Raw genomic sequence first — 230,686 nt, 5'->3', positions numbered from 1 at the left:
ACTAACGGTATTCGCCGACAACCCGGCCGCCGTGCGCCTGTACGAAAAATTCGGCTTCGAAACCGAAGGCCGCGCCCGCCGCTTCGCCATCCGCAACGGCCAGCAGGTGGACGCCCTGTATATGGCGCGGTTTAAACCCTGACTAAGGTGCCGGAAAATGGCGTTACTGCGTGTCCGGAGGTTTGGTCGCTGCGGCTCCTGGGGTGGGGTCGGCCGTTGGCGACAGAACGCCCGGCGAACCTGTTCACCAACGACCTCCCCTTCCAGCTATTGCATCGCTTTGGAAAAAACCATGCGCATGCTGAGTTATGAGGTCTTGAGGGGTTTAAGGCAGCAACACAGAAAATTACGGGCAATCGGGGTTATCCGGGTTAGCGGACCGTCGGCGCGCAGGGACGCGCGCCGCCGAGCGCACACGGACGTGTTCATAGCGTGTCCGCGATCCGGATAACCCCGATAAGCCGGGCACCTGCCCCCGAAGCGACCCGCACCTGAAGCGACCTGCCCCGAAGCGACCCGGCTCCAAAGATAAAGTCAGTACCCCGCCGTCAAATCATCCGGCGTACGCGGGTCAGACGCACCGTAACGCGTGCCGTCCGGCCCCAGCATAATGCTCTGGGTGCTGCCCATCGCCGACTGCACCTTCACATTCTGCCCCTTCTCCGCCAGCAGCTTCAGCGTATCCGGACTAAAACCCTTCTCCACGCGCAGCTGATCCGGCAGCCACTGATGATGGAAGCGCGGCGCGCTGGTCGCTTCCGCCACGTTCATCCCGAAATCGACGCTGTTCACCACCATCTGCAGCACGGTCGTGATAATACGGCTGCCGCCCGGGCTGCCGGTCACCAGCCAGGTCTTACCGTCTTTAGCCACAATCGTCGGTGACATCGACGACAGCGGACGCTTATGCGGCTGCACCGCGTTGGCTTCCCCACCGACCAGCCCGTAAACGTTCGGCGTGCCCGGCTTGGCGGAGAAATCGTCCATCTGATTGTTCAGCAGAATGCCGCTGTCACCCGCCACAATACCGCTGCCGAAGTTGGTGTTCAGCGTATAGGTCACCGCCACCGCGTTGCCGTCCTTATCCACCACCGAGAAGTGGGTGGTCTGGTCACTCTCATAAGGTGCCAGCTTGCCCGGCTTGATCTCAGACGACGGCCGCGCCTTCGCCAGATCGATCTGCTGCGCCAGCGACTTAGCGTAGGCCTTGCTGGTCAGCGCCTGGGTCGGCACCTTCACAAACTCCGGATCGCCAAGGTACTCGGAACGGTCGGCATAGGCGTACTTCTCCGCCTCGGCCATCACCTGAATCGCATCGGCGCTGCCAAAGCCCATCTTCGCCAGATCAAAGTTTTCCAGGATATTGAGGATCTGCACAATATGGATACCGCCGGAAGACGGCGGCGGCATTGAGAACACCTCGTAGCCGCGATAGGTGCCGCTGACCGGCTTACGCTCTACCGCGCGATAATTCGCCAGGTCAGTCTTGCTAATCAGCCCGCCGTGCTCCGCCATCTCTGCAGCGATCTGATCGGCAATCTCACCCTTATAGAATGCGTCCGGCCCCTGCTTTGCAATCAGCTCCAGGCTGTGCGCCAGCCGCTTCTGCACCAGCGTTTCGCCTTTCAGATACGGCGTACCGTCCGCTTTAAAGAAGATCGCCTTACTGTTTGGGTGGTTAAGCAGCACCTCTTTACCGTACAAATTAAGGTCATCGGCCAGCGAATCATTGACCACGATACCCTGACGCGCCAGCTCCAGCGCCGGTTTAATCAGGGTGCTGAGCGGCAGCGTACCGTACTCTTTATTTGCCAGCGCAAAACCGGCCACCGTGCCCGGCACGCCGGACGCCAGGTGCGAGGTCAGCGATTTTTTACTGTCGGCGTTGCCGTCGGCACCGAGGAACATATCGCGGCTGGCGCGTACCGGTGCCATCTCGCGGAAATCGATGGCCGTGGTGTTACCGGCCGCGGTGCGCAGCATCATAAAGCCACCGCCGCCGATATTACCCGCCTGCGGGTGCGTCACCGCCAGCGCAAAGCCCACCGCCACCGCCGCATCCACCGCGTTACCGCCCTGCTCTAAAATCTTCACCCCCACGTTAGTCGCCGTGGCATCCACCGAGGCGACCATGCCGTGCTGCGCCCGCACCGGGTGAAAAGTATCGGCGCTGACGCCGTAGGAAACCGGCGGCGCGGTCGGTGCCGCCACCGCCCCCTGCCACAGCAGTAAACCGGCCAGCAACGACCCTGACAGCCGCCTGAAGCTAACTTTTCTGTCCATTGTTACATCCTTTAATGTTATTTACGTTGGGTTTGCCATTGATAACTAAGCACATAAATGGACGTCTCGCGAACATTAGCGTAATTCAGGAGCACTCCTGGAGCCTCTTCCCGGCGGATAACATAAAATTAAGCGAGTAACACGGAGGAATCCCAATGAAGATGACAACGAAATGGTTAGTGATTTTTGCCGCTGTCGTGCCGCTGAGCGGGATGGCGAACATGTTAAACAACAGCAATAACCCGAACCAGCCCGGCTACAATCCGAGCACCCGCAACGTGCAGCAAAGCATGCAGAATCAGCAGTCGCAGCAGAAGCTGAAGCTGCAACAGGATCAGCAACGCCAGCAGCAGGATCTGCAGCGTAAGATTCAGGAGCAGCGCGACAGCGCCTCGCAGCGGGTAATCAAATCCCAGCCGGGGCAGCAGCAGACTGGTGGCGCAGGAAAATATTGATTCGCGGCAGATCGCGACGGGGGCAGCCTGCCCGGCACAGATAACGCAGCAGGCTGCAAACCCGCCGTCACCAGAGATCGCGTCTGCCAGGCCAGTTGCCCGTATCAGACGAAATCCGCCGTAATAATATCAATGCGGTCGGTGCAGATGGCGTCCACGCCCCACTGCAGCAGCTGGCGCGCCCGCTCCGGTTTGTTGACGGTATAGACCAGAATACGCAGCCCGGCCTGCTTCAGCAGCGCCACCCGTTCGGCATCCAGCAGCTTGTGATTGAGGTGAATGGAGACGCACTCCAGCGCCCGGGTCATCTCCGGCCAGTTCTCATCCCACTCGTCAAGCAACAGCCCGCGCGGCAGCTCCGGTGCCGCCTCCATCGCCGCTTCCAGCGCGCGGTATGAGAAGGATGACAGCAGCGGTAACGTCTGCCCCTGCCACAGCTGGCGTGCCGCCAGCGCAATCGCCCGGCCGGTGATCACGTCGTGGCCGGATGTCGGCTTAATCTCGATATTCGCCGCGATCTGATGCTGACGGCAGCGGTCAGCGACCTGCGACAACGTCGGTAGCCGCTCACCGGCAAACGCGCCGCTGAACCACTCGCCAGCATCGAGCTGCAGCAGTTTTTCCCACGGCAGCTCGCCGGCGATGCCCCAGCCGTTGCTGGTGCGGTCCAGCGTGTCGTCATGCAGCAGGAAAATTTCACCGTCCTGCGACAGCTTGGCGTCAAATTCGATCATCCGGTGCCCTAGCCGGGCACCGAGGTCAATCGCTGCCAGCGTGTTTTCCGGGGCCAGCTTGCCGCCGCCGCGATGGGCGACGATCGGAGGATAAGGCCAGTTATTCATATCATTCTATCCGTTGTTCGTTGGCGTCAAAGTAGTGGCACGACTGCGGCGACAGGCGAAGCCACAGTGTAGTCCCCGGTTTCGGACGCACCGAGTGCGGCAGGCGTACCACCATTTTACTGCTGCCCCAGCGGCCGTGCGCCAGGTTGTCAGCACCGAGCATCTCCAGCGTTTCCACCACCAGCGGAATACCGCCTTCCTGCTGCGTTGAGACGTCAATATGCTCCGGCCTTACCCCAACGGTCAACGCCCGGCGGGCGGCACTGGCCTCCAGCGCCCCCAGCGGCAGGCTGAAACCGCCCTTAAGGGCAAAACTCAGGCCGTCATCGCTCAGCTGACCGTCCAGCAGGTTCATCGCCGGCGCGCCGATAAAGCTGGCGACAAAGCGGGTGGCCGGGCGCTCGTAGATCTCCACCGGCGTGCCCAGCTGCTCCAGCACGCCTTTGTTCATCACCATCACCCGCTGGGCAAGGGTCATTGCTTCAACCTGGTCGTGGGTCACGTACAGGCTGGTAGTGTTCAGGCGGCGGTGCAGCTGCTGCAGCTCAAGGCGCATCTGCACCCGCAGGCGGGCGTCAAGGTTGGATAACGGCTCATCAAACAGGAATACCGCCGGTTCACGCACGATGGCACGCCCCATCGCCACGCGCTGGCGCTGGCCGCCGGACAGCTCGCGCGGGCGGCGCTGCAGCAGTGCCTCCAGCTCAAGGCTGCGCGCGGCTTCCAGCACTTTCTCACGGATCTGCGCCTTGCCCATGCCGCGGATCTTCAGCCCCCAGGCCATATTCTCTTCCACGCTCATATGCGGATAGAGCGCGTAGTTCTGAAACACCATCGCGATGCCGCGATCTTTCGGCTCTTCATCGGTGACCCGGCGCGAATCAATCCAGATATCGCCGCTGGTCACCCGCTCCAGCCCGGCGACCATGCGCAGCAGCGTCGATTTGCCACAGCCGGACGGCCCGACCATCACCATAAACTCGCCGTCCTGGATGGTGACGTCCAGCGGCTGAATGATCTGAATTTTGCCGTCATAGGATTTGGTTACTGCCTGAAGTCTTACCCCTGCCATACGTTATTTCTCACTCTCAACCAGACCACGCACAAAGGCGCGCTGCATAACCAGAACAATGATCACCGGCGGGATCAACGTCAGCAGCATTGCTGCCATCACTTCATTCCACTGGGTCGGCGACCCGCTGGTATTAATCATGCTTTTAATCCCCGCCACGGCGGTGCTCAGCGAGGCGCTGTCCACCACCAGCAGCGGCCACAGATACTGGTTCCAGCCGTAGATAAAGGTGATGACAAACAGCGCCGCCAGGTTGGTTTTTGACAATGGCAGCACGATGTCGCGGAAGAAGCGCAGCGCGCTGGCGCCGTCAATGCGTGCTGCCTCCATCAGCTCATCCGGCAGCGACATAAAGAACTGGCGGAACAGGAAGGTGGCGGTGGCCGAGGCCATCAGCGGCAGGGTCAGGCCGCTGTAGCTGTCGAGCATATTCAGGTCGGCGATTACCTGCACGGTAGGGAAGATACGCACTTCCACCGGCAGCATCAGAGTGACGAAGATCATCCAGAAGAACAGGTTACGCAGCGGGAAGCGGTACCACACCAGCGCAAAGGCGGAGAGAATCGAAACGCTGATTTTGCCGACGGTGATCGCCAGCGCCATCAGCAGGCTGTTCAGCATCATCATACTGAATGCCGGGCCGTTGCCGTTCACCCCGTGCACCCAGATCTTACTGATATTCTCCCACAGGTGGCTGCCCGGGATCAGCGTCATCGGCACCTGATATACCGCGTCATTGTCCAGCGTCGCGGCGACAAAGGCCACGTAGAGCGGAAACAGAATGGTCAGCACGCCTAAGATCAGCAGCGTGTGGCTGAAGATATCCAGCCCGCGTCGGTTTTCAATCATTGGTAACGCACCTTACGCTCAACAAAGCGGAACTGAATCACCGTCAGCACGATCACCAGCAGCATCAGCACCACCGACTGCGCCGCAGACGAGGAGAGATCGAGGCCGGCAAAGCCTTCACGGTAAATTTTGTAGATCAGCGTGGTGGTGGCCTGCACCGGACCGCCGCCGGTGGCGGCATCGATCACCGGGAAGGTGTCGAAGAAGGCGTAGACCAGGTTAATCACCAGCAGGAAGAAGCTCACCGGGGTAATCAGCGGCAGCGACAGGCAGAAGAAACGCCGTACCGGACCGGCGCCGTCGATAGCGGCGGCTTCCACCAGCGATTTCGGGATCGACTGCAGCGCGGCGAAGAAGAACAGGAAGTTGTAGCTCATCTGCTGCCAGATCGACGCCAGAACGATCAGAAACATCGCCTGGCCGCTGTTCTGCGCGTAGTTCCAGTTGTAGCCCCACTGGTTCAGCAGGTGGCTGAACAGGCCGAGGCCGGGGTTAAACAGGAACATCCACAATACCGCCGCCACCACCGGTGCCACCGCATAGGGCAGCAGCAGCAGGGTCTGGTAGAGTTTTTTCAGCCGTACGACGTGATCGACCAGCGCCGCCAGCAGCAGCGAGAAGGTCATACCGCAGACGGTAACCAGCCCGCTGAACTTGATGGTGGTCCAGAAGGACTCGAGGTAGTACGGGTCGCTGAACAGCCGTTTAAAGTTCTCCAGCCCGACGAAGGTGCTGGAGATGCCGAACGGATCGAGGTTCTGCAGCGAGTACCACAGCGCCTCGCCGGCCGGCCAGAGAAAGAAGATCGCGGTAATCAGCAGCTGCGGCAGCACTAACAGATAGGGTAGCGCGCTGGTGCGGAAAACGGGACGGGGTTGGGACATAGTTGAACTCCGAAAAGCACATCGGGCGGCATTGCTGCCGCCCGTTAGCCGGATTGCTCCGGCCCCAGCGAATACTTACTTCGTCTGCTGTTCGAAACGGCGCAGCAGCTCATTACCACGCTTCACGGCGTTATCCAGCGCAGCCTGCGGGGTCTGCTTGCCGGTCCATACGCCTTCCAGCTCTTCGTCCACGATGGTACGGATCTGCGGCATATTGCCCAGACGCATGCCTTTGGTGAACGGCAGCGGATCTTTGTTCAGCATCTGACGGGTGGCGGTATCGGCACCCGGGTTCTTGTCGTAGAAGCCCTGCTGTTTGGTCAGCTCATAGGCGGCGGTAGTGATCGGCAGGTAGCCGGTTTTCTGGTGCCACTCGGCGGCGATTTCCGGGGTAGCCAGGAACTGCATAAACTCGGCCGCGCCCTTGTAGGTCGCCGCGTCTTTGCCCTTCATCACCCACAGGCTGGCTCCGCCGATAATGGCGTTCTGCGGCGCGTTCGGTACGGTCTCATCGTACGGCATCATGCCAACGCCGAAGTTGAATTTAGCGTACTTACGGATGTCGGCCAGCGAGCCGGAGGAGGCGGTGGTGATAGCGCAGTCGCCGTTGTAGAACTTGGACGTCGACTCATCTTTACGGCCGAAGTAGGTGAAATCACCCTTCTTGTTCAGATCCTCCAGCAGCTGGATATGGCGTACCTGCACCGGCTTGTTGAACTCCAGCACCGCGTCGGTACCGTCGAAGCCGTTGTTTTTGGTCGCCACCGGCAGGCCGTGCCAGGCGCTGAAGTTCTCAATCTGGATCCAGCCCTGCCAGCCGCTGGCGTAACCACAGCTCATGCCCGCTTTACGCAGCGCGTCGGTGTCTTTCGCCAGCTCCTGCCAGGTTTTTGGCGGCTGGTCCGGGTTCAGGCCGGCTTTCTTAAAGGCGTCTTTGTTGTAGTACAGCACCGGGGTGGAGCTGTTAAACGGCTGCGAAATCAGCTGGCCGTTGCTGTCGCTGTAGTAACCGGCCACCGCAGGTACGAACTGCTTAGGGTCCATCGCGATACCGGCATTTTTAAACACTTCATGCACCGGTACGATCGCTTTTGAGGCCATCATGGTGGCGGTGCCCACTTCATACACCTGCAGCAGCGCCGGTGCTTTGCCGGTGCGCACGGCGGCGATGCCGGCGGCCAGGCTCTGCTCGTAGTTGCCCTTATAGGCCGGTACGATTTTGTAATCCGGGTGCGTTTCATTAAAACGCTTAGCCAGTGAGTCCACCTCAACGCCCAGCTCGCCTTCCATCGAGTGCCAGAACGGAATTTCGGTAGCAGCCAGTGCGCTGCCGCTAAAGGTCAGACCCAGCACGAGGCTGAGTGCGGTACGACGGAATGCGGTAGATGACATATCGGTTTCCTGTGCCCGTTTTAATGATGCGCGATTCCGCGCACTGTGTGAGTCGGCAAGTAACATGCCACGGCTGAATGACAGATTAATAATAGATATATGTCAGAAATGTGACGGGCGGATGACGGGAAAGTCGGCGCGGGACTACAAAACTGGGACGAGAGTAACAACTTTACGCAATAGCGGAGAGATGACGATCACAGAATTAAAACGAAGATGTACGCACGATCGGCACAAAAAGGGGCAGCCAGAGCGGCTGCCCGCAATCACTTAGCCGCCCAGGTAGGCGCTGCGCACCGCCTCATTGGCCAGCAGCGCGTCACCGGTGTCTTCGAGCACCACATGACCGTTTTCGAGCACGTAGCCACGGTCGGCCAGCTTCAGCGCCTGGTTAGCATTCTGCTCCACGAGGAAAATGGTCATGCCTTCCTGACGCAGCTGTTCGATGGTGTCGAAAATCTGCTGAATGATGATCGGAGCCAGCCCGAGCGAGGGTTCGTCCAGCAGCAGCAGGCGCGGCTGGCTCATCAGCGCACGGCCGATGGCCAGCATCTGCTGCTCACCGCCGGACATGGTGCCGGCGCGCTGCACGCGACGCTCCCACAGGCGCGGGAACAGTTCGTAAACGCGCTTAATGCGCTGCTGATACTGCTGGCGCTCGGCAAAGAAACCGCCCATCGCCAGGTTCTCTTCCACCGTCATCCGTGAAAAAACGCGGCGCCCTTCCGGCACGATAGCGATCGCTTCACGCATAATGCGCGCCGTCTGCCAGTCGGTAATGTCTTTGCCGTCGAAGGTAACGGTGCCCTGAGTAGCACGCGGTTCGCCGCACAGGGTGCCGAGGATGGTGGTTTTCCCCGCCCCGTTGGCCCCGATCAGGGTGACGATTTCACCCTGACTGATGTGCAGGCTGACGTTGTGCAGCGCCTGGATTTTACCGTAGTGGGTGCTGATATTGTTCAGGGACAGCATTGGGTTACTCATATTAAGCCTCCCCGAGGTAAGCGCGGATCACGTCCGGGTTATTGCGGATCTCGTCCGGCGTGCCGTTGGCCAGCGGCGTGCCCTGGTTCACCACGTAGATGCGATCGGAAATGCCCATCACCAGTTTCATATCGTGTTCAATCAACAGTACCGAGACCTTATGTTCCCCGCGCAGTTCGGCGATAAGCTCGTCCAGCTCGTGGGTCTCTTTCGGGTTAAGACCGGCCGCCGGTTCATCCAGCATCAGAATTTCCGGGCGGGTCACCATACAGCGGGCGATCTCCAGCCGGCGCTGCTGGCCGTAGGCGAGGTTGCCGGCCTGGCGGTTGGCCAGCTCCAGCAGCCCGACGCGCTTCAGCCAGGTGGCGGCACGATCCAGCGCCTCGCTTTCCGCCCGGCGGAAGGCCGGGGTTTTCAGCAGGCCGGAGAACACTCCGCTCTGCAGGTGCTGATGCTGGGCAACCAGCAGGTTTTCAATCACCGTCATCTCACGGAACAGGCGCACGTGCTGGAAGGTGCGCACGATGCCCATACGGGCGATCTGCTGGCCCGGTAACCCGGCCAGCTGTTTGTCACCCAGCATAATCGAGCCACCGGTCGGCTTATAAAAACCGGTCAGGCAGTTAAACACCGTGGTTTTACCGGCGCCGTTCGGGCCAATCAGTGAGACGATCTCCTGCGGGCGCAGCTCAAGCTCGACGTTATTGACCGCCAGCAGGCCGCCGAAGCGCATCATCAGGCCGTTGACTGCTAACAAAGGCTTCATGCCTGCTCTCCTTTTTCCGCTGACTTCAACTTCAGGTGCGGACGTTTCATCGGCAGCAGACCCTGCGGACGCCAGATCATCATCAACACCATCAGGCCACCGAGTACCAGCATGCTGTACTCGTTAAGGTCACGCATCAGCTCACGCGAAACCACCAGCAGGATTGCGGCCAGGATCACCGCAAACTGTGAGCCCATCCCGCCCAGCACCACGATGGCCAGCACAAACGCCGACTCGGCAAAGGTGAAGGATTCCGGGCTGACAAAGCCCTGACGCGCGGCAAACAGGCAGCCGGCAAACCCGGCAAAAGCGGCGCTGATGGTGAACGCGGTCAGCTTAATACGCGTCGGGCTGAGGCCCAGCGAGCGGCAGGCAATCTCGTCTTCACGCAGGGCTTCCCAGGCACGCCCCAGCGGCATGCGCAGCAGACGGTTAATCACAAACAGGGTGATCACCACCAGCAGCAGCGCCACCAGATAGAGGAAAATAATGCGGTCGCTCGGGTCATACTTCAGGCCAAAGAACTCGTGGAAGGTGCCCCAGCCGCCTTCGCGTACGCTGCGGCCAAACTCCAGGCCGAAGAACGACGGTTTCGGGATCTGGCTGATGCCGTTCGGGCCACCGGTGATTGCGGTGTTGTTAAGCAGCAGGATACGCACGATTTCACCGAAGCCGAGCGTCACAATCGCCAGGTAATCCCCGCGCAGGCGCAGCACCGGGAAGCCGAGCAGCAGGCCAAACCCGGCGGCCACCAGCCCGGCCAGCGGCAGCGACTGCCAGAAGCCAAGACCGTAATAGTGGTTGAGCAGCGCGAAGGTGTAGGCACCGATGGCGTAGAAGCCGCCGTAGCCGAGCACCAGCAGGCCGGACAGCCCGACCACCACGTTCAGGCCGAGGCCGAGCATCACGTAGATCAGCGTCAGGGTGGCGATATCCACCGTACCGCGCGACACCAGGAACGGCCACGCGGCCGCCGCAACGATCAGCGCCAGCAGAAACAGCTTCTGCTTCGTCGTGGAACCGTCAATGCCGGGCAGCACCAGCGACGGGCCGCTGACTTTTTTCAGGCCGCTCTGCACCAGCGGGCGCAGCATCTGAAACAGAAACACCACGCCACAGCCGACGGCGATCCAGTTCCAGCGCACCTCACCGGCGTTGCTGACCACCAGACGCGTGCCGTCGAGGTTGAGCCGCATACCCATAAAGAACGCGGCCAGCACCAGCAGCATCAGGGCTGAGACAAACGCATTAACCAGGTTGAGCTTCTTCATACTTTCTCAACCTCCGGGCGGCCAAGGATACCGGTCGGCATCACCAGCAGCACCACGATCAGCAGCGCAAAGGAGACCACGTCTTTATATTCAGTGCTCAGGTAAGCCGAGGTCAGCGCTTCGGCGATGCCGAGGATCAGGCCACCGACCATCGCCCCCGGAATGCTGCCGATGCCGCCGAGTACCGCGGCGGTAAACGCCTTCATGCCGGCCATAAAGCCGATATAGGGGTTGATCACGCCGTAGAACTGGCCGAGCAGCACGCCCGCCACCGCGGCCATCGCCGCGCCAATCACAAAGGTCAGCGAGATCACCCGGTCGGTGTTAATGCCCAGCAGGCTGGCCATCTTCAGGTCTTCAGCACAGGCGCGGCAGGCGCGGCCCATGCGGGAATAGCGGATAAACAGCGTCAGCGCCAGCATCGACAGGAAGGTCACCGCCCAGATGACGATCTGCATGGTGGAGATAGTGGCGGCAAAGCCGTTGCTTTCACCCAGCGTCCACTGCCCGGTCACCAGGCTTGGCAGCGCGAGGTCGCGCGAGCCCTGGGTCAGGCTGACGTAGTTTTGCAGGAAGATCGACATCCCGATGGCGGAGATCAGCGCGATCAGGCGCTTAGAGGAGCGCACCGGCCGGTAGGCCACGCGCTCAATGCTCCAGCCGTAGCAGGAGGCAATCACCACCGCAACGACAAAGCCCGCACCGATCAGCACCCAGCTGACGTCGATACCGACCATCATCAGCGCGGCGATAACGATAAACGAGACGTAGCTACCGATCATATAGACTTCGCCGTGGGCGAAGTTAATCATGCCGATAATGCCGTAGACCATAGTGTAGCCGATGGCGATCAGTGCATACGTACTGCCCAACGTCACGCCGTTGAACATTTGCTGCAGGAAATAGAGAAACTGCTCAGACATACCTTAATACCTTACAAATTGTCCTGCGCTGAATACATCAACGCCTGGCAAAGCCTGCCAGGCGTTATTGTCGCAGGCCAGTTGGATGCGACCAGCGCGATCCGGCGCGCTGACCAATCCCCAGCGGGCCGGAACCGGCGGTTTATTTCACCGCGGTGGATGAACCGTCGGCGTGCCACTGGAAGATACCGAACTCAAAGCCTTTCAGGTCGCCCTGCGCGTTCCAGTTCAGGTCGCCCATCACGGTTGGAACAGCGGCACCCTCTTTCAGGTTTTTGACGATGTCTGCCGGCTCCTCGCTCTTGCTGCGTTCCATACCGGCCGCCAGCGACTGCAGCGCCGCGTAGGTGGTCCAGACGAACGGGCCGGTTGGGTCCAGTTTCTTCGCCTTCAGCGCATCGACGATGGCTTTGTTGGCAGGCACCTGATCGTAACGCTTCGGCAGCGTCACCAGCATACCTTCAGAGGCCGCACCGGCAATGTTAGACAGTGAGGAGTTACCCACGCCTTCCGGGCCCATAAACTGGGTTTTCAGGCCGGCCGCGCGAGCCTGGCGCAGGATCTGGCCCATCTCCGGGTAGTAACCGCCGAAGTAGACGAAATCGATGTTCTCTTTCTTCAGACGCGCCACCAGGGTGGAGAAGTCTTTATCACCGGCGGTGATGCCTTCAAACAGCACCACGTTGCCGCCGGATTTTTTCAGGCTCTCCTGCACGGAGCGCGCCAGGCCTTCACCGTACTGCTGCTTGTCGTGGATCACCGCGATGCGCTGCGGTTTGATCGCGCTGAGAATATAGTTCGCAGCGGTCGGGCCCTGATCGGAGTCCAGGCCGGTGGTGCGCATAATCAGCTTGTAGCCACGGGTGGTCAGGTCCGGTGCGGTGGCCGCCGGGGTAATCATGATCACGCCTTCATCTTCATAGATGTCTGATGCCGGCTGGGTAGAGGAGGAGCACAGATGGCCGATCACATAACGGATGCCGTCGTTGATCACCTTGTTGGCGACCGCGACCGCCTGTTTTGGATCGCAGGCGTCATCGTACTCCACGCCGACCAGCTTATTGCCGTTAACGCCGCCTTTGGCATTGATGTCAGCAATCGCCTGTTTGGCACCGGTAAACTCCATATCACCATACTGCGCCACCGGGCCGGACATGGCACCGACGATAGCGACTTTGATATCTGCTGCTGATGCAGCGTGGCTTAATGCCAGGGCCATACAGCCAGCCAGCAACGCGCGACCTTTACTGATTTTCATCCGAACTACCCCATCTGTTGTGGTTGCTCCCTTCATCCGCAGCGTGCGGACTTCGGGTATTATTTGCCGGTGAATCTGCGAAAACGCTTTGAGTAAGAAAGAGTTAGGCCAATTCCCGACAGTTTTTATGAATAACGCTTTAAATTTCAGGTTATTAAACAGGAATATTCTGCTGTAAATCAACCGACATATTCAGTAAATGGTGGGATTGCCAGAACAATTAACTGGCATGAACGGTGGCATTTCAGACAACAATCCAGGATATTATGCTGGTCAGAACGCAACCAGAGACCGGATTACCCTGGATACTGCACAAATCAGGCACCGATCGCCTCGTTTTTGCGCAAAAATCTTATCGCACTGAGTATGGTCGACTTCGCTACAATATGCCTTTCCCCCGTATGGATTCATTTGATGAAACTTTCCGTCATCCGCCTGCAACAGCTCTCTGCCCAGGATTTTATCGACCTCGGCAAAATCTGGCCCCGCACCGAACTTCCCGCGCTGGCGCAACAGCTGAGCAGCGAGCAGCAACTTTATGCGGCTAAATTTAACGATCGGCTGCTGGCGGCGGTAAAGGTCGGGATCGAGGGTGCACACGGGCGGCTGACGCAGCTGGAAGTCCGCGAAGTGACCCGCCGGCGAGGCGTCGGGCTCTACCTGCTGGAAGAGGTGCTGGCGCATAACCCGCAGGTGACACGGTGGTGGGTGGCGCAGGATGGTTCATCAGACCCGGAGGTAATTTCCGCCTTTATGCAGGCAGCAGGCTTTACCCCCGGTGCTGATGGCTGGCGGAAGACGTGCAACGGCTTACCCTAACGTCACTGACGGGCGGCGGGCGGCGGGCGGCGGGCGGCGAGACGATACCACCAGAAACCTGGCAACCGCATAGCGTCGCAACGACCTGCAACTAACCGGATTTCATGCCGCGTTACCCGCCAGTACCTGACTTACAACAGCCAGCTTATCAGGTAAAACACCCCCAGAATCAGCAGTACGCTCAGCACCATATGCCGTACCCGGGCGGCAATGACTACCCCGGCCACTGCACCGTACAGGTAAGGATTATCCGCCATCCCGCGCACGGCCCCGTCGTGCAGCAGAATAATCGGCCCACAGATGGCGGTCAGCAGGCAGGGGGCCGAATACTTCAGCGCCTCACGCAGCAGCGCGGGCAGCCGCACCGGCACCATAGGTTCCAGAAATACGTAGCGGTTAAAGAACACCAGCGCCGCCAGCGCCAGCAGCAACGTCCAGCTCATTTTGCCCCCTGGGTCAGGCGGGCAACCGCCACCGCCGCAAGCATGCCGCTCAGTCCGGCGATCACGATTGCTCCCTCAACCCGGTACAGGCTGAGGATCATCGACAGCAGCAGCGATACCACCACGCCACACAGCACGCTGCGTGATTGAACCATCGGTACCACGATGGTGATAAAGGTGGCGACAATGGAGAAGTCGAGATGCCAGCGGTCCAGATCCGGGATCGCCGAGGCCATCACCACTCCCGCCAGGCTGAACAGCACCCAGCACAGGTAAAAGCACAGGCCCGCGCCGATCAGATAGCCCGGCGTCAGCTTCTCCTTCGGCTGCGCGCTGGCGAGGGCAAACAGCTCATCGCACAGCAGATAACCAATCGGCAGCCGGTAACGCAGCGCCATCCGCGCCACGGTTTCGCGCAGCGTCAGGCCGTACAGCAGGTGTTGAGAGGTAATAAAAAACACCGAGACCACGATGGTCAGCACGCTGCCGCCGGAGAGCAGCAGCCCCAGCGTCACCAGCTGGGCGGCACCGGCAAAGATAATCGCCGACATCCCAAGGCTCTGGGCAAAGGTCAGCCCGGCCTGCACCGCCATCGAACCGGCGAGGATCCCCCACGGGATCACCGACAGGCACAGCGGCAGCATCGCCACCGCGCCGCGAAAAAAACCGGACCACGGCCGTTGCGGGCCCGATCGTTCAGAGAGCAGTACATTATCCATCACGCAGGTTCCTGTAAAAAAATCAGCAGGCAGTGTGACGGCCGGGCGGGTATGAAAGCTTGAAGGAAATTGCGCCGGTTCAGCGGCGCGAGGGCTGCCTTCTGCGCGCCTGCACGTAGTCACCCGGCGTGATGCCGATTGAGTTTTTAAAGTGACGGGTGAAGTGGCTTTGATCGGAGAAGCCGCAGCGCAGCGACACCTGGGCAATCGCTTCACCGCGATCCAGCCCTTCCCGCGCCCGGCACAGCCGCTGCTGTAACAGCCAGGCGTGCGGCGTCATCCCCAGGCTTTTTTTGAACTGGCGCAGGAAGTACCACGGACTAAGCCCGGCTATCTCCGCCAGCTGCTGCAGCGACCAGTTCTGCTCCGGATGGGCAGCCATCAGCTCACGCACCGGCAGTACCGCCCGCGTAGCATCGGCGACGGCCGCCGGCACCACGCGGGTGCGGCTGTAGCGCATCACCAGCCAGGCGAAGGCGGTCAGCAGCAGCGACTCTTTCAGCAGCGTATTGCCCTGCTCCGGCAGCAGGGAAAACAGCAGCCGCAGCTGCGCCGACAGCGCCGGGTCGTGCAGCACAGCGTCCGGGAACCACGGCACCGCCCCCGGATCCGCGCCGGGCGACAGGCGGGCAAACAGGTCAGGGTGCGGATAGATTGCCCGGTAGGACCAGCCGCCTTCCACCTCCGAACAGCCGGTATGCACCTCATCGGCGTTGACCAGAATAATATCGCCGCTGGGGGCCACGTGGTCGCCGCCGGAACGCCAGAAGCGCTGCGCGCCGGTCTCAATCACGCCGACGCAGAAGGTTTCATGCACGTGGCGCGGAAAGCGACGGCGGTGGTAGTTCGCCTCCAGCATGGTCAGCCCGTCGAGTTCCTCAAGGCAGAACAGCGTGGCTTTCTCACCGGGTGCAGCGTTGTCATCCATCGTTTTCAGCCTTGAACAAAATTGCGGTCAGAGATGGTGTTGATTACTCACTTTCTGAAGCCAGAAACAAAAAAACCGCCGTAGCGGCGGTCGATTTGTGCTGGTCGGGTTAGCGGCCTTTCCAGCAGGGCTTTGGTTACCAACGTAACGCAAGCACAAGCGAGTGTTTGTATACTGAGCTGCAATCAGGCGAGTGTCAAGTATCTTAGGGTGGTGAAGATGTATACAATACCTGCGGGCCTTTTCGCCGCCTTAGCAAGCGGGCACCGGATTCAGGAAAGGATATCCAATGGCCGTAAACGTAAGCACAAGCGAGTGCTTGCATTCACGGTTTCATCTCCGGTGGTGGCACCGTGAAGCGGTCTGTTGCAAGGACCGCGCAATGAAACGATACCTGCGTATTGTTCTCGTTGTCTCTGCCGCGCTGCTGTTAGCCGGAACCGGGGGCTGGAGCATCTCCAATAACTCGATTTCAGTGATCATCAACATGGCAGGCAAGTAAGCCGGTGGCCGCCCGGCAACGGGCGGCTCACTTCAAAACCAGGTAAAACACAGACAGCAGGCATAAAAAAACCGCCCCAGGGAGCGGTTTCTTTGTGCCGGTCAGGTTAGCGGCCTTCGCGGCGAACTATGGTTACCAACGTAACGCAAGCACAAGCCAGTGAACAGATATTAAGCTAATTTAGAACGTGGTTCAAGCACTCTGCGAAGTCAGGCCTCAATCGCCATACGCAGCTTTTTCATGGCGTTCTTTTCCAGCTGACGCACGCGCTCGGCGGAGACGCCATACTGGTCGGCCAGCTCCTGCAGGGTGGTCTTGTTATCATCGTCCAGCCAGCGGGCGCGGATAATGTGCTGGCTACGCTCGTCCAGCGCCAGCATCGCATCGCTCAGCTTGTCGGCGGCGTGATCGTCCCAGTTGTCTTCCTCGATGCCGTTGGCAAAGTCAGAGGTTTTATCCTGCAGATAGAGCATCGGCGCCATGGAGCGGCCTTCGCCTTCATCTTCCGGCGTCGGGTCAAAGGTCATGTCCTGCGCGGACATGCGCGACTCCATCTCGCGGACGTCTTTGCTGGAAACGCCCAGCTCGCGCGCCACCATTTCGACCTCATCCTGATTGAACCAGCCGAGGCGCTGTTTGCTTTTACGCAGGTTAAAGAACAGCTTACGCTGAGCTTTAGTCGTCGCGACCTTCACAATACGCCAGTTACGCAGCACGTATTCATGGATCTCCGCTTTAATCCAGTGCACGGCGAAGGAGACCAGGCGCACACCCACTTCCGGGTTGAAACGGCGCACGGCTTTCATCAGGCCGATGTTACCTTCCTGGATCAGGTCCGCCTGCGGCAGGCCATAACCGGAGTAATTACGAGCGACGTGAACAACAAAGCGCAGGTGAGACAGGATCAGCGTTTTTGCTGCTTCCAGATCAGCCTGGTAATGCAGCCGTTCAGCCAGCGCTTTTTCCTCTTCTGCCGTCAGCATAGGCCAGGCATTGGCCGCCCGGATGTACGCATCCAGGTTGCCTAAAGGAGCAATAGCTAAAGTTTGCATTTCTTTGGTCATTCAAACCCTCTCTGTATCAACTATCGTGGTTGCGCCACTCCCTGACGCGGCTGACTACACTACGCGAATCGCTAACGGATTAGGAAGCAATCTGTGCGCCATTATGCGTCAGTGTCTTAAATTCAGACATCAGAGTTATCCACAAGTTCAGTTGGATCGGTGGATAAGCATGAGATCTGCTGTTGCGCGGCGGCGGTAAGGATGGCAGGGGGAAGTGACAAACTGATGAACTTCCTCTGCGGCACAGGCTCACGCAGCAGAGGAAGATTATATCAAAAAAACGTGTTAATGCGTTACTGCGGCGTAAATCGGCGTAAATGTTGCACCGTCGCCAGCCAGGCCGCAATCCAGCCAATCATCGCGGCTATCAGCAGCAGCAGCAGGCCTTCATCCCAGCCGAGGCCGTGCAGCGCAAAGGTGGTGCCAAACACCGTCGCCACCTCGGCCACCACCGACTCCAGCCGCAGTACCAGGATTTCCGACAGCACCAGCGACAGCAGCGCGCCGCTAAAGCCCAGCAGCGCACCACCGTAGAGGAACGGCCGCAGGATAAAGCCGTCGGTAGCGCCGATCAGCTTCTGCACGTTGATGGTATCGCGCCGCGAGAAGATGCTCAGGCGCACGCTGTTGCCGATCACCAGGAACACCGCCACTATCATCAGCACGCCGATCATCGCCGCCACCTGGCCCACCAGCCCGGTCAGCGCCGCCAGGCGGGCAAACCAGCTGTCGTCCATCTTCACCTCATCAATACCCTGCACCTTCGCCACGCGATCGCGCAGGGTGGTCATGCTGTCGGTGCCCTGGAAACTGAGCTTCGGCGTAATGATGGCCACCGCCGGTAATGGGTTCTGTTCCAGCATATCCATCGCGCCGCCAAAGCCGGACCAGTTGCGGAACTCGCCCTGCGCCTCTTCCCGCGACAGATAGTTGACCTTCTCCACGCCCTCTTCCTGCTTCAGCTGATTAACCACGCCTAAGGCGGCATCATCATCCAGCGTCTTGCTCAGGTAAACGGTAATCTGCGGCGCGGGGTACCACTGGTCGGCGGCCTGGCTGACGTTCTTCCACACCAGATAGCAGACGCTCGGCAGGGTCAGTGAAATGGCAATCACCATAATGGTCAGCAGGGTCGCCAGCGGCTGACGCCACATATCCGAGAGTGAGCCACGCATTGCGTAGCGCCACTGCTCCTGCCAGCCGCCCTTCAGCGCCTTACTTTTAGACGGCACCTTCTGCGGCTTCGCTTTGGGCGCCGTCGAGCGGGCATTACGCTTATTCACCACGATAACCTCCGTGCAGTCGTCCCTGGCTCAGCGTCATCAGGCGATAGTTGCGGCGGGCGATCAGCCCCATATCATGGGTCGCCATCAGCACCGTCACCCCAACGCGGTTAAACTCTTCAAACAACCGCAGAATATCTTCTGACAGCGCTTCATCGAGGTTACCGGTCGGTTCATCGGCCAGCAGCACCGCCGGCTTGTTGACCACCGCACGGGCAATGCCCACGCGCTGCTGTTCACCGCCGGAGAGCTGGATCGGGAAGCTCTTCGCTTTGTCGAGCAGGCCGACCTTATCCAGCGCGGCAGAAACGCGGCGGCGTATATCTTCGCCGCTGGCCCCGGCAATAATCAGCGGGATAGCGACGTTGTCATACACCGAGCGATCCATCAGCAGATGATGATCCTGGAAGATCATGCCAATCTGCCGGCGCAGAAACGGCACTTCACGGCTTTTCAGACGGCTGATATCGTGGCCGCCGAACCAGATATGCCCGGCACTCGGGCGTTCAATGCCACAAATCAGCTTCAGCAAGGTACTTTTCCCCGCCCCGGAGTGTCCGGTCAGAAACGCCATTTCGCCGGGACGCAGATGAAAATCGACCCCCTGCAGCGCTTGCCGACCGCCGAGATAAGCCTTACTGACTTCTTCAAAGCGAATCATCCTAATTAGTCCTCTCGGGCAAAAAGTGCCTCAATAAAATCGTCAGCCTTAAACGATCGCAAATCTTCAATGCCTTCACCCACGCCGATATAGCGAATCGGAATGTTGAACTGATCGGCCACCGAGAAGATCACCCCACCCTTCGCCGTACCGTCCAGCTTGGTCAGGGTAATTCCGGTCAGGCCGACGGCCTCGTGGAACAGTTTAGTCTGGCTAATCGCATTCTGGCCGGTGCTGGCATCAATGGTCAGCATCACCTCGTGCGGCGCGTCCTCGTCCAGCTTCTTCATCACGCGGGTGATCTTTTTCAGCTCTTCCATCAGATGCGCTTTGTTCTGCAGGCGGCCGGCGGTATCGGCGATCAACACGTCGACGTTACGCGCTTTGGCGGCCTGGATAGCATCGAAGATCACCGAGGCGGAATCGGCACCGGTATGCTGGGCCACTACCGGAATATTATTGCGCTGACCCCACACCTGCAGCTGCTCAACGGCGGCGGCGCGGAAGGTATCCCCCGCGGCCAGCATCACCGATTTGCCTTCGGCCTGGAACTGGCGCGCCAGCTTGCCGATAGTGGTGGTTTTACCCACGCCGTTGACGCCAACCATCAGGATCACAAACGGCTTGTTCGGCGTGATATCCAGCGGCGCTTCCACGTCGGCCAGGATGCCGGCCATTTCTGTTTTCAGCAGGCCGTACAAGGCTTCGGCATCGCGCAGCTGACCACGGCTGGCCTGCTGCGTCAGGTTGCCGATGATGCGGCGGGTGGTTTCCACGCCAACGTCGGCGATCAGCAGCTGCTCTTCCAGCTCTTCAAACAGGTCATCGTCGATTTTTTTGCCGCGGAACAGGCTGATAAAGCCGGACCCGAGGTTCTGGCGGGTTTTCACCAGGCTGCGTTTCAGGCGGGCGAAGAAACCTTCTTTGGTCGGACGCGGCTGCCCGGCCTGCGCGGCTAAGCGGGCGGCTTCTTCCTGCTCTGCCAGCAGCGCCGCATCTTCAGCCTCGGATTCAGCAATAGCAATGGCCTCCGCTTCGGCACGGGCGGCGGCTTCGGCCTCTGCGCGGGCAGCGGCTTCGGCTTCGGCTTCGGCGCGGGCAGCAGCTTCGGCCTCTGCGCGGGCAGCGGCTTCGGCTTCGGCTTCGGCGCGGGCAGCAGCTTCGGCCTCTGCACGGGCAGCGGCTTCGGCTTCGGCGCGGGCGGAGGCTTCGGCCTCTGCACGGGCAGCGGCTTCTGTCTCAGCACGGGCAGCAGCTTCGGCCTCTGCGCGGGCGGCGGCTTCTGTCTCAGCACGGGCAGCAGCTTCGGCTTCGGCACGGGCAGCAGCTTCGGCCTCTGCGCGGGCAGCGGCTTCGGCTTCAGTGCGAGTCGCCGCTTCAATTTCAGCAGCTACCAGAGCTGCTTCTGCATGTGCAGCAGCCTGCTGTTCTGATGCGGTACGGGCAGCGTCAGCTACCGCACGGGCGTTCTCTTCCGCCTCAACGCGGGCCGCTTCAGCTTCCGCACGGGCTTTCTCTTCTGCCTCAACGCGGGCCGCTTCGGCCTCCGCACGGGCTTTCTCTTCCGCCTCAACGCGGGCCGCTTCAGCTGCCGCACGGGCGTTCTCTTCTGCCTCAACGCGGGCCGCTTCGGCCTCCGCACGGGCTTTCTCTTCTGCCTCAACGCAGGCCGCTTCAGCCTCCGCACGGGCTTTCTCTTCCGCCTCTACACGAGCCGCTTCGGCCTCCGCACGGGCTTTCTCTTCTGCCTCAACGCGGGCCGCTTCGGCCTCGGCACGGGCTTTTTCGGCCTCTGCGCGCGCAGCCTCGGCTTCGGCGCGAACTTTTTCTTCTGCTTCCGCCTGTGCGGCCTGCTCTGCGGCGGCACGGTCGGCGGCTTCCTGCGCGGCACGTTCGGCGGCCTGCTGCTCTAACGCCTGCTGTTCTTCATCCTGTGACGTCTTATCTTCACGCCCAAGGCCAAGCCAGGAGAAAAAGCCACGTTTTTTATTCTTTGCCATGTTGCCACCACGCTCCTCGCGGGAAAAACCGGTCCGGTTCCGGTATGAAAATTCAGCTGATAATTAATCCCTTAGTCTAACACTTTCTCCAGAGGGCGTTACAGCACCCTTTTTACGTTTCCTCGGCACGTTTCGCCCGTTAAACTGTGCAACAAATTATTAAGAGTTCAGCACCATGACTAAAAAACCCCGCAGTGCATCAGCCGGGCAAATTCGCATCATCGGCGGCCAGTGGCGCGGCCGTAAGCTGCCGGTGCCTGACAGCGCTGGCCTGCGCCCGACCACCGATCGGGTGCGTGAAACCCTGTTTAACTGGCTGGCGGCCGATATTCAGCAGGCCAGATGCCTCGACTGCTTCGCCGGCAGCGGCGCGCTGGGCCTGGAAGCGCTGTCGCGCCACGCGGCCAGTGCTACCCTGCTGGAGCTGGAGCGCCCGGTGGCGCAGCAGCTGGAAAAAAACCTCGCCACGCTGGGCAGCCGCAGCGGTCGGGTAGTGAATACCAATACCCTGCAGTTCCTCGCGCAACAGGGCGAGGCGCACCAGCTGGTGTTTATCGACCCGCCGTTTCGCAAGGGGCTGCTGGAGCAGACCGTAACGCTGCTGGAAAATAACGGCTGGCTGAGCGATGACGCTTTGATCTATGTTGAGTGTGAGGTGGAAGGCGGCGTGCCGCCGGTTCCGGTTAACTGGCACCTGCACCGGGAAAAAATTGCCGGCCAGGTCGCTTACCGGCTGTATGTTCGTCGCAGCCAACAAGGAGAGAGTAACCATGCTGATTAACGCCGGCCGCGTGCTGATGATTTTTGTCTGGGCCTTTTTGCTGCTCAACCTGGTGCAGCCGTTCCCGAAACCGCTGACCTATTTTGTCAACGTGGCGCTGTTCTTTATGGTGATTATGCACGGCCTGCAGCTGGTGCTGATGCGTACCACCCAGCCAGCGGGCGCAGCGAAACTCAGCGGCGTGATGCAGCTGAAGGTGTTCTTCTTCGGCGTCTTTGAACTGCTGGCCTGGCAGAAGAAACACTTCCCGAAACAGTAAAGTCTGGCGCACGTTTACCGGCAGCAGCACAGGGATTGCCGGCCCGCGGCAGCGGCCTGCCAACGGCGCAAGAGCGGTTTGCCGCGCCCGCTGATTGTCAGCGCGCCGCGCATTAGCCTAGACTGAGGGAGACATTGTGGAGTTTTTCATCTGCTATCAGGGATAACGCTATGATCTGGTCCTTCCTCGCCGTACTGTTCTCCGGCTGGCTGTACGTTGATGCCACCTACCGTGGCCCGCAGTGGCAGCGCTGGGTGTTTAAACCGGTTACGCTGCTGTTGCTGCTCGGCCTGGCCTGGCAGGCGCCGATGCTGCAAACCACCGACTATCTGATCCTGCTCGGCCTGCTGGCCACCCTGGCCGGCGATGCGCTGACGCTGCTGCCGCAGAAGCGCATGCTCTATGCCATCGGAGCCTTTTTCCTCTCGCACCTGCTGTATACGCTGTACCTTGCCAGCCAGATGACGCTGACCCTGTTCTGGCCGCTGCCGCTGGCGCTGCTGATCGTCGGCGGCCTGACGATTGCCACGGTGTGGAGCCGTCTGGAGGATCTGCGCTGGCCGATAGCGACGTTTCTCGGCATCACCCTGCTGATGAGCTGGCTGGCCAGTGAGCTGTACCTGTTCCGCCCGACCGACAACGCCTTTACGCTGATGGCCGGAGCACTGCTGCTGCTGCTGTCGAATATTATCTGGTTAATCAGCCACTACCGCCGCCGCTTTAGCGCCGACAGCGCGATCGTGGCCGCCAGTTACTTTGCCGGGCACTTCCTGATCGTGCGATCGCTTTGGCTGTAACGTGCTCAGCCTCTTGACTCTGGAGTCGACTCCAGAGTGTAGGATAGGTGCAACGGGCACTGTTGCCCGTTGTAACCGGCCAGGAGGCGTTATGCACACACACTCTTCTTGTGGCTGTGGTCATCACCACGCCAGCAAACAGCACGGATGCAGCAGCACCCCGCGTCCCGTTATCCGCAAAATCACCCCCGTTGCCACCGGCGACCACGGCGATACGCCCTGTTGTGCCGAAGCGACCTGCAGCCCGGGGCACGATCCCGACGATGAGGGCGACAGGCGCAGCGGCACCGCACGCTACAGCTGGCAGGTAAGCGGCATGGACTGCCCGGCCTGCGCCCGTAAAGTAGAAACCGCCGTTCGCCAGCTGCCCGGCGTGGTCCAGGCCCGCGTGGTGTTTGCCAGTGAAAAACTGCTGGTGGATGCCGCCAGCGATCTGCAGCAGGCGGTGGAACAGGCGGTAGATCGCGCCGGTTTTCAGCTGTTGCGCAGCGGCATGCAGCCCGCCGTCCGGCCCGCTCCCGGCCTGTGGCGTGAAAACCGCAGCCTGATTATCCTCGCGCTGCTGATGGCGGCCAGCGCACTCATCGCGCACTACGCTCCCGGCGCGGGAACCGTGGCGTATATCGTCACCACCCTGTTCGGCGTCTGGCCGATTGCCCGCAGCGCGCTGCGGCTGATGCGCAGCGGATCGCCGTTCAGCATTGAAACCCTGATGAGCGTGGCCGCCATCGGCGCGCTGTTTATCGGTGCGACCGCCGAAGCGGCGATGGTACTGCTGCTGTTTATGCTCGGCGAACGGCTGGAGTCCTTCGCCGCCGGCCGCGCGCGCAGGGGAGTCACCGCGCTGATGGCGCTGCAGCCGGACGACGCGGTGCGTCTGCGCGACGGCCAGCGCGAAAGCGTACCGGTCAGCGCGCTGCGCCCGGGGGATGTGATTGAGGTCGCCGCCGGCGCACGGCTGCCGGCCGACGCGCGGCTGCTGAGCCGTACGGCCAGCTTTGATGAGAGTGCGATGACCGGCGAGTCCCTGCCGGTAGAACGCCTTGAGGGTGAAAAGGTGGCCGCCGGCTGCCTGAGCATCGACCGTCAGGTCCGGCTGGAGGTGGTCTCCGAGCCGGGCCATAGCGCCATTGACCGTATTCTTACGCTAATCGAAGAAGCCGAAGAGCGGCGGGCACCGATCGAACGCTTTCTCGATCGCTTCAGCCGGGTGTATACGCCGGTGATTATGGCGCTGGCGCTGCTGGTGGCCGTGGTGCCGCCGCTGCTGCTGGCCGCCGAATGGCAGCCCTGGATCTATAAGGGTCTGACGCTGCTGCTGATTGGTTGCCCGTGCGCGCTGGTGATCTCCACCCCGGCGGCAATCACCTCGGCGCTGGCCGCCGCCAGCCGCCGCGGCGCGCTGATCAAGGGCGGCGCGGCGCTGGAAAACCTCGGCGGCGTGCGTACTATCGCCTTTGATAAAACCGGCACGCTGACCGAAGGTAAACCGCAGCTGACCGCCGTGGTCGCGCTGGCCGGCTGGGATGAAAATATGCTGCTGGCCACCGCCGCCGCCATTGAACAGGGCTCGTCGCACCCGCTGGGCAAAGCGCTGGTCGCCGCCGCCGCCGATCGCCAGCTCAGCCTGCCGGCGGCCAGTGAACAGCGCGCACGGGCCGGCAGCGGCGTCGAGGCGCTGGTAAGCGGCCGCTTACTTTCGATCAGCGCACCGTCGAAACTGGCACTGCTGCTGGCGGAGCCGCAGCGTGATGAGGTCGCAAGGCTGGAAAATGCCGGCAATACCGTGGTGATCCTGCACGATGCCACGCAGACGCTGGGGCTGTTTGCCCTGCGCGATACGCTGCGGGCCGATGCGCGTGACGCACTGGCCGAGCTGCGGGCGCTGGATATTCAGGGCGTGATGCTGACCGGTGACAACCCGCGGGCGGCGGCGGCGATTGCCGCCGAACTCGGCATCGACTTCCGCGCCGGCCTGCTGCCGGAGGATAAAGTCGCGGCGGTGATGGCGCTGAACCAGCAGCGGCCGGTGGCGATGGTCGGCGACGGCATCAACGATGCACCGGCGATGAAAGCCGCCACCATCGGTATCGCAATGGGCGGCGGCAGCGACGTGGCGCTGGAAACCGCCGATGCGGCGCTGACCCACAATCGCTTAAGTGGTCTGCCGGCGATGATCCGGCTGTCGCGCGCCACCCACGCCAATATTCGCCAGAACATCGCGCTGGCGCTGGGGCTGAAGGCGATCTTCCTGGTCACCACGCTGCTCGGTTTTACCGGGCTGTGGCTGGCGGTGCTGGCGGATTCGGGGGCAACGGCGTTAGTGACCGCTAATGCGCTGCGGTTGCTGAGAAAGAAATAAACGACAATTGCCTGCCCTGACCGGCAGGCTGCTTTAAGACAGCCTGCCGCCGGGCATCCACGACAGGTTCATTCTGTCGCCCGGGGCACCGGCCATCCTTTGCGTTGACCGCGGCGGGCTGATTATTTCCCCGGTACCGCTGAACGCCAGGACGTTTGCGGCAGCCATACTCCCCGTCAGGCCGTTCCCTTCTTCAGCAGATAGCGGTACGGCAGCGCGTCGGTCTGCTGTGCCAGCAGGATATGTTCCATAAAGCGGCAGAAGCCGGGGATGTCCCGAGTGGTGGCCGGATCGTCGGCGACCACCAGCAGCGTTTCACCGGCCTGCATTGCGCGCACGGTTTTACGCACCATCATCACCGGAATCGGGCAGCGCTCTCCCTGAGTATCCAGGGTCTGGTCAGGACTGGCGAAAAGGTCGTTCATCAGTTTCTCATTCATTGTGTGGCAAACTGCGCCTATTTTAGCGCTGCCGCCACCGCGTGCAAGTCCCGGCCCGACGATAACGTTTGCGCGTAAATTAACCGTTGCAATAGCAGGCTAACCCGGTAAGATGCCGCCAAATCGCTGTGGCGACGGGCTATTTATGCCGGCGAGATCCACCCGGCAGGCATTGCCTGACGCACCTGTTCCACCCACGGACAGCGTTCGCTCCGGTGGGTAACGTGCCGGCACCCCGCAGCAGAGTGAAAAATACCGTGAATTAACTGGGTTCCCTCACCCCACTGTTTATAAAAAGGCTCAATATGATTGCTTTTACCGCACGTCAGCGCACCCATGCGCTGGTCTGGCTGTCCCTGTTTCACCTGCTGGTGATCACCTCCAGTAACTACCTGGTCCAGCTGCCGATCTCGATCTTTGGTCTGCACACCACCTGGGGCGCATTCAGCTTCCCGTTTATCTTCCTGGCGACCGACCTCACCGTGCGTATCTTCGGCGCACCGCTGGCGCGGCGCATCATCCTTGCGGTGATGATCCCGGCGCTGTTTATCTCCTACGCCATCTCCAGCCTGTGGTATCAGGGCGAATGGCAAGGGGTGCAGGCGTTTTCGGAGGTAAACCTGTTTGTGGCTCGCATCGCCTGCGCCAGCTTTATGGCCTATGCGCTGGGGCAGATCCTCGACGTGCAGGTGTTTAACCGACTGCGGCAGAACGCGCGCTGGTGGATTGCGCCAGCGGCGGCAATGTTCCTCGGAAATATCAGCGACACGCTGGCGTTCTTCTTTATCGCCTTCTATAAAAGTCCCGATCCGTTTATGGCCACCCACTGGGTGGAGATCGCGCTGGTGGACTACAGCTTCAAAGTGCTGATCTGCCTGGTATTCTTCCTGCCTGCCTACGGGGTGCTGCTGAACGCCACCCTGAAGCGTTTAGCAGACAAATCCGCTGGCCCGCAGATGAATTTCGGATAAGCTGAGTCGGGTCACGGCCCGTCAATCGCCGTCAGCGGGGGATACACAATGTCACCGATGGCAAGTTGCTTTTACCCGCTGAATACGTTTGACTGAGTGGCTTAATGACGATGCGACCACGTTTAAAAAGGGATCATGATGCGTAACCTACTGAAATATGCCGGTATTGCCCTGCTGGTAACCGGCCTTGCCGCCTGCGATAACAACAGCGATAAAAACCAGACAGCCGATCACAGCGCCCATGCCAGCCAGGCTGACCAGACCGTCACCCTGCTGGGCGGTAAACTGAACTTTACCCTGCCACCGGGCATGGCCGATAAAAGCGATAAGCTGAGCACCCAGGACAGCAACCGCCACGTCTGGGCCGATAATTCGGGCCAGCGCGCGATTATCGCTTTTGAAGGCACGGACAGCGACGAGTCGCTGGATGCGATGGCCAGCCGTCTGGAAGAGCAGCAGCGCAGCCGCGATCCGCAGCTGCAGGTGGTGACCAGCAAAGCGATTACCGTTGATGGCCAGACGCTGCACCAGCTGGACACGGTGATCTCCAGCAACAACCAGTCAGCCTGGTCTTCAATTGTGCTGGGCAAAATTGACGGCAAGCTGCTGACCCTGCAGATCTCCCTGCCGGCCGAAAACCAGCAGCAGTCGCAGAGCGAAGCCGAAAGCATTATCAACAGCATCAAGCTGAAGTAATGCCCTGCCTCTCCCCACCGCGGGGAGAGGCATTTCGCATCACTCGTCACGACGTTGTGACCGAGATCTGAGAAGGTTAGTTTCCTGTCGAAAATAGTTTACAAGGAAGCTAAACATGCAACAGCGATACCACGGTATGACCCGCGCTCAGATGAACGATGCTTATAATCTTACCCGCTATATCCCTGATTCCGCAGCACTCCTGGATGACTTCCAGCAGCGCAGCGATCGGGTTTATGAGCAGTTCCCCTGTCAGCGCAATATCCAGTATGCACCCGCTGAACGCACCACGCTGGATTACTTCCCCTCCTTAAAGAAACACGCCCCGACCGTTATCTTTATTCACGGTGGCTTCTGGCAGAGCACCTGCAAAGAGCTGTTCGCCTTTATCAGCGACGCACTGCTGCCACACTACCAGGTGATTCTGGCGGAATATACGCTGGCTCCGGAGGCCAGCATGACGCAGATTATCTGCGAGCTCAGCACGATGCTGAACTACCTGCAAAACAACCACGACACCTTCAGGCTGCTGCCGGGTAAAGTCTGCCTGGCAGGCCACTCGGCAGGCGGTCACCTGACCGCAATGCTGCGCAGCCACCCGCTGATTTCCCATGCGATGTGCCTGAGCGGCGTTATCGATCTGACCCCCATCAGCCTGTGTAAGCTCAACGATAACCTGCAGCTCACACCTGGCGAAATACAGCTGTTCAGCCCGGCCAACAACATCACCTGCGGTGTTCCCACCGCCGTACACGTCGGCGACGAGGAGCGCAGTGAGATGCTCAACCACAGCGACCGCTATGCCGACCTGTTAGAAAAGGTGGGGAACATCACCCGCTACACAAGGCTGGAGGGGTGCGATCACTTTACGCTGCTGAACGAGTTTTCGCCGCGGGGCAAACTGACGCAGTCAATGCACCAGCTGTTTTGCGAATAATCCCCTCTCTGGCAACACAAAACACTGGCTCCCTGAGCCGTGCACAGGGTCAGCAGGCAAAACGAACCAGCAGACCACTCAACACGTAAAGCGAAGGGAGCCATGTACAGGACCAGCAGGCGAAGAGAATCCGCAGACCACTCAACACGAAAAAGCGAAGGGAGCCTGTACACGGAGTAAAGCATCACGGGCCATGGAGGGCCCGTGCTGAGCTGTCATGGATGACGCTTTTTGCGTCTTTACGGAGTGTACAGGCTCCCTGAGCCAGACACAGGGGCAGAAGACGACCTAAGCCAGGCACCGAATCAGCAGGTGAAGAGAACCCGGCCCAACAGAAAAAGCCCGCCCCTCCACAAGGAGAAGCGGGCTTTTTTAACGCCGTCAGGCTTACAGACCGGCCGTTTCGCGAATGTACTTACGCGCTTTTACCGCATACTCAAACGGGTTAGCCAGCGCCGGGTCCTGCTCCGCTTCCACCACCATCCAGCCTTTGTAGCCGAAATCGTCGAGGATTTTGAATACCGGTCTGAAGTCGATCACGCCGTCGCCCGGTACGGTGAAGGTGCCTTTCTTCACGCCGTCGAGGAACGACAGCTTCTGGCTTCTGACCTGGTCGACAATCTCATCACGCACGTCTTTCAGGTGCACGTGGTTGATGCGCGGCAGGTACTTCGTCAGGATATCCAGCATCGCCTGCTGGCTGCCTTCAGAGTAGTAAGCGTGGCCGGTATCAAACAACAGATAGACGTCATCGTTGGTCAGCGCCATAAAGCGGTCGACTTCTGCGGTGGTCTGGATCGCCGTGCCCATATGGTGATGCAGGCCAACGGTCATGCCCTTCTCTGCGGCCAGTTTTGCCAGCTCGTTGTAACCTTCTGCCGTCAGTCGCCACTGCTCGTCGGTAAAGTGGGGTTTCTCCTCCAGTACCGCTTTGGTGGTGCCCTGAATGCTCAGGCTCTGCTCGGAGCAGCCGATCACCTTCGCGCCCATCGCGTGCAGGAAGTCGCGGTGGTTGATGAACTCATCGATGGTTTTGGCTTTGTCACCGTTGGCAAAGAAGGTGCTGAACCAGGCATTAACGATCTGAATGCCACGGATATCCAGCATCGGCTTCAGTACCGCCGGATCGCGCGGATATTTGCTACCCACTTCACTGCCGATAAAACCGGCCAGCGCCATTTCACTGACGATCTGCTGGAAGGTATTTTCCGCACCCAGCTCCGGCATATCATCGTTGGTCCAGCCGATAGGGGCAATAGCCAGTTTGACGTTATCTTTGTTCATTTTAAGCCTCAGGAATCAGCGGACGACCGCAGCCGCCCGTCATCATTATCCCAGCAGCTCGCGCTCGATCAGTTCGCGCGTGGCTACTGCTTCAACATGCATTTCTTCCGGGTAACCGAACAGCGCAGCGGCAATAATCGGTTCGCCACCGACCTTAAAGGTCTGCTCAGCGAACTTCATTTCACGCAGGGTCTTAAACAGCGTCGGGAAGTCGACCTCACCTTTACCCACGGCCACGTGCTGGTGAATCGTGGCATCCACTCCTGGTGGGTTCACGATGTAGCGGCAGTGCTTGGTGTGGTTCATGGTGTCCGCGATCAGCACGTGGGACAGGTCAGCACCGGCATACTCCAGCATCGGCTGCACATCGCCCTTGCCTTTGTCATAGAAGAAGGTGTGCGGTGCGCTGTACAGGTACTTCACGTTATCACTGCGGAACGACTTCACGATATCGGCCGTTTCATTGCTGTTTTCGCAGAAATCCCACGGGTGGGACTGGATTTCGATGCGGATGCCTTCACGTTCAACGATCGGCAGCAGCTCTTCCATTGAACGGTAGAACATCTCTTCACAGATCTCCGGCTCATTCGGGTTCCCGGAAAGTTCGGTATTGATAACCTGTACGCCGGTTTCCACCGCGATTTCGATCATCCGTTTCCAGTTACGTACGGCAGCCTGACGGCGCGCTTCGTCCGGACCGGACCAGCGATACACCACGATATACGAGGAGATTTCCAGCCCGGTCTCGCGCAGCGCGTTTTTGTACTCGGTAATGATTTCGCGGCTGGCTTTAGGATGCTTATAGAACGGGTTGATCTGCGGATGCGGGGACTGCTCAATATACTTGTAGCCCCAGTCAGCCACCTGGTGAACCATTTTAGTGATGCCTAAATCTCGAATGACATCCACATCAAAGGCAATTTTCATCAGAATCTCCGGAATAAATCAGTACGCTGTTTTACGGTGATCCCCCCGCCACAGGCGGGGGAAGTGCGCACCCGGGCTTAGTTATAAAACGCCGGGCGCTGCGGCAGTTCCACCGGCTCAATCGCACCGCTTTCCTGCGCTTTCAGGCAGGCGTCGGCAGCGACAGAAGCAGCATAGCCGTCCCAGGCGGATGGCCCGGTCAGCTTGCCAGCGGTGGCATCATTGATAAAGGCTTGTAACTCAACGTCATAAGCATCGATAAAGCGATCCTTCCAGTCGGTGAGGATCGCGGTCGACAGTTTGGCGTCTTTACGCATCTGCACGGCAGACGGCTCGGGTAGCTTAGCAATCCCCTCTTCACCGACCACTTCACACTGGATGTCATAACCGTAGGCACAGTTGACGAAGATTTCGACGTCAATGCGGATGCCCTTACGGGTTTCAAACAGCACCACCTGCGGATCGCGCAGTCTGGCGTGGGTTTTCGAGGTGGAGCGTGGGAACACCACCTGCACCGACTTGTAATCGTCTTCGGTCAGCCAGCGCAGCACGTCCAGCTCGTGGATCAGCGTGTTGGTGATCGCCATATCGGTGGTGTAGCTTTCCGGCACGGTCGGGTTACGGTGCGCGCAGTGCAGCATCAGCGGCTCGCCGATCTCACCGCTGGTGATCACCTGCTTCAGCGCACGGTAGCCTGAATCGTAGGGGCGCATAAAGCCTACCTGCACCAGACGCTTACCAAACTTAATCTCGGCGTCAACCACCCGGCGGCAGCCTTCGGCAGACATCGCCAGCGGCTTTTCGCAGAACACCGGCTTGCCGGCCGCGATGGCTGACAGGGTAAATTCTTCGTGGGTGGGATCCCAGGAGGTGACCAGCAGCGCGTCAACGTTCGGCGAGTTGACCACGTCGTGGCCGTTGGCAAACACCTCTGCTTCAATGCCGATACGCGCCAGCGCCGCTTTGGCACCGTCCACGTTGATGTCAGAAACGGCCACGACCTGCGCGCCCTGGAGGACCTTACTGCAGCGACGGATGTGTTCCTGGCCGATAGCGCCGGTACCGATAACACCGAGTTTAAGCGTCATAATATTTCCTTTGATTGTAGGGGGAAGCAGGGCCGGCGGTTACACGCCGCCGGCACCCGGCTAGAGATAAAAAGGACAGCAAAATAAAACGATGAAACTATTCAGTCTTAATACTTACGTGCCTGTTCAATATGTTCATCCAGCTTACGGGCCACGGCGTCTACGCGCTCTGAGGTGGAAACCCGGGCACCGCCAACGTGCCACCAGCTGAAGTACTTATGAATCATGGTTTTTGGCAGCACTTTGATGTCAAACAGCACCGACACCGTCTGCTTCTGCGCGTCGATCAGCGCCGCCTGCAGCTCTGCCAGAGTGGTAATTTTGTAGGTTTTGCAGCCGTAGCCCGCCGCAATCGCCGCGAAGTCGATCGGCACAAAACCACCGTTCAGCTTGCCGGTTTCCGCATCACGGAAGCGGAACTCGGTGGTGAAGCTGTCCATACCGTGTTCCATCTGCAGGTTGTTGATGCAGCCGTTAGTCATGTTATCCAGCAGCACCACGTTGATCTTGGCTCCTTCCTGGATGGAGGTGACCAGCTCGGAGTGCAGCATCTGGAACGAGCCGTCGCCGACAAAGGTGTAGACCTCACGGTGCGGTTCGGCCAGCTTAACGCCGAGCGAAGCGTTGACCTCGTAACCCATGCAGGAGTAGCCATACTCGACGTGATAGCTGTTGTAATCTTTGGTGCGCCACATGCGCTGCAGGTCGCCCGGCAGGCTGCCCGCCGCCGCCACGATCACCGCGTCTTTTGGGAGGTGCTCGTTAAGCGTGCCCAGCACGCTGCTCTGGGTCAGGAACGAACCGGTCAGGCGGTTAAACTCGGCAAACAGCGCTTCACGGTCGATGTGGTCGGCAATTTCCGGCACAAAGTCCTGTTCGCTGTAGACCGCCGAGTAGACGCGCTGGGTCTCTTTCAGCAGCTTGCTCTGTGCCTGGCCGATCTGCTCGCCCCAGCCGCTTTTAAAGCCGGTGTCCGCAAGGCGCAGGGTCAGCGCGTTCAGCGCTTCCTGGGCATCCGCCACCACCTGCACTGCATCAAGCTTGTAGGCGTCAAAGTTGCTGACGTTGACGTTCACAAAGCTGACGTCCGGATGCTGGAAGATCCACTTGGACGCGGTGGTGAAGTCGGTGTAACGGGTGCCGATACCGATCACCAGGTCCGCCTCTTTTGCCAGCAGGTTAGCCGCCAGACAACCGGTCTCGCCCACGCCGCCGACGTTCAGCGGGTGATCGGAAACGAGGGTGCCTTTACCGGCCTGGGTTTCGGCAAACGGGATGTTATAACGCTCGGCAAACGCCTGCAGCGCCGCGCCTGCGCCGGAGTACTTCACCCCGCCGCCGCAGATGATCATCGGGCGTTTTTTACCGGCGATCAGCTTCAGCGCATCGGCCAGCTGGCCTTCGGTCGGCAGGCGGCGCTCAAGACGGTGCACGCGCTTCTGGAAGAAGTAGTCCGGGAAGTCCCAGGCTTCACCCTGCACATCCTGCGGCAGTGAAATCGTGACCGCGCCGGTTTCAGCCGGATCGGTCAGTACGCGCATGGCGCTGATACAGGCGGTCATCAGCTGTTCCGGGCGGCTGACGCGGTCCCAGTATTTGCTGACGGCGCGGAAGGCGTCGTTGGTGCTGATGCTCAGATCGTGGCTCTGCTCAATCTGCTGCAGCACCGGGTCCGGCTGGCGGGTGGCGAATACGTCGCCCGGCAGCAGTAATAAAGGAATGCGGTTAGCGGTAGCGGTAGCCGCCGCGGTGATCATGTTTGCGGCACCCGGGCCAACGGAAGAGGTACAGGCAATGATTTCACGGCGCAGCTTCTGCTTGGCGTAACCAATAGCAGCGTGGGCCATGCCCTGCTCGTTACGGCCCTGATACACCACCAGGTCGCCGCTGTCCTGCTCCAGCGCCTGGCCTAAGCCCAGCACGTTGCCGTGACCGAAGATGGCGAAAACGCCCTTCACAAACCGGGTTTCAACGCCGTCTACCGACAGATACTGGTTGTCCAGAAATCTGACCAGAGCCTGTGCCGTAGTTAATCTGATCTTGCCCATTTGCTCTTCCTGTTCTTAGCGGCGGCCACATCATCAGGTCCGCCGGGGTTCGCAGTTCTGGTCGTCCGCAGCGTTCAACGGCGACAGCTATAAGTGAAACGTGAGGGGATTATAAACAAATATTTTTTTCACTAAATAGGATTCCAGAAGAAACATTTCATTTTGCGAGTGAGATCAAATTCTGCGATGAAACGGGGTGGGAAAGGGGGGCCTGGGAGGGAAAAATGAAACGTCCGCAGCAACTCACCGCCACCAGGGAGAAAATCATTTCATTTCAGTATGTTCGCTGATTTGCCATTGCAAAGTTGAGATACCGCTCACAACTCCTGTAACAGCTGAAACGCCTGCAACCGCGCCGGTGGTGAATCCATGGGTGCAAGAGTTTTAACCACCTCACATTTTTGGGGCAATAATTTCATTTCATATTGAACTTGGAATTTTTATTCCTCATACTCCGGCTATGTCAGATTACAGTGTGAACGGGTAGCGCCCCGCTCAGCCGTAAACGCTCAACAGAATCGGCTCACCCCGACATCATCCGCATCGCGGCAGGTCTGAGGGGATATCACAGAAGGAAAAAACAGGTATGAGTACACAACAGAAGCGGCTTGATGTGATTTGTATCGGGCGCATCGCCGTCGACCTTTATGGCCAGCAGATCGGTGCGCGCCTGGAAGATGAAACCAGCTTTGCCAAATATCTCGGCGGCTCCTCCGGTAACGTCGCTTACGGCACCGCCATCCAGGGGCTGAAGTCCGGCATGCTGGCGCGCGTCGGTGACGAACATATGGGCCGCTTCCTGCGTGAAGAGCTGCAGCGCGTCGGCTGCGACACTCAGAGCCTGATCACCGATAAAGATCGTCTGACCGGCCTTGTTATTCTCGGCATTAAGGATCAGGAGACCTTCCCGCTGATCTTCTACCGTGAAAAATGTGCCGATATGGGCCTGGTGCCAGACGACATTCAGGAAGAGTACATTGCATCGGCACGCGCGCTGGCGATCACCGGCACCCACCTGTCGCACCCGGACACCCGCGCTGCGGTGCTGAAAGCGCTGGAGATTGCCCGCCGTCACGGCCTGCGCACCGCACTGGATATTGACTACCGTCCGGTGCTGTGGGGCCTGACCTCACTGGGTGACGGCGAAACCCGTTTTGTTGAATCCGACGCCGTTACCGCTCAGCTGCAGGAAGTACTGCACTTCTTCGACCTGGTGGTCGGTACGGAAGAAGAGTTCCACATTGCCGGTGGCAGCACCGACAGCCTCACCGCGCTGAAAAACGTGCGTAAAACCACCAAAGCCACGCTGGTGTGCAAACGCGGTCCGCTGGGCTGCGTGGTGTTCGAGGGTGAGATCCCGGACAGCTGGGAAGAGACCGAGCTGCAGACCGGCGTGCGCGTGGACGTGCTTAACGTGCTCGGTGCGGGCGACGCCTTTATGTCCGGCCTGCTGCGCGGCTGGCTGAACGACGAAAGCTGGGAGCAGGCCTGCCGCTACGCCAACGCCTGCGGCGCGCTGGTGGTTTCCCGCCACGGCTGCGCCCCGGCGATGCCAACCAAAGAGGAGCTGGACGACTTCCTCAGCCGCCATGAAGCGGTGAAGCGCCCGGATCTTGATAAGCGTCTCAACCATCTGCACCGGGTCACCACCCGCAAACATGCGGCATGGGACGATCTGTGCATCTTCGCCTTCGACCACCGCAAACAGCTGGCCGATATGGCGAAAGAAGTCGGCCTTGATGATTCGCGCATTCCGGAACTGAAAACCCTGCTGCTGCAGGGCGCACAGGAAGCGGCGAAAGAGGCCGGTCTGGACAACGGCCACAGCGGCATTCTGGCGGATACCACCTACGGCCAGCCGGCGCTGAACGCTATTACCGGTAAAAACTGGTGGATTGGCCGCCCGATCGAGCTGCCAAGCTCGCGTCCGCTGCGTCTGGAGCACGGTAACATCGGCTCCCAGCTGGTTAACTGGCCGCAGGAACACGTGGTGAAATGCCTGGTGTTCTACCACCCGCAGGACAGCGCCGAACTGCGCAAAGAGCAGGACGATCTGGTGCTGGACGTCTGGAACGGCTGCAACAAGTCCGGCCATGAGCTGCTGCTGGAAGTGATCCTGCCGGAGAGCAACGCCGATAAATCTGAGCAGCACTATCTGACTATCGTTGAGCACTTCTACGGTATGGGCATCAAGCCTGACTGGTGGAAGCTGCCACCGCTGACACCGGCCAGCTGGGCGGGCATCAGCGACCTGATCGAGAACAACGATCCGCACTGCCGTGGCGTCCTGCTGCTGGGCCTGGACGCACCGGAAGCGCAGCTGAAAGCCGGTTTTGCCAACGCAGCCGATGCCAAATGGGTGAAAGGCTTCGCGGTCGGCCGCACCATCTTCGGCCAGCCGTCACGCCAGTGGCTGCACGGTGAAATTGACGACGCCGCGCTTATCGCCGCCGTGAAAAGCAACTACCTGACGCTGATTGGCTACTGGCGCGAGGCGCGTCCGCTGAAGTAATTCACACTCGTCACCTGCTGTGAATATCACGGAGACAGGCCCTGGCCTGTCTCTGTTTTTTTATCCTGCCTACAACATCTCAAACCAGATTCATAAAATTCGCGATATATTTATCCTTAAAAAATCAACGAGAACCCGGAAATACAAAAAAAATATCGAAGAAGATAATATTAACGCAAGCCGGTTTCAGCAGACGCAAATCGACATTATAATCCCTCCCCCTGATATATTTATTTTTTCCTCCAGTAACAGAACTGAAAAATCAGACAGTCGCAGCCTGCTGCTGAATAATAAATCAAAAGGTCTTATTTTATGCATATCAGGCCGCGCCATAATAATGCGCCAGCAGCGGCTTTACTCTTAGCGCTGATTGTTATCACCTGCCCCGCTGAGGCGGCCATCGCGCTGCAGCAAAGTCGGGTCATTTTTAATGGCGAAAAATCTTCCGCCAGCCTGCTGGTGAATAATCAGAATCAACATGCTCCTTATCTGGCCCAGGGATGGATTGAGAATGAACAGGGAAAGAAAATCCACGGGCCACTGTTGCTGCTGCCGCCAATACAGCGCATTGAACCCGGGGCGCAAAGCCAGATAAAAATTCGGGGGCTGCCGGCCGCCAGCCTGCTGCGCCAGGATCGGGAAACGCTGTTCTGGCTCAACCTGCGCGAAATCCCACCCCGTCATTCGTCACCCAATACGCTGAATATTGCACTGCAAAACCGCATTAAGGTGTTTTACCGCCCGGCAGCGCTGAAAGCACCGCCGGGTGAACTGGCCACGCCGTGGCATACGCAGCTGGTGCTGGAGCAGCAGGGTGACCGCCTGCAGATCCGCAATCCCAGCCCCTACTATATTACGCTGGTCGAGGCGCAGAGCCGCGCACAGGGGCAGGCAGTGCCTGGCTTTACGCCGCTGATGCTGGCTCCCGCCGCCAGCGAAACCTTGCCCGGCAAAGCCGCTGACTATGGCAACACACCGGTGCTGACCTATCTGAACGACTATGGCGGCCGCCCGGAGATCGCCTTCCGCTGTGAAGCACGGCGCTGCAGTGTGATTAGCAACCGGGTACCGAAAGGCTGATGCCGTACGGTCACAGGCTGGCACCGATGCGCCGCCCGGCGCGGCATGTTCAGCACGCGCTAATGCAGATTTTACCCAGGAGCCACCATGTATTTACGGATATTACTCCCCCTGCTGGCCGCAGGGGTCAGCCTGGCCTGTGCCGCCGCTGAGCAGGGAGCCACACAGGTCGAATTCAGCGGCACGGTCATCAGCCCGCCTGTCTGTCAGTTTAATCACGGCAAGGTGATTGAGGTGGAATTCAATAATACGTTTACCACAGCGGCCAATGGCAAGGCGATAAAGAACGTGGACTACCGGCTGACGTGCAGTGGCAACGCCGGCGATAAGGCGCTGAGTATGCGGGTTTTTGGTGAAGAGGGTTTTGCTAACGACGTGCTGGCCACCAGTCTCGACGGGCTGGGGATCCGTCTTTATAAAGAGGGTACCGCCCTCCGGCTTAATCAGTGGTTTTCACTGCCAAAACCGGCCAACAGCATGGTGCTGACCGCGGCTCCCATTTTCGCCCCCGACAGCGAAGCGAAAACCGGCAGCTTTCAGGCGTCAGCCACGCTGATGGTCGCTTTTCAGTAAATCATTACGGCAACGGAATCATCAATGATAAAGAAGGAATAACCGTGATTATTGCTCAGTCACGAAAGTTAATATCTGCTCAATATATGGCGGCCGTTATCGTAATGGCGCTATCAGCCAACGCAGCAGAAGCCGTTCCGGCCAGACCTCCCGGTATGCCGGATGGCGGGTGCTGGGCCGATCCAATGAATATTTTAAGCATTACGTTAGGCACCGCATCGTTTACGTCAAATCAGCCAGGCAGCACCGGCAGCGTGGCTTTTCATACTATTCCAGAAAACTATCCAGGCTGGTGTTACTCCGAGCACGGAGAAAATGGGGCTCATTATTTTAAATCAGAGGTATCCAGCCCCCCGTCCAACCTTTCATCAGAATATTACAGATTAAATGAGGATATTGATTACAATATAAAAATCGATCTGTACAACACGAAAAACATCTCGTCTCCCTTCACGGATATCTACGATTCTTCAGCAAAGGCAGGTCCTGGCGCGAACGGGGTCACCGCTTTAGGCAGAGCACTTGTTGGTAATGCCGGCACCGTTAACTTTCGCCTGCGCAGAACCATATTAGGCGGTGCGCTGTTCTTTCCCGGCGGCATTGAACTGGCCAACCTGTACCGCTATGTGTATAAGGGCAGCCCGGCAACCATTCCCATCTATCGCTTAGTCACTCAGCAGACCGTGATCCCCGTACCGGTCGAGTGCCGCATTAACGGCGGCCAAACCATTCTGGTTCCTTTTGGTAACATCGACAGCAGTCTGGTCAGCACGTCTGCCGCCGGCTCAGTGTATCGGGCGGAGCGTGCGTTAACCTACAAATGCAATACCACGCTCACCCAGGATATCAAAGTCAGCCTTGCTGCTGAGCCCGCGGGCTTCAGTGACGCGATTAAAACCTCTAATCCCGATATTGGCGTGGTGATGCAGTATCAGAATCTGACCGTAACGCCAAATGACGGCTTTAAAACCCGGCTGGTCAACGGCCAGGGCAGCGACAGCGTGACCTTTGCCGTGGTAGGCAGCGGAAAAACGCCCGCGACCGGGCCGTTTACCGGTTCAGCCACGCTGATTATCACTAATCTGTAGTCCGTACGAAATGCACCCGAGTGCAGCTATTTTGAAACAGATCGCCGCAGGCTGCTGCACGAACAAGGCAAAAGTTGCATTTTTGTGAACCAATTCCCATCCTGATGAAATAAAAGGCGGTTAATTCCTCAGCAAGTGAAATTTTTTGTTCATCTGGTAAAATAGCGAACAAATGAAATGTTAACCCATCAGCGAGACGTGAATGAGCAACAACCCGACGCAACTTTCCCTGTTACAGGACGACATTCGTCGCCGTTACGACACCCTCAGCAAACGCCTGAAGCAGGTAGCTCGCTACATTCTCGACAACAGCAACAGCATCGCCTTTGATACCGTCGCCTCCATCGCCCAGCAGGCCGACGTACCGCCATCAACGCTGATCCGTTTCTCGAACGCCTTTGGCTTCAGCGGCTTTAATGAAATGAAGCAGGTGTTTCGCCAGCACCTGATGGAAGAGACGGTTAACTACACCGAACGTGCCCGCCTGTTCCGCCAGACCGCCAGCGACGAAACGCCGGCCGCACCGGAAAGCCCGGCGGAGATCCTTAACGTGTTTACCATGGTGAACTCGCAGGCGCTGCAGCAGCTGGCGATGCAGGTCAATCCGGAGCAGCTGGAAAAAGCGGTAAAAATGCTCGATGAGGCGGATAATATCTACATCATCGGCCTGCGCCGCTCGTTCAGCGTTGCCTCCTACCTCACCTATGCCCTGCGCCACCTGGAGCGCCGCGCGTTCCTGATCGACGGGCTGGGCGGGATGTTTGCCGAGCAGCTGAGCATGGTCAGCCCGAAAGACGTGGTGATTGCCATCAGCTATTCGCCGTACGCCCGCGAGGCGGTAGAGCTGGTTGAGCTGGGTGCCAAGCGCGGTGCGCATCAGATCGCCATTACCGACAGCCAGGTCAGCCCGCTGGCCGCCTTCAGCGACGTCTGCTTTGTGGTACGCGAAGCGCAGGTCGACGGCTTCCGTTCGCAGGTCGCCTCGCTGTGCCTGGCACAGACGCTGGCGGTGTCGCTGGCGCTGAACAACGCGAAGTAGAAAAAAACGGGCAGCCCGTAGAAGCCGCCCGTTTTATTAGCTCGTTTTCAACATCAACCTTGCGCCTCTGCCGGTGCGGCAGTCGTCCTGCCGCACGCAGCCCTGGCGTTACTACTCACATCACTGACAACGTACGACTTACTCTGCGCGCGGATACTCCGCGCTGTTCACCCAGGCGTGATCCTCCTCCCAGGTAAATTTCCACAGGCGCACCGGCCCGGCCATCACGTTCAGATAGTAGTTATCGTATCCGGCGATGGTCGCTACCGGATGGTAGCCGCGCGGTACGGTAACCACATCGCGGTTATAGGCCGCCATGCACTCATCCAGCGAGCGGTCGTCGGTGTAGACGCGCTGCATGGCGAAACCGCGTTCCGGGTTGAAACGATGGTAGTACGTCTCTTCCAGGTAGGTTTCTTGTTCTGAATTTTCCTGATCGTGCTTGTGGCTCGGGTAGGAGCTGGTATTCCCTTCGTCGGTATACACTTCCACCACCAGCAGGCTGTCGGCTGGCTTATCGTCAGGCAGAATATTGTGCACCAGACGCTTGTTATTACCCTTGCCGCGCTGCTCGACGCCGACATCTTCCGGTGCGATCAGCCGGGCAGGCAGGCTGCCTTTGCCCGGTGCGCTGCACACTGCCAGCTCAAGGTCAGACTCTGCCACCACGTCAACCCGATCGTTATCCGGCACATAGACGGAATACGGCGGGGTGCGCTCAAACGGCGACATACGCTTGCCGATATTCGGGAAGTCGGCCTTCGAGGTTTTTACCGAGGCAAGGCCGGCCACCAGCACCAGGCACAGCTCTTTGCTGCCGCTGTCGAGTGACAGGGTCTGACCTTTTTTCAGCAGGTAAGCGTCGAAACCTACATAGCCCCAGCCCGCGCTCTCCGGGGTAACGTGCTGAATACGCCCCTGGGCATCGGGCTGCTTAACTTTGGACAAGCAAGACATCGTTATCTCCTTAAATCACCTGTGTCTCTGCCGCTGTACTGGCGCTGCAACGGCACTGACAAAAGCGATTAGTCGTTACGCTTCCGCCCGCGACGGCTGTCACGGGCGGAAGGGGATCCGTCAGCCGGCTGATTAGCCCAGCGTTGGCATGCTGAACTCAGACACGGTTTTCTGACCGGTCGGCCAGCGCACGGTGGCGGTCTTCATACGGGTGTAGAAACGCACGCCGTCCGGACCGTGCACGTTCAGCGCACCAAACACCGAACGTTTCCAGCCGCCGAAGCTGTGGAAGGCCATCGGCACCGGCACAGGTACGTTAACGCCGACCATGCCCGCCTGCACTTCGCGAACGAAGTCACGGCCGGTGGCACCGTTGCTGGTGAAGATAGCGCTGCCGTTGCCGAACTCGTGGCTGTTCACCAGATCCAGCGCGGTTTTGTAGTCCGGCGCACGCACGATGCTCAGCACCGGCCCGAAGATCTCTTCACGCCAGATCACCATGTCGGTGGTGACGTTATCGAACAGGGTGCCGCCAACGTAGTAACCGTCCGGGTTGCCGTCAACCTTGATACCACGGCCGTCAACCACCAGTTTCGCGCCTTCGGCTTCGCCTTTGTCGATGTAGCCCAGCACTTTCTTCTGGTGCGCGGCAGAGATCACCGGCCCCATCTCGTTCTCGTCTTTGCCTTTGTGGATGCCAGGACCGACGCGCAGGGCTTTCACCAGCGGCGTCAGCGCGGCGATCAGCTTGTCTGCAGTATCGTCGCCCACGGCGACAACGACCGGCAGCGCCATGCAGCGCTCACCGGCTGAGCCGAACGCGCCGCCCATAATGGCGTTAACGGTGGCATCAAGGTCGGCATCCGGCATGACGATGGCGTGGTTTTTCGCCGCGCCGAAGGCCTGTACACGCTTACCGTGGGCGCTGGCGGTGGTATAGATATGCTCGGCCACGCCGGAAGAACCGACGAAGCTCACCGCCTGCACGCGCGCATCTTTATACAGCTGCTCGGCGTTTTCGTTGGAGCTGTGGATGACGTTAAACACGCCGTCCGGCAGGCCGGCTTCGGTCAGCAGCTCGGCCATACGCACGGAGACGGACGGATCGAGGGCCGGTGGCTTCAGTACGAAGGTGTTACCGCAGGCCAGCGCAATCGGGAACATCCACAGCGGGACCATCGCCGGGAAGTTGAACGGGGTAATACCGGCCACCACGCCCAGCGGCTGCATCAGCGAGTAGCTGTCCACGCCGGTGCCGACGTCGGCAGAGTTCTCACCTTTGATCAGGTGCGGGATACCACAGGCAAACTCCACCACTTCCAGACCACGGGTCAGTTCACCCAGCGCATCTGACCACACTTTACCGTGCTCGCTGACGATCAGCGCGGCCAGCTCGTCGCGGTGCTCTTCCATCAGGGCTTTGAAGTTGAACAGAATACGGGCGCGGCGCAGTGGCGAGGTGCGGGACCAGCTATCGAAGGCGTTATGCGCGACGGCAATGGCGTTAGCCACTTCATCACTGGTGCTCTGCGTCAGTTCGCGGACCACCTTGCCGGTTGCCGGATCGTAAACCGGAATGGTTTCATTGCTGGCGCTCAGGGTGGTTTTGCCGCCAATAAAGTTTCCTACGATAGTCATGTTCTGGCCTCTTTGGTGTGATATGTCCCGGTCAGGCAGTGTGGTTCGCAACGCTACCTGGCCGGGCAATGCTTAATGGTGCGTGCTGAGACAGTATAATATTGGAATAAATTTTTCAAATAAATCACTTTAGAAAATTCGTTTTTAGCGGCACAGATCGCATTTTTTCCTCTCGCACCGCGCCGTTCTGCTTCACGCTGCCGCGCGCCACTCAAAACGCCGCCAGCGCAGACGGTCAGCGGAGCCGTGGTTTACAAAGGCCACCGCTAACCGGGCCGATTTATCCCGTTAATCCGCACACCTTTTCATCCACAGCAGGCAGGTTAATCGTGTCACCAATGAAATTTTGCGAGACGGATCTAAAAATTTAAATTTCATTATTCACTAAACATGAAATAAATGTTTTCTTATCGCTCAGTTTCACCATCGACCGGCTTACGGCAGCACAACAGAGCAGGCGATGCGACCATTTCATTTTTTTATCCCCTACTGAACAGGAGCCAGAACATGGCTATCGATCCAACCCGTTTCTGCGTTAACCGTAAGATCGCCCCGGCCCTCAGCATTGAAGAATTCTTCCAGCTGGTGAACAAACTCGGCCTGCATAAGGTTGAGCTGCGTAACGATATGAAGGGCGGCAGCGTCACCGACGATCTGAGCCATCAGCAGGTGCGCGCCCTGGCCGAACAGTACGGCCTGGAGATCGTGACCATTAACGCCGTCTACCCGTTTAACCAGGTAAGCGACGACCTGCTGGCACGCGCCGAAGGCCTGCTGAAAGACGCGCACGGCATCGGTGCCAAAGCGCTGGTGCTCTGCCCGCTGAACGACGGCACCCCGATCCCGGCGGAAACCACCCAGGCGGCCATCGCCCAGCTGGCCCCGCTGTTCGCTAAATACGGTATCGAAGGCCTGGTTGAGCCGTTAGGCTTCCCGGTCAGCTCGCTGCGCTCCGCACGCCTGGCTCAGCAGCTGATTAACAATGCTGGCGCGCCATTCAAGATCGTACTGGATACCTTCCACCACCACCTGTACGAAGGCGCAGAGCAGGACTTCACCGACGGCGTGGACATCAACCAGATTGGCCTGGTGCACCTCTCCGGCGTGACCGACAGCCGCCCGACCAGCGACCTCACCGACGAAGAGCGCCTGATGCTCAGCGAAGGCGAACTGCTGAAAAGCGTCTGGCAGGTTCAGCGCCTGGAAAAACTTGGCTACAAAGGCGTCTACGCCTTCGAGCCTTTCGCTTCAGAAATGGACAGCTGGACCGCCGCCGACATCGAACGCGAAATCCGCCGCAGCATCGAACTGCTGCAGGCATAAAAATTTAAGCATCAGATTTACATGTAAAAAGGCCCGTCAGTCTCGATCGGCCAGACGACGAGTAGAAGGACACCACAGCCCAACCATCAACAGGCTAAACAACAGCCTGTTATCAGGGAGGGCAGTGGGATGAGCCCGGAGCGGGGTAACCCGCGGAGGGTCGCCCGCTGACAGGCCCGTCAGTCTCGATCGGCCAGACGATGTGTTTAAAAGCACCGTAGCCAACGCAGCAGTGCCGACGCGCAGCAAATCTGATGTGATCACCGACTTATCTGTGTCATTTGACAACGGCTCCCCTCACCGGGAGCCGCTATTTTTCCCCCACCGCCCGACGCCCCAGCCACAGCGCCCCCACCATCGCCACACACACCAGCATCCCGCTCAGCAAATAGATCACCGGCACGCCATAATGCGCAATAATCAGCCCCGCCAGCGGCCCGGTAAGCCCCAATGCCAGATCCATAAAAGTGGTATAGGTCGCCAGCGCACTGCCCTGATTCTGTGGCGGCACCCGGCTCACCGCCACCACGCCAATTGCCGGAAACACCAGCGAGAACCCGGCCCCGGTCAGCAACGCACCGACGCGCACCAGCCACGCTGCCTCTGCCCCCCACACCAGAAACAGCCCCGCCGCCTCCACCGCAAAACAGACCAGCGCCACCTTCAGCCCGCCAAACCGCGTAATCGCATTCGGAAACAGCAGACGGGTGCCGACAAAGGCTACGCTGAACAGCGTCAGCGCAAAAGCCGCCCCGTCCCAGCCCCGCGCCTGGTAAAACAGGGTGATAAAGGTGGCAATCACCCCAAAGCCTACCGACCCCATCGCCAGCAGCACGCCGTAGCCCCACACCCTGCCTAAGACCGCACGGAACGGCAGCGGCTTGCCCTTACTGCTCTTCACCTGCGGCCTCGGCAGCGCCAGCAGCATTGCCGTCAGGGAAATCAGGCAGACCGCCGCCGCCAGCAACAGCAGCCCGCCCCGCTGGTAAATCACCACGCCGAGCGGTGCGCCGATCGCCATCGCCCCGTAGGTGCAGATGCCGTTCCATGAAATCACCCGGCCAATATGCGCGGAGCCGACCACCCCCACGCCCCACAGGCTGGCACCGGTGCCGGCAAAACTCTGCCCGACGCCCAGCACCAGCCGCCCGAGGCACAGCAGCAGCAGGCTGAGCAGCGGCACCGCGCTGCTGAACGCGGCCAGCGCATAGCACAGGCCGCAGATCAGCGTACCGGCCAGCCCGGCCACCACCACCTTTTTCGGCCCCCACAGATCGGCATAGCGCCCGGCGTGCGGACGGCTGAGCAGGGTGGAAAAGTACTGCAGGCTGATCACCAGCCCGGCCCAGAAGGCGCTGTAGCCCATTACGTCATGCACGTAGCCGGGCAGCACCGCCAGCGGCAGGCCAATGGTCAGATAGCTGGCGAAGTTAAACATCACGACGGAGAGAATACGCAGGTTCAGGCGCAGGCCACTGAGTGCCGCATCGGCGGCGGGCTGGTCAGACATGAAAATTACGGCTCGCAAGGCAAAAAATGGACGAATTACCAATATACCGCAGGCATTTCGTGCTGCCCGTCTTTTAATCGCAACGTTTCGTTTCAGCCGCATAGCGCCACACAACCGTCATAAAGTCGCCATAAAGCCCCCCTATACTCGGCCGCTCAAGTCCCAAAGAGGATAAACAATATGTCTGGCTCACTGAATTTCCTTCAGCTGAGCGCGAACCGACGGCCGCTGCCGTCGGCAGCACGGCTACACCCGCACGCCCGCGAGGTGATCCTGTGACGCGCTCCCCTGTCTCCGTGGTTTTCAACGGCATCAGCTATGCCTTTGGCAGCCATCAGGTACTGAATCACATCGATCTCAGCGTTGAACCCGGCAGCATCGTCGCGCTGCTCGGCCCCTCCGGCTGCGGCAAAAGCACGCTGCTGAAGCTGCTGGCCGGCCTGCTGCAGCCGCAGCAGGGCACGCTGCACTTCGGCGATCGGCTGATTGCCAGCGACCAGTTCAGCACCCCGCCGGAACAGCGTGACCTCGGCATGGTGTTCCAGGACTACGCGCTGTGGCCGCATATGAGCGTGGCGCAGAACGTGGCCTTTCCGCTGCTGATGCGACGCGTGCCGACGCAGGAACGCCAGCAGCGTGTCATCACCGCGCTGGACCGCGTTGGCCTCGCTGACTTCGCTGGCCGCCGGCCGTCCGACCTCTCCGGCGGCCAGCAGCAGCGCGTGGCGCTGGCGCGGGCGATTATCGCCGAGCCGAAAATCCTGCTGTTCGACGAACCGCTTTCCAACCTCGACCGCGACCTGCGCGAGTCGCTGTGCGTGGAGATGGCCAGCCTGCTGCGTCAGCTCGGCACCACTGCCGTGTATGTCACTCACGATCGCCATGAGGCCGAAATCCTGGCGGACCGCATCGTCTGGCTCTCCGTCGGTACCGTTTCTGCCATTCAAACCGTTACACCACTCTCCGGGGAACCCGTATGAAATTGTTTAATCCGATTAAGACAGGAGCCGTATTCGCGATGCTGTTCACTTCCGGCATGATGATCACCGATGCCAGTGCCCTGACCGTCTATACCGCCGGCCCGGGCTCGCTGGCCAAAAGCCTGGCCACAGGCTATGAAAAACAGACCGGCGTTAAGGTCAATATCTTCCAGGCCACCACCGGCAAGGTGATGGCGCGGCTGGAGGCCGAGCAGGCCAATCCGCAGGCCGACGTGCTGATCTCCGCCTCATGGGATACGGCAGAAGAGCTGCAGCAGCGCGGCTGGCTGCTGCCGTACCAGAGTAACAACGCGGCGAAGGTGCCGGCGGAATTCAAAACCGACCACTACGTTGCCCAGGGGATCTCCGCGCTGGGCATCGTCTGGAACACTAAAAGCGGCACCCCGGAGCCGAAAGAGTGGGCCGATCTGACCACCGACGCCTTTAAAGATCGTGTCACCACCCCCGATCCGTCACTGTCCGGGGCCTCGCTTGACCTGCTGATCGGCCTGCAGAACAGCATGGGCGATCGCGCCTGGCAGCTGTTCGCCAGGCTGAAGGATAACGGCATGGCGATCGCCGGGCCAAACGCTCAGGCGCTAACCCCGGTGCTGCAGGGGGCCAAAGCCGCGGTGTTCGGCGCGGTGGATTACGTCACCTACGCCAGCATCCAGCAGGGTGAGTCGGTGAAGGTGATCTTCCCGGCCAGCGGCACCGTGGTCGCGCCGCGCCCGATGATGATCCTGAAAAGCAGCCAGCACGCCGCCGATGCGCAGGCCTTTATCGACTATGTGCTCTCTGAAGAGGGGCAAAAAGCCGTGGCTGATGCCTGGCTGATGCCGGCACGCACCGACGTCGGTGCGCAGCGTCCGCTGATTAGCGACCTGAACATTCTGCCGGCGCAGGCCGGCGGCAGCGCTGACCGCGGCTCGGTACTGCAACGTTTCGCCGCGCTGTTCAGCAAGTCTTAACCCTCCCGGGTGGCGCAGCCGCGCCACCCCGCCTTTCAGGACGCTTACCGGTGAAACCTCGTTTACTTCCGCTACTGACCGTGGCGCTGCTGATGCTGCTGGTCGCCCTGCCGCTGCTGTTTATTCTGCTGCAGGCCATCTTCCCGCACCTCTCCGCAGGCTCGCTGGACGGCGCCTTCAGCGCCCTTCCGGCGCTGCTTAGCGATCCCGAACTGCCGGCGCTGCTCGGCGGTACGCTCAGCGTTGGCCTGAGCGTGGCGCTGTTCAGCGCGCTGCTCGGCGTGCCGCTCGGCATCCTGCGCGGCCTGTTTACGCTGCCGCTGGCGCGTACCTGGGATCTGCTGATGCTGGTGCCGTTCTTCACCCCGCCCTACATCGCCGCGCTGAGCTGGACGCTGGCGCTGCAGCATAACGGCTACCTGATGCAGCTGGGCGGCCCGGACCTCAACGACCTGCTGTTCAGCCGCACCGGCATTGCGCTGGTGATGACGCTGAATATCTTCCCGGTGGTCTACTTTGCCGTCTCGCGCAGCCTGCTGGCCAGCGGGCAACGGCTGGCCACCGTCGCCCGGGTGCACGGCGCCACGCCGCTACGCGCCTTCCGCCACGTGACGCTGCCGATGCTGCTGCCGGCGCTGGCCGCCGGAGTGCTGCTGGCCTTTACCCTGGCGATTGAAGAGTACGGCGTGCCCGCCGCGCTCGGTTCCCGCGCCGGAGTGGTGATGCTGACCACCGGCATCGAACAGCGGCTGGCCGACTGGCCGATCGACCTGCCCGGCTCTTCGCTGCTCTCCGTACTGCTGGTGGCGGTGGCGCTGGCCGCCTTTGCCCTGCAACGTAAGCTGGTCGGTAATAAAGAAGTCACCAGCATTACCGGCAAACCGGCCGACGTCAGCAGCTGCGGACTGGGCGTGTGGCGCGGCCCGGCGCTGGTACTGTTTACGCTGGTGGCGCTGCTGGTCGTGGCGCTGCCGGCCGGCAGCATGCTGCTCAGCGCGCTGCTCTCCACCCTCTCCGGCGGCCTGCAATGGAGCAATCTGACGCTGCGCCACTTCGCCGCGCTGTTCGCCCTGCATGGCGATGCGCTCGGCGCGCTCTCCACCAGCCTCGGGCTGGCGCTGGCCTCATCGCTGATCGCAGGGCTGCTCGGCTTCCTCGCGGCCTGGCTGGTGGTGATGCAGCGCATTCGCGGCGCGGTGTGGATTGACGGGCTGTCGCTGCTGCCCGCCTCGCTGCCGGGCATCGTGGTCGGCGTCGGGCTGATCCTGCTGTGGAACCAGCCGTTCTGGCCGGTAACCCCCTATAACAGCTGGGGGATCCTGCTGCTCTCCTACTGCTGCCTGCTGCTGCCGTGGCCGGTACGCTACGTCGGCAGCGCGCTGCGCCAGCTCGGCGGCAACCTGGAGCCGGCGGCGCGGGTACACGGCGCCAGCGTCTGGCTGGCGCTGCGCCACGTGGTACTGCCGCTGGTGTTTCCCAGCCTGCTGGCGTCGATGCTGATGGTGTTTGCCATCGCCTCGCGCGAGCTGGTGACCTCGCTGCTGCTGGCCCCGGCCGGCACCCAGACCGTCTCGGTGTTTATCTGGCGGCAGTTCGAGCAGGGATCGGTGGGCCAGGGAATGGCGATGGCAACAGTTGCCATCGTCAGCGGGCTGGGACTGATGCTGAGCGCGCTGGCGTTAATGCAGCGGCGGGCGGCGGCAGAATCGCGAAGGTTCTGAAAAGCGTCCGGTTCCCTGTGCAGTCGCTACAATTAGAGTTTCTCCCGTCGGGCGCCATTGTTGAAGACATTCAGCCCGATGGGACAGGCTCTTACCGAGCACCGACAGCGACAGGGAACGATAATGAGTGCAAATCCGCAGGAGAAGATCGGCCAGAACATACTGCTGAAGCTGGCCACGCTGGTGGTGATCCTGGCCGGCGTCCGGCTGGCGTCTGAGGTGGTCGTCCCCTTTCTGCTGGCGCTGTTCTTAGCCATCGTCCTCAACCCGTTGGTCACCACGCTGATGCGCCGCGGCGTTCGGCGCGGCATGGCGATCGGGCTGGTGATGCTGGTGATGATGTGCGTGCTGCTGCTGCTCGGCGGCATGATCGCCAGCTCTGCCGATGAGTTCAGCGAGGTCTACCCGCTACTGCAGGCGCAGGCGGAGCAGAAGCTGGCGGTGGTGCAGCACTTTGCCGCGCGCTTCCATATCAATATCTCCAGCGAATATCTGGCGCGGCGGCTGGATCCTAACGCGCTGATGGCCTTTGCCACCACCCTGTTCAGCCAGATTTCCGGGGCAATGACCCGCATCGTGCTGGTGATGATGACGGTGGTGTTTATGCTGTTTGAAGTGCATCACCTGCCTTACAAACTGCGCAATGCGCTGGTTAATCCCCAGATCCGCATCGCCGGGCTGCACCGGGCGCTGAAGGGCGTTACCCACTACCTGGCGCTGAAAACCCTGATCGGCCTGCTGACCGGGGTGGCCGTCTGGCTGACGCTGCTGGCTCTCGACGTGAAGTTCGCGCTGCTGTGGGGGGCAATCGCCTTTCTGCTTAACTACATTCCGAATATCGGCCCGGTGATCGCCGGCATTCCTCCGGTACTGCAGGCGCTGCTGCTGAATACGCCGCTGGAGGCCGGGCTGGTGGCCACGCTGTTTATTCTGATCCACCTGGTACTGGGTAATTTCCTGGAACCGCGGGTGATGGGCCGCGGGCTGGGGCTGTCGAGCCTGGTGGTGTTTCTGTCGCTGATTTTCTGGGGCTGGCTGCTGGGGCCGGTGGGCATGCTGCTGTCGGTACCGCTGACCAGCGTCTGTAAAATTCTGATGGAGACCACCCCGGGCGGCGGCAAGCTGGCGATTCTGCTGGGCAACGGTCGGCCGTCCTGAGCACCGGCGGCGGCGTTTTTTCTGCCGCCGCAGCCACAGCATAAAGTTTCCCTGCTACCATAGCCGCAGGTATTGCCACCGGTCATGACAGACTGCGCCCTCGGCGCTCACAGGGGAACCGCTTGCACCGATCAATCAAATCCAGTAAGAGCATACTCTGCCTGTTGTTCGCCGGGCAGTTGCCGCTGCTGCTGTGCCTGGTTTTTACCTTTATCGAGGCCAGGCAGATCGTTAAGCGCCAGCTGGAGATCACCGCCACCATGTTGCTGACCCATGCCGATCACATCAGCGACCAGGCCTGGACGATGAATGACCGGCTGCGCCAGTTCAGCACCCGCGACTGCCCGGAGGTTAAATCCACGTTGCAGCAGTTCGGTACCCTCTACCCCTATTTCCGCTCGATCGGCCTGACCCAGAATGACGAGATCTACTGTTCATCAGCCTACGGCGAGCTGCCCAGTACGCTGGAACGGATGATCCGCCGCCCGCTTCCCGCCCTGCATAAGGCGTGGTGGACCCTGTCGCTGGCGGGAACCGCCGGGGTGCTCGACCGGCCGGCGGTGCTGTTTATGCGTGAAACCCCGGATGCCTTTGGCACCTATGCGCTGGTTGACGGCCAGTATCTGATCGACGTTATGCGCGCGGCGGGGGACAGCCGTAACTACCGCATCGCCCTGCAGTTTGGTGACGGGTATCGCATCGTCAGCGACGATCGCCGGGACAGGCCGCAGGGCTGGGCCGTCCACACGCTGAATGCCAGCTCGCAACGCTATCCGATCGGCATCAGCCTGAGCGCCCCACCCGAGCAACTGCTGAAGAACTGGTATCAGGCGCTGCTCACCTTCCTGCCGATGGCGGTGATCTTCTCGCTGCTGGCCGTCACCCTGACCCGCAGCTGGCTGCAGCGCAGACATTCATTTGGTGATGAGATCTACCAGGGGCTTAAACGCCGCGAATTCAGCGTGGTCTATCAGCCGGTGGGCAACCTTAACAGCGGCGAGCCGGGCGGGGTCGAAGCGCTGATGCGCTGGCAGCGTAAAGACGGCAGTTGGGTGCGGCCGGATATCTTTATCGCGGCGGCGGAAGCCGAAGGCCTGATTATCCCGTTAACCCGCTACCTGCTGGACAGTATTGTGGCAGAGAGTGCCCACTGGCGGGTGGCACCCGGTTTTCATCTTGGGGTCAACGTGGCGGCGGAACATCTGCAGCACCCGGAGTTTATCGCGGATATCCGGCGCTTTGCCGCCGGCGTTGCCCGAATGCAGCCCTCGATTACCCTTGAACTGACCGAGCGCAGCCTGATTGAGGATGGCACAGCCGTGGCGCTAAAGCTGGCGCAGCTGCGCAGTGAGGGTATTCGTATCGCGATTGATGACTTTGGTACCGGCCACAGCTCAATGGCCTACCTGCACACCTTCCCGCTCGACTACCTGAAGATTGACCGCGGCTTTGTCAGCGCGATTGATGCTGCCGATGCCAACACGCCAATCCTTGACGCCATCATCCGGATGGCGCACGGCCTGCAGCTGCAGGTGGTGGCCGAAGGAGTGGAGGATGAAACCCAGCTGCGCTATCTGCAGCAGCACGGCGTGGCCTTTATTCAGGGCTACTATTACGCCCGCCCGATGAACAGCGAGGCGCTGATGCAGTGGCTACAGCAGCCCGGCGAGCTGTTAAAGCCGCGTTAACGGCGGCGTTTGTCGACCGCGCGCAGGGCAACATCCACCGCGTCCTCGGCCACCAGTGCCGCCGGTGGCGACTCCGCGCCGCCAGCCCGCTGTCGCGCCGCCATACGCTGGTTAATGCGCGCCAGCGTCGGCATCAGTTCGTCGCTGGGCAGTACATAACCCTCCTGCGGCGCTGGCACCGCTTTACCGACCCGCATCGGCGCGTTTTCTGGCTGCCGGTGTGAATACGTTAAATTTTCTTCAATACTGTGCTGCATATTCAGCCAGTGATTCTGGAAAGCTATCTGTTTTTTATTATCCATTCACTCTCCCCCAAAAGCGCGGCAAGAGTATTACCGATCGTTTTCAAGGGATCAAGCCGTCTGATTAAATAACCCTCTGTTATATCTGCAATTAACAATAGGTAAGCAGTCCTTATCAATTCACTGAGTAAATCCTAAAAAATACCCCACTATCGTCAGATATGCTGAGGGTCAGCTGGCCAAAAAACAGCGTAATTCACTGTCATGGCTAGGAATATTCCGAATCTAATAAGGCGAACCGCAAAAGCCACGATATACTAAAAGATGGCGAAGTTTGCCACGCAGGACATTATGCCCGCGAAGCTGATTGCGGAACCTGGGTGGAAAGGCGTTTTCGCCGGTGGACAGGCAGACCGAACAGGCCAACCACAACAGACAATTTATGTTTGAATAACAGATAATTACAGGGTGCTTTATATGAAATTACGTAGGAAGCGTGTCAAACCAATCGGGTTAAAAGACGTCACCATCATTGATGACGCCAGGCTGCGTAAGGCGATTACCGCCGCCTCGTTAGGTAATGCCATGGAGTGGTTTGACTTTGGTGTTTACGGCTTTGTTGCCTATGCGCTGGGCCAGGTGTTCTTCCCCGGTGCCGATCCCGGCGTGCAGATGATTGCCGCGCTGGCCACCTTCTCGGTGCCATTCTTAATTCGCCCGCTGGGCGGTCTGTTCTTTGGTGCGCTGGGTGATAAATACGGCCGCCAGAAGATCCTCTCGATTACCATCATCATTATGTCGGTCAGTACCTTCTGTATCGGCCTGATCCCGTCCCACGCCTCGATTGGTATCTGGGCACCGATCCTGCTGCTGCTGTGTAAAATGGCACAGGGTTTCTCGGTGGGCGGCGAATATACCGGTGCCTCAATCTTCGTGGCGGAATACTCCCCGGACCGTAAACGCGGCTTTATGGGCAGCTGGCTGGACTTCGGCTCGATTGCCGGCTTCGTGCTCGGCGCCGGGCTGGTGGTGCTGATCTCCACCGTGGTCGGGGAAGCGAAGTTCCTCGACTGGGGCTGGCGTATTCCGTTCTTCGTCGCGCTGCCGCTGGGCATTATCGGCCTCTACCTGCGCCACGCGCTGGAAGAGACCCCGGCCTTCCAGCAGCACGTGGACAAGCTTGAGCAGGGTGACCGCGAAGGTCTTGCCGACGGCCCGAAAGTGTCGTTTAAAGAGATCGCCACCAAACACTGGCGCAGCCTGCTGGCCTGCGTGGGGCTGGTGATTGCCACCAACGTCACCTACTACATGCTGCTGACCTATATGCCGAGCTACCTGTCGCATAACCTGCACTACTCGGAAGATCACGGCGTGATGATCATCATCGCCATCATGCTGGGCATGCTGTTTGTGCAGCCGGTAATGGGCCTGATGAGTGACAAATTTGGCCGTCGTCCGTTTGTGATTATCGGCAGTATCGCGCTGCTGGTCATGGCAGTACCCTGCTTTATGCTGATTAACAGCGGCGTGATGGGGCTGATTTTCGCCGGCCTGCTGATTCTGGCGGTGATCCTCAACAGCTTCACCGGGGTAATGGCCTCGACGCTGCCGGCAATGTTCCCGACCCATATCCGCTACAGCGCGCTGGCCAGTGCCTTTAATATCTCAGTGCTGATCGCCGGCCTGACGCCAACCCTGGCGGCCTGGCTGGTGGAAGCCACCAGCAACCTCTATATGCCGGCTTACTACCTGATGGTGGTGGCGGTGATTGGCCTGGTGACCGGCGTGATGATGAAGGAAACGGCAAACAAACCGCTGCGCGGTGCCACCCCTGCCGCCTCGGATATGGCCGAAGCGAAGGAGATCCTGCACGAGCACTACGACAACATCGAGCAGAAAATTGAGGATATCAACGAGCAGATCGCCGAACTGGAAACCAAACGTTCGCGCCTGATCGACCAGCATCCGCGCATTAACGAGTAAACGAAAAAAGACGGGGTGGTGACGCCCCGTCTTGATTCCAGTTCCGTCTGCTACACGCGTCCGGTCAGCTGCCTGAAGGCAACGATAATCTGCACGCCGGCCAGCAGGATCTGCATGACCAGTAAAATGCCTGTCAGAGTTATCACTGAGCGCACTCCTTTTACTAAGGCGAGCGCTACAGATCGCTTATGTCTTTGGGCTTCCCTCGCAATCTGCACTTTGGGTAATGCGAGTAGCACTCAGCAGGTGGAGACACACCTGACGCGGCACCACCCGGTGTCTGGCTGGGAGAAATCTTAGAGCGATCAAGCACTAACCCCTACTGAGAAACGACGACAACAGCATTACACCACTGCTGGATTACATCAGAGGTTTGTCTATTTTACAACCAACAACCTTGACCACGGATTCAAAATCGCTTAATTTCTACTCCTTGGGTAGTGCGAGTAGCAGCTGTACCGTTTCCTCCCCCGGCCACCAACCGGCGCAGGAACAGAAAAAAGGGTCTGACTTTGAGTCAGGCTCTTTTTTTTGCCTGAAATTTCCCCGGTCAGCCCCTCAGATGAACAGCACGTGCTGTGAAATTCCGGAAATCAGCTTAAAAGCGGCTAAACTTACGCCTTAATAACCGTTTATCTGAGGTATCACGAGTGAAAATCAAAAGCTACGCAGCACTGGAAGCCGGTCAGGCACTGCAACCCTGGGAGTACGATCCGGGCGCCCTGGCAGCAGAAGAGGTTGAAGTTGAGGTGGAGTACTGCGGCGTCTGTCACTCTGATCTGTCGATGATCGACAATGAATGGGGCATTTCGCAGTATCCGACCATCGCCGGACACGAGGTGATTGGCCGGGTCAGCGCGCTGGGCGACGCGGCGCAGAACAAGGGGCTGAAAGTGGGCCAGCGCGTCGGCATCGGCTGGACGGCGAAAAGCTGCCAGCACTGCGACTCCTGTATTAACGGTGAGCAGGTTAACTGCGAGAACGGCAGCACGCCAACCATCCTTAACCACGGTGGCTTCGCCGAGAAGCTGCGCGCCGACTGGCAGTGGGTGATCCCGCTGCCGGAGAATCTGGACGCGGCCAGCGCCGGCCCGCTGCTGTGCGGCGGCATTACCGTCTTCAAACCGCTGCTGATGAGCAACATCACCGCCACCAGCCGCGTGGCGGTGATTGGCATCGGCGGCCTTGGCCATATCGCCATCAAGCTGCTGCACGCGCTGGGCGCAGAAGTGGTGGCGTTCAGCTCCACGCCATCCAAAAAGCAGTCGATCCTGGATATGGGCGCGGACGAAGTGGTCAACAGCCGCGATCCGGAAGCGCTGAAGGCGCTGGCCGGCCGTTTCGACCTGGTGCTGAGCACCGTGGCCGTCGATCTCGACTGGAAACCCTACTTCGATGCGCTGGCACCGAAGGGCAAGTTCCACACCGTCGGTGCGGTGATGAAGCCGTTCCAGGTCAGCGCTTTCGACCTGATTATGGGCGACAAAGCGATCACCGGTTCCTCTACCGGCTCGCCGGGGCAGCTGCGCTCGCTGCTGAAGCTGGCGGCACGCCGCGATATCGCGCCGCAGGTGGAGTTCTTCCCGATGTCAAAAATCAACGAGGCGCTGGATCACGTACGCGCCGGTAAGGCCAACTTCCGCGTGGTGCTGAAAGCGGATTTCTGACGGTTCGGTCAGCCGGTTATGACGCCCGGCTGGCCCTGCAGCGTTAACCCGTTCTGAGACGACACCGGTCAGGTTAGCAGGCGTAAAGCGCACGTCTTCCCTGGCCGGTGTCGTTGCCAGACCGGTCGGGTTCCCTGTACATCGGGACATTGCGCGATCCGGCTCACGTCAGCCCCTACCTCCGTGATGGTTGCTCAGCACCCACGACAGAACTCCCCTTCAGGCAGAACGCGCAGTCACACCCTGGTAACCGTTATAACACCCGTAAATCCGGAACTTTTTGACATCATTACTGTCGCTATCCTCCAAAAATCGTTTATAGTCACTGCCGGAATGCATATAGTTCTCATTCTTGTTGTTATTCCAGGTTAGTGATTGCGGTGCAGAACGCGCCGCCAGAGCGCCTCACCGGTTTATTGAGGGAATAATCAGACGGCCAGGTCCCGTGAATCTGGCAACGCGTTTCGCGCGCGCGGTGCAGGGTGTCGTAAAAAAAATCCAATAAAATACGAGGCTTCACCGTGTCTTCATCCCGTACCTCTGCTGGTTTACACCGGTTCACTCCCTCTCTCGCCGCCCTGCTGGTGCTCTCAGCCCTGCAGCCTGCCGTTGCCGCTACCGTGAGCAATGAACAGGAAAAAACGCTGACGGTTGAAGCCTCAGCCACGGCCCAGGCCGACCAGGCGAGCAGCGATTACAGCGTGCCGGTGACCTCCAGCAATATCGGCACCAAAATGGCGCTGGCGCTGCGCGATATCCCGCAGTCGGTCTCGATCATCAGCAAACAGCGCATTCAGGATCAGAACCTGACCACCATCGGCGACGTGCTGAACAACACCACCGGCGTCTCGGCTTACAGCATCGACTCCGAGCGCGTCTCGTTCTGGTCGCGCGGCAATCTGATTAATAACTACCTGTTTGACGGCGTGCCGACCATCGTTGACAGCATCTGGGATTTTGGTGAAACCGCGGGCGATACGGCGATCTTCGACCGTGTCGAAGTGATTCGTGGTGCTAATGCCCTGAGCACCGGTTCCGGCTACCCATCGGCCGCGGTCAATATGGTGCGCAAGCACGCTGACAGCAAGGTCATCACCGGCAGCCTGAGCGCGGAAACCGGCAGCTGGGACAAGCAGCGCTATGTCGGTGACGTAAGCGTACCGTTAAATGAGACCGGCAGCGTACGTGCCCGCGCCATCGGCGGCTATGAAGAAGGTGACAGCTGGCTGGACCGCTACCACAAGCGTAAACGTTTCCTGACCACGCTACTGGATGCCGATATCACCGATTCGACGACGCTGACGCTGGGCTGGGACTATCAGTCAACCGAAACCCGCGACCCGACCTGGGGCGGACTGCCGGTGTTTTACAGCGACGGTAGCCGTACCCACTTCGACCGGAGCTTTAACACCGCTTCAGACTGGGCGTACAGCGATAAAGAGTCCAACAAGGTCTATGCCAGCCTGGTGCAGAAATTTGATAATGGCTGGCAGGCACAGGTTAACGGCTCTCACAGTAAAACCACCTTTGATACCCTGCAGATGTATCCGTGGGGCTTCCCGGATAAATCTACCGGTGCCGGTGTCTATGCGCTGAACGGCTGGAACAAGGGTACGCGTAAAACAGACTCCGTAGATCTTTACGCTAATGGCCCGTTTGAGCTATTCGGACGTAACCATGAGCTGATGCTCGGCGGCAGCTACAGCAAACAGGACAACTACTTCTTTAACACCTCATCGGACGGCGTGCTGATTGGTGACTTCAATAACTGGAACGGCAGCATTCCGCAAGGCACCTACGCTGACTGGAAGGTGGAAAGCGACGACACTATCCGCCAGAAGTCACTGTACAGCGCCGCCCGCTTCTCGCTGGCCGATCCGCTGTCGCTGCTGGTGGGCGCACGCTACACCCAGTGGGCCGCCCACGGCACCACCGGCAATAAAGAGAACGATAAGATCGCGCCTTATGCCGGCCTGACTTACGACCTTAACGATACGTACTCGGTTTATGCCAGCTATACCAGCATCTTCCAGCCGAACAATGTCCGCAGCATTGAGGCGAAGTATCTGGAACCGACGAAGGGTAAAAGCTACGAGACCGGTATTAAAGGCGACTGGAACAACAGCCGCCTGACGGCCAACCTGTCGCTGTTCCGCACCGAGCAGAACAACCTGGGCGTGAATACCTACGCCTACGTTCCTGGTACGACCGAATACGCATGGAAGTCCGTTGATTCCGTTACCCGCGGCGTGGAGTTCGAAGTCAACGGTGCGCTGACCGATAACTGGCAGATGACCTTCGGCGCATCGCGTTACATCGCCGAAGAACGTAACGGCGCTGCCGTTTCTCCGCAGCTGCCACGCACGACGGCGAAACTGTTCACCAGTTATCGTCTACCGATGCTGCAGGATCTGACCGTCGGCGGCGGCGTCAACTGGCAGAACCAGAGCTGGCAGGACGTCACCGGCCCTACGGGTAGCGAACACCTGGTGCAGGGCAGCTATGCGCTGGTTAACCTGTTCAGCCGCTATCAGGTCACTAAACAGCTCTCCGTACAGGCCAACGTCAATAACCTGTTCGACAAAGAGTATTACGCCTATCTCGGCGATTACGGCCTTTACGGCGCACCGCGCAGCGTTTCGGTCTCAGCAAACTACAACTTCTGATGCGTTAAACGCTTAACATCACGATCGGCCCACCAGCGGGCCGATCATTGTTCCAGTTTGTGATAAATATTCATCCGCAGCGGGCACATTTCCCGATACACTGCGCTATCGACAGCTCATCCGTTGTGACACCATGCACTACTATTCACCTGACCATAACCAGCTTGCCCTGCGATCGACACGTTTCGTGCGCCGCATGTTTGCCATGCGTCAGCTCGGCACATTTCTGTGCTTTATGCCCATTCTCTCGGTGCTGACCGAACTGCAGCGCGGGTGGCCCTTTTACCTGCTGCTGGCGATCAACGCCTTTGTCTGGCCGTGGCTGGCTTACCGCCAGGCGCTCTCCTCGCCGGATCCGACCGGCAGCGAAAAACGCAATCTGACCCTTGATGCCGCTTTTGGCGGGCTGTGGGTCGGCATGATGTCGCTCAGCCCGATGCCGTCACTGATTGTGATGGCGGTGCTGGCCTCCGATCGCTATGCCGCAGGGGGCTGGCCGCAGCTGAAACCGGCGGTGCAGGCTTTCCTGCTGGTGTTCCTGTTTGCATGGCTCGGCAGCGGTATGCACTGGCAGGGTAGCTTCAGCACCCGCACCGTCTGGCTGACGCTACCGCTGGCCGCTGGCTATATACTGGTGCTGAGCGCCGTCTCTTACCAGCTGACGCTGAGCCTGCGGCGTAAAAACCGCGAACTGGAACGTATCTCGCTGATGGATCCCAGCCTGGAGATCCCCAACCGCCGGCTGTTTGACCGCCGTCTGCAGAGCGAGTTTTTACGCAGCCGCCGTAAAGAGAGCCGCGCCTGGCTGCTGCTGCTGGACGTGGATAACTTCAAGCAGGTGAACGACACCTGGGGGCACGCCGCCGGGGATTTCCTGCTGGCCGAGATCTCCGCGCTGCTGCGTAATTCGGTGGGGCCGACAGATATTCCGGCCCGCTTCGGCGGGGATGAACTGGGGGTGATCGTGCGTGATGCCGATGAAACCAGCGTGCTGATCCTCGCCACCACCCTGCAGGAAAAAATCAGTTGTCTGCGGCTGCCCGGCGCATCCGAACTGCACTGTTCGATCAGCATCGGCATCGCCGCCGCCAGCGAAGCCGAAACGCTGCAACACTGGCTGAGCCACGCCGACCGCGCGCTTTACCACGTAAAACGCAGCGGCCGTAACGCCATTCATATCTGGCGACCGGAGTAATATCCCGCCCTGAAACCTTTATGCCTGTGCCTGTGCCTGTGCCTGTGCCTGTGCCTGTGCCTGTGCCTGTGCCTGTGCCTGTGCCTGTGCCTGTGCCTGTGCCTGTGCCTGTGCCTGTGCAGGCAGGCTGTCAGCCGCAGCGCAGCACAGGCCAGCGTTTGTTCACCCGTTTTCCTTCAGCGATCGACGCGGTACGGGGCCGGGTCGATCAGCGGGGTGCTGTCCGTCACCAGATCCGCCGCCAGCTGCCCGGCCGCCGGTGAGGTGCCGAAGCCGTGGCCGGAAAAACCGGTCGCCACGGTCAGCCCCGGCAGCGCTGCCACCGCGCCGATATACGGATTTGAATCCGGCGTCACATCAATCACCCCGGCCCAGGCCTCTGCCAGCTGCGCCTGCTTAAACACTGGCCAGGCAGCGCACAGGTTCGTTATGGCTTCCTGATTCAGTGCGGCATTCGCCGCCGGGTCAAGCGTACGCACCCGTTCAAAAGGTGAAAGGCGGTCGGCCCGCCAGCGGCGGGCCAGCGCCAGATCGCGAATAAACGGCCTGCCCAGCGAAATACGCAGTGCGCTGCGCTGGGCACGCAGCTGCGGCAGATAACGGCTGCCCAGCAGCAGGTGATCCAGCGTCAGCGCGGCGTCCAGCGCACCGCGCTGGGTGACGATAAAGCCGCCGTCGATATGCTTACGGAAGGAGAAGTCAGGTGCGCCCACGGCGATCTCCGTCGGCCCGGCCAGCGGCCGGGTGCGCATCACCGTGCAGATCAGCGGCAGCGTCGCCAGCGACACGCCGTGGTTGCCCAGAAAACGTCGGGACCAGACACCGCCCGCCAGCAGCACCCGCTCGCAGCGGATTTCACCCTGCTCGGTCACCACCCCCGACACCCGTCCGGCCGACAGCGCCAGCGCACGCACCGCACAGTGTTCCACCACCACCGCTCCCCGGGCGATCGCCGCGCTGGCGATGGCGCTGGCGGCACGCGTGGGTTCGGCACGGCCGTCGGACGGCGTATAAATCCCGCCGGCCCACGGCTCCAGCCCCTCGGGTACCAGGCCGTTAATCTGCTGACGGCTGAGCAGACGTGAATCCAGCCCGAGATGCGCCACCGACTGCAACCAGCGCTCATGTACCGCCAGCTGCGCCTCGCTGCGTGAGGTAAACATGATCCCCGCCTGACGATAACCCACATCGCTACCGGTACGTTCATTCATCTCCGCCCACAGGCGATCGGCGGCCAGCGCCAGCGGAATATCCTCCGCCAGCCGGCTGGTTTTGCGCACCCAGCCGAGATTGCGCGAAGACTGCTCCCCGGCAAGGTGGCCTTTTTCCAGCACCACCACCGGAATATTGCGTTCGGCCAGCGTCAGCGCTGCGGTCAGGCCGACGATGCCACCGCCGATAATCACCACCGTGGTGGCAGAAGGAAAACCGGCCGATGTCTTCACCGGCGTAATAACTGGAGCCATAGTATGACCTTATTGATCGGTGAGAAATGAAGCCGCTACCCCACAACCTTTTCCTGTACTGCCGCACTGCCCGCACCGCGGTAAGCGGTCACTTCAATCTCTACCTTGTATTCGGCCGCGCCCAGCGGCGGGCTGGTGATGGTGGTTGCCGGGTTAATACCGCGATATTTCTCACCCAGCACCGCCAGCACCACCGCCGAATCTTCCGGGTTCTGGATAAACACCCGCGACATCACCACGTCGGCCAGGCTGGCATCGGCGGCGGCCAGCGCCCGTTCGATATTGGCAAACACCTGCAGCGTCTGCTCGCGGATATCCTCCGGGATCAGCCTGCTTTGCGGGTTGCGCCCGGCGGTATTCGAGACATAAACCCAGTTATCCACCGCCACCAGCCGTGAATAGCTGGCCTTCTCTTCAAACGGCGAGCCGGACTTCACTTTCAGAATCTGAGTCATGCGTAATTCCTTATTCATTAAACGTGCCGCAGGCCATCGCCACAGCGGTTATGGCCTCAGCGCAGCGCCGGGGTGTCCCACAGGTTGAGTTTGACGCCGATACCCATCTCCAGCGCCCGGCGATACAGCACCGTGCCCCAGGCAACATCCTCCACCGGCATACCGCCAACCGACATCAGGATAATCTCGTCGTCATTACGGCGGCCGGGGGCCTCGCCCAGCACAATCTGGCCGATATCTTCCAGCTGACCGGCGGGCAGCCGCCCTTCCGCCACCATATCCATAAAGTGCACGCCGATGATCGGGATGGTGACATGAGCCGGTTTCGGGGACTCATCGAACCACGCCTCATACAGGCCGGTATTATCCAGTACCTTGCGCACGTCCGGCTGCTCCATACCCGCGTCAATGGTGCAAGCTGACGGCATCGCCAGAAACGCGCCGGGTTTAACCCATTCGCGTTTCACCGGTGGATAGGTCGAGGGGGCACCCACCGGATTCGAACAACAGTAGGTGACGATATCTGACCCGCGTACCACCTGTTCATAGCTGTCGACCACCTGCACGTTCTTCACCTGCGGATACGTGGCCGCCAGCCAGGAGATAAAGTTGTCGATGTTCTGCTGGCCGCGCCCTTTTACCTTAATGGTGTCGATATGCGGGCAGACGGCGAGGAACGCAGAGACCGTGGTTCTGCCCATCACCCCCGGCCCGGAGAGGCCAATCACCCTGGCGTCTTTGCGCGCCAGATGGCGGGCACCGACGCCAGGTATTGCGCCGGTACGGTAGGCAGAGAGCAGGTTGGCGGACATGTGTGCCAGCGGTGCGCCGGTATCCGCATCGCTGAGCGTGAACATCAGGATCGAGCGCGGCAGCCCTTTCTCGCGGTTGGCGATATTCGAGCCGTACCACTTCACGCCAGCGGTACAGAAGCGGCCGCCGAGATAGGCCGGCATCGCCATCAGCCGGCGATCCGGGGTCGGTTTTGGCATGGTGGGGAACGGCGAGTTTTCCGGGAACATAATCATCGCGCCGTGGGAATCGTTATTGGCACCGGCCATGCGGTAGTCACCGCGCCACAGCAGGCCAAACATCTCTTCCATGGTATCGACGCAGGCGGGCATATCGGTGACACCGGCGCGGATCATGTCCGGCTCGGAGAGATAGAGAAAGTCAATTCTGGTGCTGGCAGACATGGTTATCACCTCATTGCTGGCTGTTGATGCGTTAATCAATAGCCCGGCCAGCGTGGCGCTGTATTGAAGATTTGCGACATCAGGCAGCGAATGCCCCTTACGTGAGATGGCATCCGCTTTGCATTACAGCTGTTCTTCTCAGAATTCTGGAGGCACCTATGTCGACCGCCGTACTGACCCGTCATGCTGACGCGATCTGTCCCGAACAGCCGTGGTTCGTACTTAATGCGGCCCGGCATTACGCGCTCATTGCCTCACGGCACCCGGCCATTTCACACTTCTACAGCTTTGAAGTGGCCCCGGAAGCGGCGCTGACGCTGGCGATCCCCGACGGCTGCGTGGATATCGTCTTCGACTGCGACAGCGCCAGGCCGCTGGCGCGCGCCTGCGGCTCCACGCTGAGCGTGCGCAACGCCGCGCTGCTGGCGGGCCACCGCTATTTCGGCGTGCGTTTTGCGCCGGGGGTGATGCCGGATTTTCTCGATGTGATGGCCGAGGAGTTGACGGACCACGCCTTTAACGTGTTTGAGGTGATGCCGGATGCCCGCGCCGCCTGCGAGCAGATCCTGCGCACTCCCCAGTTCTGCCAGCAGGTGGCGCTGTTTAACCAGCACTTCTCCGCCCGGCTGATGCGCAGAATGTCCCCGGCCACGGCGGCGGCGGTGCGCGCCCTGCTGCAGCAGCAGGGCAACCTGCGCGTCGACCAGCTGGAGGCGCTGACCGGCTATACCTGCCGCACGCTGCAGCGGCTGTTTCGTCACGACACCGGCCTGACGCCGAAGGCGTTTGGCCGCATTATCCGCTGCCAGGCGGCGCTGAACCGCCTGCACGCGCCCGTGCGCTGCTCGTTCACCGACCTGGCGCTGGAGCTGGGTTTCAGCGACCAGTCGCACTTTCTGCGGGAGTTTAAAACCCTGGTCAGCATGACGCCGCTGGAGTTCTGCCGCCGGGCCACGGATGCGGACTGGGCAACGCGGCTGAGCATGCACTGAGGCTGCGCCGCCGCAGGTGCTGATGACCGCGCACGCACCAGCGTTGTGCATCGGCAGCCCGCTGCCCTGTCTGATTTGTTCTATCCCTGCCGTCAGCGCTGCGAAATGATGCGCCCACTGACCCCTCCCCGCCGCCGGCTGTTATGGCGGGGTTCACTCCCTGGCAGCAGAGGTGCGGCAATGCATAACACAACCGGATTACGAAAAAATACCCTTGGGCTGGCTTCACTGGTGTTCTTTGTGGTGGCCGCCGCCTCGCCGCTGACCGGCGTGGCGGGCGGGCTGCCGGTGGCCATTTTCACCGGCCAGAACCCCGGTATTCCCCTGATCTACATTCTTGCCTGCCTGATGCTGATGCTGTTCTCGGTTGGCTATCTGACCATGAGCCGCTACGTGCAGGATGCCGGGGCTTTCTATACCTATATCGCCAGAGGGCTGGGGAAAAACTGGGGGGCTTCCGCCTCGGTGACTGCGCTGGTGGCCTACTGCTCGGTGCAGCTGGCGGTGGTCGCCATGCTCGGCTTCTTCAGCCAGCAGTTTTTAAGCAGCCATTTTGCACTGACCGTCCCCTGGTGGGCATTAAGCATGCTGTTTATCGTACTGGCGTGGATCCTCGGCATCCGGCGGGTGGAGGTGGGCGGGAAGATACTGGGCGTGCTGATGCTCGGCGAAGTGGCCATCGTGCTGCTGACCGACGTGATGCTGCTGCTGAAAAAACCGGGTGCGCTGGACTTCAGCAGCCTGAACCCTGCGGTGCTGACCCAGGGCAGCTTTGGTATCGCCTTTATGTTTTCCATCGCCTCCTTTATTGGTTTTGAATCCACGGCGATTTATGCCGAAGAGTGCCGCGATCCGCAGAAAACCGTGCCGCGCGCCACGCTCTGTGCACTGCTGATCATCAGCGCCTTTTTCTGCTTTACCAGCTTCGCGCTGCTGCAGGCTTACGACTTCGGCCAGCTGGTGACGCTGGCGCGTCAGGATCCCGGCAGCCTGTTCTTTGCCATCACCCGCAGTGTGGTCGGCCAGTGGGCGGTGGAGACCATGTCCGTCCTGCTGATCACCAGCCTGTTCGCCGCCGCCATGGCCTTTCATAACAACATTTCCCGTTATCTGTTCAGCATCAGCCGCGACGGGCTGATCTGGAAAGAGCTGTGCCGCACCCACCCGACAAACGGCACGCCGCATAATGCCAGCCACCTGCACAGCGTCATTTTTCTGCTGCTGCTGGCCGCGCTGGGCAGTATGGGGGTCGATCCGGTCGGACAGATCTTCGCCTTCGGTTCGGCCATCGCCACCCTGTCAATACTGCTGCTGCAGGTGGGCGTCTCGGCCGCCGTGATCGCCTTTTTCCGCCAGACGCGCCATACGCACAGCGGCTGGCAGGTGTTCTGGGCGCCGCTGCTGGCGCTGATTGCGATGGCCGCCACCCTGATTCTGGTGATCAACAATTTACAGCTGCTGAGCGGCAGCGACTCGAACTGGGTACAGATTATTCCGTGGTTTATCGCGATCTGCGCCTTAGCCGGGTATGGCCTGTCGCGCAGGCAGCGCGCGGCGATCGCGACAGAGTAACCTAACGGCTACGATCTCCACGCCATCCACAGCCGCTTGCCTGACCATTAAATCGCCGGGTATCACCACCCGGCGAGAGCATCACCTCCCCGCTCACAGCGGCAGCGGCCGGTTCTCCACCACCGTTTAACAGGGCACATTCCTGTACCAGAGCACTGCTACGCGGAGTAACCGACTGGCCTGAGCCTGCCGCCGGTTATTTAAGCTCCGCCGCCAGCTCGCGCAGGAACTGACTGACCCGTGGCAGCCCGCTTTTCAGCACCTCAGGATTATTGGCAAAACCAATCCGCAGATAGCCTTCCACATCCAGCGCCTCGCCGGGGGTGAACATGACGCCATAGCGCTGCAGCAGGCGAATACAGAAATCACGGGAGCCTATTGGCAGGTCATACTTCAGCAGCGCGGTGGTGCCCGCCTGCGGTTTGACATAGCTGATTAACGGCTCGCCCAGCACCCACGCGTCCAGCGTCTGCAGGTTTTCGCGCAGCAATTTCTGGTTGCGGGCGAGGATTTTGTCGCGGTTTCCAGCGCCAGGCAGCCGAAGAAGTCATGCAGCACGCCTATGCTGATGGTGTTGTAGTCGCGGTGCAATTCCACCGCCGACCATCAGATGAGTGCCCGCCGCATTACAGCGTAAACGCCTTACGGAACGCCTCCACCGCCTGCACCGAATCCCCGGATGCCCAGCCCTCCAGCGCCACCACGCCGCCATAGCCGATACCGGCCAGCGCGCGGGCGATCGCCGGGTAGTTGATTTCGCCGGTGCCCGGCTCCTGGCGGCCCGGCACGTCCGCCACCTGGATCTCACCGATATGCTTATCGCTGCGGCGGATCAGCTCCACCAGATTGCCCTCGCCGATCTGCGCATGGTAGATATCCAGGTTCATCTTCAGCCACGGGCTGTTCACCGCGCTGACCAGCGCCAGCGTCTCTTCTGCCCTGGCGAACGGTGTGCCCGGATGATCGACGGCGGTATTCAGGTTTTCAAGGGTAAAGACGCGCCCGGCCTGTTCGCCTAAGGCGGCCAGCGCCGACAGCGTCTCTTTCGCCTTCAGCCACATCGCGCCGGTCACCACCTCTACCGGCTTCACCGGCAGGCCGACGTTGTTCAGCCCGGTGCCGTGCAGGTTCAGCGACGGACAGTTCAGGCGTTCGGCCACCCGCAGCGACTCGGCGGCGCTGGAGAGTAGCTGCGCGATCTCCTCATCATCAGTCAGGTTGCCGGAGATATAGCCGGTCATTGAGGTAAAGCGCGCGCCGGTGCTGACCAGCGCGTCGATATCCTTTTTCGTCCAGTCCCAGATCTCCACGCCAAAGCCCAGCGCGTGCAGTCGTTCGACGCGCTCGATAAACGGCAGATCGGTAAACACCATTTCAGCACAAACGGAAAGCGAGTAGTGCGACATATTCAGGTTCCTTACGGTTGCACAGGCTGGTTAGTCTGCACGGATTCGATGCAGGCCAGCGCCACGGCCAGCGCGTTACGGGCGGCTTCGCCACTGGCTTCAGCCTGACGCTTGTTGCGCACACAATCAACAAAATCAGTCAGTTCTGCGACATACGCATCATGCAGCAGGTCGGTATCCTGACGTGAAGTATCGATGGAGATCCCCGCTGCGGTATAACGCACGCAGTTGTTGATATTGATACTGCCCGCCTGCAGCATCCCCTGGCTGCCGAACACTTCGGCACGCACGTCGTAGCCGTACACCGCCTGGAAGTTGGCTTCTGCGGTGGCGATCGCGCCGTTATCAAAGCGGATATTGACCACCGCCGTATCCAGCAGGCCCTGTTCTTTAAAGTCCGGGCGCACCAGCGCATCGGCCACCGCATAGACTGAAACCGGCTTCGCGCCCGGGTTAAGGTGCAGCAGGATATCGAAGTCGTGGATCAGCGTTTCCAGGAAGATGGTCCAGTGCGGGATGCGCGACGGATCGTTCAGCACCGGGTCACGGGTGGTGGATCGCAGCAGCTGTGGCGTACCGATTTTTCCCGCTTTGATCTCCTGGTACGCCGCGCTGAAACCGCTGACGTAACGACGGTTAAAGCCGACCTGCAGCACTACGCCCGCCTCTTTCGCGGCGGCAATCGCCTGGTCCGCCTCTTCCAGCGTGACCGCCATCGGTTTTTCGCAGAAGACGCCTTTACCGGCTTTCGCCGCCGCCACCACCAGTTCGGCGTGGGTACGCGCCGGGGAGACGATCGCCACGGCATCGATTTCAGGATCGTTCAGCAGCGCCTGCGGATCGGTAAAGAACTTTGCCGCACCCAGTTTCGCGGCCAGACGTTCTGCCGCCCCCGGCACCGGATCGGCCACCGCTGCCAGCGTTGCGCCCGGGATCCGCTGCGCCAGCGTCTGGCCGTGGAAAGAGCCCATACGACCGGCGCCGATCAGGCCAACGCGAATCACTTTTTGAGTCTCAGACATGCTAATTTCCTTTATGTGTAGGGTGTGGAGTTGTTGTTTTAATGACGCAACCGGGGATCGGGTAAGACACCGCAGGCCAGATACATGTCAGTTAGCAAGGGCTGTGCCAACTCCGATATCCTGAAATTTCAGTCAGTTAAAAAATGATGGCGATCACAGCATGTTTATAAACAGAACATGATTTGTGAACATGTCTGTATTATGAACACCTCAATTCGGCAGGAGTGGCAGCATGAGCGAGCAGGGGCAGTTCGGGGAAGAGGAGTGGGGGCTGATTGCCCGCATGTCGGAGGCGCCGCTGTCGGCACAGCCGGGGGAGCTGAACCGGGCGTGGGATGCGTTCGCCGCCGGTCAGACGCCACCCGGTTTACGCGGCACGGTGCTGGCTTCGTGGCAGCGCAGCCGCCGGCTGGGCATTAACCCCGAAGCGTTCCGCTACACCTTTATTGCGCCCGAGCAGCTGCGCGCGGTGCTGGAGAGCAACGCCGGGCTGATTACCATCGCGCAGGAGGTGATGCGTAACCTGCTGGCCTATAACCCGGACGGCCATATCAACCTGACCGATGCGCATGGCGTGACCATTGCCTTCTGCGGCCAGGATTTAACGCCGATCGGCAGTATTCTGCTGGAGTCGGTGCAGGGCACTAACTGCTCCGGGCGCTGCCTGAGCGAAAACCGGCTGGTGTGGCTGCTTAGCGAAGAGAACTATATGCGCGCGCTGCGCGAGCGCGGTAAACACTGCGCGGCCGCACCGGTGCGCGACGAGCTGGGCAACCTGCTCGGCGTGCTGACGCTGACCGCCAGCCAGCACGCCTTTCACTACCACACGCTCGGCACCGTGCAGGCCGCGGCGGAAGCGATTTCGCAGCAGCTTAAGCTGCGACAGCTGCTCAACGAGCAGGCCTCAATCGTCGAGTCGCTGCATGAAGGGGTGATCGTTACCGGCCCGCAGGGCACGATCCGCCTGCTTAACCCGTATGCCCGCCAGGTGCTGGCGCTGAGCGATGAGGTGCGATATCAGGATATTGATGCGGTGCTAAAGCCGGAGGGCGTCAGCCTCAAGGCCCTGCCCGCCTGCCGCGACCGCAACCTGACCGTCTGCCCGGACGGCCGCACCCGCGTCTCCTGCCTGATTTCAGTGGTGATCACTCCGGAAGGCGGCCGGGTGATCTCGCTGCGCGAGCACCGCCGCATCCGTGAAATCACCCGCCGGGTGCTCGGCAGCAGCGCCAGCTACAGCTTTGAGATGATTTGCGGCCAGTCGGCGGCGCTGCGCAGCGTGCTGAATATGGCGCGTGCGGCGGCACGCAGCGACAGTACCGTGCTGCTGAGCGGCGAGAGCGGCACCGGCAAGGAGCTGTTTGCCCAGTCGATCCACAACGCCAGCGCGCGCCAGAGCGGGCCGTTCCTGGCGCTGAACTGCGGCGCGCTGCCGCGCGATCTGGTGCAGAGCGAGCTGTTTGGCTATGAAGACGGGGCCTTTACCGGCTCACGTAAGGGCGGCGCGGCGGGGAAATTTGAGCTGGCCGACGGCGGCACGTTGTTCCTCGACGAGATCGGCGATATGCCGCTGGAGGCGCAGACCAGCCTGCTGCGCGTACTGCAGGAGGGGGAAGTCACGCGTATCGGCGGCAAGCGGCCGCTGGCGGTGGACGTGCGGATTATCGCCGCCACCCACCGCGACCTGCTGAAAGCGGTGGAGAACGGTTCGTTCCGCCGCGACCTGTGGTTCCGCCTTAACGTGATTGGCCTGGCGGTGCCGCCGCTGCGCGAGCGCCGCGAGGATATTGCCGACCTGACCGCCCTGTTCTGCGATAAAGTCAGCCGGGCGCTGCAGCGGCCGCTGCCGGCCTTCAGCGATGAGGCGCTGCGCGTGCTGAGCGGCTATGCCTGGCCGGGTAACGTGCGTGAGCTGGAGAACGTCGTCGAACGTACGCTGAATATTTGCGAAGGGGCGACGATCGCGGCGGACAACCTGCCGGACGAGCTGCGGCTGAGCGCCGGACCGCTGCGCGGCAGCGCGACGAGCAGCGCCAGCGGCAGCCTGAAAGCGGTTGAAAAAGCGCAGATCGAAGCCTGCCTGCGCGAGCTGCAGGGCAATCTGCGCCAGGTGGCGCTGACGCTGAACCTGTCGCGCGGCGCGCTGTATAACAAGATCCGCCGTCACGGCATCGACGTGGCCGCCTTCAGGCCATCAGCACCCTGATATCATGCTGGCGCAGTACCGCGAGATACTCCTGCGCCAGCAGCCGGTCGGTGATTACCGTGTCGATATCCGCATGCTGCGCAACGTTAAACGGAAACAGCCTGCCGAATTTATCCGATTCGGCAATCACAACGTTTCCCACGCGTTTCTCGAGCGCCAGCCGGATATTCTCCGCACGCATCACGTCGCGGCCGGTAAATCCCTGCTGCGGCGTGTAGCCGTCGATGCCGATAAATACCTTGTTGACGTTGATGCTGCTGATGCCCAGCCGGGTCAGCGGGCCGACCAGGCACTCGCTGCGCTTCTGCAGCACACCGCCCAGCACCACCACCTCCTGCGGGCCGTTTTTCAGCTCGCTGGCCACGTACAGGCAGGGCGTTACCACCGTGACGTCGAGGCCGGAGCGGCCAATTTCCCGCGCCAGGTGTGCGTTGCTGCTGCCGGCCTCGATAAACAGCGTGTCACCGGCGGTCAGCAGCGACAGCGCGATTCTGGCCATCGCCTCTTTTACGCTGACGTTGTTGCCGATGCGCTGATTCAGATCGTTTAAGGCGAGGGCAAAGCCGTGGGCGCGCCGCAGCCGGTTCAGCTGCTCCAGCGCCACCAGATCCTTGCGGATGGTCACGCCGGAGACGCCCAGCCACTGCGCCAGCTCCGCCACGCTGACCTTGCCCTTGCTCTCTAACCGTTCCAGAATCTGCTGATGCCGCCGTTGCACTGTGACCTCACGTTATCGTCTGCCGCTTTCATATGAAAGCGGGCTTTCATCTTACGGCAGGGCGACAAAAAGTACAGCGAGGCTCGGCGGGATTTACCACCTGCTCTGCGGCTGCCCGGAGGCTCAGACGTCAGGATTCAGCGTATACAGCCCGGTCAGGCTGGCTTCGGCCAGCACGCCGACCTTGCCCAGCGCGGCCCTGACGTTAGCCAGCACCGGCTCACCTTCGATGGTCAGCGATGGCACGTCCAGCGCGTAGAGGGTGAAGATATAGCGGTGCATCAGCTCGTCGTTCCACGGCGGGCACGGGCCGTCATAGCCAAAGTAGCTGCCGGCCATCTGCGCATCGCCGCTGAACCACAGCGTATAGTCGTTGATGCCGTGCTCAAATTCAGTCGGCAGGCTGGTGGCCGGTTTACCGCCGGCGGTAATCGCCGACGAGTGGCTGCCTGCGGCAATCTCACGCACGTCGGGTGCAATGCCGTGCAGGATCCAGTGGGCGAAGTCGATACGCGGCAGATCGCGTGAGACGGTGCGGCCCGCCTGGTTAACGTCGTCCGCGCGGGAAGGCACGTCCGGATCGTGGCAGATCAGCAGCAGCGACTGCGTCCCTGCCGGCACATCTTCCCAGCGCAGGTGCGGGTTGCGGTTGCTGGAGAGCGCAATCGGCTCGTCGCTTCCCGCTACCGCAAAGGCGAATTCGCCCGGGATCGCCGCACCGTCGTTAAAGCTGTCACTGTAAAGTTTCATGGCTGTCTGTTCCTGAAAAAGGGGAAGTAAAGGCCGCTGGCCGTCAGAACACCAGCTTACTGCATCTGCCGCAGCGCTACCTTATCCGATCCGTTCAATATAATTGCAGATACCGTCAAAATGAGCGTTAGGGTGCAAGAAAACTGTTAGTCAGACCCTTATTTTCGCGGGTACTTAAACTGCGCAGCGTGCAGCTTCAAGACCAGCCGGTTTAAAACCTCAGAGGCAGGCCGATAATCTGCTGTTTCTTTCGCTCTGAGACGGGATGCCATCGCCCTGGCAATAAACCGTTGTTGCAATGCCCATGCTCTTAGCGACTCATCCACTTCACGCCTGCCTCTTCAAACCGGCGATAAATTCAGAAACAGGCGCGGTATCTTCCTGTGAGCGCTCTTCTGCGACCGTGTATTTACCCAGCTGTTCGGTGAAATATTTTTTTTGCTCAGCGACGGCAAAACGGTTTAACAGGTCTCTGACCATCGGCTGATAGCCAAGATCATATCGGGCAGCAATCTCTTTGAGGTCCCGAATCAGTGACTTCGGCAGCCGGATTGAGATCGCCTGCAGCCCGAGCTGTTCGTCTGTTTCGTCAGCATATTGCCGGGGGGCCACGGCAACATGCTCCTCAGAGGCACCCAGCGCGCGTTTTTCCCATTCATCCACATCATCTAACAGTTCAGGGGTCTTTTTACTCATCGCGTATTCCTCTTCGAACCTTTTGAGCCCGCATTTAGCGTCCTTGCTGAATCAGTTAAACCCTTACAGCCCATGTTTGCGCCAGAGTGCTTCTTCGGTGGCATCCGGTGGATAAGCCGTCTTCAGTACCGGTAAACCAAATGCATTACCCACCCCGGCGGGTACGAAACATATTTTTAACCGCCTTCCCCGGTCTGTTTCGGCAACAAACCACAACGTCGGTGGTCGGGTCTTATTTTTTTCTCTGGTATCAATCAGATAGTTTCCGATTCGGTTATAAAAACACTCATGAACCTCTTTCGGTAACACACCGTGTTTTTGCAAAATTTTTGCTGTGACTGAAGAAGGCATGATCAAATCCATGGTGCATATCCATCCTTAGTGGCCCACAACCTGTTAAGAATAGTATATACAAAATATCGACCAATCAATTTTTTAAAAACACAATAAAATCAGATATTAAATTCATACTTAATAATAAAGGCATTATTAGTATATACAAAAACACCTATCAAATTCTGGTAGGCCAGAAGTAAAAATTGCGGATTGGCTCACCCGCAGGGCCCCGTGCCAGGGGGATCATTATCGCCGCCGTCCCTCCCCGCGCGATGAACCAGCGTTTTAGTCAGTTCTTGTCTCTTTAACCGGCCAGACCGCCTGCCTAAAGTACACAGGTTACTGTTTAATTATCAGGGGTTAACTATGGATACTTATCACTTCAGCCTGATTGACCCGGAACGGGATCGGCAGGCCAGCTTCACGCTGATGCGCGAGCTACGGCCGCATCTCGCCGATGCAGATACTTTCGCGGCGCAGATCGTTCGTCAGGCCGGGCAAGGCTATCGCCTGCTTGGCGCATGGCAGAGCGAACAGCTGATGGGGCTGGCGGGCTATCGCCTGCAGGAAAATCTGTTATACGGCCGGTTCCTCTACGTTGATGACCTTGTTGTCGCCGCTGAGGGACGCAGCCAGGGCGTTGGCGGCAGGCTGATCGACGCGCTGCGCGAGGAGGCAAAGCAGCAAAACTGTGCGCATCTGGTGCTGGATACCGCCTTAGGCAATGCCCTGGCACAGCGGTTCTATTTTCATCAGGGGCTGCTCTCAAAAGGGCTGCACTTCAGCCAGGCGTTACAGGTGCCATAAAGCATGAAAAAGACGCTTTTCCTTGAGTGCAGCCCGTTTGGCAACACTTCATCGGGTACACGGTTAGTGCAGGCTGCGCTACGCGAAAGGGGTTTAACGGGTGATGACCTCCCTCTTATCACCCGCAGCCTGGCGGCTGAGCCGCTTGCCCCGCTGTCGGCACGGTACGCGCAGGCTCTCACCTCAGCTGCGCCGACAGCAAGCGGGTCAGTTTTACTGACAACCCGACCATTGTCACCAGAATGGTGGGGGTGATCGGGTTCGTCACGCTTTACTGATTCAGCCTCCCCCGCCATCAGCGGCTGACCGTTCAGTGCCCCTGCCGACCAGCAGCAGCGTCAGGCTGAACGACAGCACCAGCGCAATCAGTACCCCGCTAATGGCATACGGGAACCAGGGGCCGATGTAGGCGGGCAGGCTGAAAATACTGGACAGGATATAGCCGAACAGCCGTACGCCGAAGAAGGCGACAAAGGCAGAAGCAATGCTGCTGGCAATAATCGCGGCGACGAAAGCCCGCTTCTCCCGCGTCAGCACGCCAAACAGCGCAGGTTCAGTGATCCCCAGCAGCGCCGACACCGCCGCCGACAGGGTGACCGTGCGATCGGCACGATGCCGGTTGCGAAACCAGATGGCAAAGGTGGCACCGGCAATCGCCATATTGGCCATGCACATCATCGGCATCAGCATGTCGTACCCCTGGGTGGCAAAGTTCTGCAGCGCGATCGGGGTCATCGCGTGGTGCATGCCGGTAAGGATCGCCACCGGGCGAATTGCCCCAACGATCAGCCCCGCCAGCACGGACGAGGTATCAAACAGCCCCTGAATGCACCAGGCCAGCCCTTTACCCAGCCAGATGCCTGCGGGACCAATGGCGACCAGCGCCACCAGTGCGGTAATAAACAGCGTCAGCGTTGGCGTAAAGACGGTTTTCAGCACCTGCGGCATGATGCGGTCCACCGCGCGATGGATATAGCTCAGCGCCAGCACCGAGAAGATCACCGGTATGACGCTGGACGCATAGTTAAACACCGAAATGGGCAGCAGGCCGGCGAACCACCAGGTCTGCACCGCGCCCGGCGCGCCGCCGGCCAGCAGTTTCGCCGCATCAATTAATGAGGGATACATCAGGCAGGCCACCACCGCTATCGCCAGATACTCATTGGTTTTAAACATCTTTGCGGCGGAAACGGCGAGGAAGAAGGGTAAGAACCAGAAGACCCCGCTGGCAATCAGATCGATGATCCTGACGGTATCACTGCTGGTCGACAGCAGGCCCATAGCAATCAACCCCGCCAGCAGGCCTTTGATCATCCCCGCCCCGGCGATCGCCGGTACAATCGGCCCGAACACGCCCGAGACGGTATCCATAAACAGCGATACCCAGCCTTTTTTCTTTTTCTCTGTAGCCGGTCCGTCGGTGGCAGGTGCCGCCTCGCCGTTAATCAGCTGATACCAGCGCTCAACCTCCGGGCCAATAATCACCTGAAACTGTTCGCTCTGTAACTGAACGCCCAGCACTCCCGGCAGCTGAAGAATGGCCTGACGATTGATTTTATCTTCATCAACCAGATCGAAGCGCAACCGGGTCATACAGTGCCAGACTTTATGAATATTTTCCCTTCCCCCTACCCCCTGGATAAGGTCACCAATGATGGCTGAATGACTCATTTCCCGCTCCTTATCTGCCCTGATGAGGGCCGTGGATGTGTGAAAAAGTGTACGGGATGGCACTTCGTATAAACAAACCAATAAAAGGTGATGGCATTCACAAAACCACTTAGTACAAGCTCAAAAAACCCTTAATGCAGTAAATTGGTCCGTTTTTTTAACCTTTTCGCTTGCGCGTTCGGACCAAAATAAATTGCTGGAAATGGGTTAAGAAGCGCGGGAATAATAGCCGCAGTAATTCGCGTTTCGTCAGCCGCCAGGAGCAACCATGACCCCGACACGCATCACCGATGTTGAATGTTTTATCACCCGACCGGACCGCCATAACCTGGTGCTGGTAAAAGTCACCACCGACAAGAATGTCGTCGGTTACGGCTGCGCCACGTTCCAGCAGCGGCCGCTGGCGGTGAAAACCATGGTGGATGAATACCTGAAGCCGTTGCTGATCGGCCGCGACGCGAATGCCATCGAAGACCTGTGGCAGATGATGCAGGTCAACGCCTACTGGCGAAATGGACCGGTGATGAATAACGCCATCGCCGGGGTGGATATGGCGCTGTGGGACATCAAAGGCCAGCTGGCGCAGATGCCGCTCTATCAGTTGTTTGGCGGTAAAGCGCGGGATGCGATAGCCGTCTACAGCCACGCCGCCGGTGAAAGCCTCGATGCGCTCTACCCGCAGATCGACGCGCTGCTGGAGCAGGGCCATCGCTACATCCGCTGCCAGCTCGGTTTCTACGGTGGTACGCCGCAGAATTTACATCAGACCCGCGAACCCACCCCGGGGGCTTACTACGATCAGGACGAGTATATGGCCAACACCGTCGCCATGTTCAAAGCGCTACGGGAGAAATACGGCCAGCGCTTCCACATCCTGCACGACGTGCATGAGCGGCTGTTCCCGCAGCAGGCGATTCAGCTGGCTAAAGCGCTGGAGCCTTATCAGCCCTGGTTCCTGGAGGATATCGTTTCGCCGCAGCAGAGCGGCTGGCTATCGCAGATCCGCGCGCACAGCAGCGTGCCGCTGGCGCTGGGGGAGCTGTTTAACAATCCCGCCGAGTGGCACGATCTGATCGTCAACCGCCAGATTGATTTTATCCGCTGCCACGTGTCGCAGATTGGCGGCATCACCCCGGCGCTGAAGCTGGCGGTGCTCTGCCAGGCGTTCGGCGTGCGCCTTGCCTGGCACGGCCCGCCGGATATGACGCCGGTGGCCGTGGCGGTGAATACCCACCTTAATATCCACCTGCACAACGCCGCAATTCAGGAGTTTATTCCGGCGCAGGCCAGTACCCTGGCGGTGTTCCCGGACACGCCTCAGGCCGCAGGTGGCTATCTCTACCCCATCGATCGTCCCGGCATCGGCATCCGCGTCGATGAAGCCGCGCTGGCGCGCTTCCCCGGCTGCTATCGTGCACATGAGTGGACGCAAAGCCGACTGCCCGGCGGGGCGATGCACACGCCTTAATCGCCGCGGCGAAAACGCAGGTTATCGGCATTGAACGGGGCAACCCAGGTACATTCATAGTGGATATCGATAACCTCGCTCAGGATCCACACATCGCCTCCGGCCAGTATCCCCCGGTTGGTGATCTTCATCGCCGGTGCACCGCGCCTGCAGCCCAGCAGCGCGGCCTGCGCTTTATCCACCGCTACCGCCTGATAATGGGTGAGGAAGTGCGACAGGGTGTCGCCTCTGGCAATCGCATACTGCTGTAGTGAGCTTTCAGTCACCTGCTGGGTCAGGTCCGGGAAACGGGAAAGCGGCAGGCTTGAAGTCTCAATTTGCGTGCAGCGCTCGTCCACGTAGCGCAGGCGGCAGAAGTACCACAGCCACTCATTTTCACCGATGCCAAACACCTGCTGCTGATCTTTATCCGGCAGGCGCTTGTGCAGGCTGAGCAGGCGGTAGCGCATCTGATCGAAGCGCTTTTCCGTAATTGAGTTATAGACCAGCGGATTGCTGCGGGCGTTTTCGCTGACAAAAATACCCGAGCCCTGTACCACCCGGATAATGCCGATGCTGACCAGCTTCTTCAGCGCGGCGCGCACCGTATGGCGCGAGACGCCATACTCTTCCGCCAGCTCCCGCTCGCCGGGGAGCTTATGCAGCGGGCCAGGAGCCGCCTGATAAATCTTACTCAGCAGATCCTGGGTAATAAAATCCCGCTTCTTCATGGTGACGATCTCCGGTGATGGCGTGACGGTGCTGGCACAATCAGTCTGCTACAGGCGTGGCCTGGGCAGGCTGTTAGTGAGCGTCAGAACGCTACAGCAGATGATTTTCTGGTCGTTACAGCGCCTGCGCACACGCCCAGGCCGAGCTCCACGCCCACTGGAAGTTATAGCCGCCCAGCCAGCCGGTGACGTCCACCACTTCGCCGATAAAGTACAGCCCCGGCACGTCGCGCGCCTCCATGGTTTTGGAGGAGAGCTGGCTGGTATCAACGCCGCCCAGCGTCACTTCGGCGGTGCGGTAGCCCTCGGTGCCGTTCGGCTGCACCCGCCACTGGTGCAGGGTGCCGGCCAGCTCCGCCTGCTGGCGGCTGTTCAGCTGTTTCAGGGTACACTCCGGCAGCGTGCCGAGCTGCTGCAGGCACTCGACCAGTCGTTTGGGCAGGATTTTCGCCAGGCTGTTTTTCAGGCTAAGATTCGGGTGCTGGCTGCGCTCTTCATTGATAAAGGCGTCGAGGCTCTGCTGCGGCGACAGGTCGATGGTGACAAATTCGCCGGGCAGCCAGTAGCTGGAGAGCTGCAGCACCGCCGGCCCGGAGAGGCCGCGGTGGGTGAACAGCAGCGCCTCTTTAAATACCGTGCCGTCTTCGGCGGTCATCACCGACGGCACCGACACGCCGGAGAGAATTTGCAGCTGTTCCAGCAGCGGCTTGTGCAGGGTAAACGGCACCAGGCCTGCGCGGGTGGGCAGCACCTTCAGGCCAAACTGCTCGGCTATTTTATAGCCAAACGGTGATGCGCCCAGCCCCGGCATCGACAGGCCGCCGCTGGCGATCACCAGCTTCTCCGCCCGCACCTCCGCGCCGTTCAGCTGCAGGGTATAACCGGCGTCATCACGGGTCACCGCCAGCACCTCGCTGCGCAGGCGCACGCTGACGTTGCCCGCCTCGCACTCCTTCAGCAGCAGATCGACCACCTGCTGCGCCGAGTCGTCACAGAACAGCTGGCCGAGGGTCTTTTCGTGCCAGGCGATGCCGTGGCGGTTGATCAGATCGATAAAGTCCCACTGGGTGTAACGCGCCAGCGCCGACTTGCAGAAATGCGGGTTAGCAGAGAGATAGGCCGCCGGTTCGGTGTAGAGATTGGTAAAGTTACAGCGGCCGCCGCCGGACATCAGGATTTTGCGCCCGGCCTTTTTACCGTTATCCAGCAGCAGTACGCGACGCCCTTTCTGACCCGCCTGTGCGGCGCAGAACATCCCGGCCGCACCGGCACCAATCACGATCACGTCAAACTTTTCCACTGCTCACCCCGGCCAAAACCGCTAAAAACGCTGATTGTAGTGAGTTGACGGCGGCGATACCAGCTTCCGGGTAAAAAGGCGGCGGTAACAATTTGTAACTTAGTGATTTGACAGCGATTTCATCGCAAGCTGTCACACAACTGACAGAGTAATGTCAAAAAAAGTCTATATTTCCCTTTCCCCCGGCACGGGTTGTCGCAGATAATGCGCCGCGTTCATGTCCTCCAAAATGGCGTAACGCTTATGCTACATCTGTTTGCTGGTCTTGATTTCCATACCGGCCTGTTACTGGTTCTTGCTCTGCTGTTTGTGCTGGTCTACGAAGCGATTAACGGCTTCCACGACACGGCCAACGCGGTGGCAACCGTTATCTATACCCGAGCAATGCGATCGCAGTTAGCGGTGGTGATGGCCGGGGTATTTAACTTCTTCGGGGTACTGTTGGGCGGCTTAAGCGTGGCTTACGCGATCGTCCATCTGCTGCCCACCGATCTGCTGCTTAACGTTGGATCGGCCCACGGGCTGGCGATGGTCTTTTCCATGCTGCTGGCTGCTATTATCTGGAATCTCGGTACCTGGTATTTTGGGTTACCGGCCTCCAGCTCCCATACCCTGATTGGTGCCATTATCGGTATCGGCCTGACCAACGCGCTGCTGACCGGCACCTCGGTGGTGGATGCGCTGAACGTACCGAAAATGATCGGCATCTTTATGTCGCTGATTATCTCGCCGATCGTTGGCCTGGTGGTCGCCGGCGGCCTGGTGTATCTGCTGCGTCGTTTCTGGAGCGGCAGCATCAAGCGTCAGCGTATTCATATGACCCCGGCCGAGCGGGAAAAGATCGACGGCAAGAAAAAGCCGCCGTTCTGGACGCGTATCGCGCTGATCGTGTCGGCGATTGGCGTCAGCTATTCGCACGGCGCTAACGACGGTCAGAAAGGCATTGGTCTGATTATGCTGGTGCTGATCGGCGTGGCTCCGGCGGGCTTCGTGGTGAATATGAACTCCACCGGTTATGACATCACCCGTACCCGGGATGCGGTCAACCATCTGGAGCAGTATTACCAGCAGAACGCCGCCTCGCTGACCCATATCATTCAGATGGCACCACCGGCGCTGCCGACGCCGGAAGAGGTACGCTCAGGGCCGCATGATTTCCACTGTGATGCGGCGCGGGCACTGCCGGCCATCCAGCGCGCGCAGGGGCTGCTGAACAATCTGTCCAGCTATGATGCGCTTAACGTCGACCAGCGCAGCCAGCTGCGTCGCCTGCTGATGTGCATCTCTGATACCGCTGAGAAAGCCGCTAAGCTGCCGGAAACCCCGGCTGATGAGAAACGCTTCCTCAACAAGCTGAAGGGCGACCTGCTGAATACCGTTGAGTATGCCCCGGTGTGGATTATTCTCGCCGTGGCGCTGGCGCTGTCGCTGGGCACCATGGTTGGCTGGCGTCGTGTTGCCACCACCATCGGTGAGAAGATCGGTAAAAACGGCATGACCTATGCGCAGGGCATGTCGGCGCAGATGACCGCAGCGGTATCGATTGGCGTTGCCAGTTATACCGGTATGCCGGTCTCCACCACCCACGTGCTCTCCTCCTCCGTGGCGGGCACCATGGTGGTTGACGGCGGCGGCGTGCAGGGCAAAACCATCCGCAGCATCCTGCTGGCGTGGGTGTTTACCCTGCCGATCTCGATTCTGCTTTCGGGTTCACTCTACTGGGTGGCGCTGAAGCTGATTTGATCGCGTTAAACGCGGTAGCACGACGCAGCGAGCGCCGTGCTACCGCCGCCAGACTTACAGATAAAAGCAGACTTCGGTCTGCTTTTTTTTCGTCGGTCACCCGCCGGGCTAATGCCAGATGGCCAGCCCGACCAGGCTGATCGCCACGATGGCGCACAGCGAACTGGTCAGCACGAACTGGCCGCGCACCCGCTGGCAGCGGCGGATAAACTCGTCGTCGTGATGGTCAAGGTAGCGCTGCGCCCAGATATAGCGCACCAGCCGCACCTGCTTGCTGGGTTGCCCGTGGGCGGTAAAGAAGCCGCCGCCGTCAACGTACTGATAGAGCAACGGATCGCAGCCGCGCAGCACCACCAGCAGCGCCCGCAGCGACGAGTAGTAACGAGCCATGTTCACCACGCAGATAATGCAAAGAGCCCAGAATAACGCAACGGTGCTGATCATCATCCCCTCCCGGCCCTGTCGCGGCCACTGAACACGGGCAAGCCGCTTCATACCGCGCGGGTTCGCCAACCCTGTAATTGATTCAGGTAAGATTAATAACCCTGACGCCACGACGCCCGGTGAGCGGGGGCATGTAATCAGTGTAGAAGATTGGGCTAATTTATTTCCACTGCTGTTTATCACATCCGCCGGTAACGGGAGGAAAATTCATGATGGCGGCCTGCGAAAAGGGTGCACCAGACCTCACCCCGCGCCGGGGAAGTTAGCTATACTCAAGGCATAATTTCAGTGAAAAGGAGTCTTCATATGTCATATAAACACATTCTGATCGCGGTCGATCTGTCGCCGGAAAGCAAACTGCTGGTTGATAAAGCAGTCTCCATGGCGCGCCCTTATAACGCAAAAGTTTCGCTGATCCACGTCGACGTCAACTATTCCGACCTCTATACCGGCCTGATTGACGTTAACCTCGGCGATATGCAGAAGCGTATTTCGCAGGAAACCCACACCGCGCTGACCGAGCTCTCCACCAGCGCCGGCTACCCGGTGAGTGAAACCCTCAGCGGCAGCGGCGATCTTGGCCAGGTGCTGGTCGATGCGATTAAAAAGTATGATGTCGATCTGGTGGTCTGCGGGCACCATCAGGATTTCTGGAGCAAGCTGATGTCGTCGGCGCGCCAGCTGATCAACACCGTGCACATCGATATGCTGATCGTGCCGCTGCGCGACGAAGAAGAAGATTAATCGCCGCCGAGCGGCGCATAGATATCAAAACGGTGGCTCTTGGTGGTCACCGCGTTTGGCGTTGCCACCCCGGCCAGCGGCGGCGCGTAGTCCGGCCGCTTCACCACCACCCGCTTTTTCGCCAGCCGACGCGCCGGCTCCAGCAGCCCGTCGGCATCCTCATCCGGCCCGACCAGCGACTGAAACACCCGCATCTCCTTCTTAACCAGCGCGCTTTTCTGCTTATGCGGATACATCGGATCGAGATACACCGCGTCCGGCGGCGGCGTGATATCGGTCAGCGCCTGCAGGCTGGAGGCGTGCAGCAGCGTCAGCCGTTCGCGCAGCCACGGGCCGATCTCCGGATCGGCGTAGCCGCGGCGTAAACCGTCGTCGAGCAGCGCGGCGACCACCGGATTACGCTCCAGCATGCGCACCCGGCAGCCGATCGCCGCCAGCACGAAGGCGTCGCGCCCCAGCCCGGCGGTCGCATCGACCACGTCCGGCAGATAACCGCTTTTGATGCCGACGGCTTTCGCCACCGCCTCGCCGCGCCCGCCGCCAAACTTACGCCGGTGCGCCATTGCGCCGTCGACGAAATCGACGAAGATGCCGCCCAGCTTTGGTTCATCGCGCTTGCGCAGTTCAAGATGCTCTGCGGTCAGCACCAGCGCCATCAGGCTGTTGTCGTCATGCACCAGCTGCCAGCGTTCCGCCAGAACAGATAAGGCGCCGTCTCCGGCGCCCGTTTCATCTGATAAATAGATGTTCACTCAACTAGCCCTTGATGCCGTAATGTTCCAGCATCGCGTCCAGCTGCGGCTCGCGGCCACGGAAGCGTTTGAACAGCTCCATCGGCTCTTCTGAACCACCGCGGGTCAGGATGTTGTCGAGGAACGACTGGCCGGTTTCGCGGTTGAAGATGCCCTCCTCCTCGAAACGTGAGTAAGCGTCGGCCGCCAGCACGTCCGCCCACAGGTAGCTGTAGTAACCCGCCGCATAGCCGCCGGCAAACACGTGGCTGAAGGCGTGCGGGAAACGGCCCCACTCCGGCCCCGGTACCACCGCCACCTGCTTTTTCACTTCGCGCAGCGTTTCCAGGATACGTGCCCCTTTCGCCGGGTCAAACTCGGTGTGGATGCGGAAGTCGAACAGGCCGAACTCCAGCTGACGCAGGATAAACAGCGCCGCCTGGTAGTTCTTCGCCGCCAGCATCTTATCCAGCAGCTCCTGCGGCAACGGCTCGCCGGTCTCATAGTGGCCGGAGATAAACGCCAGCGCTTCCGGCTCCCAGCACCAGTTTTCCATAAACTGGCTCGGCAGTTCCACCGCATCCCACGGCACGCCGCTGATGCCGGAAACGCCCGGGGTTTCAATGCGGGTCAGCATATGGTGCAGGCCGTGGCCGAACTCGTGGAACAGGGTGGTGACTTCGTTATGGGTGAACAGCGCCGGCTTACCGTTCAGCGGGCGGTTAAAGTTACAGGTCAGGTAGGCAACCGGCTTCTGCAGGCTGCCGTCGGCTTTGCGCATCTGGCTGACGCAGTCGTCCATCCACGCGCCGCCGCGCTTGTGCTCGCGGGCGTAGAGGTCGAGGTAGAAGCTGCCGCGCAGCTCGCCGCTCTCGTCAAACAGGTCGAAGAAGCGCACGTCCGGATGATACACATCAACGTCTTTACGCTCGCTGGCGGTGATGCCGTAGATGCGTTTCACCACTTCAAACAGGCCGCTCAGCGCGCGCGCTTCCGGGAAGTAAGGGCGCAGCTGTTCGTCGCTGATGGTGTACAGGTGCTGCTTCTGTTTTTCACCGTAGTAGGTCAGATCCCACGGATTCAGATCGTCAACGCCGTGCTGTTGTTTCGCGAAGGCGCGCAGCTGCGCCAGCTCCTGCTCGCCCTGCGGGCGGGCACGGGTCGCCAGACCGGTAAGGAAGTCGATCACCTGCTCCGGGTTTTCAGCCATTTTGGTGGCCAGCGATTTATCGGCGAACGACTTAAAGCCCAGCAGCTGGGCCAGCTCATGGCGCAGCGCCAGCTCTTCCGCCATCACTTCGCTGTTGTCCCACTTACCGGCGTTCGGGCCCTGGTCTGAAGCGCGGGTGGAGTAAGCACGGTACAGCTCTTCGCGCAGCGCGGCGTTGTCGGCATAGGTCATTACCGGCAGATAGCTTGGGATATCCAGCGTTAACAGCCAGCCGTCCTGCTCTTTGGCTTCCGCCTGGGCTCTGGCCGCAGCCAGCGCGCTTTCCGGCAGGCCGGCCAGCTCGCTCTCGTCGGTAATCAGCTTGCTCCAGCCCATGGTCGCATCCAGCACGTTGTTGCTGTAGGTCGACCCCAGCTCAGACAGGCGTGCGGCGATTTCGCCGTAGCGCTGCTGCTTCTCTTTCGACAGGCCGATACCGGACAACTCGAAATCACGCAGGGCGTTATCCACCGCTTTCTGCTGTGCGAGGTCCAGCCCGGCATAAGCGGCCCCCTCTTTCAGCGAACGGTAAGCCTGGTAGAGCCCCTCATGCTGGCCGACCCAGGTGCTGTACTCGGACAGCAGCGGCAGCGTCTGCTCATAGGCCTGACGCAGCTCCGGGCTGTTTTTAACCGAGTTCAGATGGCTGACCGGTGAGAAAAGACGGCTTAAACGATCGTCTACTTCTGCCAGCGGCTGCACCAGGTTATCCCAGCTGTAGGGCGCGCCCTGCGCCACGACTTTTTCCACCGCCGCGCGGCACTCGTCCAGCGCCTGGCTGACGGCAGGAACCACGTGTTCGGGTTGGATGGCGGAGAAAGGCGGCAGCGTAAAGGCGGAGAGTAACGGATTGGTCATAGCGCAGTCCTTTAGTCGGTGTATGGGGTGCGTTAGCGCGCACAATCCTTTTAACATGGGGCCATCGCTGAGGAAAATCAATGCCGGTGGCGCGTGGCGCGGTGATTCAACGACAGCCCGGCGACTTAATGACCTTAAAGTGCGCACTTTCGGCTTTGCCTGTTCAGAGTACAAATTGCATACTGCTGCGTTTTGTAACGCCATAAAACCAACAGGGAAACGTGTAATGTGGTATGTGCTGGCTCTCTCTTTATTCTTTCTGCCGTTCCACCTCAGCAGCGCGCTGGTGCTGCTGGCGGTGGCACTGGTGGTCGCGGTTTTCAGCCACGTGCTGCTCCCCCCGGCGATGGTGGCGCTGCTGGTACTGGGCGGCGTGGCGCTGTGGTGTGGCGGTCACCGCCAGCGAACCCAGTTTGCGCTGCCCGGTGAGATCCTGCTGGTGGTGGGCAGCGTGGCGCTGATGCTGCATATGATCCCCGGCTTTAATAACGCTCTGGTGGTCTCCGGGGTACAGGCCGGGCCGCAGAGTGCGCCCTTCTCGTTTTACTATAATCTCGACAAAGCCCTGATCCCGTTTCTGCTGCTGGCGTGCCTGCCAACCCTGCTGAAGCGGCCGTCGTGCCCCCCCGCGAATGCGCTGTGGTGGCTGGTACTGCTGTTAGCGATGCCGCTGCTGCTGCTGGCCGCCACCCTGGCAGGCGGGCTGCGGGTCGAACCCCACTGGCCTGAGTGGCTGGGTGCCTTTATGCTGGCTAATCTGTTCTTCGTCTCGCTGGCCGAAGAGGCGCTGTTTCGCGGCTATATCCAGCAGCGGCTCAGCCAGCTGCTGGGGAATAAACAGGCGCTGCTGATTGCCGCCGCCCTGTTTGGCCTTGCGCACTTTGCAGGCGGGCTGCTGCTGGTGTTCTTTGCCTTCCTTACCGGCATTATCTATGGCCTGGCGTGGCTGTGGAGCGGGCGGCTGTGGGTCAGCACGCTGGTGCACTTCGCCTTTAATCTGCTGCACCTGCTGTTCTTCACTTACCCGGTCTGGCAACGGGCGGGCTGACGCGCTTTTCTGCGTTTTTTTGGTTATACTACGCGCAACCTGTGCCGCCACGCTGGCGGCACGCTCGTTTACCCCGCAGGACTTCCCAGCACATGCTCAGTTATCGCCACAGTTTCCATGCCGGCAACCATGCCGACGTTCTTAAACACACCGTACAGAGCCTGATTATCAGCGCGCTGAATGAGAAGGATAAACCCTATCTCTATCTCGACACCCACGCCGGTGCCGGGCGCTATCTGCTCAGCGGTGAGCATGCGGAACGCACCGGCGAGTACCTGGAAGGGATCGCGCGCATCTGGCAGCAGGACGACCTGCCGGAAGAGATGAAGCCGTACATCAGCGCGGTGAAGAACTATAACCCGGGCGGCAAGCTGCGCTACTATCCGGGCTCGCCGCTGATCGCCCGTCACCTGCTGCGCGAAGATGACAAACTGCAGCTGACCGAGCTGCACCCGAGCGACTTCCCGCTGCTGCGTAACGAGTTTCAGAAGGACGATCGCGCCCGCACCGACCGCGCTGACGGCTACCAGCAGCTGAAATCCAAGCTGCCGCCACCGTCACGCCGTGGCCTGATCCTCATCGACCCGCCGTACGAAATGAAGAGCGATTACCAGGCGGTGGTGCAGGGCATTCATGAAGGCTACAAGCGTTTTGGTACCGGCGTATTTGCGCTGTGGTATCCGGTGGTGATGCGCCAGCAGATCAAGCGCATGTTTAAAGACCTGGAAGCTACCGGCATTCGCCGCATCCTGCAGATTGAACTGGGCGTGCTGCCGGACAGCGACCGTCGCGGCATGACCGCCTCCGGCATGGTGGTCATCAACCCGCCGTGGAAGCTGGAACAGCAGATGAACAACGTGCTGCCATGGCTGGTGAAAACCCTGGTGCCGGGCGGCACCGGGTTTGGCAAGGTCAGCTGGATCGTGCCGGAGTAAACCGTCTGGCGGGCAGATGCTGGCCGACCTGTGCGCTTGCGGCGCTGCCTGCGCTGCCTGCGGCAAAGGACCACGTAGCGGTTATCGCCGGTGATGCCCGGATGCTACTGATGCCCGTATGCCGCTGATGCCGCTGATGCCGTGATGGTTACACGGTAAACACGGCAAAGTCATGCGCCATCTCGGTGGCCGGAAACACCGCCCGGCACTCGTCGAGCAGCCGCTCACAGTCGTGGCGCAGATAGCGGGAGCTGAGGTGGGTAACGATCAGCCGTTTAGCGCCGCTCGCGCGCGCCACCTCAGCCGCCTGCACCGTTGACGAGTGCCCGCGCCCGTTAGCTTTCTCCTGCATCGCCAGCTCCAGCGTGGCTTCGTGCACCATCACAGCCACCCCGGCGGCCAGTTCCGCTGCCGCTGGCGTCGGTGCGGTGTCACCAAAGATCGCCAGGCTACGGCCTCTGGTCGCCTGCCCCACGTAGTCCCAGCCGTTAATTGCCCGCCCGTCGTCGAGGATCACCGTGCGCCCCTGCTTCAGATCGTAGTACCACGGGCCGGCGGGCACGCCGTCCGCCTTCAGGCGTTCCGCGTCCAGTGCGCCGGGCTTATCGTGCTCGTCAATGCGGTAGCCATAGCACTCTACAGGATGGGTCATTGGGTAGGCGGTGACGCGGAAATGTTCGTCGTTGCACACCTCTCCGGCGGTGATTTCGACGATCGAAAGCGGGAAGGTCAGCCACGATCCGCTCAGGCTCAGGCTGGTTTCAACAAAGGTCTTAATCCCCTGCGGACCATACAGCGTCAGCGGTCCGGTGTTACCCGTCATCGAACGGCTGGTCAGCAGCCCCGGCAGGCCAAAAACATGATCGCCGTGCAGGTGGGTGATAAAGATCTTCTCGATCTTCGCCGGGCTGATCGCCGTGCGCAGGATCTGGTGCTGGGTCGCCTCACCGCAGTCGAACAGCCAGGTGGCGCTACGGGCTCCCTGTACATTCAGTGCGATGCTGGTGACGTTGCGTTCACGGCCCGGGGTGCCCGCGCCGGTGCCTAAAAATTGCAGTTCCATCCCCTTCACTCTCCTGATTAGCGATGCCGTTAACAGGCATAATGGCCTGATGATAGCATTTTCCCGCTCAACCCGACGCGCGCCAGCTATTTACGCTGCCGGGGCCACTCCCGCTGACGCATTTTCCGCTGCCATTCCAGCCGTACAGCAGTCGGCAGCATGGCGACTCTCCTTAATCCACCCACCCGCCCTATCACAATCATAGGTGCAAACTTTGCGGCAATGGGTCGGGAGGCGTTACACTCTCTGCCAGCTGATTTCACTCATTTAACGGAAGCCTGACCATGACCCGACATTATGACTACCTCGCCATTGGTGGCGGCAGCGGCGGTATCGCCTCGATTAACCGTGCGGCGATGTATGGACAAAAGTGTGCGCTGATTGAAGCAAAAGATCTGGGCGGCACCTGCGTCAACGTCGGCTGCGTGCCGAAGAAAGTGATGTGGCATGCGGCGCAGATCGCCGAAGCGATCAACCACTACGGCCCCGACTACGGCTTCGACACCACCGTTAATCAGTTCAACTGGGACACGCTGCTGAAGAACCGCAGCGCCTATATCGACCGCATCCACACCTCTTACGACAACGTGCTGGGTAAAAATAAGGTGGACGTGATCAAAGGCTACGCGCGCTTTGTGGACGCCCACACCGTGGAAGTGAACGGCGAGAAAATTACCGCTGACCATATCCTGATCGCCACCGGCGGCCGTCCGAGCCACCCAGACATCCCGGGTGCCGAATACGGTATCGATTCCGACGGCTTCTTCGATCTTAAGGCGATGCCGGAACGCACCGCGGTGGTCGGCGCGGGCTATATTGCCATTGAGATCGCCGGAGTACTGAACGCGCTGGGTTCTGAAACACATCTGTTCGTGCGCAAGCACGCGCCGCTGCGCAGTTTCGATCCGCTGATCGTCGACACGCTGCTGGAGGTGATCAATACCGAAGGCCCGACGCTGCACACCGAAGCCGTTCCAAAAGCGGTGGTGAAAAACGCCGACGGCAGCCTGACCCTGCAGCTGGAAGATGGCCGCGAACAGACCGTCGACAGCCTGATCTGGGCGATTGGCCGCGAGCCGATGACCGATAACCTGAACATCGAAGCCGCTGGCGTGAAGCTGAACGAAAAAGGCTATATCAGCGTCGATAAATACCAGAACACCAGCGTTGAGGGCGTTTACGCCGTCGGCGATAACACCGGTGCGGTGGAGCTGACGCCGGTCGCGGTGGCAGCAGGCCGTCGCCTCTCCGAGCGCCTGTTTAACAACAAGCCGGACGAACACCTCGACTACAGCAACGTACCGACCGTGGTGTTCAGCCACCCGCCGATCGGCACCGTTGGCCTGACCGAGCCGGAAGCGCGCGAGAAGTTTGGTGACGACCAGGTGAAAGTGTATAAATCGGCGTTCACCGCCATGTACACCGCCGTGACCCAGCACCGCCAGCCGTGCCGCATGAAGCTGGTTTGCGTCGGTGCGGATGAGAAGATTGTTGGCATCCACGGCATCGGTTACGGCATGGATGAGATGCTGCAGGGCTTTGCGGTGGCGCTGAAGATGGGTGCTACCAAGAAAGACTTCGACAACACCGTGGCGATCCACCCGACCGGTGCGGAAGAGTTTGTCACCATGCGCTAAGCGCCCATCCTGAATAACAAAACCCTGCAGCGATCGTCGCTTCAGGGTTTTTTTCTGCCTTTTTACCGGTAGCTGACGGTCAGAATGCCTTCGCGTTTTTCAGCGTTCAGCCAGGCCAGCTGCGCTTCGGTGCGGTTATCGTTAAAGGCCAGCGCCCTGGTAGTGGAGACGTTAAGCGCCCGCTGACGGAATTTACCCTGCTCCGCACATTCGCTGGTCACGTTGGCCTGGCTGACCTGGATCCGGCAGGCCGGCTGATAAATCTGGCCGCTAAAATTGACCTGGCCGCCGCCGATGCCGAAACTTTCGCTGGCTGATGCACTGCCCTGCACGCCTGCCGCCAGCAGCATTGCCAGCAAAACAGATTTACCGCAAACCATCATTTTTTTACCAGTCATAAGTTTCTCTCCCGACATCCGCTTTGCGACGTTGCTACCGATCCTGACTTTAGAAAAACTTAAAAATCAGGGGCTTATTCCGTTAAACCGGTAACTGATTGGGTGTGTAGTCAGACCGCTTTTTTATCGCGGGTCAGCGGGTTTACTTTGCCCCCCTGACGCTCCTGTTGCCACATCACCTCTTGTTGATATCAGCATACACAGAAATAAGAACACTCCGAAACACACTAAGAGCAAAAAGTCTGATGTTTAAATCTATCAATTACACGATATCGATCGCTGAAATGGCATTTACAGGATAAAAATGAATTTATCTGGCATAGGGTAACTATTCCGTCTGCGTTTTCGCGGCAGGGTGGCGAGCAGGGGAATAGCGGATACGGTGGCGTCTCGCCGACACGACGTGTCAAACGGTGGATATTTCAGCAGAGCGGAAATAAAAAATCCGGCGGGAGAGACTCGCGCCGGACAGACAGGGAGATGTGCAGGATTAAAATAACGGCGGGTCAGGCATCATTAACGGCGGGCAGTTCTTTCAGCTCTTCCATGCTCATTTCACACCACAGCCGCCCCTGCAGCGCATAATAAGGCATATCTTCCAGCCACTGGCGCTGGGCGATGGTTTCAATCCCTTCAATCACGACCTTAAACTGGTTCTGCTGCAGCTCATCGAGCAGTGAGGCCAGCCGTGCCTGCCCCTGTTCGTCCTGCCAGTATTTCCAGAACACGTGCTTATCAATTTTGATAAAGCGGAAGGCGTAGGCCGACAGCATATTCATCTCGGCAATACCGTTACCGAAGTCATCCAGCCACAGGGAGTAGTGGCTGGAGAGCAGGCTGTGCAGCTTGTGGTGGCGGAACAGGCGCGAAGAGAGTTCGTGGACTTCAAAGTGGATGCAGCCGATCTGCTTGATGCGGTCCATCACCTCGCTCTGCTCCAGCAGGCTGAGCGTGTGGTCATCCACGTTAAGGGTGACGATAATGCCGCGATCGTTAAACCACTGCTGGTGCGCCTCGATCAGTTCAATCTGCGCCAGCAGGATCGCGTTGCGCTCTTCCGCGCTGGCATGCAAAAAATAGCGCTCGACGAAGTTACTGTCATTGACCGGTGCCGCGCTGAAGCGCGACAAACACTCAAAGGCCAGCAGCTTACCGTGCGCGCTGAACATCGGATGAAATACGTATTTAATCGCCGGCTGGGGCACAGGTTCCAGCATTTCGCCCGAAAATGTCATGGTCGGGCACATCTGCAGGCCGCACCTGTGACAGAACCATTAGCGCCACTACTTAAAGGTAACGTCCACATTTGCCGACGCATTGAAGGTCCCTATTTTTGGCGAATTGTTGAGCCAACGCAGGCTGGCCACAAAGTTATTTTGTACCACACTCCCGTTCACATAACCCAGTGAAGTGCTGGTATTCAGCGGAATAAAACTGGCTGGCGCATCGGCGGTGGAGATCGAAATACCAAATCCGCTGTCGCTGGCAGGCATGATCATATCAGTACCGCTGGTCGGATAGGTGGTACTGAAGCTGGCCACCAGCGTTTTACCCTGGCAATCCTGGCCGGCACCGGTCAGGTTAGCCACCACCGAGAACGGCACCTGCTTCTCGGTGACGCCCGCCTGGGCTCTGCCGGAGGCGATGGTGCCAAAGTTCACCGTCGAACCGCTGTTGCCCGAGACGCTGATCTGCGGCGAGCAGGAGATAAAGCGGATATTGCCCAGCCCGGCGATGTAGGCGCGGAAGTTACTGTTTGGCGTGCTGTTCAGCCCCAGAACGCCATCCACCTGGAAGACCGGGTACTGTCCGGTATTGGTAATCTTACCGCTGGACGGTGCGGATTTGCCGGTGGCTTTGATATAAATCGAGTAACTGACCTTAACTGTCTGAGGCGTGGCAGGTGACATGCAGCCCTGCACCCAGTAACCATAATTATTTCTGTACCAGCCATAGTTACATACAGTCCCTCTGCCCACGTCGGTTTTGGTTCCCGCCGTCGGTTTAATATCAATACTGTTGTAGGTGACACCCACCTCAATAGAGGGATCGATGCTCTGCATCTGCGTCAACGGATCCCAGTAGAGATAGGCGTTCTCACCACTCGGATAGCCGTTGGTATCCTCGCACTTAAAGGTGGAGTTATAGACCGGCGAACGCCACAGCACGGTGCCCGCCGTCAGGTTAGCGGTGGAAACCTCTATCGCCTGGTTGAGGGTAATGACCTCAGAGATCGAACCGGTAGAGGCATCTTTGCAGGACAAAGCGTAACTGTTGAGTGAAAACAGGCTCAGTACCAGCGCCAGCAGCGTGTAACCGGCCACCTTTACGCCGCGAAAAGCGTGCAAAAACATCAAGCGTATCCTTATTATTTTGGCGTACAAGCCAGACTGAGTTCCTGATAACCCGCCGCGTTCAGATCCTTAAAGCCAGGCAGGACCACTTCACAGGCAGACCCGGCACCCTCGCCCCATTTTACCTGCAGATGCTGATGTTCACTCACGCCGGAGACATAAGCCGTACCGGTGGTTCCCACGGTACCGATATTGGCACCCGCATCGTTAAACACCGTAGCCCCGATTGCCGGATAGTTACCTTCGGCGATTTTCAGGTGCAGCAATAAGCTCTGCCCGGTGCGGGTTTCAAAGGTCACCCGGCTGATGGCACCGTAAGTCGGCACCACGTCTCTTGCTGCCAGCGGAATATCCAGCCCGGCACCGATATCTTCGGTGTTGAGCGCCACGCGGTTATGACGGTAAGCGGTGGCCGAGGTCATCACCGCGTAACCAAAGCGGTCAACGGCGACGCCAGGCTGGTTTTCCAGCCGCACGCCTTTGGCATCTCTGGCTTCCACCAGCACAATGGTGTTCTGCATCGGCTGCGACAGAGTTACGCCGCCGCGGTGCGCCAGCACGCCGCCGCTCAGGTTCAGCGAGCTCTGGCTGTAGTTCTCATTCCAGCTGTACCCCACCTGCGCGTTACCCATGCTGCCCATATAGCCCACGTCGGCCATGGTGGTCTGCCCGCCGTTCTCCGCATGGCCGGTCTGCAGGTAGTAGTTCAGGCGGTTGTCATCCAGCAGCGAACCGCCCATGCCGGTGCTGTAGCTGTCGCCGCTCTGCTTGCTGTGCGCCATGTTGAGGCTGGCAGTCACCGGCTTCTGGCCAAAGACGGTAAACGGCACCGACAGCGTGAAGTTCATGGTGCGATCTTTCTGGCCATAGTTACTGCGGCTGTCCTGGACAAACAGGCCATAGCTGACGTCTTTGTACATGCTGTTCAGCCCGACCTGCAGGGTACGGTCGCGATTGCCGCTGCCCCAGTAAGTCTGGTTGGTCAGCGTTGAATAGAGCGAAACCGGGCCAAGATGCTGGCTGACCGTCAGCTCAACGCGCTGACGCTTGTTGTTGTAACGATCGGAATAATAATAATTTTTAGTGGTATTTGCCCAGGATGGCGTGCCGTCGCTGCTCGCCGTGGTGTCATCATACTCATTGCGGTACTGGCCGTTCTCATAGCTGGCACGCTCGGTGACCGCATCGCTGAAGTCATAGTAGCCGGACGTAGAGTAGCGGTAACCGGCGATCTGCAGCTCGGTGCCCATGGCGTTCAGCGACTTGGAGTAGAGGAAGCGGAAGCTGGCCCCCTGCTTGCGGTCGCCGCTGGCCAGCTCGGTATCAGACCAGGCGGTATCGAACGATGCCGCACCGAACATGCCGAGGCTTTTACCCACGCCGAGTACCGCCGAACGGTAGTGATCCGCCACCAGCAGCCCGCCGTACGGCGTGTAGTCACCGCCCATACCACGGGAAACCGTGCCCTGAATAAAGCGCGGCTGGTAGCTGTTTCCGCTGCCGTCCTGATATTTACCGGCGGTCAGCGCGTATTCCCAGATGCCGGCGCGCAGCATGTTGCTGATCGACGAGAACGGCACGATAAAGTTCTGTTTTGAACCGTCCGCCTCAAACACCGTCACCGCCAGGTTACCGCTCAGGGTACTGGGGTAGATATCGCTCAGCTCAAATGGGCCGGGGGCGACGTTAGTGCTGTAAACGGTATAGCCGTTCTGGCGGATCTCCACCCGTGCATTGGTGCGAGCCACGCCGCGAACCACCGGTGCATAGCCACGCAGGCTGTCCGGCAGAATTTCCGGCACGCTGAACAGCTGCACGCCACGGAACTGGAAGCTGTCAAACACCGCGTTGCTGGTGCTGCGCTGCCCGAGCTGCACCCTGGAGCGCCAGGGTACGATATCGGTTTCCGCCCAGGTGGCGACCGAGGTCAGCTTACCGGGGCCTTCGCTCTGTTTCTGCCAGTTTGAATTATTGCGCAGCCGCCAGCGGCCAAGGTTCAGGCCATTCTGGGTGGAGGTGTAGAGATAATCGCTGTCGCCGCTGTTTTTCGTGCGATTTTTAGAACCGCTGAAGTTGTAATTGATAAAGGCGGCGTTGATACCGTCGTCATACAGGCGCGATGAGATCGCCCCTTTTGGCGTCGGGATCATGAAAATCTGCGGAACCGAGATATCCACTTTCTGGATGGCCGCGTCATAGGTCACGCTGGCACCCTGCAGATGGGCCGGCAGGTCAAAACAGTCCGCCGGATCGCCACTCAGCTTTTGCAGCTCAATGCCGTAGGCCAGGTAATCTTTTACCGGGATGCACACCTGAATCGGTTTAGCCGGATCGGTTTTACGAAACTCGACGTCTTTATGATCGACTCGCTCAGCGTTGACATAAATATCAAACGGATAGCTGCCAGGCAGAATATCATCACTGGCGGACAGCGCGGCAACGCTGGAGGCATCGCCGTGAATGAATGAGGTATTGAACTGTTCTTCTGCCAGCGTCGGAGAGAATTTCAGCAGCAGCAGCGTGGACACCAGCGCGCGCTTCAGGGGAAACTTGCGCGTTCCCTGGCGACCTGCTTTTTCCCTGCCCGCTGAATAAAACATAATCTTCTCATCCGATGCGATAAATGCAAATCATGGCTCCGTCAATTACAGACGGATATCTTTCACCTGGGTGTTGCCACCAAAATCATTGATAAAGGTGAAAGTAAACTGCTTACTGTTTTCAGTGCCGGCCGGCAGTTTGATCGTCGCATTACTGAATGCTTTAACCATTTCTGCGTTAACCTTCTCTTCTTTGCCCGCACTGTTTTTAATCGTAATGGTTCCCAGGGTGACATTAAGCGGCCCCGGATTATCCACCACCAGCTGGCTACCCTGACGGTGCCATTTCAGCGCCTCAGCCTGCTGCTGCAGGGTGGTATTCAGGCCGGCCGGGCGGTAGAACAACTTAATTCGCGTGCGCACGGCAATTTGCAGTACGTTTTCTTCTTTTGGTGCCGGCGGAATTTCCTGCACGTTAACCCAGAATACCGACTCGCGATCCTGCGGCAGCCCGTTACCTGAATAAATAAAGCGCAGTACGGCTTCTTTTTTACCGGCCAGTTTTAACACCGGTGGTACCACCTGAATCGGGATATCTTTCGGCATTTTGGTCGCGTCACCGTGATCCAGCCAGGTCTGCACCATATAGGTGTCGTTCTGGTCGTTATGGATATCCAGTGAAGCCGACTTGCTATCGCCGTTGTAAATCACGCGGGTTGCATCAACCTGAATACCTGCAGCGGCACTCAGAGAAACACAGCACAGGGCGGCGGCCAGTAATTTTTTCATGCGTTCAACTCTTCTTAATGTGCGCCATCCCTGGCAGCACAGTTTAACTAATTAGTTGTATTCGATGGTGAAGGTAGAGCTGGCGTTTGCCGCGCCTTCAGTCACGTTAGCGGTAGTCGACTTGTAACGCGCTTTCAGGTTGAAAGTCGCGGTGCCGTTAGCAGTAGAACCTGACGCTGCGGTGTTGGTGATAGCAGCCAGTGCAGTGGTGGATGCAGTCTGGTTGATTGGGATGATTTTCTCGTCGTTAGACAGAATCTCGATACCCACGCCGGTCGCTGCGCTTACGGCCAGCAGGTTCGGGTAGCCAGCCAGAGTCGGGCCGTCAAAACGCAGGCTGTAAGAACCGGTGTCACAGTTAACGAGCTTGATGTTGAACGCTTTAGAGGCGGTCACGTCACCGGCGGCGCTGAACGCGGTAGTCGGGTATTTACCGATGAACACGCTCTGGTTTTTGCTGTCGTTATCAACTGTACAGGTCGCTTTAACAATCTGGCCGGTGAAAGCAACGGTGCCGTTAGCAGCCTGTGCGTTTACTGCGGTCAGAGCGATGGCTGCTGCAGCCACAGATAACAGGATTTTTTTCATTTTTATCTCCAGAAAAACAACGCTTAGATGATTGATTTATTTTGAGAATTCCATTTTTTTCCACCACGCGTTCATTCTGTTTTTTACCAGAGGCTGCAGATGGGAGAGTAGGAATACTCTGATTTCGAAGCGGAATATATCCTGTCGGATTTGACTTATATATTGGTTAAAATTCATTAACCATAAAGATTAACAGGAAAAATCTATCAAACAACGTAAGTCATTGATTATTAACAACTCGCTTTGTCAGGAAAGTGCAGAAAAAGTAAATATTTGAGTTTATTTTTTTTAAAATGATGCAGAACAGGCCCACCCATTTACGCCTGGCGGCATAAACGGGCGGTTAAAGAGTAAACAACGCTGCAGGATGTTGAGGGAAAGTCTGAAGTTCACTGCACTACGGATTAGCGCAGACGGCGCATCCGCTTCTCTTCCAGCATGATGCCCATCACCGTTTCTTCCATTTTACGCAGGAAGCCGCTGGCGGGCTTGTGGAACGCGCAGGAGAAAATGTGATAGCTGTGTTCGCGATTTTCCGGGCTAAGTTCGGTAATCTCTTTAATGCTCAATACGGTGAGATCCATGGTGAACTGGCCAAGGTTGCCAAAATCGACCAGCATATTTTTCAGCAGCATGCCCGCCCGCGTCAGCTCCGGTAACGCTTCTTCATACTGTAAACCGATGCCATTGCGTGACAGATCTTTCACCCGCAGTCGGTGACTGAAACCGTCGCGGAAACGCCCCTCGCAGATGAAATTATAACGTTCCGGTATTGTTATGCGGATATCACTGCGGCGCTGGGTCACAATAATTTCCGCCGGGAAATTAAACGTCAGAGAGTCCGGCGCTTCTTTCTCCACGATCTGGAAGGTAGTAAAAGCGATTTTCTCACTGCTGCCTTTAATTACCACCTCAACCGGCATAGTCACCGACTGCAACTCCTCCATCCGGCTGATACTAAAAACCTGGGTATCAATGTGCAGGAACTGGCAGCTCAGGGTGCGACCCTGAACGAGGAATTCAACGCTGCCGCTTTTTTTCATGGCTTCACGCAACAGCGCCAGAATTTCATAGCGGTCAGTTTTTTTAATTTCCTTATACGATAACGTTGTCATCTGGACGCATTGTCCCTTTATGTAATTGGAATTATATGCTGTGTCTTTGCAGACCGGTCGCGCTGTTACAATGACAGATGATAAACAGCCCCCGCCACTATAAAACTGAAAAATCAGGGGGCGTATTGTAATAACATCACAGCGTTTTTACCAGGCACGGAATCTGTCCGTTCGGCCTTAGTGCAGCAGAAGATAGCATTAATATGGCGGGAAGGTAATATGACCTGCTACTCACGGGTACCCCCTTGGCAAACTCAGCCCGCGACGCGACACGGTCATCAGGAAGAGGTCATCCTCCCTGCCAGGGGCGGGTGACGAGGGCAGTCACTGCCAGGGTAGCGGTGTCTCTGGTGATGATAATATTGTGGGCGATGACTGTCGCTGTGACGATGGCAGGGGCGGAGACAGATGATCTGCCCCAGGCGGCGTGGTCAGCCAGGGGCAGGTTGTTCTCAGTGTCGGCTGGCACAACCACACTGGGCGATGTCCGGCAGCACGCCTTTACCCAGATGGGAGTGGCGCAACTTCAGCTCCCCGCGCCGCCACGCGCCGCTGTCGTCGGCACGGTTTTCCAGCAGGCGGTTCAGCGCTTCGGCAATCTGCAGATCGCTGCGCTGCGCCCAGGTGGTCAGGTGCCACGCCGGGAAGTGCGCTTCGGCCACGTCATCAAAACCGACCACGCCGATATGCGTTCCCTGGCCAAAGTCGCGGATCGCCTGCATGGCTCCAAAGGCCAGCACGTCGTTCTCACAGAACAGCGCGTCGATGCGATCCGCGCCGCGGGTTTTCTTCAGGTACTCAAGCGTGACCTTATAAGCCAGATCGCGATCGTAATGGCCGGCTTCCAGCACCTTATGCAGCGACTGCCCCGCCTCTTCCAGACAGGCCACGTACCCCTCCAGACGCATCAGCTCGGTGGTCGCATTGTTCAGCCCCTTCAGGTAGCCAAAACGCTGATAGCCCTGACCAAGCAGCAGCCTGGCGATCTCCGTTCCTGCCGTGAAACCATCGACGCTGATCGCTTCCACATCGGCATTATTGGTACTGCGGCAGACGTGGATCGACGGAATATGGTGCAGCGTCTCCGCCGTGGTAATCAGCTCATCGCTGAAAATAGTGGCGAGGAACAGCAGCCCGTCTACCTGCATCTGCCCGGCCATCTGCATCACCGACTGATAATCTTCGCCGGAGTCGACGTTGAGCAGCAGCGCCATATAGCCGCGTTCGTTTAGCTGGCGGGTGGTTTCCTGCAGCATCTTCAGGGTATGCGGATTGCTGAACTCATCGGTGACCACGCCAATAATGTTGGTTTTGCGCTGCTTTAAGCCGCGCGCCAGCAGGTTAGGGCGGAAGCCCAGTTTGTTGGCGGCGTTCATCACCAGCTCACGGGCTTCAGGTGAAATGGATGCTCCGGATTTGAACGCACGTAACACCGTCCATTTCGAAACCCCGGCCAGTTCGGCCACATCGCTGGCGGTGGATTTTTGCGCCTGCTTCTCTTTTACGCTGTTGTTTGTCATGGCTTACCAATGGGTCCGGGATGCTGAAGTCATGTGCTCAGAATAAAGGATCCCACCGCATCTCAACAGGTTGCCGTAGCGAATGTGTGGTGCACCTCCGTTTTTCGCTCGTGCCACCACACTATCTCGCAACATGATGTTGCTGCGATGTTTTATTTTGCTACCGTTGGCAAACTCCTTTGCCAACGGTAGCAAAGTCAGATAATATTCGATCCCGCTCACATTTGTTCTGCAACCCACTGTTTTAAAAACCCTAAATTCGCATAAAGCCATACTTTTATTGCGTGAATTTTTTGATTTGAAAACAGGTGATTAGGCAGATTGTTAAAAAAAAGATTGTGTGCATGAAGCGAAAGATTTTTCGCATCAAAACCATAACAAAGATAAATAAATTTCATTTTTCGTAGCAATGGTCGTTTTCAATCACCTCCCGACACGGGAAATCGCTTAGCATGGAAAATAGTTATCATGAAAAACAGCAGTAATATTGTGGTTACTCTCATCGGCGCGCTTCTGCTGCTGATGGGCCTGGCGCTGGCCGGCGGCGGCGCGTATCTGATCGCGCTCGGCGGCGCGTGGTTCTATCTGCCCGCCGGCCTGGCGATGGCCGCCACCGGCTTCGGCCTGATGAAAAAGCGCAGCTGGGCGCTGGTGGTTGCCTGGCTGCTGTTAGTGGTCAGCCTGGTCTGGGCGTTTAGCGAAGTCGGCACCGACTTCTGGCAGCTGGTGCCGCGTACCGTCACCTTCCTGGTGGTGGCGCTACTGGCAACGGCGTCCGCGCCGCTGCTGCGTAAAAAAGATGGATCGCGGGCGATCGCCTGCAAGGCCGCAGGCGGCCTGTCAGCGGCGCTGCTGGTAGCCATTGTGGCCATCTTTGCCGGCATGTTCCGCCCGCACGCGGAAGTGGAAGCCAGCGGTGAACCGCTGCCGGTGCTGGATAAAACCGCGGCGGATGACAGCGGTAACGACTGGGGCGCGTATGGCCGCAATACCGGCGGCCAGCGTTTTGCCCAGTTTAACCAGATCAACACCACCAACGTGAAAGACCTGAAGGTGGCCTGGACTTACCACACCGGCGATCTGGCGGTTAACGGGTCGGAATACCAGACCACGCCGCTGAAGGTCGGCAACACCATGTACGTCTGTACGCCGCTGAACAAGGTGATGGCGCTCGATCCTGTCACCGGCAAAGAGAAGTGGCGCTTCGATCCGAAAATCGAAGAGACCTCAGGCAACAAAACCTGGAAACGCTGCCGTGGCGTGGCGTATACCGAGCTGAGCGCGGCTCCGCAGGACGGCACCGCGCCATCCATCGCCGGTAACAAGCGCATTATCAGCACCACCGTGGATGGCCGCATCTTCTCGCTGGATGCGGAAACCGGCCAGCTTGACGAAAGCTTCGGTGATAAAGGCTTTGTTAACCTGCTGAACGGCCTCGGTGCCAGCGCGCACGGCTCCTACTATCTGACCTCCGCACCGCTGGTGGCCGACGGTATCGTGATGGTCGGCGGCAAGCTGAACGACAACCTGACCACAGGCGAAGCCTCCGGCGTGGTGCGCGGCTATGACGCGCGCAGCGGTAAACTGGTGTGGGCGTGGGACGCATCGCGCGGTGCAACCGACAGCACCCCGCTGCCAGAGGGAGAGACGTACCCGATTGAAACGCCGAACTTCTGGGGTACTGCAGCATATGACGCCAGACTGGGCATTGCCTACTTCCCGACCGGCAACCAGACGCCTGATTTCTGGACCGGCAACCGTCACGCCTACTCTGACGAGTATAACGACTCGATCGTGGCGGTTGAGCTGAAGACCGGTAAAGAGGTGTGGCACTTCCGCACCGCCAACCAGGATCAGTTCGACTACGACGTCTCCTCCCAGCCGATCCTCTATGATATGCCGGGCAAAGACGGCAGCATCACGCCGGTACTGATCCAGCTGACCAAGCGTGGCCAGGTGTTCGTGCTCGACCGCCGTACCGGTAAGCCGGTGGTCAAAGTCGAAGAGCGTAAGGTCTCCACCGACGCGATGCCGGGCATGAAAGTGGCCGCCACCCAGCCGTACTCCGCCATCTCCGTCGGTACCGCGGCGCTGAAAGAGTCGGATATGTGGGGCGCGTCGATCTTCGACCAGCTCTACTGCCGCGTGCAGTTTAAACAGATGCGCTGGGAAGGCGAATTTACCCCGCTGTCTGATAAGCAGCGCACGCTGATCTACCCGGGCTACTACGGCGGCTTTAACTGGGGCGGCGGCGCGATTGACCCGTCAACCGGCACGCTGATCGTTAACGATATCCGTATGGCGCAGTGGGGCCAGTTTATCAAACGTGAGGATGCCGACCGTCGCGGCCTGCAGGCGACCACCGAAGGCGAATACTCCGAGCAGCTGGGCACTCCGTGGGGCGTTGAACGCGGCATGTTTATGTCACCGCTGGGCGTGCCGTGCTTCAAACCGCCGTTTGGTACCATGACTGCCATTGACCTGGCGACCGGTAAAACCCGCTGGCAGGTACCGATGGGCACCATCAAAGATGCACCAATCCACGGCGTGGCGCCGGGTCTCGAAATCCCGCTGGGTATGCCAACCATGGGCGGCCCGCTGGTCACCAAAGGCGGCCTGACCTTCTTCCACGGCTCGCTGGACAACTTTGTGCGCGCGCTGGATAACAACACCGGTAAAGAGCTGTGGCGCGGCCGTCTGCCGGTGGGTGGACAGGGCGCACCGATGACCTATATCGGCGAAGACGGTAAGCAGTACATCGTGGTGGTGGCCGGCGGCGCAACCCGTACCGGCACCAACGATAACCGCGGTGATGACGTGATCGCTTACGCGCTGCCGTAAGGATTCAGGTTCACAATCCGTTGTACGTCACAGGCCAGCTGATGCTGGCCTGTTTTTTTTGATCAGAGTGCCGGTTCATCGAGTATCTGCAGCCTGCTCAACCGGGAACGGTAGTAACGCAGCACCGCCTCGACATCGTCCTCCGGCATAAAGGATTCCCGGTACGTTGACTCTACAATCTCCTGCTCTTTCACTAAGTCTGTCAGTAACGCGGCGGTAAGCCTTTTACTCAGACCAATGCTCTCTGCCAGTACTAAAAAATCCATTCCGAGATACTCGCCATAACGGGTGCTGAATCCGCCGGCCAGTGCTTTATCGCCTTCTTCACAGGCCAGCAGCGGCAGCGCCAGCGGTGCAGTAAAGTACGCCTGATAGGGCACCACGGAGACAAAGTCATACAGCGGCGAAAGCTGCGGCGGCTTATCCTGCGGTAGTAGCAGACCGAAATTACGCAGGTGCATATCGTTATTACCCAGCAGATATGCATAAACAATGCGCCGGAACAGATCGATTCTGAATGCCAGGTTATCGTTCACATTCGCAACCAGAAAGCGGGCTATCTGTTCGTAGCTGATCCATGACTTGCCGTCATCGGCGATTTTTCCGTACTTTTCATCGATGTCCATCGCTGCATCCAATTGCTCATGATGGACACCTTTGCCCCCGGCTGTTCGGTCAAAACGCTTAATTACGAAAGCATATTCCTCCTCATCGCCCGCCTGTTCTGACCGGAATGCCAGCAGGCCACAGGGGGGAACGTCAAATCCAAGCCGGCTCATCAGCGTCATGGTGGCATGTTCATTTTCAGCCAGCCGGGGAAACTCAACCGGAGAAGGCTTAAGAATGTACTCACCCTGTTTATCGATAACCGTAAACTCCAGATCCTGCAGAATCATCTGTAGCTTGGGCTGATAGCCAGAAATACTCATTCCCTTCTGCTTTTGCGGCAGTTCCTGCACAAACTGCGATCGGGTAAAACTCAGTTGCGGTTCGGTTCGACTCTGCCCCGTCAGTGCCTTCAGTCCACCGACACTGTAACCTTTCGCCCGTGCCGCTTCCCCGTTGAGCGGCGTCAGCAGTATCCGACAACGCGTCATGATCTCTCCTCCACGCTAAGTCTGACCGCACCCAGTAAATTTTCCCCGTTGTTAATCAACAGCCCCAGCAGATCGCGCTCGTCGATTTTTTGTAGCTGGCTGTAACGCCGCTTCAGCCAGCCCTCCGGCGCCAGTGAGGCGAAAAACGGATGCAGCGTCGCGCGGGGGAAGCTACGCCGCTCCACCGGAAGGCTGAGTGACAGCGCCGGTCCCGCATAATCCGCGTGGTACTCAAAAAGATAACCCTGCTCATTCTGGCTCAGAACACCGACCGGCCGATCGTACAGCCAGACGGTTACACGACGGCGCATAGCGTCACTCCCAACGCGTCAGCCACCACGTACACGCTGCCAAATTTGACCTGCTCCGGGTCTTTAAACAGACGCTTAAGCGTGGAAACCGAGAGACCGGTTTGCAGCTCCAGCGTGGCCAGATCGATGCCCAGCGCTTTACGCCGCTGGTTCAGCTGTGCGCCAAGTGCAGGCAGCGAGTGGATCTTTTGCCGTTCGGTCAAAGCAGCACTCTCACGCTGCCCGGCTGCAAATTCATTTTTGAGCTCGTCTACCAGCGTCGCAATGGTCTGTAGCCTTGCTAAGGACGTTTCTGACGTTTCATGGTTCATATTTGAGCCTCAAGTTAACTATTTTTACATTTTAGCTCATTTTTTGTCATTAACAACACTAAAAGGTCATATAAAAGCCATTTAATTTTAAAAATAAAATAAAAGTCAAAATATGACCAATTGCATTTTCACCTTATCATTAAACGACCAAAAATAACCTTTTAAAGTTAAAACAGGTCAAATATGCTGCATAAAACTCAAGGAGAAAACGATGCGCACCCAAAAAAGATGTCTCGGCTATGTGGCAATCGTGGTTGATGACTACGACAGGGCAATTGAGTACTACACCCAGAAACTGGGTTTCACCCTGGTCGAAGACACCCCGCAGCCGGGCAAACGCTGGGTGGTGGTGACGCCAGCTCCCGGAAGCGACTGCAATCTGCTGCTGGCACGCGCCTCCAGTGAACGGCAGTCAGGCTTTATCGGCGATCAGGCCGGAGGCCGCGTATTCCTGTTCCTGCAGACCGATGATTTCTGGCGGGATTACACGGCGATGAAGGAAAAAGGCGTGACGTTCTGCGAAGCACCGCGCGAGGAAGCGTACGGCACCGTGGTGGTCTTTGAGGACCTGTACGGTAACCGCTGGGATCTCTATCAGAACGCGCAGGGCTGATGCTGTCCGTTTTGTAATAAAAAAATAGCCGTATGCTCTCGCACACGGCCCTCCCTGAGTCACTTAATCAGAACGCAAAGCACGAACAGCCCAGCGCGCCCCAGAAGGCATTATCGTCAGATACCGGCACGCCGGAGTGGCGGGCGACATCGTGCGAGTGGCTGTGCACGCCGCACGGACCGCTGCACTGGTGCGGCTGTGAAGCAAAAGCGGCACGGCCGTGGGCCTGCGGCGGCGCAGAACGCCAGTGACCCGGCACCGTCACCACCGGTGACCACTCCGGCAGCACGACGATCGGCGGCGGTGACAGCGGGCTGAAGCGGCCGGCAGCATACACCACGTCGCCGTTCACCACGGTCATCACCGACTCGATGCCTTTGATCTCTTCCTCATGCACGCTGAAGTAGTCTTTTGACAGAATGGCCAGGTCGGCCAGCTGCCCCACCTTAATCTGCCCTTTCTTGCCCTGCTCGCTGGAGAACCAGGCGCTGCCCTGGGTCCACAGCATCAGCGCGGTTTCACGATCCAGACGGGCGTTCACGTCATACATCGCCATGCCGCCGACGGTGCGGCCGGACACCAGCCAGTAGAGCGCGGTCCACGGGTTATAGCTGGCCACGCGGGTGGCATCGGTGCCCAGCCCGACCGGCACGCCCATCTCCAGCATCTTCGCCACCGGCGGCGTCTGCTTCACCGCTTCATGGCCGTAGCGCTCGGCAAAGTATTCGCCCTGGAAGGCCATGCGGTGCTGTACCGCGATGCCGCCGCCCAGCGCCTTCACACGCTCAATGTTGGCTTCGGTAATGGTCTCCGCATGGTCAAAGATCCAGTGCAGGCCGTCAAACGGGATCTCACGGTTGACCTTCTCGAACACGTTCAGCATGCGGCTGATCGACTCGTTGTAAGTGGCATGCAGGCGGAACGGCCAGCGGTGTTCCACAAGGTGACGCACCACGCGCTCCAGCTCATCTTCCATACCCGGCGCCAGGTCCGGGCGCGGCTCCAGGAAATCCTCAAAGTCGGCGGCGGAGAACACCAGCATCTCGCCCGCGCCGTTATGGCGGTAGAAATCGGTGCCCTGGCCCGGCGACAGCATATCGGTCCACTTCTCGAAATCTTCCAGCTCGTGGCCCGGCCGCTGGGTAAACAGGTTATAGGCGATACGTACGGTCAGCTGCTTCTTAGCGTGCAGCTCGCTGATGACTTCATAGTCGTCCGGATAGTTCTGGAAACCGCCGCCGGCATCAATCGCGCTGGTCAGCCCGAGTCGGTTCAGCTCGCGCATAAACTGGCGGGTCGAGTTAACCTGCTGATCCAGCGGCAGCTTCGGCCCTTTCGCCAGCGTGGAGTAGAGCAGCATCGCGTTGGGACGGGCGATCAGCAGCCCGGTCGGATTGCCGTTGCCGTCGCGCTGGATCTCGCCGCCCGGCGGGTTTGGCGTGTCGCGGGTGTAGCCCACCACCTTCAGCGCGGCGCGGTTGAGCAGCGCGCGGTCATACAGGTGCAGGATAAACACCGGCGTATCCGGTGCCGCTTCGTTGATCTCGTCCAGCGTCGGCATGCGGCGCTCGGCAAACTGGAACTCGTTCCAGCCGCCCACCACCCGCACCCACTGCGGATTTGGCGTTCGCAGCGCCTGCTCTTTCAGCATGCGCAGCGCGTCGGCCAGCGAGGGCACGCCTTCCCAGCGCAGCTCAAGGTTATAGTTCAGACCGCCGCGGATCAGGTGCAGGTGCGAGTCGTTCAGCCCCGGAATACCGGTGTGCCCGTGCAGATCCACCACCTGCGTTGCCTCACCGGCAAACTGCATCACCTCCGCTTCGCTGCCCACCGCGAGGAATTTACCGTCTTTAATCGCTACCGCCGTCGCCAGCGGGTTTTCACGGTCCACCGTGTGGAACTTACCGTTAGTCAGAATCAGTGAGGCGTTATTCATCGTTACTCTCCAGGGCTTTGCTGCCGCGCGGGGCCAGCCAGTTTTTCAGTAAGGTGGTTAATGCCGGCATCCAGATATACACCACTAATGCGACAACACAGGCATCGTTCAGTAAATGTCCCCACAGCGTGCCGGTTGCCGCCGGCAGCAGCTGATGCCAGAACCACGGCACCAGGTTAGTGGAGGGAAAGATCACCGCCAGCGTCAGCAGAAACTGCTTCCACTTTTTCGGCGGCTGGCGTTCTGCTGTCGGTGGCGTAAACCAGAAGGCGGCTCCCGGGCGCACCTCAATATGTTCCGGCCCGCACAGCAGCGGCGGCAGCTCGGTGAGCAGCGTCTTACGCTGTTCAGAGTTAATCCAGTGGTAAAGATTATCCAGGCTGTCGAACCGTATCAGCACCGTCCACGTCTGCTCGCCGTGTACCGGGCGCAGCACGTTCACCCCAAGATGCCCCTCAAACAGTGCCGCCTGCGGCATCACTTTTTCCAGCCAGCGCTGATACTCTTCCTGCTTTCCCGCCAGCAGGCGGTGGGTGATCACCAGGGTGACGTGATCGGGCTGATGCGGATAATCCACGGTGCTCTCCTTTTACATGCCCCCGTCAGGGGGCCGCGATCAGGCTTTACGGGCCGGGGCTTTGTGTACCAGGGTGTAGGCGTAATCCACGCCCATACCGTAGGCGCCGCTGTGCTCGCGCACCAGGTCCATTACCGCGTCGTAGGTCTCTTTGCGCGCCCAGTCACGCTGGTACTCCAGCAGCACCTGCTGCCAGGTCACCGGCACCGCGCCCGCCTGCACCATGCGGTCAATCGAACGCTCGTGGGCGTCGACGCTGGTGCCGCCGGACGTATCGGTCACCACGTACACCTCAAAGCCCTCTTTCAGCGCCATCAGCGCCGGGAAGGTCAGGCACACTTCCGTCCACAGGGCGGAGATAATCAGCTTCTTACGGCCGGTGGCTTTCACCGCCGCCACGAAGGCCGCATCTTCCCAGGAGTTCATCGAGGTACGCTCAATCGGCTGCACCTCCGGGTGCACCGCCAGCAGCTCCGGCCAGATGTAGCCGCTGAAGCTTTCGGTTTCCACCGAGGTGTAAATGGTCGGAACGTTAAAAATCTTGCCCGCTTTGGCCAGCGCCACGGTATTATTTTTCAGCTGCTGGCGGTCGATGTTGGCGACGCCGAACGACATCTGCGGCTGATGGTCGATAAAGATCAGGGTGGAGTTCTGTGGGTCCAGCAGGTCGAATTTAGACATTTTTACATCCTCAGTAAGTTTGATTTTTTTCGGTTCGTCTTGCGTGTTGACACAATACGAAATGCGGGCCTGCGTTGATAACGGAAAGAATTCGGGTTGTTGTTAAACAATTTTTGGGTTGGGGAAAACCATGCGATTAAACCTTGAAGCGCTGCTGATTCTGGATGCGCTGGACCGCCACGGCACCTTTGCCGCGGCCGCGGCCAGGCTGTTTAAAACCGCCTCCGCGCTGAGCTATACCGTGCAGAAGATGGAGAGCGATCTGAACATCACCCTGCTGGATCGCTCCGGCCACCGCGCCACCTTTACGCCCACCGGGCGGCTGATGCTGGAGAAGGGGCGGGTGCTGCTGCGCGCCGTCGGCGAGCTGGAGCAGCAGGCGCAGTACGTTGAAAGCGGCTGGGAGAGCAAGCTGACCATCAGCCTCGATGCTTCGGTGCCGTTTGCGCTGCTGTCGCCGCTGATCGACGAGTTTTACCAGCATCACCAGCACACCCGGCTGCTGTTCCGTCACGACGTGCTGGCCGGCTGCTGGGAAGCGCTGAGCTACGGCGAAGCGGATATCGTGTTTGGCGCGGTGCAGCCGCCGGCGCGCCAGGGCGGCATTGACTACGTGCCGGTGGGGTGGCTGGAGTACGCGTTTGCCATCGCCCCCGATCACCCGCTGGCGGCGCTGCCCGGCCCGCTGCTGCGCGAGCAGATCCGCCAGTACCGCGCGGTGGTGGTCAACGACAGCTCACGCCACGCCGAAGGCATTGACCTGCGGGTGCTGGACGACCAGCCGATCCTCAGCGTGCACAGCTTCGCGGATAAGGTACAGGCGCAGCTGGACGGGCTGGGCTGCGGCTATCTGCCGCGCTACCTGGCCGCCCCGCACCTGGCCAGCGGCCGGCTGGTCGAGCGCCAGCTGGACAGCGAAGCGCGCCGCGACGAGGCGTTCCTCGCCTGGAACAAGACCTCAAGCGGCAACGCCGCCAGCTGGTGGCGTGAGAAGCTGCAGAACTTTGAGGGTATCAGCTCGGTGTACGCGCCGCTGTAATGGCATTGCCGGCCAGCGCCCTGCTGGCCGGTTAGCTGAGTGGTCACAGACTGAATCCGCGCGACAGAGCGGTTTCAGCTAAATTATCGCTTCCCTCTTCTCTCTTTCCTCTTTCCTCTCTGCCGGAAGCCGTTTCACTCTTCTGCCCCGGTATACGCGCCAGCGCAACTGGGGCGGGATCCGCTCAGCCCGGCGTTGCCTTGCCGGTCTTTTATCGTAATTCCTCCCATAGCATCTGGCGAAACGATCGGGAAATACTGCCGGTGTTATCAGGATTTCAGGCGCGGCACCCGCCTGCGCCTGCCCCATTACAGACAGGGAGGCAGTATGAACGGACGTTTTACAGGAAAAGTGATGGTAGTCACCGGAGCCGCGCAGGGCATCGGCCGCGCGGTGGCCGAACGGGCGGCGGCGGAAGGCGCCAGGCTGGCGCTGATTGACCGCGCCGGTTACGTCTGGGCGCGGCAGGAAGAACTGGAAAAAAACGGCGCTGAGGTCCTGGCGCTGCGTGCCGACCTGGAACAGTGGCAGGCAACGTCACGCGCCGTGGATAAAGTGCAGGCGCATTACGGGCGCATTGACGTGCTGATCAATAACGTCGGCGGCACGATATGGGCACGCCCCTTCGCGGAATACAGCTCGCAGCAGATAGAAGCGGAGGTGCGCCGCTCGCTGTTTCCGGCGCTGTGGGGCTGCCGCGCGGTGCTGCCGCTAATGCTGGCGCAGGGCGGCGGCAGCATTGTTAACGTCTCCTCCACCGCCACCGCAGGCATCAACCGCGTGCCCTACTCGGCCAGTAAAGGTGGCGTGAACGCGCTGACCCGCTCGCTGGCGATGGAGTACGCGCAGCACGGCATTCGCATCAACGCCACCGCCCCCGGCGGCACCGAGGCGCCGCCACGGCTGACGCCGCGTAATCAGGAAACCGCATCAGACCAGGAGCAGAGCTGGTATCAGCAGGTGGTGGATCAGACCTGCACCGCCAGCCTGCTGCACCGCTACGGCACGCTGGCGGAGCAGGCCGCCGCGATCCTGTTCCTCGCCAGCGACGAGGCCAGCTATATCACCGGCACGGTACTGCCGGTGGCGGGGGGCGATTTGGGATGAAAAAACCCGTCAGCACGACGTTAATCGTACTGACGGGTCTTCACAACCGGCTGATTACATTTAATGCAGCGAAATAAAGTGGTGCACCTGCGGTTTCTCCTCACCCTGGTGGAAGCGGGTCACGCTGCTCTGCAGATCGGCATCGGCGTTGGAAACGCGCTGGTGCTGGCGCAGATGCTCGTGCCATGACTCGACCAGGAACCACTCAATCAGCTTATTCGCGTCGTGGCTGTGTTCGGCAATGCCCCAGGCATAGGCACCGTCACGGCGGCGGGTCAGCGACAGTTTCTTAATCTCCGCCAGAAACGCCGGGCGATCCTCCTGCGCAATCCGGTACTCAATCTGAATCATTACCGGGCCGCGGTCGGCGGTTACGTCACCGTTGATCTGCGGTTCGTCCCAGTGGCCGGACGGCTGCAGATCCGCTTCACCGGCCGGCAGCTTAATGCGCAGGCAGATAATCGCCGACAGGGTCAGCACGACGGCAGCAGTCAGCAGCGTTGCCACCAGGCCTGTTTTCGCGGCAACCAGCCCCCAGAACAGGCTGCCGGCCGCCATCGCGCCGTTGAAAATCATCAGGTACACCGCCAGGCCACGACCGCGCACCCAGTCCGGCAGCACCGACTGCGCCACCCCGTTCAGCGAGGTCAGCGCGATAATCCAGCTGACGCCCAGCAGTACCATCAGCGGCAGCGCCAGCGCCTTAACCGGCAGCAGGGCAATCAGCAGCATCACGGCGGCGGAGAGCAGCGCCGACACCAGCATCAGCCCGTCCACGTTCATCCGCTGGCGCAGCGTCGGCAGCAGCAGCGCGCCGACAATCGCACCAATACCCACCGCCCCCAGCATCACGCCATAATACCCGGCCGTTCCCTGCAGCAGATTGCGGGCAACCAGCGGCAGCAGTGCCCAGATGGCGCTGGCGAAGAAGAAGTAGATGGCCGAACGTAGCAGCACCCGGTGCAGCTCGCGGCTGGCCTTCACGTAGCGGATACCGGCACGGAACGCGCCGAGGAAGTGCTCGGACAGTTCGTTCTGCGGCTTGTGCGGGCGCTTCCACAGCAGCAGCGCGGCGATGACAAACACATAGCTCAGCACGTCGGCCCCGTAGGCTGCCCAGGCACCCAGCGCCGCCAGCAGCAGGCCGCCGGTGGCCGGGCCGACGGCGCGGGCAATATTGATGCCAAGCGAGTTCAGCGCCACGGCGTTTTTCAGCTGCGGCCGCGCCACCAGTTCCGGCACGATCGCCTGCCAGGCCGGGCCCATCAGCGCCGCGCCGATACCGCCGATAAAGGTCAGCGCCACCAGGTACTCAACGGTCAGCAGGTTGTTCTGCGACAGAATCAGCAGCGTGGCGCTGACGCTGGCCAGCAGCAGCTGAACAAAAATCAGCAGGCGACGGCGGTCAAGGATGTCAGACAACACACCGGCCGGGATCGCCAGCAGAAAAATCGGCAGGGTGGCGGCGGTCTGCATCAGCGCCACGGCGGCCGGATTCGACGACAGCCCGGTCACCAGCCACGAACTGGCGACGTCACGCATAAAGCTGCCGGTGTTACCGAGGATGGTGGCCGCCCAGATCATCGCGAACAGCCCCTGCTTCAGCGGTGCGAAAGCACCCGTCTCACTGCTCTGGCTCATTTCTGGCTCCGTAAATCATGCCATGCGACGTACACCAGCGCGCCCGCCAGGCCGAGGTGCTCAAAGAAACCGTTCATCACCATCCCGCGTTCCGCAACCGGCACCTGCCAGAAGCGGTTAGCCATAAAGGTGGCGGCGAGGGTAAACAGCGCCAGCGCCAGCGCGCCCAGCCAGCGTAACCGGCCGCTGAGGATCAGCAGTGACGCGCCCAGTTCCAGCACAATCACCGCCATCGCCATCGGTGCCGCCGGTGACAGGCCAAAATGCTGCATTTCCGCGATGGCTCCGGGGAAGTCCAGCAGTTTGACCAGCCCGCCCTGCAGATACGCAGAACAGAGTGCCAGCAGCGCCAGCCAGCGGACGGCCGTTGATGAGATCGGTGAAGCAGGCAGAGCAAAAACAGGGGAATTACGCATGGCAGGCTCCTGCCGGAAGCCACGGTGGCTTCCGGCGTTAAGGGATAATCAGGCTTTACGGGCCGGGGCTTTGTGTACCAGGGTGTAGGCATAATCCACGCCCATACCGTAGGCGCCGCTGTGCTCGCGCACCAGGTCCATTACCGCGTCGTAGGTCTCTTTGCGCGCCCAGTCACGCTGGTACTCCAGCAGCACCTGCTGCCAGGTCACCGGCACCGCGCCCGCCTGCACCATGCGGTCAATCGAACGCTCGTGGGCGTCGACGCTGGTGCCGCCTGACGTATCGGTCACCACGTACACCTCGAAGCCCTCTTTCAGCGCCATCAGCGCCGGGAAGGTCAGGCACACTTCCGTCCACAGGGCGGAGATAATCAGCTTCTTACGGCCGGTGGCTTTCACCGCCGCCACGAAGGCCGCATCTTCCCAGGAGTTCATCGAGGTACGCTCAATCGGCTGCACCTCCGGGTGCACCGCCAGCAGCTCCGGCCAGATGTAGCCGCTGAAGCTTTCGGTTTCCACCGAGGTGTAAATGGTCGGAACGTTAAAAATTTTGCCCGCTTTGGCCAGCGCCACGGTGTTGTTTTTCAGCTGCTGGCGGTCGATGTTGGCGACGCCGAACGACATCTGCGGCTGATGGTCGATAAAGATCAGGGTGGAGTTCTGTGGGTCCAGCAGGTCGAATTTAGACATTTTCAGTTCCTCTTAAATTTTTTCAGTTTTCACATTTCTGTGTGGGTTTGTTGCTGCTGGAAATAAGATTACGTCGGGTTTAAAAAACGGGATAGCGGAAAGAATTTGCTAAGTTGTTGAGTTTTTTTTGACACGGTTTTTTGCGGTATATAGAAGAATTTATCCATAAAATTCATAACGGTAAGTCGTTCGAAATTTTCTGACAACTCGTTAAAAATATCCCCTTTTCATTCTCAGTAAATTACGACTACGCTTTTAATCACACCACGTAATCCACCTTTTGAGGAATGAACATGAGCACCTACAACACGCAGGACGGCACGCAGATTTATTACAAAGACTGGGGCAAGGGTAAGCCGGTACTGTTCAGCCACGGCTGGCCGCTGGACGCCGATATGTGGGACAGCCAGCTGAATTTCCTCGCCGAAAACGGCTACCGGGTGATCGCCTTTGATCGTCGCGGCTTTGGCCGTTCTGAGCAGCCGTGGGAGGGTTACAACTACGATACCTTCGCCTCTGACATCAACGACCTGATTAACCATCTGGATCTGCAGGACGTGACGCTGGTGGGCTTCTCAATGGGCGGCGGCGACGTGTCGCGCTACGTTGGCCGTTACGGTTCGGCGCGGGTTCGCGGCCTGGTGCTGCTGGGCGCGGTGACGCCGGCCTTTGGTCAGGCATCGGGCTTTGCAGGCGGGGTGGATGGCTCGGTATTTGACGGGATTCGCGACGGTCTGCGTAAAGACCGCGCACAGTTTATCAGTGATTTTGCCACGCCGTTCTTCGGGCTGAATGCCGGGCAGACGGTGTCTGAAGGCGTGCTGGCTCAGACGCTGAATATTGCGCTGCTGGCGTCGCTGAAGGGCACCATTGACTGTGTGACTGCCTTTGAGACCACCGATTTCCGTGGCGATCTGGCGAAGGTGGATGTGCCGACGCTGGTGATCCACGGTGATAATGATCAGGTGGTGCCGTTTGAGACCACCGGTAAGCTGGCGGCGCAGCAGATTAAGGGCGCGGCGCTGAAGGTGTATGAGAACGCGCCGCACGGCTTTGCGGTGACGCATCAGGATCGGCTGAACCAGGATCTGCTGGCGTTTCTGCAGACACTGTAAAGGCGCGTTGTCTGGTTGATCGAGATTCACCGGGCCTGTCAGCGGGCGACCCTCCACGGGTTACCCCGCTCCGGGCTCATCCCACTGCCCTCCCGAAAAATTGACCGGTTTGTTGAATGTGGGTCTTAGGGCGCGTTGTCTTTGTGATCGAGATTCACAGGGTCATGCGGGCGACCCTCCACGGGTTACCCCGCTCCGGGCTCATCCCACTGCCCTCCCGAAAAATTGACCGGTTTGTTGAATGTGGGTCTTAGGGCGCGTTGTCTTTGTGATCGAGATTCACAGGGTCATGCGGGCGACCCTCCGCGGGTTACCCCGCTCCGGGCTCATCCCACTGCCCTCCCGAAAAATTGACTGGTTTGTTGACTGGGTGTTTTTAAACGCCTGTGAGCTGGCATAAATTGGCTGTGGAGGCTTGGCGGGCGGCTTTTAATGCCGTTGGGAGATGGATTATTAATATCATTACTGTTTTAGATGTATTTTGAACATTGGGCTTATCCTGCGTTTTTATTAAGGTTATATGGCGATAACCTTAAAGTTTACCTGCTGAATAGTAAGAAAGATCTTATCGCCGTTTTAAGGCAAATCTGCGCGGTAAAACGGCAGAGTCAGGATGAATTTTAGATGACGACCCGCTGGGCGAAGTGGCCGGACCAGCGCAGGGGTAAACCCCCGCTGAGGCCGCGTCAGATATGAGGAAAACGCAGTTTTTTGTAAAAAAATCTTCCGCGTGAAAGCGGCCTTTTTTATGCGATCGCTCAATAAATCATCAGCCTGGCGTCACCCCGGGCAATGCATTAACAACGTTGAACAAAATAAATTATTGAGGTCAGAACTAAAAAGCCATATATTGGCCGCGTTTTTTAGCCGATGAGCTTCATTTTTATTCATTTAATCAATTGCGGCGTGTTGAGCACGCTCGGTTGTAGGAGAGATATGATGACGGATAAAGTCCGTATTGATAGTTTGAATGTGAATTCTGTAGAGGGAAACAACGCGACCTTTTTAGCCAGACAGGCTGAATTTGAGTCGAATGTGAGGAGCTATCCGCGTAAGTTGCCGTTTGCAATTGCGAAAGCTCAGGGCGCGTGGATTACCGATGTTGAAGGTAATCAGTATCTTGACTGCCTGGCCGGTGCGGGAACGCTGGCGCTTGGACACAACCATCCTGATGTTCTGCAAAGCATCCAAAATGTCATTACCAGCGGCTTGCCGTTACATACTCTTGACCTGACGACGCCACTGAAGGACCAGTTCTCTGAGTATCTGCTCTCGTTACTGCCTGGAGCGGGTAAAGAGTACTGCCTGCAGTTCACCGGCCCTTCCGGCGCTGACGCCGTGGAAGCCGCGCTGAAGCTGGCGAAAAAAGTGACCGGCCGTGCCGGCGTGATCAGCTTCTCCGGCGGCTACCACGGTATGACTCACGGCGCACTGTCCGTGACCGGTAACCTGTCGCCGAAAGAAGCGGTAGACGGCATGATGCCGGAAGTGCAGTTTATGCCTTACCCGCACCTGTACCGCTGCCCGCTGGGTATCGGCGGTGAGGCTGGCGTGAAAGCGCTGACTTACTACTTCGAAAACCTGATCAACGACGTTGAGAGCGGCGTGCGCAAACCTGCGGCGGTGATTCTGGAAGCCGTTCAGGGTGAAGGCGGCGTGAACCCGGCGCCGGCCGAGTGGCTGCAGCGCATCCGTAAGGTGACCGAAGAGCACGGCATTCTGCTGATCATCGACGAAGTGCAGGCGGGCTTTGCCCGTACCGGTAAGTTCTTCGCCTTCGAACACGCCGGCATTCAGCCGGACATCATCGTGATGTCAAAAGCCGTTGGTGGCGGTCTGCCGCTGGCCGTGCTGGGTATCAAGAAGCAGTTCGACGCCTGGTCACCTGGCCACCACACCGGCACCTTCCGTGGCAACCAGCTGGCGATGGCCACCGGCCTGACCACGCTGAAGCTGCTGAAAGAGCACAATATTGCTGACAGCGTTGCCGAGAAAGGTGAATGGCTGAAGGGCAAACTGGGCGAGCTGCAGAAGCGCTACCCGGCGATCGGCCACGTGCGCGGTCTGGGCCTGATGCTCGGCATTGAGTTCGTTAAGCCGCAGGAAGCACAGGATCAGCTGGGTTGCTACCCGGCGGACGGCGATCTGTCTGCGCTGATTCAGAAAAAATGCTTCGAAAACGGTCTGATTCTGGAGCGTGGTGGTCGTCACGGTGCGGTACTGCGCCTGTTGCCATCCCTGCTGATCAGCAAAGAAGACCTGGGCGTGTTCCTGGATAAATTTGAACAGGCGATGTTAGCCGCTGGTGTAAAACCAGTCTGAGTGGAGTGAAGTTGATGTCCCGGACAAATCCAATTCTGGCGGCCTCCGCCGAGAGCACCGAGGCCTACCAGCAGGCGATTGCCCAGACCAGCGCGGCCGTGGTGCAGTGGCTGCAGCAGCCTGAGATGTATCAGGGTAAATCTGTTGCCGAGCTGCGCGAGCGCATTCAGCTTGATTTTAACGCTCAGGGCCTGGGTAACCAGGCCGCTATCGAGCGCGCGATTGAGTACTTCCTGAAGGACAGCCTGTCGGTGCACCACCCGCAGTGCGTGGCGCACCTGCACTGCCCGAGCCTGGTGATCAGCCAGGCCGCGGAAGTGTTGATCAACGCCACCAACCAGAGCATGGACTCATGGGACCAGAGCCCGTCAGCCACCATTATGGAAGTGAAGCTGATTGAGTGGCTGCGCACCCGCGTCGGTTACCAGGCCGGCGATGCCGGCGTGTTCACCAGCGGCGGCACCCAGAGCAACCTGATGGGCCTGATGCTGGCGCGTGACGCCTTCTTCGCCCGCCAGGGGCACTCGATCCAGCAGCATGGCCTGACCGGCGATCTGCGTAAGATTAAGGTGCTGTGCTCGGAAAACGCCCACTTCTCGGTGCAGAAAAACATGGCGCTGATGGGCCTCGGCTATCAGTCCGTGACCCTGGTGAAAACCGACGAATTCGCGCGGATGGACATCAACGATCTGCGTGAGAAAGTGGCGCAGGCGCAGGCCAACGGCGAGCAGATCCTGGCGATCGTCGCCACCGCCGGTACCACCGACGCCGGTGCGATCGACCCGCTGCGTGAAATTGCTCAGCTTGCGGCTGAACAGCAGATCTGGGTACACGTTGATGCGGCCTGGGGCGGCGCGCTGCTGATGTCTGAGCAGTATCGTCACTACCTGGACGGCATCGAGCTGGTGGATTCCATTACCCTGGACTTCCACAAGCAGTACTTCCAGACCATCAGCTGCGGTGCCTTCCTGCTGAAGGAAGCGCGCCACTACGAGCTGATGCGCTACCAGGCGGCTTACCTGAACTCTGAGTTCGACGAAGCGGCCGGCGTACCGAACCTGGTCTCCAAATCGCTGCAGACCACCCGCCGCTTCGACGCACTGAAGCTGTGGATGGGCCTGGAAGCGCTGGGTCAGCAGCAGTACGCTGAAATCATCGATCACGGCGTTACCCTGGCACAGCAGGTGGCGGGCTACGTCACTGAGCAGCCGGAGCTGGAGCTGGTGATGAAGCCGCAGCTGGCCAGCGTGCTGTTCCGCTTCCGTCCTGCGGCACTGGCGAACGCCAGCGACGCGGATATCGCGCTGCTGAACCAGAAGATCGGTGACAAGCTGCTGGAATCCGGCCGCGCCAACGTCGGCGTGACGGAAGCTAACGGCATCACCTGTCTGAAGGTGACGCTGCTCAACCCAACCGTGACCCTGCAGGACATCATTAAGCTGCTGGATCTGGTTGAGCTGACCGGGAATGAGCTGCTGGCGTAATCGCCCTGCTACGCCTGAAAAAGCCGGTAACTCTGTTACCGGCTTTTTTATTGCTTAAAATCCGGCCAGAAGAAAATCAATCGCGGCTTTGATCTCATCGCGCTGCGCAGCCAGACTGGTGATCTCTTCACCCAGCATACTGCTGAGCACGCTGGCCATCTGATGCGTCATAACCAGATACTCTTTCCCTTCTATCTTCACGACCGGGCACAGCCTCACTGGCTGAGTTCCCTTAAAGCGATCGCGGGGGAAAAGCGGTATGACCAGGCGGGTATTCAGCTGGCCGATAATGTCGCTCTGTACGTCAAGCAGCCAGGGGTGGCTCTGCGATCCAGACTGGTTACGATAAACCCGGTACTGCATGATTAAAAGGCCCGGTAGCGATCGGACAACAGACCATTCTCTTCGGTAATCCGGTTGAGTTCATCTAGTCCCTGCTGATTTTCCTGCTGCCAGCGTCTGGCAGCCGTGGCGCGCAGCTCACTGAGTAAAGCAATTGCCAGGGTAGCAGAGAGATTAATGCCTGCCCGGCGGGCCTCATCATAGAGGGCGGGATCGAGCGTCACGCTAACGGTTTTTTTCTGAGTTGCGGATGATGTGGACATAATTACCCCTGCAGTGAACACGTGTCATGACAAGGGTAATAGTATACAAAAACTAATCATCTGCGTACGAAGTTTAATCTTCCGCTGCGGTCCCACTCGCAGATTCTCACAGACGAGTTAACCGCCAGCTACCGTGCCGCCAGCCACACCGCGTAGGCTTCATCCCAGATCGCCGCCGGGGTGCCGGCTTTGCCAAGGCCGAAGCCGTGGCCGCCGCGCGACAGCTGGATCTGCTGCACCGGCACGCCGACGCGGCGGCAGGTATCGGTCATGATCACGCTGTTTTCCGGGTCTGAGGTCGGGTCGTCCTCGGCCTGAGCGATAAACAGCGGCGGGTAGGCGCGGGTGACGTAATTCTGCACCGACCAGCTGGCCTCTTCCGCCGCCGTGGGATGATTACCGACCATCATCAGGTGGGTATTGGTGTGAGTGTAGGGCGGTTCCAGGGTGATCACCGGGTAGATCAGCCCGACGCTGTCCGCCTTTGGCACGATCTCGTCGATGCTATCCTGCGGCGCGTAGGTGGCAAAATCCGGCCGCGCCGCCGCCATGCCCAGCAGATGCCCCCCCGCCGAAAAGCCCAGCAGATGCACGTTGTTCTCCATCGAGCGCACCAGACGGATCGCCCGCTGAGCGTCCTGCAGCGCCACGCGGTTGCCATCCTGCCAGTGCTCCCCCGGCAGCCGGTAGCTGAGCACGTAGGCGGTGTAGCCTTTGCTGTTCAGCCAGCGCGCCACCGGCCAGCCTTCGCGGCCCATGCCGATCCAGCGGTAGCCGCCACCGGCGGCGATCAGCACCGCTTTACCGTTGGGCTGTTCCGGTACAAAGCGCTGAATGCCGGGGCTGACGATATTCGACCAGGAACCGTTAGATGAAATACGCAGCGCGCCGCTTGGCCCGCCGCCGCCAGGAGGTTCGTCCGGCCACAGCGGGAAAAAGTCCTGCCGGGCAAACAGATTGTCGGTGCTCATTGCCAGCAAAAATGCGCCGGAGCCCATTAACAGGCGGCGGCGGCTAATCATGGATCATGTCCGGTTTCTCAGGAGTAGGCAGAATCTGGTGGCTGAGCGCCCGGGCGGCGCATCTCAGCGGCGAAATAGTATGCACATTGCCAGAGAAATGCTACAGGAGTCACAGTTTTATTGTGGCTTAGCAAAATAAATTTGAAGAAAATGCACAGCAGACTAGCGGAATGGCGGGCGGGTAGCCTGAGCGGAGAAAAAGTCGGCGGCGGCGGGCAGAGGCAGAAGGGGCAGCGGGCCCCGATCGCAGGGGCCCGCGGGCGATTACTTAGCGTTTTGCGTCGCGTACTGCGCAACGTTCTCTTTGGTGATCACCTGATAGGGGATCCACATAAAGCGATCTTTACTGGTGCCGTCGATCACCTGTTTCACCATGGTCACCGCGCCTCTGCCCTGCCCGGCCGCGTCCTGGAAGACGGTCAGCGCCAGCCGGCCGTTTTTAATAAACTGCAGCGCGTCCGGGGTGCCGTCGATGCCGGCCACCAGCACGTCTTTTCTGCCGCTCTGGTTCAGCGCCATAATCGCGCCGATCGCCATCTCATCGTTGTTGGCGGCAATCGCGTCGATCTTATTGCCGGAGAGCAGCCAGCCGGAAGTCACATCGACCGCTTCATTACGCATCCACTGGGCGGACTGCTTCTCGACCACCTTCATATCCTTATATTTGGCGATCACCTCTTCGGTGGCTTTGGTGCGCTGGCGCGCCTCTTCCGCCGACAGTGCGCCCATCAGGATCGCCACGTTGCCTTTGTAGTTCATGCGCTTGGCCAGCGCTTCCATCTCCATGCGCCCGCCCAGCAGTGAATCTGAACCGACGTAGCCCATTTTGCCGGTCAGCTCCACTTCCGGCTTACGGTTGACGAAAATCAGCGGGATACTGGCTTTGCTGGCCGCATCCATCATGCGCTTCACGCCCTGGGTATCCACCGGGTTAAGGATAATCGCATCGACGCCCTGGTTAATAAAGTTCTCCACCTGCTGCACCTGAACCGCCACGTCGCCCTTGGCGTCTTCAAACTGCCCCTGAATCTGCTCTTTTTTCATCTCCTCCGCCATCTGCGTGCGCAGAATGGAGATAAAGTTAAGGTCAAAGTTGGCCAGCGCCACGCCAACGCGCAGATCTTTCGCCTGGGTAGCGGGCGCCAGCGACAGCGCTAAAATTAACAGTCCGGCTTTTTTTGTGTTCATCGCGTTAATCCTGTAGGTATAGGTAATTTATTATTTTATAAGGTAACAATAGGAAAATGGCCTGCAGATAACGGCCGGTAAAGCGTTGTAAAAAAGCGGCCAGGGCTGACCGCACTGAGATTTACTGCTGAAAATGCGCTGTTCAGACCGGGCACTACCGCTGCCCTCAGATGCCCGGCCTTCTGACGCAATACCCCCAACTCTTCATTACCCGTTGCCGGCGCTTAGCGATCGCCTGCCGCGGGATAAATCGTCGTACTGATGACATAGCAAAGGCTGTGCCAGGCGGCAGATCCCCGCAGGCCGCCGCTCTTACCGCCTCTTGCGCTCGAAAAATGAACATAAAAAGAACATGTCAACTTAACATGTCTATAAAATGGACACTCCGGACGGTGGGCAATACGAATGTTGCAGATAACCCGGGCAGGGGGATTCGGTCCGGGTGTGACGGTCAGCGGCGGCGGCCTGGTGTCGGTGATGCCCGCGTCGGGCGGTATAACAGACTGAAAAGGTATGATCTGAGCGCCGGCACCTTCTGCGGTTAAGTCCGGCCCGGCGCGCGGCTTTCTGGCGGAAAATGCAAACGGGGAGCTGAAATCAGCTCCCCGTTTTGTCTGCTGTCGCCTTAGTTGAGCGGCGTTTTATCTTTCTTCGACAGGCTGTCCAGCCAGCCCATCACAAACGCCGACAGCACAAAGGTCAGGTGAATAATCACGTACCATAACAGCTTGTTATCCGGGATATTGCGCGCGTCCATAAACACCCGCAGCAGGTGAATCGACGAGATGGCGACGATCGAGGCGGCCACCTTGTTTTTCAGCGAGCCGGAGTCCATTTTGCCCAGCCAGCTGAGCTTCTCCTTATGCTCGGCGATATCCAGCTTGGAGACGAAGTTCTCGTAGCCGGAAAGCATCACCATCACCAGCAGCCCGCCGACCAGCGTCAGATCGATCATCGAAAGCAGCACCAGCACCAGATCGTTTTCCGCAATGCTCAACACGTTCGGCAGCAGATGGAAAACCTCCTGGAAAAACTTAATGGCCAGCGCCAGCAGCCCGATCGACAACCCAAGGTAGATCGGCGCCAGCAGCCAGCGCGAGGAGTAAATGAGATTTTCGACGAAACGTTCCATAGCATCCAGTTCACAGTTAAACAGGCGCGCATTATAACCGATCGCCGATGAACTTTTGCAGAAGGTGCGGGGTGTCAGAGCAGAATTCATGGGATTTTACGCAGGTTGTAAGTAACAGGAGAGCTGAGTGTTACAACCACAATTGTGAATCCTGGAAATCGCGTGCCTGGTGTAACACCCTGGCAATGAGCACCTGCTCAGCGCCGGGGAAAAACCATATTGCGTGGCTTGCAACGGGAAGAGGACAGAGTCCGGCTTTGATCTCATCCCGGTGCAGGCCGACCTCATGATATTTCAGCATGTCAAAAGCGGTATAAAATCGATCAATATAGGCATCGGCGGTCTTCTCACCGAATTTCAGGAACCCATAAATATAGATATCTTCGAGATCGGCGCGGGCACCCGGCGTAATGTTAATCCTCCTTCCCTGAGACATTGAGTTTTCCTTTCACTTCTCTGATGAATGCGTCACGATCCCATTCCTGTGGCGCTCCGCTGGCCAGTCCCTCGTCAATCAGTGTTCTTAGCTGTTGTAACTTAGAATGAGCCTGTTGCTCTTTAAGCAAACGTAGCGATTCGCGAATGACTTCACTTTGCGTTCGGTAATCTCCTGACTCGACCAGAGATTCAACGTAACCACGCAACTCTTCACCTAAATCAACCGTCATGGTTCTGGGCATAGAAACACTCTCTGTAAGAACATTTCTTACAAGGTTACGACATCCACTGCCGGGCATCCACTTCTGCGCTTAAATTGCGCACAAAATTACCCTTATTCTCCAATCCCTTTCACCTGCGGTTCCTGCTCCGGTAGCTGCACGTGATTCACCGGTCGCATTGCCTTATACCGCTGCTGCTCATAGCCCCAGGGGCTGCTGCGGCCATCAGCGGTGGTCGCCTGGCTGGCTCTGTGTCCAGGGCTCGCCGCGGCCTGCACGCCTGTTGCCGCAAGGGTGCCGGACAACGCGGCGAGCAGCACTGCACGTTTTACGATATGCGGCATAACGGCCTCCGGCCTCAGTGATACTGACGGTGCTGAATACGGTAGTCGCGCGGGGTGATATTGAAATGCTTTTTAAACACCCGCTGGAAGCACTGCTGGGATGAGAAACCGAGATCCATCGAGATGGTCATAATACTTTTGGTCGAATCGATCAGGCACTGCGCGGCCTGCTCAAGGCGGCGGCTGCGAATAAAGGTCGCCAGGGTAATACCGCGCTGCTCTTTAAACGCGCGCTGCAGGTGCCATTTCGAGTAGCCGGACTTCGCCGCCACCGCCTCAATGTTCAGACCTTCCTCTAAATGCTGATCGATCCAGTCGACGATCACGTCCACGATTTCATTCTTCATTGTTGACTCTCCGCGATGACGGGCGTTGGCCGCCCCACTCCAAACCTAAAAGAAAGGATGATTATTGTTATGATTTTATTGAATTTATTGGGATATGAAAAAAATTGCAGAACATATCAAAAATTTATGGAAGGCATGGTATGCCCGCACTTAAAATAGTTCAAATAGATAAAATAAATCTGTAACAATAGACAGGGGCTATATGTCTGCCAATATGGATCTGAACCTGGTGCGGGTGTTTATCGCCATTTACGAAACGCAAAGCGTCAGCGCCGCCGCCGACCGCCTGTTTATCACCCAGCCCTCGGCCAGCTACGCGCTGGCACGGCTGCGGGCTGAGACCGGAAATGAGCTGTTTAAGCGCAGCCGTAAAGGCATGCTGCCCACCTCCACCGCCAGCCAGCTTTACCGGGTCTTTAAGGGGGCGCTGAGCGGCATTGAAAAGGCGGTGGCCGAAACCCGCAGCTTCTCTCCGGAAACATCCTCTCACAAATTCCGCCTCGCCCTCTCCGACCTCGGCGAGCTGCTGCTGCTGCCGCGGCTGGTGAAACACCTGCGTGAGGTGGCACCAAACGTGCGGCTGGAGGTGATACCGATTGAGATGCAGAAGCTGAACGAGTGGCTGCTGACCGGCAAGGTCGACGCGGCGCTGTGCAGCCGCAACGAGAACATTACCCTGGCACAGCGTGACCGGATTATGGATGAGCGCTACGTCTGCCTGCTGAACTGCCGCCATCCGCGCATCGGCGGCGAGATGACGCTGGAGCAGTATCTGGCCGAGCAGCATATTCTGGTGTCGGCCATCAGCGGCCATCAGTTGGTGGAAGAGCGGATCAGGGAGTATGGCGTGGAACGGAATATCGCGCTGGAGGTGCCGCACTTTGCGGCGCTGGGCGAGCTGATCGCCGCCAGCCATCTGCTGGCGACGCTGCCCTCCAGCGCGGCGGCGATCTACGCCGCACGCGGCAACGGCCGGATCGTCGAGCTGCCGTTCCAGGTTCCGAACCTGGAAGTGTGCCTGTACGGCCATACCGAAATTGGTGACATCACCGCCAAAAGCTGGTTCTACAATACGTTAAAGACCGCCTGCCCGCTGATTATGGATCGCAGCAACGTTACTTACGGCGCGGCCCCTGGCTCCAGTAGGCCATAAAGCTGATGGTCTCCTGCGCCAGCCCGCGCTCACCGATCAGGTAGCGGCGCAGATGCTTCACCGCGCTGGATTCGGCGGCCACCCAGCCGTGGAAGAGGCGGTTATCGCTGGCGGCGCGATCCCACAGCAGTTCGCCTTCGCCCTCTTCACGCACGTCCTGGCACACCTGCGCCTGCTCCGGCAGCCTGACGTGCTCTTTCACCGCCGCCAGCAGCGCTTCACCGTAGCGCAGCTCGCCGTGCTCGCGTGCCAGCCAGTGGGCTTCAACGAACGGGTACTCGCTGAGATCCAGCCAGTCACCGCGCGCCGGCATCTCAACAAACAGCTGCACCTGCGGCGGCTGCGGCCAGCCTGCCAGCTGTTCGATAATCGCTTTGGCGGCCGGTAAGGCGGTTTCATCCGCCACCACCAGCGCCTGCTGCACCTGCGGGTGCGGTGCCCACTCATAGCCGCCGCTGTCGGCCTCGTGGGCGCGGTTTGGCGCGGCGATTTGCAAGCTGTCGCCCGGTTGTGCGCCCAGCGCCCAGGCAGAGGCCGGGCCTTCGGTGCCGTGCATCACGAACTCCACGTCGATCTCACCGGCTTCGGCGTTAACGTTGCGCAGGGTGTAGGTGCGCAGGATCGGGCGATCTTCCGTCGGCATGGCGCAGACCCGCTCCCACCAGTGCACCTCTTCGTTAATCAGCCGGGAGGGTTTGCCGCTCAGCGACGGCAGCAGCAGCTTAATACGCTGGTCCGGCGCGTCGATTTTTATCTGCCGTAACTCTTCACCGCTGAACGTACAGCAGAGCATCGACGGAGAGAGTTCCCGTTTACGCGCCAGAACCACGTTAAATAAGCGATACGCCTGTACTGCTGCCATACATCACCTCTGAGACCGGAAAACGTCGCGCGAAGCACCGCGCAGGTAAGGGCAGCAAGAATAGCAAACACAAATGATAATGAGAATGAGTAATGATTCAGTGCGAGCCACCAGAAATACACAGAAGCATTGATCGCGGCGACAAAAGCGGTCAACGTAGGGGCTCTGCTGCCGCCAACCCGGAGTTCACCGATGTCGCTAACCCTTCTGACGCAGCTGGCCGATCTCCCGGCCAGTCAGTGGGACGCCCTGCTGCCCGACGATCAGCCCTTTATGCGCCACGCCTTTTTATCCAGCCTGGAAGAGAGCGGCTCGGTCAGCGCCGCCACCGGCTGGCAGCCGCAGCATCTGCTGTGGATCGAGGAGGGTCGCCCGCTGGCGGCGCTGCCCGGCTATGTGAAAAGCCACTCGATGGGCGAGTACGTCTTCGATCACGCGTGGGCCGACGCCTGCCAGCGGGCGGGCATCCCCTATTACCCGAAATGGCTGTCTGCGGTGCCGCTCAGCCCGGTGAGCGGCGCGCGGCTGGTAGGGGATGCGGCGGCGGGCGGGCGGCTGTTACAGGCGCTGCCCGGTTTTCTGGCACAGCAGCAGCTGTACAGCGGCCATATCAACTTCAGCGATGCCCGGCTGGCCGCAGAGCTGGCAGCAGACCCGCGCTGGCTGCCGCGCCTCGGCTGTCAGTATCACTGGCACAACCGCGGCTACCGCGACTTTCAGGACTTTCTTGATACGCTGACCTCGCGCAAGCGCAAGCAGCTGCGCAAGGAGCGTGAAGGGGTGGCAAAACAGGGCTTCAGCTTTGACTGGTATCAGGGCCATGAGCTGAATGAGGCGCAGTGGGACTTCGTTTACGCCTGCTACGCCAGCACCTACCGGGTGCGCGGCCGCCAGCCCTATCTGACCCGCACCTTCTTCAGCCTGCTGGCGGAGCGGATGCCCGCCGCGATCCGCGTGGTGATGGCCAGCCACGACGGGCAGCCGGTGGCGATGGCCTTCAGCCTGGTCGACGGCCAGACCTTCTACGGCCGCTACTGGGGCTGCCTGGCGGAGTTTAACCACCTGCACTTTGAAACCTGTTTCTATCAGGGAATGGAGTACGCGATGGCCCACGGGCTGCAGCGCTTTGACGCCGGAGCCCAGGGCGAACACAAGCTGATCCGCGGCTTTGAGCCGGTGCTTACCGACTCCTGGCACCTGCTGCGCCACCCCGGCCTGCAGGATGCGGTGGCGGACTTTCTGCAGCAGGAGCGTGACGGCGTGCGCGCCTGGGCAGAAGAGGCGCGGGAAGCGCTGCCTTACCGACAGACCCACGATTAGCGACCTGCTGCCGGCCCCTGTGTACGGCAGGCAGCCACCGGTGCCGCAGGCGGGAAACCCAGGCCTCAGCCCGCTGCCGCCGGATAACGGCAGCGGACCGCCATTAACGCCCTGTCCGGGGCGCCTTACAGGCGCGCCCTTAATCCCGCTGGCGGTGGCTTACTGTTCGCCAACAAACCCACCCGTCTGGTGCTGCCACAGCCGCGCATACAGCCCGCCCTGCGCCAGCAGTTCCGCGTGGCTGCCGATCTCGACGATGCGCCCCTGTTCCAGCACCACCAGCCGGTCCATCCGCGCAATGGTCGACAGCCGGTGGGCGATGGCGATCACCGTTTTATCGCCCATCAGCGTCTCCAGGCTCTCCTGTATCGCCGCCTCCACTTCCGAATCCAGCGCCGAGGTGGCCTCATCCATAATCAGGATCGGCGCATCCTTCAGCAGCACGCGGGCGATAGCGATGCGCTGGCGCTGGCCGCCGGAGAGCTTGACGCCGCGTTCGCCGACGTGGGCATCCAGCCCGCTGCGCCCCTGCGGATCGGCCAGCAGCGGGATAAACTCGTCGGCCTTCGCCTGATGAATAGCGCGCGTCAGTTCGGCTTCGCTGGCGTCCGGGCGGCCGTAGAGCAGGTTATCGCGAATGGAGCGGTGCAGCAGCGAGGTGTCCTGGGTGATCATACCAATCTGCGCGCGCAGGCTCTGCTGGCTGACGCCGGCAATGTCCTGGCCGTCGATCAGAATACGCCCGCCGTTGAGGTCATACAGCCTTAGCAGCAGGTTGACCAGCGTCGATTTACCGGCGCCGGACGGGCCAATCAGGCCGATCTTCTCACCGGGGCGGATGGTCAGCTGCAGGCCGTCGATCACCCGGCGCTCGCCGCCGTAGTTAAAGCGGATGGCGTCGAAGTGAATTTCACCGCGCGGCACGCGCAGCGCAGCGGACTGCGGCGTATCCTGCACGCTGACCGGCTGCGCGATGGTCTTCAGCCCGTCCTGCACCATGCCGATATTTTCAAAGATGCCGTTAACCACCCACATGATCCAGCCGGACATATTGACGATGCGAATAACCAGCCCGGTGGCCAGCGCAATGGCACCGACGCTGATCAGCGACTGGCTCCACAGCCACAGCGCCAGCCCGGTGGTGCTGACCATCAGCAGGCCGTTCAGCGTGGTCACTACCACGTCCATACCGGTCACCATGCGCCCCTGATGACGGGTTTTTTCGGTCAGGTCGCCGATCGCCTCGCGGGCGTAACGGCTTTCCAGGTCGCCGTGGGCGAACAGCTTGAGGGTGGTGATATTGGTGTAGCCATCGACCACGTTGCCCATCAGCCGCGAACGGGAGTCCGACGAGGCCACCGAGCGCGCCTTGATGCGCGGCACAAAGTAGCGCAGGCACAGCACGTAGCCGGCGATCCACACCACCAGCGGCATCGCCAGCCGCCAGTCGGCCTCGGCAAACAGCACCAGCGTGGTCACCGCGTAGATCAGCACGTGCCACAGCGCGTCCACCGCCTGCACCGCCGAGTCGCGCAGCGCGCTGCCGGTCTGCATAATGCGCTGGGCGATGCGCCCGGCAAAGTCGTTCTGGAAAAAGCTGACGCTCTGCCGCAGCACGTAGCTGTGGTTCTGCCAGCGGATCATATTGGTCATGCCGGGGTTAATGGTCTGGTGCACCAGCAGGTCGTGCAGGCCGATAAACAGCGGCCGCAGCAGCATTGCCACCGCCGCCATCCACAGCAGCTCACCGCTGTGATCGCGAAAGAAACTGGCCGCGCCGCCGGCGTTTACCAGGTCGATAATCCGGCTCAGGTAGCGAAACAGCGCCACCTCAATCAGCGAGGCGATCAGGCCGATCACCAGCAGCACGGCAAAGCCCGGCCACACCTGGCGCAGATAGTAGAGATAAAAACGCCAGACGCCGTCCGGCGGCGTGGCGTCCGGGGCGGGGCGAAACACATCGATCATCCTTTCAATACGGCTGAACAGCATAAGGCAGGCTCACTTATCCGGCGGGAAACCTCCATCTTAGTCGATCGCGCTTTAAGACAGCCGTCACCTGGTGCGGTTGTTGATGAAAAGTGCTGCCGCGGGTGTCAGGTTTTGCTGCCGCCTGCCGCCAGGAACTGCTTTAATAGCCGGACATTAACGCGGCACGGGGGCAAGGGGTGGAACGACTGGAGTGCGATCGCATGTTTGTGGCGGTGCTGGAGCTGGGCAGCTTTGCCGCCGCCGCCGCCCGGCTGGGCACCAGCAGCGGCCAGGCCTCGAAGCTGGTCTCTAAACTGGAGCGCGAGCTGGGGGTGCAGCTGCTGAAGCGCAGCACCCGGGCGCTGGCGGCCACCGAGGTTGGCCAGGCCTATTTTGAACAGGTGAAAAATCTGCTCGACGAGTGGGACGCGCTCGATGCCTCGGTGCGGCTGGCGGCGGGCCGCCCGTCGGGACGGCTGAAGATCAGCGCGCCGGTCTCGTTCGGCAGCGGTCCGCTGGCCCCTGCGCTGATCGCCTTTGCCCGCGAGTTCCCGGAGATCGCACTGGATGTCAGTTTCTCCGACCGGCTGGTCAATATCGTGGATGAAGGCTTCGATGTCGCGATCCGCATTGGCAAACTCAGCGACAGTAGCCTGATTGCCCGCCGCCTCAGTGATATCCGTGTGGTCACCGCCGCCAGCGACGACTATCTGCGCCAGTACGGCACGCCGCTCAGCTGCCAGCAGCTGGCCGATCACCACTGCATTATCGACACCAACTTTCGCGATCCGAACAACTGGACATTCAGCGTCGGCGGCGAACCGATCAGCCAGCCGGTACGGGGTCGCCTGCACTTTTCCAGCGCCGAAGCCAGCCTGACAGCGGCGAAAAGCGGGCTGGGCATCGCCCTGCTACCCACCTTTATCGCTGCCCCGGCGCTGCGCAGCGGCACGATCCGTACCGTGCTGGCAGCGCATGAAGTGCCTCCGCTCGGTCTGTATGCCGTCTACCCGCCGGCACGCCACCTCGCCCACAAAGTGCGGGCGCTGATCGACTTTCTGGTCAGCCATTTTGCCGGGCAGCCGGAGTGGGATCGGGGCTGGTAACCGAGGCCAGGATCGCACAGATTGATTACTTCCATTTCGGAAGGAATGTTTGCCATTCCGGGCGGATAATAAACCCTGTGGCATCCGTGTACAGTCTGCCTTATCAACTTCCGACTTCCTCTGCACAGGCGACATCACATGACTGATACCCGTACCGCTCCCTGGGCCGCGCTGATCCTGCGTCTCTCCCTTGGCATCCTGTTCCTGGCGCACGCTGGCCTGAAATTTTTTGTCTTCACTCCGGCGGGCACCGCCAAATTCTTCGCCTCGATCGGCCTGCCCGGCGGCCTGGCCTACGTCACTATCGCCTGGGAAGTGCTGGGTGCCGTGGCGCTGATCGTCGGCTACCGCCCGCGCATCGCCGCCCTGCTGCTGATCCCGGTGCTGGTGGGTGCGGTTGCTACCGTTCACGGCGCGGCCGGTTTCTGGTTCACCAACCCGAACGGCGGCTGGGAGTATCCGGTCTTCTGGGCCATCAGCCTGCTGGTGCTGGCGCTGATCGGCGACGGTAAATACGCGCTGAAAGCCTCGCTGCCCGCCGCAAAACGCCTGTAAGGAGCCCCTATGCTGGTTAACGGTAAGTGGACCGCCGAATGGCACCCGGTGCAGGCCACCGATGAACAGGGCGGCTTTGTCCGCCAGATCTCCAGCTTCCGCCACTGGGTAACGCCGGACGGCGCACCAGGCCCGACCGGAGACGGCGGTTTTATCGCCGAAGCGGATCGTTATCACCTGTATGTCGCGCTGATCTGCCCGTGGGCTTCGCGCACGCTGATCGCCCGTAAGCTGAAGGGGCTGGAGCAGCTGATTAGCGTCTCGGTGGTGGAGCCGCAACTGACCGACGAAGGCTGGCATTTCGGCGACTTCCCCGGTGCCGATCGCGATACGCTGAATGGCGCGGAGTATCTGCACCAGCTCTATACCCGCGCCGACGGCGGCTTTACCGGCCGCGCCACCGTGCCGGTGCTGTGGGATAAAAAAACCGGCACCATCGTCAGCAACGAGTCAGCGGATATCGTGCGTATGCTCAACAGCGGCTTCGGTACCCTGGCTGATAACAGCCTCGATCTCTACCCGGCCGCGCTGCGCGGGCAGATTGACGCGCTGAACGCGCAGGTCTACCCACGGCTGAATAACGGCGTATACCGCGCCGGTTTTGCCACCACGCCTGAAAGCTACCGCGAGGCATATCATGACGTGTTCGCTATGCTTGATGAGCTGGAAACACGGCTGACCGACGGCGGCCCGTGGCTGTTCGGCAACGCGCTAACAGAAGCCGATATCCGCCTGTTTGTCACGCTGATTCGCTTTGACGCCGCCTACCACGGTCTGTTTAAGTGCAACCAGCGCCAGCTGCGCGACTTCCCGGCGCTGAACGGCTATCTGCTGCGGATGCTGGAACTGCCCGGCGTGCGCGAGACGGTGAGCATCGCCCATATCAAGGCGGGCTACTACTCGATCAAAGCGCTGAACCCCAACGGCATCGTGCCGGTGGGACCGGATATGCGCGCTTACGGCTTTCAGGATTAACGTGGCTTAAGACGTCAGTTTATGACGGTAGCAAGGGTGTCGGGAGCCAGTGACCGGCTGGTGATAAAGGTGTTTCTTTAACAGCCGCGCCCCACTGCTGGCCTCTTTCGGCCGTGCCGTGCCGTGCCGGGCTGACTGGCTGACTGGCTGACTGGCTGACTGGCTGACTGGCTGACTGGCTGACGATTTATGACTTAAGGAACAGAATAATGACAGACGGGTTAGTGATTTTGCTGCACGGCGTGGGCAGCAGCGGCGACGACCTCGCCGGGCTTGGCGCGCACTGGGCGCAGACGCTGCCGGGGCTGCGCTTCGCCAGCCCCGATGCGCCCCACCATTTTGAGCACGGCGCGGGCTGGCAGTGGTTCAGCCTGGCGGGGGTCACGCCGGAAAACCGTCCGGCGCGGGTCGCCGCCGCCCGCGAGGCGTTTGACCCGACGATCGCGGCGATCCTTGAACAGCATCAGATGCAGGATCGTCTGGATCGCGTGGTGCTGGTCGGCTTCTCACAGGGATCGATTATGGCGCTCGACGCGCTGGTCAGCGGCCGCTGGCCGGTCGGTGGTATCGTTGCCTTCTCCGGACGGCTCTCCTCACCGCTGCCGCATACGCCGCCGTTAACAACGCCGGTGCTGCTGATCCACGGCAGCGCGGACGGGGTGATCCCGCAGGCGGAAAGTGAAGCGGCGGTTGATAAGCTGAGCGCGCTGGGCGTGCAGGTCAGCAGCCAGTTTGAGCCGGGGGTCGGGCATACCATTTCGGCGCAGGGCGCGAGACGGGCCGGGGAGTATATTGCCGAAGTACTGGAGATGGGCGCAGAACGGGTTTAGCTCACTGCAGCTGGCAACTTCTGTAAGTTTATCCCGCAGCCTTTCTTCTCTGCCGGGCTCTCTTTATTGCAGCTTCTTCGGCAAGCAGAGAGGCCGGTACCGGTCTGCCTTTAAACATCACATATTCACCTGACGCGAGTTTTTCTTTTGCCGTGACTTCGGCTGCGTGTTTCAGCCGGCGATCCAGCCAGGCACAAAACGCTTCCATATCTATCGTGTCAGTAGTATCTGGTGATAATGGCATATCCTCTCCTTACCTGGCCTGTCTGGTTCAGCGTGACTATTCCCGGAATAAATTTTTGTCTGCTTTCTGGCTGTTTCCTGCAACCCAGCGCTCTGTCATAAAGTTTGACCAATTCAGGGCGCGCAGCATACCAGCAGTATAGTCCTGCCTTGGTCACGTTGTAATGGTCATAAACTGCGCAGGAAATCGCCGCGAACAGGTCTTTTCTGGCACGCTGCGTCAGCTGAACGCGCCTGAATTCCTGGCCCGCTCCTGACAGGTTAAAACTCACAACCCACCCGCCGCTCCCGGGAACGACCAGCTTTCTTCCATGATAAAGAATCGGGCCACCCGTTATCCCGTCCAGCAGCGACTGACCGGTAATACGCAGCAGACCGAGGGTATAGCGAAATCCCTCCCCGGAACTGCCAACCCAGAAATCACGAGAGATGTATTCGCCGGTTGCGGTGCTGCTTACTGATGCATGAGGATCGAACTCATCAACCACCTCAGACTCAGTACGGTCGGTAAAATCATGCCATTCCCAGTGATGCACAATAAGCTCCTGCTCCGTGGATTGCGTATCACTATTTACTCACTCCTCCCGCCGGTGACAATCCCGTTTCAGGCCGAAATTTCCATCCTGCGTACTGCTACGCATAATCCGCAATCGCCGGCGGCTCGCTCAGCGGCAGAGTAATGAGAAACCGCGCCCCGCCCTCTGGCCGGTTCTCCGCGCGGATCTCGCCGTCGTGCAGGGTGACGATCGCCTGGCAGATCGCTAAGCCCAGGCCGACCCCCGGCACCGCTGACTCTTTATCCCCGCGTGAGAACTTTTCAAAAATCATCCGCTGCTGGCCGTCGGCAATGCCCGGCCCGCTGTCCCACACCTCCAGCTGCAGCTGCTGCGGCACGGGCTGCGTGGCGCGAATACCGATCGTCGCCCCTGTTCCGGCATACTTCAGCGCGTTTTCCAGCAGGTTGACCAGCACCCGCTCCATCAGCGGGCCGTCCACCTCAATCAGCAGCATCTCTGGCGGCAGATCGAGGAGGATGTCGGCGCTGCCCGGTGCCGGAGCCAGCTGGCGGAGGGCGCTGCCGATCAGCTCGTCCAGCGCCATCCATTCGCGCTGCAGCAGGATGCCGCCGGACTGCAGCCGCGCCATATCCAGCAGGTTATTCACCAGCCGCACGGTGTTCAGCGCCTGGGCGCGCAGCGCGCTGGCCTGCGGCGCGTACGGCGAACCTTCGCTGGCCAGATCCAGCGTCAGGATCTCCGCCTGGCCGAACAGCACGGTCAGCGGGGTGCGCAGATCGTGCGACAGCGCCGCCAGCAGCGCGTTGCGCAGCTGTTCGCGCTCCGCTGCCAGCCGCGAGGCCGCCTCGCGCTGGCCGAGGGCGATGCGGTCCAGCGCGTTGGCGGCCAGCACGGTAAAGGTCTCCACCAGCCGCTGCTGCTCGGGGATCATCAGCTGTTGCAGGTTGACCGGCTCCAGAATCAGCAGGCCAAGGGTTTCCGTGGCGCTTTTCAGCGGCAGCATTTGCCAGGGCACGGCGGGCAGGGTGTCGGTTCCCGCCCCGGCGGGCTGGCCTTTGTCAAAACTCCAGCGCGTGATGGCGCGCTCCGGCTGGGCGCTGAGCCGTGGCTCCCCCACCGCCTGCAGCTCGCCCTGCGCGTCCGGCAGCCACAGCTCGCCACGCGCCTGCAGGGTATTCTCCACGCTGCGCTGGACGATAGCCGCGATATCGCGCGCGCTGCGCGCCCGGCTTAAGCCTTTCGCCAGCTCATACAGATGGTGTGCCCGCCGCTCGCGGTAGCGCGCCACCCGCGCCTGGTAACGCACCCCGGCGGTCAGGTTGCCGACGATTACCCCCACCGCCAGCATCACCGCAAAGGTCACCAGATACTGCACGTCGGAGACCGCCATAGTGCCGGTGGGCATCACAAATACCAGGTCAAAGGCGACGATATTCAGCAGCGTGGCCAGCACCGACGGCCAGCGTCCCCAGCGCAGCGCGACGATCACCACCGCCAGCAGATAGACCATCACCAGGTTGGCGGAATCCACCCCCGGCAGCAGCCACAGCCCGGCCAGCGTCACGCCCGCGCACAGCAGCGCCGCCGCCGCGTAGCCGCGTAGCCGGCCAGGCCAGCGCGATTCCACAGCGGGAACGCCCGCGATCGGCGGCCGCGCCGCGTCCGTCGCGGGTTGATCAAGGGCGACAATCAGAATATCCAGTTCGGGGGCCAGCGCGACCAGCCGGTCGGCAAAGCGCTCGCGCCACGGGCGGCGCGAGGGGCGGCGGCCGGTGATAATTTTTCCGAGGTTATGTTCGCGGGCGTAGCGCAGCACCGCATGTGCTTCGCTGGGGTCGGAGAGGGTGGCGGTTTCCGCGCCCAGCTCCTGTGCCAGCTGCAGGGTGCGCAGAATGCCGCGACGTTTCACCTCCGGCAATCGCCACAGGCGCGGGGTTTCGACATACACGGCGTGCCAGACGCTGTCGAGGCGCGCCGCCAGCCGGGCGGCGGTACGTACCAGCTTCTCGCTACCGCTGTCGTCGCCAATACACAGCAGGATCGCGTCGCGGGTGTGCCAGACCTTCTCCGGCCCCTGGCCGTCGCGCCAGGCGCGCATCTGGTCGTCCACCTGGTCGGCGGTGCGCCTGAGCGCCAGTTCGCGCAACGCGATCAGGTTGCCCTTGCGGAAGAAGTTCTCGATCGCCCGTTCCGCCCCGGTACCGATATAGACCTTGCCCTCCTTCAGCCGCTGGCGCAGGTCGTCCGGCGGCAGATCCACCAGCACGATCTCATCGGCGGCGTCAAAAAACGGGTCCGGCACCGTTTCACGCACGCGGATGCCGGTGACGCCGCCGACCACGTCATTCAGGCTCTCCAGGTGCTGCACGTTGACGGTGGTCATCACGTCAATGCCGGCGTCGAGCAGCTCGTCGATGTCCTGCCAGCGTTTAGGATGGCGCGAGCCGGGGGCATTGCTGTGCGCCAGTTCATCGATCAGGATCACCGCCGGATGGCGCGCCAGCGCCGCGTCCAGATCGAACTCCGCGTGCCGCTGATGTGCGGTCGCGCGGCGCGGCAGCAGGGTCAGCCCGGCCAGCAGCGCGGCGGTCTCCGGGCGGTCGTGGGTTTCCACCACGCCGACCAGCACCTCCAGCCCCTGCGCCCGCAGCCGCCGTGCCTCCTGCAGCATCGCCCAGGTTTTCCCCACTCCGGCGCAGGCACCGAAGTAAATTTTCAGCTTGCCGCGCCGGCTCTCCGCCGTCTGGCGCAGCAGCGTGTCCGGGTCGGGGCGCTGAATGTCATCGTTCATCGTCATCCTGTTAGCCCCTGTCAAAGGGTGATCTTCCTATGCTGGCAGCGCACTGAACATACCGTTCCGCACCGGCTGGATTGCGCAGAGTGCGCCACTGAGCCGACCATGATCCGCCTGCTCACCCCTTCCTGCACGGTTAGCCTGGTTGAGCCTGCGCATCAGTGCGTCAGTGCGTCAGTGCGTCAGTGCGTCAGTGCGTCAGTGCGTCAGCTTATCCAGCGCCAGATTTAACTCAAGCACGTTGACCACCGGGTCGCCGATAAAGGCCGGGCGCGGCGTCACGGTATGTGCATCAATCAGCTGCTGCACCTGCTCCAGCGGCAGCTGGCGGGCAGCCGCCACCCGTGGAGCCTGCCAGCGGGCCGCCGCCGGCGAAATCTGCGGATCCAGCCCGCTGCCGGAGGCGGTCAGCAGATCCACCGGGATCGCGCCTTCTGCCTGCGGGTTCTGCGCCCGCAGCGCCTGTACCCGCCCGGCGATCGCCTGGTCCAGCGCCGGGTTGCTGGCCGCCAGGTTGCTGCCGGAGGAGGCCAGCGCATTGTACGGTGCGTCACCTGCCGCCGACGGGCGGCCGTGGAAATAGTCGGCGCGGACAAAGTTCTGGCCGATCGGCGCCGAGCCGCGCGTCTCCCCGGCCACCTCAATCAGCGAGCCGTTGGCGGGCAGCGGCAGCAGCCACTGCGCCAGCGCGGTGGTTAACAGAGGATAGAACACGCCGGTGACCAGCGTCAGCAGCAGCAGTAAAATCAGGGCAGGACGTAACTGACTCATAAGGGTTCCTCTTACACCAGGCCGCTGACGGTCAGCAGCAGGTCAATCAATTTGATGCCGATAAACGGCACCAGCAGGCCACCGACGCCGTACAGCCACAGGTTGCGGCGCAGCAGCGCGGCGGCGCTCAGCGGACGATAGCTCACCCCCTTCAGCGCCAGCGGGATCAGAAACACGATCACCAGCGCGTTGAAGATCACCGCCGACAGGATCGCCGAGTCCGGCGAGTGCAGCCGCATCACGTTCAGGCTGTTCAGCTGCGGATAAGTGACCGCAAACGCCGCCGGGATAATGGCGAAGTACTTCGCCACGTCGTTGGCGATGCTGAAGGTGGTCAGCGATCCACGGGTCATCAGCATCTGCTTGCCGATATGCACCACCTCCAGCAGCTTGGTCGGGTTGGAGTCAAGGTCAACCATATTGCCCGCCTCTTTCGCCGCCTGGGTGCCGGAGTTCATCGCCACCGCCACGTCGGCCTGCGCCAGCGCCGGGGCGTCGTTGGTGCCGTCGCCGGTCATCGCCACCAGCCGCCCCTCCGCCTGATACTGGCGGATCAGCGCCAGCTTGGCTTCCGGCGTCGCTTCCGACAGGAAGTCGTCGACGCCGGCTTCGGCGGCAATGGCAGCAGCGGTCAGCGGGTTATCGCCGGTGACCATCACCGTTTTAATGCCCATGCGGCGCAGTTCGGCAAAGCGCTCCTTAATGCCGCCCTTAACGATATCCTTTAACGCCACCACGCCCATCACCCGCGCGCCGTCACAGACCACCAGCGGCGTACCGCCGCCGCGCGCCACCTGCTCCACCAGCCCGTTCACCGCCGCCGGGAAGTCGCCGCCGTTGCTGTCGATATAGCGTTTTACCGCATCGACCGCCCCTTTACGGATCGCCCGCTCGCCGACGTTCACCCCGCTCATCCGCGTCTGCGCCGAGAACGGGATAAAGGTGGCGTTGAGGCTCAGCAGGTCGCGTTCGCGCAGGTTAAATTTCTGCTTGGCCAGCACCACGATGCTGCGCCCTTCCGGGGTTTCATCGGCCAGCGAGGCCAGCTGCGCCGCGTCGGCCAGCTGCTCTTCGGTCACGCCCGGCGCGGGCAGAAACTGCGACGCCTGGCGGTTGCCGAGGGTGATGGTGCCGGTTTTATCCAGCAGCAGCACGTCCACGTCCCCCGCCGCCTCCACCGCGCGGCCGCTGGTGGCAATCACGTTGGCCGCCAGCATGCGGCTCATGCCCGCTACGCCGATCGCCGACAGCAGGCCGCCGATGGTGGTGGGGATCAGGCACACCAGCAGCGCCACCAGCACGGTCACGCTGACCGCGTTGCCGCCCCAGGCGGTAAACGGCCACAGGGTGGCGGTCGCCAGCAGGAACACGATGGTCAGCGCCACCAGCAGAATGGTCAGCGCGATTTCGTTCGGCGTTTTACGCCGGGTTGCCCCTTCCACCATGGCAATCATCCGGTCAAGGAAGGTTTCACCGGGGTTGACGCTGCACTGCACCACCAGCCAGTCGGAGAGGATGCGCGTGCCGCCGGTCACCGAGGAGAAGTCGCCGCCGGACTCGCGGATCACCGGCGCGGATTCGCCGGTGATCGCGCTCTCATCCACCGAAGCGCCCCCCTCCAGCACCTCACCATCGCAGGGGATCATGTCGCCGGCTTCCACCAGCACCCAGTCGCCCTTGCGCAGGGTGTCCGCTGCCACCGGCTGGTGCGCGGCACCGTACTTCGCCGCGGCCAGTTTTTTCGCCATGCTGGTCCTGGTGACGCCCTTCAGGCTGTTGGCCTGCGCCTTGCTGCGCCCTTCCGCCAGCGCTTCGGCGAAGTTGGCAAACAGCACGGTAAACCACAGCCACAGCGCGATAGCGGCGGTGAAGGCGGTATCGCCCGGCGTTTTGCCGGCGGCCATCGCCGCCGCCAGCAGGCTGGTCAGCACGCTGCCCAGCCAGACGACAAACATCACCGGGTTGCGCAGCTGGGTGCGCGGGTCGAGCTTTTTCAGCGCGTCCAGCAGGGCGACGCGCAGCAGCGCAGCATCAAACAGCGCCTGTTGATTACGACTCATGGTTTTCTCCGCCCTTAACGACTGAGCATCTGCAGATGTTCCGCCACCGGCCCTAAGGCCAGCGCCGGGATAAAGGTCAGCGCACCGACCAGCAGCACGGTGCCGATCAGCAGCGCGACAAACAGCGCGCCGTGGGTCGGCAGCGTGCCGGAGCCGGCGGGCTGGACTTTTTTCAGCGCCAGCGATCCGGCAATCGCCAGCACCGGAATAATGATGCCGAAGCGGCCAGCCAGCATGCAGAACGCCAGCAGCAGGTTCCAGAACGGCGTACTGGCGCTGAGGCCACCGAAGGCGCTGCCGTTGTTGTTAGCCGCCGAGGAGACGGCGTACAGCACTTCGGAGAAGCCGTGCGGCCCCGGGTTGAGCATCGCGCTGCGCCCGGCGTCGGTCATCATCGCCAGCGCGGTGCCGAGCAGCACCAGGCACGGGGTGACGAGGATCGCCAGCGCGGTCATCTTCATCTCCCAGACGGTGATTTTTTTGCCGAGAAACTCCGGGGTGCGGCCGATCATCAGCCCGGCGATAAACACCGCCAGCAGCACGAACAGCAGCATGCCGTACAGCCCGGCCCCGACGCCGCCAAACACTACCTCACCGATCTGCATCAGCCACAGCGGCACCATGCCGCCCAGCGCGGTAAAGGAGTCATGCATGGCGTTGACCGCGCCGCAGGAGGCAGCGGTGGTGATCACCGCAAACAGGCTGGAGTTAAGGATGCCAAAGCGCGCCTCTTTGCCCTCCATATTGCTGGCGCTGTCCGCGCCGAGGCTGAGCAGGTGCGGGTTGCCGTTCAGTTCGGCCCACATCACCAGCGCTACCGCCGCGATAAACATCAGCGACATCGCCCACAGCAGCATATGGCCCTGACGACGGTCGCCCACCGCGTCGCCGAAGGCGAAGCAGAGCGCGGCCGGGATCAGCAGGATCGCCAGCATCTCGATCAGGTTGCTGACGATCGTCGGGTTCTCGAACGGGTGCGCCGAGTTGGCGTTAAAGAAGCCGCCGCCGTTGGTGCCGAGCATTTTGATCGCCTCCTGCGAGGCCACCGGCCCCATCGGCAGCGTCTGCTTCGCCCCTTCCAGGGTGGTCAGGTCGACATAGCCGTGCAGGTTCTGAATCACCCCCTGGCTGACCAGCAGCAGCGCCATAATCAGCGACAGCGGCAGCAGCACACAGAGGGTGATGCGGGTGATATCGCGCCAGGCGTTGCCGAGATCGGCCAGCGCGCGCCGGGTAAAACCGCGGATCAGCGCAAAGGCGACGGCGATGCCGGTGGCGGCGGAGAGGAAGTTCTGCACGGTTAAGCCGACCATCTGGCTGAAGTAGCTCAGGGTGCTTTCCCCGGCGTAGGCCTGCCAGTTGGTGTTGGTGACAAAGCTGACCGCGGTGTTCAGCGCCAGGTCCCAGCGGAGGTCCGGCAGCTGCTGCGGATTCAGCGGCAGGCTGGCCTGGTTCATCAGCAGCAGAAACAGCAGCAGCAGCCCGCCGGCGTTAAACAGCAGGATCGCCAGCAGATAGCGGGTCCAGTGCATACCGTCAGGGCCCACGCCGCTGACCCGCCACAGCATGCGCTCAACGCCCGCCAGACCGGCCAGCGGCCGGTCGTCAATCAGCCGTGCCAGCCCTTTCCCTAACGGGCGGGCCAGCAGCAGCAGCAGGACCAGATAGCTGGCCAGCAGTAAAGAGGCAGAAGCGGCCATCAGAATGCCTCCGCATTGATCAGTGCGTACACCAGGTACGCCAACAGCCCAGACACCAGCACCATGCCGGTAATTACAGCAGCGCTCACAACACACCTCCACAGGCGTTTTACGTTGCAGCTATTGTTGCGAGCGGCGTGCAAAGTTGATGTAAAAATGCAGGTGCGGGGCGTAAAAAAAGTATAAAAACGCTGAGAGAACGATTGAAATTTACGCTGCCGGTGGCGGAAAAAGGAGACATAATGACAACACAAATGACACCACAAAGGATCGCCCCGATGCCGACTATCCATTTCCGGATTGATGAAGCCACCAAACGCCTGGCTATGCAGGCTGCAGAACGGCTGAATATCAGCCTGACTGAGCTGATGCGCCAGCGCGCGGAACAGCTGGCTGCCGAAGAGCAGGCATATCAGGCCGAAAGCCATGAGCGCTGGCTGGAAGCGCAGATCGCTGAGGCCTTTGAGCGTTACGATGGTGGCGAGACGCAGTTTGTCAGTGATGAAGAGGCTAATAACCATATGGATCGGTTGAAGACGCTGGCAGCAAAGGGGGAGCTGTGAATTTCACCGTCCGCTGGGCAACGTCGGCGCTGGCTGACCGGGAAGGGATCTTTCGCTACCTTAACCGTGAAGCCGGGTTTCAGATTGCTCAGCAGACCGATGATAAATTCATCTCCATGAGCCGTTTTCTGGCAGAAAACCCGTTGATGGGCGTCGCCACCGCAGCAGGTGAAAAACGACGCCGGTTAACGGTCGCTCATTTTCCCTTCATCATGGTTTATGCGATTGAAGCGCAGCAGATCGCAGTGCTGCGCGTACTGCACACCTCGCGCAGGGTGGCCGATTTTTATCGCTAGCGGAAATCCGGCAGAAAGCGCTTCACCTCCACCTCCCGAAACTGACAGCGGCGGAACTTCGCCTTCAGCGCCCAGGGAACGGTGCAGTCAAAAATCGTTTTACACGAGATACCGCTGCCGCGCAGCGCCGGGTTGTAATCCGGCGACTGGGACGGGTCAAGCGGATGGCAGCGCACGCCGGGGATAAACAGCGTATCCACGTCGCCCTGATAGCGGGTCTGCATGGCCCACAGCACGTCGTTGCTGTCAAAAATGTCCACGTCTTCATCCACCACGATCGCCTGCTTCAGCTCCGGGAAGGCGGCAAAAGCCAGCAGCGCCGCCTGCCGCTGACGCCCTTCATCCTGCGGGCCGGATTTTTTAAACTGCAGCACCGCCAGCAGCTTACCGCCGCCGGCAGAGTGGGCATAAACGTTAAGCAGTTTGCCGGGCATCGCACGCTCCACCAGCGCCAGAATGCTCGCTTCAGTGGGGATACCGGCCATGCTGACGTGCTCCTCGCTGCAGCCGATGGTGTGCTGCAGGATCGGATTGCGGCGGTGGGTGACCGCCTTTACCTTAATCACCGGCAGCGCCGGGTTGGCGATGCCGATGTAGCCGGGGAACTCCGGCATCGCCCGCCCGGTTTGCGTATGCCGATCCTCCTGCACCCGCCGGTCGGGCAGCAGCTCTCCTTCGATTACCACCTCGGCGTGGGCGATGGCGCGGGCGTTCACGGTCAGCGCCTGCGCCAGCTCCACCGGGCGACCGCGCAGCGCCCCGGCCACGCTCAGTTCGTCAAAGCCCTGCGGCGTGGTCGGCGGTTCAAAACAGGCACCGATATAAATCGCCGGATCGACGCCGATGCTGATGGTCAGCGGCAGCGCCTGCCCGGCGGCTTCCGCCTTCTGGCGAAAGACGTCCAGGTGACGGCCGGGGGCAAAGTACATCGACAGCTCATCGCGCCCCTGCACGCACAGCCGGTGGATGGTGATATCCGACTCGCCGGTGTGCGGATCGCTGGCGTAGCACAGCCCCATGGTAAAGAACGGGCCGGCGTCCTCTTCCGTGTTGGTGGGCGCAGGCAGCAGCGTGCGCAGGTCAAAGGCCGGGTCACTCGCCAGATGCACCTGCTGCTGGCAGAGAAACTCGTCGCCGTTACACATCACCGGCGGCACGGGGTGTTGCACGGCGTCTTTCAGCAGATGGCCGAGCCGCGTCGGATCGCACCCTAACAGCAGCCCAACGCGACGGCGTGCGGCCAGCACCCCGGTGACCACGCGGAAATCAGGAAAGCCTTTAATGCGGTTAAACAGCATCGCCGGGCCAATGCGCGTCGGCCGCATGGTGGTCCCCCCCGCGCCGACGTAGCGATAAACGCCGGAGAGTTCGGCGTGGGGATCCACCTCCGTATCCGTGACTACCAGCTCGCCAGGCTTGGCATGCAGCAGCGCCAGCGCGGAACGCAAATCATAAACGGTATCGTTCATCCTGACCTCCTCAGTGAAGAAGCGGCCAGTATCCTGCGCTCCCCCTCCCCCGGATTAACGGAAAAGGGGATCGTCCGGCGGCGGCTCAGGACCTGCTGTTCAGCTCACGGATTTACCAGCTGAAAGTGCGAGCTGTGTCGCGATCGGGAGATATGCGTGGGGCAAAGGCTTCTCTTGCCCTCTGCGGGGTGCTTAAATCGGCTGTTGATCACCAAACGGAGGTTTTATGCTGTCCTCACAAACCCTTAGCCTGGCCATCCACCGTAACTGGGTGGATCTGTACGAAACCATCTGGAAACCGGAGTTTTTCCCGCGCTGGGCGTCCGGACTCAGCCAGGGGCCGCTGGTGCAGGAAGGCAACAGCTGGAAGGGTCAGGGGCCGCAGGGGGCCGTTAAGGTGCGTTTCACCGATCACAACCCCTTCTGCATTATGGATCACTGGATCGACGGCGGTTACAGCAAAGAGATCTTTGTGCCGATGCGCATCGTCGCCAACGAACAGGGCTCACAGGTGCTGATCACCGTCTTCCGCCAGCCGCTGCTGTCCGATGAACGCTACGCGCAGGAGCTGGAGTGGGTACGGCGCGATATGCAGGCGCTGCAAACGCTGCTGACCGGCTAGCCGGCCCCGTCGGCTGAGCTGGCAGGCGGGCCAGTGCTGGCAGCTGAGCTGGCCTGCAGACAGACGCATCGGGGCTGGCGGCTGAGCTGCAACCCGGTTTATTTACCTCTGCGGCCAGCCTGCTCTGTCGCCGCGTAATGCGGGCGTACGCCCGCACGATCTACCCGTTTCAGGATAAGGAGTGTCTGATGGAAAAGATTATTTTTGATACCGACATCGGCGTCGACGATGCCTTTGCCCTCGCTTATGCCGCGAAAAGCTGTGACATCCTCGGCATCACCTGCGTATTTGGTAACGTCGCCGTAGAGCAGGCGGTGCGTAACGCCCGCCTGTTCAGCCATAAAATCGGCCTCGATGTGCCGGTGTACCGCGGCAGTTCGCGGCCGCTGGCCCACCTGCCGACCCCGTCAGCCTGGGACGTACACGGTGCAGACGGGCTGGGCGGGGTGTTTGATAACCCGTGGAGCGGCGCGGCAGAAAACGCCATCGACTTTATTATCCAGAGCGTGCGCGATAATCCGGATGCGCTGACTATTGTGGCGATCGGCCCGCTGACCAATATCGCCATGGCAATCAACCAGGCACCGGATATCATTCCACAGATTAAACGGCTGGTGGTGATGGGCGGCGCCTTTGGCAGCCACGGCCACAGCGGCAACGTCACGCCCTTTGCCGAGTTTAATATCTGGAAAGATCCGCACGCCGCCGACCAGGTGCTGAGCTCGGCTATTCCGGTAGTGATGCTGCCGCTGGACGTGACGCTGGAGGTCACCGTCAGCGGTGACGATATTCGCAGCCTGAACCATCCGCTGCTGAGCGCCATCTCTCAGGGCTACCTTGCTTACAGCAAACAGCACGGTGTCGAAGGCATGGCGCTGCACGATACCCTGACCATCGCATACCTGAACCACCCGGAATGGTTTGGCGTCACCACGTCACCGGTACGGGTAGTCACCGACCGCATTAACCGCGGACAGACGCTGCGCCAGCTTAACAGCCCGGCAACGCAGGACGACCCGTTTGCCGGCTGCCGCCCGCAGTCGCTGTGCCTCACCGTTGAGGCCGAGCACGTGAAAGCGCATTTTATGGCGGCGCTGCGCCAGTAAACCTGCTGCTGCGCGACAGCTGCAATATCGGCAGCACCAGCACCAGCACCAGCACCAGCACCAGCAACACCAGCAACACCAGCAACACCAGCAACACCAGCAACATCAGATGCAGCAGCGGAGCAACTTGCGTGGCGTAACGCTAAGCCTGTACGCGCCGCAGCAGCCATAAAAACCACGGTGCCCCCAGCAGCGCGCAGACGATACCGGTGGACACCGGCCACGGCCAGGCGATATTGCGTCCCAGCCAGTCGGCCAGCACCATCAGCGTGGCCCCCAGCAGCGCCGCCAGCCCGGTCTGCTCCGCCACGCTGCGCGCGCCAGCTGCGGTGCCATCAGGCCAACAAAACTGATCGGTCCGACCAGCAGGGTGCCGGCCGCCGTCAGCGCGGCCGCCAACAGCAGAATCAGTAACGTACCCTGCCTGAGATTCACGCCCAGCGTGCGGGCCGTTGCCGCGCCCAGTCCCAGCAGCTGCAGCACGCGGCGCAACAGCAGCGCCAGCGGGATCAGCAGCAGCGCCTGCACCAGGCCCGTTACGGCCGCCGCCGCGCTGATACCGGCGGTAGAACCGGTACTCCAGCTGAGCAGCTGCAGCGCGCGCGGGTCGCCGCTCAGCATCAGCAGGCTGGTTAACGCCCCGCTGATGCTGGTGATGCACAGCCCGGTCAGCACCAGCCGCTGCGGCTGAAATCCGTTACGCCCGCCGAGCCACAGAATGGTTGCCGTAACCAGCAGACTGCCGGCCGCCGCCGCCGGAAACAGCAGCGGCAGCGGCTGGCTGACCAGCATAAACAGCAGCAGCACCGCCAGCGAGGCACCGCTGCTGATGCCAAGCAGCTCCGGGCTGGCCAGCGGGTTGCGCGTCAGCCGTTGTACCAGCACCCCGGCCACCGCCAGCATGGCACCGGCGGCCAGTGACCCGACCATCCGTGGCCAGCGCCACGCCAGCAGCAGGCCGTCCGCTATCTGCCGGTTACAGCCCAGCGACAGCCCGACCGCCAGCAGCAGCAGACCAGCTAACAGAATAACGCGCCCGGCGCTAAGCGATGCCCCGCAGGCGGGCACCGTCTCCGCCGCCTGCGGCAGACGGATAATGCGCTGGCGCGACAGCAGCAGCAGGATCAGCGGTGCGCTGAACAGCGCGGTGACCGCGCCGGTCGGCACGTCTCCGGCGGCGGGTGAGAGCGTCTGCGCCAGCCGATCGATAAGCCACAGCAGCAGCGCGCCAAACCCCGGCACCCACAGCAGCTGACGGCTGAAATGCCGTACCCCGAGCAGCCGCACCAGCGCCGGGGCCGCCAGGCCAATAAAGCTGATAATACCCAGCTGACTGGTGACCAGTGCGCTGAGCACCACGGCGATCATCAGCGCAAGCAGCCTGACGCGCACCGGCGAGGCACCAAGACTGGCGGCGCTCTGCTCCGACAGGCCGATTAATGCCAGCGGCCGCGCCAGCAGCAGACTCAGCCCGCCGCACAGCAGCAGCGGCAGCGTTAACATGCGCACGCTCTCCCAGCCGTTCTGGCTGAGCGAGCCGGCCTGCCAGCTGAACAGATCGCTGAGATAGTCGTGGTTGAACAGCACCAGCAGCGTGGAGAGCGCCCCGGCGTACAGGCTCAGCACCATGCCGGCGAGGATCACCTGCAGCGTAGCCAGCCGCTGGCGCGCCACCAGCAACAGCAGCAGCAGCGTGGTCACGCCCGCGCCCGTCAGCGCCACCGGTGCCAGCCCGAACGCCAGCAGGCCGGGTGCCAGTACCAGCACCAGCGCGACGGCAAGGTTGGCCCCGGCAGCCACGCCGAGGGTGGCCGGTTCCGCCAGCGGATTGTGCAGCACCTGCTGAAACAGCAGCCCCGCCAGCGCCAGCGCCCCACCGGCCAGCAGGCTGACGGCCAGCCGTGGCAAAAAGCTGTAGATCAGCAGCAGGTGACCGCTGTGATGGTCTTGCAGCAGCGGCCGCAGCTGCTGTACGGTCAGCGCCAGCGCGGCCAGCAGCAGCAGTAAAAACAGTTTCAGCGGGGTCATGCGCAACATCAGGGCTCACTCAGCAGCCGCAGCGCCAGGCTGTCGGCAAGACGCAGGGCGGTATGCACCCCGCCAAACGGGAAAAAGGGCGGCAGCGCGACGACGTTGCCCTGCTGTACCAGCGGCAGATGCTGCCACAGCGCGCCGGACTGGCGTACTTTGCGCAGCCGGTCGGTGGTGGTCGGCAGCTCAACGTAAAACAGCCGGGCGTCCGTCAGCGAGGCCAGCCGGTCGAGACCGACGTTGGCCAGCCCCATGCTGCTGACCGGCTGCTGCCAGGCGTTAACCAGCCCCAGCCGGTCAAGCACCGCCTGCACCAGGCTGTGCTGCCCGTACACCGTGGCGTGTTTACCGTCCTGATTGAGTACCGCCACGCACACCGCCGGGCGCGGCCGCTGTGCCAGCTGCTGCCGGTAGTCCGCCAGCCGCCGTTCGCCGTGGGCGATCAGCTGCTGTGCCACGGCCAGCCGGTTAACCCGCTCACCAAGAGCAAGCAGATAGCGGCACAGCGACTGCCAGGCATCGTCCGCCGCCGGATATACCGTGACCACCTCCAGCGGGGCGATACGCTGCATCGCCGCCATCATCGCCGGTGCCAGCGCATCGCTGAGGATCAGCGAGGGGCGCAGCTGTGCCAGATACTCAAGGTTGGGTTCCCAGTACGGCCCGATATCCGCCACCGCCGCAGGCAGCGGCGGCTGCGGAATGCGCCGGCGAAAGTAGCCGCTGTCCGACAGCGCCAGCGGCGTAATTCCCAGCGCCAGCAGCAGCTCCGCCGCCACCCAGTTGATCGCCACAATCCGCTCTGCCGCCAGCGGCTGCCCGCGCACCGCGTGGCTGAACGCCAGCGGTGCCAGCAGCAGCGCCTGCAGGCAGTCCCGCCGCCGCCATGACCCCTGCTGCATCAGAAGTTGTATTTAACCGAACCGATCAGCGTGCGCTCCTGACCCGGGTAACAGCTGGTGGCGTCGTCACAGGTACCGACGTAATGATGGTCCAGCAGGTTCTGTACGTTAACGCCAAAGGTCAGATGGTGATTCACCCTGTAAGAGGCACCGGCATCGACCAGCGCAAAGTTTTTCACCGGAATGGTGTTAGCGTTGTCGCCGTACATGCTGCCAACGTAGCGCGTACCGCCGTTCAGCGTCAGGCCATCCAGAACACCGCGGGTGAAGTCGTAGCTCAGCCAGGCCGAGGCCATGTGTTTCGGTACGTTGGCCTGCTTGTTACCCTGGACGCCATCATTGCTGCGGGTGATCTCCGCATCGGTGAAGCTGTAAGAGGCCAGCGCGTGCAGATTCTCGCTCAGCTGCGCCTGCAGTTCCCACTCCACGCCGCGTGAACGCACTTCGCCGGACGCCACCTGATAACCGGTGGCCACGCCGTTCACCAGCTCGTTGGTCAGCACGTTGGTTTTGGTGATTTCAAACGCCGCCAGCGTCATCAGCAGGTCGGCATCCGGCTGGTACTTGATCCCCGCCTCATACTGGTGGGCCTTGCTCGGCGTGAAGGTCTGGTTATCGCGGTTGGTACCGCTGTTTGGCGTAAAGGATTCAGCATAGCTGATGTACGGTGCCAGCCCGTTGCCCGCCAGCCAGGTCAGCCCGGCACGCCCGGTCCAGGCATCTTTATCCAGCCAGCTGGTGTTGCCGGTCAGGTTGTTCTGCGTGCGCATGCTGATATCGTCATGGCGGCCACCGAGGGTCAGCAGCCATGCCGGGGTCAGGTGGATCTGATCCTGCAGGTAGACGCCGAGCTGAGAGGTGGTCTGATCGTTATTGTTCACCGCGTTGGTCGGATCGGCAATCGCCATGCCGTACTGCGGCTGCCAGACGTTCAGCACCGGTGCCGCCGCGCTGAACCGTTTGGCGTTACCGTCCAGCCAGCTGTAGTCGACGCCCCCCAGCAGGGTGTGGCTGAACGCGCCTGTATTGAAGTCGGCCTGCAGCTGGTTGTCGAGATTCAGCGTCTGCATATGCTCATCAAAACGGATGGCGTTGCGCGACTGCTGGCCGCTGGTGAAGTCGATGGCGCCCGGCAGCAGGTTGTTAAGGATGGTATCGGTCTGCCCGACGCGCAGATTCTGCCGCAGCTGGACTGTTTCTGTCAGCTGGTGGCTGAACTCGTAACCGGCGGTGAACTGTTCGTTACGGAAGTGGTTGTAGCTGTAGTCACCGAGCAGGGTATCCGTTACCTTGCCATCCGGCTGCGTCAGTACCGAGATAGTGCCACCGGAGCTGTCGCGCAGGTAGTCCGCGCGCAGCGTCAGGCTGGTGTCTTCGTTCGGCAGCCAGCTGAACGACGGCGCGAGATAGAGGCGATCGTCTTTCACTTTCGGGCCGTTGGCATACTGGAACTGGGTGTTGCTGTCCCGCGCCACGCCGACCAGGCGGTAGAGATAGCGGCTGTCACCGTTGATTTTATCGCTGAAGTCGAACTGCAGCTGTCGGCGGTCGAAATTGCCAAGCTGGACCTCCACCTCATGTACGCCCTGTGCGGTGGGCAGTTTGCTGACGCGGTTGATGATTCCACCGGCATCACCGAGGCCAAACAGCGTCGATGACGGGCCACGCACCACGTCGATGCGCTCCAGCGCGTAAGGCTCGGTGCGGAAATAGCTGTAGCTGTTGTTGAGCTGGCGCAGGCCGTCGCGATAGTCGTTGGTGGTCAGGGCGTTAAAGCCGCGGATGTAGATCCAGTCATAGCCTTTCGGGTCAACGCCGTAGGTTTCAGTCTTCACCCCCGGCACGTAGCGCAGCGCTTCGGTCACGCTCTGCACGTTCTGCCTGTCCATCTGCTGGCGGCCGATCACCGAGACGGACTGCGGTACCTCCAGCAGCGCGGTATGGGTTTTGGTGGCGCTGCTGGTCTGCTGCGGCACGCTGCCACCCAACGCCCCGCCACGGCCGGTCACCGTCAGGGTGTCACCCGCATTACCCGCGTCACCCGCAGCGGGCGAGATGGTGATCATATCGTTTTGCCGCTGCCAGATCAGGCCGCTGCCCAGCAGCAGGCGATCGAGTGCACTCTCCAGCGTCATGGTGCCGCTGACCGCCGGGGCTGACTTATTTGCCACCGCCGCCGGTGCCACGATCAGCTGAACGCCGGCCTGTTGCGCCAACGCATTCAGCGCCGGGGCCAGCGGCTGGGCGGGCAGCGACACGGCTACAGGGGCGGCAGCTACCGCCAGCACCGGCTGGGAACCCAGAGTGACAGCCAGGGCCAGCAGGCTGAATCTAAAGGTTTTTTCCACAGGTGAAATTAAAGAAAACAGGGTCATGTATCGGTTCCCAAAGGTATGTAATAAGAATCATTACCTTTGAAGACGCTGTGACGGACAAAACCCTGACGTCAGGATGACGTTTTTTTTACGATTTTTTTTCCGCCGTGCTGCGCGGCACGATGAGCGTAGTGTCACCCTGCTTTTTCAGCGTGACCGGCAGCACGGCAGGCAGCGCCCGGGCAAAACTGTCCAGCCGCCCCAGCGCGAAGCTGCCGGTGATGCGCAGTTCCGCCACCCGGGGATCGGCCTGATAGTGCACGCTGCCGTAGCGGGCGAACTCGGCCAGCGCCAGCGGCAGCGGGGTGTTGTCGAAACTGACCCGCGCCTGCTGCCACGAGGCCACCGCCTGCGGGGCGATCGCACTCTGCCCCGTCAGCAGGCCGCTGCCGTCACTCTGGCTCTGCTGACCGGCGCGCAGCACGCGCAGATGCGCATCGGTGCGGGCAATCCCCAGCCTGTTCACCAGCCGCCACCAGCCGTAGCGCCAGCCCGCCTGCGGCCCGACGCGCACCGCACCGGAACGCACCGCCACGCTGACGCCCTCTCCGCTCATCGAGTGCGGAATGTAGCGCACGCTGAATTCAGTGCCGAGAACCGTGACGCGCAACGTACCGCTGCGCACCGTCAGCGGGCGCTGCGCCTGATGGGCCACCTGGAAAAAAGCCTGCCCCTGCTCCAGCCAGATCTCGCGATGCTGCGGCCAGTACGCCACCCGCAACCGGGTTTCCGCGTCCAGATTCAGTTTGCTGCCGTCCGGCAGGGCGATCAGGCGTTGCTCGCCGCGCTGCGTAGCGTAAACCTGCTCAAACTCTGCCGGCGCCAGCTGCCGCCACAGCGGCCAGATCAGCACCGCCAGCAGCAGTACCGCCAGCGCGGGCCACAGCAGGCGGCGCGGCCGCCGGGCAGGAGCGGCCAGCTCACGCCGCACCTGCTGACGCAGGCGCAGTTTCTCACTTTCGGGCAGTTCACCAAGCTGTTGCCACAGCGCCGTGGTACGGGCAAACGCGGCGGCATTGTCGCCCTGGGTCAGCCAGTGGTTAAACTGCTGTTGCTGTCCGGCGCGGAAACCGGCCTGCTGTCGCAGCAGCCAGGTTTCCGCGCTGTCAGCCTGTTCGGGCCGTAAGGCATCCGGGGTTTTCATCGCATTATCCTTTGCTGTCCTGCCCGCTGGCGCTGCCTTCCCGGCAGGCCACCATCGCCCGAATAATATGTTTCTCTACCATATTGGTGGAAATCCCCATCTGCTTTGCGACCTCGCTCTGCGACAGCCCGTCAATGCGGTGCAATACAAACGCCTGACGACAGCGCGGCGGCAGCGCCTCGATGATTGCCACCAGTCGGGCAGCGTGCTGGCTGCTCTCCGCCTGCGCCTCGGGCTGCCAGCTCCCGGGAGCGACAATACAGGACTCATCGATATCCTCAAGATTTTCATGGGATTGTCTTTTACTGCTGCGGTAGCGGTCAATCAGCAGATTGCGCGCAATCTGATAGAGCAGGCCGCGGGGCGAGGCGACGTCCCCGCCGGGGGGCAGCGTTAACGCGCGGCTGAAGGTCTCCTGCGTCAGATCCTGAGCACTGTCGTGGTCACGCAGTTTACGCGTCAGAAAGCGCAGGACTTCAACGTAATACTGTTCAAACGCTGACACGATAACTTTTCTCAGGCGACAGGCAACGGATGGGCGAATGAGCGTAGCATCATGTTGAATGATTATCATTGTTATTTTAATGCTGCCCGCCACCCTTTTCAGCCCGGTAAACGGCCCGGATGTCAGCATTCTTCAGCCAACAGGCCAGAACGTAAATCAACGTCAGATATTGAACAAATTATTTGAAAGACTTGAGCAAATCACTCCGCTATCAGAATCGCTTCAATGCGCCTATTATTGTTTTCAACGAAGGCAAACAGCCTTCTCCCAAACAAACTTACTGAAGGAATGACCCCATGAAATCTATCAAAACTATTGCTGCTGTTACCGTACTTTCTCTGGCCTCTTTCGGCGCATTCGCCCAGACCGTGGTCGCTACCGGTTCAACCATTGAGAGCGCAGAAGCCCAAATCGCCGCTCAGGCACAGCAGGCCGGCGCGTCTTACAAAATCATCGAAGCCAGCGGCAATAACACCGTGCATATGACCGCCGAACTGGTTAAATAAGCATCCGGCAATGCCCGAACCCTGCCAGACAGGGGACGGGCATGCCCGTTTTTCTGTACCGGCTGCCCCTCACCCCTCGCACCGTCCTGCCCTGCCCCGCGCGTACATTCTGCGGCTACCTGCCCGATACCTGAAGACTGCCGCTAGCAAACGATCGTTGGCTCACACAGCACCGGGAAGTTCAGCGAATTAGCAATATAGCAAAGCGCATGCGCCTGATGATGCAACTGCCGGGCCTGTTCCAGGTCATTGCCTGCGGCAATGGTCACCTGCGGCCGCAACACCACCTGCGTAAAGCGGCCGGTTTTGCCTTCCACCATGGTTCCCTCTGCGTCGTCGCGGTAGGCCTGCACACGAATCCCGGCTTCCGCACACAGGTGCAGATACCATAATTTATGGCAGGCGGAGGCGGCAGCGACCAGCAGATCTTCCGGATTCCAGCGCAGCGGATCCCCTAAGAACGCCGGATCGGACGAACCAGCAATCGGTGGTTTCGCGCCCGCGTTAAGCACAAAATCCCGGCTGTAAGCCTTGTAGGAAGCCGTTCCCTGCCCTTTGTTGCCTGTCCATTCAACCGCAACCCGATAGTGATGTTCACGCTGTGCCATGATGCCTGCTCCGAAATAAGCTGAGAAAATGCGCTTTGCTGTGGCGACGGATTGAGAAAGTAAAGCATATGGTATACCATTATGCCAAATGTTTTTCAGAGAACCTGTGATGCTGAATAAGCCAGACTCAACGGCGGAAGTGATTGCCGCTTCACTGCGCGAAATGATTAACCGGGGTGAACTTGCCGAGGGTACACGCCTGATCGAGCGTGAACTGGCCAGCCAGTTTTCAGTCAGCCGTATTCCGATGCGTGAGGCTATCCAGCAGCTGGAGAGGGAAGGTCTGGTCGAAAGCCAGCGTAACCGTGGTGCCGCCGTCAGCAGGCTGACCGCCCGTGACGTCAATGAAATCTATCAGCTGCGTGCGCTGGCAGAAGGGGAAGCGATCGCGCTCAGTGTGATGAACCGCAATGACGAAACGCTGGCACGCGCCGGGCTGGTACATCAGCTGCTGGAAACGGCGCAGACGCCGCAAAAACAGGGCGAGCTGAACCGCGAGTTTCACCACATTCTCTACCAGGGCTGCAATAACGGCAGGCTGCTGAAAATTATTGCCGAATTATGTGCCCAGATTGAGCGCTACGAACAGCTGCAACACCGGCTGCTGGCCGATACGCCGGTGTTTCAGCAACAGCATGCCGCCATTCTGGCGGCTTACCGCCAGGGGGATGCGCAGCTTGCCCGTGAAGAGACGGTGCGGCATCTTGCCTCTGCCCGGCAGCGGGTACTGGAAATCATTGCCCGCCAGCCCGGCTGACAGCGGTAAGTCGCTCCGGCGGCCCGGCGTCAGTGACCGCATGTTCAGATCATCACCGGAACGAAATAATCGATCTTCAGCTGCCGCCCCTGATGTTGTTCAAACCAGCGTTGGTTGATGCGCTCAATATCGTGGCCGTCGCGGCGCACCGCGCGGGCCAGCGGTAGCGCATGCTCATAAATCAACCCGATAAATTCCGCATAGTGCTGTGATTCGCCGCAGTAGCTGAACTGCAGATAGGTCTGGCGCTCAAGGGTGACGTCTATCTGCTCCACCTCCGCCGACACGGCGGTGGCCGTCAGGCACGTCAGATACTGTAGCGTTGAATGCTCCTCCCCCGCCTTACCGCGCACCACGTTAATCAGCCCATACAGATCCTCCGGCGGCGCGGCCAGCGCGGCCAGCCGCGACTGCCAGAACTGCTGGCGCTTCTGCCAGCAAAAGTCATCGATGGTGTGCAGCGTAAAGGGGAAGTGGTTGAGCTGGCCGCTGAGCGACAGCGCCTCCAGCTCGACCAGCTGCCCGGTGGGCACCGCCTGCGCGGTCAGGTTCACCGGCGGACACAGCCCGGCGCACGACCAGTCCACGGCATCGCGGTACTGCGCCGGGGTAACGTTAAAGTGGCGCTTAAAGGTTTTATGGAACACGTTGTGGCTGGAGAAGCCATGCTCGCTGCCCACCGTATCAATCTGTTTATCGAACAACCGCAGCATAAAGGCGGTGGAGGTCAGCCGCCGCTGGCGGGCGTAGGTGGCCAGCTTCTGCCCGGTCACTTCCTTAAAAATGCGCTGCAGGTGCCACTTGGAGTAACCGGATTTGGTGACAAAGTCATCGATGGTCAGCGGCGTCTGGATATTTCCCTCCAGCCACTGCAGCAGCTGTTGCACCACTTCTTCTTTGAACGTCATTTTCATATTTCACCGCTACGTCGGGTAGTGGCCAGAAGCCTTTCTCTCAGCGCCAGCGGCGCGCCAACGGCAGAGTGAAGTTTAAGGGAGTGCACCAGCCAGGCACCGTCGGCGGCCAGCCTGGCTGTCTCATGCTGCGGGTCGCTATCGGTAGACTGATGACGCTGCAGGCGCCCGGCCAGCCACTTCGACCAGCGTTCACAAAGCTCCGCAGACGCCATCATCGACAGCGAAAGCGGCACGTGCAGACTGGCTTCTTCCTGCAAAATATCCCGAAAAGACATCATCACATAGGCACGGGTAAAGCTGCCCCAGGCCTCCTCATCAGCCGCCATCAGCCGGTCGATTTCCCGGTCATGTTCGGCTTTAAAGGCATCAAACACCGCATCCAGCAGCGCCTGCTTATGCGGGAAATGGTGGAAGAAGCCGCCCTTGGTCACCCCCGCCGCCTGCGCCACCGCCTGTACCGTCACGGCGGTCAGCCCCTGCTGCGCCGCCATTTCGGCAGCACACTGGATCAGCGCCGCCCGCACCTGCTCCGGCTGTTTTTTACGATACCAGCCGCGCAGGCAGCATCGGCCGCCATCGTCATTTTCGTCAGTCGGGGGGAGTTTCGACATCATGTCCTCATAAAAGATACCGTACGGTATGTTTTGTGAAGATAGCATAAAGCCCCGCCGGTGAACGCAGCTTTTTTCTTCAGTTCAGGTAAATGTTGTACCGGCTAAATGGACAGTTTACCCATCGACACTGCCCCCCGAGGGTTTATAATAAGTTAACATTTAAATTTTTTATAAACCTGAGAGGCATCATGATTGGAGAACGCTTGCTACGCGCACGCTCAGCTGCAGGTCTGTCGATGCAGGCGTTGGGTGAAGCCGCAGGGGTCAGCGCCAACATGATCAAAAAGTATGAGCACAATCAGAATATGCCCTCTTCCGGCGTTCTGCTTAAGCTTGCAAAAGCATTAAATGTGCGTAGCGAATATTTTTTCCGCCCTTATCAGGTTGAACTTAAAGGAATTGAATATCGCAAACGGGTAGCAACACCCGTTGCGCTGCTAAAACGCATTGAGGCCGATGTTATCGACCAGGCCGAACGCTGGCTTGAACTGGCTAACCTGTGGCCAACGTTTCCGGTAACCCAGTTTGTCCCCCCGCGATACGAGCTGCAATACATCAATGACTGGGATGATATTGAGACACTCGCCGGGCAACTTCGCGACAGCTGGCAGTTGGGTTCAGCACCAATTGCAGATCTGATCGATCTGCTGGAAACACGCGGTATTTTAGTGATTGTTACCGATATCGGTAAACAAACCCGCTTCGACGGTTTGCAGGCAGACGTTGCCGGCAAACCCGCTATTATCGTTTCTTCAAACTGGCCGGGCGATCGTCAACGCTTCACGCTGGCACATGAACTCGGACATCTGCTGTTGCAGGGGCGTTTGTCTGCAGATATGGATGAAGAAAAAGCCTGTAATCGTTTCGCTGCTGCCTTTTTATTGCCAGCCTGCTGCGTTCGACAGCAGACAGGCCAGTATCGCCACCAGATTGAATTTCGTGAACTTTATCTGCTCAAGCAGGAATACGGCATCAGCATGGCCGCCTGCCTGTATCGACTGCTGAGTCTGGGTATTATCAGCCCTGCCCTGCATAAAAAATTAGTCATCCATTTTGCCCGCCAGGGTTGGCGCAGCACAGAACCCGGCACCCCGTACCCACAGGAGAATACCTTCCTTTTTCAGCAGCTGGTTTACCGCGCACTGGGCGAAGACATTATTGGGGAAGCTAAAGCTGCCGAATTACTGGGTCTGTCATTAAGTTCATTCCATCAGGCACGGAAGCTGGAGCCCCCCCATGAGACTATTAATCAGTGACGCCAATATCATTATTGATCTGGAGGAAGGGGGTTGCTGGACGCCTTCTTCACCCTTCCCTGGCAGATCATGACGCCGGATATCCTGTTTTACGAAGAGCTTGAGGCATTCCACCCTACACTGCTGGCGAAAGGCCTTAAACTACAGGAGTTGCTCCCGGCAACGATGGAGTTTGCCTGGCAGCTAACTCAGCGGGTTACAGGCCCAGGCCGTCATGATTGCTTTGCCCTGGCACTGGCAAAGCAGGAAAAGTGCCCTCTGCTGACCGGCGACAGGGCGCTGAGGAAAGCTGCCGAAAGTGAAAAGCTGACCGTCATGGGATCCCTCTGGGTGGTAGAGCAACTTGTCCTGCTGGGGACCATCTCACCTGCACAGGCCAGAACGGCTTACCGACGAATGAAAGATGCGGGCAGGCGACTGCCATGGGATGAAGCCTTACTGCGTCTCGAACAGATTTCAACGATCTGACATCTCTGTTATCCAAAATGAAACATTTCACCGTCCTTCCTGCATAAATAAAAAAAATAATCTGACCTGCGTCATATCCTGATGCAGCCGGCATCCCGCCATACGCCGTAACATGATAGTTTTCTCTCAGTCCCGCTTGTTGAGAATTCTGTGATGAAAAAAACTACCCTGACCGATATTGCCCGCGAAGCCGGGGTCGGCGTTGCCACCGTTGACCGGGTGCTGAACCGCCGTGCGCCGGTGCGCCCGGATACTGAACAACGGGTGGTACAGGCGGCGGTGCGGCTGGGCTATCGCTTCGATCGCGATTTCCTCAGTGAAGTCGCGGCCGTCAGCCTCAACGGCGGGCCGCTGCGCATCGGTATTCTTCTGCTCTCCCGCGACCATTCGTTTTACGACAGCCTGGCCCGTGCGCTGGAGCGGGAAGCCGCGCCGTGGCTGCAGCCGGGTACGGCGATTGAGTTTGTCTTTCACGATATCCACGATATTGAAGCAGCGGCCGCAGACATTGAGCAGATGAGCCAGCGCATTAACGTGCTGGGCCTGATCGCGCTGGATAATGCCCGCATCCGCCACGCGGTGGAGAAGGCGGCACAGAAAGGGGTGAAGGTGTTCACTATTCTGTCCGATTTGTCCCCCTGCGGCCATGCCGGCTACGTCGGGCTGGATAACCGCAAGGCGGGCCGAACCGCCGCCTGGGCGGTACAGCGCCTGAGCGGTAAACCGGGGAAAGTGGGGGTGATCATCGGCGATAACCGCTTCCTGTGCCAGGAAACCTGCGAAATCAGCTTCCGCTCCTATCTGCGTGAGCACGCCACCGGCCATATCGTGCTGGAGCCGGTCAACAGCTTCGAAAATTACGACCGCGCATATCAGATAACCCAGGCGCTGATCTGTGACCATGCGGATCTGTCGGTGATCTACGCCCCCTGCGGCGGCGTGGAAGGGGTAGTGGCGGCACTGCGTGACAGCGGCAGAAAGCAGGAGATTACCCTGATCTGTCACGGCCCGCTGAAGGATGAACAGCTGGCGCTGATTGATGGCACGCTCGATATTATCATCTCAAACCGGCTGGAGGAGTTGGCGGCGGCGGTGGTGCAGGCAATGCGTGAAGCGGTGGAGGAGAACCAGCGTGGCTTTAGCTCATCACACAGCAGCTTTGAATTGATAACAAAGGAAAATTTCTAAACCGCGCGGGCCGACCACTTCCCCGCATCGGTAGGGGTCACTCCGTCGGATAAGCGGCTGAAAACACGGGGATGATAGAATATCATCATAATTTTCTATCATAATTAGTGCGATCGCCATCAAAAAACAAACATTCCATCATTGATGGTAATAGAATTTTTGTTTGATACTTCCTTCAAATAATAACTGAAGGATGTACCCTGTGCCCTTAACACCACCGAAACATAATATGGCCTATGTGATGGCCATCTGCGCAGTTGCCGCTCTCGGCGGGCTGTTGTTCGGCTATGACTCTTCGGTCATTTCCGGCGCCATTGAACCTATCGCCCACCACTACCGGCTCTCCGCCGCCGAAACCGGCTGGGCGGTGTCTAACGTGATCATTGGCTGCGTGATTGGCTGCCTGGTCGCCGGCAAGCTGGCTGACCGCTACGGCCGCAAGTCGATGCTGATTATCACCGCCATTCTGTTTGTGGTCTCCGTTGCCGGCACCGCGCTGGCACCGGACTTCACCACCTTTGTGGTATTCCGCATGATTGGCGGGCTGGGCATCGGCCTTGCCTCGGTGATCTCGCCGATTTATATCGCCGAAGTGGCACCGAAAGACTACCGTGGCCGGGCGATGACCATGCACATGGTGTGCTGCGTCGGTGGCCAGGTGCTGGTACTGCTGACTAACTACCTGATTGCCAAAAATGCCGACCCCGAGTGGCTGAATGCCTACGGCTGGCGCTGGATGCTGGGCGCCGCCTTTGTACCCTGCGTGCTGTTCTTCCTGTTCGTTGGGTTTATCCCCGAGTCGCCGCGCTGGAACGTAATGGTCGGCCGCAACGAGCAGGCGCTGAAAACCCTGACCCGCATTTCATCTGCCGACCACGCCAGACGCCTGATCGGCGAGATTCAGGACTCGCTGCAGCAGAAAGCCTCGCAGCAGGTGACCAGCGAACGCGCCCGCTTTACCCGTAAGACGTCGATTTTCCTGGTGATTGGTATCGGCCTGGCGATCTTCAACCAGCTGACCGGCATTAACGTCATTCAGTACTTCGGCCCGACCCTGCTGATGAACGTCACCCACAATATGCAGGAAGCAATGTATATGACCATCTGGCTGGCGGTGCTGCAGTTTGCAGGCGTGATGGCCGGCATGATGCTGATCGACAGGATGGGGCGTAAATCTCTGCTGCTGATCGGTTCGCTGGGTTCTGCCGTATGTCTGCTGATCACCTTCTGGACCTTCTACAGCGGCATGACCGGCTGGGTGTCGGTGATCGGCCTGTTCGGCTTTATGTTCCTGTTCGGCGGTACCTGGGGCCAGGTGGTATGGACGGTGATTGGCGAGATCTTCCCTACCCGCCTGCGCGGTGCCGGGATGGGCTTCTCCATCTGTGCCATGTGGGCCGGTAACTTCTTTGTCAGCCAGTCGTTCCCGATGATGAACCAGAGCCAGTATCTCAACGAGACCTTTAACGGTGCCTTCCCGCTGCTGCTGTTCGCGGTGTGTTCTCTGGTCTCCTGGTGGTTCGTTAAGGCACTGCTGCCAGAAACCAGGGGCGTCTCGCTGGAAAAAATGGAAGCGCTGATTCTGGAACGCTTCGACACCACCCAACAACAACGCAAAACTGCAACCCACTGATTTTTGAGGACGCCAACATGACCATTCATATTGCTAACGCACCCTGCAGCTGGGGCGTGGATGACCCAAAAAACCCGCACCTGCCGCCGTATGAGAAGGTGCTGAAAGAGGCCGCCCAGGCCGGTTATAAAAGCATTGAGCTGGGGCCATGGACCTATCTGCCCACTGACCCGCAGCAGCTGACCGAAAAGCTGAACCAGTACGGCCTGACTATCGTTGCCGGCACCATCTTTGATGACCTGGTCAGCGAGTCCAACTTCCCGGCGATGGTTGAGCTGACGCACAACCTGTGCCGTAACCTGGCGAAAGTGCCGACCGCCACGCCAACCCACGGTGCGAATATCCCGGCACCCTACCTGGTGATTATCGACTTCGGCAACGCCGATCGCGCACGCCTGGCGGGCCAGTATGATAAAGCCGAACGCCTGTCGGACGCCGACTGGCAGCGCATGATCGGCCATATCACCGAAATCAGCCGCATCGCCAGAGAGTACGGCGTGCGTCCGGTGATCCACCCGCACGCCGGCGGCAGCATTGAGTTTGCCGACGAGCTGGAAAAGCTGGTGCAGGATATCCCGCACAGCGTGGCGGGCCTGTGCCTTGATACCGGCCACCTCTACTACGCCGGCATGGACCCGATCCCGGCGCTGGCGCACTACTTTGACCGCATCGACTATCTGCACTTTAAAGACGTTAACGACGCCGTGTTCCGCGACGTGATTGCCCGCGGCATCGACTTCTTTACCGCCTGCGCCGAAGGGGTGATGTGCCCGATCGGCAAAGGGGCGATTGACTACCCGGCAGTACGTACCTTCCTGGCAGAACGCAACTACCAGGGCTGGATCACCATTGAACAGGAACGTGACCCGCGCAACGCCGATGGCAGCCTGCACGACGTGACCGAGAGCCTGCGCTACCTGAACTCTGTTGGATTTTAAGTTAAGGAACACATCATGATTAACGGCATCAAACCTCTCGATCGCTCCCTGCGCTGGGGCATGGTAGGCGGCGGCGGCACCAGCCAGATCGGCTATATCCACCGTTCTGCGGCACTGCGCGATAACACCTTCGCCCTGGTGGCTGGCGCTTTCGATATCGATGCAGCCCGTGGCCGCGCCTTCGGCGAAAGCCTCGGCGTGGACGGCGACCGCTGCTACCCGGACTACCAGACCCTGTTCCAGCAGGAAGCAGAGCGGGCGGACGGCATTGAGGCGGTTTCGATCGCCACGCCAAACAACACCCACTTCGCCATCTGCAAAGCGGCGCTGGAAGCCGGCCTGCACGTGGTCTGTGAAAAGCCGCTGTGCTTTACCACCGCCGAAGCCAGAGAGCTGGAAGCGCTGAGCAAAGCGCGTAATAAAGTGATCGGCGTGACCTACGGCTATGCCGGCCACCAGCTGATCCAGCAGGCGCGCAGCCTGATTGCCGAAGGCGCGCTGGGCGAGATCCGCATCGTGAATATGTCGTTCTCCCACGGCTTCCATAACGAAGCGGTGGAGCTGGCGAACCCGAGCACCCGCTGGCGCGTTGACCCGAAATTTGTCGGGCCAAGCTACGTGCTGGGCGACCTGGCGACCCATCCGCTGTTCCTGGCCGAAACCATGCTGCCGGAGCTGAAGATCAAGCGCCTGATGTGTTCCCGCCAGAGCTTCGTGAAAACCCGCGCGCCGCTGGAAGATAACGCCTTCGTGCTGATGGAATACGATAACGGCGCGGTGGGATCGCTGTGGTGTTCGGCGGTGAACTGCGGATCGATGCACGGCCAGAAGATCCGCGTGATCGGTTCGAAAGCCAGCCTGGAGTGGTGGGACGAACAGCCAAACCAGCTGCGCTATGAAATTCAGGGCGAGCCGGTACGTATTCTGGAGCGCGGCATGGGCTACCTGGCCCCGCGCGCGCTGGAAGAGGACCGCATCGGCGGCGGCCACCCGGAGGGTCTGTTTGAAGCCTGGTCGAACCTGTATCGCCGCTTCGCCATCGCCATGGACGCCACCGATCGCGGTGATACCGCGCTGCTGGCCGATTTCTGGTATCCGGATGTCCACGCCGGCGTGGCGGGCGTGCAGTGGGTTGAGCGCTGTGTTGAATCGGCTGATGCCGGAGCAACCTGGGTCGATTTCGAGTAACCCGGCGCTAAACCGATCACGGTGAACACAGGCAGCAGCCCCCAGCGGCTGTCTGCCTGCTGACTTCTGCATCCTGCCTGCTGACTTGTGGCTTCTGACTTCTGCATCCTGCCTGCTGACTTCTGACTTCTGGCTTCTGGCTTCTGACTGCTGCCTTCTGACTTCTGCCTGCTGCATCCTGCCTGCTGCCATAACGCGCTGCCCTCCGCGCTCGGCGAACCGGCCGGGCCGGTATGTTGTACGAAAAACACCGCTACCTGCTGCTGGTGCGCAGTACGGTTCAGGTGGCCAACATTAGCCAACTGCGTCTGTTTACGGGCGGGATTTAGCACGGAATGCCACCGTCGGGCAGCGTCAGGCGTAGTGAAGGAATACCGGGATGGAACGCTTAGCTAGGGTCATAAGGGATAAATAGACCGGCACAAGCTGAAGAGGTGATAACCATCGGTCCGATCCCTGGCCGTGGTTATCGAGGGTGTATCTGCTGGTGCTTAACGAACGGCACCTGGCGGCACGTGTTTATAGGTGTCTACATAAGCCTGAAACACGCACCTGAAGAAATTTTTCATGATCGCCTATTGCCAGTAAGGTGGAAAAACGCCAAAAAATTATACATGCAGGACGTTTTTCAGGCAATTTGTTTGAAGCAGATCACACTATTCGCCCTAATTATGCTAACCGAATAGTAAACGAATCCAAAACGACATCCTGTTGATGCAGATTCATCGTCCTGCGAAATGGCGGGAACAGGCTGAAGAGCGATGGGTAAGCCGGTGTGGTTTTGCAGGAACAGGGAACGAGGATCGTCGGCGAAAGGAGTGGATCGCGCGGATCGTCCGGCAGAGCTTATGCCGCCGCGCCCAGATGTTCAATCAGGATGCTGGTGCCGATGCCGATCAGCACCACGCCGCCGAAAATCTCCGCCCATTTGCCGAGCACCGGGCCGATAAAGCGCCCCAGCAGAATGCCCGCGGTCGCCATAATCATCGTTGACGCGCCAATTGCCAGCGCGGTGGTGACGATATTCACCTGCAGGAAGGCGAGGCCAACGCCGACCGCCATCGCGTCGAGGCTGGTGGCAATCGCGGTGCACACCAGCAGCCAGAAGCCGTGGCGGGTCGGTGCGTGTTCCGGCTCGCAGGCTTTTTTACGCATCCCTTCCATCACCATCCGCCCGCCGAGGATCAACAGCAGGCCAAACGCCACCCAGTGGTCCCACGCCATCACGTACTGGCTGGCCGCCAGGCCAATCGCCCAGCCAATCAGCGGGGTCAGCGCCTCAATCACGCCGAAGATCAGACCGGTACGCAGGGCTTCTTTCAGGCCCGGACGATGCAGGCTGGCACCTTTGCCGAGCGCCGCCGCGAAGGCGTCCATCGACATAGCAAAAGCCAGAATCAGGGTTGCGTAGAGGTTCATTGGTTTTATCCCGGTCTGAAGCGGCACGGACCGTCTGAAGCGTTAAAAAAGGGCTTATGTTGTAAAAATAACCACAGGCCAGCTCAATTGAAGCGCATCCTAGCATGCAAGCCTGAGGAAAAAAAGACAGTAAAATCATGGATTTGAGTATAGCCTTGGCTATACTTTTTAACAGATGCTATTTTTGCTGCAAAAAAGAACGCGGAAACTCTAAAAGAATTACCGCGTTACACAGAGTGTGGGGTTTTATAACCCCGCAGGGGGTGGGGAAAAAATCGGCAAATTACGACCCGTTTTGCCCGCAGAATTTACACAGCCCGGCGTCAGGCACGCCGCCTGCGGGCGCTGTTGCAGTTACCAGACGCGGTAGACGCGGCCGGTCTCCACGCCGTCCACGCTGCGGCGATAGGCCAGCGCCACCCGGCTGGCCGGGGCGCTTTCAAAGCCGGGGAAGAACGGACCGTAGCTCGCCAGAGCTTCGGTGAGCACCGTCGGGCTGACCGCGTTGATACGCAGGCCGGGCAGTTCGTTGGCCGCCGCCAGCACAAACCCCTCAATCGCCGCGTTAACCGCGGTGGCGTTAACCCCGGTGCGGATCGGCTGCTGCGCCAGAATGCCGCTGGTCAGGGTGAAGGAGCCGCCCGGATTGACGAACTCCCTGCCGATCAGCACCAGCCGCACCTGGCCCAGCAGCTTATCCTGCAGCCCACGGTTGAACTGCTCGCTGCTCATCTCCGCCAGCGGACCAAAATGCACGCCGCCGGTGGCGGAGATCACCGCATCCACCCTGCCGGTTTGCGCAAACAGGTCGCGCACGCTCTCTTCGCAGGTCAGATCCACCTGGTAGTCGCCACGGGTGTGGCCGACGGTAATCACCTGATGGTCGCGGCCCAGTTCGTTAACGATGCCCTGCCCCACGGTGCCGGTGGCGCCAGTCACTAAAATTTTCATCTCTGTTCTCCGTTACGCGTTAAGGCCACCATTGTGGCGCAGTGCGTCCGGCGGAAAAATGCGCGATACTTTCGGGAACTCCAAACTCTGGGTTTGTAATCATGGATAAATTACGCAGTATCGAGGCTTTTATCTGCGCGGTGGAGAGCGGCAACTTTAGCGAGGCCGCCCGCCGGCTGGACATCACCGCGGTGATGGTCGGCAAGCACGTCCGCCAGCTGGAACAGGCGCTGGACGCGCGCCTGCTGCAGCGCAACACCCGCCGCCAGAGCCTGACCGAGGCCGGCGAGAGCTACTACCGGCAGTGCAAAGCCGCGCTGTTACAGCTGCGGCAGGCGGAAGAGAGCGTGGAACAGATGAAGGGCACCCCGTCCGGCCTGCTGCGCATCAGCGCCCCGCTCAATCTGGGGGCCAGCGCGGTGGCCGGGGTGGTGGCCGCTTACCAGCGGCGCTATCCGCAGGTGAAGATTGAGCTGGATCTGAACGACAGCTTTGTCGATCTGATTGCCGAAGGCTTTGATTTTGCGCTGCGCGTCGGCAGGCTGAACGCCGGCGACGGGCTGGTCGCCCAGCTCCTCGGCGAGTATCAGATGGTGGTGTGCGCCACGCCGGAGTATCTGGCGCAGCACGGCACCCCGCAGACGCCGCAGGATCTGTACCAGCACCGCTGCCTGTGCAATATGGCGTGGAACAAAAGCAACGCCTGGCAGTTTGCCGGTATTCCGTGGCCGACCGACGGCAGCTTTGTCTGCAACGACGGCCAGGCGCTGCGCCAGGCGGCGCTGGCCGGAGCCGGGCTGATCCTGCAGCCGCGTATTCTGCTGGCGGAGGATATCGCCGCCGGGCGGCTGGTGGAGCTGCTACAGCCGTGGCGACAGAGCAGCCGGCCGATCCATCTGCTGTGGCGGCAGGATCTCAGCCCGTCAGAGAAGCGCCGCAGCTTTATCAGCTGGATGCGTGAGCAGCTGCCCGCGGCGCTGGCGGTTTAATGATTGAACCCGGCTGAACTTTCACTGAAAATAGCGCCAACTGCACGGGGCCAGCGCGCCCCACCCGATGGAATAATGATGAAAAGTCCGTTTTTAACTTTCCTGATGCCGATGGCCACGCTGCTGCTCGGCTTTCTCTCCGCGCTGCTGCTGCCCGCGCCCAGCTTTGGCCTGGCGCTGGCCCGCAAACTGGTCGATATCTTCCATCTGGAGGATATCGGCCAGCTCTATACGCTGGTGTTCTGCCTGTGGTTTTTAGTGCTGGGCGCGGTGGAGTACTACGTTATCCGCTTTATTTACCTGCGCTTTATTCGGCCATAGCCCTGCGGCACCCCGCGCCAGCGATCGGCCGCAACGCTCCCTGTTGCGGCGCGTTTTCCTGGTATCAGAACCACTGGCCAAAACGGCGCATATAGAGGGTTTTCACCCCCTGAGTGAGCAGGCAGTAGCCCAGCAGCGTCGCCAGCAGCCACGGGAAGTAGCTCAACGGCAGCGGCACCAGCCCGAAGGCGCTGCCCAGCGGGGTGAACGGTATCAGCACGCCCACCACCATCACCAGACCGGTCATCAGCATTACCGGCAGCGCGGCGCGGCTGCGGATAAACGGAATTTTCCCGGTACGCAGCATATGCACCACCAGCGTTTGCGACAGCAGCCCCTCGACAAACCAGCCGGAGTGGAACAGTGCCTGCGCCTCCACGCTGTTGGCGGCGAACACGTGCCACATCAGCCAGAAGGTGGTGATATCAAACACCGACGAGGTCGGCCCCATCCACAGCATAAAGCGCCCGATGTTTTTCGCATCCCACTTGCGCGGCTGACGCAGAAACTCGCGGTCCATTTTGTCCCACGGCAGCGCCAGCTGCGACAGATCGTACAGCAGGTTCTGCAGCAGCAGCTGTACCGCCAGCATCGGCAGGAACGGCAGAAAGGCGCTGGCCACCAGCACCGAGAACACGTTGCCAAAGTTGGAGCTGGCGGTCATGTTCAGGTACTTGATGATATTGCCAAAGGTCTGCCTTCCCACGATCACCCCCTGTTCCAGCACCAGCAGGCTCTTCTCCAGCAGGATGATATCGGCGGACTCTTTAGCGATATCGCTGGCGCCATCGACCGAGATGCCAACATCCGCCGCGCGCAGCGCAGGCGCATCGTTAATGCCGTCACCGAGAAAGCCGACGGTGTGACCATTGTGCTGCAGCGCCTGGACCACGCGGGTTTTCTGCTGCGGGCTGAGGCGGCAGAACAGCGTGGTGTCGGCCACCCGCAGCGCCAGCCGCGCGTCGCTCAGGGTAGCGATCTCGCTGCCGCACAGCGGATCGCCCGGATCCAGCCCGACGTCCCGGCAGATTTTCCGGCTGATGGTCAGGTTGTCGCCGGTAAGGATTTTCACCGTTACGCCATTTTCCCGCAGCGCGGCCAGCGCGGCGGCGGCGCTCTCTTTTGGCGGGTCGAGGAAGGTCAGTAGCCCGCCGAGCACCAGATCGCACTCGTCGGCGAAGGTCAGCGGCCGTCCCGGCTCTGCCAGCGTGCGGCTGGCGACCAGCAGCACGCGGAAGCCCTGCTGCTGGTAGCGCTCGGCCAGCAGGCGGATACGTTGCCGCGCCGCCGCATCCAGCGGCCGCACGGCATCACCATCCTGCCAGTAAGCGGCCACCGCCAGCATCTCCTCCACCGCGCCTTTGCAAATCAGCTGCTGCTGCTGCCCTTCGGCCACCAGCACCGACAGGCGACGGCGTTCAAAATCAAACGGCAGTTCGTCGATTTTCCGCCAGCGCCACAGGTCGGCCAGCGCCGGGTTACCCTGGCCGTGCGCGAGGATCGCCCGGTCCATCAGGTTCTTGACCCCGTTCTGATGACGGCTGTTCAGCCACGCCTGCTGCAGCACCCGCTCATCGGCCTGGCCGTGCAGGTTCAGGTGCCGGTCGAGGCTGATGTTATCCTCGGTCAGGGTGCCGGTTTTGTCGCTGCACAGCACGTCCATCGCGCCAAAGTTCTGGATCGCATTCAGCCGTTTCACCACCACTTTGCGTTTCGCCAGCGCGATCGCCCCTTTCGCCAGGTTGGAGCTGACGATCATCGGCAGCATTTCCGGCGTCAGCCCGACCGCCACCGCCAGCGCGAACAGCAGCGCGTCGCGCCAGTCGCCGTTGCTGAAGCCATTAATCAGCAGCACCACCGGCACCATCACCAGCATAAAGCGGATCAGCAGCCAGCTGACGCTGTTGACCCCGCGGTCAAACGCCGTCTGCGGGCGTGCACCCAGCAGCGAGCCGGCCAGCTGGCCAAACCAGGTCGCGCTGCCGGTGGCGACCACCACCGCCGTGGCGCTGCCGCTGGCCACCACCGTGCCCATCAGGCAGATGCCGGGCAGGCTGAGCAGCGCCTGCTCGTCCAGTTCGCTGGCCGCATCCAGCCCCTGCGGGTGGCTGTCGGTGTCATATTTTTCCAGCGGCAGCGCCTCGCCGCTCAGCGCCGCCTGGCTGACAAACAGCGCGCGGGTGCTGAGCAGCCGCACGTCTGCCGGGATCAGGTCGCCCGCCGAAAACTGCACGATATCGCCGGGCACCACGTCCTGCAGAGGCACCTCAGCCGCCTGAGGTTCGCTGTTTTCATCGTGGCGGCGCAGCACGGTGGCGGTGGTCCGCACCAGCGATTTCAGCGCGTCCGCCGCCTTACTGGTGCGGTACTCCTGGCCGAAGCGCAGCAGCCCGCTGAGGCCAACCATCACCAGCAAAATAGTCACCCCGGTCAGCGAGGTCGGCTCCCCCTGGTGCAGCGGCAGCAGGTAGTCGGTAACGAAGCCGATCGCCGCCAGCGCCATCAGCACCCAGATAAACGGATTATTGAAGGCCTGCAGCAGCTGGATCGCCGCCGCCGGGGCCTTGTCGTGCGCGACCTGGTTAGGACCAGACTGCTGCAGCCGTTCGGCGGCCTGCCGCGCGGTCAGGCCCTGCCGCTGGCTGTTGAGGGACGCGAGAGTGCGCTCCGGGCTTGCACTGGCCGCGCTGACGATCGCCAGTTCCTGGGCCATTTTTAGGTTGGCTTTATGCATTTTCATTAGCCAGCTCCTTGAATCAGATGTTTTTTTACGCGCAGGAAAAGGCGCCTGCAGACGAGGATTTTTCAGCATATTCAGGGGGGAGGCGGAGCGGGCAGGCGGAACAAACGCAGGATTACGGCATCTGTCTCCTTCCGGTATGCGCGCCCGGCCTCTCTCGTGACGGAGGTTCTTTCATCGAAATGTCCTTGCGATAAACGGGTCAACAACGCCCGCACGCCAGCGGCGTTAGCGCGGCGCGGGGGCAGTAAAAGGGGGGATGAGACAGCTCGGATAAGGAGGTGAAACAACGCCCGCCGGGTGACGGCAGGCGCACAACGGATGCAGGCCTGCCGTTAAAACATGTCGGTTACAGGGTGACTGTCCAATTGTGTGCTCCATAAAAGAAAGTGGCGAAATTCTAAGCCTGCGGCAAGGGCGTTGTAAACCGCCGTGATGGTTACCTTCATCAACCTTTACTCAACGAAGTACGAATTGTCCGAGCCTGCCGCCCGCGCCGCTGGCCAGCACCCCCCCCCCCCGTTCCTCAGCCGCCACCGCCGCGTAAACGGAAGGCAGCCGCCGTAAAAGCAGCTAAATATCGCGATTGGTGCTGAAAAAAGCCGCAATTGTCAGCATTTATCGCTGAGTGTAAACTTTTATTTGGCCGTTTTGCAGTGAATCACGCCAAAAAATGTCGCTTTAGCCCTGCCATATTCCTGCAAATATCGCGTATCGAACATTATCCTCTTTTCGCGCCGTCGCCCTGCCCGGTGCGGCTTTTACCCCCATTGAATGGGCGTAAGGCTGTGCGTAGTATTTTGGGTTCACTGAATAAAATATAAGAATCCATTATGCCAGCCACCATCGCACCATCCATCGACGCCGAACCCGACGCCACGCCCGTAAATTCACGCGGTAAAGTGGTGGTCGCTTCGCTGGTCGGAACCGCAATCGAATTTTTCGATTTCTATATTTATGCTACGGCGGCGGTGATCGTCTTCCCGCATATCTTCTTCCCGCAGGGGGATGCCACCGTCGCGACGCTGCAGTCGCTGGCCACCTTTGCCATCGCCTTCGTTGCCCGCCCGATTGGCTCCGCGCTGTTTGGTCACTTCGGCGACCGTGCCGGGCGTAAGGTGACGCTGGTCGCCTCGCTGCTGACCATGGGCATCTCAACGGTGGCGATCGGCCTGCTGCCCACCTACGAGACCATCGGCGTGTTTGCGCCGCTGCTGCTGGCGCTGGCGCGCTTTGGTCAGGGCCTCGGCCTCGGCGGTGAGTGGGGCGGCGCGGCGCTGCTGGCCACTGAAAATGCCCCGGCGAAGAAGCGTGCGCTGTACGGCTCCTTCCCGCAGCTGGGCGCGCCGATCGGCTTCTTCTTTGCCAACGGCACCTTCCTGCTGCTCTCCGCGGTACTGAGCGACGAGCAGTTTATGAGCTGGGGCTGGCGCGTGCCGTTTGTGCTCTCTGCGGTGCTGGTACTGATCGGCCTCTACGTGCGCGTATCGCTGCACGAGTCGCCGGTGTTTGCCAAAGTGCAGAAGGAGAAGAAGCAGGTTAAGGTGCCGATCGGTACGCTGCTGAGCAAGCATCTGGGTACCACCATCATCGGTACCTTTATCATGCTGGCGACCTATACGCTGTTCTACATTATGACCGTCTACTCGATGACCTACGGCACCACGCCGGCGCCGAACGGGCTGGGTATTCCGCGTAACAGCTTCCTGTGGATGCTGATGCTGGCGGTGATCGGCTTTGGCGTGATGGTACCGGTTGCCGGGCTGCTGGCTGACCGCTTTGGCCGCCGCAGGACGATGATCGTCATTACCCTGCTGATTATTGGCTTCTCGCTGCTGTTCCCGTCACTGCTCGGTTCCGGCAACCAGACGCTGATTATGGCCTTCCTGGTGTGCGGGCTGAGCATTATGGGGCTGACCTTCGGTCCGATGGGCGCGCTGCTGCCGGAGCTGTTCCCGACCGAGGTGCGTTATACCGGGGCATCGTTCTCCTATAACCTGTCGTCGATTCTCGGCGCGTCAGTGGCACCTTATATCGCGACCTGGCTGGCACATACCTACGGGCTGTTCTACGTCGGCCTCTACCTGGCCGCGATGGCCTGCCTGACGCTGATTGCGCTGATCCTGTGTAAAGAGACCCGTAACCAGTCGCTGTTTGACTAACCTCCCGGGCGGCCCACCGCGTGGCCGCCCGCATTTTTTTGTCACTCCCCCTTCCTTGCATACTTTTTTTCAGCGCCAGATTCCTGCCTGAAATCTTCGCCATCGACAAAAAAACCGTTCAGTTTATGCTCAAATATAGATTACAATCTATCAGTGAGCATAACCATGTGGACGGTGCTGACCACCGAACTGTTTGAGCAATGGCTGTGGAAGCAGGATGTCGCCATACGTAATAAGACGCTGGCTACCCTCAGCCTGTTACAGAAAAGTGGCCCGGTACTCGGCAGGCCGCTGGTCGATAGCGTTAAAGGCTCCGCATTTATCAATATGAAAGAACTGCGGATACAGATTAGCGGCGTGCCGTGGCGCGCATTTTTTGCATTCGATCCGCTACGCCGTGCAGTCATCCTTAACGCGGGCTGCAAAAAAGGTGATGAAAAGCGCTTTTACAGCAGGATGGTTCGCATCGCCGATGGACAATTTCAACTGCATTTAAACTCTATGGAAGGCCAACAAGATGGGCAGAACACTGAATGAAATACTGGCGCAGCTTCCTGATGAAGACCGCCAGGAAATCAACGACCTGACCCGCCAGCTGGAACTTGAGTACCACCTTTACCAGCTGCGTGAACGGCTTAATCTGACCCAGCGCGATCTGGCGCAGCAGATGGGCATCAGCCAGCCGACCGTGGCGGCGATGGAAAAACGCGGGCAGGATCTCAAGCTGATCACCCTGAAACGCTACGTGGAAGCGCTGGGCGGTGAGGTGAAGGTGGATGTCAGGCTGGCGGATGGCGAGCACTTTATCTTCTCCTTATAAAGGCAGAGCGGCCAGCCGGAAGACCGCTCTGCCCGCCCGCTACTTCCCGCTTTTCATCTGCTGCAGTACCCGCGTGCACTGGTTGTCGTCGTTATCGCTGGGGGAGATCAGCGCCAGCAGCGCGGCGGCCGGCGCCACCACCGCACCGAGCGCCACGGCGGCGGCACCGCGGGCGATCAGCGGCCCGGCTTTCACCCCGGCGTCCGGATTTTTAAAGGTGCCGCGCACGTAGAGCGGCGAGCGCAGGGTAATAATGCGGATGCCTTTGCTGTCCGGGTTGATGTTCAGATCCAGCCGTTCGTTAGCAAAGTTGGCGGTACCGGCGATGTTGATGATGGCGTTCTCGGTATCAAAGACAAACAGCCGGGTGGCGGCCAGCCCGTTGTTGACCTGCAGATTGGCCGCCGCGCAGTTGATCTTAACCTCATCATCGCCAAACAGCTTGCCGACCACGTAGTTGCCGACGTTCAGGCCGACGATCTCCATCAGGCTGCGGCTGATCACCCCGTCGTTCATCAGCAGCTTCAGGTCGCCGTTGCTGGTCGCCAGCAGGTCGGCCACCGAGTTACCGCGCCCGCGGAGCGTTGCGTCGCCGTTCATCTGCCCGAGCGCGCTCTGCATCGCCTGCACGTCCGGCATCAGCTGGCGCAGCTTCAGCCCGCGGGCGTGAATATCCGCACGCCCCTGCATCGGTGACTTATCCCCCTCAAGGTGGATGGTGGAATTGATGCTGCCGCCTGCCATGCCGAAGCGCAGCGGGTCGAGGCGCAGATCGCCGTTTTTCAGCGTCAGATGGGTGGAGAGATCGCTTAGCGGCAGCGAGGTGCTGTGCTCAATGCGCTTGCCGCTGAAGCGTACGTCGGCGTCCATTACGCCCCAGTTTTTGGTGTCGAACTTATCGTGCGGCAGTACGCGATCGGCCGGCTGGCCGGAGGCATCGCCGCGCTTCGCCTTCGCCCGTTCGGTTTTTTCGCTGCCCTTACCGGAGTTGACGCCGATCAGCGGCCCGAGGTCGGCCATACGCAGCTGCTTCGACTCCAGTTCGCCTTCCAGCTTCGGCCGTGGGCTAATCTGGCTGTAGGTCAGCGAGCCGTGGATATCGCTGTCGCCGATATGGCCGTTAAAGTTGTGATAGCGGAACACCGGCCCGCCCTTGTCGCGGAAACGGGCGCTGAGCTGGCCGTCGGTTTCATAAGGAGGCGTATCCGGCAGCAGCACGCCGGTCAGGCCATAAAGGTTGGCCAGGGTATCGCCGGAGAAGCGCAGCCGCAGGTCGATGCCGCCGGGGTTGAGCGGATCCTGCACCGTGCCGCTGACCCGCACGCGGGTGGTGCCGCTGCGCAGGTCAGCCTGAATCGGGAACGGCGTGGTCTGGCTGCGCAGCGACAGCATGCCGCCGATTTTGCCGTCACCGCTCAGCCGCTCGTCTTTGTATGTGCCGCTGGCCTTCCAGCCGAAGACAAAGTCCGCCGCACCCTTCTCATCGTCCCTGCCGCCCGCCAGCTGCGCGTAAGGTACCGGTTTGCCCAGTGGGTTAACGGTAACCTGCACGTTGGCTTTATTGATCGCGTCGCGATAGCCGAGGGTTCCTTCGTCAAAGACGATAGTGTCGAGGCGGAAGGACCAGGCAGAAGGGGTTTTAGCGGCGTCTTTGTCGTCGCTACCGGCAAGGGTAAAGGTCCAGTTATTTTTACCGTCGGCGGTCTGAACCAGCTTCGCCTGCGGCTGCTGCAGTTTGATCCACGGCAGATAAACCTGTCTGCCCAGCAGCGCCAGCGGCGACAGCGTGGCGTCCACCCGCGCCAGGTGCGCCATGGTGACGTCGGCAATTTCCGGCGGGTTGCCGAGCATAATATCCTGGGCGTGAACCTGCGGCCACGGCACCCAGCGCCGCCAGCCCGGTTCGCTGCGGTTACGCTGCCAGCTGACGTCCAGATCGCCACGAATGGCAAACGGACGGTTCAGCTCGGCGGAGACCTTGCGGTTGATGGTCGGTTTCAGCCGGTTCCAGTCAAAGGTGGCAATCACCACCACGATGACCGCGACCAGCAGCACCAGAATGGCCGCTGTCCAACTCACTACCCTGCCGCTACGAGACATTCCTGTTCCTCACACTGGCTAAACGCTTATGTAAAGATAGTCGAAATGGGCGTAACGGCTATTTGATAAAGGTCAGCGGCAGCGTCTCCAGCTGCGCAAAAGGCGCCGGGCGGGCAAAGAAATAGCCCTGTGCGGCATAGGCGGGCGAGTTACGCACGGCTTCCCACTCCTCCGCAGTTTCCACCCCTTCGACGATCACCCCTTTGCAGTAGCGGTTGATCAGCGCCAGCAGCATATTGAACAGGCTGCGCCCTTCATCGCTCTCACGCAGCATGATAAACAGCTCGCGTGCCAGCTTGATGTAGTCATATTTCAGTTCGGTCAGGGCGGAGAAGTTAGCCATTCCCGAACCAAAGTCGTCCAGCCACAGCGGCCCCAGTTCCGGCATCTGCGCGACGATCACTTCCTGCGGCAGCACGTGGTGTTCCACCAGCTCGAAGCGCACCCACGGGCAGCGCGCAATCAGCTGGCGCACTTTTCGGTCATGCTGAATCGCCAGCAGCGTCGGCCCGTCAATATTGAGCGAAGCCACCGTGTTGCTGGCGATAAACACCTTTTCCCATTGGAGCAGCAGTTCAAGCTGCTCGGCGACAATCAGCAGGCGTTGAGGGATCTCAAGCGTTGCAAAGTAAAGCTCCGGCGATACTCGTTGGTTCGGGGCGGTGGGGTGAAACACCGCCGTCAGCAGCTCTATCGCCATCAGGCTACCGTCAATGCGGTAGATCGGCTGGAAGTTATAGGCGCGCTGGCACTGATGCCAGTAGGCACGCTCCTGAAGCTGCTGTTGAACGGCAATTGAGGACGGAAGCCGGTGGCTGAGTTGATCCAGCACCATGGTTAAGATCCTTAGGGTTGAGTCCGCCTTCGTTGGCATCCCGTGTGGCAAGTATCGGCACTGCACTGCGGAACTTTATGCACACTGTGATCACATATACCCCTCGATGGTAACAACCCCTGCGCGATTCAATCGCTGTAACAGACGCCTTTTAGGGCGTTTTATCATCATTTGGCCGCGGCTGAGCGCGGGCAAAGCGCGGCACCGCCAGCAGCCAGGTTTCGCGCAGAGCGGCCTGTGTGGCTCCGCGGGCGGCCCCGGCCGGCGGCAGCGTCCAGTCCGCCTGTCCGATCTCACGCCGGTAGCGATCGCCGCCCGTCGCGTCAGCGGCCTGTGCCAGCAGCGGAATCAGGCGTATCGCGATACGGTCGCGGTTTTTGTACGGCCACGGCCGGGCGGCGTCGCTCCAGGGAGCGATAAAATCCAGCGCGCTCAGCAGCCCCGGCGGCCCCGCCGGGCTGCTCTGCCACAGGTCACCGTTGCCGCTGCGCGCAGCCAGCCCGGCCAGCGCGGTCAGCGCCTGTAAATTGAACCAGCTGTAGTGGAAGGAGCGGGTACGCGCCAGCTCCAGCGGCTGGCTGCCGTCGGCGGCGAGCTGACCGTTGAGGCGCTGCCGCGCCTGGCTGACCATTTCACGTACGATCTCAGGCCGCTGCAGGTACCAGGCGATGCCCGCCACCTGGGTGCTGTACCAGCTGCCGTGGTTGTTTTTCGCCGCGGCTTCGCCCAGCGCCCGTTTGCTGGTTAACAGCCAGTCGAGGTAGTCGCTCAGCCAGCGCCGCATCTGCCGTTCGTCGTCCGCCTGCCAGCCGGGTGCCCGGCGCAGCATCACCAGCGCGTCAACCAGCCGGGTGGCAAAGTAGCGGCCGTCGAGCACGCCGGTGTGGCGGCCCGCGGCGATGCCGGGCACCCCCTGGGCAAAGTTAAGATTGGGGTTCATGCGGCTGGCCGGGTCAATAAACCAGTGGCGGATCAGTTCAGTGGCGCGGGTGGCGTAGCGGGTATCGCCGGAGAAGTACCAGGCGAGAGTGAGTACCTGCACACGTGAAGTAAAGGTGGCCAGCCGCACGCCGTCGCTGTCGTCGTTTTTGCTGGCCGGATTCACCTGCCCGTCACGCTGCAGCCAGGGGAGGCCGTCCGCTTTTGCCGGGTCCGGCCACCAGTAGGCGCTCAGGCTGAGGTAGTCATGTTTTGTGCCGCCCGGAGGGGTCAGTCGCTTATCCGTCACGCTCAGCAGCGGCTGTTTCAGCGCCTTATCCGCCTCGTGCTGCAGCTGCTGCCAGGCGGTCAGGGTCAGCCCGGGGGCGTTGTGCTGCGCCAGCCGCTGACGGTTGAGCGCCAGATCGGCAGCGTTAAGAAATGCGAACGACTCAGCCTGGCAGGCCAGGCTGAACAGCAGGCCGGCCAGCAGCAGCAGTCGACGTATCGGGCGGATAAGCGGGTTCATGGTGGACTCTCCGGACGGATGGGACCGGTCGCCGGAGGTGCGCGGGCGGTCGGAGACCGGCGGTCAGGATGCAGGTGGCCTTTACGGCCGCCTGCTTCGGCTCACGCGAGTGAGCGTTGACTTACTGCGCGGCGCTGCTCTCGGCGGGTGCCGTGGCGTGGCCGTCGTCAGCCGCCGCCGCCGGGGCTGCGTCAGCGACCGGGGCCATCACTTTCTGCCAGTTCTGCTGCAGCAGCCTGACGTTGGTTTCCGGCTCGCCCGGTGGCTGCATCAGCACCATGGTCATATCCTGGCTTAGCTGCTGGCGCAGCTCCTGATTAAGCATCGGAAGCGTCAGGCCGGCGAGGAACGCCTGGCGCAGCTTCTGATACTGTTCCGGAGCGATATCCACCACCGCATTCTGCTGCGAACGCAGGCGCTGGCTCATCAGCACGTCCGTATCGGTGCGGGCATAGGTGGCAAACAGCTTGTTCAGCTCGTTGGTTTTCTGTGCCATCAGCTGATCGAACTCCGCCTGGCTCAGACCTTTGTCACGCACGCTGGCCATCTCTTTTGCCAGCAGGTCGGTGGCGCTGACCAGCGCCGCGTTGTCGGCATCCACATTAATGGCGCACTGCGCGCGCTGGAAGAGCACCCGGCAGTCGAAACCAACCTGCACGCCCTGGGTCTTATTCTCACCCAGGGTACGCTGTACGTGCCAGAACAGCGCTTCCCTTGCCAGGTCACTCTGCCAGTAACGCAGCAGGTTTTGTGATTCGCGGATCGGCGGCCACGGGTTATCCCACACCAGCGACAGGCGATCCTGGCCGATGGCGTTATTCACCAGGTTAACCGGCTGGGTCGGCAGCGGAGAGAGCGTCGGCAGCGCCGACGGCTGATCGCGTTTGCCGGACAGCGGCGAGAAGGTTTTGGTAATCTGCTCGGCCAGGCTGCGGCTGTCGACGTTACCGACCACGATCAGCGTCATCGCGTCCGGCGTGTACCACTGCCTGTAGAAAGCGGTGAGCTGCGCCATATCAACCGGGGTTTTGACCGCTGCGGCCGGTTCATGGCCCAACAAGGCCGAGCCTTTCAGGCGATAGCGCCACCAGACGTCCTGTGGGTTGGCCGGCCAGGTGGCAATCGGGTCGTCCGCGTTGAGCGCGGTGTTGACCACCTGCTCGTTAATGGTCATTTTTCCCACGGTGGCGGCCAGCCAGCTGAGGGCTTCTTTTACCATTTCCGGGCGGTTGTTGGGCAGGCTGAGGTTGTACTGGGTGTAGTCATAAGAAGTCACGGCAGGCGGCAGCGGATGCTGCGGGTCGATGGCCTGCTGCCACAGCGAGCGCTGTTGGGCCGGGTCGAGGGTGGCGTTATGCACCAGCGCCAGGCGCGGCAGCAGATGGCTGTAACCCGCCTGCTGAGCGCTCTCTACCAGCGATCCGGTGTTAACGATCAGCCGAACCTCGACGCGGTCGCTCGGGCGCTGTGGCGTGGTTAACAGCTGCCAGCTAAAACCGTTTTCCAGTTTTCCCTGCTGCCAGGCGGGATCGGGCTGGAGTGTCTCCGCCTGTGCCGCGCCGCCTGCCAGCGCCAGCACTGTCCCACCTATCCAAAGACGCATTCTGGTGCCCTGCATGTGAACCCCTACTCAATCACAAACCAAAAAAAATCACTGGCGATATGCTTCCTGCTGTACCTGATGTCATCCGGCGGCTGATGCCTTTTGCCCGGTGGTGTTCAGCAAACAGCTTTTTAGACCACGCATTGGCGAGGATGTCACACAGCGGAATAAAAAATCATAAAAAAACCTGGGGTTATTATGCAAATGCCCGCCGCGAGGGCAAGTCGCGGCGGGCATTTGTCGGCTATTTTGATGAATTAACAGCGTAATTTACGATTTCACACCGCTTTTTCCGCCGTTTTGTCACCTTTCAGCGTGGCCTGCAGTTGATCTTCGTCGAGATGGCCAACCCATTTTGCCACCACCACGGTCGCCACCCCGTTACCAATCAGGTTGGTCAGCGCACGCGCCTCTGACATAAAGCGGTCAATGCCGAGGATCAGCGCCAGCCCGGCCACCGGCAGATGGCCGACCGCGGAGAGCGTAGCCGCCAGCACGATAAAGCCGCTGCCGGTAACGCCGGCCGCCCCTTTCGACGACAGCAGCAGCACCACCAGCAGGGTTATCTGATGCCAGATGTCCATATGGCTGTTGGTCGCCTGGGCGATAAACACCGCGGCCATCGTCAGATAGATGGACGTACCGTCGAGGTTAAACGAGTAACCGGTGGGGATCACCAGGCCAACCACCGACTTTTTACAGCCGAGCTTTTCCATTTTATCCAGCATGCGCGGCAGCGCGGACTCGGAGGAGGAGGTGCCGAGCACGATTAGCAGCTCCTCTTTGATGTAGGCGATAAATTTGAAGATATTGAAGCCGGCCAGCCGGGCGATCAGCCCCAGCACCAGCACCACAAACAGCACGCAGGTGATATAGAAACAGATAATCAGCTGGCCGAGCTGCACCAGCGACCCGACGCCGTACTTGCCGATGGTGAAGGCCATCGCACCGAACGCCCCGATCGGTGCCAGGCGCATAATCATATTGATGATGCCGAAGATCACTTTGGCGAAGCTGTCGATAAAGTTGAACACCAGCGTGCCTTTATCGCCGAGTCGGTGTAGCGCAAAGCCGAACAGCACCGCAAACAGCAGCACCTGCAGGATATTACCGCTGGCAAAGGCGCCGATCACGCTGCCCGGGATCACGTCCAGCAGGAAGGCGACGATCCCCTGCTGCTCGGCCTGCTGGGCGTAGACCGCCACCGCTTTGGCATCCAGCGTCGACGGGTCAACGTTCATGCCCGCCCCCGGCTGCAGCAGGTTCACCACCACCAGCCCGATAATCAGCGCAATGGTACTGACCACTTCGAAGTAGAGCAGCGCCACCGCACCGGTGCGGCCAACCGCCTTCATGCTCTCCATGCCGGCAATGCCGGTGACCACGGTACAGAAGATTACCGGGGCAATAATCATTTTAATCAGTTTGACGAAGGCATCGCCCAGCGGTTTCATCTGGGCACCTAACTCGGGGTAAAAGTGGCCGAGCAGCACCCCGACGGCGATCGCGGTGAGCACCTGGAAGTACAGACTTTTGAACAGGGATGTTTTCATTGAGTATCCGGTTTACGACGTGGTGGTTGCGCATATTCTGCCGGAGCGGAGCGGCGTGCACGCTGGCGGCCGCACCCGTTCGGCGAATAATTATTTATAATTTTGTGTTGGAACAGCGCGAAAATAACACCCGGTTAACAGGATTAATACCCGTGGTCGACCAGATCGGCCAGCGTTGTACTGATTTTATGAACTGAATCACGTCAGCAGATAATTTTACCCAAAAGGTTCAATTATCGCTGATTGCTGAGGAGTGCGAAAAGTAGCGGCGGTCAAAAACGGCCGGAGGCAGCGCCTCGGCAAACAGGAAGCCCTGGCCAACCGTCAGGCCGAGCGCCAGCAGCGCATCACGCTGCTGCGGCGTTTCCACGCCTTCGGCGACCACGTCCAGCTCAATGATGCCGGCAATCGCCGCGATAATGCGCACCATCACATCGTCAGCCGGCAGGGTGGCGACAAAGCTGCGGTCAATTTTGATTTTACTCACCGGCAGCGTTTTGAACTGGCTTAGCAGGTCAAGGTTGGCATAACCCATACCGAAGTCATCCAGCGCCACCGACAGCCCGCTCTGTCGCAGCTGACGCAGCAGCTGCAGCGCATGGCCCAGCTCGCCGACCTGCGCGGTTTCGGTGATCTCCAGCATCAGGCTGCCGGGGACGATCGGATAGCGCTGCAGCAGCGACTGCAGATGTTCGATAACCAGCGGGTCCCTGAGCTGGATCACCGACAGGTTGGCGCTCAGCGGCAGCGTAATCCCCTGCTGCTGCCAGCCGGTCAGCAGCCGGCAGGACTCTTCCAGCACCCAGCGCCCGAGCGGGCGGATCTCGCCGTTCTGCTCGGCACAGGCGATCAGGTCCTCCGGCAGGCTCCAGCTGCCGTCAGGCTGCTGCAGGCGCAGCAGCGCTTCTGCACCGACCAGCTCGCCGCTGCGCATATCGACCTGCGGCTGCAGCCACAGGGCAAATCTGCCGGCGGCCAGCAGGCCGGCGATATCATAGTTGTCCGCCAGCGGTGACGACAGCGCCGCCAGCTGGCGTTGATTACGGTTGTAGTGGCGAATCAACAGGCCGAGCTCATCGTTGCGGTGATAGCGTGGCAGCTCCAGCTGATGGCCTGCCAGCGCCTGCGCCGGCAGGTCGCGCAGCTCATGGGCGATTTTGCGCAGTGGCCGCACCATCAGCCGGTTGATGCACCAGCTGATGGCGATCGACAGGATCAGCGCCAGCAGCAGGAAGGTGGTGACCATCGTCGACATGGCACTGAGGATAAACTGATAGACGCGCCAGGAGTCCGCCTGCAGCACCAGCATCGCCAGCGGCTTCGGGTTGGCGGGTTCGACCGAGTAGAGCGGCACGGTAATCTGTACCGGCAGCTCGAACAACCGGGCGACGAACCGCGGCACCGGTTTTTCCGGCTCGAAGTCGGTGTGTAGCGCCTGCAGGCCGTTCGGCAGCACCACTTCGGCGCGGGCGAGGATCCCGGCCGGGCGCAGCGAGTTAAGAATGCGTTCCGCCTGCGGGATATCGGCCTTCAGCACCGCCTGAGACAGCGGCTGGCGCACCGTGTGGGCGACATTCTCCATCTGCTGGGCATAGTCAATCCTGCGCTGTTGCACAAAGTGGAAAAGCTGGATGACGATAAAAATACAGATGGTGACTACCGCAACGCCTGACACCGTCGCCATCTGCTTAATCGTTAATGATCGACTGATGCGCAAACCTGCTCTCCGAATCCCTGACTACCCGATCCCAAACACCTCGGGCCAACCAGCCCAGAGTATACCTGAAACGCGGGCAGGTAGCGGGACAGCCTGCGGATATCCCACCGGCCGGGCCGATTTCACGACTTACGTTATCACGCCTGATGAGGATTGGTTTAAGGCTTTTCTTAAAGATTCACGCGCGGTGGCGGCATTTACGTTGTAAGGTATGCGGACTGATAAGAGTTTATCTCATTCTTGTTAAGGACAGTCAGACCTCATAACCGAACATCCGTGATGCGAACACGATTATGACGATTTCATTTACCTTAGGGCTGAGTCAACTTCAGAATGAATTAATACTGATGCAATCGCCGGGCTGCTACTGGGTCACGGTGGATCGTCAGGAGGACGCACGCCTGCTGGTACGGCAAATCGTCGCCGCGCAGCCGATGCTGGCGCTGATCGGTACGGTGGCCGAACCGCCTGAGCTGCTGCTGCCGGACGGGCTGGTCAACAGCGCGGATGTGGCGTTCTTTGCTTTGCCTGAAACGCCTGATGCCCTGCAGCAGCTGACCGATACGCTGTCACGCGGCCTGACATCTGCCCCGCGATTTCTTTTATTTTATCATTCGGCTTCGCTGTGGCAAAAAATAGCGCCCGGGGCGTTAACCCGCTGGCTGCAGAATGTAAAAAACTGGTTATCAGCACGACAGTCAACCCTATTAATCATCACCCGCGAAACGGAAGGTCCTCCCCTGCGTGACCGGCTGCAAACGCTGCACAGCCACATTGATGGACTCTCTCAGCTGGATAAGCAGCCACATGACTGGGAATACCGGATCCGCTGGTGGCGCTATCAGGGCGGGGAGCTGCAGGATAAGACCTTTGCGCTGACCACCGACAGCCACGGATTCACCCTGCACAGGGAGGCGGCGCCGGTGATCAACGATGCCCTGCTGTTTTTAGCCAGCAGGAATGCCGTCGCCGATATTCTGCCGCGTGGCAGCCAGTGGACGCTGTTCGAAGATAACCACCAGCTGGCACGCGCCGCTGAACACGTCAGCGCCGCCACCGTGGTGTTCAGCGTTGAGCACAACAGCCAGGTGGTGGAGCTTGCCAGCCACGTTCATGCGCTGCGCTGCCAGCGCGGCAGCGCACTGAAGATGGCGATCAGAGAGACGCGCACCGCACTGCGCTACAGCGATGAACGACTGCTGCTGGCCTGTGGCGTAAACGCCGTGATCCCGTTCAATACGCCGGACAACCGTTTTCTTGCCGTGCTGGACGATCTGCAGGGGCAGATGTTTAACCGTTTTGTCCCGGCACAGATCGACGTGCTGTTAAAATCAGTCCAGCCGATGAAGGAGAAGGGGTTGTTGCCGACGGCGGCTTTTTGCCGGGCGGTACACGGCTTACTGCACAGCTCGGCACTGCCTGTTGACGGTAAAGGCCTGCTGGTCGCGCTGCAGCCGGTCAGCGGGATGAGCCTGGCAGAGGTGCTGCCACAGTGCCAGCCACGCCGCTTTGGCGATCTGCTGACCACCGCCGATGACCAGATTTATCTGTTCCTGTCATCCTGCCGCTTCAGCGATCTGAGCATCGCGCTGAAATTTATCTTCCGCCGCCCCCATGCCGAGCTGGTGGCGCTGCAGAGCGTCTGGTATGGCGATGCGCAGATCGCCGATGAACTGCGCCAGCTGGAAACCGCAGAGTGACCTGAGGCAGGCCGTACCATGCGGCCTGCCCTTAACGCACCGTTTCCCTAGCGAGCTTTATACGCCAGCCAGGTCAGCAGATGCAGGCTGGAGGAGTAGTAATCTTCCGTTGGCGCCAGCGTATCGTTGAGATAGCCGGTTTCATTCAGCGTCAGATCGCGCACCGCCAGCAGCCCACCGGCCATATTGTAGGTGGCCTTGTTGTTGCTCATCACATCGATCCACGCCGGGGTTTGCAGGCGTGAAAAGTTCATCCAGAAGCGCTGGAACGGCACCAGCTGCAGGCTCTGATCGTCATACCAGGCGAGATAGAGCGGAATGCGCACCGCATCGTAGCTGAAACGCGGCGGCCAGGCGGTAGCCGGGGCCAGGCTGCCGTCGGCGTTCAGTACCACCCAGTCCAGCGGCAGGTTGCTGTCGCCAAAGTGCATATCACCCAGCAGCGCCAGGCCGTCGCTAATCAGCTGATTCCACACCTGCAGATGGCTGCGGCGGGCGAAATCCTGCCAGGCGGGAAAGATAAAGTAGGACGGATTGAGGATCACGTAGGTGTTTTTATTAAACCCCTGCTCGCCGGGCAGCATCACCGTGCGGTTACCGAAGGTGGTGACGTTACGCGCCAGGATCTCACGCTGAATGGCGTCAGACGCCTTCAGCCACGCGGGAACCTGCCATTTTTCACCGGCTTTCAGCAGCGCCCAGGCGATCAGTACATCACCGTCTGACGCGTTGTTTCTGTCGGCGATCGGATCGGCGGCCGCGGGCTGATAGCGCCAGTAAAACAGGCCATTGGCCGGGTTTTTCAGGTGGGTTTCGGTCCAGCCCCACAGCTGTTCAAAGCTGCTGCGATCGTTGTAAAACACCGCCATCAGCATGGCGTAACCCTGCCCTTCGGTATGGCTGATGTTCTTATTACCGGTGTCCTGGATGCGACCATCGCTGGTCAGAAAACGCGTTTTAAAACTGCTCCAGCCGTCTGCGGCGCTGGCCTGAGCCGCGCCCAGCACCATCGCCAGTGCCAATACCATCACCCTCAACATATCCCTGATAATCCTCTTAAACCTGATAACGAAAGCGCAGCGCGGTTTCGCCGCTGGCTTCAACGGCCAGCGCAACGTGCTCACGCCCGCCCTGCTCGCGCAGCCAGCGCGCGTAAAGGCCCAGCAGCACCGCAGCAAACGCCTGCTGCCACTGCTCCGGCGACAGCAGGCTGTCCCCCGGCGGCAGCGCGACGTGATCGATAACCATCGCCGTCTCATACGGCTGAATGTCGATCACCCCCCAGCCAAACCGCGCCAGCACCTGATTAGCCCGCGCCTCCAGCTCGCTGACGGTGGCGGCGCGGCCCAGCGGATAGCGGCGGGCCAGGTTATCGCCCATCTGCTGTAAAAATGCCTGGCTTTCGCGCTCGCCGGCGTTGTGCAGCATGCCGTGAATCATCACGCTCAGCAGATCAAACCAGCCGGGCTGGACCTGCTGCTGGCGATAGTAGTTCAGGGTGCGATCCGGTAACTGACTCATGCTTATTTGCCTCCCAGCATGTAGCGGAAATAGAGTTGCGCCGTACTTTCGTTATATTCACCAAAGGTGTCATAGCCGATCTGGCCGCCGATGGTGACGTCTTTATTAATTTTGTAGTCCGCGCCGGCGTGCAGATTATAGCCGATGCCGCTTTTGCTGCCGCCGGAGTAGTAAGCCTCTTTGGCGAAACCGGCGGTGGCCGCCGCCTCCAGCGCCGACTGCCAGTCAGCGTTGTTCGGGAAGTAGGCGCTGCGGTCCTGGGTATAGGACTGATAGCCCGCCGAGCCGCCGACGCGCACGCTCAGATCATCATAGGTCTGCGAATAGTCGACCGGGAACGAGACGCTGACGAAGTTCTGCGGGCTGAAGTAGCCGCCCTGACCGTAGCTGTAGTAGCTGAGATTTTTCGAGAAATCCATCCAGCTGATGCTGATACCGGTCTTCAGCTCGCGATCGTTATAGTGGAACGGCCGCACGTAGGCACCGGCGTTGCCCACCAGCCCTTTGTTACTGGCCACGTTCTCACCGAGGTAGCTGTAAACGCCGCCGCCGACGTAGAAGCCGGCGTCACCATCGTCGTAGCTTAACAGCGCGTTACCGCCGTTTTTGGTTACCCGGCCCCAGCTCTTGCCGGAGAGGCGATCTTTGGTGCCAACGTAGGAGAGCAGGCTGTCGGTGACCGCCCGGCGCTCGCCGGTCAGGATCAGCGTCAGGTAGTCGGTGAGTTTCGGTGCCCACTTCACCCCACCGACCAGGGTGCTGAGATCCTGGCCGAGCGGCGTGCTGCCGAGGTCGATTTTATAGTTGCTGCCGGTCAGCGCCAGGTTCAGCTCGACGCCGGTGGCGCTCTGCGAATCGCTGGAGCTGTCCATCACCTCGTCGGTGTTCTGCTTACGCGTTGACGCGACCAGATAGTCTCTCAGCGCGGTGTTGTTGTTCAGGCTGGTCAGGTTGTTCAGCCCGGTTGAGGTCAGCGGGTTGAGGTCGTCAAACCTGACGCTGCCCAGCGCGGTCAGCGCCGACGCCACCCCCGGGTTCGCCGCGTTAAAGGTGGCCAGATCGGTGGCGTTGAGCGTCGCCAGGTAGGCCTGCTCGCTTTTGATGGTGGTGATCAGGTTGGAGATCGCCTGCTCGCCCGCGCCGCTGCCGAGGCGGCGGTAGGCGTCGCCGCTGGCGCTGCCCGCGCTCAGGGTGATCGGCGTGACGGTAAAGTCAAAGCGCGCGTCGCCCAGCGGCGCGCTGGACCAGGTGAGCGGCGCTTTGGCTTCGGTCAGCTTGCTCAGGCCGTTCTCGCCGTCGCGCCCGCGGATCTGGATGCCGGCCTGTGCCCAGGTGCCGGTATCTTTCTCCATCTCCGCCATCATGGTGTCGATCTGGTGCAGCGTCTGGTTCTGCTGCGTCGCCACCTCGCTGCCGCCGTTCAGCGGCACGCCGTCGATATTGCGGTAATCGCGGTAGTTGGGTGCCTGCTGCCACGGCATGGTGCTGCCGTAGGCGGATGGCGACGGGCGCGGCGACAGCGTGGTGCGGTTGATAAACGGGTTATCGGAGGCCAGCAGGCCGCCCACCGACGGATTGCTGCCGGTCTGCGCCCCTTGCAGGCCGATCATCTTGCCGCGCGCGGTGCGCAGGTAGCTGAGCGCCTGGTTATGGTCGCCCTCAGCTTCGGAGACGCGGGCCAGCAGCAGCAGGCGCTGCGGCGTCTGTTCACCGCGCAGGCCGCCGGCCAGCGTCCGGGCTTTCGGCACGTCGTCCAGCGCCAGCGCCACGTTTACCGCCCCTTCGCGGGCGTCCTGGGTTGGCGTATCGCGGGTCATCAGGTAGTCATAGACCACCCCCGCCTCTTTATTCATCTTGCCGGACTGATACAGGCGCGCCATGGCAAACATCAGATCGGTGTTCTGCGGATCGCTCTGCACCGCCGAGATCAGCTTGTCATACGCCGCCGCATACTGTTTCTGCTCGCGCAGGCGGTCGGCTTCCTGAATTACCCCGCCGTTACGCAGGCTGGCCAGCTGCGCCGGGGTGCTGCGCGACTGCAGCTCCGGGCTGCTGAGGAAACTCTGCCCCTCCGCGCCCAGCCCGGCCTGATTCAGTACGTCCACCTGCGCCGCATAGTCGCCGGCGTTACCCTGCACGCCGCGGCGCATGTTGCCGCGCACCACCGCGACCGCGCTGGCCATATCGCCGGACTGCGCCAGCGCTTTCGCCAGGTTACCGGCGTCTGCCGGGGCGGAAGGCGGGTTAGCCGCCAGCGCCTTCAGCGTGTTAGCCGCCGCCGCGCTGGAGCCCTGGTCGAGATACTGCTTCGCCACGCTCATCTGCTGATTGAAGTTGACCCGCTGCGCCAGCGTGCGCATGTCGGCATTCTGGCTGCGCGCCGGAATGCGCGCCAGCAGGCTGTTGGCCTGCGCCCAGGCCCCGCTTTCGCTGGCAAACAGCGCCGCCGCGTAGACTTCGTTGCTGCTGGCACCGTTGCGGTAAGCGGGCTGCATCACGCCTGCAGCGGCAGCGGCATCGCCCTGCTGCTGGTAAATACGGGCCAGGTCAAGGCGCAGCCAGGCATCGTTGGGGAAGCGCTGCATCCCCTGCTGCAGAAGGGTGATCGCGCGCTGCGGGTTGCCGGCGGCCAGCGCCTGTTTCGCGTCACGGCGTACCGGGTCGCTGGTCGCCACCGGGCGCGGCGTTACCGCCTCGCGCACGCTGGCGGGCAGCGAGGCGAGCAGGGTATTGGCCTCTGCCGTGCGGTTCTGCTGACGCAGCACGTAGAACAGCCCCTCTTTCGCCGGGCGGTTGTCGGCGTCAGCGGCCAGCACGCTGCGGTAAGTCTGCTCGGCCTGGTCCAGCTGGTTGTTGCGGCGCAGCACGTCGGCGCGGAACAGCTTCGCCGCCTCGCCCTTCTCACCGCTGGCCTGCACCAGCGGCTCGCTCAGCGCCAGCGCTTTCGCACTGTCGCCGGCTTTCATCGCCTGCTGTGCAGACGCCAGCTGGCCGTAGAAGCGCGCATCGTCCGCCTGCTGCTGGCGCTGCTGGCTGTCGTTGCCGCCGAGCTTCGCCGCCCGCTCCAGGTAGTCAGCCGCCTGGGCATAGTTACCGCTGCGCTGCGCCACGTAGCCGAGGCCGGCCAGCGCGTCGGCATCCTGTGGGTTGGTCTGCAGCACCTGGTTAAAGGCGCTCTGCGCGCTGGAGACGTCGCCGCTGTTCAGCGCGGTAAAGCCCTGGCCTTTCGCCGCGCCGCCGACGTTTTTACGGAAGTGGTTCATCACCTCCGTATCCTGCGGGTGGCGCTGCTGAAAATTCTGGTACAGCGTGCTGTCGGCGGGCTGCGGGCCAAGCCACAGCAGCGCCTGGCGCAGTGAACGGTCGGCGTCCGCACTGCCGCCGGCCATGCTTTCCAGCATCTGCACACCTTCGCGACGCGTCGACTCCTGGTAGGTCAGTGCCTTACCCAGCGCCAGCCGCGCGGCGTTGTCCTGCGGGTTCTGCGCGCTGAACTGGCGCAGGTTATCCACCGCCTGCGGCAGCAGGGTGCGGTCGCCGGCCATGGTCAGATAGTACTCTGCCGCCACGCTCGGCGGCGGCACGTTGCCGCTGAAGGTGTTACGCCAGGTCTGCAGCGCGGCGGCGGTGTTGCCGCTGCGCGCCTGCTGACGGGCCAGCGACAGCTGCGCCGCCGGGATGGTCTGCAGCTGGCGGGCGTTATCCAGCTCGACCAGCCGCGGATCGTTCGGCGACAGCGCGCTGAGCCGTTCACGCCATTTGGCCCCGGCGGCGTTGTCGCCGTTCTGCTGCGACCACAGCGACATCAGGTAGATGGCTTCGGTGTTATTCGCATCCACCATCAGCACCTTCTGCAGCGCCTCACGCGCCAGATCGTCGTGCGATTTCTGGTGCCAGTAGTTGGCCTGGGCGAACAGCGCCTGTACCGCCGGGTTTGCGTCTGCCGCCAGCGCGGGCAGGCTGAGCAGCGACAGCGCCAGGCTGCCGCCCGTGATCCAGCTCTGACGTATTCTGGCATTTAACAGCGTGAGGGACGTTTTCATCATTCTTTATCCTCGCCAGAGTCTCGGGAAGGGTTCTGCGGGTGCAGACGCCGCCAGGCGTGACGCTTCAGCAGCGCACAGGTACTGAGTCCGATTAGCAGGGCGCTGAACAGCGCCAGCAGCGCCAGCAGCACCGCGTGCTGGTTGGCGTACCACACCACCATCATGTACCACGGCATCTGGCCGCTCGGGAACTGTGGCCCGACGCGGAAGCTGCGGATACCGGTCTCATCGGTGATCACCGCGGTGTCGCCGCGGATGCCGGCGTTAATGCGCGGCTGGGTCAGATCGTTCTGCAGACGCGCCAGCTGATCGTCATCGGTGGCGACGGTCATCACCACCAGCCGGCTGCTGTTCCACGGCGAGCGATAGCTGACAAAGCCGCGCCAGTCCTCGTTCGAGGAGAAGTAGCGATCGGCATCCAGCGTCTGCTGGGTCCAGTCACCGGTCAGCCAGGCGCGCGCCTTGTCCAGCGTGCCCGGCACCTTCACCCCCAGCGTATGGTTCTGCACTTCGTACGGCGAAGCGGAGAGCATCTCCTGGTTAAAGGCGGTCTGTTTCAGGGTCGAAACCGACAGCACGTCGCTGTTCTCCAGCCGCTCGCGCAGGGTGCCGCCGCTCGGGATGCCAAACAGCACGTTGTTATGACTCAGCGCCACGCCGGTGGCGTTACCGGAACGGCCTGCCAGATCCAGCAGCGTGCTGATTTCGGCGTTAGCCGGACGCTCCGGCAGCATCAGCACGGTTTGCGAGTAGTCCGCCAGCCGCGAGAACGGGAAGGAGGCGCCGACAAAGTAAGAGAGGTTCGGCAACAGCGTGAAGTGCCGGGTATTGCTCAGGTCGATATACGAATCTTCCTCAATCCGGCTCTTAATGTTGTTGTTGCTCAGCACGCTGCACGGCGCGCTGGCCTTCGGTTTGATATTGAAATAGAGCTGCAGCTGGTTATCACCGTAAATCAGGTACGGATCGAGCTTGAGGGTGTACTTCTCCTGGCGCGCGTCGCCGCCCAGCCGGTGCCAGATGTTCTCCAGCAGGCCGACTTTGTTCACCGTCAGGTTGCGCAGGAAGGTGCCGTTCAGCGTGACGTTGAGCAGTGAGTTATCTTCATCAATCCAGCTCTCTGACGGGAAGCGGTAGTTGAGCTGCACCGGCAGGGTGTCGCCATCCCACAGGAACAGGTCCGGCGCCGCACGGAAGTTAACGCGCAGCGCATCGTGCCAGATGCCGTTGGTGGTCAGGTTTTGATCCTGGCGCAGCAGTTCGCTGAGGCGCACCGGGCGTTCGGTATTGATCCAGCGCGGCGCATCGTAAGGTTTACGCACCGGCATGGTTTGTGAGGCCACATCCAGCTGCGGCCGATCGGCGTTGAACGGCTGCATTAAACGCCAGGCCGCCTGACGCATCTGGGCGTCGTCCTTGCCCACCACCAGCAGCAGCTTGTAGACCGGGTTATCCGGATTATCGACAATCTGCAGCAGCGGGGTATCAGACGCCGGCAGCGTCAGGTTGCCGATCTTCTCGCCGGGGCGGCCAAACACCACGCCGTTTTTCTCCGGCAGCTGGCCGCGCAGCACCGGGAAGCTGATGCCACGATAGTCGGCCTGAATGCCCATCCACGAGGCGAGGATCGCCGCCGCCGAGACGTCACCCGGGTTAACGTTATCGCTGAAGATCATCGGCACGCTGGCCGGGTTCATGCGCAGCGGGTCGATAAACGGCCGCGGGAAGTTGCGCAGGCTGGTGCCGATATTCAGCTGCTGGCCTTCCAGCGCCAGGGTGGTGGCGGGCAGGATGGTGACCTGATACTGCTCAGCGCTGTCGCGCTCACACATCAGCTGGTCGGCGTCGTTGATTTTAAAGCTGAGATTGTTGTTGGAGACCACCATCGCCGCCGGGATATCCAGCTGGAAATCTTCGGTGTTGCGATCCGAGGCGCTGAGCGGCAGGGTGCCCAGCGGCTGGCCGTTGAGCATCAGCTGCAGCGAGGTATTGCGCGCCGCCAGCGCCTGCGACACCTTCAGCGACAGGTTCAGGCGTGCGTTGGTGATCACTTCGTCGGTCGGCAGGGTAAAGACGATACCGGACTGCAGCTGGCCGCCGGTCAGGGTCACACCCTGCGGCTGGCCCATCTGCGCCACGCTGACCTGGCTGCTGAGCGGCTGGTTGATCGACATGCCGGCCAGCGACGGCGCGCTGCTGGTCGGGGTGGCATCCACCGGCGCAGGCAGCGGCGGCAGGCCGGGAATATCGCTGACGCTGGCCGGTGGCAGCGCCGCATCGTCACCGGACGGCAGGCCCTGCTGCCCGCTGTCATCCGCCTGGTCAGCGGCGACGGGGGTAGAGACATCCGGGGCAGCGCTGCCGGTAGCGGCAGCATTACCGTTGGTCGGCCAGGCCGGAGCCGCGTTGCCGGTGGCAGCAGCATTGCCCGCAGCGCTAATGTCATTCGCCGGCCACGCCGGTGCGGTGTTGCCGCCAGCCGTGGTATTATCGGTGGCAGCAACATTGCCCGCAGCGCTACTGTCATTCGCCGGCCAGGCCGGAGCCGCGTTGCCGCCAGCCGTGGTATTACCGGTGGCAGCAGCATTGCCCGCAGCGCTACTGTCGTTCGCCGGCCACGCCGGTGCGGCGTTGCCGCCAGCCGTGGTATTAGCGGTGGCAGCAGCGCTGCCGCCAGCCGGGGTACTACCGCCGTTAGCGGCGGCGGCCGGGTCACTCTCCTGCCCCTGCGGCATAAAGCTGCGCAGCAGGTCATTGTCCGCGCTGCGGTCAGCCGGGGTCGCCTGGGCGCTGCCGAGGGTCAGTGCGGTGCCGAGGCAAAGCGCGCGCCATACCAGTTTCTTCATGCCACGCCATCCTCTTCCGCTTTAAGCTTATTTTTCCTGTTTGACCGGCCATCTTTCCAGCTCAGCCAGAACAGTTCGAAGACGGTGCGAATAATGGTCATCAGCGAGCGCAGCGGATTGTCCTTGCGGCCCGGCGGGTTGATCCAGGCATCGGCGCGCGACAGCACCACCCGCACCAGCTCACGGCGGCGCGACAGCGGAATATCCTGGAACTGCAGGCGGATAATGCCGGCACTGGCGTCGATCAGGTGCACCGGAATCGAGATCGCCCCGGTCTGCAGCATCAGGTCGACCGCTTCGATCTGGTCATCTTCATGACGACGATCCGGCGCCTTCAGCTGCACGCCGCCCATCGACAGGTTGATGGTCTGGCTGCGCGAGGAGATGCCGCTGGCGTAGTGGACAACCACCGGAATACTGACGTCGATACGGATGGTTTTACGCACCTGCTTGGTTTCACGCGCCACGGCGATCGCCGCCATCAGAATAATCAGGCTGAACAGCGCCCAGCCGACGTTAAGCGCGATCACGTAAGGGTCCACGCCGAAGTAGTCATGGGCGAAGGCGCGCACCAGGCCGCTGATCACCCCGGCGGTCAGCAGCAGCGCGCAGATGACGTGCGGGCGCACGATGTTGAAGTCGAAGAAGCCGACGTCGAGCAGGCCGCCCTTATCGGTCACGTTAAACTTACCGTGCTTCGGCGAGATCATGGTCAGCAGGGTCGGGATCACCAGGTGGAAGGCCATCACCGTTTCGTAGATCTCACCCCAGAAGGTGGCGCGGAAGCGGCCGTTCATCCGTGAGTTGACGTACAGCGACATCACCAGGTGCGGCAGCACGTAAGAGAAGATCAGGCTGGCCGAAGAGTGAATGATATTCAGGTTAAACAGCAGGTACGCCAGCGGCGCGGTGAGGAAGATAACCCTCGGCAGGCCGAACTGGAAGTGCAGCATGGCGTTGAGGTAGCACAGGCGCTGCTGCCACTTGAGGCCGCGCCCCAGCAGCGGGTTATCGACGCGGAAAATCTGCGTCATGCCGCGCGCCCAGCGGGTACGCTGCACGATATGCAGGCCGAGACGCTCGGTAGCCAGCCCCGCCGCCAGCGGGATCGCCAGGAAGGCCGAGCCCCAGCCGAGGCGCTGCATTTTCAGCGCGGTATGCGCATCTTCGGTGACGGTTTCCACCGCAAAGCCGCCGATCTGTTCCAGCGCCGAGCGGCGGATCACCGCACAGGAGCCGCAGAAGAAGGTGGCGTTCCAGTTATCGTTGCCCTGCTGCACCGGGCCGTAGAACAGCGCCCCTTCGTTGGGGATTTCACGCGCCGCCTTCAGGTTACGTTCAAACGGATCCGGCGAGTAGAAGTAGTGCGGCGTCTGCAGCAGCGCCAGCTTGTCGTCTTTGAGGAACGCGCCAACGGTGGCCTGCAGGAAGGTACGGGTGGCGACGTGGTCGCAGTCAAACACGCAGATCAGCTCACCTTTGGTGATCTTCATCGCGTGGTTGAGGTTGCCGGCCTTGGCGTGGCGGTTGTCATCACGGGTGATGTAGCCGACGCCAACGTCGGCGGCAAAGCGGGCAAATTCGCTGCGCTTGCCGTCATCCAGCAGATAGATTTTCAGCTTGTCACGCGGGTAGTCGATACACTGCGCGGCCAGCACCGTGTCGCGCACCACGTCGAGGCTTTCGTTATAGCTGGGGACGTAGACGTCCACCGTCGGCCACAGGCTGACGTCATCCGGCAGCGGCTCAATGTTGCGCTTCAGCGGCCACGAGGTCTGCAGATAGCCGAGGATCAGGATCAGCCACACGTACAGCTCGGCGATAAACAGGCCGATCCCGAGGATCGCCTCGACTTCCGAGTTGAAGTGCAGCGTTTCGGTGGCCCGCCACCAGATATAGCGCGTCGACATCATGGCGGAGAGAAACACCATGATCATCGACACTTTCTGGCTTTTAATCCGGCCGAGCAGAAACAGAATGGCGATAGAGATCAGACCGAAGGTGTACTGTTTCTGGCTATCCATCGGGGTAATGATGATCACCGCAACCACCGGAGCCAGCAGCAGTAGCAGCAGATAGAACAGGGCTTTTTTCATAAGGTCATCCTGAACACGAACAGGCATTCATTTCGTAGTGGCGACACCACGCGTATTCAGGCATCCCTGCCCGGCATCAGTGCTGATGGTTAACGTGATTTCAGCGGTGCACTCATTTCGCCATCGCCGACTTTGATATCCAGCAGGGCGGAAAGGCGTTTGGCGATCAGTTCAATATCAAAGGCCGCCGCAGAAACCGGGCTGAAATCAAAAATCGACTGCTGGGAGGCGTTAGCTTCGGCCACGCTCTCATCGCGGTTGACCACCCCGACCAGCTTGTCGCCCAGCCGCTGCTGCATAAATGCCGTGACGTCGCGGCTGATATGGCGGCGGCTGTCGCTCTGGTTGAGCACGAAGTAGTGGCCGCCACGGTGGTTCAGCGCACCGCCGATCATTTTTTCGTTCTCAACCTGCGGCAGCAGCGACAGCGAGGCGGTATCCGCCAGCATCACCACCAGATGCATATCGGCCAGCGCCGCCATGGCTTTAAGCGCCGGACCCGGGCCCGGGGGAAAATCGGCGATGATCACCAGCCCCGGGTAGTTAAGGACGGTATTCAGCCCACGGACGAGGAAGTTGGGATCGTGGGAGAGATTATTTTCAAACTCCATTCGCTGATCTTCGCTGACGTCGCCGTAAGGCAGTACGAAGATATTGCCGCCGGTGGTCAGGATCGACTGACTCCAGTCAGAGGCCTCTGACGACTTCGCCACATAGCCCCGCCCGTCGGACAGCGGCACGCCAAAGTGCAGGCGCAGCGCGTTCTGCACGTCGAAATCAATTGCCAGCACTTTGCTGCCCCCGCGCGCCAGCGCATGGGCAAGGTTGGCTGCCATAGTGGTTTTACCCACACCGCCTTTAGGGGAACAGACGCAGACTAACGGCATGAGGCAATTTTCTCCAACAGGGGTTGTAATAAACTCTCTTTGGATACCGCGCGGGCAGCGGCACCGGCGGAACCAAATAACTGCTTATAGTGGATATCCGCGCTACCGCTCTGCGGCGGGACGTTCCACGCCGGAGGGGTGGCCGCTTCCCGCGCATCGGCGGTGCTCTGCACCCAGCCCGTTGCCGGAGCCGCTGTCGGCTGGGCGGCGGCCGGCGGGAACAGCCCGTGCGGCGAGGGTGGCACGCTGGCAGAGACGCTGCTGAGCGGTGCCACAGGCTGCTGCGATGGCACAGACTGCGGCGTGCTCTGCTGCTGTAGCTGTGCGATAAGCGGCGTGCTCTGCTGCTGTGGTGGTGCACTGTGCGGCTCAACCGGCGCGGTGGCCGATACGCTCAACGTCGTGGCCGGGGCCTGAGCAGGCGCGGCAACCGCTACGGACGCCTGCAGCGGCGTCACCGATGCGGCGGCGCGCGGCGGCGTCTGTGCCGCCAGCTGTTCAAACAGCGAACTGCCCGCCGCCGAAGTGATCTGTGCCACCGGCGCCGGGCGCAGCGCCGCCGACTCCGCCGCCGTTTCCGCCGGGGTTAAGCCCGGATGCTGGGCATGCGCGGCGGAAGCCAATGCGGGTGGCGCAGTAACCGGCGCAGCGGCGGCGGCGGCGGCTGATTTCAGCGATGAAGAGATGCTGTCGAGCAGCGAACCGCCGCTGGCCGCCGTGGTGGTGGCAAAGGACTGCACCGCCGGTTTAGCGGGTGCGGCGGCCACCGGCGCAGGCGGGGGCGCAAACGAAGAAGGATCGATCGGCTGCGGTGCCGCGACGTCGATACGCTGGCTTTTTTCCAGCACCGAACCTGCGTCATCATTCAGTAACTGTTTGATTATCGCCCAGTTAGTGGTATCTGAATTAAGCGACTGCTCCGACATGTCTTTGAACTCAATATGGTCCGTTTGCGTTTTTTCTTTAAAACGCTGCAAGTCATCATAGCTTTTCATGAGAATGATCGCGCAGGTTGTGGATTTTTCGCAATATAACACACTCTAATAAAGAGTTAAGAGAGTTCTGATGGCATATTCACATTATTTTTGTCAATGAAATGAACGACACTAAGTGAAATTATTCATTGCAGATGTTATTTATCATCTGTGTAATTATCGGTTGGAGTTTATTAATTACGTGAGGGGAATCTTAGACTTTCGAAATATCTTACGGTTAATTTTCACATTACCGTTATTTCGCTAGCGTTAATGAAAATTTCAGCTAAGGCGACCTCCCTGTCCCCTTAGCCGAACCTTACGGCGTCGGCAGCGTTGCCTCATCCTGCTCAACGGCAAAACAGGCCACCTGCTGTTCACCAAAACGTTTCAGCTGCGGCTGCAGCTGGGTGCAGCTGCTCATCCGCCGGCGGCAGCGGGCGTTAAACGCGCAGCCCGGCGGCGGATTCAGCGGGCTGGGCAGCTCGCCGGTCAGCTTAATACGCTCGCGCCGATCGTCAGGGTTGAGGCGCGGCGTCGCAGAGAGCAGCGCCTGGGTATAGGGATGGCGCGGGTTGGCGAAAATCGCCTCCTTACTGCCCTGCTCCACGCAACGGCCGAGATACATCACCATCACTTCATCAGCAATGTGCTCGACCACCGACAGATCGTGGGAGATAAACACGTAAGAGAGGCCCAGCTCCTGCTGCAGATCCATCATCAGGTTCAGCACCTGGGCACGCACCGACACGTCCAGCGCCGACACCGGCTCATCGGCGATCAGCACGTCCGGGTCCAGCATCAGCCCGCGGGCAATGGCGATACGCTGGCGCTGACCGCCGGAGAACATATGCGGATAGCGGTCATAGTGTTCGGTTTTCAGCCCGACCTTCGCCATCATCTCCAGCGTTTTCTCGCGGCGTTCCGCCCGGCTCAGCGTGGTGTTAATCATCAGCGGCTCTTCCAGAATCTGGCTGACTTTCTTACGCGGGTTCAGTGAACCATAAGGGTTCTGGAAGACGATCTGAATTTTCTGCCGGCGCAGCTGCTGTGCTTTAGGGTCGGGCTGCAGCAGATCCTGGCCCTGGTAATAGAGCTGGCCCTCGGTGGGCGTTTCAATCATGGTCAGCAGACGGCCCAGCGTCGACTTTCCGCAGCCGGACTCGCCGACCACCGCCAGCGTTTTGCCGCGTTCCAGGTTAAACGAGACGCCGTCCAGCGCCTTGACCAGCCGCTCCTGGCCGAACAGGCCCTTTTTCACCGGGTAGTGTTTTTTCAGGTCGATCGCCTGCATCAGCAGCGCCGGATTGAGATTTTCAGGCTTCATAGACGGGTCTCCCGGCGTCATCCAGTGGGAAATGGCATTTCGCATAACGTCCGGCCCGTTCATGCATGGCCGGCTCTTCGGTACGACAGCGTTGGGTGGCGTACGGGCAGCGCGGGTTCAGCAGGCAGCCGTCGGGGCGGTCATATTTGCCCGGCACCACGCCCGGCAGGGACGCCAGCCGCGCTTTGTCGCTGGAGAACTCCGGCAGCGCGCGCAGCAGCGCCTGGGTGTACGGGTGCCGCGGTGCCTTAAACAGCTGCGCCGCCGGCCCGGTTTCCACCACCTGCCCGGCGTACATCACGATGATGTGCTGTGCGGCCTCGGCCACCAGCGCCAGATCGTGGGTGATCAGGATCAGCGCCATATTCTCCTGACGCTGCAGATCCAGCAGCAGCTCGATGATCTGCGCCTGGATGGTCACGTCGAGCGCGGTGGTCGGCTCATCGGCAATCAGCAGCTTCGGCCGGCAGGCGATGGCCATGGCGATCATCACGCGCTGGCTCATGCCGCCGGAGAGCTGGTGCGGGTAAACGTCCAGCCGCGAGGCCGGATCGGGAATGCCCACCTGGGTCAGCAGATCAATCGCCCGCTGACGCCGGGTGCGGCGGTTGCCGCCCTGGTGCACCTTGATCGCTTCCATAATCTGGAAGCCGACGGTGTAACAGGGGTTGAGGCTGGTCATCGGGTCCTGGAAAATCATCGCCACTTCCGAGCCGACCAGCTGGCGGCGCTCTTTTTCGGAGATGCGCTGCAGATCGCGCTGGTTAAACACCAGCTGCTCGGCCATCACCCGGCCGGGATAGTCAATCAGGCCCATGATCGCCAGCGAGCTGACCGATTTACCGGAGCCGGACTCGCCGACGATGCCGACCACCTGCCCCTGCTCAACCTGATAGCTGATGCGGTCGACGGCGCGGAAGGGTGCCTTTTCGTCACCGAAGTGCACCGAAAGTTGGTTTACTGTTAAGAGTGCCATCGCGCTGCCTACTGTTTGAGTTTCGGGTCGAGAGCGTCGCGTAATCCGTCGCCCATCAGGTTAAACGCCAGTACCGTCAGCAGTATCGCCACGCCAGGGAAGGTCACCACCCACCAGGCGCTCTGCGCGTACTGCAATACGTCGGAGAGCATGGTGCCCCACTCCGGCGTCGGCGGCTGTGCGCCCATTCCCAGGAAACCCAGCGCGGCCATATCGAGGATCGCGTTGGAGAAGCCCAATGACGCCTGCACGATCAGCGGTGCCAGGCAGTTAGGTAAGATATTGATAAACATCTGCCGCAGCGGCCCGGCCCCGGCCACGCGCGAGGCGGTGACGTAGTCGCGGGTGGTCTCCACCAGCACCGCGGCGCGGGTCAGGCGGATGTAGTGCGGCAGGGCGACAAAGGTCAGCGCCAGCGAGGCGTTAACGATCGACGGGCCGAAAATCGCCACCAGCACCAGCGCCAGCAGCAGGCTCGGCAGCGCCAGCATAATGTCGACTAAACGCATAATCGCCGCGTCAACCGCCCCGCCGACGTAGCCGGCCAGCAGGCCAAACACCACGCCCATCACCAGCGACAGCACCACCACCAGGCAGCCGACCAGCAGCGACAGCCGCGCGCCATACATCAGGCGCGACAGCACGTCGCGGCCGACGTCATCGGTGCCCAGCAGGAACTGCCAGCTGCCGTTTTCATGCCACACCGGCGGCTGCAGCAGCGCCTGGCGGAACTGCTCGGACGGCGCGTGCGGTGCCAGCACGTTGGCAAAAATGGCGATTAACATCATCAGAACCACGTACACCAGGCCGATCACCGCGCCTTTATTACGCTTAAAGTAGTGCCAGAATTCCTGTAACGGGGTCATCGGCTTGGGGGCAGCAGCGGCGCTGCCCGAATTGATCACAGACATATGGCCCCCTATTTTCTGTGGCGAATGCGCGGGTTAACCACGCCGTAAAGCAGATCAACCAGCAGGTTGACGAGGATAATCAGCGTGGCCACCATCAGCACGCCGCCCTGCACCACCGGATAGTCGCGGCGTTGCAGCGCGTCGATCAGCCAGCGGCCAAGGCCCGGCCACGAGAAGATGGTTTCGGTGAGGATCGCCCCGGCCAGCAGCGTACCCACCTGCAGACCAATCACCGTGACCACCGGCAGCATGGCGTTACGCAGCCCGTGCACCACGATCACCCGCAGCGGCGTCAGCCCTTTGGCGCGCGCGGTGCGGATGTAGTCTTCGCTGAGCACTTCCAGCATCGAAGAGCGGGTCATACGCACGATCACCGCCAGCGGGATGGTGCCGAGCACGATGGCGGGCAGGATCATATGCATCACCGCGTCTTCGAAGTCGCCCGGCTCGCCCCAGATCAGGGTATCGATCAGCATAAAGCCGGTCAGCGGCTGGCTGTCATCAAGAAACACGGTATCGCCGATGCGGCCGGAGACCGGCGTCAGGTTCAGCTGCACCGAGACCAGCATGATCAGCATCATGCCCCACCAGAAGATCGGCATCGAATAGCCGGTCAGCGAGATGCCGACGGCGGTGTGATCGAAAATGGAACCGCGTTTGACCGCCGCCAGCACGCCTACCGGGATACCGACGGCGATAGCAAACAGCATCGCGCAGACGCCCAGCTCCAGCGTGGCCTTAAAGCGCGGTACGAACTCGTCCCACACCGGCACGCGGCTTTTCAGCGACAGGCCTAAATCGCCGTGCAGCACGCCGTTAATATAGGTGATGTACTGCTGCCACAGCGGCTTATCCAGCCCCAGCTGGGCCATCAGTTCGGCGTGACGTTCAGGGGAGATCCCGCGTTCGCCGACCATAATCATCACCGGGTCACCGGGGATCATGTGGACAAACGCAAAGGTTAACAGGGTGATACCAATAAACGTTGGGATGACAAGTCCCAGACGTCGGAGTATGAACTGCAGCATAATCCGGATTCTCTTGTGTTCCCGCCGACCGTAGCCAACGGGATTATTATTGCTCACATCCTGCGGCGGCGTGAACGCCTCCGCGACGCAGCGGACTGCGCCTTGACGACCTGGTTTTGCTTCCGGGCAAAGGGGCCACGCGGCGGCCCCGGCAGAAAGTCCTCAGGACCGGTTCTCACCGGCCCTGAGCATTACTCCTGGATGTCCACGTTATCGAAGTGGTGTTTGCCCAGTGGATCGACTACGTAGCCAGACACTTTTTTGCTGACCGGCTCATAGACGGTGGAGTGGGCAACGATCAGCGCCGGCGCCTGGTCGTGCATCACCACCTGCGCCTGCTTGTAGTACTCAATGCGCTTGTTGTGATCGGCTTCGGCACGCGCCGGCTGGATCAGGTCTTCAAACGGTTTGTAGCACCAGCGTGAATAGTTGGAGCCGTCTTTTGCCGCGGCGCAGCTGAACAGGGTCGCGAAGAAGTTGTCCGGGTCCCCGTTGTCGCCGGTCCAGCCCATCATTACCGTCTGGTGCTCACCGGCTTTGGCGCGTTTCAGGTACTCGCCCCACTCATAGGTGACGATTTTGGCCTTCACGCCGATTTTCGCCCAGTCGCTCTGGATCATCTCGGCCATGCGGCGCGCGTTCGGGTTATACGGACGCTGTACCGGCATCGCCCACAGGTCGATGGCGAAACCGTCCGCCTTGCCCGCTTCTTTCAGCAGCGCTTTGGCTTTTTCGACGTCGTAGCTGTAGTCCTTAACGCTGTCGTTGTAGCCCCACATGGTCGGTGGGATCAGGTTTTTCGCTGCCTGGCCCGCGCCCTGGTAAACCGCGTCGATAATCGCCTGCTTGTTAACGGCCAGCGTCAGCGCCTGGCGCACCTTAACCTCGTCCAGCGGCTTCTTCTCGGTGTTGAACGAGACGTAACCGACGTTCAGGCCCGGCATCTGCATCAGGTTGATGTTCTTATCTTCCTTCATGCGCGCGATATCGGCCGGGTTCGGGTACGGCATCACCTGGCACTCGCCCTTCTGCATTTTGGCATAGCGCACCGAGGCGTCCGGGGTGATCGAGAACACCAGGCGGTCAATCTTCGGCTTGCTGCCCCAGTAGTCCGGGTTGGCCTTATACAGAATGCGGGAGTCTTTCTGGTACTGCAGCAGCTGGAACGGGCCGGTACCGACCGGGTTCAGGTCAAGTTTGTCCTGGGTGCCGGCTTTCAGCATGTTGTCGGCATATTCGGCGGAGAGGATTGAAGCGAAGTCCATGCCCAGATCGGCGAGGAACGGCGCTTCCGGGCGGGTCAGCACAAAGCGAACGGTGTGATCGTCCACCTTCTCAATTTTGTCGATCAGCTTCGGCATATCCATGCCTTCGAAGTACTCGTAGCTGCCGCCGGAGACGTTGTGATACTTGTTGTTTTTATCCAGCTGGCGCTCAAACGAGAACACCACGTCATCGGCGTTAAACTCGCGGGTTGGCTTAAAATCTTTGGTGGTCTGCCACTTCACGCCTTTACGCAGGTGGAAGGTGTAGGTTTTACCGTCTTCACTGACGTCCCACTTCTCCGCCAGGCCCGGAACCAGTTCGGTGGTGCCGGTCTTGAACTCCAGCAGGCGGTTATAGATCGGCACCGAGCTGGCGTCATAGGTGGTGCCCGAGGTAAACAGCTGCGGGTTAAAACCCTCCGGCGAACCTTCAGAACAGTACACCAGCGTTTTGGCCTGCACGCCAGCGGTGATCAGCAGCGCAATGGCGCTAAGGCCGACCTTTAGCATGGCGGATTTTTTGGCGGAGTGGGTCATTCGTGTGCTCCAGTAGTCATGTGATGTTGTGTTGTTGTTTGCTGTACGCCGATCGTTTTTTTTGAGTGATCTGTGCGTGGTGCCTTGCGGCGTCACCAGGATTAGTCGGAATTACATTCCCTTACCTTTTGTAGTGAGGCTCCAATTTGGCAACTGTTGCAGGTAACGTCAATACAAACGAAGGGTATTTACGCAGAGTGTGAGTCACTGCAAGCAACGATAAAAAAAACAATTCGAGCACATTTTTAGCGTTACCGTTTTAAGATATTAAAATAAACGCTATTTCATGCTGGATATTTAGCGACAAACCAGTCAGTTTCATTGCGAAAAAACGCCAAAATTAATCTCTATGTGGTGCGTTATGGCGCGATAAAGTTGTCCATATGGCTAACTTATAGATAAAAATGCTGCAACATTCGCTGTATTTTCATATATACAACGCAACATTGAGCAGAGTAATACGCGATGCGAAATAAGTGACTGATTACTGGCGGGTTGCCACTTTTACGCGGTAAATCAGTGCGCCACGCGCGGGGAAGCAGGGCAAAGGAGATACCGGCATGCAGCATAATCTACGGTGATGACCGATCGCAGGGGATCGCGGCTTACCAGGGAAGGACCCGGCCCGTCAGGGCCGGGGTCATACGGAGATCAGGGCTTCGCGGGGGCGGCTTTCGCCTGCGGATCGGCACACCAGTTGTTGGCCGGATTAATGCCGCCGTTTGGCGAGGTGTAACCCAGGCAACCCAGAATGGTGTCATACAGCTCGACGTGGCGGTGCGTGGCCCCGGCGCGCTGCTGCGCCCGCAGGCGATCGAACGCCTGCTGGTTCGTCGGCTCGGCCAGCCAGCTGTCGGAGGCCCAGACGATCATCGGCACGCGGAACTGCTCCGGCGGCGCCATCTGCCGCGGCGTGCCGTGCAGGTGCATATTCTCACTGATTGACTCACCGTGGTCGGCGGCGTAGAACACGATGGCTTTCTTATCGCGCAGCTGGTCAAACACGCTGTCGAGCACCGAGTCGGTATATAGCACCGAGTTATCGAAGGCGTTAATCAGCATCGCTTTGCTGCAGGTATCGTCCACGCCCATGCACTCAGGCTGGTAGCGGGCGAACTCGCGCGGATAGCGCTGGGAGTAGAGGTAGTGCGAGCCTTTGGTGTGCAGCACCACCAGGTGTTTACCCTGCGGGTGCCGGTCGACCGAGGCCTTCAGCTCCGGCACCAGCAGCATATCGTCAACCGATTTACCCTGGTTGCGCTTTTCGGAGCCAATCTGTTCGCGGAACGAATAGCTGTCGGCGTCGGTGTTGTTGTAGAACCACACCTCGCTCTGCATGGCGAACAGCTCCGAGCTGAAGCCCAGCTCTTTCAGTACCGCAAACACGTTCTGCTCCTTCAGCGTGCGGCCCGGGTTATCCATGGTGCCGCCTTCGCGCACAAACATGCAGCGCAGCGACAGCTTGGTGGCGGTGTCGCAGGACTCGCCGCGGAACGCCACCAGGTTTTTCTCCCGCGCCATCTTCGGCGTGGTATCACGGTCGTAGCCCAGCAGGCCCATATGGTCCCAGCGGGTGGTTTCACCGATCACAAACACCACGTAGGTATCATCAATCCCGGCCGGGGCCTGATAGGTAAAGTTTTTCGCCGGGTCGAACAGCGACTCGCCGTGCATCTTCTCGTCATAGGTGGTGTAAGCGAACAGCCCGAGCGCCGACAGCCAGTTAGACGGCAGGTAAGAGTGCGCCACCACTCCGCCGTAGCTGGGCAGGTCGACGTTGGTCAGCTTCTCGTTGTCGCTTTGTGTGCGGTCAAAGTAGCGGATCGGCAGCCAGACCAGCGCCACCGCCAGCAGCAGGGTCAGCAGCGGTTTCAGCCGCTGGCCGCGGGTTTTCAGCTGTGCCAGCAGCGTCATCTGCTGCGGGTTGAGCCACAGCAGCGGCAGCGGCAGCACGCTGCCCAGCACCATCCACAGCACGAAGTGCAGACCGATCACCTCTTTCGACAGATCGACGTCGGTGGTCATCACCGAGGCGACGATGCCGTAGCCGATCACCACGTTAAAGTTGGCGATGTAGTAGCTGGCCGAGACCGAGACCAGCACCAGTACGCTGGCGGTCAGCCGGTAGAACCAGCGCCCGCCCAGCGACAGCACGCGCAGCAGCACGAAGGTCAGCAGGGTTGCCGCCAGCACTTCGGCCAGCGCCGACAGCCACTGCATGGCTTTAAATTCAGCAAGATAGGGTTCAAAACGACGGTAAAAAACCGGCAGGTTGAGCAAAATACCAATATAGAAGGCCAGCAGCAGACAGACCTTCTGCTGGCTAAGAGACTTTATAAAATTCATGCGAGCATAATCCTGGCGTAATCTGAACAAAACCCAAACACGATCTAAACGCTAGTCAGACCCTGATGCCGCTTCAGAGTTCGACCGGAGAGCCGATTATCCGCAAGGCCGTCGATTACCAGAGTGTTCTGATGACGAAAGTGGGGGTGTTTCCTGAAAGCAGGGCGCCAGTTAAGCACAGCGGCGGAAATTAGTCTGTCAAAGGCTGTAAAAACATTTTAAAAAGTCAGGATTTCGCAAAAAAGACGATATTTTCCGTTCATGGTCACGCCAGCGGTAATCCGCCCCGGACGGGGGACAGCCCGCCCGGGGTCGGTGAACGGGCCAGTCGCGGCGGCAAAGGCGGGTACGCTGAATCCGCAGCCTTTGCTGAAGGCAACCCGGCAGCGCTGGCGGGTACGCCGGTATCCTCAGGGCAGGATGAGCCGGCGGCCCGCCGCCGGGGCTGGGGCGGGCGTTCGCGGTGTCAGCGCAGGATGTTCAGCGTGACGTCGATATTGCCGCGGGTGGCGTTGGAGTACGGGCAGACGATATGCGCTGCATCAACCAGACGCTGAGCCTCGGCCTCATCCATTCCCGGCAGGTGGATATCCAGCTGCGCCTCAATGCCAAAGCCGGTAGGGATCGGACCAATGCCGACCTGACCTTCGATAAATGCCTCTTTAGGCATGGCAATCCTGTCGCGACCGGCGACAAACTTCATCGCGCCCAGGAAGCAGGCCGAGTAACCGGCGGCAAACAGCTGCTCCGGGTTGGTCACTTCGCCGCCCAGACCGCCCATCTCTTTCGGCACGCCCAGTTTGACGTCCAGTACGCCGTCGGACGAAGTGGCACGGCCATCACGGCCGCCGGTGGCTTTCGCTTTTGCACGGTAAACGACTTTTTCTAATGACATGGTATAGCCCTCTGTAAGTGAACCAGGAATATATTTTGCGATTAAATCGCGCACTACATAAATAACAAAACCTGTCTCTGTTGCAGGCAGCGGGATAACCCGCTGCCTCATTAACCCTGCAGATTATCGCGCAGCGATTCCAGCTGGCCCTTCAGCGACTGCAGCTGTTCCAGATCGCAGGCTGACGCGCAGCGTACCGAATCCGGAATCGATAATGCCTTATCCCGCAGGCCGCGCCCGGCGTCGGTCAGCGTCACTGCCACCTGACGTTCATCCTGACGCGAACGCTGCCGCAGCAGCAGGCCGGCGCTTTCCAGTCGTTTTAACAGCGGGGTCAGCGTGGCAGAATCGAGAAAAAGACGCTCGCCAATCTGCGAAACCGTTACGTCATCCTGCTGCCACAGCACCATCATCACCAGGTACTGCGGATAGGTGATCTCCAGCGGAGCCAGCAGTTGCCGGTACAGCTTGTGCAGCGCCAGGTTGGCCGAATAGAGCGCGAAGCACAGCTGCTGGTCGAGCAACAGTGGCGCATCTGCCGGTTGTTTGTCATCTTTATCTGTAGTCATGAGAGAAAATATAAATAGTGCACGATACAATTGCAAGCAATTTTATTTCAGGGGAGAAAACCATGCAATCACTGGAAGAACGCGCGCGGCGCTACGCCAGCAAAGCCCATGCGGATGCGGGGCAGCGGCGCAAATATACCGATGAACCCTATATCGTTCATCCGGCGGCGGTAGTCGAACTGGTGCGCAGCGTCAGCGATGATGAGCAGATGCTGGCCGCGGCCTGGCTGCACGACACGGTAGAGGATACCACCAGCACCGGGGGCGATCTTAGCAGCCATTTTGGCGAGCGGGTGGCCGCTCTGGTCGCCGAGCTGACCAACAGCGGCGACAGGCCCGGCCAGAACCGCACGGCGCGCAAAGTCGCACATTTTGAACACACCGCACACGCTTCACCGGCGGCACAGACCATTAAACTGGCGGATATTATTGACAATACCCGCGCGATTATCGATTTCGATCCCCACTTCGCGCGCATTTATCTGGTGGAAAAGCGTCTGCAAATTGCCCTGCTGACCAAGGGCGATCGCCAGCTGTTTAACCAGGCATCGCAGATCGTTGAGCAGGGTATCGCACGGCTCAGCCAGCCACCCTACAACGTGCCGCCGGCGTGGTTCGACCGTCAGGCCGAAAAATATCGCCAGCTTGCGCACAAAATCGGCGAATAAGCGACGAAAAGCGACAATAAAAACGCCTTAACTCGCATTTTGTGCGGTTGCCGGTGGCAGGGCATAGAATGCGAGGAATTGAGCGCTCAATTGCCTACACTCCCCCGTTTTGCCAGCGTAACGGGGAAAATTATGTCGACCGATTTGAAAATTATCAGAAACACCACCCTCACCTTTCTGGCCTTTTCCGCCTTTCTTAGCGCGATGATGGGGCTGGTATTTATCGATGTGGTGTGGATGCACAACGCGCTGCATGAAACCTCATTTACCGAAATCACCCAGGAGCTGATCCTCGCGGTCATCGCCCTGCTGTTTTATCGCCGCGCCAGGCGTCTGCCGGCCGAACGCCCGCTGCTGCTGCTGGTGGCCGGCTTCTTCGGCTGTATGCTGATCCGCGAGCTGGATTTCCTGTTCGATCTGCTGCACCACGGCAGCTGGTTCTGGTTTGCGCTGACCCTGACCCTGGTCAGCCTGCTGCTGGCGTGCCGCCAGCCGCGTCTGCTGATCGCCGGGCTGGCTGACTTTATGCGCGCTCCCGGCTGGGGCATGATGTCGGCAGGTATGCTGACGATTCTGGTGTTTTCACGCTTTTTCGGCATGCATGAGCTATGGCAGACCCTGATGCTGGACGGCTACAACCGCACGGTAAAAAACATGGCTGAAGAGGGCAGCGAACTGCTGGGCTACAGCCTGTGCCTGTTTGCTACGCTGATCTACGTCTGCCCGTGCCTGACAATAAAAAGGCAACCGGCTTAAGCGGTTGCCTGATGATGGAGCAGGCAGCGTTCACGCTGCCTGTGACGTTACCCGACGATGCTAGCGCCATTTCACACGTTGTACCCATATTTCCCGAGAGATCCGTTGCGCCCCTTCAGATTTGACCTTTCTCACCTGCAGCTGAATGCGATCGCTTTTTTGCGTCAGATAGGAAACCTGAAATGACGCGCGTCGCTCGGTGATCTCAAACACGGATGAAATAGTTTTATGATCCACCCACCTTTTCTGCTTCCAGCACCACAAGGCGATCAGCATATATAAGGGCTGGCCGGCATACCTGGCCAGTTCGGCAGGAATACGGCTACCTTCATGGTTACGTTGCTGCACCACTTTGGCGATTCTGCCAGGTTTGGCAACAGAAGGGGTCTTACCGGCATCATTCATCGTTCTCCATCCCTGATAAGTGTCTCGCCCTCCCTGCGGATAGAAAGGCCCCCGCAGTCTGAAGAGCGCGGGGGCGTTTTCATTACCAGGAGTAATTGACGCCAACGTTAGCCTGCCATGGGCGCTCAATATCATTGCCCTTGGTATAGGTGAAGCTGGCGTAGCCGCCGACGTTTTGCATCAGCTTAACTTCAGCCCCGGTCCCAATCTGGAAGGCCGCGTTATCAATGCTGTTGTTGAAGGTATGGTTGTTGATTTTCATCTCATTGCTGTCAGCAAACTCGTTGATCGCCGCCAGGTGCAGATAGGGTTTAACGTAGCCCTGCTGAATTTCAAACGTGTAGCCCACATCGGCACCGATTTCGCCCTGCAGTGACTTATAGTCGTCCCCTTTCACCACCATGCCGTTATTCATGGTGTAGTGCATGCCGTCAAAGGTACGTCCGGTTGCTTTGATGTACGGGTCAGCAAAGAAGCCTTCGTACTGCCAGGCATAACCGATCTTCATCCCCAGGCCGTAGCCGTTGGTGGAGAAGTCTGAACGGGAACGCTGGCCGTCAAGCATGTGGGCGTCGCCGCTGTTGCTGAAGTGGGTGAACTGCGCCGCGGTATCAACAAAAACACCGTTCTCAAAACGACGTGACAGGTAGAACTGCGCACCGTAGCTGTCGAGATCGCCGCTGCTGTTCATCACCTTAACGTCTGAACGGGCAGATGAGAATGCCAGGCCGCCCAGCCAACTGCCGCCGCCTTTGGCGTCAAACAGGTTATCGACACCGACCATCACACCGTTGGTCCGCACATCGTAAGCGGCACCGGCGTTGGTTTTATTATCAGACTTGCCGCCGAAATAGCTGACCCACACGCCACCTTCATCCCTGGCGTGGCGTGACGCGTTGAAATGCTGGTTCAGCGCATCGCTCTCCTGCTCGGCAACGTTAACCTGTGACGCCGCCATGCTTAGCGCGGTGGCCGCGCTGTTCGACAGCTCACCGGTTTTTTTAAAGTACACGTTACGTTCGCCGTGCACGGTATCGTTGCTGACATCCGCTGCCGCATACTGCCAGGCACCCAGTTCGGTTCTGCCGGTGAAGTGGGCATCGCTGCCTTTCTCCAGGTAGTTAACGAAGCTGTGCGGACTGGTTTCACCCGGGCTCGCCACCAGGCCATTCAGCGCATGTGGCTCAACGCCCGAGCTGGCAACGCGCAGCTGGTAGTTACCCTGCGCCGTACCGCGCACCTGCATCGAGCCCCAGACATAGTCACCGCCAAGGTTGATCAACGGATCGACCACCGCTTTACCGATATTGATGACAGAACCCTGATACTGGCCTTTGGCGTCTTTATCCTGGGTCAGGTTGCCGTGCACGGTCACGCGCGCGCTGCTCAGATCCTGATAACGTCCGCGATCGCCCAGCGTGGCGGTGCGTTCATCCAGGTTGACCAGGTTCAGCGTCGAGCCGGACAGGTTCAGGTCGTGCACGTGGCTCTGCACCAGGCCGCCCTTGCCGGTTGCCGCCGCGTTCCATACCGCGCCATTTTTCACGCTGAGATCGGGATTCATCGAGATCACCGCGCTGCCATCCGGCTGAGCGACGCGGGTAATGCCGCTGACGCTGCCATTCAGCGTGCTGTGATCCAGTGCCACGCTCACTGGCGTCCAGGCATTTCCGCTATTGGTGATTAGCGTCTGGTTGATGCTGTTGATCGCGTTGTTATAGATACCGTTCGCGCTCGGAGAGCCGCTGACCTCCTGCGGAGTAAGGATTACCACCGCCTTCGGATCGGTCACATCGGTGAGTTGCACCGCGTAAGCGGTATCGCCGCCGGCATAGATATTGCCGTTCACCACGCTGTTATTGGTGATATTCAGCGCGGTACCGTTATGGGTGCGGTCCAGCGGCGACGCACCGGCCACAGAGGCTCCGGTAGCCGTATACTCGCCCGTTTTGGCATCCTTTTGCACGGTCACGTTGATCACCGGCTGATAGCCGTCGTGTAACACCTGCACATCACCGTTCAGGGTCGAGCTGTTGACGTCTACCCGGTTAGCATGGCCGTTAATTTTCAGTGCATAGCCGGCATTATTCACGCCACCGGTCAGCACCGAGTTATTTTTAACCGAGGCAAAAAGTCCGGAACCGCTGATAAAGACCGCGGTGGAATTTTTGTCGGCATCGTATCGATAGCTGCCGTCGTTTTTATAGCCTGGCCCCCTGTCGTGGTTATCACTACGAACGGCAGCCAGGTTCTGTGCGATAACCTGGGTGTTATCCAGTATAATATTGGGCACTGTGGCGACCTGATGAGTCAGTACCTGTTTCCCGGCAATAACCTTGCCGGCGCTATCCACACCGTAGTCCACGCTGTTGCTAATAATGCTCAGCCCGGTGGCAAAAGGACGTTTCGAGTAGTCGTGCTCATCGCTAAATTTATGGCCGTTATTTTCCTTACCGGAGCCGGATGCACCCAGCCGCTCCGCATCGCTATTCAGCGTATTATCGATCAGGCTATTTTTAATCGTCAGCACATCCCGCGCACGATCGTTAATCGTATTTTCCTGCAGATTACCCCGTACATCTACCGCACCAACGGTGCTGTTTACGCTTTTCACCTGCGAATAAATCCTGGCATCCTGCAGACCAAACTCACCACCACCCTGTGCTACAGGATGGATAACGACATCGGGGTTTTGGTCCAGTATCAGTGTTTTACTGACCGTCAGCGGGATTTTGTTACCTTTGGTATCAAGGCTAAATTTCCCGTCAGCATCTTTCTGATATTGAATGATACCGCTGGCATCACGCTGATACAGGGTCACCGTCTGGGTCTTCTGGTAACGAGCATCGGTGTTGCCCATTTTCAGCCCATGAACTACGCCGACCGGTACCGCCGTTTTATCCGCACCAACCGCATGTACCAGACGTTCTCCATGCATCGCCCGCTGGTAAGTTTCATCCAGCGGATAATTCACATCGCCAGCAAGAGTAGGATGAGTCAGATCCAGATAACCTGTGTAACCACTGCTTTCGACCAGCGCTTTGAAGCCGGCAGTATCAGGGTTTATCGCCAACCAATTGTCGCCCGGAGCCATAGTACTCTCGGACACCAGGTTATTACCCCCGATGGCCACCATACTGCCACCGCTATACTCTCCCTGCACGTTATTGCTCAGCTTAACCGTATCTTTAGTATAAGGTACGGTGTTTGCCAGCACCGCACCGCTAAAGCAAACCATTACCGATACGGTTAATGCATTCAATTTGAATTTTTTCTTGTTCATCACTGCCATTCCTTATTATCGAATAAAAACCAACAGCCCGCCTTCTCTGGCTGCCGTTTTCTATGAAAATATTCAGACGGGCTTACTACAGAAGTAAGGATTATTATTTCTGTCAATTAAAAAAACCTTAACGCCGAATTTACTCTTCTCAGGCTCCACCCCTTAAATTAAATAAAATTGAATGCAGTGAAGTTTGTTGATTGCAGGTATTCCCTGTAAAACAAAAAAAGATTATCGCCATGACAACCTAAATCAATCAGTAGGTTATTGCAGGGTGTGTCACAACAAATTTTACCCATTCCCACTTGCATTTCTATAAACTAAAAATGTCGCGAGATTTAAAATACATAATGGCATTTTATTTAAAATAAAATATCGCATTAAAATATGGACTAAAATCCATTACTTTTTTCAGGTTGTCTTGCGGTAATAACATTAGTGCAGCGTTTAACGGGTTGGCTTAATGCGCAGGCGGTGGGACGAAAACCGGGCAGGCTAACGGACAGGAGCACAGCAGGGGCAGCAGGTGAGTATCAGATAAACAGGTTTTTACGTACACAAGCAGTCAGGCCGACGGGGAGAGAGAAAGAGGCAGGCAGAGTGGGCCAAAAGCACCGCGCGATAAGAGCGATCGGGCAGCGCCTCCGGTCAGAAAAAAGGACGGGGCGGGTGCCCCGTACGTTGTCAGTTTACAGCGCGAGCTCCGCGCGCAAGCTGGCCAGCAGCGGATCGCTGGCCGAAGGGCGTGAGAACAGCCCCAGCAGTGCCTGGGTGGTGGCGGTGATTTTCTCCGCCTGAGCCGCCGTGTAGTGGTCACTGCGGTAAGTCATCATCAGACGCAGCGATTTTTCACCGGCCTCCCACTCTTCCATGATCTCAAACTGCAGGCCGAGGATCGACTCGCTCTTCTCGCCGTCCACCTGGCGCCAGGCAATCTGCCGGCCGTCCGGCAGCGTGAAGGCACCGTTCAACTTGATGCGCGAATGGATCTGGATAAACGCCTCAAACATATGCGCATCCTCGCGGGCACCCTCACCCAGCAGCGCCTCTTCCACCATGTCGATCGGCACATCGGTGTGCGGCATTGAGTCGTTGATGGTGCTTTTCACCTGGGCTACCAGCGCGGCCAGCGTTGGCGCACGGTCAAAGCGCAGCCGGTGCGCTACCACGGTGGTGAAGTAGCCCACCGTGTCAAAGTAGCGTGCGTCGTTACGCCCGGAAGCCGAGGTTCCGATGACCATATCCGCCGGTCCGCCGAGGAAGTGCAGCGTGCTGGCGATACCGGCATAGACCACGTTAAACAGCGAGGCGCTGTGGCGCTTGCTCAGCGCATACAGGCCGGCGGTCACCTCCGACGGCAGGGTGAATTCCAGGTTGCTGCCAGAGAGATCGGTAGTGGTATCAATGATCTGGCTGTCTGCCGCCTGGCCGGAGAAGATCGGTTTACCCAGCGGCACGCCGCGCAGGGTATCCAGCCAGTAGTTCAGATGCTGCTGGCCAAGGCCCGACTGATGCTGGCCGATGGCAAACTCATGGAACGGGATTGCCGCTTCCTGCCACTGCGGCAGACGGTCAGCGGCACGTGCCTGGTAGGCCTGCTGCAGATCGTCCATCATCAGGTTGAGCGACCATTCGTCCAGCACCATATGGTGGAACAGCAGCGACAGCAGCTGCTCGCCGCTGGCGGCGTCACGGGTAAAGCGCAGGCGCAGCGGCAGCTCGTGAGCCAGATCAAACAGATGCGCAGCTTCCTGTTTCAGCAGCGCCGCTGCGGGTTTTTGTTCAGCGGCAGAAGGCCAGAACCAGCGATAGTTGCCCAGCTCAGCGGCCGGTACGATACGCTGGCGCACCCCCTCACCGGTGGTCATAAACAGCGTGCGCAGCCCAGCGTGACGCACCAGCACATCGTGCATCGCCTGATGCAGCAGCTCTTCATCGACCTCATCCACAAAACGCAGCACAAACGGCAGGTTGAAGATGTCGCCATAGCCCATCGCCGCGTAGATTTTCCACAGCGACTGCTGCGCCAGCGACAGCGGGGCAGACTTTTCATTAAAGGGCGTTACCGCCGTGGCCGCCGCAGCGGCGGCAGGCTGGTGCTGTTTCGCCTGGGCAGCCAGCGCCTGCGCGGTCGGGTAGCTGAACAGATCGTTAATGCTCACCTCAATCTGATGCAGGCTCAGCAGCCGGCCGATCACCCGGGTGGCAATCAGCGAGTGGCCGCCCTGGTCAAAGAAGTCATCTTCGGCGCGCATCTGCGGCATCGCCAGCGCGTCGCGGAATTCAGTGAGGATTGCCGTCACGATGGCGGCGTTATCAGCGGCCACCGGCGGGGCTTCCGCCGGAGAAGCGACGGCGGCCAGCGCCAGCGGCTGGCTGATGACGCCTGCAAGCGTCAGCGCAACGTGCTGACCGGAGGTCGCCAGGTCGCAACCCGCTGCCGCCTGGCCGTTCAGCTGCGCGGGCTGCTGCTGATACGCCGCCGACAGCGCAGCGCTGAGCGCGTCCCACGACAGCTGCTCCGCCAGGATCTGGTGCGCAATCACGGCCAGAATCGCTTCGCCGGACGCCAGGCTGAACAGCATAAAGCGCACCGGCGAGGTATGGTGAAGATCGAACGCGCTGGCCTGCTGCAGCGTTACGGCGTCCAGCGCCTGCTGCACGCTGCTGGCCGGATGACGCGACACCGGCGGCAGCGCGGCGGCGTCGGTGGTTTTAATCAGGCCGCTGCGATCGTCAAAGCGGTAGCGCAGGCTGAAGCAGGGGTTGGCGGCAACCAGTGCCACCAGCCCGCGTTCCAGCTGGTTGAGATCCAGCGCAGCATCCAGCTGCCAGGCCAGCGCATGCTGCACCGGCGGGATCTGCTGCTGGTGGATAAACCACTCCTGCTGTTCAAAGTCACTTGGTTGGATGAGATCGCCGTTCACGTTGTTCTCCTGTTAGCGGCTGGTGCCAGCGGACTGGCCGGAAAAGAGGTCGGGGAGCGCAGGGCTCCCCGGGGGTCGGACGCGGTGTGTCAGAAGTTAAATTCGACGGTGGTACCGACTAAGCGATCGCGCAGCGTGATTGGCACGTTACGGTCGTTAGAGACGATGTTGGTAGAGTGATCGTTATCAAACAGGTTCTGCGCATACAGGGTGGCGCGACCATACTGGAAGGTCCATGCCAGCTGCGCATTTGAGGTCCAGAACGGCGATATGCGGCCGCGATTGTCGTTATCATAGGCGGAGTAGTAAGCGCCACTCCACTTAACGTTGCCGCTCAGTTCCCAGCCCGGGAACAGCATATACCTGGCACCCAGGTTAGCGGTGTAACCCGGGGCACGCGGCAGAGAGTTGCCCTCATTCAGGCTGCCGCTGAACTCTTTGATTTCCGTTTTCAGCAGGCCCACGCCGCCGTTCAGTTCGAAGTCAAAGGTCGGCTTCCATACCGCCCCCAGCTCAGCGCCATAGGTGACGACTTTATCCGCATTACGGATCACCGTCGAGCCCGATGCCAGACTGTATGGCAACTGCATATCTTTGTAATCGTTATAGAAGATGTTACTGGTCAAATCGAGGTTTGCCGCGTCGATATGATGACGGGAGTACAGCTCGTAGTTCCAGACGTATTCCGCACCATAACTGTAAGTAACGATCGGCGCGGCGAAGGTCACGCCCGCGCCACCTGCGTTATAACCTCGCGCTACTTTTGCACCGTAGGTCTGGCCCTCGGTCGGGTGCCAGGCCAGGTCCAGCTTAGGCAGGAACACATCGTATGTTTCATCAAAATCAACGGCGGATGCACTGCCAATACCGTAACGGCGACGGTGCTCACGCTCAATACGGCTGGAGCCGGTCAGCTCCCACTGTGGATTGAAGGCATACGTCAGCTCGGCGAACGCCGCTTGAGTTTGCGTTTCATCCCGGAAGTTGGCCCCACCGGCGAAGAACGAGGCGAGGTTCACAAACTCGTCCTGGCTGGCGCGGAAAAAGTTCAGCCCTGCCAGACCACGCCAGGTATTATCATCCGTTGCAAAGTTCACCAGCGGCGAGGTCTGGAACTCGTGACCATCCACTTTGGCACTGACGCCACCCAGCGAATCGGCGATATGGTGACGATGCTGGTTGAAGTCGGTATAAATCATTTTGTTTGAGAGTTTCAGCTGCTCGGATTGCTCCCAGCTGATATCCCAGATGGTGCTGTTGTACTGGCTCTGGAACACCGCGCGGCGACGATCGTATCGGGCCACGTTCGGATTCGTTTCCGGACTCAACGCTTCGTTCTGTGGTGCCACGCTGTCGAAATGGTTAAACGTCAGCATGGTGCTGAGTTCACGCAGGGAAGACGGGTTATACAGCAGCTTCATACGCGCGGTGTTGGTTTCGATCTCTTTAACCTTGTGCGGATACGGCTCATAGTCAACCAGATCAACAAAGCTCAGACGACGCTGACGATCGGCGCTGACGCGGAAGGCCAGCTCATCCTCGACCAGCGGGCCGGAGACCATCGCCGCCATCTGTGAGCTGTGCTGGTTGCCCCAGCCGCCTTTTACCGCGCTCTCCCACTCAAAGGTCGGGTTACGGGTGGTCATGACCACCGCACCTGCGATGGCATTACGCCCCTGCACGTAGCTCTGCGGGCCAAGGAAGACTTCGGCACGATCCATATCCCACAGCGACTGGCTGCTGTAGGCCATTTCGTTGTAGCCAAGAGAACGGCCATCGACGGACATATTGATACGCGGACGGTTACCGGTGACAAACGCACCTGCACCCGTCGCCGGGCCGGAGCCGTCCAGGCCGCGCACGGTCGGCAGATCGTTACCCGGACCCACGTCGGTAATATTGGGGATCTGCTGCATGATGTCGCGGATTTCTACCGCGTGCGGCAGTGCGTCGATGGCGTTTTTATCAAAGACCTTAACGCTGGAGCCGGTGTCGTAGATTGAGCGGTTGGATTTCTCACCGGTGACGATCAGCGTGCCGTCCACCGGGGCTTTTTTATCCTGCTCTGCGACGTCCGCCTGCTTAGCGTCGGTCGCGGCGGCGGTTTCCGCTGCTGCGGCACTGCCTGCGCCAAAAATGCACAGACTAATCAGCATTGATGAAACTGTTCTTTTGACCACCAGGCCTGCTGCCGGGTGTCCTTGAGCCTTTAAGCGCTCAGCCATGTGTCCTTCTCCTGTCCCAGATGCGCACTGCTTTTTGTTGTTTTGAAAGGTTAAAACGACAATATCATTCACATTACTAATGGCTTTACCGGCCATCATGGCCTGATGTACTGCATATCCCTGCTAATCCGCCAGAGCGTTGCCGCCAGCTGATACCAAAACCATTGCGCACTGTGTGGCTTAGCGCATCGTCATGCCGCTTTTTCGGGGTAAGCGGCAGGGAAGATGGTCTGGCAACAGAACGTAAAAATTCGTTAAGGAGGATAATGATTTGCACATGCTAATGCAAATCATTATCAGAGAGATTTCGGGGAAATTTTGAACTTAGCATGAAATGCCCGTTCTAACGGGCACTTGAGTGAGTCAGATTTGTCGCGTGCGGGTCAGCAGCCACAGCAGATACAGGCCGCCGATGATGCCGGTCATACGGCCGACCGGCACGGTCAGCCCGGCGGGCAGCAGCTGAATCAGCAGGTCGGCCAGCATCAGCAGGCAGGCCCCCATCAGCGCCGCACCCATTACCGGGATGCCCTGGCTGCGGGTCAGGCGTACCACCAGCTGCGGTGCCGCCAGCGCCACAAAGGCGATCGGCCCGGTGGCGCTGGTGGCCACCGCGGCCAGCAGCACCCCGGCAAACAGCATCAGCGCACGCATCCGCTCGACCGGAATACCCAGCTGGCTGGAGAGGTCGTCGCCCATCTCCATCATTTTCAGCCGCCGGGCGCCGATCAGTATCAGCGGCAGCAGCAGCACGAAGCCGGCCATCACCGGCAGCGCGTGATCCCAGCTGCGCGCGGCGGTGGTGCCCGCCAGCCACAGGTTGGCCGATACCGAGTTATCGAGATCGCCCTTCACCAGCAGCAGGCCGTTAAGGGCATGCAGGATCGCCCCGACGCCGATGCCGGTGAGGATCAGCTGATAGCCGCGCAGCGTGCCGTTCTGCCGCGCCAGCAGCCAGACCACCAGCGCGGTGAACAGCCCGCCGCACAGCGCCCACAGCACCACCTGCAGGGTGCCGCCGTCAAACAGCACGATCTGCAGCAGCGCGCCGCTGGCCGCGCCGGTGGTAAAGCCGATGATATCCGGCGAGCCGAGCACGTTGCGCGAAATCGACTGGAACAGCGCGCCGGAGACCCCCAGCGCCGCGCCGACAAACAGCGCCACCAGCACCCGTGGCAGGCGGATATTGCGCACGATATGGTCGCGCATGCCGCCGTCGCCGTGGCCGCTTAACGCCGAAAACAGCTGGCCCGCGCTAATCGGCAGCCGCCCGACGGTCATTGCATAGCAGCCCATCACCAGCGCCAGCAGCAGCAGCGCGGCGCACACCGTCACGTTGCGCGCCGAATAGCGCAGTGACACTCCCCGCCAGCGCAGCACGCTGCCGGAAACCATCCTTGTAAGTTTCATGGCTGAACCCTCTTCCAGCGCCGTACCAGGCCGATAAACACCGGCCCGCCGAGCAGCGCCACCATAATGCCGACGCTGATCTCGCCAGGGTAACCGACCAGCCGCCCCAGCGTATCCGCCGCGACGATCAGCAGCGCCGACAGCAGCATCGCGTACGGCAGCAGCCAGCGGTGGTCGTTACCGGCGAAAGCGCGGGCGAAGTGCGGCGCGGTCAGGCCGATAAAGCCGATCGGCCCGGCCGCCGCGGTGGCCGCGCCGGACAGCAGCACGATCGCCAGCGCGGCCAGCAGCCAGACGCGCAGCGGATTGACCCCCAGCGATTTGCCGAGATCCACCCCCAGCGCCAGCGTGTCCAGCGCCGGGGCCAGCAGCAGCGCCAGCCCGATGCCCAGCGCCACCAGCAGCGTGGTCGGCAGCAGCACGTCGTAGCCGCGCCCCTGCAGCGAGCCCACCGCCCAGTGGCGGAAGCGATCGAAGATCGCCTCATCGCTGTTGACGGTAATCAGCGAGGTCAGCGCCAGCAGCACGATCGACAGCGCCGCCCCGGCCAGCACCATGCGCACCGGATTATTGCCGCGCAGGCCGCCCAGCGCGCACACCGCAGCACCGGTCAACGCCGCGCCGCCCAGCGCAAACCAGATGTACTGGTTGATATCCACCAGCCCGAGAAAGGCAATCGCCATCACGCAGGCCAGCGTCGCCCCGGCGTTGACCCCGAGAATGCCCGGATCGGCCAGCGGATTGCGGGTCAGCGCCTGCATCACCGTTCCCGCCGCGCCGAGCGCGATGCCGACCACCAGCCCCAGCAGCGCGCGCGGCAGGCGCAGGTAGTGCACCAGCAGATGCTCGCTGTTACGGCCGTCAACCTGCCACAGCGCCTGCCAGGTGACCGATGGTGCGATCGGCCGCGAGCCGATAAACACGCTGCCCAGCGCCAGCAGCAGCAGCAGGATCAGGCCGCAGAGAAATCCCGCGCGGCGCAGCCGGGCGGGCAGGATCGGGGTCATTGCGCGCTGTTTTCCGCAGGCTTAGCGAAGTTTTTCACCACGTCGCGCACGATCTCGTTCGCGCTGTAATAATCCACGCGGAACGAGTTAATCCCCAGGCTGTAGACCCGCCTGCTCTTCACCGACGGCAGATTGGCCAGCATCGGATCGTGCAGGAAGGCGTCCACCCGCTCCTGCGGCGCGCGCAGCAGGAAGCTGGTTTCGGCGGTGAGCTGGGTCAGGTTCTCGTAGGTGGCCCAGACAAAATCATTCTGCGCTTTGATGGTGGTCTGCCAGGCCGGGTTCGGGTCTTCCATGGTGAAACCGAGGGACGCCAGCAGGCGGCTGTGCACGCCGCGCGCGGTGGCGATCGGGTTAGGGATACCGGCACCGTTGAAGCTGATGATATTGGCTTTGCCCGGCGGCACGCTGATTTTCGCGCGCGCCTGCTGCACGGTCTGGTCAAATTCGGCAATTCGCGCTGCCGCGTTCTGCTCGTGGCCGGTGGCGACGCCCAGCTTCTCTGCCAGCGCCTGCCAGGTCTGGCCGCCGTAGTCGACGACGATGGTCGGGGCGATTTTACGGAACTCCGCCAGCTGCGCCTTCGCCGAGTCGGCCCCGCCGGTGGAGACCACGATCAGGTCCGGTGCCACCGCATAGGCCTGCTCCAGATCGACGCTGCCGGCCGGCCACAGTTTCTCCAGCTTTTTGGCCTTCGCCACGCTGTCCCACTGCGCATACCAGTCGTTGTTCGAGCCGGTGGCGCTGCCCGCCAGCGGCGCGTCAATCGCCAGCAGCGTGCCGGTGACGGTCACCGAAGTGGAGAGCACCCGCTTTGGCTGCGCCGGAATGCTGGTGGTGGTGCCGTCGGCATTTTTAAACTCACGTGGCCAGCCTTCTGCCGCCTGCGCCTGCCCCTGGAACGCCAGCAGCAGCAGCGCCAGCGGCATGATAAACCGCGATAACAGATTAGTCTTACTCATATTTCCCTTCGCTCTTCAGGGTTAATCCATGCAGCGCCGCAGCCCTGCTCCATTGCGAAATCCTCAAACGACGGGCAGTATATTCCCCGAGCAACGCGACAACAACAGCAGTATTTGCAAGGATATAAGGAGAGTGCAATGGGTCACAACAGGCAGTTATGCGTAGGATTATCACTGGCCGTCACCTGGCTGACAGGCAACGGCTGGCGCCGTAACGACAGTAACGTGGAAGGAATTTACTCAAGCGAATTTTATCTTGATCTCGCGCGTCGCGCCGAAGCGGCGAAAATGGATTTCCTGTTCCGCCCGGACGCCATGTGGCTGTCCCGCCAGGGCGCGGTGGAGTCGCCGCACTTCAGCAGCGTCGATCCGACCCTGCTGATGGCCTCGATCGCCAGCCAGACAAGCCATATCGGCCTGGTCTCTACCGCCTCCACCACCTTCATGACGCCGTTCCTGGTGGCGCGCCAGTTCCAGTCGCTGAACCAGCTGAGCCGCGGCCGCGCGGGCTGGAACGTGGTCACCTCGCTGGCCGGGAATCTCAACTTTGGCCTCAGCGAGATGCCGCCGTCCGAACAGCGCTATGCGCAGGCACGCGAATTTGTTGAGGTGGTGCGCAAGCTGTGGGCCAGCTACCCGAGCGACGCGGTACGCATCGATCGCGAGGCGGCGATTTACGCCGACTTCGACAGGCTGCAGCCGATCGACCACGCTGGCGAGTACTTCAGCGTCGAGGGCCCGCTAAACGTGCCGGCGTGGAACGGCCCGCGCATTCCGCTGTTCCAGGCCGGTGCCTCCGATACCGGGCGTGACTTCGCCGCCAGCACCGCCGATGCGATCTTTGCCGCCACCCCGGACCTGGCCGCCGGCGTGGAGCTGCGTAACGATCTGCGCCGCCGTGCGGTGGCCCACGGCCGCCAGGCCGACGATATCCGCCTGATCCCCGGCGTCAGCCTGTACCTGGCCAACACCCGCGAAGAGGCGCGCGAACTCTACCGCGCCACCCACGCCGGGCTGAACCCGGAGCGCACTTACGCCCGCGCCAGCGAGCTGCTGGGGATTAACCTGCGCGAGCTATCGCCGGACCAGCGTATCACCCCGGAGATGCTGCCGCCGCCGGGCAAGGTCTTCAGCCAGACCCACGCCATCCTGCTGCGTCGCCTGATCGAACGCGATCAGCCGCTGCTCAGCGATCTGATGACCCGCCCGGAAGTGGTCGGCTCCGCCTACTGGCAGGTGATCGGCACGGTGGAGGACGCGGTAAGCGAGATCCGCCGGCACCACGAGGCCGGCGCGCTGGACGGCTTTATCGCCTGCCCTGGCGGTTCACCGGGCAGTATGGATCTGACGCTGGCGGAGCTGATGCCGCGCCTGAGCGAAGAGGGGCTGCTGCGCAGCGAATACACCAGCAGCACGCTGGGCGGCCATCTCGGTATCGAATAAGTTCAGGTGGTTTAAGGGGATTCTTATTTGGCATGAATGTAATAAGAATCATTTTCATTTAGTTTCGTATTAGCATATATTCGGGCAGTCTTCGTCACTTAATCATGAGGGAATCTGATGAAAGCGCTGACTGCCATGCAAGCCGCCTCCTGGGTTGGCCGGCAATCTGAACCGCATCTCGGGGGCGTTGCCGCCCATCTTTACGCCGAATTCGACGGCCATGCGCTGGACGCCGGCCGGCTGCGGCAGGCGGTGGAGGCGCTGTATCAGGTTCACCCGATGCTGCGCCTGCGCATTAACGCCGACGGCCAGCAGCATACCGACGGCCCGCTGCCCGCCACCCTGCTGCGGGTGGACGACCTGCGCGCAGCTACCCCCACAGAATGTGAAGCCTTTCTTGCCGAACGCCGCCTGCACGGCAACACGCGCCTGCCCGATCTGACCGCGGGCGAGGCCTGTGAGATCGGCCTGACGCAGTTATCCGACGATCGCAGCCGTTTACACGTCGGCCTTGATATGATCGCCGGCGATGCCGAAAGTTTCCGCCTGCTGGTGGAGGATCTGGCGCGCTTTTATCATCATCCCCGGCTGGCAATCGCCGCCACGGAGAACCGCTTTTTCCACTGGCTGGAACAGCACCAGCAGGCGACAAACCTGCAGCAGCGCGACCGCGATCGCGACTGGTGGCGGGCACGTCTGCCATCGATTCCCCCGGCGCCGCCGGTGCCGATTCAGGACGCCCGCTGCCATATCGACCGGCTGGCGGTCAGGCTCGACGCACAGCAGAAGCAGGCGTTAACCGCGCTGGCGCGGCAACAGCATCTGACCCTCAGCGCGCTGTTCCTCGCGCTGTTTGCCGCCACGCTGGCCGAAGGCTGGGCGCTGCCGCGCTTCCGCCTCAACGTGCCGTTGTTCCATCGTGACGACTACGGCAGCAAAAATGACGACATCATCGGCGATTTCACCAATCTGCTGATCTTCAATGCCGAGCCCGATCCGGCAGCCAGCGTGGTGCAGTACGGCCAGCAGGTGATGGCGCAGCTGGGCGAGCTGATTAGCCACGCCGCCTGGCCGGGGGTGAACGTGATGCGCGATCTGTCGCGCCATCACGGCAGCCTGCAGTTCTCGCCGGTGGTGTTTACCGCCGGTTTTGGCATCGACGGTGACGAACTCTGGTCTGAGCAGGTGCAGCGCACCTTCGGCAGCATGAACTGGGTGATCTCCCAGGGGCCGCAGGTGGCGCTGGACGCCCAGGTGGCGGCCTGCGACGGCGGCATTCTGATCAACTGGGACCTGCGCCGGGATGCGTTCCCTGCAGGCAGTATCGACGGCCTGTTCGATCGCTACCACCAGCTGCTCAGCCAGCTGGCGGCCGATCCTGAACGCGCGACGCAGCCGCTGGCCGCGCTGCTGCCGGGGCTGGGTGACGATCGGGCCGCAGATGCAAACGGTGCTGCGGCGGCGGGCCGGGCGGCCTTATCCTCAGCCAGTCACGCCGGCGGCAACGCGGCACAGGGTTCAGACGGACACCCCGGCGGCAACGGTGCGCACGGCTCAGCCGGTGGAGCGGCCAGCAGCGGCAATACGGCCGGACTGGCACAGCCCGGTGCGGCGCGGGCGATGGCGACACCCTCCGGCGTGAGCGGCCGGCCAGCGGCAGCCGACGGCAGCACGCCGCTGACCCCGCTGCAGCAGGCCTACCTGATGGGCCGCAGCGAGCTGTGGTCGCTGGGCGGCGTGGCGATGCACGAATTCCGCGAATACCGCGGCCACGCCGATCCGGCGGCGTTACGCGCCCGGCTGGAGCAGCTGGTGGCGCACTACGCCGCGCTGCGCACCTGCATTGACAGCGACCGCCTGACCCAGCGCGTGCTGCCTGCGGCAGAGGCGCGGCTGGAGGTGGTGGATCTGCGCCATCTTGAGCGTGCGGCGGCCCTGGCGCAGGTCGATACCCTCCGTGAACAGCACTCGCACAACCGTCACGATCCGGCGCAGCCGCCGTACGGCATCGTGCTGGTGCAGCTGGCGGACGGGCCGTTTGATACGGTGATTTTCACCAGCTTTGACGCGCTGATCCTCGACGGCGAGGGCATTTCAGCCATCATCACCCGGCTGTTTGACGACGCGCCGCTGGCTGCTGCTGCCACACCGGCAACCGTCGCAGCGCCGCCGGTGGACGCGGCAAAACGGCTGGCGGATCAGCACTACTGGCAGCAGAAGCTGCAGGACGTCAGCTCGCCGTCGCGGCTGCCGTGGAGCGCGCCGCTGGAGTCGATCCGCCGCTCGCGCTACCGCCGCCAGACCCTGACCGTCTCACGCGAGCAGCTGAAGGCGCTGTCGAAAGTCGGCTCGGCGCAGAAGCTGTTCCGCAACACCACCCTGTCGGCGATTATCCTCGATACGCTGGCGCTGTGGACGCCGGACGGCGAGATCTGCGTCGGCGTGCCGGTGGCCTTCCCGGCGGCGGGCGGCAACCTGACCAACGCCTCGACCTTTATCGTCGCCCCGTGGCGGCGCGATGCCGCTGCCCCGCTGCTGGCACAGGCGGCGGCGTTCCAGCAGGATCTGCTGACCTCACTGGATCATCTGGCGTTCTCCGGCGTCGATCTCTCCAGGCTGCTGCTGAATAAAGAGAGCAGCGCGCCGGGGCTGCCGGTTATCCTGACCAACTGCCTGTCGTGGACCAACCTGCCCGCCGATGCGCCGGTGCGTTTCCACGACGGCCTGACGCAGACGCCGCAGGTGGCGATGGATATCCGCCTGAATCTCGATCAGCACAAAAACCTGCTGCTGAATATCGACTACGCCGAGCAGGCGCTGGATGACGCGATGATTACCGCGCTGCTCGCCGCCATTGGCGAACGCGTGCAGCGGCTGTGCAGCGGCCAGCCCGCCGACCGCGCCGCCGAATTCCTGCCGTGCGATCACTACCGCCATAACGGCGATGAGCAGCAGGTGGCGGCGTATCCGTTCCTCGCGGTGCTGGCCGGTAACCTGTTCGGCGGCCAGCTGAATAACACCGCGCTGATCTGCGGCGAACGCCGCTACAGCTACCTGCAGCTGGGGGAGGCGGTGCATACCGCCATCAGCCAGCTGCAGCAGCGCGACGTGCAGCCCGGCGAAGTGATTGCCCTCCACCTGCCGCGCGGCCCGGAGATGATCATCAGCCAGCTGGCCTGCGCACTGCTGGGGGCGGTCTGGCTGCCGATCGACATCAACTCGCCGCCGGAGCGCCGCCACTATCTGCTGGAGAACAGCCAGCCGCGCTGGGTGGTCAGCCAGGATATCAGCGGGCTGGCCAACGGCATCACCCCGCAGCAGCTGCTGACGCCGGTGGCGGAGCACGGCCACTGTCCGGGGGCCGCAGAGCTGATCGCCCGCAGCCGCAGCAGCGAACCGGCCTACTTCCTCTACACCTCCGGCACCACCGGCCGGCCGAAGTGCGTGGTGCTGAACAACCGCGCCACCGCCAACGTGCTGGCGCACACGATCCAGCGCTGGCAGGTGACGGCGGAGGACGTGCTGATCTCGGTGACGCCGCCGCACCACGATATGTCGCTGTTCGACCTGTTCGGCGCGCTGTGCAGCGGTGCGACGCTGGTGCTGCCGGCGGCGGACCAGGAGAAGGACGCCATTGCCTGGAACCGGCTGGTGGAGCAGCACCGCGTCAGCCTGTGGTGCTCGGTGCCGGCGATTCTGGAGATGCTGCTGGCCTGTAAAGCGGAAGGCGGCCTTAAGTCGCTGCGGCTGATTGCCCAGGGCGGCGACTATATTAAACCGGCCACGGTGGCCACCCTGCGCACCCTGCCCGGCCAGCCGCGCCTGTTCTCGCTCGGCGGGCCGACGGAGACCACCATCTGGAGCATCTGGCATGAGATTGAAGCCGGTGATACCGGCCAGGTACCGTACGGCCAGCCGCTGCCGGGGGTGCAGTACTGGATCTGCAACGAGCAGGGCGAACACTGCCCGCCGGGCGTCACCGGACGCATCCATACCGCCGGGGCCGGGCTGGCGCTGGGCTATCTGGAGGCCGGGCAGCTGATGCAGCACGACTTTGTCGAGGTGACGACGCCGCAGGGTGAATCGGTGCGGGCGTTTAAAACCGGGGATGAAGGGTACTACCGTACGGACGGCACCATTATGTTTGCCAGCCGCATCAACGGTTACGTGAAGATCCGCGGCATCCGCGTGTCGCTGCCGGAGGTGGAAGAGGCGCTGAAGCAGCACCCGGCGATCCGCGATCTGGTGGTGGTCGATTTTATGGCTGAAGCGCGCAGCGAAGCCAGCCTCGGCCTGATGTACCTGACGCGGGACGACCGGCCGCTGACGCAGAGCGCCCTGCGGGAATTCGCCGCGCGCTTCCTGCCGGCCAGCCATATCCCGACCCGGCTGATCCACGCCACCGCGCTGCCGCTCTCCAGCAACGGCAAAACCGATCGCCATCAGATCCGCCAGCAGTGCATCACCGCCGCCCCGGCCGCCACCGGTGAAACGCCGCTGCAGAAGGTGCTGAGCATCTGTCAGCAGCATGCTGGCGGCAGCGCCGCATGGGATGAGAACAGCGTGTTTATCAGCATGGGGATGAAGCTGCCGCAGATGCAGGCGATCGCCGCCGATATCAATCAGGCGTTCGGCCGCCAGCTGGCGACCCTGGCACTGATTAAGTGTCGGACGCCGAAGGAGGTGGTGGCGCTGGTCACAGAGTAATGTCACGTCACTGAAAAAGGGAGCAGGGGGCGTTACAGCCCCTGCTCCCTGCAGCGCTAACCGCAGATTTTCTGCCTTTCAGCCAGTGGCAGACTGGCCGGTTAGCTGTCTCTGCGTCAGAAACAGACTGGCCGACCCGCATTTACGTGACCGGGAAGTTTGCCTCTCTCAGGAATGATCTCAGCGCCTCCTCCACTGCACAAACGCTGACGTGCGGCCTGAACTTTGCGCCAGACTGAGTCCATCATTTTTCTACAGCAGGTCCCCCACTCGCCGCTGCAACGCCCCTTCCTCCAGCACCCGCCCGATAAACGCCAGCAGCTCCGCACCCTGATCCGCCAGCTCAGCCGCGTTAAACAGCGCCGGTGACGCGTCCAGATCCAGTTCCAGCCCGCTGCCGTCGGTGCGCGCGCGCCAGCTGAGGTTGCAGCCGTCGACGTTGCCGCTGGCCATTACCGAACGCACGGTGTCGCAGCCGAAGAAGGTCGGCGGGTCAAATGGCATCACGTTAATCAGCGGCGCATAAAGGAAGCGCGATCCCTGGGCCAGGCCGCAGTCGGCGGCCAGCCTCTCAATGCGGTAGCGCCCGCAGGCGCGCAGGCGCTGCAGATCGCCCGCCACCTCTGCCAGCCAGTCGGCCAGCGTCTGCTCAGGGTGCAGCTGTAACCGCAGCGGCAGGGTATTCACCGCCAGCGCCGGTACGTAGCCCGCCACCCGCCCGCGGCGGTTCATCAGCGGCACCCAGGCGGTAAACGGCGCGTAGGGCTCATCGCGCCGCGCCGGCAGCGCCTGGCTCAGCCAGGCGGCGCTCAGCGCCAGCAGCAGATCCGGCCAGCCGGTATCGCAGCGCAGGGCCAGCTGCTGCAGCCCGGCGCTCAGCTGCGCGGACGGCTGGCCTGCGGCGTGCAGCGGCGCAATGCAGTAGTCGTCGCGATCGGTACTGAGCACCGGCAGCGCGACACCCGCCACCCGCTCCTGCCAGTAGCGGCGATCCTTCACGCAGCGCGGGCTGGCGTCGTAGGTCAGCTCCTCGTCAAGAAACGCGGGAAAGGCGTTCAGACGCTCGCCCGCCGCGCCCTCGCCCAGCGCGTGGCGGTAGAGCGTGGCGCAGCGGTGTTCAATCAGCGACATGGCGAAGCCGTCGATAATGATGTGATGGGCGCGGATGTACCAGATAACGCGTTCAGGGGCGAGCCGGATCAGCCAGCTGGCGGCCAGCGGATCGTGCAGCAGGTCTAACGGCTTATCGATATCCTGCTGCATCAGATGACGGGCGGCGTGCCCGGGATGCTCGCAGTGCTGCAGATCGAGGATCTGCAGCGCGGGGCGACGTTGCGGGTTGACCCGCTGCTGCGGCAGGCTGGCCCCTTTAGGCAGACGCAGCTCCAGCGCGAACACGTCGGTCTCCTGCAGGGTGGTGGCGATCGCCTGCTGCAGCGCCTGCACCTGTACGCCGTCGCCAAACTCCACGAAGTGGGCCACGGTGGAGAGCGCCCGATCGCGGTGGCAGAGAAACTCCTGCCAGAAGTCGGCCTGAGCGAGGCTCAGCGGCAGCCAGTCACTGGCTGAATCGTGTTGCGGCATAATCCCTACCTCCGTTAAGCCCCCACCCCGCCGGGTGAAGGGTAAGCGCTTCTGCTGTATTTTACTGCAAATGATAATAACACTTATTATCATCATTGCCCGCGTTGATCGACCCTCCGGCGGTTTTTCTGCCCGCCAGCGTCCGGCAGCCGGCGGGATCGCAAACGTCATCCGCCGTTAATAAAAGCGTCATCCGCGCCCGGCAGGATAGGCGCAACTTTTATTCAGCCGATAAGCCGCCCGATGAGTGACCTCTCCCTGCACCAGATCCACAAAGCCTGGGGCCCGAAAATTGCGCTGAACAACATCAGCTTCTCCGTCGCTCCGGGTGAGTTTGTCGCCCTGCTCGGCCCTTCCGGCTGCGGAAAATCCACCCTGCTGCGCACCGTGGCCGGACTGGAACAGGCCGACGGCGGGCGCATTCTGTTCCAGCAGACCGACGTCACCCGGCTGCCGCCGGCGCAGCGCAAGCTGTCGATGGTATTCCAGTCCTACGCGCTGTTTCCGCACCTCAGCGTGCGCGAGAACCTGCTGTTCGGCCTGCGCGCCCGTGGTGAAGACGCCCGTCAGTTCCCGGCACGGCTGGCGGAGGTCAGCCGGCTGATGGAGCTGGAGCCGCTGCTCGACCGGCTGCCATCACAGCTCTCCGGCGGCCAGCAGCAGCGCGTGGCGCTGGGGCGGGCGGTGATCGCCAACAACCGGCTGTGCCTGATGGACGAACCGCTCTCAAACCTCGACGCCAAGCTGCGCCAGAGCATGCGCCGCGAGATCCGCGCCATTCAGCAGAAGCTCGGGCTGACCATGCTCTACGTCACCCACGATCAGACCGAAGCGATGAGCATGGCCGACCGCATCATCCTGCTTAACGATGGCCGCATCGAACAGCACGACACGCCGCAGCAGATGTACAACAACCCGGCCAGCGTGTTTGCCGCGCAGTTTATCGGCGCGCCGCCGATGAACATCATCCCGCTGCTGCGCCAGGGCCAACACCACTACCTCGGCGAAATGCCGCTGCCGGTGCTGGAGCACGGCGGTGAGCAGGATCTCAGCCTCGGCCTGCGCGCAGAGGATATTCGGGTCATCGCCAGCGAACACGCGGCGCTGAGCGGCATGGTGCTCAGCGTGGAATATATGGGTGCCGATACGCTGGTGGTTTGCCAGATCGGCGCCTGCGCCCAGCCGGTGACGATCAAGGTGCCGGGCATGCAGCATTTCAGCGCCGGCAGCCGGATTGGCCTGCAGTGGTCGACCGCGGCACAGTACTTTTTCACCACCGGCGATGGCCGGCGCTGCCGGCCGGCGGAGCAACGTATTCTGCCGCTGGATGCGCGGGTTGCCGTTTAACCTTCTCTACTTTTTGCACGTTTACTCAGGGGTTTACTATGTCTTTTGCACCGCGTTTCTCCCGCCTGGCGTCCGCCATGCTGCTCTGCTCGACGGCCTCCGCCTTTGCCGCACCGGTGTCGCTGCAGATGTACTACCCGATCGCCGTCGGCGGTAAGGTCAGCCACACCGTCGAGGCGCTGGTGGCCGACTTTGAGAAGGTTCACCCGGAGATTGAGATCAAACCGGTCTATACCGGCGACTACGCCACCACGGTGACCAAAGCGCTGACCGCGTTTCGCGGCGGTAACGCGCCGCAGCTGGCGGTGATCGGCGATATCGAGGCCTACTCGCTGATCGACGCCGGGGCGATCGCCGCCGCCAGCGATCTGGCAAACGACGCCGGGGGTAAAAAGTGGATCGAGGGCTTCTATCCGGCCTTCCTGCGCCACATTCAGGACAAGGTGTGGGGCATTCCGTTCCAGCGCTCAACGGTGGTGATGTACTGGAATAAAGAGGCGTTCAGCAAGGCCGGTCTCGACGGCGAAACCCCGCCGGCCAGCTGGCAACAGGTGGTTGATTTCGGTAAAAAGCTGGCGGTGAAGGATGCCCAGGGTGCGGTTTCTCAGTGGGGCATTGAGATCCCGTCGACCCCGAACGGCTACTGGAACTTCCAGGGCCTGGCCGCCACCAACGGCAGCCACCTCGATAACGGCAAGGGCACCGCCGTCACCTTTAACACCCCGGCCAATATCGAGACGCTGCAGTGGCTGACCGATCTCGGCCAGAAAGAGAACGTCTCACCGAAGGGCGCGATCGCCTGGGGCACCACGCCGCAGGACTTTATCAGCGGCAAAACCGCGATGATGGTCACCACCACCGGCAACCTGACCACGGTGCGTGAGAACGCCAAATTCCCGTTCGGCGTGGCGATGCTGCCGCAGAAAACCCAGCGCGGCAGCCCGACCGGCGGCGGCAACCTCTACGTGTTCAGCAGCGCCTCGGCGGAGCAGAAGAAAGCGGCGATGGAGTTTATCCGCTGGGTCTCTTCCCCGGAGCAGGCGGCGCGCTGGAGCATCGCCACCGGCTACGTCGCCACCTCCCCGGCCGCGTGGGACACCCAGGTGATGCAGGATTACGTGAAGCAGGTGCCGCAGGCGCTGGTGGCCCGCGAACAGCTGAAATACTCGCAGCCGGAGCTGTCGACCTATAACAGCGTGCAGATCCAGGAAGCGCTGAACCACGCGATTGAAGCGGCGGTGACCGGCGCGCAGACGCCAGCCCAGGCGCTGGAATCGGCACAGAAGCAGGCCGATCGCCTGCTCAAACCTTACCAGTAACGGCCTCTTATGAGCTCACTGCATACCGTGGATAATGTTGCCCGCCGCCGTGGCCTGTCGCTGCAGCTGTGTGGTTACCTGCTGATTTTACCGGCGCTGGGGTTTCTGCTGCTGTTTACCCACTATCCGGCGCTGGCCACGGTATGGGAGAGCCTGTTCAGCGCGGCGCGCGGCGGGCATCCGGCGCAGTTTGTCGGCCTGGATAACTACCGCGCCCTGCTGGATGACGACATCTTTATGCTGTCGCTGCGCAATAACCTGCTCTACGCGGCGGTGACCATTCCGCTGGCGGTGGCGCTGGCGCTGCTGATGGCGCTGGCGGTGAACCGCCGCCTGCACGGCAACGCGATGGTGCGGGCCGCGTTCTTTATTCCGTCGCTGCTGCCGATGATCGCCATCGCCAACCTGTGGCTGTTCTTCTACACGCCGCAGCTCGGGCTGCTGAACAAGCTGCTGGCGCTGTTCTCGCTGCCCGCCGTCAACTGGCTGGGGGACCCGGACAGCGCGCTGTGGTGCCTGATGGCGATTTCGGTGTGGCGCGAGGCGGGGTTCTTTATGATCTTCTACCTTGCGGCGCTGCAGCAGATCGACCCGCGGCTGGCGGAGGCCGCCGAGATTGAAGGGGCCTCACGCCGCTACTTCTTCCGCCGCGTGCAGTGGCCGCTGCTGATGCCGACCACGCTGTTTATCCTGATTAACGCCTCGATGAACGCCTTCCGCATCGTCGACCAGGTGATCGCGCTGACCAACGGCGGGCCGAACAACAGCAGCAGCCTGCTGCTGTTCTATATCTACCGCACCGCATTCAGCTACTGGGACCTGCCTGCCGCCTCGGCGATGACCGTGGTGCTGCTGGCGATCCTCGCCGTGATTGCGCTGATTAAATTCACCCTGCTGGATAAGCGAGCGCATTACCAATGAGTATCAGCCTGTCCGTTCCTGCCACCCGCACCTTCAGCGTCGGCCGCCTGTGCCTGAACGCGCTGATCTGGCTGGCAGCGCTGCTGTGGCTGCTGCCGGTGCTGGTGGCCGTCTGGGTCGCCATTCATCCGGCCAGCGATCAGGGCAGCTTTATCCTGTTCTCGCCGCTGACCGCGCAGAACTTTATCGACGCCTGGCACGCCGCGCCGTTTGGCCGCTATTTTATCAACACCGCGCTGCTGGTGGTGATGATCGTGGTGGTGCAGCTGGTGCTGGCGACGCTGGCCGCCTACGCGCTGGTGCGCTTCCGGCTAAAGCTCTCCGGGCTGCTGTTTGCGCTGATCCTGCTGCAGCTGATGATCAGCCCCGACGTGCTGATCCTCAACAACTACAAAACCATCGGCGCGCTCGGCCTGCGCGACACCCTGACCGGCATCGCGCTGCCCTACTTCGCCTCGGCGTTTGCCATTTTCCTGCTGCGCCAGACCTTTAAAAGCATCCCGCTGGTGCTGGAGGAGGCGGCGACCGTCGAAGGTGCCAGCCGCTTCTATATCCTGCGTAAGATTTACATCCCGCTGGCCAAACCGGTCTACGTCGCGTTTGCGCTGGTTTCAATCAGCTTCCACTGGAACGACTTCCTGTGGCCGCTGGTGATCACCGACTCAGTCACCGTGCGCCCGCTCACCGTCGGCCTGCAGCTGTTTTCTGCCCCGGAACAGGGGGTGCAGTGGGCGCTGGTGGGCGCCGCCACGCTGATGACCTCGCTGCCGCTGCTGCTGCTGTTTTTGCTGTTCCAGCGCCAGTTTGTGCAGTCGTTTATGCGCGCCGGCATACGTTAACGGAGTTTATGATGGCTTTTGAATCCACCCCGCACCCGCTCTCGCCCCTGCAGCTGCAGGCCCTTGGCCCGGTCAGCGCGCTGTATGCCCCGCCGCAGCTGCGCGGCAGCGCCCCGGCCGACCGCACGCTGCGCTTCGGGCTGATCGCCGACCCGCAGTACGCCGACGTTGACGCCGACGTGGCGAAAAACCTCTACTACCGCCACGCGCTGCACAAGCTGCCGCGCGCCATCGCCGCCCTCAACGCCCAGCCGCTGGATTTTGTCATGACGCTGGGGGATATGGTCGACCGGCACTGGGCCAGCTACCGCGCGCTGCTGCCGCTGTATGACAAACTGCACCACCCGCACGGGTTTGTGATCGGCAACCACGACGCGCAGACGCTGGCCGACCGGCTGAGCGCGGCGCAGTCGCCGCCCGCCGGCCTGCCGAAAAGCTACTATCAGTTCCGCCTGGCGGGCTGGCGCTTTATCGTCTTTGACGGCAACGACATCAGCCTCTACTGCAACGCAGGCAACGGCGACGACTGCCAGCAGGCGATGGCGATGCTGGACGATCTGCGTTCCCGCGCCCAGCCGCAGGCGCAGCCGTGGAACGGCGCGGTCGGCCCCGCACAGATGAAATGGATTGAGCAGCAGCTGGCGGAAGCGCAGGCGATCGGCGAAAGCGTGGTGGTGTTTGGCCACTACCCGCTGGCACCGCACACCGGCCATATCCTGCTGAACGGCGGCGAGCTGGCGCAGCTGCTGGCCCGCTACCGGGTGCGCGCCTGCTTTACCGGCCACGACCACCGCGGCGGCTACGCGCGGCTGGGCGGCACCGACTTTATTACCCTGAAAGGCATGCTCGACGGCGCGGACGACACGCCGTTTGCGGTGGTGGAGCTGCTGGACGGCGTGCTGCGGGTGAAGGGCTACGGCCCGGAGGTCAGCCGTGTTTTACCGTTAAAAGAGGCCGCCCCTGCCCGGATGAAACAGCCCTCTTAACGCCAATCACAGAGACAATCTGCTCTAATTAGAACGCCAGCCGGATGACGCTGGCGTTCTGCTTTTTGCTGTGGATAATTGTGCTGAAAGCATAATAATTCGCCGTTATTTACTCTCTTTTTAATCAGGGAATCGCTATGAACAGGGACCATCCGCTCGCGACCGGCCGCCCCGCCGCCCGCCCCGCCCGTGCATTTATTGCGCAGCTGGTGACGTTCGTTATCAATCCCGCCATCCGCAACGGCCGCGATGAAGCCGCACCGCTGCGCGACGCCGCATGGAACTTTATCGCCTCGGTTTGCCTGGTGGCGCTGCTCACCGGCGGGCTGGGCGCGCTGCTGAACGCGTCTGACATCAGCGGATTCAGCGGCGCGATCAGGCCGGGCTTCCTCACCCTGTTGCTGGCTGCTTATGCGCTGATCTTCGCCATGCTGTTCTGGCTGCTCACCACGGCCGTAATCTCAGTCAGAAAGCGCGGGCTGCACCTGCTCAGCTTTATGCAGGTGCTGCAGAGCTGGGCGGCGCTGAACCTGTTTGTGGTGCTGCTGTGCTGGGCAGCGCTGGATCGGCTGCTGGTTGCCAGTGACGATAAGCCGCTGAGCCTGGTGTATCTGGCGCTGGGCGGCGTGGCCGGCCTGGCGCTGCTGATACTGGCGGCGCGCCTGCTGTTACTGCCGGTGATCCGCTATATGAGCCGCTATTTAAATCTCCCTGCCGCCGCCGTTATGACCCTGGCGATCGCCTGCGTCAGCATTTACCTGAGCGCACAGCTGATCCGCCCGTTCAGCGCAGTGGCCTTCGATGCGCAGGCGACCTGCCAGGCGCTGAACCTCAGCCGCAATGCGCCGGGCACACCGGGCCAGATGCCGGAGAAGATGTTTACCGACAGCTGCCTGGCGCAGTTCCGGTGATAGGGTGAGGGCGGGCGGGGCTTGCCCGTCAGAGTTGACGATGACTGACTGAGCAAAAGGTTTCTGCAGGTTTCACGCCGCGACGGCACTGCTCAACGCTGGTGCCTTCTGCCGGTCACCGTTCAGGCAGCCAACCCTGTTTCTGACGAATAAATCACCAGCCTGCCTGTAGTATTTTTACGATTGAGCGTTAAACTGAGCACAAATAATCCCGCAGACGGCACACGCCGCCTGCCCGGCTTTACGCCATCACTGACAGGGAACCGTCAACCTCATGCACGATACGCTTACCCTTTCCGCCTATCTGATCCTCGCCGCCACCCTGCTGGTGGCCTACGTGATTTTTGGTATCGCCGGCTTTGGCAGCGCGCTGATCGCCAGCCCGGTGATGGCGCTGTACCTGCCGCTGTCGCAGATCGTGCCGCTGCTGGCGCTGCTGGATCTCTGCGCAGCCATCATCAACGTCAGCCGCGACGGCCGTAACGCCGCCTGGCCGGAGCTGAGGCGGCTGGTGCC

General features: G+C 60.5%; 201 protein-coding genes (2 of these 201 only partly in view). 78 read left to right on the top strand and 123 right to left on the bottom strand.

Annotated features, from left to right (window positions below; all coding sequences use genetic code 11):
- Positions 1-142 carry the 3' portion of a GNAT family N-acetyltransferase gene (locus tag GKQ23_RS02675; RefSeq protein ID WP_212409711.1) on the top strand. Its footprint begins 353 nt before the window's first position, so 142 of the gene's 495 nt are visible here — the last part of the coding sequence; its start codon lies off the left edge, out of view; its stop codon occupies positions 140-142.
- A gap of 392 nt (positions 143-534) precedes the next feature.
- Here GKQ23_RS02675 and ggt read toward each other — a convergent pair whose 3' ends face one another.
- On the bottom strand, positions 535-2,283 hold the full coding sequence (ggt, locus tag GKQ23_RS02670; RefSeq protein WP_212409710.1) for a gamma-glutamyltransferase: 1,749 nt from the start codon (positions 2,281-2,283) through the stop codon (positions 535-537).
- A 161-nt stretch (positions 2,284-2,444) separates the two neighbouring features.
- Between ggt and GKQ23_RS02665 the strand changes: the two genes are divergently transcribed.
- Positions 2,445-2,738, top strand: coding sequence for a DUF2756 domain-containing protein (locus GKQ23_RS02665; RefSeq protein ID WP_056232799.1), 294 nt, complete (start codon positions 2,445-2,447; stop codon positions 2,736-2,738).
- 104 nt (positions 2,739-2,842) lie between these two features.
- On the opposite strand, the gene ugpQ is transcribed toward GKQ23_RS02665, so the two are convergent.
- The 10 genes from ugpQ to GKQ23_RS02615 form a co-directional block, all read right to left on the bottom strand.
- Complete coding sequence (gene ugpQ, locus GKQ23_RS02660; RefSeq protein WP_212409709.1) at positions 2,843-3,580, bottom strand: glycerophosphodiester phosphodiesterase; 738 nt, start codon at positions 3,578-3,580, stop codon at positions 2,843-2,845.
- A gap of 1 nt (position 3,581) precedes the next feature.
- The gene (locus GKQ23_RS02655) at positions 3,582-4,652 is read right to left on the bottom strand and encodes a sn-glycerol-3-phosphate import ATP-binding protein UgpC (RefSeq protein ID WP_212409708.1); all 1,071 of its coding nucleotides are present in this window, start codon (positions 4,650-4,652) and stop codon (positions 3,582-3,584) included.
- 3 nt (positions 4,653-4,655) lie between these two features.
- The gene (gene ugpE, locus GKQ23_RS02650) at positions 4,656-5,501 is read right to left on the bottom strand and encodes a sn-glycerol-3-phosphate ABC transporter permease UgpE (protein ID WP_056232625.1); all 846 of its coding nucleotides are present in this window, start codon (positions 5,499-5,501) and stop codon (positions 4,656-4,658) included.
- On the bottom strand, positions 5,498-6,385 hold the full coding sequence (gene ugpA, locus GKQ23_RS02645; RefSeq protein ID WP_056232627.1) for a sn-glycerol-3-phosphate ABC transporter permease UgpA: 888 nt from the start codon (positions 6,383-6,385) through the stop codon (positions 5,498-5,500). Before ugpA ends, ugpE begins: the two co-directional genes overlap by 4 nt.
- 75 nt (positions 6,386-6,460) lie before the next feature.
- Positions 6,461-7,777, bottom strand: coding sequence for a sn-glycerol-3-phosphate ABC transporter substrate-binding protein UgpB (ugpB, locus tag GKQ23_RS02640; RefSeq protein WP_056232630.1), 1,317 nt, complete (start codon positions 7,775-7,777; stop codon positions 6,461-6,463).
- Between the two features lie 270 nt (positions 7,778-8,047).
- A complete protein-coding gene (livF, locus tag GKQ23_RS02635) occupies positions 8,048-8,761 on the bottom strand; it encodes a high-affinity branched-chain amino acid ABC transporter ATP-binding protein LivF (protein WP_056232632.1) in 714 nt (237 codons plus the stop codon).
- A 1-nt stretch (position 8,762) separates the two neighbouring features.
- The gene (gene livG, locus GKQ23_RS02630) at positions 8,763-9,527 is read right to left on the bottom strand and encodes a high-affinity branched-chain amino acid ABC transporter ATP-binding protein LivG (protein ID WP_101506781.1); all 765 of its coding nucleotides are present in this window, start codon (positions 9,525-9,527) and stop codon (positions 8,763-8,765) included.
- Complete coding sequence (locus GKQ23_RS02625; protein WP_212409707.1) at positions 9,524-10,798, bottom strand: high-affinity branched-chain amino acid ABC transporter permease LivM; 1,275 nt, start codon at positions 10,796-10,798, stop codon at positions 9,524-9,526. The genes livG and GKQ23_RS02625 overlap by 4 nt, the downstream gene beginning before the upstream one ends.
- On the bottom strand, positions 10,795-11,721 hold the full coding sequence (gene livH, locus GKQ23_RS02620; protein WP_056232638.1) for a high-affinity branched-chain amino acid ABC transporter permease LivH: 927 nt from the start codon (positions 11,719-11,721) through the stop codon (positions 10,795-10,797). Before livH ends, GKQ23_RS02625 begins: the two co-directional genes overlap by 4 nt.
- A 142-nt stretch (positions 11,722-11,863) precedes the next feature.
- Positions 11,864-12,979 carry a branched-chain amino acid ABC transporter substrate-binding protein gene (locus GKQ23_RS02615; RefSeq protein WP_212409706.1) on the bottom strand — a complete coding sequence of 372 codons (1,116 nt, stop codon included), beginning with the start codon at positions 12,977-12,979 and terminating at the stop codon, positions 11,864-11,866.
- Positions 12,980-13,393: 414 nt separating this feature from the next.
- Here GKQ23_RS02615 and panM point away from each other — a divergent pair, with 414 nt between their 5' ends.
- Complete coding sequence (gene panM, locus GKQ23_RS02610) at positions 13,394-13,798, top strand: aspartate 1-decarboxylase autocleavage activator PanM (protein ID WP_212409705.1); 405 nt, start codon at positions 13,394-13,396, stop codon at positions 13,796-13,798.
- Positions 13,799-13,929: 131 nt separating this feature from the next.
- On the opposite strand, the gene GKQ23_RS02605 is transcribed toward panM, so the two are convergent.
- From GKQ23_RS02605 to ftsY, 7 genes are all read right to left on the bottom strand, one after another.
- Positions 13,930-14,241 (bottom strand): AzlD domain-containing protein, encoded by a 312-nt coding sequence (locus GKQ23_RS02605; protein WP_212409704.1) that lies wholly within the window; start codon positions 14,239-14,241, stop codon positions 13,930-13,932.
- Positions 14,238-14,960 (bottom strand): AzlC family ABC transporter permease, encoded by a 723-nt coding sequence (locus GKQ23_RS02600; protein ID WP_212409703.1) that lies wholly within the window; start codon positions 14,958-14,960, stop codon positions 14,238-14,240. Before GKQ23_RS02600 ends, GKQ23_RS02605 begins: the two co-directional genes overlap by 4 nt.
- 79 nt (positions 14,961-15,039) lie before the next feature.
- Complete coding sequence (locus GKQ23_RS02595; protein ID WP_212409702.1) at positions 15,040-15,888, bottom strand: AraC family transcriptional regulator; 849 nt, start codon at positions 15,886-15,888, stop codon at positions 15,040-15,042.
- Between the two features lie 711 nt (positions 15,889-16,599).
- Positions 16,600-17,454: an RNA polymerase sigma factor RpoH gene (gene rpoH / locus GKQ23_RS02590; RefSeq protein ID WP_056232650.1), complete on the bottom strand. Its 855-nt coding sequence runs from the start codon at positions 17,452-17,454 to the stop codon at positions 16,600-16,602.
- 293 nt (positions 17,455-17,747) lie between these two features.
- Positions 17,748-18,740 (bottom strand): permease-like cell division protein FtsX, encoded by a 993-nt coding sequence (ftsX, locus tag GKQ23_RS02585; RefSeq protein ID WP_056232652.1) that lies wholly within the window; start codon positions 18,738-18,740, stop codon positions 17,748-17,750.
- Positions 18,730-19,398, bottom strand: coding sequence for a cell division ATP-binding protein FtsE (gene ftsE / locus GKQ23_RS02580; protein ID WP_056232654.1), 669 nt, complete (start codon positions 19,396-19,398; stop codon positions 18,730-18,732). The genes ftsX and ftsE overlap by 11 nt, the downstream gene beginning before the upstream one ends.
- A gap of 5 nt (positions 19,399-19,403) precedes the next feature.
- The gene (ftsY, locus tag GKQ23_RS02575; protein WP_212409701.1) at positions 19,404-21,398 is read right to left on the bottom strand and encodes a signal recognition particle-docking protein FtsY; all 1,995 of its coding nucleotides are present in this window, start codon (positions 21,396-21,398) and stop codon (positions 19,404-19,406) included.
- A gap of 175 nt (positions 21,399-21,573) precedes the next feature.
- On the opposite strand from ftsY, the gene rsmD reads away from it, so the two are divergent.
- The 4 genes from rsmD (at position 21,574) to GKQ23_RS02555 (ending at position 25,597) form a co-directional block, all read left to right on the top strand.
- On the top strand, positions 21,574-22,179 hold the full coding sequence (rsmD, locus tag GKQ23_RS02570) for a 16S rRNA (guanine(966)-N(2))-methyltransferase (protein ID WP_056232659.1): 606 nt from the start codon (positions 21,574-21,576) through the stop codon (positions 22,177-22,179).
- On the top strand, positions 22,169-22,438 hold the full coding sequence (locus GKQ23_RS02565; protein WP_056232661.1) for a DUF1145 family protein: 270 nt from the start codon (positions 22,169-22,171) through the stop codon (positions 22,436-22,438). Before rsmD ends, GKQ23_RS02565 begins: the two co-directional genes overlap by 11 nt.
- Positions 22,439-22,608: 170 nt before the next feature.
- The gene (locus GKQ23_RS02560) at positions 22,609-23,235 is read left to right on the top strand and encodes a lysoplasmalogenase (protein ID WP_212409700.1); all 627 of its coding nucleotides are present in this window, start codon (positions 22,609-22,611) and stop codon (positions 23,233-23,235) included.
- Positions 23,236-23,326: 91 nt separating this feature from the next.
- Positions 23,327-25,597 (top strand): zinc/cadmium/mercury/lead-transporting ATPase, encoded by a 2,271-nt coding sequence (locus GKQ23_RS02555; protein WP_212409699.1) that lies wholly within the window; start codon positions 23,327-23,329, stop codon positions 25,595-25,597.
- Between the two features lie 176 nt (positions 25,598-25,773).
- Here the strand turns inward: GKQ23_RS02555 and tusA are convergent, their stop codons facing one another.
- Complete coding sequence (gene tusA / locus GKQ23_RS02550; protein WP_212409698.1) at positions 25,774-26,022, bottom strand: sulfurtransferase TusA; 249 nt, start codon at positions 26,020-26,022, stop codon at positions 25,774-25,776.
- Positions 26,023-26,342: 320 nt separating this feature from the next.
- Here tusA and GKQ23_RS02545 point away from each other — a divergent pair, with 320 nt between their 5' ends.
- The 3 genes from GKQ23_RS02545 to GKQ23_RS02535 all read left to right on the top strand — a co-directional run bounded on the left by GKQ23_RS02545 (position 26,343) and on the right by GKQ23_RS02535 (position 28,641).
- Positions 26,343-27,008: a 7-cyano-7-deazaguanine/7-aminomethyl-7-deazaguanine transporter gene (locus GKQ23_RS02545; RefSeq protein ID WP_056232670.1), complete on the top strand. Its 666-nt coding sequence runs from the start codon at positions 26,343-26,345 to the stop codon at positions 27,006-27,008.
- A 138-nt stretch (positions 27,009-27,146) separates the two neighbouring features.
- On the top strand, positions 27,147-27,704 hold the full coding sequence (locus GKQ23_RS02540) for a DcrB family lipoprotein (protein WP_056232671.1): 558 nt from the start codon (positions 27,147-27,149) through the stop codon (positions 27,702-27,704).
- A 115-nt stretch (positions 27,705-27,819) separates the two neighbouring features.
- Positions 27,820-28,641 carry an alpha/beta hydrolase gene (locus GKQ23_RS02535; protein ID WP_212409697.1) on the top strand — a complete coding sequence of 274 codons (822 nt, stop codon included), beginning with the start codon at positions 27,820-27,822 and terminating at the stop codon, positions 28,639-28,641.
- 387 nt (positions 28,642-29,028) lie between these two features.
- On the opposite strand, the gene iolE is transcribed toward GKQ23_RS02535, so the two are convergent.
- The 4 genes from iolE to iolD form a co-directional block, all read right to left on the bottom strand.
- Positions 29,029-29,925 (bottom strand): myo-inosose-2 dehydratase, encoded by an 897-nt coding sequence (gene iolE / locus GKQ23_RS02530; RefSeq protein WP_056232675.1) that lies wholly within the window; start codon positions 29,923-29,925, stop codon positions 29,029-29,031.
- A 45-nt stretch (positions 29,926-29,970) separates the two neighbouring features.
- Entirely contained in the window at positions 29,971-30,852 is an 882-nt protein-coding gene (locus GKQ23_RS02525) for a sugar phosphate isomerase/epimerase family protein (RefSeq protein WP_056232678.1), read from the bottom strand.
- A gap of 77 nt (positions 30,853-30,929) precedes the next feature.
- Positions 30,930-31,940, bottom strand: a complete 1,011-nt coding sequence (locus GKQ23_RS02520; RefSeq protein WP_212409696.1) for a Gfo/Idh/MocA family protein — start codon at positions 31,938-31,940, stop codon at positions 30,930-30,932.
- Between the two features lie 107 nt (positions 31,941-32,047).
- Positions 32,048-33,988: a 3D-(3,5/4)-trihydroxycyclohexane-1,2-dione acylhydrolase (decyclizing) gene (gene iolD / locus GKQ23_RS02515; RefSeq protein ID WP_212409695.1), complete on the bottom strand. Its 1,941-nt coding sequence runs from the start codon at positions 33,986-33,988 to the stop codon at positions 32,048-32,050.
- A 586-nt stretch (positions 33,989-34,574) separates the two neighbouring features.
- Between iolD and iolC the strand changes: the two genes are divergently transcribed.
- From iolC to GKQ23_RS02490, 5 genes are all read left to right on the top strand, one after another.
- Entirely contained in the window at positions 34,575-36,500 is a 1,926-nt protein-coding gene (gene iolC, locus GKQ23_RS02510; RefSeq protein WP_212409694.1) for a 5-dehydro-2-deoxygluconokinase, read from the top strand.
- A 312-nt stretch (positions 36,501-36,812) separates the two neighbouring features.
- Positions 36,813-37,580 (top strand): fimbria/pilus periplasmic chaperone, encoded by a 768-nt coding sequence (locus GKQ23_RS02505; RefSeq protein ID WP_101506666.1) that lies wholly within the window; start codon positions 36,813-36,815, stop codon positions 37,578-37,580.
- An 87-nt stretch (positions 37,581-37,667) separates the two neighbouring features.
- Positions 37,668-38,153 (top strand): fimbrial protein, encoded by a 486-nt coding sequence (locus GKQ23_RS02500; protein ID WP_212409693.1) that lies wholly within the window; start codon positions 37,668-37,670, stop codon positions 38,151-38,153.
- Positions 38,154-38,197: 44 nt separating this feature from the next.
- A complete protein-coding gene (locus GKQ23_RS02495) occupies positions 38,198-39,241 on the top strand; it encodes a fimbrial protein (RefSeq protein WP_146005529.1) in 1,044 nt (347 codons plus the stop codon).
- A gap of 202 nt (positions 39,242-39,443) precedes the next feature.
- On the top strand, positions 39,444-40,280 hold the full coding sequence (locus GKQ23_RS02490) for a MurR/RpiR family transcriptional regulator (RefSeq protein WP_056232692.1): 837 nt from the start codon (positions 39,444-39,446) through the stop codon (positions 40,278-40,280).
- Between the two features lie 138 nt (positions 40,281-40,418).
- On the opposite strand, the gene iolB is transcribed toward GKQ23_RS02490, so the two are convergent.
- Positions 40,419-41,237 carry a 5-deoxy-glucuronate isomerase gene (gene iolB / locus GKQ23_RS02485; protein ID WP_212409692.1) on the bottom strand — a complete coding sequence of 273 codons (819 nt, stop codon included), beginning with the start codon at positions 41,235-41,237 and terminating at the stop codon, positions 40,419-40,421.
- 132 nt (positions 41,238-41,369) lie between these two features.
- Complete coding sequence (locus GKQ23_RS02480; protein ID WP_056232696.1) at positions 41,370-42,875, bottom strand: CoA-acylating methylmalonate-semialdehyde dehydrogenase; 1,506 nt, start codon at positions 42,873-42,875, stop codon at positions 41,370-41,372.
- A gap of 507 nt (positions 42,876-43,382) precedes the next feature.
- On the opposite strand from GKQ23_RS02480, the gene GKQ23_RS02475 reads away from it, so the two are divergent.
- On the top strand, positions 43,383-44,198 hold the full coding sequence (locus tag GKQ23_RS02475; protein WP_212409691.1) for a TIM barrel protein: 816 nt from the start codon (positions 43,383-43,385) through the stop codon (positions 44,196-44,198).
- Between the two features lie 310 nt (positions 44,199-44,508).
- Here the strand turns inward: GKQ23_RS02475 and GKQ23_RS02470 are convergent, their stop codons facing one another.
- The gene (locus tag GKQ23_RS02470; protein WP_212409690.1) at positions 44,509-45,708 is read right to left on the bottom strand and encodes an MFS transporter; all 1,200 of its coding nucleotides are present in this window, start codon (positions 45,706-45,708) and stop codon (positions 44,509-44,511) included.
- Between the two features lie 275 nt (positions 45,709-45,983).
- Here GKQ23_RS02470 and GKQ23_RS02465 point away from each other — a divergent pair, with 275 nt between their 5' ends.
- The 5 genes from GKQ23_RS02465 to GKQ23_RS02445 all read left to right on the top strand — a co-directional run bounded on the left by GKQ23_RS02465 (position 45,984) and on the right by GKQ23_RS02445 (position 52,226).
- The gene (locus GKQ23_RS02465) at positions 45,984-46,688 is read left to right on the top strand and encodes an ABC transporter ATP-binding protein (RefSeq protein ID WP_212409689.1); all 705 of its coding nucleotides are present in this window, start codon (positions 45,984-45,986) and stop codon (positions 46,686-46,688) included.
- On the top strand, positions 46,685-47,659 hold the full coding sequence (locus tag GKQ23_RS02460) for an ABC transporter substrate-binding protein (protein ID WP_371820042.1): 975 nt from the start codon (positions 46,685-46,687) through the stop codon (positions 47,657-47,659). The genes GKQ23_RS02465 and GKQ23_RS02460 overlap by 4 nt, the downstream gene beginning before the upstream one ends.
- Positions 47,660-47,751: 92 nt before the next feature.
- A complete protein-coding gene (locus GKQ23_RS02455; RefSeq protein ID WP_212411526.1) occupies positions 47,752-49,380 on the top strand; it encodes an iron ABC transporter permease in 1,629 nt (542 codons plus the stop codon).
- Positions 49,381-49,503: 123 nt separating this feature from the next.
- Complete coding sequence (locus GKQ23_RS02450) at positions 49,504-50,538, top strand: AI-2E family transporter (RefSeq protein WP_056232708.1); 1,035 nt, start codon at positions 49,504-49,506, stop codon at positions 50,536-50,538.
- Positions 50,539-50,660: 122 nt separating this feature from the next.
- On the top strand, positions 50,661-52,226 hold the full coding sequence (locus GKQ23_RS02445; protein WP_212409688.1) for an EAL domain-containing protein: 1,566 nt from the start codon (positions 50,661-50,663) through the stop codon (positions 52,224-52,226).
- Here the strand turns inward: GKQ23_RS02445 and GKQ23_RS02440 are convergent.
- Positions 52,223-52,528 (bottom strand): hypothetical protein, encoded by a 306-nt coding sequence (locus GKQ23_RS02440; protein WP_056232712.1) that lies wholly within the window; start codon positions 52,526-52,528, stop codon positions 52,223-52,225. The two genes, GKQ23_RS02445 and GKQ23_RS02440, sit on opposite strands and share 4 nt — an antisense overlap.
- Before the next feature lie 417 nt (positions 52,529-52,945).
- On the opposite strand from GKQ23_RS02440, the gene proP reads away from it, so the two are divergent.
- The 4 genes from proP to GKQ23_RS02420 all read left to right on the top strand — a co-directional run bounded on the left by proP (position 52,946) and on the right by GKQ23_RS02420 (position 59,979).
- Positions 52,946-54,451 carry a glycine betaine/L-proline transporter ProP gene (gene proP / locus GKQ23_RS02435; protein ID WP_056232714.1) on the top strand — a complete coding sequence of 502 codons (1,506 nt, stop codon included), beginning with the start codon at positions 52,946-52,948 and terminating at the stop codon, positions 54,449-54,451.
- A gap of 650 nt (positions 54,452-55,101) precedes the next feature.
- Positions 55,102-56,118: an NAD(P)-dependent alcohol dehydrogenase gene (locus GKQ23_RS02430; protein ID WP_056232716.1), complete on the top strand. Its 1,017-nt coding sequence runs from the start codon at positions 55,102-55,104 to the stop codon at positions 56,116-56,118.
- 521 nt (positions 56,119-56,639) lie between these two features.
- Positions 56,640-58,784, top strand: a complete 2,145-nt coding sequence (gene fhuE / locus GKQ23_RS02425; protein WP_212409687.1) for a ferric-rhodotorulic acid/ferric-coprogen receptor FhuE — start codon at positions 56,640-56,642, stop codon at positions 58,782-58,784.
- Positions 58,785-58,917: 133 nt separating this feature from the next.
- A complete protein-coding gene (locus GKQ23_RS02420) occupies positions 58,918-59,979 on the top strand; it encodes a diguanylate cyclase (protein ID WP_101506716.1) in 1,062 nt (353 codons plus the stop codon).
- Between the two features lie 176 nt (positions 59,980-60,155).
- Here GKQ23_RS02420 and GKQ23_RS02415 read toward each other — a convergent pair whose 3' ends face one another.
- Genes GKQ23_RS02415 through GKQ23_RS02405 form a run of 3 tightly spaced genes read right to left on the bottom strand, consistent with a single transcriptional unit; the run spans position 60,156 to position 63,096 of the window.
- Complete coding sequence (locus GKQ23_RS02415) at positions 60,156-61,445, bottom strand: FAD-binding oxidoreductase (RefSeq protein ID WP_212409686.1); 1,290 nt, start codon at positions 61,443-61,445, stop codon at positions 60,156-60,158.
- 35 nt (positions 61,446-61,480) lie between these two features.
- The gene (locus tag GKQ23_RS02410) at positions 61,481-61,900 is read right to left on the bottom strand and encodes a Rid family hydrolase (protein ID WP_212409685.1); all 420 of its coding nucleotides are present in this window, start codon (positions 61,898-61,900) and stop codon (positions 61,481-61,483) included.
- A 56-nt stretch (positions 61,901-61,956) separates the two neighbouring features.
- Positions 61,957-63,096, bottom strand: a complete 1,140-nt coding sequence (locus tag GKQ23_RS02405; RefSeq protein ID WP_212409684.1) for a tyramine oxidase subunit B — start codon at positions 63,094-63,096, stop codon at positions 61,957-61,959.
- Between the two features lie 158 nt (positions 63,097-63,254).
- Between GKQ23_RS02405 and GKQ23_RS02400 the strand changes: the two genes are divergently transcribed.
- Both GKQ23_RS02400 and GKQ23_RS02395 read left to right on the top strand, forming a co-directional pair.
- The gene (locus GKQ23_RS02400) at positions 63,255-64,088 is read left to right on the top strand and encodes an AraC family transcriptional regulator (RefSeq protein WP_101506718.1); all 834 of its coding nucleotides are present in this window, start codon (positions 63,255-63,257) and stop codon (positions 64,086-64,088) included.
- A 180-nt stretch (positions 64,089-64,268) separates the two neighbouring features.
- Positions 64,269-65,660 (top strand): APC family permease, encoded by a 1,392-nt coding sequence (locus tag GKQ23_RS02395; protein ID WP_056232730.1) that lies wholly within the window; start codon positions 64,269-64,271, stop codon positions 65,658-65,660.
- A 196-nt stretch (positions 65,661-65,856) separates the two neighbouring features.
- Here the strand turns inward: GKQ23_RS02395 and GKQ23_RS02390 are convergent, their stop codons facing one another.
- The 3 genes from GKQ23_RS02390 to GKQ23_RS02380 form a co-directional block, all read right to left on the bottom strand.
- Positions 65,857-66,150 (bottom strand): hypothetical protein, encoded by a 294-nt coding sequence (locus GKQ23_RS02390; protein ID WP_212409683.1) that lies wholly within the window; start codon positions 66,148-66,150, stop codon positions 65,857-65,859.
- A gap of 136 nt (positions 66,151-66,286) precedes the next feature.
- A complete protein-coding gene (locus GKQ23_RS02385; protein ID WP_056232735.1) occupies positions 66,287-67,066 on the bottom strand; it encodes a TIM barrel protein in 780 nt (259 codons plus the stop codon).
- Positions 67,067-67,077: 11 nt separating this feature from the next.
- Positions 67,078-68,088 (bottom strand): Gfo/Idh/MocA family oxidoreductase, encoded by a 1,011-nt coding sequence (locus GKQ23_RS02380; protein WP_056232736.1) that lies wholly within the window; start codon positions 68,086-68,088, stop codon positions 67,078-67,080.
- 232 nt (positions 68,089-68,320) lie between these two features.
- Between GKQ23_RS02380 and GKQ23_RS02375 the strand changes: the two genes are divergently transcribed.
- The gene (locus GKQ23_RS02375) at positions 68,321-70,294 is read left to right on the top strand and encodes a sigma 54-interacting transcriptional regulator (protein ID WP_056232738.1); all 1,974 of its coding nucleotides are present in this window, start codon (positions 68,321-68,323) and stop codon (positions 70,292-70,294) included.
- Here the strand turns inward: GKQ23_RS02375 and GKQ23_RS02370 are convergent.
- The 4 genes from GKQ23_RS02370 to GKQ23_RS02355 all read right to left on the bottom strand — a co-directional run bounded on the left by GKQ23_RS02370 (position 70,275) and on the right by GKQ23_RS02355 (position 72,821).
- The gene (locus GKQ23_RS02370) at positions 70,275-71,012 is read right to left on the bottom strand and encodes a DeoR/GlpR family DNA-binding transcription regulator (RefSeq protein WP_212409682.1); all 738 of its coding nucleotides are present in this window, start codon (positions 71,010-71,012) and stop codon (positions 70,275-70,277) included. The two genes, GKQ23_RS02375 and GKQ23_RS02370, sit on opposite strands and share 20 nt — an antisense overlap.
- 123 nt (positions 71,013-71,135) lie before the next feature.
- Positions 71,136-71,762, bottom strand: a complete 627-nt coding sequence (locus GKQ23_RS02365; RefSeq protein ID WP_212409681.1) for a YbhB/YbcL family Raf kinase inhibitor-like protein — start codon at positions 71,760-71,762, stop codon at positions 71,136-71,138.
- A 327-nt stretch (positions 71,763-72,089) separates the two neighbouring features.
- The gene (locus tag GKQ23_RS02360; RefSeq protein WP_056232741.1) at positions 72,090-72,458 is read right to left on the bottom strand and encodes a hypothetical protein; all 369 of its coding nucleotides are present in this window, start codon (positions 72,456-72,458) and stop codon (positions 72,090-72,092) included.
- Positions 72,459-72,521: 63 nt separating this feature from the next.
- Positions 72,522-72,821, bottom strand: coding sequence for a hypothetical protein (locus GKQ23_RS02355; protein WP_072166272.1), 300 nt, complete (start codon positions 72,819-72,821; stop codon positions 72,522-72,524).
- Between the two features lie 339 nt (positions 72,822-73,160).
- Between GKQ23_RS02355 and GKQ23_RS02350 the strand changes: the two genes are divergently transcribed.
- Positions 73,161-73,601: a GNAT family N-acetyltransferase gene (locus GKQ23_RS02350; RefSeq protein WP_212409680.1), complete on the top strand. Its 441-nt coding sequence runs from the start codon at positions 73,161-73,163 to the stop codon at positions 73,599-73,601.
- A gap of 279 nt (positions 73,602-73,880) precedes the next feature.
- On the opposite strand, the gene GKQ23_RS02345 is transcribed toward GKQ23_RS02350, so the two are convergent.
- On the bottom strand, positions 73,881-75,272 hold the full coding sequence (locus GKQ23_RS02345; RefSeq protein WP_212409679.1) for a PTS transporter subunit EIIC: 1,392 nt from the start codon (positions 75,270-75,272) through the stop codon (positions 73,881-73,883).
- A 268-nt stretch (positions 75,273-75,540) separates the two neighbouring features.
- Here GKQ23_RS02345 and GKQ23_RS02340 point away from each other — a divergent pair, with 268 nt between their 5' ends.
- Positions 75,541-76,740: an enolase C-terminal domain-like protein gene (locus tag GKQ23_RS02340; RefSeq protein ID WP_212409678.1), complete on the top strand. Its 1,200-nt coding sequence runs from the start codon at positions 75,541-75,543 to the stop codon at positions 76,738-76,740.
- Here GKQ23_RS02340 and GKQ23_RS02335 read toward each other — a convergent pair.
- A complete protein-coding gene (locus GKQ23_RS02335) occupies positions 76,737-77,450 on the bottom strand; it encodes a GntR family transcriptional regulator (RefSeq protein WP_212409677.1) in 714 nt (237 codons plus the stop codon). The genes GKQ23_RS02340 and GKQ23_RS02335 overlap by 4 nt on opposite strands.
- A 115-nt stretch (positions 77,451-77,565) precedes the next feature.
- Entirely contained in the window at positions 77,566-78,750 is a 1,185-nt protein-coding gene (locus GKQ23_RS02330) for an NAD(P)/FAD-dependent oxidoreductase (RefSeq protein WP_212409676.1), read from the bottom strand.
- A 243-nt stretch (positions 78,751-78,993) separates the two neighbouring features.
- On the opposite strand from GKQ23_RS02330, the gene pitA reads away from it, so the two are divergent.
- Complete coding sequence (pitA, locus tag GKQ23_RS02325; RefSeq protein ID WP_146005502.1) at positions 78,994-80,493, top strand: inorganic phosphate transporter PitA; 1,500 nt, start codon at positions 78,994-78,996, stop codon at positions 80,491-80,493.
- Positions 80,494-80,601: 108 nt separating this feature from the next.
- Here the strand turns inward: pitA and uspB are convergent, their stop codons facing one another.
- Positions 80,602-80,937 carry a universal stress protein UspB gene (uspB, locus tag GKQ23_RS02320; protein WP_056232801.1) on the bottom strand — a complete coding sequence of 112 codons (336 nt, stop codon included), beginning with the start codon at positions 80,935-80,937 and terminating at the stop codon, positions 80,602-80,604.
- Positions 80,938-81,243: 306 nt separating this feature from the next.
- Here uspB and uspA point away from each other — a divergent pair, with 306 nt between their 5' ends.
- Positions 81,244-81,681, top strand: coding sequence for a universal stress protein UspA (uspA, locus tag GKQ23_RS02315; protein WP_056232756.1), 438 nt, complete (start codon positions 81,244-81,246; stop codon positions 81,679-81,681).
- On the opposite strand, the gene rsmJ is transcribed toward uspA, so the two are convergent.
- Together rsmJ and prlC are read right to left on the bottom strand one after the other, a co-directional pair.
- The gene (gene rsmJ, locus GKQ23_RS02310; RefSeq protein WP_212409675.1) at positions 81,678-82,433 is read right to left on the bottom strand and encodes a 16S rRNA (guanine(1516)-N(2))-methyltransferase RsmJ; all 756 of its coding nucleotides are present in this window, start codon (positions 82,431-82,433) and stop codon (positions 81,678-81,680) included. The genes uspA and rsmJ overlap by 4 nt on opposite strands.
- Before the next feature lie 4 nt (positions 82,434-82,437).
- Positions 82,438-84,480, bottom strand: coding sequence for an oligopeptidase A (gene prlC, locus GKQ23_RS02305; protein WP_056232760.1), 2,043 nt, complete (start codon positions 84,478-84,480; stop codon positions 82,438-82,440).
- A 226-nt stretch (positions 84,481-84,706) separates the two neighbouring features.
- On the opposite strand from prlC, the gene GKQ23_RS02300 reads away from it, so the two are divergent.
- On the top strand, positions 84,707-85,528 hold the full coding sequence (locus GKQ23_RS02300; RefSeq protein WP_212409674.1) for a CPBP family intramembrane glutamic endopeptidase: 822 nt from the start codon (positions 84,707-84,709) through the stop codon (positions 85,526-85,528).
- 92 nt (positions 85,529-85,620) lie between these two features.
- Positions 85,621-86,463, top strand: coding sequence for a 23S rRNA (adenine(2030)-N(6))-methyltransferase RlmJ (locus tag GKQ23_RS02295; RefSeq protein ID WP_056232764.1), 843 nt, complete (start codon positions 85,621-85,623; stop codon positions 86,461-86,463).
- Between the two features lie 148 nt (positions 86,464-86,611).
- Here GKQ23_RS02295 and rnz read toward each other — a convergent pair whose 3' ends face one another.
- The gene (gene rnz / locus GKQ23_RS02290; protein WP_212409673.1) at positions 86,612-87,526 is read right to left on the bottom strand and encodes a ribonuclease Z; all 915 of its coding nucleotides are present in this window, start codon (positions 87,524-87,526) and stop codon (positions 86,612-86,614) included.
- Positions 87,527-87,810: 284 nt separating this feature from the next.
- On the opposite strand from rnz, the gene gorA reads away from it, so the two are divergent.
- Positions 87,811-89,163 carry a glutathione-disulfide reductase gene (gene gorA / locus GKQ23_RS02285; protein WP_056232768.1) on the top strand — a complete coding sequence of 451 codons (1,353 nt, stop codon included), beginning with the start codon at positions 87,811-87,813 and terminating at the stop codon, positions 89,161-89,163.
- Positions 89,164-89,225: 62 nt separating this feature from the next.
- On the opposite strand, the gene GKQ23_RS02280 is transcribed toward gorA, so the two are convergent.
- The 9 genes from GKQ23_RS02280 to GKQ23_RS02240 form a co-directional block, all read right to left on the bottom strand.
- Positions 89,226-89,561, bottom strand: coding sequence for a type 1 fimbrial protein (locus GKQ23_RS02280; protein WP_212409672.1), 336 nt, complete (start codon positions 89,559-89,561; stop codon positions 89,226-89,228).
- Positions 89,562-90,067: 506 nt separating this feature from the next.
- Entirely contained in the window at positions 90,068-90,778 is a 711-nt protein-coding gene (locus tag GKQ23_RS02275; protein WP_212409671.1) for an EAL domain-containing protein, read from the bottom strand.
- 66 nt (positions 90,779-90,844) lie between these two features.
- Positions 90,845-91,915 (bottom strand): fimbrial protein, encoded by a 1,071-nt coding sequence (locus GKQ23_RS02270; RefSeq protein WP_212409670.1) that lies wholly within the window; start codon positions 91,913-91,915, stop codon positions 90,845-90,847.
- 14 nt (positions 91,916-91,929) lie between these two features.
- Positions 91,930-94,515: a fimbria/pilus outer membrane usher protein gene (locus GKQ23_RS02265; RefSeq protein ID WP_212409669.1), complete on the bottom strand. Its 2,586-nt coding sequence runs from the start codon at positions 94,513-94,515 to the stop codon at positions 91,930-91,932.
- Between the two features lie 45 nt (positions 94,516-94,560).
- Positions 94,561-95,244: a molecular chaperone gene (locus tag GKQ23_RS02260; protein WP_212409668.1), complete on the bottom strand. Its 684-nt coding sequence runs from the start codon at positions 95,242-95,244 to the stop codon at positions 94,561-94,563.
- Between the two features lie 51 nt (positions 95,245-95,295).
- Complete coding sequence (locus GKQ23_RS02255) at positions 95,296-95,832, bottom strand: fimbrial protein (protein WP_056232779.1); 537 nt, start codon at positions 95,830-95,832, stop codon at positions 95,296-95,298.
- A 404-nt stretch (positions 95,833-96,236) separates the two neighbouring features.
- Positions 96,237-96,947 (bottom strand): hypothetical protein, encoded by a 711-nt coding sequence (locus GKQ23_RS02250; RefSeq protein WP_056232780.1) that lies wholly within the window; start codon positions 96,945-96,947, stop codon positions 96,237-96,239.
- A 452-nt stretch (positions 96,948-97,399) separates the two neighbouring features.
- A complete protein-coding gene (locus GKQ23_RS02245; protein ID WP_212409667.1) occupies positions 97,400-98,467 on the bottom strand; it encodes a LacI family DNA-binding transcriptional regulator in 1,068 nt (355 codons plus the stop codon).
- 218 nt (positions 98,468-98,685) lie between these two features.
- On the bottom strand, positions 98,686-98,865 hold the full coding sequence (locus GKQ23_RS02240) for a hypothetical protein (RefSeq protein ID WP_212409666.1): 180 nt from the start codon (positions 98,863-98,865) through the stop codon (positions 98,686-98,688).
- A 70-nt stretch (positions 98,866-98,935) separates the two neighbouring features.
- Here GKQ23_RS02240 and GKQ23_RS02235 point away from each other — a divergent pair, with 70 nt between their 5' ends.
- Positions 98,936-101,308, top strand: a complete 2,373-nt coding sequence (locus tag GKQ23_RS02235; protein ID WP_212409665.1) for a membrane-bound PQQ-dependent dehydrogenase, glucose/quinate/shikimate family — start codon at positions 98,936-98,938, stop codon at positions 101,306-101,308.
- A 62-nt stretch (positions 101,309-101,370) separates the two neighbouring features.
- Here GKQ23_RS02235 and GKQ23_RS02230 read toward each other — a convergent pair whose 3' ends face one another.
- The 3 genes from GKQ23_RS02230 to GKQ23_RS02220 form a co-directional block, all read right to left on the bottom strand.
- Positions 101,371-102,267: a HipA domain-containing protein gene (locus GKQ23_RS02230; protein ID WP_249168466.1), complete on the bottom strand. Its 897-nt coding sequence runs from the start codon at positions 102,265-102,267 to the stop codon at positions 101,371-101,373.
- Positions 102,268-102,401: 134 nt separating this feature from the next.
- Positions 102,402-102,716, bottom strand: a complete 315-nt coding sequence (locus GKQ23_RS02225) for a HipA N-terminal domain-containing protein (protein ID WP_212409663.1) — start codon at positions 102,714-102,716, stop codon at positions 102,402-102,404.
- The gene (locus GKQ23_RS02220) at positions 102,701-103,027 is read right to left on the bottom strand and encodes a helix-turn-helix transcriptional regulator (RefSeq protein ID WP_212409662.1); all 327 of its coding nucleotides are present in this window, start codon (positions 103,025-103,027) and stop codon (positions 102,701-102,703) included. The genes GKQ23_RS02225 and GKQ23_RS02220 overlap by 16 nt, the downstream gene beginning before the upstream one ends.
- Before the next feature lie 211 nt (positions 103,028-103,238).
- Here GKQ23_RS02220 and GKQ23_RS02215 point away from each other — a divergent pair, with 211 nt between their 5' ends.
- Positions 103,239-103,640, top strand: a complete 402-nt coding sequence (locus GKQ23_RS02215; protein WP_212409661.1) for a VOC family protein — start codon at positions 103,239-103,241, stop codon at positions 103,638-103,640.
- 67 nt (positions 103,641-103,707) lie between these two features.
- Here the strand turns inward: GKQ23_RS02215 and GKQ23_RS02210 are convergent, their stop codons facing one another.
- Genes GKQ23_RS02210 through GKQ23_RS02200 form a run of 3 tightly spaced genes read right to left on the bottom strand, consistent with a single transcriptional unit; the run spans position 103,708 to position 106,834 of the window.
- Positions 103,708-105,576, bottom strand: a complete 1,869-nt coding sequence (locus GKQ23_RS02210) for an amidohydrolase (protein WP_056232787.1) — start codon at positions 105,574-105,576, stop codon at positions 103,708-103,710.
- Positions 105,569-106,153 (bottom strand): antibiotic biosynthesis monooxygenase, encoded by a 585-nt coding sequence (locus GKQ23_RS02205; protein WP_212409660.1) that lies wholly within the window; start codon positions 106,151-106,153, stop codon positions 105,569-105,571. Before GKQ23_RS02205 ends, GKQ23_RS02210 begins: the two co-directional genes overlap by 8 nt.
- A gap of 39 nt (positions 106,154-106,192) precedes the next feature.
- A complete protein-coding gene (locus GKQ23_RS02200; RefSeq protein ID WP_056241168.1) occupies positions 106,193-106,834 on the bottom strand; it encodes a hydrolase in 642 nt (213 codons plus the stop codon).
- A gap of 130 nt (positions 106,835-106,964) precedes the next feature.
- Here GKQ23_RS02200 and GKQ23_RS02195 point away from each other — a divergent pair, with 130 nt between their 5' ends.
- A complete protein-coding gene (locus GKQ23_RS02195) occupies positions 106,965-107,873 on the top strand; it encodes a LysR substrate-binding domain-containing protein (protein ID WP_212409659.1) in 909 nt (302 codons plus the stop codon).
- A 327-nt stretch (positions 107,874-108,200) separates the two neighbouring features.
- The gene (benD, locus tag GKQ23_RS02190; RefSeq protein ID WP_212409658.1) at positions 108,201-108,980 is read left to right on the top strand and encodes a benzoate diol dehydrogenase BenD; all 780 of its coding nucleotides are present in this window, start codon (positions 108,201-108,203) and stop codon (positions 108,978-108,980) included.
- 60 nt (positions 108,981-109,040) lie between these two features.
- On the opposite strand, the gene GKQ23_RS02185 is transcribed toward benD, so the two are convergent.
- From GKQ23_RS02185 to GKQ23_RS02175, 3 genes are read right to left on the bottom strand one after another with little or no spacing between them, the layout of a single operon-like run.
- Positions 109,041-110,621 carry an MFS transporter gene (locus GKQ23_RS02185; protein WP_212409657.1) on the bottom strand — a complete coding sequence of 527 codons (1,581 nt, stop codon included), beginning with the start codon at positions 110,619-110,621 and terminating at the stop codon, positions 109,041-109,043.
- A complete protein-coding gene (locus GKQ23_RS02180) occupies positions 110,618-111,037 on the bottom strand; it encodes a DoxX family protein (RefSeq protein WP_212409656.1) in 420 nt (139 codons plus the stop codon). Before GKQ23_RS02180 ends, GKQ23_RS02185 begins: the two co-directional genes overlap by 4 nt.
- A 48-nt stretch (positions 111,038-111,085) precedes the next feature.
- Complete coding sequence (locus tag GKQ23_RS02175) at positions 111,086-111,727, bottom strand: hydrolase (protein ID WP_056241168.1); 642 nt, start codon at positions 111,725-111,727, stop codon at positions 111,086-111,088.
- Between the two features lie 293 nt (positions 111,728-112,020).
- On the opposite strand from GKQ23_RS02175, the gene GKQ23_RS02170 reads away from it, so the two are divergent.
- From GKQ23_RS02170 to GKQ23_RS02160, 3 genes are all read left to right on the top strand, one after another.
- On the top strand, positions 112,021-112,842 hold the full coding sequence (locus GKQ23_RS02170) for an alpha/beta fold hydrolase (RefSeq protein ID WP_212409655.1): 822 nt from the start codon (positions 112,021-112,023) through the stop codon (positions 112,840-112,842).
- 939 nt (positions 112,843-113,781) lie between these two features.
- Positions 113,782-115,164 (top strand): diaminobutyrate--2-oxoglutarate transaminase, encoded by a 1,383-nt coding sequence (locus tag GKQ23_RS02165; protein ID WP_056241170.1) that lies wholly within the window; start codon positions 113,782-113,784, stop codon positions 115,162-115,164.
- 14 nt (positions 115,165-115,178) lie between these two features.
- Positions 115,179-116,648, top strand: a complete 1,470-nt coding sequence (locus tag GKQ23_RS02160; RefSeq protein ID WP_212409654.1) for an aspartate aminotransferase family protein — start codon at positions 115,179-115,181, stop codon at positions 116,646-116,648.
- A 54-nt stretch (positions 116,649-116,702) separates the two neighbouring features.
- On the opposite strand, the gene GKQ23_RS02155 is transcribed toward GKQ23_RS02160, so the two are convergent.
- The 9 genes from GKQ23_RS02155 to GKQ23_RS02115 form a co-directional block, all read right to left on the bottom strand.
- Positions 116,703-117,011, bottom strand: coding sequence for a CcdB family protein (locus GKQ23_RS02155; RefSeq protein WP_212409653.1), 309 nt, complete (start codon positions 117,009-117,011; stop codon positions 116,703-116,705).
- Positions 117,012-117,013: 2 nt separating this feature from the next.
- Positions 117,014-117,253, bottom strand: coding sequence for a type II toxin-antitoxin system CcdA family antitoxin (locus tag GKQ23_RS02150; RefSeq protein WP_212409652.1), 240 nt, complete (start codon positions 117,251-117,253; stop codon positions 117,014-117,016).
- A gap of 128 nt (positions 117,254-117,381) precedes the next feature.
- Complete coding sequence (locus GKQ23_RS02145; RefSeq protein WP_212409651.1) at positions 117,382-118,275, bottom strand: alpha/beta hydrolase; 894 nt, start codon at positions 118,273-118,275, stop codon at positions 117,382-117,384.
- A gap of 264 nt (positions 118,276-118,539) precedes the next feature.
- Positions 118,540-119,463, bottom strand: a complete 924-nt coding sequence (locus tag GKQ23_RS02140) for a substrate-binding domain-containing protein (RefSeq protein WP_056240596.1) — start codon at positions 119,461-119,463, stop codon at positions 118,540-118,542.
- Positions 119,464-120,088: 625 nt separating this feature from the next.
- The gene (locus GKQ23_RS02135; protein ID WP_056240600.1) at positions 120,089-120,595 is read right to left on the bottom strand and encodes a TIGR00645 family protein; all 507 of its coding nucleotides are present in this window, start codon (positions 120,593-120,595) and stop codon (positions 120,089-120,091) included.
- 130 nt (positions 120,596-120,725) lie between these two features.
- Positions 120,726-121,031, bottom strand: a complete 306-nt coding sequence (locus GKQ23_RS02130) for a type II toxin-antitoxin system RelE/ParE family toxin (RefSeq protein ID WP_212409650.1) — start codon at positions 121,029-121,031, stop codon at positions 120,726-120,728.
- Entirely contained in the window at positions 121,009-121,275 is a 267-nt protein-coding gene (locus GKQ23_RS02125) for a type II toxin-antitoxin system ParD family antitoxin (protein ID WP_212409649.1), read from the bottom strand. The genes GKQ23_RS02130 and GKQ23_RS02125 overlap by 23 nt, the downstream gene beginning before the upstream one ends.
- A 92-nt stretch (positions 121,276-121,367) precedes the next feature.
- On the bottom strand, positions 121,368-121,598 hold the full coding sequence (locus tag GKQ23_RS02120) for a hypothetical protein (RefSeq protein WP_212409648.1): 231 nt from the start codon (positions 121,596-121,598) through the stop codon (positions 121,368-121,370).
- Positions 121,599-121,612: 14 nt separating this feature from the next.
- Positions 121,613-121,945 (bottom strand): helix-turn-helix domain-containing protein, encoded by a 333-nt coding sequence (locus GKQ23_RS02115; protein WP_056240607.1) that lies wholly within the window; start codon positions 121,943-121,945, stop codon positions 121,613-121,615.
- 202 nt (positions 121,946-122,147) lie between these two features.
- On the opposite strand from GKQ23_RS02115, the gene GKQ23_RS02110 reads away from it, so the two are divergent.
- Positions 122,148-123,098, top strand: a complete 951-nt coding sequence (locus GKQ23_RS02110) for a LysR family transcriptional regulator (protein ID WP_072166447.1) — start codon at positions 122,148-122,150, stop codon at positions 123,096-123,098.
- Here GKQ23_RS02110 and GKQ23_RS02105 read toward each other — a convergent pair.
- Positions 123,061-123,960 (bottom strand): siderophore-interacting protein, encoded by a 900-nt coding sequence (locus GKQ23_RS02105; RefSeq protein WP_056240610.1) that lies wholly within the window; start codon positions 123,958-123,960, stop codon positions 123,061-123,063. The genes GKQ23_RS02110 and GKQ23_RS02105 overlap by 38 nt on opposite strands.
- Positions 123,961-124,152: 192 nt before the next feature.
- On the opposite strand from GKQ23_RS02105, the gene GKQ23_RS02100 reads away from it, so the two are divergent.
- On the top strand, positions 124,153-125,280 hold the full coding sequence (locus GKQ23_RS02100; protein ID WP_212409647.1) for a GNAT family N-acetyltransferase: 1,128 nt from the start codon (positions 124,153-124,155) through the stop codon (positions 125,278-125,280).
- A gap of 159 nt (positions 125,281-125,439) precedes the next feature.
- Here the strand turns inward: GKQ23_RS02100 and GKQ23_RS02095 are convergent, their stop codons facing one another.
- The gene (locus GKQ23_RS02095; RefSeq protein WP_212409646.1) at positions 125,440-127,272 is read right to left on the bottom strand and encodes an ABC transporter ATP-binding protein; all 1,833 of its coding nucleotides are present in this window, start codon (positions 127,270-127,272) and stop codon (positions 125,440-125,442) included.
- A gap of 176 nt (positions 127,273-127,448) precedes the next feature.
- On the opposite strand from GKQ23_RS02095, the gene GKQ23_RS02090 reads away from it, so the two are divergent.
- From GKQ23_RS02090 to GKQ23_RS02075, 4 genes are all read left to right on the top strand, one after another.
- Complete coding sequence (locus GKQ23_RS02090) at positions 127,449-128,357, top strand: LysR family transcriptional regulator (protein WP_101506291.1); 909 nt, start codon at positions 127,449-127,451, stop codon at positions 128,355-128,357.
- Between the two features lie 138 nt (positions 128,358-128,495).
- Positions 128,496-128,912, top strand: coding sequence for a DoxX family protein (locus tag GKQ23_RS02085; RefSeq protein ID WP_212409645.1), 417 nt, complete (start codon positions 128,496-128,498; stop codon positions 128,910-128,912).
- 9 nt (positions 128,913-128,921) lie between these two features.
- Positions 128,922-129,887, top strand: coding sequence for a glutathione S-transferase family protein (locus tag GKQ23_RS02080; protein ID WP_212409644.1), 966 nt, complete (start codon positions 128,922-128,924; stop codon positions 129,885-129,887).
- A gap of 209 nt (positions 129,888-130,096) precedes the next feature.
- A complete protein-coding gene (locus GKQ23_RS02075; RefSeq protein WP_212409643.1) occupies positions 130,097-130,717 on the top strand; it encodes an alpha/beta hydrolase in 621 nt (206 codons plus the stop codon).
- Positions 130,718-130,745: 28 nt separating this feature from the next.
- Here the strand turns inward: GKQ23_RS02075 and GKQ23_RS02070 are convergent, their stop codons facing one another.
- The 7 genes from GKQ23_RS02070 to kdpF form a co-directional block, all read right to left on the bottom strand.
- The gene (locus tag GKQ23_RS02070) at positions 130,746-130,961 is read right to left on the bottom strand and encodes a hypothetical protein (protein ID WP_056240624.1); all 216 of its coding nucleotides are present in this window, start codon (positions 130,959-130,961) and stop codon (positions 130,746-130,748) included.
- A complete protein-coding gene (locus GKQ23_RS02065) occupies positions 130,936-131,496 on the bottom strand; it encodes a hypothetical protein (protein ID WP_212409642.1) in 561 nt (186 codons plus the stop codon). The genes GKQ23_RS02070 and GKQ23_RS02065 overlap by 26 nt, the downstream gene beginning before the upstream one ends.
- A 97-nt stretch (positions 131,497-131,593) precedes the next feature.
- Complete coding sequence (gene kdpD, locus GKQ23_RS02060; RefSeq protein WP_212409641.1) at positions 131,594-134,269, bottom strand: two-component system sensor histidine kinase KdpD; 2,676 nt, start codon at positions 134,267-134,269, stop codon at positions 131,594-131,596.
- A gap of 201 nt (positions 134,270-134,470) precedes the next feature.
- The gene (gene kdpC, locus GKQ23_RS02055) at positions 134,471-135,043 is read right to left on the bottom strand and encodes a potassium-transporting ATPase subunit KdpC (RefSeq protein WP_212409640.1); all 573 of its coding nucleotides are present in this window, start codon (positions 135,041-135,043) and stop codon (positions 134,471-134,473) included.
- A gap of 11 nt (positions 135,044-135,054) precedes the next feature.
- The gene (kdpB, locus tag GKQ23_RS02050) at positions 135,055-137,103 is read right to left on the bottom strand and encodes a potassium-transporting ATPase subunit KdpB (RefSeq protein ID WP_056240639.1); all 2,049 of its coding nucleotides are present in this window, start codon (positions 137,101-137,103) and stop codon (positions 135,055-135,057) included.
- A gap of 14 nt (positions 137,104-137,117) precedes the next feature.
- The gene (gene kdpA / locus GKQ23_RS02045; RefSeq protein ID WP_212409639.1) at positions 137,118-138,803 is read right to left on the bottom strand and encodes a potassium-transporting ATPase subunit KdpA; all 1,686 of its coding nucleotides are present in this window, start codon (positions 138,801-138,803) and stop codon (positions 137,118-137,120) included.
- A complete protein-coding gene (gene kdpF, locus GKQ23_RS02040; RefSeq protein WP_082502391.1) occupies positions 138,803-138,892 on the bottom strand; it encodes a K(+)-transporting ATPase subunit F in 90 nt (29 codons plus the stop codon). Before kdpF ends, kdpA begins: the two co-directional genes overlap by 1 nt.
- Before the next feature lie 189 nt (positions 138,893-139,081).
- Between kdpF and GKQ23_RS02035 the strand changes: the two genes are divergently transcribed.
- Entirely contained in the window at positions 139,082-139,366 is a 285-nt protein-coding gene (locus GKQ23_RS02035; protein WP_056240646.1) for a hypothetical protein, read from the top strand.
- Positions 139,363-139,662: a type II toxin-antitoxin system RelE/ParE family toxin gene (locus GKQ23_RS02030; protein WP_212409638.1), complete on the top strand. Its 300-nt coding sequence runs from the start codon at positions 139,363-139,365 to the stop codon at positions 139,660-139,662. Before GKQ23_RS02035 ends, GKQ23_RS02030 begins: the two co-directional genes overlap by 4 nt.
- Here the strand turns inward: GKQ23_RS02030 and GKQ23_RS02025 are convergent.
- A complete protein-coding gene (locus GKQ23_RS02025) occupies positions 139,659-141,131 on the bottom strand; it encodes a UbiD family decarboxylase (RefSeq protein WP_212409637.1) in 1,473 nt (490 codons plus the stop codon). The two genes, GKQ23_RS02030 and GKQ23_RS02025, sit on opposite strands and share 4 nt — an antisense overlap.
- A 226-nt stretch (positions 141,132-141,357) precedes the next feature.
- Between GKQ23_RS02025 and GKQ23_RS02020 the strand changes: the two genes are divergently transcribed.
- Complete coding sequence (locus GKQ23_RS02020) at positions 141,358-141,753, top strand: polyketide cyclase (protein WP_212409636.1); 396 nt, start codon at positions 141,358-141,360, stop codon at positions 141,751-141,753.
- 188 nt (positions 141,754-141,941) lie between these two features.
- Positions 141,942-142,859, top strand: a complete 918-nt coding sequence (locus GKQ23_RS02015; RefSeq protein ID WP_212409635.1) for a nucleoside hydrolase — start codon at positions 141,942-141,944, stop codon at positions 142,857-142,859.
- Here GKQ23_RS02015 and GKQ23_RS24045 read toward each other — a convergent pair.
- The 7 genes from GKQ23_RS24045 to GKQ23_RS01990 all read right to left on the bottom strand — a co-directional run bounded on the left by GKQ23_RS24045 (position 142,837) and on the right by GKQ23_RS01990 (position 149,816).
- The gene (locus GKQ23_RS24045) at positions 142,837-142,965 is read right to left on the bottom strand and encodes a hypothetical protein (protein WP_256442832.1); all 129 of its coding nucleotides are present in this window, start codon (positions 142,963-142,965) and stop codon (positions 142,837-142,839) included. The genes GKQ23_RS02015 and GKQ23_RS24045 overlap by 23 nt on opposite strands.
- A 36-nt stretch (positions 142,966-143,001) precedes the next feature.
- Complete coding sequence (locus GKQ23_RS24135) at positions 143,002-143,169, bottom strand: iron chelate uptake ABC transporter family permease subunit (RefSeq protein ID WP_371820041.1); 168 nt, start codon at positions 143,167-143,169, stop codon at positions 143,002-143,004.
- On the bottom strand, positions 143,124-144,887 hold the full coding sequence (locus GKQ23_RS02010; RefSeq protein ID WP_371820040.1) for an iron ABC transporter permease: 1,764 nt from the start codon (positions 144,885-144,887) through the stop codon (positions 143,124-143,126). Before GKQ23_RS02010 ends, GKQ23_RS24135 begins: the two co-directional genes overlap by 46 nt.
- 8 nt (positions 144,888-144,895) lie before the next feature.
- Complete coding sequence (locus tag GKQ23_RS02005; RefSeq protein WP_072166449.1) at positions 144,896-145,792, bottom strand: ABC transporter substrate-binding protein; 897 nt, start codon at positions 145,790-145,792, stop codon at positions 144,896-144,898.
- On the bottom strand, positions 145,792-148,167 hold the full coding sequence (locus GKQ23_RS02000; protein ID WP_212409634.1) for a TonB-dependent siderophore receptor: 2,376 nt from the start codon (positions 148,165-148,167) through the stop codon (positions 145,792-145,794). The genes GKQ23_RS02005 and GKQ23_RS02000 overlap by 1 nt, the downstream gene beginning before the upstream one ends.
- An 88-nt stretch (positions 148,168-148,255) precedes the next feature.
- Positions 148,256-149,311, bottom strand: a complete 1,056-nt coding sequence (locus GKQ23_RS01995) for a FecR family protein (protein ID WP_212409633.1) — start codon at positions 149,309-149,311, stop codon at positions 148,256-148,258.
- Between the two features lie 4 nt (positions 149,312-149,315).
- Positions 149,316-149,816, bottom strand: coding sequence for an RNA polymerase sigma factor (locus GKQ23_RS01990; RefSeq protein ID WP_212409632.1), 501 nt, complete (start codon positions 149,814-149,816; stop codon positions 149,316-149,318).
- Between the two features lie 58 nt (positions 149,817-149,874).
- Between GKQ23_RS01990 and GKQ23_RS01985 the strand changes: the two genes are divergently transcribed.
- Positions 149,875-150,108 (top strand): hypothetical protein, encoded by a 234-nt coding sequence (locus GKQ23_RS01985; protein ID WP_212409631.1) that lies wholly within the window; start codon positions 149,875-149,877, stop codon positions 150,106-150,108.
- A 4-nt stretch (positions 150,109-150,112) separates the two neighbouring features.
- The gene (locus GKQ23_RS01980; RefSeq protein ID WP_056240674.1) at positions 150,113-150,322 is read left to right on the top strand and encodes a YdgH/BhsA/McbA-like domain containing protein; all 210 of its coding nucleotides are present in this window, start codon (positions 150,113-150,115) and stop codon (positions 150,320-150,322) included.
- A 143-nt stretch (positions 150,323-150,465) separates the two neighbouring features.
- Here the strand turns inward: GKQ23_RS01980 and GKQ23_RS01975 are convergent, their stop codons facing one another.
- Complete coding sequence (locus tag GKQ23_RS01975) at positions 150,466-150,930, bottom strand: OsmC family protein (RefSeq protein ID WP_056240677.1); 465 nt, start codon at positions 150,928-150,930, stop codon at positions 150,466-150,468.
- A 109-nt stretch (positions 150,931-151,039) separates the two neighbouring features.
- Here GKQ23_RS01975 and GKQ23_RS01970 point away from each other — a divergent pair, with 109 nt between their 5' ends.
- Positions 151,040-151,687, top strand: coding sequence for a GntR family transcriptional regulator (locus GKQ23_RS01970; RefSeq protein WP_056240681.1), 648 nt, complete (start codon positions 151,040-151,042; stop codon positions 151,685-151,687).
- 44 nt (positions 151,688-151,731) lie between these two features.
- Here the strand turns inward: GKQ23_RS01970 and GKQ23_RS01965 are convergent, their stop codons facing one another.
- The gene (locus tag GKQ23_RS01965; protein ID WP_212409630.1) at positions 151,732-152,595 is read right to left on the bottom strand and encodes a helix-turn-helix domain-containing protein; all 864 of its coding nucleotides are present in this window, start codon (positions 152,593-152,595) and stop codon (positions 151,732-151,734) included.
- Positions 152,596-152,597: 2 nt separating this feature from the next.
- A complete protein-coding gene (locus GKQ23_RS01960; RefSeq protein ID WP_072166462.1) occupies positions 152,598-153,215 on the bottom strand; it encodes a TetR/AcrR family transcriptional regulator in 618 nt (205 codons plus the stop codon).
- A gap of 191 nt (positions 153,216-153,406) precedes the next feature.
- Between GKQ23_RS01960 and GKQ23_RS01955 the strand changes: the two genes are divergently transcribed.
- The 6 genes from GKQ23_RS01955 to GKQ23_RS01930 all read left to right on the top strand — a co-directional run bounded on the left by GKQ23_RS01955 (position 153,407) and on the right by GKQ23_RS01930 (position 159,889).
- A complete protein-coding gene (locus GKQ23_RS01955) occupies positions 153,407-154,474 on the top strand; it encodes an ImmA/IrrE family metallo-endopeptidase (RefSeq protein ID WP_056240687.1) in 1,068 nt (355 codons plus the stop codon).
- 33 nt (positions 154,475-154,507) lie between these two features.
- Positions 154,508-154,942, top strand: a complete 435-nt coding sequence (locus GKQ23_RS01950; protein ID WP_233208929.1) for a DUF3368 domain-containing protein — start codon at positions 154,508-154,510, stop codon at positions 154,940-154,942.
- A 153-nt stretch (positions 154,943-155,095) separates the two neighbouring features.
- On the top strand, positions 155,096-156,130 hold the full coding sequence (locus GKQ23_RS01945) for a LacI family DNA-binding transcriptional regulator (RefSeq protein ID WP_212409629.1): 1,035 nt from the start codon (positions 155,096-155,098) through the stop codon (positions 156,128-156,130).
- Positions 156,131-156,359: 229 nt separating this feature from the next.
- On the top strand, positions 156,360-157,763 hold the full coding sequence (locus tag GKQ23_RS01940; protein WP_249168464.1) for a sugar porter family MFS transporter: 1,404 nt from the start codon (positions 156,360-156,362) through the stop codon (positions 157,761-157,763).
- A gap of 17 nt (positions 157,764-157,780) precedes the next feature.
- On the top strand, positions 157,781-158,701 hold the full coding sequence (locus tag GKQ23_RS01935) for a TIM barrel protein (RefSeq protein WP_212409627.1): 921 nt from the start codon (positions 157,781-157,783) through the stop codon (positions 158,699-158,701).
- A 15-nt stretch (positions 158,702-158,716) separates the two neighbouring features.
- Positions 158,717-159,889 (top strand): Gfo/Idh/MocA family protein, encoded by a 1,173-nt coding sequence (locus GKQ23_RS01930; RefSeq protein WP_101505488.1) that lies wholly within the window; start codon positions 158,717-158,719, stop codon positions 159,887-159,889.
- Positions 159,890-160,735: 846 nt separating this feature from the next.
- Here the strand turns inward: GKQ23_RS01930 and mntP are convergent.
- Together mntP and GKQ23_RS01920 are read right to left on the bottom strand one after the other, a co-directional pair.
- Positions 160,736-161,308 carry a manganese efflux pump MntP gene (gene mntP, locus GKQ23_RS01925; RefSeq protein WP_056240710.1) on the bottom strand — a complete coding sequence of 191 codons (573 nt, stop codon included), beginning with the start codon at positions 161,306-161,308 and terminating at the stop codon, positions 160,736-160,738.
- A gap of 354 nt (positions 161,309-161,662) precedes the next feature.
- On the bottom strand, positions 161,663-162,259 hold the full coding sequence (locus GKQ23_RS01920) for a short chain dehydrogenase (RefSeq protein WP_056240713.1): 597 nt from the start codon (positions 162,257-162,259) through the stop codon (positions 161,663-161,665).
- Positions 162,260-162,360: 101 nt separating this feature from the next.
- Between GKQ23_RS01920 and GKQ23_RS01915 the strand changes: the two genes are divergently transcribed.
- Entirely contained in the window at positions 162,361-163,248 is an 888-nt protein-coding gene (locus GKQ23_RS01915) for a LysR family transcriptional regulator (protein WP_212409626.1), read from the top strand.
- 78 nt (positions 163,249-163,326) lie between these two features.
- Positions 163,327-163,569, top strand: coding sequence for a DUF1158 family protein (locus tag GKQ23_RS01910; RefSeq protein ID WP_212411524.1), 243 nt, complete (start codon positions 163,327-163,329; stop codon positions 163,567-163,569).
- Between the two features lie 64 nt (positions 163,570-163,633).
- Here GKQ23_RS01910 and mgtA read toward each other — a convergent pair whose 3' ends face one another.
- Positions 163,634-166,309, bottom strand: coding sequence for a magnesium-translocating P-type ATPase (gene mgtA, locus GKQ23_RS01905; protein WP_249168463.1), 2,676 nt, complete (start codon positions 166,307-166,309; stop codon positions 163,634-163,636).
- An 833-nt stretch (positions 166,310-167,142) separates the two neighbouring features.
- Between mgtA and GKQ23_RS01900 the strand changes: the two genes are divergently transcribed.
- The 3 genes from GKQ23_RS01900 (at position 167,143) to GKQ23_RS01890 (ending at position 169,291) form a co-directional block, all read left to right on the top strand.
- The gene (locus tag GKQ23_RS01900) at positions 167,143-168,471 is read left to right on the top strand and encodes an MFS transporter (RefSeq protein ID WP_212409624.1); all 1,329 of its coding nucleotides are present in this window, start codon (positions 167,143-167,145) and stop codon (positions 168,469-168,471) included.
- A 165-nt stretch (positions 168,472-168,636) separates the two neighbouring features.
- Positions 168,637-169,008: a type II toxin-antitoxin system RelE/ParE family toxin gene (locus GKQ23_RS01895; protein WP_212409623.1), complete on the top strand. Its 372-nt coding sequence runs from the start codon at positions 168,637-168,639 to the stop codon at positions 169,006-169,008.
- Positions 168,989-169,291 (top strand): helix-turn-helix domain-containing protein, encoded by a 303-nt coding sequence (locus tag GKQ23_RS01890; protein ID WP_212409622.1) that lies wholly within the window; start codon positions 168,989-168,991, stop codon positions 169,289-169,291. Before GKQ23_RS01895 ends, GKQ23_RS01890 begins: the two co-directional genes overlap by 20 nt.
- Before the next feature lie 39 nt (positions 169,292-169,330).
- On the opposite strand, the gene GKQ23_RS01885 is transcribed toward GKQ23_RS01890, so the two are convergent.
- The 6 genes from GKQ23_RS01885 to GKQ23_RS01860 form a co-directional block, all read right to left on the bottom strand.
- Complete coding sequence (locus GKQ23_RS01885) at positions 169,331-171,391, bottom strand: AsmA family protein (RefSeq protein WP_212409621.1); 2,061 nt, start codon at positions 171,389-171,391, stop codon at positions 169,331-169,333.
- A gap of 58 nt (positions 171,392-171,449) precedes the next feature.
- A complete protein-coding gene (gene pdeH, locus GKQ23_RS01880; protein WP_056240733.1) occupies positions 171,450-172,226 on the bottom strand; it encodes a cyclic-guanylate-specific phosphodiesterase in 777 nt (258 codons plus the stop codon).
- 151 nt (positions 172,227-172,377) lie between these two features.
- A complete protein-coding gene (locus tag GKQ23_RS01875) occupies positions 172,378-173,673 on the bottom strand; it encodes an alginate lyase family protein (RefSeq protein WP_212409620.1) in 1,296 nt (431 codons plus the stop codon).
- Positions 173,674-173,794: 121 nt separating this feature from the next.
- Positions 173,795-175,291, bottom strand: coding sequence for a pitrilysin family protein (locus tag GKQ23_RS01870; protein ID WP_212409619.1), 1,497 nt, complete (start codon positions 175,289-175,291; stop codon positions 173,795-173,797).
- A 263-nt stretch (positions 175,292-175,554) separates the two neighbouring features.
- The gene (locus GKQ23_RS01865) at positions 175,555-176,829 is read right to left on the bottom strand and encodes a dicarboxylate/amino acid:cation symporter (protein ID WP_212409618.1); all 1,275 of its coding nucleotides are present in this window, start codon (positions 176,827-176,829) and stop codon (positions 175,555-175,557) included.
- Positions 176,830-177,058: 229 nt separating this feature from the next.
- Entirely contained in the window at positions 177,059-178,546 is a 1,488-nt protein-coding gene (locus GKQ23_RS01860) for an EAL domain-containing protein (protein ID WP_212409617.1), read from the bottom strand.
- Positions 178,547-178,893: 347 nt separating this feature from the next.
- Here GKQ23_RS01860 and bcsE point away from each other — a divergent pair, with 347 nt between their 5' ends.
- The gene (gene bcsE, locus GKQ23_RS01855; protein ID WP_249168462.1) at positions 178,894-180,246 is read left to right on the top strand and encodes a cellulose biosynthesis protein BcsE; all 1,353 of its coding nucleotides are present in this window, start codon (positions 178,894-178,896) and stop codon (positions 180,244-180,246) included.
- Between the two features lie 47 nt (positions 180,247-180,293).
- On the opposite strand, the gene GKQ23_RS01850 is transcribed toward bcsE, so the two are convergent.
- The 15 genes from GKQ23_RS01850 to GKQ23_RS01780 all read right to left on the bottom strand — a co-directional run bounded on the left by GKQ23_RS01850 (position 180,294) and on the right by GKQ23_RS01780 (position 202,470).
- Entirely contained in the window at positions 180,294-181,286 is a 993-nt protein-coding gene (locus tag GKQ23_RS01850; RefSeq protein WP_212409615.1) for a glycosyl hydrolase family 8, read from the bottom strand.
- A 16-nt stretch (positions 181,287-181,302) separates the two neighbouring features.
- Positions 181,303-181,767: a cellulose biosynthesis protein BcsD gene (gene bcsD / locus GKQ23_RS01845; RefSeq protein WP_056240752.1), complete on the bottom strand. Its 465-nt coding sequence runs from the start codon at positions 181,765-181,767 to the stop codon at positions 181,303-181,305.
- A gap of 2 nt (positions 181,768-181,769) precedes the next feature.
- Positions 181,770-185,810: a cellulose biosynthesis protein BcsC gene (locus tag GKQ23_RS01840; RefSeq protein WP_212411522.1), complete on the bottom strand. Its 4,041-nt coding sequence runs from the start codon at positions 185,808-185,810 to the stop codon at positions 181,770-181,772.
- Complete coding sequence (bcsB, locus tag GKQ23_RS01835) at positions 185,810-188,659, bottom strand: cellulose biosynthesis cyclic di-GMP-binding regulatory protein BcsB (protein ID WP_249168461.1); 2,850 nt, start codon at positions 188,657-188,659, stop codon at positions 185,810-185,812. Before bcsB ends, GKQ23_RS01840 begins: the two co-directional genes overlap by 1 nt.
- A complete protein-coding gene (gene bcsA, locus GKQ23_RS01830) occupies positions 188,656-190,755 on the bottom strand; it encodes a UDP-forming cellulose synthase catalytic subunit (RefSeq protein ID WP_212409614.1) in 2,100 nt (699 codons plus the stop codon). Before bcsA ends, bcsB begins: the two co-directional genes overlap by 4 nt.
- An 89-nt stretch (positions 190,756-190,844) precedes the next feature.
- On the bottom strand, positions 190,845-191,642 hold the full coding sequence (gene bcsQ, locus GKQ23_RS01825) for a cellulose biosynthesis protein BcsQ (RefSeq protein WP_056240759.1): 798 nt from the start codon (positions 191,640-191,642) through the stop codon (positions 190,845-190,847).
- On the bottom strand, positions 191,633-192,637 hold the full coding sequence (gene bcsO / locus GKQ23_RS01820; protein ID WP_212409613.1) for a cellulose biosynthesis protein BcsO: 1,005 nt from the start codon (positions 192,635-192,637) through the stop codon (positions 191,633-191,635). Before bcsO ends, bcsQ begins: the two co-directional genes overlap by 10 nt.
- A gap of 298 nt (positions 192,638-192,935) precedes the next feature.
- Entirely contained in the window at positions 192,936-193,943 is a 1,008-nt protein-coding gene (gene dppF, locus GKQ23_RS01815; protein WP_101505500.1) for a dipeptide ABC transporter ATP-binding subunit DppF, read from the bottom strand.
- Positions 193,933-194,919: a dipeptide ABC transporter ATP-binding protein gene (gene dppD / locus GKQ23_RS01810; protein ID WP_101505501.1), complete on the bottom strand. Its 987-nt coding sequence runs from the start codon at positions 194,917-194,919 to the stop codon at positions 193,933-193,935. The genes dppF and dppD overlap by 11 nt, the downstream gene beginning before the upstream one ends.
- 8 nt (positions 194,920-194,927) lie before the next feature.
- Entirely contained in the window at positions 194,928-195,830 is a 903-nt protein-coding gene (gene dppC / locus GKQ23_RS01805; protein WP_056240772.1) for a dipeptide ABC transporter permease DppC, read from the bottom strand.
- Between the two features lie 8 nt (positions 195,831-195,838).
- Positions 195,839-196,858 (bottom strand): dipeptide ABC transporter permease DppB, encoded by a 1,020-nt coding sequence (dppB, locus tag GKQ23_RS01800; protein WP_056240776.1) that lies wholly within the window; start codon positions 196,856-196,858, stop codon positions 195,839-195,841.
- A 191-nt stretch (positions 196,859-197,049) separates the two neighbouring features.
- Positions 197,050-198,660 (bottom strand): dipeptide ABC transporter periplasmic-binding protein DppA, encoded by a 1,611-nt coding sequence (gene dppA, locus GKQ23_RS01795; protein WP_212409612.1) that lies wholly within the window; start codon positions 198,658-198,660, stop codon positions 197,050-197,052.
- A 651-nt stretch (positions 198,661-199,311) separates the two neighbouring features.
- The gene (gene eptB, locus GKQ23_RS01790) at positions 199,312-201,006 is read right to left on the bottom strand and encodes a kdo(2)-lipid A phosphoethanolamine 7''-transferase (protein ID WP_212409611.1); all 1,695 of its coding nucleotides are present in this window, start codon (positions 201,004-201,006) and stop codon (positions 199,312-199,314) included.
- 466 nt (positions 201,007-201,472) lie between these two features.
- Entirely contained in the window at positions 201,473-201,901 is a 429-nt protein-coding gene (locus tag GKQ23_RS01785; protein ID WP_212409610.1) for an organic hydroperoxide resistance protein, read from the bottom strand.
- A 110-nt stretch (positions 201,902-202,011) separates the two neighbouring features.
- The gene (locus tag GKQ23_RS01780; RefSeq protein ID WP_101505502.1) at positions 202,012-202,470 is read right to left on the bottom strand and encodes a MarR family winged helix-turn-helix transcriptional regulator; all 459 of its coding nucleotides are present in this window, start codon (positions 202,468-202,470) and stop codon (positions 202,012-202,014) included.
- Positions 202,471-202,532: 62 nt separating this feature from the next.
- Between GKQ23_RS01780 and GKQ23_RS01775 the strand changes: the two genes are divergently transcribed.
- Together GKQ23_RS01775 and GKQ23_RS01770 are read left to right on the top strand one after the other, a co-directional pair.
- A complete protein-coding gene (locus tag GKQ23_RS01775; protein WP_056240792.1) occupies positions 202,533-203,138 on the top strand; it encodes an HD domain-containing protein in 606 nt (201 codons plus the stop codon).
- A 132-nt stretch (positions 203,139-203,270) separates the two neighbouring features.
- A complete protein-coding gene (locus GKQ23_RS01770; RefSeq protein WP_212409609.1) occupies positions 203,271-203,894 on the top strand; it encodes a hypothetical protein in 624 nt (207 codons plus the stop codon).
- A 60-nt stretch (positions 203,895-203,954) separates the two neighbouring features.
- Here GKQ23_RS01770 and GKQ23_RS01765 read toward each other — a convergent pair whose 3' ends face one another.
- The 7 genes from GKQ23_RS01765 to fepB all read right to left on the bottom strand — a co-directional run bounded on the left by GKQ23_RS01765 (position 203,955) and on the right by fepB (position 216,113).
- Entirely contained in the window at positions 203,955-204,299 is a 345-nt protein-coding gene (locus tag GKQ23_RS01765; RefSeq protein WP_056240799.1) for a CaiF/GrlA family transcriptional regulator, read from the bottom strand.
- 82 nt (positions 204,300-204,381) lie between these two features.
- A complete protein-coding gene (locus tag GKQ23_RS01760; protein WP_212409608.1) occupies positions 204,382-207,273 on the bottom strand; it encodes an autotransporter outer membrane beta-barrel domain-containing protein in 2,892 nt (963 codons plus the stop codon).
- A 998-nt stretch (positions 207,274-208,271) separates the two neighbouring features.
- Positions 208,272-210,509: a condensation domain-containing protein gene (locus GKQ23_RS01755; RefSeq protein ID WP_212409607.1), complete on the bottom strand. Its 2,238-nt coding sequence runs from the start codon at positions 210,507-210,509 to the stop codon at positions 208,272-208,274.
- A gap of 89 nt (positions 210,510-210,598) precedes the next feature.
- A complete protein-coding gene (locus GKQ23_RS01750) occupies positions 210,599-212,734 on the bottom strand; it encodes a TonB-dependent receptor (protein WP_212409606.1) in 2,136 nt (711 codons plus the stop codon).
- Positions 212,735-213,097: 363 nt separating this feature from the next.
- A complete protein-coding gene (locus GKQ23_RS01745) occupies positions 213,098-214,144 on the bottom strand; it encodes an iron chelate uptake ABC transporter family permease subunit (protein WP_212409605.1) in 1,047 nt (348 codons plus the stop codon).
- Positions 214,141-215,151, bottom strand: coding sequence for an iron ABC transporter permease (locus GKQ23_RS01740; protein ID WP_056240815.1), 1,011 nt, complete (start codon positions 215,149-215,151; stop codon positions 214,141-214,143). Before GKQ23_RS01740 ends, GKQ23_RS01745 begins: the two co-directional genes overlap by 4 nt.
- Complete coding sequence (gene fepB / locus GKQ23_RS01735; protein WP_212409604.1) at positions 215,148-216,113, bottom strand: Fe2+-enterobactin ABC transporter substrate-binding protein; 966 nt, start codon at positions 216,111-216,113, stop codon at positions 215,148-215,150. Before fepB ends, GKQ23_RS01740 begins: the two co-directional genes overlap by 4 nt.
- Positions 216,114-216,251: 138 nt before the next feature.
- Here fepB and GKQ23_RS01730 point away from each other — a divergent pair, with 138 nt between their 5' ends.
- Both GKQ23_RS01730 and GKQ23_RS01720 read left to right on the top strand, forming a co-directional pair.
- Positions 216,252-217,556: an NtaA/DmoA family FMN-dependent monooxygenase gene (locus GKQ23_RS01730; RefSeq protein ID WP_056240817.1), complete on the top strand. Its 1,305-nt coding sequence runs from the start codon at positions 216,252-216,254 to the stop codon at positions 217,554-217,556.
- 117 nt (positions 217,557-217,673) lie between these two features.
- Positions 217,674-222,263 (top strand): amino acid adenylation domain-containing protein, encoded by a 4,590-nt coding sequence (locus tag GKQ23_RS01720; RefSeq protein ID WP_249168459.1) that lies wholly within the window; start codon positions 217,674-217,676, stop codon positions 222,261-222,263.
- Positions 222,264-222,515: 252 nt separating this feature from the next.
- Here the strand turns inward: GKQ23_RS01720 and GKQ23_RS01715 are convergent, their stop codons facing one another.
- Positions 222,516-223,847, bottom strand: a complete 1,332-nt coding sequence (locus GKQ23_RS01715; protein WP_212409603.1) for a condensation domain-containing protein — start codon at positions 223,845-223,847, stop codon at positions 222,516-222,518.
- Positions 223,848-224,090: 243 nt separating this feature from the next.
- Between GKQ23_RS01715 and GKQ23_RS01710 the strand changes: the two genes are divergently transcribed.
- The 7 genes from GKQ23_RS01710 to GKQ23_RS01680 all read left to right on the top strand — a co-directional run.
- Positions 224,091-225,194 carry an ABC transporter ATP-binding protein gene (locus GKQ23_RS01710; protein WP_056240824.1) on the top strand — a complete coding sequence of 368 codons (1,104 nt, stop codon included), beginning with the start codon at positions 224,091-224,093 and terminating at the stop codon, positions 225,192-225,194.
- 38 nt (positions 225,195-225,232) lie between these two features.
- Complete coding sequence (locus GKQ23_RS01705) at positions 225,233-226,513, top strand: ABC transporter substrate-binding protein (protein WP_212409602.1); 1,281 nt, start codon at positions 225,233-225,235, stop codon at positions 226,511-226,513.
- Positions 226,514-226,522: 9 nt separating this feature from the next.
- Positions 226,523-227,434, top strand: a complete 912-nt coding sequence (locus GKQ23_RS01700) for a carbohydrate ABC transporter permease (RefSeq protein WP_212409601.1) — start codon at positions 226,523-226,525, stop codon at positions 227,432-227,434.
- Positions 227,431-228,273: a carbohydrate ABC transporter permease gene (locus GKQ23_RS01695; protein ID WP_101505510.1), complete on the top strand. Its 843-nt coding sequence runs from the start codon at positions 227,431-227,433 to the stop codon at positions 228,271-228,273. Before GKQ23_RS01700 ends, GKQ23_RS01695 begins: the two co-directional genes overlap by 4 nt.
- Positions 228,274-228,281: 8 nt before the next feature.
- Positions 228,282-229,259, top strand: coding sequence for a metallophosphoesterase (locus tag GKQ23_RS01690; protein ID WP_249168458.1), 978 nt, complete (start codon positions 228,282-228,284; stop codon positions 229,257-229,259).
- 137 nt (positions 229,260-229,396) lie between these two features.
- A complete protein-coding gene (locus tag GKQ23_RS01685; RefSeq protein ID WP_212409600.1) occupies positions 229,397-230,170 on the top strand; it encodes a hypothetical protein in 774 nt (257 codons plus the stop codon).
- A gap of 274 nt (positions 230,171-230,444) precedes the next feature.
- Positions 230,445-230,686: the 5' end (the start) of a sulfite exporter TauE/SafE family protein gene (locus GKQ23_RS01680; protein WP_212409599.1), read on the top strand. It continues 505 nt past the right edge of the window; the window shows 242 of its 747 coding nt (coding positions 1-242); the start codon lies at positions 230,445-230,447; its stop codon lies off the right edge, out of view.

This window comes from Erwinia sp. E602 (genome assembly GCF_018141005.1).
GTDB lineage: Bacteria > Pseudomonadota > Gammaproteobacteria > Enterobacterales > Enterobacteriaceae > Erwinia.
Note: the sequence above shows the minus strand (reverse complement) of the source record. Positions and strands in the feature narration are given on the sequence as shown.

What these genes read in the sequence shown, in the direction of transcription:
- ggt (WP_212409710.1), bottom strand. Translation starts at nt 2,283, where the DNA reads ATGGACAGAAAAGTTAGCTTCAGGCGGCTGTCAGGGTCGTTGCTGGCC.
- GKQ23_RS02665 (WP_056232799.1), top strand. Translation starts at nt 2,445, where the DNA reads ATGACAACGAAATGGTTAGTGATTTTTGCCGCTGTCGTGCCGCTGAGC.
- ugpQ (WP_212409709.1), bottom strand. Translation starts at nt 3,580, where the DNA reads ATGAATAACTGGCCTTATCCTCCGATCGTCGCCCATCGCGGCGGCGGC.
- GKQ23_RS02655 (WP_212409708.1), bottom strand. Translation starts at nt 4,652, where the DNA reads ATGGCAGGGGTAAGACTTCAGGCAGTAACCAAATCCTATGACGGCAAA.
- ugpE (WP_056232625.1), bottom strand. Translation starts at nt 5,501, where the DNA reads ATGATTGAAAACCGACGCGGGCTGGATATCTTCAGCCACACGCTGCTG.
- ugpA (WP_056232627.1), bottom strand. Translation starts at nt 6,385, where the DNA reads ATGTCCCAACCCCGTCCCGTTTTCCGCACCAGCGCGCTACCCTATCTG.
- ugpB (WP_056232630.1), bottom strand. Translation starts at nt 7,777, where the DNA reads ATGTCATCTACCGCATTCCGTCGTACCGCACTCAGCCTCGTGCTGGGT.
- livF (WP_056232632.1), bottom strand. Translation starts at nt 8,761, where the DNA reads ATGAGTAACCCAATGCTGTCCCTGAACAATATCAGCACCCACTACGGT.
- livG (WP_101506781.1), bottom strand. Translation starts at nt 9,527, where the DNA reads ATGAAGCCTTTGTTAGCAGTCAACGGCCTGATGATGCGCTTCGGCGGC.
- GKQ23_RS02625 (WP_212409707.1), bottom strand. Translation starts at nt 10,798, where the DNA reads ATGAAGAAGCTCAACCTGGTTAATGCGTTTGTCTCAGCCCTGATGCTG.
- livH (WP_056232638.1), bottom strand. Translation starts at nt 11,721, where the DNA reads ATGTCTGAGCAGTTTCTCTATTTCCTGCAGCAAATGTTCAACGGCGTG.
- GKQ23_RS02615 (WP_212409706.1), bottom strand. Translation starts at nt 12,979, where the DNA reads ATGAAAATCAGTAAAGGTCGCGCGTTGCTGGCTGGCTGTATGGCCCTG.
- panM (WP_212409705.1), top strand. Translation starts at nt 13,394, where the DNA reads ATGAAACTTTCCGTCATCCGCCTGCAACAGCTCTCTGCCCAGGATTTT.
- GKQ23_RS02605 (WP_212409704.1), bottom strand. Translation starts at nt 14,241, where the DNA reads ATGAGCTGGACGTTGCTGCTGGCGCTGGCGGCGCTGGTGTTCTTTAAC.
- GKQ23_RS02600 (WP_212409703.1), bottom strand. Translation starts at nt 14,960, where the DNA reads ATGGATAATGTACTGCTCTCTGAACGATCGGGCCCGCAACGGCCGTGG.
- GKQ23_RS02595 (WP_212409702.1), bottom strand. Translation starts at nt 15,888, where the DNA reads ATGGATGACAACGCTGCACCCGGTGAGAAAGCCACGCTGTTCTGCCTT.
- rpoH (WP_056232650.1), bottom strand. Translation starts at nt 17,454, where the DNA reads ATGACCAAAGAAATGCAAACTTTAGCTATTGCTCCTTTAGGCAACCTG.
- ftsE (WP_056232654.1), bottom strand. Translation starts at nt 19,398, where the DNA reads ATGATTCGCTTTGAAGAAGTCAGTAAGGCTTATCTCGGCGGTCGGCAA.
- ftsY (WP_212409701.1), bottom strand. Translation starts at nt 21,398, where the DNA reads ATGGCAAAGAATAAAAAACGTGGCTTTTTCTCCTGGCTTGGCCTTGGG.
- rsmD (WP_056232659.1), top strand. Translation starts at nt 21,574, where the DNA reads ATGACTAAAAAACCCCGCAGTGCATCAGCCGGGCAAATTCGCATCATC.
- GKQ23_RS02565 (WP_056232661.1), top strand. Translation starts at nt 22,169, where the DNA reads ATGCTGATTAACGCCGGCCGCGTGCTGATGATTTTTGTCTGGGCCTTT.
- GKQ23_RS02560 (WP_212409700.1), top strand. Translation starts at nt 22,609, where the DNA reads ATGATCTGGTCCTTCCTCGCCGTACTGTTCTCCGGCTGGCTGTACGTT.
- GKQ23_RS02555 (WP_212409699.1), top strand. Translation starts at nt 23,327, where the DNA reads ATGCACACACACTCTTCTTGTGGCTGTGGTCATCACCACGCCAGCAAA.
- tusA (WP_212409698.1), bottom strand. Translation starts at nt 26,022, where the DNA reads ATGAACGACCTTTTCGCCAGTCCTGACCAGACCCTGGATACTCAGGGA.
- GKQ23_RS02545 (WP_056232670.1), top strand. Translation starts at nt 26,343, where the DNA reads ATGATTGCTTTTACCGCACGTCAGCGCACCCATGCGCTGGTCTGGCTG.
- GKQ23_RS02540 (WP_056232671.1), top strand. Translation starts at nt 27,147, where the DNA reads ATGCGTAACCTACTGAAATATGCCGGTATTGCCCTGCTGGTAACCGGC.
- GKQ23_RS02535 (WP_212409697.1), top strand. Translation starts at nt 27,820, where the DNA reads ATGCAACAGCGATACCACGGTATGACCCGCGCTCAGATGAACGATGCT.
- iolE (WP_056232675.1), bottom strand. Translation starts at nt 29,925, where the DNA reads ATGAACAAAGATAACGTCAAACTGGCTATTGCCCCTATCGGCTGGACC.
- GKQ23_RS02525 (WP_056232678.1), bottom strand. Translation starts at nt 30,852, where the DNA reads ATGAAAATTGCCTTTGATGTGGATGTCATTCGAGATTTAGGCATCACT.
- GKQ23_RS02520 (WP_212409696.1), bottom strand. Translation starts at nt 31,940, where the DNA reads ATGACGCTTAAACTCGGTGTTATCGGTACCGGCGCTATCGGCCAGGAA.
- iolD (WP_212409695.1), bottom strand. Translation starts at nt 33,988, where the DNA reads ATGGGCAAGATCAGATTAACTACGGCACAGGCTCTGGTCAGATTTCTG.
- iolC (WP_212409694.1), top strand. Translation starts at nt 34,575, where the DNA reads ATGAGTACACAACAGAAGCGGCTTGATGTGATTTGTATCGGGCGCATC.
- GKQ23_RS02505 (WP_101506666.1), top strand. Translation starts at nt 36,813, where the DNA reads ATGCATATCAGGCCGCGCCATAATAATGCGCCAGCAGCGGCTTTACTC.
- GKQ23_RS02500 (WP_212409693.1), top strand. Translation starts at nt 37,668, where the DNA reads ATGTATTTACGGATATTACTCCCCCTGCTGGCCGCAGGGGTCAGCCTG.
- GKQ23_RS02490 (WP_056232692.1), top strand. Translation starts at nt 39,444, where the DNA reads ATGAGCAACAACCCGACGCAACTTTCCCTGTTACAGGACGACATTCGT.
- iolB (WP_212409692.1), bottom strand. Translation starts at nt 41,237, where the DNA reads ATGTCTTGCTTGTCCAAAGTTAAGCAGCCCGATGCCCAGGGGCGTATT.
- GKQ23_RS02480 (WP_056232696.1), bottom strand. Translation starts at nt 42,875, where the DNA reads ATGACTATCGTAGGAAACTTTATTGGCGGCAAAACCACCCTGAGCGCC.
- GKQ23_RS02475 (WP_212409691.1), top strand. Translation starts at nt 43,383, where the DNA reads ATGGCTATCGATCCAACCCGTTTCTGCGTTAACCGTAAGATCGCCCCG.
- GKQ23_RS02470 (WP_212409690.1), bottom strand. Translation starts at nt 45,708, where the DNA reads ATGTCTGACCAGCCCGCCGCCGATGCGGCACTCAGTGGCCTGCGCCTG.
- GKQ23_RS02460 (WP_371820042.1), top strand. Translation starts at nt 46,685, where the DNA reads ATGAAATTGTTTAATCCGATTAAGACAGGAGCCGTATTCGCGATGCTG.
- GKQ23_RS02455 (WP_212411526.1), top strand. Translation starts at nt 47,752, where the DNA reads ATGCTGCTGGTCGCCCTGCCGCTGCTGTTTATTCTGCTGCAGGCCATC.
- GKQ23_RS02450 (WP_056232708.1), top strand. Translation starts at nt 49,504, where the DNA reads ATGAGTGCAAATCCGCAGGAGAAGATCGGCCAGAACATACTGCTGAAG.
- GKQ23_RS02440 (WP_056232712.1), bottom strand. Translation starts at nt 52,528, where the DNA reads ATGGATAATAAAAAACAGATAGCTTTCCAGAATCACTGGCTGAATATG.
- proP (WP_056232714.1), top strand. Translation starts at nt 52,946, where the DNA reads ATGAAATTACGTAGGAAGCGTGTCAAACCAATCGGGTTAAAAGACGTC.
- GKQ23_RS02420 (WP_101506716.1), top strand. Translation starts at nt 58,918, where the DNA reads ATGCACTACTATTCACCTGACCATAACCAGCTTGCCCTGCGATCGACA.
- GKQ23_RS02415 (WP_212409686.1), bottom strand. Translation starts at nt 61,445, where the DNA reads ATGGCTCCAGTTATTACGCCGGTGAAGACATCGGCCGGTTTTCCTTCT.
- GKQ23_RS02410 (WP_212409685.1), bottom strand. Translation starts at nt 61,900, where the DNA reads ATGACTCAGATTCTGAAAGTGAAGTCCGGCTCGCCGTTTGAAGAGAAG.
- GKQ23_RS02405 (WP_212409684.1), bottom strand. Translation starts at nt 63,096, where the DNA reads ATGTCTGCCAGCACCAGAATTGACTTTCTCTATCTCTCCGAGCCGGAC.
- GKQ23_RS02400 (WP_101506718.1), top strand. Translation starts at nt 63,255, where the DNA reads ATGTCGACCGCCGTACTGACCCGTCATGCTGACGCGATCTGTCCCGAA.
- GKQ23_RS02395 (WP_056232730.1), top strand. Translation starts at nt 64,269, where the DNA reads ATGCATAACACAACCGGATTACGAAAAAATACCCTTGGGCTGGCTTCA.
- GKQ23_RS02385 (WP_056232735.1), bottom strand. Translation starts at nt 67,066, where the DNA reads ATGTCGCACTACTCGCTTTCCGTTTGTGCTGAAATGGTGTTTACCGAT.
- GKQ23_RS02380 (WP_056232736.1), bottom strand. Translation starts at nt 68,088, where the DNA reads ATGTCTGAGACTCAAAAAGTGATTCGCGTTGGCCTGATCGGCGCCGGT.
- GKQ23_RS02375 (WP_056232738.1), top strand. Translation starts at nt 68,321, where the DNA reads ATGAGCGAGCAGGGGCAGTTCGGGGAAGAGGAGTGGGGGCTGATTGCC.
- GKQ23_RS02365 (WP_212409681.1), bottom strand. Translation starts at nt 71,762, where the DNA reads ATGAAACTTTACAGTGACAGCTTTAACGACGGTGCGGCGATCCCGGGC.
- GKQ23_RS02360 (WP_056232741.1), bottom strand. Translation starts at nt 72,458, where the DNA reads ATGAGTAAAAAGACCCCTGAACTGTTAGATGATGTGGATGAATGGGAA.
- GKQ23_RS02355 (WP_072166272.1), bottom strand. Translation starts at nt 72,821, where the DNA reads ATGGATTTGATCATGCCTTCTTCAGTCACAGCAAAAATTTTGCAAAAA.
- GKQ23_RS02350 (WP_212409680.1), top strand. Translation starts at nt 73,161, where the DNA reads ATGGATACTTATCACTTCAGCCTGATTGACCCGGAACGGGATCGGCAG.
- GKQ23_RS02345 (WP_212409679.1), bottom strand. Translation starts at nt 75,272, where the DNA reads ATGAGTCATTCAGCCATCATTGGTGACCTTATCCAGGGGGTAGGGGGA.
- GKQ23_RS02340 (WP_212409678.1), top strand. Translation starts at nt 75,541, where the DNA reads ATGACCCCGACACGCATCACCGATGTTGAATGTTTTATCACCCGACCG.
- GKQ23_RS02335 (WP_212409677.1), bottom strand. Translation starts at nt 77,450, where the DNA reads ATGAAGAAGCGGGATTTTATTACCCAGGATCTGCTGAGTAAGATTTAT.
- pitA (WP_146005502.1), top strand. Translation starts at nt 78,994, where the DNA reads ATGCTACATCTGTTTGCTGGTCTTGATTTCCATACCGGCCTGTTACTG.
- uspB (WP_056232801.1), bottom strand. Translation starts at nt 80,937, where the DNA reads ATGATCAGCACCGTTGCGTTATTCTGGGCTCTTTGCATTATCTGCGTG.
- uspA (WP_056232756.1), top strand. Translation starts at nt 81,244, where the DNA reads ATGTCATATAAACACATTCTGATCGCGGTCGATCTGTCGCCGGAAAGC.
- prlC (WP_056232760.1), bottom strand. Translation starts at nt 84,480, where the DNA reads ATGACCAATCCGTTACTCTCCGCCTTTACGCTGCCGCCTTTCTCCGCC.
- GKQ23_RS02300 (WP_212409674.1), top strand. Translation starts at nt 84,707, where the DNA reads ATGTGGTATGTGCTGGCTCTCTCTTTATTCTTTCTGCCGTTCCACCTC.
- GKQ23_RS02295 (WP_056232764.1), top strand. Translation starts at nt 85,621, where the DNA reads ATGCTCAGTTATCGCCACAGTTTCCATGCCGGCAACCATGCCGACGTT.
- rnz (WP_212409673.1), bottom strand. Translation starts at nt 87,526, where the DNA reads ATGGAACTGCAATTTTTAGGCACCGGCGCGGGCACCCCGGGCCGTGAA.
- gorA (WP_056232768.1), top strand. Translation starts at nt 87,811, where the DNA reads ATGACCCGACATTATGACTACCTCGCCATTGGTGGCGGCAGCGGCGGT.
- GKQ23_RS02280 (WP_212409672.1), bottom strand. Translation starts at nt 89,561, where the DNA reads ATGACTGGTAAAAAAATGATGGTTTGCGGTAAATCTGTTTTGCTGGCA.
- GKQ23_RS02275 (WP_212409671.1), bottom strand. Translation starts at nt 90,778, where the DNA reads ATGCTGGAACCTGTGCCCCAGCCGGCGATTAAATACGTATTTCATCCG.
- GKQ23_RS02270 (WP_212409670.1), bottom strand. Translation starts at nt 91,915, where the DNA reads ATGTTTTTGCACGCTTTTCGCGGCGTAAAGGTGGCCGGTTACACGCTG.
- GKQ23_RS02265 (WP_212409669.1), bottom strand. Translation starts at nt 94,515, where the DNA reads ATGTTTTATTCAGCGGGCAGGGAAAAAGCAGGTCGCCAGGGAACGCGC.
- GKQ23_RS02260 (WP_212409668.1), bottom strand. Translation starts at nt 95,244, where the DNA reads ATGAAAAAATTACTGGCCGCCGCCCTGTGCTGTGTTTCTCTGAGTGCC.
- GKQ23_RS02255 (WP_056232779.1), bottom strand. Translation starts at nt 95,832, where the DNA reads ATGAAAAAAATCCTGTTATCTGTGGCTGCAGCAGCCATCGCTCTGACC.
- GKQ23_RS02250 (WP_056232780.1), bottom strand. Translation starts at nt 96,947, where the DNA reads ATGACAACGTTATCGTATAAGGAAATTAAAAAAACTGACCGCTATGAA.
- GKQ23_RS02245 (WP_212409667.1), bottom strand. Translation starts at nt 98,467, where the DNA reads ATGACAAACAACAGCGTAAAAGAGAAGCAGGCGCAAAAATCCACCGCC.
- GKQ23_RS02240 (WP_212409666.1), bottom strand. Translation starts at nt 98,865, where the DNA reads ATGAAATTTATTTATCTTTGTTATGGTTTTGATGCGAAAAATCTTTCG.
- GKQ23_RS02235 (WP_212409665.1), top strand. Translation starts at nt 98,936, where the DNA reads ATGAAAAACAGCAGTAATATTGTGGTTACTCTCATCGGCGCGCTTCTG.
- GKQ23_RS02225 (WP_212409663.1), bottom strand. Translation starts at nt 102,716, where the DNA reads ATGCGCCGTCGTGTAACCGTCTGGCTGTACGATCGGCCGGTCGGTGTT.
- GKQ23_RS02220 (WP_212409662.1), bottom strand. Translation starts at nt 103,027, where the DNA reads ATGAACCATGAAACGTCAGAAACGTCCTTAGCAAGGCTACAGACCATT.
- GKQ23_RS02215 (WP_212409661.1), top strand. Translation starts at nt 103,239, where the DNA reads ATGCGCACCCAAAAAAGATGTCTCGGCTATGTGGCAATCGTGGTTGAT.
- GKQ23_RS02210 (WP_056232787.1), bottom strand. Translation starts at nt 105,576, where the DNA reads ATGAATAACGCCTCACTGATTCTGACTAACGGTAAGTTCCACACGGTG.
- GKQ23_RS02200 (WP_056241168.1), bottom strand. Translation starts at nt 106,834, where the DNA reads ATGTCTAAATTCGACCTGCTGGACCCACAGAACTCCACCCTGATCTTT.
- GKQ23_RS02195 (WP_212409659.1), top strand. Translation starts at nt 106,965, where the DNA reads ATGCGATTAAACCTTGAAGCGCTGCTGATTCTGGATGCGCTGGACCGC.
- benD (WP_212409658.1), top strand. Translation starts at nt 108,201, where the DNA reads ATGAACGGACGTTTTACAGGAAAAGTGATGGTAGTCACCGGAGCCGCG.
- GKQ23_RS02185 (WP_212409657.1), bottom strand. Translation starts at nt 110,621, where the DNA reads ATGAGCCAGAGCAGTGAGACGGGTGCTTTCGCACCGCTGAAGCAGGGG.
- GKQ23_RS02180 (WP_212409656.1), bottom strand. Translation starts at nt 111,037, where the DNA reads ATGCGTAATTCCCCTGTTTTTGCTCTGCCTGCTTCACCGATCTCATCA.
- GKQ23_RS02175 (WP_056241168.1), bottom strand. Translation starts at nt 111,727, where the DNA reads ATGTCTAAATTCGACCTGCTGGACCCACAGAACTCCACCCTGATCTTT.
- GKQ23_RS02170 (WP_212409655.1), top strand. Translation starts at nt 112,021, where the DNA reads ATGAGCACCTACAACACGCAGGACGGCACGCAGATTTATTACAAAGAC.
- GKQ23_RS02165 (WP_056241170.1), top strand. Translation starts at nt 113,782, where the DNA reads ATGACGGATAAAGTCCGTATTGATAGTTTGAATGTGAATTCTGTAGAG.
- GKQ23_RS02160 (WP_212409654.1), top strand. Translation starts at nt 115,179, where the DNA reads ATGTCCCGGACAAATCCAATTCTGGCGGCCTCCGCCGAGAGCACCGAG.
- GKQ23_RS02155 (WP_212409653.1), bottom strand. Translation starts at nt 117,011, where the DNA reads ATGCAGTACCGGGTTTATCGTAACCAGTCTGGATCGCAGAGCCACCCC.
- GKQ23_RS02150 (WP_212409652.1), bottom strand. Translation starts at nt 117,253, where the DNA reads ATGTCCACATCATCCGCAACTCAGAAAAAAACCGTTAGCGTGACGCTC.
- GKQ23_RS02145 (WP_212409651.1), bottom strand. Translation starts at nt 118,275, where the DNA reads ATGATTAGCCGCCGCCGCCTGTTAATGGGCTCCGGCGCATTTTTGCTG.
- GKQ23_RS02140 (WP_056240596.1), bottom strand. Translation starts at nt 119,463, where the DNA reads ATGAACACAAAAAAAGCCGGACTGTTAATTTTAGCGCTGTCGCTGGCG.
- GKQ23_RS02135 (WP_056240600.1), bottom strand. Translation starts at nt 120,595, where the DNA reads ATGGAACGTTTCGTCGAAAATCTCATTTACTCCTCGCGCTGGCTGCTG.
- GKQ23_RS02130 (WP_212409650.1), bottom strand. Translation starts at nt 121,031, where the DNA reads ATGTCTCAGGGAAGGAGGATTAACATTACGCCGGGTGCCCGCGCCGAT.
- GKQ23_RS02125 (WP_212409649.1), bottom strand. Translation starts at nt 121,275, where the DNA reads ATGCCCAGAACCATGACGGTTGATTTAGGTGAAGAGTTGCGTGGTTAC.
- GKQ23_RS02120 (WP_212409648.1), bottom strand. Translation starts at nt 121,598, where the DNA reads ATGCCGCATATCGTAAAACGTGCAGTGCTGCTCGCCGCGTTGTCCGGC.
- GKQ23_RS02115 (WP_056240607.1), bottom strand. Translation starts at nt 121,945, where the DNA reads ATGAAGAATGAAATCGTGGACGTGATCGTCGACTGGATCGATCAGCAT.
- GKQ23_RS02110 (WP_072166447.1), top strand. Translation starts at nt 122,148, where the DNA reads ATGTCTGCCAATATGGATCTGAACCTGGTGCGGGTGTTTATCGCCATT.
- GKQ23_RS02105 (WP_056240610.1), bottom strand. Translation starts at nt 123,960, where the DNA reads ATGGCAGCAGTACAGGCGTATCGCTTATTTAACGTGGTTCTGGCGCGT.
- GKQ23_RS02100 (WP_212409647.1), top strand. Translation starts at nt 124,153, where the DNA reads ATGTCGCTAACCCTTCTGACGCAGCTGGCCGATCTCCCGGCCAGTCAG.
- GKQ23_RS02095 (WP_212409646.1), bottom strand. Translation starts at nt 127,272, where the DNA reads ATGCTGTTCAGCCGTATTGAAAGGATGATCGATGTGTTTCGCCCCGCC.
- GKQ23_RS02085 (WP_212409645.1), top strand. Translation starts at nt 128,496, where the DNA reads ATGACTGATACCCGTACCGCTCCCTGGGCCGCGCTGATCCTGCGTCTC.
- GKQ23_RS02080 (WP_212409644.1), top strand. Translation starts at nt 128,922, where the DNA reads ATGCTGGTTAACGGTAAGTGGACCGCCGAATGGCACCCGGTGCAGGCC.
- GKQ23_RS02075 (WP_212409643.1), top strand. Translation starts at nt 130,097, where the DNA reads ATGACAGACGGGTTAGTGATTTTGCTGCACGGCGTGGGCAGCAGCGGC.
- GKQ23_RS02070 (WP_056240624.1), bottom strand. Translation starts at nt 130,961, where the DNA reads ATGCCATTATCACCAGATACTACTGACACGATAGATATGGAAGCGTTT.
- kdpD (WP_212409641.1), bottom strand. Translation starts at nt 134,269, where the DNA reads ATGAACGATGACATTCAGCGCCCCGACCCGGACACGCTGCTGCGCCAG.
- kdpC (WP_212409640.1), bottom strand. Translation starts at nt 135,043, where the DNA reads ATGAGTCAGTTACGTCCTGCCCTGATTTTACTGCTGCTGCTGACGCTG.
- kdpB (WP_056240639.1), bottom strand. Translation starts at nt 137,103, where the DNA reads ATGAGTCGTAATCAACAGGCGCTGTTTGATGCTGCGCTGCTGCGCGTC.
- kdpA (WP_212409639.1), bottom strand. Translation starts at nt 138,803, where the DNA reads ATGGCCGCTTCTGCCTCTTTACTGCTGGCCAGCTATCTGGTCCTGCTG.
- GKQ23_RS02035 (WP_056240646.1), top strand. Translation starts at nt 139,082, where the DNA reads ATGCCGACTATCCATTTCCGGATTGATGAAGCCACCAAACGCCTGGCT.
- GKQ23_RS02025 (WP_212409637.1), bottom strand. Translation starts at nt 141,131, where the DNA reads ATGAACGATACCGTTTATGATTTGCGTTCCGCGCTGGCGCTGCTGCAT.
- GKQ23_RS02020 (WP_212409636.1), top strand. Translation starts at nt 141,358, where the DNA reads ATGCTGTCCTCACAAACCCTTAGCCTGGCCATCCACCGTAACTGGGTG.
- GKQ23_RS02015 (WP_212409635.1), top strand. Translation starts at nt 141,942, where the DNA reads ATGGAAAAGATTATTTTTGATACCGACATCGGCGTCGACGATGCCTTT.
- GKQ23_RS24045 (WP_256442832.1), bottom strand. Translation starts at nt 142,965, where the DNA reads ATGTTGCTGGTGTTGCTGGTGTTGCTGGTGTTGCTGGTGTTGCTGGTG.
- GKQ23_RS02010 (WP_371820040.1), bottom strand. Translation starts at nt 144,887, where the DNA reads ATGACCCCGCTGAAACTGTTTTTACTGCTGCTGCTGGCCGCGCTGGCG.
- GKQ23_RS02005 (WP_072166449.1), bottom strand. Translation starts at nt 145,792, where the DNA reads ATGCAGCAGGGGTCATGGCGGCGGCGGGACTGCCTGCAGGCGCTGCTG.
- GKQ23_RS02000 (WP_212409634.1), bottom strand. Translation starts at nt 148,167, where the DNA reads ATGACCCTGTTTTCTTTAATTTCACCTGTGGAAAAAACCTTTAGATTC.
- GKQ23_RS01995 (WP_212409633.1), bottom strand. Translation starts at nt 149,311, where the DNA reads ATGAAAACCCCGGATGCCTTACGGCCCGAACAGGCTGACAGCGCGGAA.
- GKQ23_RS01985 (WP_212409631.1), top strand. Translation starts at nt 149,875, where the DNA reads ATGATTATCATTGTTATTTTAATGCTGCCCGCCACCCTTTTCAGCCCG.
- GKQ23_RS01980 (WP_056240674.1), top strand. Translation starts at nt 150,113, where the DNA reads ATGAAATCTATCAAAACTATTGCTGCTGTTACCGTACTTTCTCTGGCC.
- GKQ23_RS01975 (WP_056240677.1), bottom strand. Translation starts at nt 150,930, where the DNA reads ATGGCACAGCGTGAACATCACTATCGGGTTGCGGTTGAATGGACAGGC.
- GKQ23_RS01970 (WP_056240681.1), top strand. Translation starts at nt 151,040, where the DNA reads ATGCTGAATAAGCCAGACTCAACGGCGGAAGTGATTGCCGCTTCACTG.
- GKQ23_RS01965 (WP_212409630.1), bottom strand. Translation starts at nt 152,595, where the DNA reads ATGACGTTCAAAGAAGAAGTGGTGCAACAGCTGCTGCAGTGGCTGGAG.
- GKQ23_RS01960 (WP_072166462.1), bottom strand. Translation starts at nt 153,215, where the DNA reads ATGTCGAAACTCCCCCCGACTGACGAAAATGACGATGGCGGCCGATGC.
- GKQ23_RS01955 (WP_056240687.1), top strand. Translation starts at nt 153,407, where the DNA reads ATGATTGGAGAACGCTTGCTACGCGCACGCTCAGCTGCAGGTCTGTCG.
- GKQ23_RS01945 (WP_212409629.1), top strand. Translation starts at nt 155,096, where the DNA reads ATGAAAAAAACTACCCTGACCGATATTGCCCGCGAAGCCGGGGTCGGC.
- GKQ23_RS01940 (WP_249168464.1), top strand. Translation starts at nt 156,360, where the DNA reads ATGGCCTATGTGATGGCCATCTGCGCAGTTGCCGCTCTCGGCGGGCTG.
- GKQ23_RS01935 (WP_212409627.1), top strand. Translation starts at nt 157,781, where the DNA reads ATGACCATTCATATTGCTAACGCACCCTGCAGCTGGGGCGTGGATGAC.
- GKQ23_RS01930 (WP_101505488.1), top strand. Translation starts at nt 158,717, where the DNA reads ATGATTAACGGCATCAAACCTCTCGATCGCTCCCTGCGCTGGGGCATG.
- mntP (WP_056240710.1), bottom strand. Translation starts at nt 161,308, where the DNA reads ATGAACCTCTACGCAACCCTGATTCTGGCTTTTGCTATGTCGATGGAC.
- GKQ23_RS01920 (WP_056240713.1), bottom strand. Translation starts at nt 162,259, where the DNA reads ATGAAAATTTTAGTGACTGGCGCCACCGGCACCGTGGGGCAGGGCATC.
- GKQ23_RS01915 (WP_212409626.1), top strand. Translation starts at nt 162,361, where the DNA reads ATGGATAAATTACGCAGTATCGAGGCTTTTATCTGCGCGGTGGAGAGC.
- GKQ23_RS01910 (WP_212411524.1), top strand. Translation starts at nt 163,327, where the DNA reads ATGAAAAGTCCGTTTTTAACTTTCCTGATGCCGATGGCCACGCTGCTG.
- mgtA (WP_249168463.1), bottom strand. Translation starts at nt 166,309, where the DNA reads ATGAAAATGCATAAAGCCAACCTAAAAATGGCCCAGGAACTGGCGATC.
- GKQ23_RS01900 (WP_212409624.1), top strand. Translation starts at nt 167,143, where the DNA reads ATGCCAGCCACCATCGCACCATCCATCGACGCCGAACCCGACGCCACG.
- GKQ23_RS01895 (WP_212409623.1), top strand. Translation starts at nt 168,637, where the DNA reads ATGTGGACGGTGCTGACCACCGAACTGTTTGAGCAATGGCTGTGGAAG.
- GKQ23_RS01890 (WP_212409622.1), top strand. Translation starts at nt 168,989, where the DNA reads ATGGGCAGAACACTGAATGAAATACTGGCGCAGCTTCCTGATGAAGAC.
- GKQ23_RS01885 (WP_212409621.1), bottom strand. Translation starts at nt 171,391, where the DNA reads ATGTCTCGTAGCGGCAGGGTAGTGAGTTGGACAGCGGCCATTCTGGTG.
- pdeH (WP_056240733.1), bottom strand. Translation starts at nt 172,226, where the DNA reads ATGGTGCTGGATCAACTCAGCCACCGGCTTCCGTCCTCAATTGCCGTT.
- GKQ23_RS01875 (WP_212409620.1), bottom strand. Translation starts at nt 173,673, where the DNA reads ATGAACCCGCTTATCCGCCCGATACGTCGACTGCTGCTGCTGGCCGGC.
- GKQ23_RS01870 (WP_212409619.1), bottom strand. Translation starts at nt 175,291, where the DNA reads ATGCAGGGCACCAGAATGCGTCTTTGGATAGGTGGGACAGTGCTGGCG.
- GKQ23_RS01865 (WP_212409618.1), bottom strand. Translation starts at nt 176,829, where the DNA reads ATGAAAACATCCCTGTTCAAAAGTCTGTACTTCCAGGTGCTCACCGCG.
- bcsE (WP_249168462.1), top strand. Translation starts at nt 178,894, where the DNA reads ATGCAATCGCCGGGCTGCTACTGGGTCACGGTGGATCGTCAGGAGGAC.
- GKQ23_RS01850 (WP_212409615.1), bottom strand. Translation starts at nt 181,286, where the DNA reads ATGTTGAGGGTGATGGTATTGGCACTGGCGATGGTGCTGGGCGCGGCT.
- bcsD (WP_056240752.1), bottom strand. Translation starts at nt 181,767, where the DNA reads ATGAGTCAGTTACCGGATCGCACCCTGAACTACTATCGCCAGCAGCAG.
- GKQ23_RS01840 (WP_212411522.1), bottom strand. Translation starts at nt 185,810, where the DNA reads ATGAAAACGTCCCTCACGCTGTTAAATGCCAGAATACGTCAGAGCTGG.
- bcsB (WP_249168461.1), bottom strand. Translation starts at nt 188,659, where the DNA reads ATGAAGAAACTGGTATGGCGCGCGCTTTGCCTCGGCACCGCACTGACC.
- bcsA (WP_212409614.1), bottom strand. Translation starts at nt 190,755, where the DNA reads ATGAAAAAAGCCCTGTTCTATCTGCTGCTACTGCTGCTGGCTCCGGTG.
- bcsQ (WP_056240759.1), bottom strand. Translation starts at nt 191,642, where the DNA reads ATGCCGTTAGTCTGCGTCTGTTCCCCTAAAGGCGGTGTGGGTAAAACC.
- bcsO (WP_212409613.1), bottom strand. Translation starts at nt 192,637, where the DNA reads ATGAAAAGCTATGATGACTTGCAGCGTTTTAAAGAAAAAACGCAAACG.
- dppF (WP_101505500.1), bottom strand. Translation starts at nt 193,943, where the DNA reads ATGAAGCCTGAAAATCTCAATCCGGCGCTGCTGATGCAGGCGATCGAC.
- dppD (WP_101505501.1), bottom strand. Translation starts at nt 194,919, where the DNA reads ATGGCACTCTTAACAGTAAACCAACTTTCGGTGCACTTCGGTGACGAA.
- dppC (WP_056240772.1), bottom strand. Translation starts at nt 195,830, where the DNA reads ATGTCTGTGATCAATTCGGGCAGCGCCGCTGCTGCCCCCAAGCCGATG.
- dppB (WP_056240776.1), bottom strand. Translation starts at nt 196,858, where the DNA reads ATGCTGCAGTTCATACTCCGACGTCTGGGACTTGTCATCCCAACGTTT.
- dppA (WP_212409612.1), bottom strand. Translation starts at nt 198,660, where the DNA reads ATGACCCACTCCGCCAAAAAATCCGCCATGCTAAAGGTCGGCCTTAGC.
- eptB (WP_212409611.1), bottom strand. Translation starts at nt 201,006, where the DNA reads ATGAATTTTATAAAGTCTCTTAGCCAGCAGAAGGTCTGTCTGCTGCTG.
- GKQ23_RS01785 (WP_212409610.1), bottom strand. Translation starts at nt 201,901, where the DNA reads ATGTCATTAGAAAAAGTCGTTTACCGTGCAAAAGCGAAAGCCACCGGC.
- GKQ23_RS01780 (WP_101505502.1), bottom strand. Translation starts at nt 202,470, where the DNA reads ATGACTACAGATAAAGATGACAAACAACCGGCAGATGCGCCACTGTTG.
- GKQ23_RS01775 (WP_056240792.1), top strand. Translation starts at nt 202,533, where the DNA reads ATGCAATCACTGGAAGAACGCGCGCGGCGCTACGCCAGCAAAGCCCAT.
- GKQ23_RS01770 (WP_212409609.1), top strand. Translation starts at nt 203,271, where the DNA reads ATGTCGACCGATTTGAAAATTATCAGAAACACCACCCTCACCTTTCTG.
- GKQ23_RS01765 (WP_056240799.1), bottom strand. Translation starts at nt 204,299, where the DNA reads ATGAATGATGCCGGTAAGACCCCTTCTGTTGCCAAACCTGGCAGAATC.
- GKQ23_RS01750 (WP_212409606.1), bottom strand. Translation starts at nt 212,734, where the DNA reads ATGGCTGAGCGCTTAAAGGCTCAAGGACACCCGGCAGCAGGCCTGGTG.
- GKQ23_RS01745 (WP_212409605.1), bottom strand. Translation starts at nt 214,144, where the DNA reads ATGAAACTTACAAGGATGGTTTCCGGCAGCGTGCTGCGCTGGCGGGGA.
- GKQ23_RS01740 (WP_056240815.1), bottom strand. Translation starts at nt 215,151, where the DNA reads ATGACCCCGATCCTGCCCGCCCGGCTGCGCCGCGCGGGATTTCTCTGC.
- fepB (WP_212409604.1), bottom strand. Translation starts at nt 216,113, where the DNA reads ATGAGTAAGACTAATCTGTTATCGCGGTTTATCATGCCGCTGGCGCTG.
- GKQ23_RS01730 (WP_056240817.1), top strand. Translation starts at nt 216,252, where the DNA reads ATGGGTCACAACAGGCAGTTATGCGTAGGATTATCACTGGCCGTCACC.
- GKQ23_RS01720 (WP_249168459.1), top strand. Translation starts at nt 217,674, where the DNA reads ATGAAAGCGCTGACTGCCATGCAAGCCGCCTCCTGGGTTGGCCGGCAA.
- GKQ23_RS01715 (WP_212409603.1), bottom strand. Translation starts at nt 223,847, where the DNA reads ATGCCGCAACACGATTCAGCCAGTGACTGGCTGCCGCTGAGCCTCGCT.
- GKQ23_RS01710 (WP_056240824.1), top strand. Translation starts at nt 224,091, where the DNA reads ATGAGTGACCTCTCCCTGCACCAGATCCACAAAGCCTGGGGCCCGAAA.
- GKQ23_RS01705 (WP_212409602.1), top strand. Translation starts at nt 225,233, where the DNA reads ATGTCTTTTGCACCGCGTTTCTCCCGCCTGGCGTCCGCCATGCTGCTC.
- GKQ23_RS01700 (WP_212409601.1), top strand. Translation starts at nt 226,523, where the DNA reads ATGAGCTCACTGCATACCGTGGATAATGTTGCCCGCCGCCGTGGCCTG.
- GKQ23_RS01695 (WP_101505510.1), top strand. Translation starts at nt 227,431, where the DNA reads ATGAGTATCAGCCTGTCCGTTCCTGCCACCCGCACCTTCAGCGTCGGC.
- GKQ23_RS01690 (WP_249168458.1), top strand. Translation starts at nt 228,282, where the DNA reads ATGATGGCTTTTGAATCCACCCCGCACCCGCTCTCGCCCCTGCAGCTG.
- GKQ23_RS01685 (WP_212409600.1), top strand. Translation starts at nt 229,397, where the DNA reads ATGAACAGGGACCATCCGCTCGCGACCGGCCGCCCCGCCGCCCGCCCC.